This window comes from Bradyrhizobium sp. JHI2711 (genome assembly GCF_056156565.1).
Map to the genome: position 1 here is coordinate 1,847,224 of NZ_JBPZPT010000002.1, position 222,711 is coordinate 2,069,934.

A 222,711-nucleotide genomic window follows, 5' to 3' on the forward strand; every position below is an offset into this window, starting at 1 on the left:
TATCGAGAGCCATCTGGCCGTGCCGATGACGCTCGACGAGATCGCTGCGATCTCGGGCGTGTCGCGGTTCCACATCGTGCGTGCGTTTGCCGCGGCCGTCGGTCTGCCGGTGATGCGCTACGTGCGCGCGCGGCGGCTGACGGAGGCGGCGCGCAGTCTGGCAAAGGGCGCACCCGACATCCTGTCACTGGCGCTGGAGGCGGATTACGGCTCGCACGAAGCGTTCACCCGCGCGTTCCGCGACCAATTCGGCACGACGCCCGAAGCGGTGAGGGCGGCAGCGTGCGTCAGCCAGCTCAGGCTACAGGAGCCGATCCTCATGGACTCCACCATGCTCGACCATCTTGCCCCGCCGCGCTTCGAGACCGCAAAAGCCTTCCTCGTCGCCGGTCTCGCCGAACGCATCTCCTGCGACAACGGCGCCATCATCCCCGGCCTGTGGCAGCGCTTCAATCAGGAGGTTGCCGATATTCCCACGCGTGTCGGTAATGTCGCCGACGGTGTCTGCTGCAACAGCGATGATGCCGGCAATTTCGACTACATCGCCGGCGTCGAGGTCGCCGATTTTTCCGACCTGCCGCGCCGCTTCGGCCGCATCCGCATTCCCGAGCAGCGCTATGCGGTGTTCACGCACAAGGACCACGTCGCCTCGATCCGCCGCACCGTCAACACGATCTGGAATCAATGGCTGCCGGCATCCGGCCTGAGAGCCGCGGACGCGCCGAACTTCGAGCGCTATGACGAAAAATTCGATCCCGCGACCGGCAACGGCGGCTTCGAAATCTGGATACCGGTCAGAGAATAACACGCAACGCTGGCATACCGTCCCGCTTGCTTGGCAAGCTCCGGCGACTTTGCCATAACCGCAGGCAAATCTTGCCTGCGGGGGCCCGTGCCGGACATCCCGTGCAAGCCATAACAAGCAGCCGGGAGGGTCTCCAATGTCCAACGTCCGCGTTCTCGCCACCGACCTCGAATTTCCCGAAGGGCCGGTCGTGATGCCGGACGGTTCGGTGGTGCTGGTGGAGATCCGCGGCCAGCGGCTGACGCGCGTCTATCCCGACGGCCGCAAGGAGATCGTGGCGAAGATTCCCGGCGGCCCGAATGGCGCCGCGCTCGGGCCCGACGACAAGATCTACATCTGCAACAATGGCGGCTTCTCCTGGATTCCGGCCGGCAAGATGATCATGCCGGGTCCGCAGCCGGACGATTATCTCGGCGGCGCGATCCAGCGCGTCGATCTGCAATCCGGCAAGGTCGAGACCGTCGTGACCAAATGTGGCGCGCACGATCTGCGCGGGCCGAACGACCTCGTCTTCGACAAGCACGGCGGCCTCTGGTTCTCCGACCTCGGCAAGCGGCGCGCGCGCGAGATGGATGTCGGCGGCATGTATTACCTCAAGCCCGGCATGAGCGAGATCGTTGAAATCGTGCATGGCGTATTGCCGGCGAACGGCATCGGCCTGTCGCCGGACGAGAATACGGTCTACATCGCGGAGACGCCGACCGGGCGGCTTTGGGCCTATGAGCTCTCGGCGCCGGGCACGCTCAAGCCGCGCGATCCGATCTATCGCGGCGAGCGCGGCCAGCCGATCTGCGGCCTTGGCGGCTACCAGATGTTCGACTCGCTCGCGGTGGAAGCGAACGGCAATGTCTGTGTCGCCACGCTCGTCTCCGGCTGCATCTCGGTGATCGCGCCCGACGGCACCCTGGTGGAACAGGTTCCGACCGGCGACCGCGTCACCACCAACATCGCCTTCGGCGGCCCCGAGCTGAAGACCGCCTACATCACGCTGTCGGGCAAGGGCGAGCTGATCGCCATGGACTGGCCGCGCGGCGGATTGCCGTTGAATTTTCTGAACAAGTGACAATCGCGTAAAACGCGATTGTCATCCCGGGGCTATGCGGAGCATAGAACCCGGGATCTCGAGATTCCGGGTTCGGCTCTTCAAGCCGCCCCGGAATGACAATCATAAGGAACGACAGAATGCCCTGGCCCGATCCCGTCACCCTGCGCGGACAGCATGCCCGTCTCGAGCCGCTGTCGCATGACCATCGCGAAGGGCTGGTCGAGGCGGTCAAGGACGGCGAGCTGTCGAAGCTGTGGTACACCGCAATCCCGCTGCCGGAGAACATGGGCAAGGAGATCGACCGCCGCTTAGGCCTGCAGGCCGCGGGCTCGATGCTGCCCTTCACCGTGTTCGATGCCGGCGGCAAGATCGTCGGCATGACCACCTACATGAACATCGATGCCACCAACCGCCGCGTCGAGATCGGCTCGACCTGGTATGGCAAGAGCGCGCAGCGCGGCCCGCTCAACACGCAGTGCAAGCTGCTGCTGCTGCGCCATGCCTTCGAGACGCTGAACTGCATCGCGGTCGAGTTCCGCACGCACTTCTTCAACCACCAGAGCCGCCGCGCCATCGAGCGCCTGGGCGCCAAGCAGGACGGTATCCTGCGCAGCCACCAGATCGCGCCGAACGGCACGCTGCGCGATACTGTCGTTTACAGCATCACCGCCGCCGAATGGCCGACGGTGCAGGCGCATCTCGAATTTCAACTCAACGACAAGCCGCGCTAGGGGCGGCCGAGGGACCATGGATAGATTTGATTATGTGATCGTAGGCGCGGGCTCCGCCGGTTGCGTGCTCACCAGCCGGCTCAGCGAGGACCCCAACACCTCCGTTTGCGTGCTCGAGGCGGGCCCGTCCGACTGGCATCCCTACATCCATCTGCCGGCGGGCTTCATCAAGACCTTCCACATGAAGAGCATCAACTGGGCCTACCAGCAGGAGCCCGGTCCGTGGACCGGCGGGCGCAGCATCTACGCGCCGCGCGGCAAGACGCTCGGCGGCTCGTCCTCGATCAACGGCCACATCTACAATCGCGGCCAGCGCATGGATTTCGACACCTGGGCGCAGATGGGCAATCGCGGCTGGGGCTATGCCGACGTGCTGCCCTACTTCCGGCGGCTGGAGAAGCGGATCGGCGAGGGCGAGGACACCTATCGCGGCCGCGACGGCAGCCTCGTCGTCACCACCATGAACTGGCGCGATCCGCTCTGCGAGGCCTTCATGGAAGGCGCGGTCTCGCTCGGCATTCCCCGCAACCCCGATTACAACGGCAAGACCCAGGAAGGCGTCTCCTACTGCCAGCGCACCATCAACAACGGCCTGCGCGTCTCCGGCGCGACCGCGTTCCTCAAGCCGGCGATGAAGCGGCCCAACGTGCATGTGCATACGCATGCGCACGCGACCGAGATCATCTTCGAGGGCAAGCGCGCGGTCGGCGTGCGCTACATGAAGGGCGGCCGCGGCGGCCAGCCGGTCGAGGTGCGCGCCAACAAGGAGGTGATCCTGTCCGGCGGCAGCTATAATTCGCCGCAGCTGCTGCAGCTCTCCGGTATCGGTTCGCCCGACCTGTTGCAGCAGCACGGCATCGCCGTGCGTCACGCGCTGCCTGTCGGCGAGGGCCTGCAAGACCATTACGCCCCGCGCACGGTGGCGCGCGTCAAGGACATCAAGACCATCAACGAGCTCCGCCGCGGCTTCTCGCTGTGGATCGAGGCGTTGAAATGGGCGACCCAGCGCAAGGGCCTGCTGTCGCTGTCGCCGACCATGGTCTATTGCTTCTGGCATTCCGGCGAGAGCGCCGAGAGCTCCGACCTGCAGCTCACCTTCACGCCGGCTTCTTACAAAGAAGGCGTGCAGGGCCAGCTCGAGGACGAGCCCGGCATGACCGTGGCGTCCTGGCAGCAGCGTCCCGAGAGCCGCGGCTATGTCCGGATCCGCTCCAGCGATCCGTTCGCGCCGCCGATCATCCAGACCAATTATCTCGACGCCGAGCTCGACCGCCGCGTCATCGTCGGCGGCATGAAGCTGGCGCGGCGCCTCTTGAAGAGTGCGCCGCTCTCGCCCTATTACGCCTACGAGGATTTCCCCGGCCCCAACGTCAACACCGACGACGAATTCCTAGCCGCCGCCACCCAACGCGGCACCACCACCTTCCACCCCGGCTGCACCTGCCGCATGGGCCCGGCGGATTCCACCTGGGCCGTCGTCGACGACCACCTCCGCGTCCACGGCCTCGAAGGCCTCCGCGTCATCGACGCCTCCGTCATGCCGCGCATGATCTCGGCGAATTTGAATGCGTCGACGATGATGATCGCCGACCGCGCCTCCGACCTCATCCGCGGTAAGCAGCCGCTGGAAGCCGCAAGGATTCCGGACGCAGCGGTGGCGTGATATCTTCGTAGGGTGGGTTAGCCAGCGGCGGCGCGAAGCGCGGCCGTAGGCGTAACCCACCGTTTCTTTCGATGTGAAAACGAGCCGTGGCGGTTACGCCTTCGGCCAATCCGCCCTACGCGCTTCACCCATAGGCAAAACGCCAAATGCCCCAATCCGGCGCTGAGCGGCAATCCGTTGGCCAGATTGCCATCTGCGGCATCGTCTTTCTCTGCACCGCTATTCCGCTCGGTCTGCTGCTCCGCGTGGGCTGGCGCGATTGGACCCTCCTTGCCGGCCTCTGGGCGATAATGTACTTCATGGGCGGAATAGGATGGTTTCCTCGGCCCACACCAGTTCAAAAGGCCTTCTCATATGGTCTGCTCGTAGGCACGGTGCTGCCGGCGCTGGAGTGGGCGGCGACGCTTCACGGCCCGTAGCCCGTCGGGCAAAACACCCCGTCACCCCGTCAACCCCTCTCCATAAAAATATTCCGCTTTACCGAAATTCGGAATTGCGGCATAGATCGAACCAGCCCGGCTCACGAAAGAGGGGCGGTTCGCGAGTCGTTCGAAACGCGGGCCGGGTTGCGGTGGACGCGGCAGCGTCGGCACGATGGGTGCGGGTAGGGCGGGTAGTCCCTGTGAGCCCGAGGCCGCGTGCAGACGAACGGCGCTGAAGTCCGGCGAAGCCTCTTGGCGAAGCCGGATGAGCTGCGTACGGCAAAACCGTGTGGTCCTGGCCGTCGTTGCTACGGTCAAGCCTCTTGCGGAGATGCGCGCGAGCCCAACCGGGCGGACGGCATCGTCAATTCGCGGGGCGAGGGAGGCCAGAAGGAATTCGGCTCCCGGGAGAGCACGGCATAAGCCGTCCGACCATCGCGCAGGGAAGGCCGAGTGATCGGCGACACCTGTATGCTGCTGTGCGGTTTCTCTGCGTGTGCTTTTCGCGCAGCGGACCGCGGGTGCCCGTCTGCACCCGGTCTTCCCTGCGCCCTCCTTCTTTTGGGGCGACGGAATGAAGCAAAGCTCGGGCGAGATGAGCCGCGAGGCTGCAAAGCTGTGTCTGCAAATTGAATTGCCAGCGGAGAACGACGCCGTTGCTCCTTGCTCCGTCATTGCGAGCGCAGCGAAGCAATCCAGACTGTTTCCGCGGAGGGATTCTGGTTGCTTCGCTGCGCTCGCAATGACGATGTGGAAGCAGGCGCGTGCCACATTCTCACTGTCATCGCCCGGCTTGACCGGGCGATCCAGTATTCCAGAGGCGGCTGGGATGGAATCGAAAGGCTGCGGCGTACTGGATTCCCCGCCTTCGCGGGGAATGACACCAATGTTTTGAGCGACAGCGGAGCGTTATCGTGAGTGAGCCCCAGCCTACACTTCCCGTCGGCTCAAAAACGCCAGCCGCTCGAACAGATGCACGTCCTGCTCGTTCTTCAGCAGCGCGCCATGCAGCGGCGGGATCAGCTTGCGCGGGTCGCGCTCGCGCAGCTGCTCGGCGCTCATGTCTTCGTTGAGCAGCAGCTTGAGCCAGTCGAGCAGCTCCGAGGTCGACGGCTTCTTCTTCAGGCCGGGCACCTCGCGCACTTCGAAGAAGATGCGCAGCGCTTCCTCGACCAGGCGCTTCTTGATGCCGGGGAAGTGCACGTCGATGATGCGGCCCATCGTGTCGGCGTCGGGGAACTTGATGTAGTGGAAGAAGCAGCGGCGCAGGAACGCGTCGGGCAGCTCCTTCTCGTTGTTGGAGGTGATCATCATGATCGGGCGCTGCTTCGCCTTGATCGTCTCGCCGGTCTCGTAGACATGGAATTCCATGCGGTCGAGCTCGAGCAGCAGATCGTTGGGGAATTCGATGTCGGCCTTGTCGATCTCGTCGATCAGGAGCACCGGGCGCTGCTCGCTGGTGAAGGCGTCCCACAGCTTGCCGCGCTTGATGTAGTTCCGGATGTCGGATACGCGCGCATCGCCGAGCTGGCTGTCGCGCAGGCGCGACACCGCGTCGTATTCGTAGAGGCCCTGCTGCGCCTTGGTGGTGGACTTGATGTGCCAGGTCAGAAGCGGCGCGTTCAGCGCCTTCGCCACTTCCTCCGCCAGCACCGTCTTGCCGGTGCCGGGCTCGCCCTTCACCAGGAGCGGACGCTCGAGCACGATCGAAGCATTGACGGCGACCTTGAGATCGTCGGTCGCAACATAGTCCTTGGTGCCGGTAAATTTCATCGCGCGTCCTTGTTGGTCGTCGTCGCAACGCATTGCCAGTATCAATGGCCTCGGTCACGACAAGCGAACGGCCGCTCGCGGCGGCCGTTCCTGGTTCGGTCAGGCTTTCAGACCCGTTTTATCAGCGAAAGGATGACGAGCACAATCACCGCGCCGATCGTGGCATCGACGATGGCGCCGATTGTGCCTGTTGCCAGCTGGATGTGCAGCTGTGGCAGAACCCAGCTCGCCACCAGCGCGCCGATGATGCCGACGACGATGTTGCCGACCAGCCCAAATCCCGCCCCGTGGACAATCTTGCCCGCAAGCCAGCCGGCGATGGCACCGATGATCAGTGCTGCGAGAATTCCCATTGCAAACGTCCCCCAAACAACCCCTTGACGTCGCCAATTCTAGAGCAAAAAGCCTGCCGGTCCAGCGTCCCGCAGCGGCCTCCGCCCCTTGACGTTCGCCACCCGACGGGCAATCTGTCACCCATGTTCCTGCAATTCTTCACCTCTCTGCGCGAAGCGCAGGTCCCCGTGACGCTGCGCGAATACCTCACGCTGATGGAGGCGCTCGACGCTGACCTTGCGGACTATACGGTCGAGAATTTCTATTACCTGTCGCGCGCCTCGCTGGTGAAGGACGAGCGCAACCTCGACAAGTTCGATCGCGTCTTCGGCACGGTGTTCAAGGGGCTGGAAAGCCTGCTCGAGGCCATGGACAAGGCGGAGATCCCCGAGGAGTGGCTGAAGAAGCTCGCCGAGAAATACCTGACCGAAGAAGAGAAGAAGCAGATCGAGGCCATGGGCTGGGACAAGCTCATGGAGACCTTGAAGAAGCGCCTCGAGGAGCAGAAGGGCCGGCACCAGGGCGGCTCGAAATGGATCGGCACCGCCGGCACCTCGCCGTTCGGCGCGCACGGCTACAACCCCGAAGGCGTGCGCATCGGCCAGGAGAAGAACCGCAACAACCGCGCCGTGAAGGTGTGGGACAAGCGCGAGTTTCGGGATCTCGACGGCAATGTTGAGCTCGGCATCCGCAACATCAAGGTGGCGCTGCGGCGCCTGCGCAAGTTCGCGCGCACCGGCGCGCCCGATGAGCTCGATCTCGACACCACCATTCGCGAGACCGCCAATCACGGCTACCTCGACGTGCACATGCGCCCCGAGCGGCGCAATGCAGTGAAGCTCTTGGTGTTCTTCGACATTGGCGGCTCGATGGATGCGCATATCGAGCAGGTCGAGGAGCTGTTCTCGGCGGCGAAGAGCGAGTTCAAGCACATGGAGTATTTCTACTTCCACAATTGCCTCTATGAAGGCGTGTGGAAGCAGAACAAGCGCCGCTTCACCGATCGCACGCCGACCTGGGACGTGCTGCACAAATACCCGCACGACTACAAGGTCGTGTTCGTCGGCGATGCCTCGATGTCGCCTTACGAGATCATGGTGCCCGGCGGCTCGGTGGAGCATGTCAACGAGGAGCCCGGCTCGGTCTGGCTCGACCGCATCATCCGCACCTATCCGCATACGGTGTGGCTGAACCCGGTGCAGCAGAAGCACTGGGACTATTCGGAATCCACCACCATCATCAAGCGCATCTTCGCCAATCGTATGTATCCGATCACGATCGAGGGGCTGGAAGCTGCGATGAAGGAATTGACGCATTGATGCCTCCCGTCGTCATTCCGGGGCGCCCGAAGGGCGAACCCAGAATCCATCGGGCCGCAGTGCATGTAGAGGAATAGATTCCGGGCTCGCGCTACGCGCGCCCCGGAATGACAACAAGAGGGAGAAGCACGTGCCCCAGACCATCACCCGCGGCATCAAGGCGCTGATCGACGAGGCCAATGCCGAGATCGAGACGCTCACCGCCAAGGACGCCATCGAGATCTCCAAGAACGGCGACGTCGTCATCGTCGACATCCGCGATCCCCGCGAGATCGAGCGCGACGGCCGCATCCCCGGCGCCTTCGCCTGCACCCGCGGCATGCTCGAATTCTGGATCGACCCGCAGAGCCCATACGCAAAACCGATCTTCCAGGAAGACAAGAAGTTCGTGTTCCACTGCGCCGGGGGCTTACGCTCCGCGCTCGCCGCCAAGACCGCGCAGGACATGGGCCTCAAGCCCGTCGCCCACATCGCCGGCGGCTACGCCGCCTGGCGCGATGCCGGCGGGCCCACGGAGAAGTGGGAGCCGAAGAAGAAGGGGTGAGGGCCTTGCCCTCTCCACCCGTCATTCCGGGGCACGCGAAGCGTGAGCCCGGATCCATTGATCCACAGAGTCTGAGGCACGATGGATTCCGGGCTCGTGCTTCGCACGCCCCGGAATGATCAACGGAGAATGCTTCAATGACCACCGCCACCGACCCCCTCGTCTCCACCGAATGGCTCGCCGCTCACATCGGCGATGCCAACGTCAAGATCCTCGACGCCAGCTTCAAGCTGCCGGGCGTGCTGCCGCTGCCGAAGGACGACTATCTCGCCGCGCATCTGCCGGGCGCCGTGTTCTTCGACGTCGATGCGGTGTCGGATCATTCCAACCCGCTGCCGCACATGTTTCCGAGCGCCGAGCAGTTCGGCCGCGACGTCGGCAATCTCGGCATCTCCAACGCGGACACCGTCGTGCTCTATGATGCCGGCGGCTGGGTCGCAGCGCCGCGTGCGTGGTGGATGTTCCTGTCCTATGGCCACAGCAACGTGCGCATTCTCAATGGCGGTCTGAAGAAGTGGCGCACTGAGGGACGCGCGACCGAGAGCGGCGAGGTCAAGCCGAAGCCGACGACCTTCAAGCCGAGCTATGATGCAAACCGCGTGCGCAGCATGCAGCAACTGATCGCCAACGTCGAAAGCCGCAACGAGCAGGTGATCGACGCGCGCGCCGCCGATCGCTTCGAAGGCCGCGCGCCCGAGCCGCGCCCGGGCATCCGCTCCGGTCACATCCCCGGCGCCCGCAACGTGCCCTACAATCTGCTGTTCGACGCCGCGACCGGCGAGATGAAGCCGCTCGACGAGCTCCGCGCCGCCTTCACCAATGCCGGCGTCGAGCTGGATGCGCCGATCGTGACGAGCTGCGGCTCCGGCGTCTCGGCCGGCGTGCTGACGCTCGCGCTCTACCGCCTCGGCATCACCGACACCGCGCTTTATGACGGCTCGTGGTCGGAATGGGGCCAGGCCGGCGGCCCGGCCATCGCGACCGGCCCGGCTTGAGGTTGCAGCCACGATGACGGTGCGCTCCCTCGCCCCGTTCTTACGGGGAGAGGGTTGGGGTGAGGGGCCTCTCTCCACACGATGAGACTATCGACGGACCTGTACCCCCTCACCCGGAACTCGCGCGACGCGCGTATTCCGACCTCTCCCCGCAAGCGGGGAGAGGTGTAAGAATTAAGATCACCGCGTGCGTGCGGTCGTCGTTGTCGCGAAGGCCGGATGCTGCTGACCGAACGGATCGAGCTGCTGCTGCAACTGCTGAGGCGGCGGGCGCCGCACCACGCGGGCTCGCTTCTTGGCTTTCGCCTTGCGCTTGGTCGCCTTGCTGTCCGACTTGGTGCTCTCGGCCTTGCTGCTCTCGGCCTTGACCTTCGCCGGCGCGTCCGTCGCCGCTGTGGCGGCGTTCAGCGCAGCGAGCCTTGCGGAGGCGACATCAAGCGCCGCGGCGGCGAGGGCCGGGTCAGCTGGTTCCGGCTCGCTGGCGATTGCGGCAGGCTGGGCCTCGGGAATCCCGGCCGTGGTGTCGGCGGGGGTCAGCGTATCGATGGAAGCCGGCGCTGCGGCCGTCACGGTCGGTTCGGGCTTGGCTGCTTCGATGGCCGGCACTTCAGCCAGGGGCGCGGCGGCCTCGGGCTGGACGTCGGTCTCGGTCGTCAGTGCAGCAACCTGTTCGGGCTCGCTCAGGGGCAGAGCGATGGTCGGCACCTGGTCGCGCAGCGATGGCGTGGTCTCGGCAGGTGGCTCCGGCTCGGTCCGCAGCACCGCGAGCACCGGCTGGGCCGGCTCGGGCGCCTGCGCAAACATTTGCTCCTGCGGCCCGTTCCGCCAGCCGGGGTTGTTGACATATTGCTGATGGGTCGCCCGGAGCAGCGCGGCGGCCCCTAGGCCGAACACCAGGATGGAGGTTGACAGCAGGATCGCGGCAAACAGGAAGCGAAAGCCGGGAAGCATTGAGCGATTGCGAATTTCCGCCCCGGCGGCGGAAGTAGCCGGGGCTCAAGAGCCATCTGAACGCGGTGACGGTACTGCTTGCCGCGTTCGCCACGCGGGATCGGAGCTCAAAAAGGTGGCGAATCAGGCTGATTCGACCATATCGCAACGTCTCCGCATCGTTCCGTTAAAATCGCGGCCGACCATCGCGCCAATCGAAGGCGCGATACGATTTCAGCCCCATGATGCAACGGGGCAACGGTAGTCTTGCGGATCACAAATCGGCAAATCCGGCGCAAATACGCCTGATATGTCTTGAATGTGCCGCTATCTTCCGTCATCTGGCCGTTAACGGTCCGGTCGGGCTTGGGGACTATACAAGAGCGATGATGATCAAACACTTTCTGACGATATGCGCTGCCGCAACAGTCGCTGCGGCGGGAACCTCGCTCGCTCAGGCTCAGAGCTATCCGATCCAGCAGGTGCCAAGCTATGGCGCGCCGGCCGAATATCGGCCCGCTGACCGCATGCCGAATTTCGACGCGCTCGACGAAGACGACGAGGCGATGCCGCATGCCTCGCTGCCGCCGCCCGGTCCGGCCGACGATCCGCGCTACGGTCGTCCGATGGGCGCGCCTCCGGTCTATTCGGCCGCCCCACCCCAAGGTCCGGTGATGTCGCCGGATGATCCGCGCTATGGGCGCCCGGCTGGCGCCCCGCCGGTCTATTCGGCCGCGCCGCAGGGCCCCGTGATGTCGCCCGACGATCCCCGCTACGGCCGCCCCGCCGGTCCGCCGGCGGTGATCTACGCCGACCGTCCTCCTCAGCAATCGCCCGCCAACGATGGCCTGCGTCCGCCCGAGTCTGTGGGCGGTCCCTCCGCGACTGGGACGGTCCAGGCCGGACAGCCGCCCGTGGGCACGGATGGCCGCCCGGTGACCCTGGCCGCGCTGCCGCCCGAGGAGCAGCCCGATGCCGCGCCGGTGCAGCTGCCGCCGAACCTGCGCCGTCAGGAGGTCGCGTTCCAGACCAAGGAGCCGGCCGGCACGCTCGTGGTCGATACGCCCAACACCTACCTCTATTACGTGCTCGGAGGCGGCCGTGCGATCCGCTACGGCGTCCGAGTCGGCCGCGACGGCTTCACCTGGACGGGCGTGCAGAAGATCACCCGCAAGGCCGAGTGGCCGGATTGGCATCCGCCGACCGAGATGATCGAGCGTCAGCCCTATCTGCCGCGCTTCATGGCCGGCGGCCCGGGTAATCCGCTCGGCGCCCGCGCGATGTATCTAGGTTCGACCGTCTACCGCATCCACGGCACCAACCAGCCCTCGACGATCGGCAAGTTCGTCTCCTCCGGCTGCATCGGCATGCTGAACGAGGACGTCTCCGACCTGTTCGAGCGCGTCAAGGTCGGCACCCGCGTTGTCGTGATGCCGGGTGGTCCGCCGCCGGGAACGGCGACGGCCTCCGCTGCGCCGACGCAGAGCGCTGCCGGGCCGGCTCCGATGTCCGCCCAGGCGGGCCCGGTCCCGGGGACGCAGCCCACCGTTGTGCCGCCGCTGCCCGCGCCGGTCACCGTGCGCTGAGGGCCTCAACTCGATGAGATTGCGAAGGGCGTGCCGTCGGCACGCCCTTTTCGTTTCAGGCCAGCTTCCGCGGCAGCTCGCCGCCTTTGGTGAAGGCGTCGATCGCCTCGACCATCTGGCCGTAATGGATGCGCAGACCATCCGTGGTGGCGTAGCCCAGATGCGGCGTCAGCACGAGATTGTCGAGCTTGCGGAAGGGATGGTCGACCGGCAGCGGCTCGACCGAGAACACGTCCAGGCCGGCGCCTGCGATCTTGCGCTGCTGCAAAGCGTCCAGCAGCGCCTGCTCATCCACGATCGGCCCGCGCGCGGTATTGACCAGGAAGGCCGTCGGTTTCATCCGCGCAAGATCCGCGCGGCTGACGAGGCCACGCGAGCGCTCGCTCAGCACCACGTGGATGGTGACGATGTCGGCCTTGGCGAACAGCTCCTCCTTGGAGGCGTAGCCGACGCCGGCCGCCGCACATTTCTCCGCGGTGAGGTTCGGGCTCCAGGCGATCACGTTCATGCCGAACGCCTTCGCAATGCCCGCCATCTTGCTGCCGAGCTTGCCGAGCCCGACGACGCCGAGCGTCAGCCCTTCGATCTCGACTCCGGCAAATGTCTGCCAGGACTCGCCCGCATGCATGCGCGCGTTCTCTCGGCCGATGCCGCGGGTCAATTCCAGGATCAGGCCCATCGTGAGCGGCGCCGTCGGATCGCGGGAATATTGCGTGCCGCCGATGGCGATGCCGCGCGCTTTCGCGGCCTCGATGTCGATCGCAGCGTTGCGCATGCCCGAGGTCAGCAGCAGCTTAAGCTTCGGCAGGCGATCGAACAGGCTCTTGGGAAACGCCGTGCGCTCGCGCATCGCGCAGATGATTTCGAAGTCGGTGAGCGCACTGGCTGCGGCCTGCTCGGAGGCGAAGGGATGGCTGAACACGGTGACGTCGACGCGATCCGACAATTTCGGCCAATCGGCGACGTCGAGGGCGAGATTGAAATAGTCGTCGAGGATTGCGCAGCGCAGCCGGCTCATCAGCGTTCATCCATGGCGAGAGGTGAAGGCGCCAGGCGGGCGCCGTCATCGGAACCTGGCCATGGTTTGCGCGCAATCGCGCCGGCGCGCAAGCAGCCTGCGTCTTCAAAAGTCCGATAGGGATCGTCGCTCAGAGGTCGCGGGGCTTCAGGCGGAACGGTGCATCCATGCCGTGCTTGGCGCGCCAGGCGGGGCCGGGGCCGCGCATGTAATGCAGTTCGGGCCGGTAGGGATTGAAGGCGGTGACGAAGAAGCGCTTCCAGAAGGCCTTGATCTCCGAGGCGAACCCGGAGTCGCGCCCGGCTCCTGCCGGAACAGGAAGAGAATGGGTCTCGATCAGAGCCATGATGCGGCCTCGCTGTGCTCCCCGTTCGTTCTGAGCGGGTGGCGCTGTTTCCGCGCGAAACCGAGCTTTGGCCTGATTTATTAAAAGATGGTTTCAATTGTCCGGATCGGTGGCCGGATGGTTTCCTGACCGTATTCATCCGTGGTGAACGGACGGAAAACATTGCCCTTTGGGGGCGGCATCGCTACATCGCTGGCGAAGCAAATTTCCTCAAATCGAAGGTTTCACGGGACCGATGGCGCGCCAGTTCATCTATTTCATGCAGGGCCTGACCAAGAGCTACCCGACCCGGAAGGTGCTCGATAACATCCATCTGAGCTTCTACCCGGACGCCAAGATCGGCGTGCTCGGCGTCAACGGCTCGGGTAAGTCGACCCTGCTCAAGATCATGGCCGGTCTCGACAAGGAATACACCGGCGAGGCCTGGGTCGCCGAGGGCGCCCGCGTCGGCTATCTCGAGCAGGAGCCGCAGCTCGATTCCAAGCTGACCGTGCGCGAAAACGTCATGCAGGGCGTCGCCAAGCAGAAGGCGATCCTGGACCGTTACAACGAGCTCGCGGTCAACTATTCGGACGAGACCGCCGACGAGATGACCAAGCTGCAGGACGAGATCGAGGCCCAGGGCCTGTGGGATCTCGACAGCAAGGTCGACCAGGCCATGGACGCGCTGCGCTGTCCGCCCGACGATGCCGACGTGACGAAACTCTCGGGCGGTGAGCGCCGCCGCGTCGCGCTGTGCCGCCTGCTGCTCGACCAGCCCGAACTCTTGCTGCTGGACGAGCCGACCAACCATCTCGACGCGGAATCCGTGTCGTGGCTGGAAGGCCATTTGCGCAACTATCCCGGTGCGATCCTGATCGTCACCCACGACCGCTACTTTCTCGACAACGTCACGGGCTGGATCCTCGAGCTCGATCGCGGCCGCGGCATCCCGTACGAGGGCAATTACTCGTCCTGGCTGGTGCAGAAGCAGAAGCGTCTGGAGCAGGAGGGCCGCGAGGATGCGGCGCACCAGAAGACGCTCGCGCGCGAGCAGGAATGGGTCGCCTCGTCGCCGAAGGCCCGCCAGGCCAAGTCGAAGGCGCGCTACCAGCGCTATGAGGAGCTGCTGAAGAAGGCGAGCGAGAAGCAGACCCAGACCGCGCAAATCATCATTCCAGTGGCCGAGCGGCTCGGCGCCAACGTGGTCGATTTCGAGGGGCTCAGCAAAGGCTTTGGCGATCGTCTCCTGATCGACAACCTCACCTTCAAGCTGCCGCCCGGCGGCATCGTCGGCGTGATCGGTCCCAACGGCGCCGGCAAGACCACGTTGTTCAGGATGATCACCGCTCAGGAGAAGCCGGACTCCGGCACGATCACGGTCGGCGAGACCGTGCATCTCGGCTACGTCGACCAGTCGCGCGACGCGCTCGACGGCAAGAAGACCGTGTGGGAGGAGATCTCTGGCGGCAACGAACTGATCCTGCTCGGCAAGAAGGAAGTCAACTCGCGCGGCTATTGCTCGTCGTTCAACTTCAAGGGCGCGGACCAGCAGAAGAAGGTCGGCGCGCTCTCGGGCGGTGAACGCAACCGCGTCCATCTCGCAAAAATGCTGAAGTCCGGCGCCAACGTCCTGCTGCTCGACGAGCCGACCAACGACCTCGACGTCGACACGCTGCGCGCGCTCGAAGAGGCGCTGGAGGACTTCGCCGGCTGCGCCGTCATCATCAGCCACGATCGCTGGTTCCTCGACCGCATCGCGACGCACATCCTCGCCTTCGAGGGCGAGAGCCACGTCGAATGGTTCGAAGGCAATTTCCAGGATTACGAGAAGGACAAGATGCGCCGGCTCGGCCAGGACAGCATCATCCCGCACCGCGTGAAGTACAAGAAGCTGACGCGGTGATGGCGGCATGATGCGACGGGCGCTCATCGCTGCGGGGATCGTCATCGCCTGCAGCTGGTCGCCCGTCCGTGCTGCCGACGCCGCCTTCACCCAGTTCATCGCCTCGTTGTGGCCGGCGGCCCAACAGGCCGGCGTTTCGCGTGCAACGTTCGATGCGCAAACGCGCGGGCTGGAGCCCGATTACAAGCTGCCCGATCTGCTCTTGCCCGGGCGGCCGGCAACGGGTGCGCCGTCGCAGGCCGAGTTCGTGCAGGTGCCGGCCGACTACGTCAAGGAAGCCTCGATCGCGCGGCTTGCAGGCGAGGGGCAGCGGCTGCTCCAAAAGCATCGGACCTCGCTGGACGAGATCGAGAAGAAGTCCGGGGTGCCGGCGACCGTCATGCTCGCCATCTGGGGCCGCGAGACAGACTATGGCCGGCACACGTTGCCCTACGATCTGGTGCGCGTACTGGCGACGCAGGCCTATGTCGGACGCCGAAAGGATCAGTATCGCAACGAGTTCATTGCCGCGCTCAAGATCCTCGATGAAGGCGTCGTCACGCGCAAGGACATGCGCTCGTCCTGGGCCGGCGCGACCGGCCTCACCCAGTTCCTGCCGTCCGAATATTACAAGCATGGCGTCGATTTCGACGGCGATGGCCGCATCGACATCTGGCACTCGGTGCCGGATGCGCTGGCCTCGGCTGCGCAGCAGCTCGTCAACAAGGGCTGGCAGAGCGGCGTGCGCTGGGCTTACGAGGTGCAGGCGCCGGCGAAGGTCGATTGCACGACGGGCGTGCCGGAGGTGACGAAGCCGATCGGCCAATGGCTGCGCGAGGGTTTTGTCCCGGTACGCGGCCAAAAGCTCAGCGCCGCCGAGCAGGCGCAGCCGGCCTCGCTGCTCCAGCCCGAAGGCATCTACGGCCCGTCATTCCTGACCACGAAGAATTACTTCGTCATCAAGGAATACAATTTCTCCGATCTCTACGTGCTGTTCGTCGGCCACCTTGCCGACCGCATGACAAACCCGCTGCCGTTCGCGACGCCATGGGCGGCCTCGAAACAGCTGCGCACCAAGGACGTCGAGACCATGCAGCGCGAGCTGACGCGGATCGGGCTCTACAAGGACAAGATCGACGGCAAGGCCGGCATGCAGACGCGTGCGGCGCTTGGCGCCTATCAGAAGTCGGCGGGCCTCAAGCTCGATTGCTGGCCGAGCGAAGGGGTGCTGCGTTCGATCCAGGCGGCGCGATAGAGCATGATCCGGAAAAGTGTGAAGCGGTTTTCCGAAAAGATCATGCTCAAACAATAACCTAAAGCGCGATGACGCTTCATCCTAACCGCATCGCGCTTTAGCGTGCGCAAACAAAAAGCCCGGCCGATGCTCTCGGCCGGGCTTTCCGATCGCGGCGCGCAGCGCCAGGCAATCAGATCAGTAGCAGACGCGAACCGGGCGGCTGACCCAGCCGTAGCCGTCCCAATAGCGCTCGCGGCGCCAGTAGCAGGGCGCGGGCGGCGGGGGCTCGGCGATGTAAACGGGGCCGCCATAGGCCGGACGGCTGGAGGCGATTGCGCCGCCGACGATGGCGCCGCCGATCAGGCCGGCTGCGATACCGGCGCCGACGCCGTCATGGGCCTTCGCGGACGGAGCGGCGGTCACCAGCGAACCGGCGACCGTCGCGACCGTGAGGGCGGCAACTAAAGTCTTGTTCATGCTCTTGGCTCTCCTGGGAGATGGGTTCCTCCTGTTAGAGGCGCCCGGGTTTCAAAGGTTCACGCACACTCTGATGGAATTGGCCTTGCAGCTAGGAAGCGCGCAAATGGTCAATCCACGGTAAACGCACACGGAGCTGTGACGAGAAAAAGCGGTCTTTTTCAGGCCCTGAGATGAACGGCGCATCCGTAGTGAACCGGCTTGGCGCGCCTCAGCCGCAGACTCGGACGCGACGGACGCGCCAGGCATAGCCATCCCAGAAGCGCTGCTTCTGCCAGACGCAGCCGCCGTAATAGTCGTCGGCAACATAGCCTGGACCCGGGGCGTAGTAGCGCGGCGGGTAGTAGCCCGGCCCATAGTAGCCATAGCTAGGCCCGTAATAATACGGAGAAGCCAGCGCGCCGCCGACAATGGCGCCGCCGATGATCCCGGCGGCCACGCCTGCCGCGACACCGCGCTGGGCATGGGCCGGCGTTCCGGCCGTCAGGGCCAGAATGGCGACGGCAGCGACCGCCAGGAGCGACTTCTTCATTGCTTGACCTTTCAGACGAACATGCGGGAACCTTTGGGCCGCAAGGTTCCATATTCCGCTTGAATGATCAATGAACGGCACCTTTGCCGGAGACGACCAATTGGTATGGGTCCCACCGGGAGACGATGATGGGCAACGCGATGGTTAATGCTTTGATTGCGGCCGGGATCGTTTTCGCGGTCGGCTACGGCTGGATCGCACATCTCCAGAACCGCGCACGGCGCTCCCGCGCCACCGCCGGCAGCCACCGAGGGAGTAGCGGGGACAGCACCTATTCCGGGACGAATGACGGCTTCTCGCTGGGAAGCTGGTTTTCCGGCGGCAGTTCGGGGAGCTCTGGCGACGGCGCAAGCTGTTCCAGCAGCGATAGCAGCAGTAGCGGCGGCGACTGCGGAGGCGGTGGCGACGGCGGAGGAGGAGGCGGCGGTGGCGGCGACTAGTGGGCTACAATCTTGACCCAGCGCAAGAGCTTGATTTAGAGCCGTTCTAGGCTTTGATCAGGCCAGTTTGGAATAGCTTCAAATACCTGTTTTTCCTTTTGCATCCGGCCGGCCTGTTAAATATCGATGATGGCGCATCACCGAAGGGCCTGCCGCTTCCATGATCGTTTGTTCCTGTAACGTGCTGAGCGATGATGATATCCGCGCCGCCGTCGCCGAGTCCGACGACGCCGTGCGGCATGCCAAACAGGTCTATGGCTGTCTCGGCTGCAGCGCCGAATGCGGCCGCTGCGCCCGGACGATCAAGAGTATCATCGACGAAGCGCTCGGCCCCTGTGCGCAGTCCTGCTGCGCCGGCTGCCCGCATAGCCACACCGTGGCCGCCAAGGACGAGACCGCCGAACCCGCCGAGTTCGCCCTCGCGGCCTGCTGAAAACTTCCGCAATTCCGGCTGAGCTTTTCCCCGGCTGGGTTCCCGTAGCCGGTTGCTCTCGCTCGCAAAGTGATTTAGAAGCGTTCTAAACTCGGTTTGGGACCGATTTGGACTGCAAGAGCTGGAGTGAACCATGCAGGGCGACGCAAAAGTCATCGACTATCTCAACAAGGCGCTGCGTCACGAGCTGACTGCGATCAATCAGTACTGGCTGCATTACCGCTTCCTCGACAATTGGGGCCTGCTGGACATGGCCAAGGTCTGGCGCAAGGAATCCATCGAGGAGATGGAGCACGCCGACAAGCTCACCGAGCGGATCCTGTTCTTCGACGGCTTTCCGAACATGCAGGTGCTCGATCCCCTGCGCATCGGCCAGAACGTCAAGGAGATCATCGAGTGCGATCTCGCCGCCGAGATGAGCGCGCGGGCGCTCTATCAGGAGGCGGCGACCTACTGTCACAGCGCCAAGGACTATGTCACACGTGACCTGTTCGAGAAGCTGATGAGCGACGAGGAGCACCACATCGACTTCCTCGAGACCCAGCTCGATCTGATCGGCCGCATCGGCCTCGAGCTCTACACCCAGAAGCATGTCGGCGGGCTCGAGGGCGAGGGGCACTAAGCTCGGGCCCGGCTCCCTCCATCGTCATGGCCGGGCTTGACCCCGGCCATCCACGTGTTGCCGCACGACGCTTCGTTTTGCGGAACCGCTCTTGGCTACAGCTGCGTCTTGTAGAGCTCTTCCACGGCCTCCTGGCTCGCCGGTTCGCCGAGGCCGGTCTGCTCGTGAATGACCGTGACGATGCTCGGCATCACCGAGCGCTGCACCTTCTCCGACCCCCACAGCTTCGAGCGCATCAGCGCCTTGCCGCAATGGAAATAGACCTCGCTGACCGCGACGTTCAGCACCGCGCGCGGCGGCTTGCCGAATTCCACCATCGAGGCGAGCAGATCCGGGTCGGCCGACAGCGTGCCGCGGCCGCCGACGCGCAGCGTCTCCTCGATGCCCGGCACGAAGAACAGCAAATGCACGAAGCCTGAGCCTTCGACGACGTTGCGGAAACTGTCGATGCGGTTGTTGCCGGAGCGGTCGGGCATCAGCAGCTGGTTGGGGCCGGCGACGCGGACGAAGCCGATGCCGCCGCCGCGCGGCGAAGCGTCGACGCTGCCGTCCGCTCCCGATGTCGCGAGCACGCAGAATGGCGACATCTCGATGAATTTCTTCGCATGCGCATCGATCGCGGGCCGTGCCTTCGCGATCACGCGCGGGCTCGGCTTGGCATAGATGGTGGCGAGGTCTTCGGCGCTAAGATCGGTCAACGGCGTGCCTCCGCTTCAGCTAGGCTTCAAGCTACCCGATCGGGCCGTCGCCAGCCAATGGAAATCACCAAGGCGCGTTACACCGCATCCGCCGGCACGAAGCAGCTGATGATGATGGAGCCGCGGTGGTGGACGTACCACACCACGGCCTGGCCGATCGGATTGCCCTGGTCGCGGATGATGGCGCGTCCGGGCACCTCGATCCATTGTCCCTCGATCGGCACCCAATAAGCGCCATTGCGCACGTCATACTCGGTGCGATGGCCATCGGAGATGTCGCAGCAGGGAACCCCGTTCGGCGCGATCACGCTCTTGAACCAGGCGCGGATGTCGGGCGGAACGTGGTCGTATTGGCCATAGTCGCGCGCGAACGCAACGTTTGCCAGCGCTGTCGTCGCAACCAACCAAACGCACAGTGCGAGCCTGTGCATGCGATCCTCCTCGTCGCGTATCGTGCCATGAGCGCGCGATTGTCCTGCGCGTCTTTCCCTATCGTTGGCACGGATTAAGCCTGAGCCGTCACTGCAATGCATGCTCAAATAATATGCGATGCCGGCGCCCCCGCTTATGATGCGCTGCGAGATCAGCTTGTGGCGCATCCACCAAGTTGGTCGCAGAAGCGAGAAGGCGGATGTAGGATTTCGGCTCGGACCTTCGTCTTAAGGAAAACGCCGGGAGAAAGTGCATGTGCCGCAACATCAAGACGCTGTTCAACTTCGAGCCGCCGGCGACGGAGGATGAGATCCACGCCAGCGCGCTGCAATTCGTGCGAAAGCTGTCGGGTTTCAACAAGCCGTCGCAGGCCAACGAGGCGGCGTTCGATCGTGCGGTGGCCGAGGTCTCCGAGGCGGCGCGAAAACTCCTGACCTCGCTGCATACGAACGCGCCGGCGCGCGACCGCGAGGTTGAGGCGGAGAAGGCGAAAGAGCGTTCGCGGCTGCGCTTCGGTACGTGAGGTCAGGCAGCGTGCTCCGTGATCTGGCTCACGGTATCTGCTGCCTCGGCTTGCGATGGTGGCGGCCGGGGTTTTGATCGCCCGGAGCACGACATGAGCCACCCCCTTCTTCCTTTGAAAGCAGGTGCCATCGTCTTCACGCTGCTGTGGACCGCGTGGATGATGTGGTGGAGCGGCTCGTTCTCGAGCGCGAACGTGATCATCCTCGCCCTGTGCGGCGCGGCGGTCGGCTATCTCTGGTATCGCGCCATGCGCTGGCAATTCGAGCGCATGGGCATGCTGCCGCGGCGCGAGGATCGGCCCGACTAGACCCGTCGGCTATCCTTGCCCTGCTTCTTCTTTTTCTTTTTCTTCCTGTGATCGTCGACGTCATCGCCCTCGTCATCGACGATTGCCTCGTCGGTCTCCTGGACGGCGGCTTCGAGCGCTTCGCGCTCGGCGGCTTCGCGCTCGCGCTGGCGGCGGCGTTCGTCCCAGGCGTCGAAGAGCTGGTCGAGCCAGGGCAGCACCTGCTCGATCGACGGCAATTGGCCGGGCGGACCCGGCTCGCCGCGGGGGCCTTGCGGCCCCGCCGGTCCCTGCGGCCCGGCAGGTCCCGGTGCGCCGGCTGGCCCACGCGGACCGGCTTCGCCCTGTTTGCCTTGCGGACCGGGCTTGCCGGGCGGTCCGGCCTTCCCGACCGGGCCCGGCTTGCCCTGCGGCCCGGGCTTGCCGCGTGCGCCGTCGGCGCCGCGCCGGCCCGGATGCCCCTGTGGCCCCGGCCGTCCCGGCTCGCCTTGCCGCCCGCGAGGCCCCTGAGGCCCCGGCCGTCGTCCCTGGTCGTCTGCCACGCCACCGCTCCCTTCACCTGCAGCAAGCTACTTAGCGGCGTTTGACGACAGCAGCAATTCTGCCCGCGCATCGTGCCGGGCTTGATCAACATCAATCGTCGGCGCGAGCAGCCGCCTCATCGATTGCGCATGGCAGCGCAGCGCGTCGTCGCTGTCCGACTGATGTTGTGCGCTAATCCTGACAGGCGGGCACGTCGATGCCGGAGGCGGCATAGAGCCTGATCTTGTTGCGCAGCGTGCGTACGGAAAGGCCGAGCACGCGCGAGGCGCGCGTGCGGTTGCCGTCACAGCGCGCCAGCGTCTGGATCACGAGCTCACGCTCGACCTCGTCGACGGTGGCACCGATCAGAAGCGGAACGATCTGGTTCGGGGCAAGGAATTGTGCGTCCGGCCCGGACGCGGCGACATGAACAGTGGTCATCAACACACCTCCCGATCAACGCCCGCTTCCACCGTCGGAAGCGGATCGAGAACCAACGACCCCCAAGCCGTGAATCTACGGTGGTCCGGTTTGGTTAATGAAAGGTTAATTGGAGGGGCTGCACCGAATTGATCTTGAGAATGCCCAGATGCCGCCGCGATTGGTGCGAGCCTCGCGTCCCTCACACCGTGCGATAGCCGCCGTCCACCATCACGATGGTTCCGGTGACATAGGCCGACAGATCGGAGGCGAGGAACACCGCGGGGCCGACGATGTCCTCGGGCTTGCCGGTGCGCGCCAGCGGGGTGTGATCGATGAAAGCCTGCACCAGCGCCGGATTGGTCGCGCGCGCATTGGCGTTGAGGTTGGTCTCGATGAAGCCGGGGCCGATCGCGTTGACGCGCACGCCTTCCTTGCCGAGCTCGACCGCGAGCGCCTTGGTGAAGCCGAGCACGCCGTGTTTCGAGGTGGTGTAGGCCGCCGAGCTCGGCGTGCGCAGATGCACGAAGGACTGGATCGAGCCGATGTTGACGATGCGGCCTTTGCTCGCGCGCAGGGGTGCGAGGAACGCCTGCGTCACGTTGAAGACGCCGTTGAGGTTGAGCGAGATGATGTCGTTCCAATCCTTCGCCACCGTCTCAGTCTCCGCGGTGAAGGCGTTGCGGCGGGTGATGCCGGCATTGTTGACGAGGATCGAGACCTGCCCGATTTTGTCCGCGACCTGCCTGGCGAGCGCAAAGCAATCCTCGCGCCTGACAACGTCGAGCGCAAAGCTCTCGGCCTTGCCGCCCGCTGTCCGGATCTCCTGCGCGGCCTCCGCCACCGTCTCGGCGTTGACGTCGAGCAGCACGACCTGCGCGCCCTCCCGCGCATAGCCGGTGGCGATCGCCCGGCCGATTCCGGAACCGGCGCCGGTGACGACCGCGATGTGGTTTGCGAGCAGCGCCATGGCAGTTTCCTCCCGTTTTCGTTTCGAAGTTTCACGAAACGCTAACGCGAAATTAAGGGGTCGGAAACGGCGGCCTTGGCATACTGATCCTGATTGCTAAACGTTGCGCGCATGATGGAACGGCTCGAAACCTGGAAACTCGCTCTGGAACGCCTGCGGTCGGCGCAAGCGCCGGACTGGGCCGAGGCCGGCCGGCTGGTGGCCGAGATCGCGCGGATGAGCAGCGACGTCACGCTGCGCCAGGCTGCCGAGCAGGCGCTGCCGGTGCTGCGCCAGGCCGTCGACAATGACGATCACAGCGTGACGCTGGCGGCCCAGCGCCGTCTCGGCGTGGTGCTCGAGGTCGTGCACGATCTGACCGCGCCGCGCTTCGGCCGCCGCAACGCTGCGCCGAAGAAGCTTTCCAGCGAGGACCGCGCCCGCAAGATGCTCGGCCTGCCGCTCGCGGTGCAGCTCACTTGCGAGGACATCAACCAGGCCTATCGCCGCGCCGCCAAGGGCCTGCATCCCGACCAGGGCGGCAGCGCCGAAGCCTTCATCGACCTCGCCGCCGCGCGCGACATCCTGATCCATCCCGGCGCGTACAAGGACGCGTGAGCGTCTCGGGCCTTCGAAAAGCAAACCGGGCAAGGACGCCCTCGTCCTTGCCCGGTTCTTCGTCCGCCGATCGATTATCTTACCACTTGCAGCTGCCGCTCTTGAGCGCGGCGTCCTTGACCATGAGTGCATCGACGAAGGTCGGCACGCTGGCGCTGGCGCGGTGATAGCCGGCCGGCCACGGCGTGGTCGGGATGCTCTCGTCCCAGATCTGGCAGAAGCCGGTGTCCTGCCAGCGGATCAGATGATAGCTGGCTTCGGCCGGGCTCGCGGCGACGAACGCGGTGATGGCAAGACCGGCGGCAGCGCACAGCATGGAAATACGACGCATGATCAGCTCCTCAAATGAATGATGTGATGCGCCTCCCGACAATGACGGGGAGGGGTGGTGCGGGACGCGCTTGGCATGCGCCCCGGACAAGATGTGAGTAGTTCCAACCGCCGCCGAGGTTCAAAAAATGTGCGCGGGACAGGTCTGATTGCGGCCGGGGACACGCTTCAGGCCACGCAAAGCAAAAGGGCGGATCGCCCGTGCGACCCGCCCTTCAAACGCGATCCTTGCGTCCGGCTCAGAGCGTGCACTTCCGCTCGGCGCGCATCTTGATCTGCAAGTCCGAGGCCTGCTGGAAGGTCGGGAACGGCTTGCTGACGACCTTGTAGGTAGAGACCCCGAACTGGAACGGCTTGTACTGCAGGTCCTCGTTCCAGACCTGGCAGATGCCGGTGTTGTCCCAGCGGATCACGTAATAGCCGACCTTCGCGGAGGCGGGCACGGCGAACACGGAACTAGCGATGCCGGCAACGGCACTGAGCGCGAGAAGGCGACGCATGAAGTATCTCCTGGTGGGACATGGGTGGTGGGACATGGGACCGAAAAAATTCGTGCGGTAAAAGCAGGTCCTTTGCAAGCCGGGGGGCCGCCATTCACGGACATGTCAGCTGTGCCCAACGCATTTGGTTTGGACGCGTGCCCGATAGGTCACACGCAGCTGACTAGGCTCCTACTTGGCCAGCGAAGCGACCGCCTCGATCTCGATCAGCATCTTCGGATCGGGCAGCGCCTGCACCACGCAGGTGGTGCGCGCCGGGTACGGCGGCGGGCCGAAGGCGCCGGCATAGAGCGCGTTCATCGCGGCGACGTCCGAGGCGCGGGTCAGGAGCACGTTGACCTTGACGAGATCATGCATGCCGGCGCCGGCCTCGCCCAGCACGCGCTTGATGTTGACGACGACATTGGCGAACTGCGCCTCGAAGCCATCAGGCAACGCGCCTGATACATCGAAGCCGGGAATGCCGGAGACGAACAGGAGGTCGCCAACCCGCGTCGCAAAGGACAGCGGCGGCGCCTTGACGTGGGGCGGGGGCGCGAAATGCTGGATCGGCATGGGATCACCTCGGGACATGGCTGAGGCAGGAGCGTAGCGGCTGGCGCGGGCTTCTCAAAACACAAAGTGCGAAAACAACCCCATGCACAGTAGGCGCCGCACGGAAATCATTGATGTTTTCCAGAATTCGCCAAACGCGAAGCATTCGGTTGCTCCGTCGGGCAAAACAGGGGCATTATGGCACGATGGCGATGGTGGTCTTCGCCTCTCCCCGCGTGCGGCCTGCGCGTGGCGAGAGAGCAGGCCATTCACCCGTCATTGCGAGGAGCCCTTGCGACGAAGCAATCCAGACTGCCGCCGCGGAGCGATTCTGGATTGCTTCGCGGAGCCTGTCATCGGGCCGCGCTTCGCGCGGACCCGTTGGCTCGCAATGACGGAGCATGAGGACCTTCCGCGAGTCTCGCCGCCGCCTTGCTTGCGGAAACGCCCGCCGATCATGTTGCCGCCCCGATCGATCAGGTACATTCGCTCCGTCTGATTCGAACCCTCCTTTAAAAAACAGCCCCCGGAGACCCCCATGAAGCTCGCATCCATCCTCCGCGCCGCGTGCGTCGCCATCGTCGCCCTGGCTGGCCTCTCGACGACCGCGCAGGCCGACAGCGGCTTCGTGACGCTGACGATCTACAAGGCGGGCTGGATCATCGGCGGCTCGGGCGGCTCGGGCGTGCTCAACTTCCGCGGCCGCTCGTACGGGCTCTCCACCGGCGGCCTCGACTACGGCCTGGTGTTCGGGGGATCCAAGACCGTGCTGCGCGGCCGCGTCTCCAACATCAACCGTCCCTCCGATGTTGCCGGCGTCTACGGCGCCGCCGGTGCCGGCATCGCCGTCGGCTCCGGCGCCCGCGCCATCGTGCTGACCAACCAGAAGGGCGCAGTGCTGGAGCTGTCGGGCACGCAGGTGGGGTTGATGGCGAATGCGGATCTCAGCGGGCTTGCGATCACGATGCGGTAGAAGACGGTGCCGTAGGGTGGGTTAGCCCTGCGGATCCGCGCAGCGAATCCGCGGGGCGTAACCCACCTCTTTGGCGTCTCCGGAGACGAACAGTGGTGGGTTACGCTTCGGACAGCGCTTCGCGCCGCCCGAAGCTAACCCACCCTACGATTTCTCGACCCTCGCATGCACCCGCTCGCAATGTGCGACGAGGTTAGCGTGCGCATCGACGAAGGCCTTCAGCGGCGTCGGGATCGGAAAGTAATAGATGTTGGCGATGAAGCCGTAGATGCCGGCATCAACGCTCGTCGGCGCCGCGCCGTGTACGAAGCCTTGCGCCGGCGCGATGTCCGCCAGCACCTGCAAGTCAGCGAGCCCCCGCGCGTAGGCCTGCTCGGGCGTGTAGCGACCGATGCCCTGGAAGTGATAGCGCTGCGCATTGTAGGCCTTGGCCTTCTCGAAGCCGGTAGGGTCGATCTGCGGATGCTGCGCGATGAAGGCGTCGCGGAACGCCGGATAGAAGCGCTCGTCCTTCCAGCGCGAATAGGACATCACCCAGTAGAGATCGTCCAGCATGCGCGTGACGAGATAGTTGGCGCGGCGCTGCTCCGCTGACAGGCCGGCGTCGATCGTGAGGCGATATTTCGCGATCGCATGCGCGATGATGGTCTCGCTGTCGCCGATGATCTCGCCGTCGTCGACGATGTAAGGCAGCTGCCCGCGCGGCGCGGCAGAGGCATCGAAGACGTGCTCATGCACGAACGGCACGCCCGCGAGCTTGAGAAACGCATAGACCTTGAGGCCGTAGCCGTTGTTGTCGGCGACACCGAAGAGTTCTGGGTAGGAGTAGAGGGTCAGCATGGGCGGGCTCCTCCGGGGTGGCGGAGGCCAGCATGCTAGGGAGTGGAAACGGATGCAATCCTCGTAGCCAGCATGAGCGCAGCGACATGCGGGAATGGGCTCCCCGGATGTCGCTTGCGCCCATCCGGGCTACGTCAGAGCGCCATTTGCGAATTGCCTTTTGCGCAATAGGATGACCGCAATCCTCTGGTCCGGGAGATCACGATGGCCATCAACAACGACAAGATCGACGTCGTGAGACTTCGCCCATGACCCGCGACGAATTGGCCGCTGCCTATGCGGCGCCCGGCCGCCACTATCACAATCTCGCGCATATCGAGGATTGCCTGGCGGCGCTCGCGCGCGCCGAGGGTCTCTCGGTCGTCGAGCGCGAGACGTTGTCGGAAGCGATCTGGTGGCACGATGCGGTCTACGATCCGACGCGGACGGACAACGAGGAGCGCAGCGCGGAGCTTGCCGAGCAGCACGTTCGCGCCGAGCTTCGCCAGGAGGTCGGCCGCCTGATCCGCTTGACCAAAACGCACGACGTTCCCCCCGGCGATCGTCTCGGGGCGATCCTGATCTCGATCGACCTCAGCATTCTCGGCGCCGATCCCGCCCGCTACGACGCCTATGCCGCCGCGATCCGCCGGGAGTTCAGCCATGTCGCCGAGGAGGACTATCGCGCCGGCCGCGCCCGCGTGCTGCGCCAATTCGCGGCACGCGAGGTCATCTTTCCCGATCCGGTCTTCGCCGCGACTTTCGATCGCCAAGCCCGCGCGAACCTCGCCCGCGAGCTGGCCCAGCTGAGCTGAAGCGGGCTGACCCGCCTACGAACGCGGCGCGGCCGTGAACACCGCGAGCTGCGCCTCGAACGCCCGCCTGAATGCCGGCCGCGCCTCGCCGCGCGCGACATAGGCAGCGATCTCAGGAAATTCATCGAGCAGGCCTGACGTATTCAGCCGCCGCAGCACGGTCACCATCATGAGATCGCCGGCGCTGAAGGCGCCGTCGAGCCAGTCGGCTTTGCCGAGGCGGCGGGACAATTCGCCGAGCCTGATGCGCACGCGCTCCTGCAAGCCCGGCAGGCGCTCGGCGTACCAGCTCCTGTCGCGCTCGAACAGCATGGCCATGCCGAGCTCGACAATCGGCGGCTCCACCGTGCTCAGCGAAGCGAACATCCATGCGATCGCGCGGGCGCGCGCATTGGCATCCTTCGGCAGCAAGCCGTCATGGCGCTCGGCGATGTGGAGCACGATCGCGCCGGATTCGAACAGCGTGAGGTCGCCGTCCTCATAGGTCGGAATCTGCCCGAACGGATGCAGCGCGCGATGCGCGGGTTGTTTCATTGCCGCAAATGAGACGAGGCGAACGTCGTAGGGCTGGCCGACCTCTTCGAGCGCCCAGCGGACACGCATGTCGCGCGCCTGGCCCTTGCCGCGGTCGGGGGAGTTTTCGAAGGCGGTGATGGTGGGAGGCATCGGGGGCTCCAACGATTGCGATTGGTCCGCAGGACGAACGAGGAGGCTGGATTCCGACGCTCGTCTTGTAGGGTGGGTTAGCCGTTCCCATACGCGGTCCATCCCCACGGGACGGCGCAAGGCGTAACCCACCACGTCTGCGTCCGCGGCGACAGAAGTGGTGGGTTACGACGGGCGGACTGCGCTTCGCGCATTCGCACGTCTAACCCACCCTACGCAGCGATCCACTTGGCTAACTCCCGCCACGGCTCCAGCGTCCAATGCCCGGACGCAGCTCCTGATGGCGAGGGCAGTACGAATGTCTCGGGCCAGCTTCCATCGCGCGCCTGCCGCCCCAGCGCAATCGCAGCCGACGGCCTGCCGTAAAACAAGCTCGCCGCCTTCTTGCTCGTGAACGCAATCGTCCGCGGCCGGTACTTGTCCATCTTCGCCCGAAAGCCCGGCACGTCGATCGTGTCAGGCGCGATCTGGTGATCCATCCCGGCGTCCGTCTTGCAGAGATCGGTGAAGCCGATCCCGAGCTCGATCAGCGATGCGAACTCGCTTGGCTGATAGCGCCGCGGCGTGATCCCGGCCTCATGGATCGCGCGCCAGAAGCGGTTGCCGGGATGGGCGTAATAGTGCCTGAGCTCGGCCGAGCGCGTCGAGGCGGCGGTGCCGACGAAGACGAGGCGGAGGTTGGGGCGGAGTTGGTCGGGGAGGCGGCGGAGCTTGCTATCGGACAAAATCACTTATCCGTGGAGTTGTAGCCGGCAGGAGCGTCAGCGATATGCTAGCGACAAAGACCCCGGATGTCGCTACGCTCGTCCTGGCTGCGCTTGTTTCATCTGGGTTGAAAATGCAAGATCAGTTCGAATGGCCCGAGCCCGAGCACGAAGCCGATAAAGTCATTTTGCGCAACGTCCGCAATCACGGCTGCCATATCACGGGCATACCAGATGCAAATCCACCGTTTGCATTTTCAATTGGTCTGCATCTGAACTATGGTCATCCCGAACTCATCATTTTCGGCCAGAGAGCCGAAACGGCGCAGGCCATCATCAACCTTGTCCGTGACCGAGTGCAATCCGGCCATAAATTCGTCGATGGCGATGTCTCCGATGATTTGCTGGAGAACGGCTACAAGCTCGGCTTCTGGGAAGTGCCGTTCGTGGCCTATCCCGAATATCTCGGCACGGCGATCTGGTTCTACTGGAAATCGCGGCGTGCATTCCCCTGTCTGCAGGTCATCTGGCAGGACGTCAATCGGCGCTTCCCTTGGGAAGTGGAATGTTTGCCCGCGGTCAAAGAGGACCAGCCGTTATTGAAGAAGAGGATTTCTTAAAGCGAGTTTCGAAGAAAAAGCCGGGCTGTCGGCCCGGCTCCTCTTTTTTCGGATGGATGCCCGGGTCAAACCCGGGCATGACGAGGAGAACTCTCTCACAACACCCGATTACTCTCCTTCACCTTCTCCGCATCCAGATACAAGCTCTCGCCCATCTCCTTGAACTTCGCGCTCATCTTGGCCATCCCGTCCTCGGCGGTGCCGCTCATCGACATCCCCACGCTGTTCGGGTCGTTCAGCGTTGCCGCGTAATCCCGCACGTCCTGCGTGATCTTCATCGAGCAGAATTTTGGGCCGCACATCGAGCAGAAATGGGCGACCTTGTGGGCTTCCTTCGGCAGCGTCTCGTCGTGGAAGTTTTTCGCGGTGTCGGGATCGAGGCCGAGGTTGAACTGGTCGGTCCAGCGGAATTCGAACCGCGCGCGGGAGAGGGCGTCGTCGCGCAGTTGCGCGGCGGGGTGGCCCTTGGCGAGGTCGGCGGCGTGGGCGGCGATCTTGTAGGTGATGACGCCGGTCTTGACGTCGTTGCGGTCGGGCAGGCCGAGATGCTCCTTCGGCGTGACGTAGCAGAGCATGGCGCAGCCGAACCAGCCGATCATGGCTGCTCCAATGCCTGACGTGATGTGGTCGTAGCCCGGCGCGATGTCGGTGGTCAGCGGCCCCAACGTGTAGAACGGCGCTTCGCCGCACTCCTTGAGCTGCTTGTCCATGTTGATCTTGATCTTGTGCATCGGCACGTGGCCGGGGCCTTCGATCATGACCTGGCAGCCCTTGTCCCATGCGATCTTTGTCAGCTCGCCGAGGGTTTCGAGTTCGGCGAACTGCGCGCGGTCGTTCGCGTCCGCGATCGAGCCGGGACGCAGGCCGTCGCCGAGCGAGAACGAGACGTCATACTTGCGCATGAGGTCGCAGATCTCGTCGAAATGCGTGTAGAGGAAGCTCTCCTTGTGATGCGCGAGGCACCACTTCGCCATGATCGAGCCGCCGCGGCTGACGATGCCGGTGACGCGGCTGGCGGTGAGGTGGATGTATTGCAGGCGCACGCCGGCGTGGATGGTGAAATAATCGACGCCCTGCTCGCACTGCTCGATCAGGGTGTCCTTGTAGAGCTCCCAGGTGAGCTTGACGGGATCGCCGTTGCACTTCTCCAGCGCCTGGTAGATCGGCACGGTGCCGATCGGCACCGGCGAGTTGCGCAGGATCCACTCACGCGTGGTGTGGATGTTGCGGCCCGTGGAGAGGTCCATCACGGTGTCGGCGCCCCAGCGGATCGCCCACACCATCTTCTCGACTTCTTCCTCGACCGACGAGGTCACCGCCGAGTTGCCGATATTGGCGTTGATCTTGGTCAGGAAGTTGCGGCCGATGATCATCGGCTCGAGCTCTGAGTGATTGATGTTGGAGGGGATGATGGCGCGGCCGCGCGCGATCTCCGAGCGCACGAACTCCGGGGTGATGAAGGCGGGCACCGAGGCGCCAAAACTTTCGCCGTCGGCGAGCGCGGCTTCGGCGCGCTCGAGTTGCTGCTTGCGCCCGAGGTTTTCGCGCTCCGCGACGTAGATCATCTCCTTGGTGATGATGCCGGCGCGGGCGAATTCGAGCTGCGTCACCTTGTGGCCGTCGAGGCCGCGCAGCGGCTTGTGATAGGCCGAGAAGGCGCGCGCGGCCTTGTCGGTGGAGACGCTACCATTGTCCTCCGGCTTGATCTGCCGGCCCTCATATTCCTCGACGCCGCCGCGCTCCAGCACCCATTGCTTGCGGTTGCGCGCCAAGCCGGCATTGACGTCGATGGTGACGGAGGGGTCGGTGTAGGGCCCCGACGTGTCATAGACCGGCAGGTTCGGCTCGCCCGCGCCTTCGGACAGGATGATCTCGCGCAAGGGCACGCGGATATCCGGCGCGGCGTCGGGTGTCGCGAAGATTTTTCGCGAGGAGGGCAGGGGGCCGGTGGTGACGGCGGGAACGGTTTTGTCGGGGTTGGAGCGGATGTTCATGGGATCCTCCGGTTAATTCGTTTGCATTGGCGCCGAGACGACGCTGGTGAATTCTTGCTCCGTCATTGCGAGCGCAGCGAAGCAATCCAGAAATGCATCCGCGGAAGCAGTCTGGATTGCTTCGTCGCAAGGGCTCCTCGCAATGACGAGTGGAGGGAGCGGGGCGATCATCATGCCGCCTCCTTCGAACCGTCGAGCCATTGCCGCACGCGGGCATCGGGGTCGGGGTTCTGGGTGACGTCCGAGACAACAGCAATCGAATCCGCGCCTGCGGCAAAGATCTCGGCGGCGTGCTCGAACTTGATGCCGCCGATGACGACCAGCGGGATGGTGCCGATGCGCTGCTTCCATTCGGTGATCTTGGGGATGCCCTGCGGCTCGAAGCGCATCGATTTGAGCGTCGTGAAGAAGATCGGGCCGAGCGCGACGTAGTCCGGCTTGGCCTTGAGCGCGGTTTCAAGCTCGGCGTCGTCGTGCGTGGAGATGCCGAGCTTGAGGCCGGCCTCGCGGATCGCACCGAGATCGGCGTCAGCGAGATCCTCCTGACCGAGATGCAGGTATTCTGCGCCGGCGACGATGGCGGCGCGCCAATAATCGTTCACCACCAGCTTGGCCTGCGTGTCCTTGGTGATGGCCAGCGCGTCGGTGACGATCTGCAGCGCGTCGGCGTCGTTCAGCTCTTTGGCGCGCAGCTGGATGGTGCCGACGCCGAGCTTGGTCAGGCGTTCGACCCAGGCCAGGCTATCAACCACGGGATAGAAGCGATCAGGATACGGCATGCCAGAACGGGGTCCCAACGACAGGGGTGGAGGGCGAGGCGAAGTCGCGGGCGTTCATCAGCCCGGCCTCGTAAGCGGTGCGGCCGGCCTCACAGCCGAGGCGGAAGGCGTTCGCCATTGCGACGGGATCGGCGGCCTTGGCGATGGCGGTGTTGAGCAGCACGGCATCATAGCCGAGCTCGAACGCCTGCGCGGCGTGAGAGGGCGCCCCTAAGCCAGCGTCGACCACCAGCGTGATGTCGGGCAGCCGCTCGCGCAACAGTTTCAGCGCATCGCGGTTGGTGATGCCCTTGGCGCTGCCAATCGGCGCGGCCCACGGCATCACCACCTTGCACCCCGTTTCGACCAGGCGGCTCGCGACCGAGAGGTCCTCGGTGCAATAGGGGAAGACTTCAAAACCGTCCTTGATCAGGATGCCGGCGGCTTCGACCAGGCCGACGACGTCGGGCTGCAGCGTGTCGTTGTCGGCGATGACCTCGAGCTTGATCCAGCTCGTGCCGAACAATTCGCGTGCGAGCTTGGCCGTCGTTACCGCCTCGCGCACGGTGCGGCATCCCGCGGTGTTCGGCAGCACGGTGACGTCGAGCTCGCGGATCAGCTTCCAGAATGCATCGCCGCTCTTGCCGCCGGCGGATTCGCGCCGCAGCGAGACCGTGACGATGTTGGCGCCGGAGGCGCGGATCGCGCCTTGCATGATCGCAGGCGAGGGATAGAGCGCGCTGCCGATCAGCAGGCGGGAGGCGAAGGTTTTGCCGTAGAAGGTCACCATGTGGGAGGTGTCTCCTTAGAAGACGGTGTCAGCCCAGATGTAGCTGTCATCCCCGCCTAGTGCGCAATTGCGCACGGGGGCGGGGATCCAGTACGCCGCGGCAGTGCGGCTGGAACCGTGAAGCCGCGGCGTACTGGATCGCCCGGTCAAGCCGGGCGATGACAGGGGAATGTGCGGCGCGCGCCGGCGCGACAAATAGAGAGCCATCACCATCCTCACCCTCCCTGCCGCGGCGTGATGATCTCGATCTCGTCGCCGGCTTTCAGCAGCGTCTCCGCCCAGCGGCTCTTCGGCACGACGTCGTAATTGAGCGCGATGGCGAAATGGCTGCCTTCGTAGTCGAGCTCGGCGAGCAGCGCGTCCACGCTGGACGAAATCACCTCGCGCTGCTCACCGTTGACGATCACGCGCATTGCACTACCTCGTTGTCGATCTGGCCGCGCTCGACATAGGCGAGCGTCAGCTCGGCGAGCGCAGGCGCGATCAGGAAGCCGTGGCGGTAGAGGCCGTTGACGCTGATCTTGCGATCGCGAATGCCGATGCGCGGCAAATTGTCGGGAAAGGCGGGACGAAGCCCCGAACCGAATTCGACGATGCGGGCTTCGCCGAACGCCGGGTGCACGGTGTAGGCGGCCCCTAATAGCTCCAGCGCGGAGCGCACGCTGACGGCGGTGTCTTCGGCCTCGATCGAGGTCGCGCCCAGCATGAACAGGCCGTTCTCGCGCGGGATCACGTAGAGCGGCCAACGCGGATGGATCAGCCGCACCGGGCGCGCCAGCTGCACCTCGTCCGTCTCGATCAGGATCATCTCGCCCTTGACGCCGCGAAGCTCGCTCTGCTCGTCGCGGGCACCAAGGCCGCGGCAGTCGATGACGATGCCGTCAAGCTCGTTCGCAGTGACGTCGCTGCAGAACTTGATGGTGCCGCCGGCAGCCTTGATGCGCTCGTGCAGCTGCGGCAGCACGCGGCGCGGCTCGACATGGCCCTCGGCAGGGAAGAACAGCGCGTCACGGAAGCGGCCCTCCAGCGACGGCTCGAGCGCGGCTAGGCCGGCGGCATCGAGCCGGCGGTGATCCGCGGTCATGCGCGCAAACCGCTCGAAATCGTTGCGCTCGCGCGGGTGGGCGACGACCAGCGAGCCGTTGAACGGCGTGTCGGGCAGCTCGCGCCGCCAGAGATCGAGCGAGCGCAGTCCCAGGCGGCTGATGATGGGCTCGGCGACTTCGGCCTCGCAATAGGGCGCGAGCATGCCGCCGGCCCAATGGCTGGTGGCATCCGTCATCGCCTCGTCACCGCGCTCGTGCAAGGTGACGGCGTGGCCGGCCTGCGCGAACAGCAAGGCCTGCCAGGCGCCCGCGATGCCTGCGCCGATGATGGATACCGGTGAATCCGGTCGCTTGATGGTCTGCAACATCCCTGTCCCTTCGCCGGCATGACCCGGATCAGGTTCAAAGGGTCACCGCGGTCCTGGGCGGTATTGCCCATTTAGCGGTATCTCAGCTCCTCCTCGGAGCACCCCTCGGAACGGTGGTAATGTATGCCAGCAGGATGAGGTGGTCAACGCGGTAACAGTCGCGGGCTTGTCCCGCCTGCGCGGCCGAAGCCGCTTCGGCGAGGCGAAGGCCCGGGCATCCACGTTCTTGGCGCGGATGCAAAGACGTGGATGGCCGGGTCAAGCCCGGCCATAACGGAGATCAATGAGCGGGAACCTGCGCCCGCGCGTTACGGACGCGCTGGGCGAGCTTCCTGTGCGTCGGCGCGGCGAACATCGGCTGCGGATTGCCGTTCGGCTCGAGCCAGGGCTGGCCCATAGTGCCTTGGCCCATGGTCTCGCCCGCATGGGCGACCTGGACGGCCTCCTGCCGCTGGCGCTTTGCAGCGTAGTAATAGCCGCCCGCGAAATAACGCACGGCTCGGGCGTGGTCGCCGTTGGCGGCGCGATAGGCGCCGGCGAGGTACTTCACGGCGTAGGTGAGGTTGGTGTTGGGATCGCGCAGGCCGGCGGCATCGCCGGTGTAGCCGACCCCGCGGGCGGTCGCGAGCTTGATCTGCATCAGCCCGATGGTGCCGCCGCGACCGACCACATGCGGCTGATAGCGGCTTTCGCGCATGATGACGCGATGCACCAGCGCTTCCGGCACGCCGTTGGCGCGGGCATGGGCGGCCACCATCTCGGCATATTCGGCTTGCCCGGCGAAAGCTGCCTGCGGCAACGTCAATCCGGCCGCGAGCAGCGCGACAATTCGTAAGATTTTCATCGAAATATTCCTCGGCATAACGGACCCGCGCCCGAGCGCGTTAGGCCGTGGGAACACGGCGATGATGTGGCGAAATGTCACCAACGGCGATTTTCGCCGGCTCGTCGCTTTTGCGACTTAAACCTGGGTTAAGCTCGGAGCTGGTGGAGCGCCTTACGTGACAGCGGGTCTGTCCATTTTGCGCATTCGCCCAACAATCGCTAGTCAAAGCCAGCACTCGGGAGACGTCCATGACCCCTGCAGACATCGACGACATTCCCAAGCAGAACCCTTGTGCACAATGTGGCACACCGATCCCGTTCCCTGACTGGATCGAGCCGGGCGAAGGCCGCGTCTCCTATCTCTGGACCTGTCACGCCTGCAATTACCGCTTCGAGGCGGTGGCGATCTTCCCGCACGAGGCGATCGAGCACCCGCCGCTCGCGGCTTGATCAGGCGGCAAGGCGCGGCGCCTGCGAGACCGGCAATCGCATCCGCACGATCAGGCCGCGCGGGGCGCGGTCATGCAGCGACAGCTCGCCGCCGTGGCCGAGCGCGATTGCGCGCGCGATCGACAGGCCGAGCCCGAAGCCGGTGGAGTAGTCCATGGTGCGCGCGTCGTCGCCGCGCACGAACGGCTCCAGCATCTCCTGCTTGCGCGCATCCGAAATGCCGGGGCCGTCGTCCTCGACGTCGATGACGAGCATGGTGTCCGAGACGTCGAGGCGGATCGTCACGTCGGCGCCGAAGCGCACCGCGTTCTCGACCAGGTTGGTGACGCCGCGATGCAGATCGTCGGGCCGCGCGGCGGCGGTCGCGGACGCCGGCCCGACATAGTGCACGACTTGGCCCATGTCGCCGAATTGATCCGCGACGAGCTGCAGCGTGCTGGCGATGTCGACCAGCGTCACCGCCTCGACCTTGCGGTCGTCGCGCAAGAGCGACAGCACCGATTCCAGCATCGCGCGCATCTGGTCGAGATCCATCAGCATGCGCTTGCGGTTGCTCTCGTCCTCGATGAACTCGGCGCGCAGGCGCAGCCGCGTGATCGGCGTGCGCAAATCGTGGCTGATCGCGGCCAGCATCCGCGTGCGGTCCGACATCAGCCGCACGATCCGCTCGTGCATGCGGTTGAGCGCGCGCGCCACCGCGCGGATCTCCTCCGGGCCGCGCTCGGGCAGCGGCTCGGCGGCGCCCTCGAGGCTGAAATTCTCCGCCGCCGCGGCGAAGGACGACAGCGGCCTCGTCAGCGCGCGCGCCGCCCACAGGCCGAGCACGGTGACGCAGATGAAGGCGCTCATCAGTGCCATCAGCCAGGGCGCGCCAGAGAACAACGGCCGCGGGGCGCCATCGACATGGCCCGCGATCACGGTGCCGTCGGGCAATTGCACGCCGATACGGGGCTCGATGCTGCCTGAAGCCAGCCGTCCGGTCTTGTAGGCGCGGCCGAGATGGCGGCGCATCCAGCGCAGATGCAGGCTGTCGCTCTCCGCGAGATTGGCCGTGCCGGGCGCCAGCATCTCGATGCCGAGCCCGGGGAAGGCGCGCGCGAGATCGGTGACGAGGCGCGGACGCTCGCTCGCCTCCGCCGCCTCGAGCAGCAGCGCGGCATCGGCAAGTTGATGCGCCCGGTCCGGCGGGGCATCAGGGCGGTCCTGCCGGATGATCAGGAAGGCGGTGGTGATGACGAGATGGAGCGCCACTGTCGAGGCCAGCACCAGCGCGGCGATCTGCCCGCCGATACCCTTGAGGTGGAAGAACGAGAACGGCTTCATCGTCGTCCCCCTCAGCTGCTCGCGGGCACTGTGGTCGCTTCGGCGCTTGCTGCCTCGGTTTTCGCGACCTCGGTTCGTGGCGTGAACAGATAGCCGCCGGAGCGCACCGTCTTGATCAGGGTGGGATCGGCCGGATTGGGCTCGATCTTGCGGCGGATGCGGCTGACCAGCACGTCGATGGAGCGCTCGAACGAGCCGGTGCTGCGCCCCTGCGTGAGGTCGAGCAGGCTGTCGCGCGACAGCACGCGGCCGGGCCGCTCGCAGAACGTGCGCAGCAGGTCGAACTCGGCGCTGGTCACCGCAACGCGCGCGCCTGCGGGATTGCGGAGCTCGCGCAAGCGCAGATCGATGCGCCAGCCTTCGAAGGTGAGCGCGGAGGCACCTTCGACCGAGCTCGCCGCTTGCGCGGCCGCCTGGCGGCGCAGCACCGCGTTGATGCGGGCGAGCAGCTCGCGCGGGTTGAACGGCTTCGGCAGATAATCGTCCGCGCCCATCTCGAGGCCGACGATGCGGTCGACGTCCTCGCCGCGCGCGGTCAGCATGATGATCGGCGTATGGTTTTCGGCGCGCACCTTGCGGCACAGGCTGAGGCCGTCGTCGCCAGGCAGCATGACGTCGAGGATGATGAGATCGACGCGGTGGTCGGCCATAGCGCGCGACATCTCGCGGCCGTCGGCGACGGCGGTGACGTTGCAGGCGTTGTTGCGCAGATATTTCGCAATCAGCGTCCGGGTTTCGCGGTCGTCCTCGACGACCAGGATGTTGGGATTGGGAATGGCCATGGACCTTGTTTGTCCAAGATTGAGGTCAAATGGCGAAGATTTTTGTTTCGGATTGTTTCTGCCCGGCTGCCCGCAACGGACGGCAATCGACCGGCGCGGGGTGGCAAGCTCTCGTTAAGGCCGTTAACCATACCGTGGCGTGGTCCGCGGCGAAACCACGCAAACCAAGGGAGCCATCATGACCTCGATCTCGGCGGCCTCGGCCGGCAGCCATCAATCGCCACTGCAACGGCTTCAGCAGGAATTGCAGTCGCAAGTCTCCACTGGTGCGATCTCGTCGTCGGACCAGTCTGCGCTCTCGACGGCGCTGACGGATATCGACACGGCGCTCCAGCAGAGCCGATCGAGCGGCGCGCCTCCCTCCAAGGACGAGATGCAGTCGAGGATCGAGGACCTCATCTCGAGCGAAGTGTCGAACGGGACGCTGACCTCCGAACAGGCCGAGGAGCTGAAAAGCGTGTTTCAGTCCGCCTTCACGGGTGGACCAGGCGGTCCGCCGCCGGACGACGGCTCTTCGGATTCGACGACGACGGATTCGACGAGCAGCAGCTCGACGGACCAGACCACCGCCGAGATCCTCCAGCAATTCCTCGAGGCGCTGCAGCAATCGCAATCGTCGGCATCGTCCTACGGTGCCAATGGCAGCTCAACCGGCAATTCGAGCCTCGCCGCGCTCCTGATCGACTACAAGAGCTGACCTCGGCGACGCCGGGTCGGCGCGGTCCTCGCCGCGGTGCTGCCTTGCCCCAATGCGCATGATCGTCGGCGGGGAACCGTGCATCGCAAAATGTTCCTGAGTGACGCAGGAACAGTTCGCGCATGGCGCGACGAAATTGCGGCGCGCACGGAACTGCGCCCGATCAGAGCGGTTTTCTCCGCACGAGTTTTCTGTGAAGGAGAGGACAACAATGTTGATGAAATCGATCGTCACCGGCCTCGCCGGTACCGCGCTACTTGCGACCGTCGCAATCGCGCAAACGCCGCCCGCCGCCACCACCGACAAGGCGGCCCCTGCGGCCACCGCAACGACCACGACGGCTTCCGGCCAGTGGCGTACCTCGAAGATGGATGGCCTGAAGGTCTACAACGAGGCCAACGAGAACATCGGCACGATCAACGACCTGCTGATGGACAAGAACGGTGACATCAAGATCGCCGTGATCGGAGTCGGCGGCTTCCTCGGCATGGGCGAGCATCTGGTCGCCGTGCCCTACGAGAAGCTGAAGTTCGTCAACGAGCCCGTCGCCTATACCGGCACCGGCGCGAACACCGGCGCCCGGCCCGCAGGCACGACGACCGGCGCTGCGACCGGTACCGACAGGCCCGCCGCGACCGCATCGACGTCGTCCGCGTCGAAATGGTACCCGGACCACGCCGTGTTCAATGCCAGCAAGGACGAGCTGAAAAACATGCCGCAGTTCAAGTACGCGGAGTAATGCGGCTCGCGTAACTGCCTGAACGAAGCGCGCCTGGTTTTCACCGGGCGCGCTGTCGTGTCTTTAACTTCCTGCGTCCTCAACCCCCGCTGCCCTTGAGCCGTTCATTGCGTCGGCGCAGGGCTTCCAGGGTGGCGAGCAAGATGACCGAGACGGTCGTCAAGATCACGGCCGCTGCCGTGATGGTCGGGCTGATGTTCTCGCGGATGCCGCTGAACATCTCGCGCGGCAGGGTGCGCTGCTCGGGGCCCGCCATGAACAGCACGATCACCACCTCGTCGAAGCTGGTTGCGAACGCGAACAGCGCGCCTGATGCCAGACCCGGCAGGATCAGCGGCAGGATCACGCGACGGAACGCGTAGATTGGCGAGGCGCCGAGCGAGGCGGCCGCGCGTGCCAGATTAGTGTCGAAGCTCTGCAGCGTCGCCCCGACCGTGATCACTACGAAGGGCGTCGCCAGCGCGGTGTGGGCCAGGATCAGACCGAGATAGCTGCCGGTCAGCCCGATCGGCGCGAAGAAGAAGTACAGGCCGACCGCGGTGATGACCCCGGGCACGACCACCGGCGACAGCACGAAGGCCAGCACGAGCGGCTTGAACCGGCTCTTCCACTGCGCCAGCCCCAGCGCGGCCAGCGTGCCGAGGACCATGGACAACAGCGTCGAGGCGACGCCGATGATCACGCTGTTCTTGAGCGAGTTCATCCAGCGCGGCGAATTGACGAAGTCGTCGTACCAGCGCAAGGAAAGGCCCGGCAGCGGATAGGTGAGGTACGAGCTGGAACTGAACGACAGCGGCATGATCGCAAGGATCGGCGCGATCAGGAAGACGAACACCAGCGTGGAGACAACGATAGTCGCGGTCCACGCGATGCGCTGGCTGGGGGTGCGCAAGGAGGAATTGTCGCTCAACTCTTCATCCCTCCCGTGACCTGCTGGCCCTGCACCAGCTTGCCGTAGACGAGAGCGAGCAGAACGGTGGCGAGCAGCAGCACCGCGCCCAGCGCCGAAGCAAGGCCCCAATTGGCCGTCTCGGTCGTGTAGAGGGCGATGAAGTAGCTGATCATCTGGTCGGCGGCGCCGCCGACGAGGGCCGGCGTGATGTAGTAGCCGAGCGCCAGGATGAAGACGAGCAGGCTTCCCGCGCCGATGCCAGGCAGGGTCTGCGGCAGGTAGATCCGTAGGAAGGCGGTGAGGGGCGGTGCACCGAGCGAAGCGGCGGCACGCATGTAGGCGGGCGAGATCGCCTTCATGCTGCTGTACAGCGGCAGGATCATGAACGGCAGCAGAACGTGGGTCATGGCAACGCAGACGCCGAAGCGGTTGTAGATCAGGCGCAAGGGTGCGTCGATGATGCCGAGCCAGAGCAGACTATCGTTCACGACGCCCTTGCTCTGCAACAGGACGATCCAGGCGCAGGTGCGAACCAGGAGCGACGTCCAGAACGGCAGCAGCACGAAGATCATCAAGAGGTTCGACCGGCCGGGCGGCAGCGTCGCCAGGAGGTAGGCGACCGGAAAGCCGAGAATCAGGCAGAGGGCCGTGACAGCGAGGCTGATGAGGAAGGTGCGGAGGAAAATGTCGCGGTAGATGGCCTGATCCGGTGGTGCGGCGACGATCGCGCCGTCGGCGTTTCGCGTCAGGTCGAGCGCGGCGAGCAGGTAGAAGCCGGTGATCGGGCCGCCGGCGTCCTTGATCGTGGTCCAGGTGGCGCGTTCGCGCCAGGCGGGGTTGATCCTGCCCAGCGTCTCCCTGGCCGTACCGGGCTCAGGCACCGCCTTCAGATTGCGTCCTGTGCTGGTCAGGATCGTGCGGAAGCCGTTCAGCGCGTAGTTGAGCCGTTTGGCCGCAATCGCAAGGGTGCCGGCGGCGCGCGCCGCCAGGATGTCGCTTGCAAGCGCCGCATAGGCGTTTTCATCCGGCAAGTCCTTGCCGTCCCAACTGGCAAGAGCAGCGACCGTTTGCGGCAGGACCTGACGCACCTCCCAGTCCTCGACCGAGCGCCACAGCATGCCGGCGATGGGACCTGCGAAGGTGAAGAGCAGAAACAGCAGAAGCGGCAGGACCAGCGCCAATGCCTTGACCTGGCGTGTCCGCTCCGCACGCCTCAATCGGCGTTTGAGCGGCACCTCAGTCTTGTTATCGGCGCCGAGCGCGGGCGCTGCTGTCATGGAGAAAGCCTCTTGGAGCAGCCTGAGCAAGCGCCTCGTCCTTCGAGACGACCGCTTCGCGGTCTCCTCAGGATGAGGCTCATTGACATTGGTGCCAGTAACGTCGCTGCCACAGACCCAGACCTTCATCCTGAGGGCCCGCCGTAGGCGGGCGTCTCGAAGGATGCGCCACGGGCGAGTTGTTCGCGTGCTATTTCGCGGCCCACTTGTTGAAGCGTTCGGTCAGGCGATCGATGTTCTCGAGCCAGAAGGCCACGTTGATCTCGACCGCGTTCTTGATGTTGTCAGGCGCCGTCGGCAGGTCCTTCAGGACAGCGGGTGCGAGCCGGCCGGCGGCGTCCTTGTTCGACGTCCCGTAAGCAATGTTCTCCGACAGCTTGGACTGGTTCTCCGCCTTGCCTACGAAATCCAGGAACTTGTAGGCCGCATCCTTGTTCGGGCTCCCCTTCAGGATGACCCAGCTGTCGAGGGTGAAGAGCGCGCCGTCCCACACCATGCCGAAGTTCTTCTTCTCGTTCTTGTTGGCGGTGTCGATGCGGCCATTGTAGACCGAGGTCATCGCCACCTCGCCGGAGGCGAGCAATTGCGGCGGCTGCGCGCCGGCCTTCCACCAGACGAGGTCGCCCTTGATGGTGTCGAGCTTCTTGAAGGCGCGCTCGATGCCTTCGTCGGTCGCCAGCACCTTGTAGACGTCCTTCGGTGCGACGCCGTCGGCCATGAGGGCGATCTCCAGCGTGGTCTTCGGGCCCTGACGCAGGGCGCGCTTGCCCGGAATCTTCTTGGTGTCGAAGAAGTCGGCCCAGCCTTTCGGGGCCTCCTTCAGCTTGTCCTTGTCGTAGCCGAGCACGAAATCGTAGAGGATGGCGCCGACGCCGCAAGGATTGACCGAAGGCGGGATATAGGCGGCCTCGCCGCCGATCTTGGAATAGTCCAGCTTCTCGAACAGGCCTTCCTCGCAGCCGACCGCGAGCTCATCGCTCTCGACCTGGACGACGTCCCAGGTGGCGGCGCCTCCCTGCACCTTGGCGCGCAGCACGCCGACGCCGCCGTCCCAGGATTCGTCGTTCATCGCGATGCCGGATGCTTTCTTGAACGGCTCGAAATAGACCTTCTTCTGGGCCTCCTGATACGCACCGCCCCACGAGACGACGGTGAGGTCACGCGCTTCTGCGACATTGGTCAGCGCGACACCGGCGCCCAGTGCCGCGGCGAAACCCAGAGCAATCTTGCGCTTCAGCATGGTCTTCGTTCCTTCTTCATGTGAGTTGCGTTGACATCGAGTGTTCAGCTTTGCCGCCGACGGATCAGACAGGATCGAGGGCGAGGCAGTCCTCCGGGCGGAAAGTGATGAACACGCTTTCGCCGTGTATTAGGCCGTGATGCGCTCCCGACTGAAGCTTGACCATGAACTCGGCGTTGCCGGCCACATCCAGCACGGCCAGCGCGTGGTCGCCGAGATAGATGGTGTTCTGCACTTTTGCCGGCAGCCGGTTCGGTCCCTCACTGGAATTGCCATTGGGAATTATTGCGACACGCTCCGGCCGCACCGACAGGGAGGTCGATGCGCCCGCGCCTGACACGTTGACCGCCCGTGCGGCGACTGTGCCGCCACCGGCCAGCGCGACGCGGCAATAATCCCTTTCGACGGTTTCTACGGTGCCGGCGAGCACATTGTTCTCGCCGATGAAATGGGCGACGAAGCTGTTCACGGGATGCTCATACAGCGCGTCGGGGCGGTCGATCTGTTGCACGATGCCGTCGTTGAATACGGCGATGCGGTCCGACATCGTGAGCGCTTCGCTCTGGTCGTGGGTGACATAGACGATCGTGATGCCCATCGTCTCGTGCAGCTGCTTGATCTCCAGCTGCATCTGCTCCCGCAGCCGCTTGTCCAGTGCGCCCAGGGGCTCGTCCATCAGCACGAGCTGCGGATTGAACACCAGCGCGCGGGCCAGCGCCACGCGTTGCTGCTGACCGCCGGACAATTGCCCGGGCCGCCGGTGCGCAAAAGTTTCCATCTTGATCATGCGCAGCGCCGCGCTGACGCGCTCTTGCGTCTCCGCCTTGCTCGACTTGCGAACCGAGAGCGGGAAGGCGATGTTTTCCGCGATCGTCAGGTGCGGAAACAGCGCGTAGTTCTGGAACACCATGCCGATGTCGCGCCTGTGCGGCGGCACGTTCTTGATCGGCCGCTCGCTGAGGTAGATCTCGCCATGGGTCGGCACCTCGAAGCCGGCCAGCATCATCAGCGTGGTCGTCTTGCCCGATCCCGACGGGCCGAGCAGGGTGATGAATTCGCCCTTCCTGATGTCGAGGTCGAGGTTCTTCACCACGAGATGCTCGCCATCATAGGTCTTTTGAATGCCGGAAAAACGCACCAGCGCCGGCGCAGGCGTGACCATGCCGGCTTCCATGTTGTCCTCGCGTTGTCCCCTACAATGCGCGTGCGAGATTAGCATCCTGCAGCGAGAATGCCAGCGGCGCAAGCGACGAGGAATTGTGCGGGTCCGGCGAGTGGCGGGACAACCGCCTCTGACGGGTGGCGGCGCCTGCACGCACGCCTCGTCCTTCGAGACGGCGCTTGCGCGCCTCCTCAGGATGAGGCTCATCGGCGTCCGTGCTCGTTGCAACAGCTGCCGCGCACTCCGCCCTCATCCTGAGGAGCCCGCCCAAGCGGGCGTCTCGAAGGATGGCCGCAGGGAAGAGCTCTCACATGCGACGGCCCTGCGATGCGCAGGGACGCGCTACATCCCCGACAGCTTCGTCACGAATACGTTCAGCGAGCCGCCGGCTTCCGCGACCACGCGCAGGGTCTTGGAATCGAAGGCGATGTCGGCGAGAGTGAGGCTGTCGATCCTGGCCTCGACCTTGAGGCCGTCCTCGCTCTTCTGGTAATCGGCGATCGCGGCGGCGATCTTCTCGCGGGCGTTGGCGGCGATCGGCTTCAGATCCAGGGTTGCCCTCTGCAGCAGCGCCTGCTGCATCTGCGGGACGACGGCGCGGGCGGCGGCACCCAATAGGCCGAAGGCGGCCTCGGATTCCACCGCGAGCTGGATGTCGGTGAGCCGCAGCGTCTGCTGCGCCTGGTCGAGCACCGGCCGGCCCCAGATGTGCACATTCGCCTCGGCGCCGAGGCCGAACCAGCTCTTCTTCTCCTTGGCGCGCACCAGAAGCGAGATCAGCAGTTGGTCGCCCGAGGGCACGACGTTGGCGCTCTTGATGGTCACGTCGACCGGGCCGGAGCCGTCCTCCGGATAGGTGCGGCCGACCATCTGCGCTGCGATCAGCTTGTTGATCTCGGTGAAGGGCACGTCGATCGGCACCCCGATGTTCACGCCGGTGCCGGTCGGCGGCACGATCGAGATCTTGTCGGGGAACGGGCAGTCCGGTTTGGTCGGCGTCGAGGTCACGCGTGTCTCGGCCTCCAGGCCGAGCAGCAAGGTCACGGCCTGCGCATCGACGCGCGGCTGCGCCGCGATCGCGCGCACCGGCTTCATCTCGAGCCACAGCGGCGGCAGTGAGGAACCCGAGCCTTGCAGCGGGATCGAGCGGCAGGCCTTGATCCATTGCGCCTTGGCATTCTCGCGCAGGCTGGGATCGTTGCGGATGCGCTCGGAGACGGCGTTGATCTGCTCGCCGACGGTCTTGTCGATCAGCGGCTTGACCTGCGCGGGCACGTTGACCTTGGCGCCGGCGACGTTGAGGTTGGTGTCGCCGAGATTGACCTGGGCGCCGAGATTGGGCTCCAGATACCAGGCCGCGGCGAGCTTCGGGCGCGAGGTAACGACGACGTTGCCCTTGATCTCCGCGCTCGCGTTCAGGTTCTTGATGTTGACCGCGCCGATCCGCTTCGCGGCGTCGCCGCCGAGCACGCTGCCGAGCGCATCGCCAAGCGCGCCCGTGGCTTTCGACGACAGCGAGCCGGTCACGTTGAGCTTGCCGGTGAGCGGGGTCGAGATCGTCAGCACGTCCTTGTCGCCGGCTGCCGCCATCGGGCCCCGGACGGCGGACCAGCCGATATCGGCATTCTCCAGGATCTGCGAGATCGGGTTGTCGGCCTTGCCGGCGAAATTGCGCGGCGCGGCCCTCTCGGCCTGCTCGCGGATCGCCGACAGCGCGATGGCGACCGGCGCGATCACGATGGAGCTCTTCGAGGCCGGCGGCAGCGGCGGCAGCTGAGCGACCGGCGGCGCCGAATCCGTCGCGCGCGGCGCCAGCAAGTCCATCGCCTTCAGGCTGATGAAGAACGACGCCGCGAGCACCGCGACGCCGATCAGGATAGTCTTCAGATTCCACGTCAGACGCATCAATCCCCCAAGCCGCCCCGACGGGGATTCTACAGGGCGGGCGAGGAGGGCGCTAGAGCGCACCCGTTGGGTGGAATTGGGGCGAACAGGTTACGGATTGTGAACGCGCCGTCGGCGTGCCGTCACGTCAGGACGCATGATTAGCTTTGCCGCGGGCGCCGGACCGCTCTCACCTTGCCGCGATTGCCGCCGCCGCAGAAGAAACGGTCACCGCCGTCCGATTCCAGGCCCGACACGATCGTGCCGGCGGGCATGTCGATCTGCTCGATCACTTGTCCCGTTTCCGGATCGATCCGACGCAAATCGCTCTGTTCGTTCTCCCAGGTGCCGTGCCAGAGCTCGCCGTCCACCCAGGTCACCCCGGTCACGAAGCGCTTGCTCTCGATGGTGCGGAGGATCTTGCCCGTTTCGGGATCGATCTGATGGATCTTGCGCTCGCGATATTGTCCGACCCAGAGCGAACCCTCGGCCCAGGCAAGGCCGGAATCGCCGCCGCCGCCGGGCGCCGGAATGGTGCCGAGCACCTTGCCCGAGGCCGCATCGATCTTCTGGATGCGGTCCTCGGCGATCTGGAACAGGTGCCGTCCGTCGAACGCCGTTCCCGCATGCGCGGCGACGTCGATGGAGCGCGCGATCCTGCCGTCGGCCGGATCGAGCGCGTTCAACTTGTCGCCGGAAGCGAACCAGACGCGCGTGCCGTCATAGGTGACGCCATGCACGGCCTCGACGCCTGGAAAGGGTCCATACTCCGTGACGATCTCGGCGGCTGAACGTTTCATGTGCTCGATCCCTCATGCTTGCGCCCATCCTACGTCTTCAGGAGCGGCGTGGGGAGTAACAAGCCTGTCGGGAAACCCGGAACGGGCGGCGTCATCCAGCGGCGCGCCCGTCCGTGTCCGAACGACTGCACCTTGCCCGACCGCGCCAGCTCCTCGAGCGCGCGCTGCACGGTGCGCGGACTGATGCGAAGCGCAAGCGCGAGCGCCGAGCTCGACCATGGCTCGCCGTCGGTAAGAAAGGCGAGGACGGCGGCGTGCTTCTCCTCAACGGGCCGCGCCAGCACGAGGACGTCGCGCGTCTTCCGCGGCGCCAGCACGAAGCCCTGCTTCGTCGCGCTGATGTCGGCCAGCGGTGCGAGCTTGGTGCGGAGCCGTCCGATCTCGACGCGCAGGCGCGCGCGGTGCGATTCGTCGGCGTGCCTGGCTTGAAAGGCGCCCGAGATCAGCGTCTCGCGCGAGACATCCGCAGGCCATGCCTGGGCCAGGAGACGCGCGAGCGCGAACAGCACGGGACGCGTTCCGAGCGAGACCGCGGCGCCTTGCCTGCGCACGACGTGATGAAAGGTATCAACGACCAGCGCCGTCGAGGTCGCCAGACGTTCGACCTCTCCCAGCAAGAGCGGATGTTCGCTGCCGCGGGCGATCAGGCGTGCTGCCGGCGTGTCGAGGATCAGGCTCGCGCTGTCGACCTCGGCCACGAGCGCCGGAATGGCTGCAAGGCGCGCCGCGTGAGCCGCGCGGCCGAGCGCCGTGCGCGCGTCGTTCGTTCTGAGCCGCCTGATGGCGATGCCGGCGAGCACGAGCTCGCGGACGACCTGCGATGCGGGCGGGAGCATCGCGGGACGGACTTCGGCGAGCGTGCGCTCGGCCTCGTCGAGGCGACCGACCAGAAGCAGGCGGCGCGCCTCGACATGGCCCGCATGGGCGGCATTGACGAGATCGCCGTGCTGTTCGAGCGTCGCGCGTGCCGCCGCGAGCGTCTTCACCGGCCAGTTCAGATCGCGTGAGACCAGCGCGATCTCGGCTTCGGCCACCAGGCATCTTGCGCGTGCCACCGCCTCGCGCGGACCGAAGGCGCGCGCGGCGGTGCGCAGTAGCGACTTGGCCTTGGCGAGATCGCCGAGCTGCGCCATCGCGATGCCGCGCAGCGCCAGCGACGGCGCATCGTTGCGCAGCGCGACGCGGTTCAAGGCGCCGAGCGGATCGCCGGCCTCTAACGCGCGCGCAGCGGCAGTGATCAGCGATTCCATGTCAATCCCGCCACACTTGTTACTCCCGCACCGTGGCCGCTTAGTGCCAGAAATCGTTGGCAGGACGTCGAGCAAAAGCTTTGGAGAGTCATGATGACATCAGCAGAAAAAGCAGGAACGAACGGAAAGACCGCCATGCAGACACCGCCGGTGGTGTCGCCGCAGGACTGGGAGGCGGCCCGTCTGCAGCTGCTCGTGAAGGAGAAGGCGCATACCCGTGCCCGCGACGCCCTGGCGGCCGAGCGGCGCCGCATGCCGTGGATGGCGGTCGACAAAACCTATGCGTTCGAGGGGCCCGGCGGCAAGCTCAGTCTGCACGAGCTGTTCCAGGGCCGGCGGCAACTGATCGTCTATCGCGCCTTCTTCGAGCCCGGCGTGTTCGGCTGGCCCGATCAGGCCTGCCGCGGCTGCTCCATGGTGGCCGACCAGGTCGCCCATGTCTCGCACTTGAATGCCCGCGACACCACGCTGGTGTTCGCCTCGCGTGCGCCGCAAGCCGACATCGTCAGGCTGAAGCAGCGGATGGGCTGGATCATGCCCTGGGTCACCATCACCGACAGCTTCGATGCCGATTTCGGCGTCGACGAATGGCACGGCACGAATGTGTTCTACCGAGACGGGACACGCATCTTCCGCACTTATTTCGTCAAGAGCCGCGGCGACGAGCAGATGGGTGGGACCTGGAACTATCTCGACATCACCCCGCTCGGCCGCCAGGAGGTGTGGGAGGACTCGCCGGAAGGCTATCCGCAGACCCCGACCTACAAATGGTGGAATTGGCACGACAGCTACACCGAAGGCGCCGCGCCCGACAAGCGATGGGTGGAGATCTCGGACGCCGGCGAGAAGGCGTTTCGTGAGGAGGCCGCGGGGGAGCGGAAATGACCGGTCCGGTCAGCGCGGTCCCCGGCGCCAGCCCCGACGGCGTCGCGGCCGCACGCCACCTCGCCAGATGGCTGGGGCTGGCGGCCACGCCGACCTTCGCCATCATGGCCGTGCTGACGGCTTTGCCCGGGGGTGGGCCCGCGGAGATGCTGTGCGGCGCCGGGCAGGGCTCTCTGCTCGGCGGGATGGTGCCGATGTATCTCTTGATGAGCGCGTTCCACGCCGCGGCGTGGCTGAGGCTGATAGCGGAGTGGCGGGGCGCAGTCAGCCGGTAAGCGCACCGCAATCGCACAGCGGAAAGAGCGCGTTGCGATCTATTGCCCGCCCGCCGCTTGCAGATACGCAACCACCTTACCCGCTTCGTCCTTCGAGATGCCGCCATAGGGCTGCATCTTGTGGCCGGACACGACCTCGTCCGGCTTGACCATGAAGCGGGTGAGCTTGTCCTGGTCCCAGGCGAAGCCGGCTTCTTTCATGGACGAGGAGTAATTGTAGTCCGGCAGCGAGCCGGCCTTGCGTCCGACGATCTTGTTGAGATTGGGACCGAGGCGATTGTCGCCTTCCTTTATGGAATGGCAGGTGCGGCAGGAATTGTTGAAAGCCTGCTTGCCGGCGTCGTCAGGCGCGGGTTGCTGCGCGAGCGAGGCGGGCGCGGACACGAGCAGCGTCAGTGCTCCGGCGCCGGCGAGGGCGTGCAGCCATGGGCTTGGCGAGGGTTGCCTTCGTGGTCGCATTTGCGCCTCCATCGGGGATTGCGCCGCAACAGGCGCAACGGGATGTCAGGGCAAACGAAAACGGCCCCGGTGGGTTCCGGGGCCGTTCGCGTTACGTTGTCCTGTCGCTTCAGCGGCTCGCGGCGCCGAGGTCTGCGCGGCGCTCGGTCATCGGCAGCACGATCACCTTGGTGCCGACGTTGACGCGGGAATAGAGGTCGGTGACGTCCTCGTTGGTCATGCGGATGCAGCCGGAGGACACGCGCTTGCCGATCGTTTCGGGGGCGTTGGTGCCGTGGATACGGTAGATGGTGCCGCCGAGATACATGGCGCGCGCGCCAAGCGGATTGCCGGGGCCCCCGGCCATGTGGCGCGGCAGATAGGGCTGGCGGGCGATCATTTCCGGCGGCGGCGTCCAGGCCGGCCACTCGGCCTTGCGGCTCACCGACTGGATTCCGGACCAGGTGAAGCCGTCGCGGCCGACGCCGATGCCGTAGCGCAATGCCTGGCCATTGCCGAGCACGTAATAGAGATAGGTGTTGGGCGTATCGATGATGATCGTGCCCGGCGCTTCGCGCGTCGCGTAAGAGACGGTCTGGCGGCGGAAGCGGGCCGGCAGCTCGACCGCGTCCTGATCCTCGGGCTCGGTCTGGTAGGTCGGCGCCTGATAGGGCTGATACGACGGCTGATACGGCTGCAGCGGCTGCGGCGCGGTCATCGGCGGCAGCGGCTGGAAGAACGGAAAAAACTGCACCGGCGCGGCCTTGGCTGCACCTGCAAATGCGATTGCGGAAACCGCGACGGCACTGAGTGCAACGGCGCGCGAAAACGTCTTGAACGTGTCCAGATTGAACATGTGATCGCCCCTGTTTGCTCGGTGTTTTGCTCACCGCGGCACCGTTGCGGTGCTCCGTTGCCTGAATTCCTAACGGCAAAACGTTTCGGGACATTTGCGCGGAAAACCGAAAACGGTTTCACGGCGGCAAGAATTGTTTCATGACAGTTTCGTGGCCCCGCCGGCTCGTTAACGAACAAAACAGCGCGCCGACACTTCTGTGACGTCACACGCCTGAAATATCCTTCGTTGATGGTCGATGCCTGAGAATCATCAAACTCTCGGGATTTTCCCATGCGGGTATTAATCGCGACGGACGCCTGGCATCCCCAGGTCAACGGTGTGGTCCGCACCCTGACCTCCCTGGCGAATGCGGCCAAGACCCTCGACGTCGAGATCGACTTCCTCACCCCCGACGGCTTTCCGTCCTGGCCGCTGCCGACCTATCCGGGCCTGCGCTTTGCGCTGCCTTCGGCGAAGGAGATCGCGCGGCGGATCGAGAAGGCCGCGCCGGAGGCGCTGCATATCGCGACCGAGGGCCCGATCGGCTGGGCGGCGCGCGCCTATTGCCGCCGCAACCGGCTCGCCTTCACCACCTCCTACACGACGCGCTTTCCGGAATACGTCTCGGTGCGGACCGGCATCCCGGCGGGCGTCGGCTATGCGGTGCTGCGCCACTTCCACGATGCCGCCGCCATGACCATGGTTGCGACGCCCTCGCTGCGGCAGGAGCTGTCCGAGCGCGGCTTCAAGCGGCTCGGCTTCTGGACGCGCGGCGTCGACACCGGGCTGTTTCATCCCGACGCTCCGGCACAGCTCGACCTGCCGCGCCCGATCTTCATGACGATGGGGCGCGTGGCGGTGGAGAAGAATCTCGAAGCGTTCCTCTCGCTCGACCTGCCCGGCACCAAGGTCGTGGTCGGCGACGGCCCGCAGAAGGCGGCGCTGGAGAAGAAATATCCGGACGCAGTCTTCCTCGGCGAGAAGAAGGGGGCGGATCTCACCGCGCATCTCGCCGCGGCCGACGTATTCGTGTTTCCGAGCCTGACCGACACCTTCGGCGTGGTGCAGCTCGAGGCGCTCGCCTGCGGCACGCCGGTTGCGGCGTTTCCGGTCACGGGCCCGAAGGACGTCATTGCCGATCACCCGATCGGCGCGATCGACCACGATCTGCGCACCGCCTGCCTGCGCGCGCTCACGATGTCACGCGAGACCTGCCGCAACTTCGCGCTGGAGCGCTCCTGGGAGAACAGCGCGCGCCAGTTCGTCGGCAACCTCACCTCACTGCAGCCCAGCCGCTCCTTGCGCGCCTCGCCTCGCATGGCGCGGCGGCCGGTGCGCGGCTGACCGTTTATTCGAACCACAGCGAGAACCTCATCGATGGCTAAGATCATGAACCTTGACGGCACCCAGCAGCTCGACCTCACGCGCGGCACGGTCGAGCAGGCCTATGACCGCTGGGCGCCGGTCTACGATCTCGTGTTCGGCGGCGTGTTCGCCAAGGGCCGGCAGGCCGCGATCGCGGCCACCAACAAGATCGGCGGCCGCGTGCTCGAGGTCGGCGTCGGCACCGGCATCTCGCTGCCGCTCTACGCGCCGAACCTGCGCATCTTCGGCACCGACATTTCGGAAGCGATGCTGGACAAGGCGCGCCGCCGCGTGACGGAGCAGAAGCTGAAGAACGTCGAGGGCCTCGCGGTGATGGATGCCGAGAAGCTCGAATTCCCCGATAATTCCTTCGACGTCGTGATGGCGCAATACGTCGTCACCGCCGTGCCGAACCCGGAGAAGGCGCTGGACGAATTCGCCCGCGTGCTGCGTCCGGGCGGCGAATTGATCATCCTCACCCGCGTCAGCGCCGACACCGGCATGCGCCGCTTCATCGAGCAGAAGCTGCAGCCGGTGGTGCGTCCGCTCGGCTTCCGCACCGCCGAGTTCGCCTGGTCGCGCTACGCCAAATGGCTCGCCGGCGCGCACGGCATCGAGCTTGCCGAGCGCCGCTTGATTCCGCCGCTGGGACACTTCTCGCTGGTGCGCTTCCGCAAGGTCGACGTCGCCAAGGCGGCGTGAGCTTATGCGTCTTTCGTGCGTCATCGCGCCGCTGCACATCGTCACATGACAAAATGATGATGTCACACGGCCTACATCGAATCCCTGTAATCCTGAACCCGAAAGCATTTTGGGGATGAGCATGATCAAGAACTATCTCGAGCAGCTGCGGATCCAGCGCTGGGACGACCATCGCTACTATCACCACAGCCGCATCAATCAGAGCCTGCACTTCGTCAGCGCGCTGAGCTTCCTGTTCGCCTATGTCTGGCTGTTCATCGATCCCGTGGTCTCCGCGCTGGTCGGCTGGCTGGTGTCGATGACCTCGCGCCAGGCCGGCCATTTCTTCTTCGAGCCGCACACCTACGACCACATCAACCAGGCGACGCACGAGTACAAGGAAGAGATCAAGGTCGGCTACAATCTGCAGCGCAAGGTGGTGCTGATGGCGATCTGGGCGCTGTCGCCGCTGGTGCTGGTCGTCGATCCCACCCTGTTCGGCATCTTCACGCCCTGGCAGAGCGCGACCGACTTCATGCGGCAGGTGGCGAAGATCTGGCTCGTGGTCGGCGGCGGCGGCCTGCTGTTCCGCACCGTGCATCTGTTCTTCATCCGCGACGTCGAGACCGGCCTCGTCTGGATGACCAAGATCCTGACCGATCCGTTCCACGATTTGATGCTCTATCGCGGTGCTCCGCTCGCTTTGATGCGCGGCGAGCTGATGGATCCCGGCCTGCACCTCAATCCCGAGCACACGCTGGGCTTCATCGACGAGCCCGTGCTCGAAGAGCAGCACGCTTGAAGCGCGCCGCGCACGCGACACGCTTCGATGTCTAATGGCTACGTCATGCCCGGGCTTGTCCCGGGCATCCACGTGTTGGCGGTTTTTTCGTCTCTCCCCGCGCGCGGGGTAGTGGCATCGAGCGCGGCCACAAATCCCGTCATTCCGGGGCGATGCGAAGCATCGAACCCGGAATCTCGAGATTTCGGGTTCGGTCCTGCGGACCGCCCCGGAATGACAGTGAGGGTGGTAGGACCGGCCTCAGCGGCCGAAGCGCTTGGCCAGCATCTCCTTCAGGATCTGCCGCTTGATCTGCTTGTTGGTGAGCGAGCCGTCGTGCCACCAGAAGCCGTCGGCCTTCATCTTCTGCGTGGCGCGGACGAAGCGGTCGGCGACTTCGGTGAAATCGGCGTCGGTGTAGTTCAGGCTGAAGATCAGCCGGCCGGTGCCGACCCAGCTCAAGGCCAGGCCCTCGGCGCGCAGGTAATATTGCAGCATCCAATTGTAGCGGGACGGCGTGGTGTATTTCACCGTCCAGATCGAGGAGAAGTTGGCGAAGCGCACCGGCAGGTCGGCATCCTGCATCATCTGGTTGAGCTTCTTCACGCGCCCGTTCCAGGTCTCTTCCAGTCCATCATAGACGGCGCGGAAGTTCGGGCTGGCGAGGCGGCTCAGGAACTCGTCCATCGCCGTCATGACGTAGGGGTGCGAGTTGAAGGTGCCGCGGGCGAAGCAGATGTCGGCGGGGCGGTCATCGCGGAAGCGGCGCATCAATTCGCGCTTGCCGCAGACCACGCCGACCGGCAGGCCGCCGGCGAGGCTCTTGCCGTAGGTCACCATGTCCGCCTTGACGCCGAAATATTCCTGGGCGCCGCCGGCGGCGAGACGGAAGCCGACGAAGACCTCGTCGAAGATCAGGACGATGCCGCGCTGGTCGCAGACCTCGCGCAACTTCTTCAGCCATTCGGTGTAAGCCGCGCGATCGAAGTTGCCGCCGCGCGAGGAATCGACCAGCGAGGAATCGCCGGGCGCGTTGGCGTTGGGATGCAGCCCCTGCAGCGGGTTGACCAGCACGCAGGCGATGTCCTTGCGCGTGCGCAGGACATGCAGCGTCTTCTCCGACATTTCGGCGAGGGTGTAGGTCTCATGCGCAGGAATGGGATTGCCGACGCCGGGCTGCACGTCGCCCCACCAGCCGTGATAGGCGCCGGCGAAACGAACCAGGTGCGTGCGCTTGGTGTGGTAGCGCGCCAGCCGCACCGCCTGCATCACGGCCTCGGTGCCGGACATGTGGAACGAGACCTCGTCGAGGCCAGAGATCTGGCAAAGCCGCTGCACATTCTCGAGGATGACGGGATGGTAGGGGCCGAGCACGGGGCCGAGCGCATGCGCGCGCTTCTCGGCGCCCTCGATGCACTCCTTGTAGAAGTCGTTGCCGAAGATGTTGACGCCGTAGGATCCTGTGAGGTCGTAAGCAGTGTTGCCGTCAACGTCGGTGACGGTGACGCCGCGCGAGGATTCCATGAAGGTCGACGTGCCCAGATGCTCGCGGACGAGACGCGAGAACTGGAACGGCACGCGGTAGCTTTCGGTGAAGTTCAGGTCGGAGATCGTCTCCGCCGCTTCCTTCGTCATCGCGCGGCCCCGGGGGTAGCGCTCGGCGTAAAGCCTGGCGAGACGGAAAAAGGCGTCCTTGCGTTGCGCTGCGATGTTCGCCGGCGCGCCGTCGCAGGCGAAGTATTGATCACCCTCGAACTCGTAGAACGGCAGCAGCCGCGCCACCCGGCGCGACATCTTGGAGTGCCCTGCGAGCGAGCGGTGCTTGGCGCGGGAGAGCTCGACCCGTGCCTTGATCTTCGGGAGGACGGCAGCAGCAGATGCTGCGGCGGCCACGGACATCGAGAGAATCGGGAGTGTCGTTTCCATGACAACAAGCGCTAAACCTGCGAGCTGACAGATTCATGACAGTCAAAGCCCTCATCGCCTCTTTCACCCAGCAGGAAGACCTCAACTTCCTGTTGACCAACCGCATCCCGCGCGCGGCCCTGACCCGCTTCATGGGCTGGTTCTCCAAGATCGAGAATCCCCTGGTGCGGGATTTCTCGATCGCGCTGTGGAAGCTGTTCTCCGACCTCGATCTGTCGGAGGCGCGCAAGACGCAGTTCAGCAGCCTGCACGACTGCTTCACCCGGGAGCTGAAGCCGGGCCTGCGGCCGTTCGATCCCGATCCTGCGGTGGTGGCGAGCCCTTCGGACGGCATCGTCGGCGCTCACGGGAAAATCGCGGACACCGAACTGTTCCAAGTCAAGGGCGCGCCCTATTCGCTGCTCGATCTCGTCGGCGATTCCGCGCTGGTCGAGCAGCACCGCAACGGCTCTTTCGTCACGCTGCGGCTGACCTCGAGCATGTATCACCGCTTCCATGCGCCCTATGACGCGCACATCGAGCGGGTCACGTTGATCCACGGCGACGTCTGGAACGTCAACCCGATCGCGCTCAAACGCGTCGAGCGTCTGTTCTGCAAGAACGAGCGCGCGGTGATCCGCACGCATCTGTCGACCGGCGAAGCCGTGACGCTGGTGCCGGTTGCGGCGATCCTGGTCGCGAGCATCCGCCTGCATTTTCTCGACATGGTGCTGAGCGCGCAGACCCGCGGCCCGGTCAATTTTCCCTGCGACGTCAACGTGAGCAAAGGCGAGGAGCTCGGCTGGTTCGAGCACGGCTCGACCATCATCATCCTCGCGCCCGGCGATTTCTCCTTCTGCGACGGCATTGCCGAGGGCACGCGCATTCGCGCCGGTCAAGCGCTGCTCAGAAGAAAGTAGCCTTCAATCCGCCGTCCCCGCCGCCTATATCCTCGGGCGGGGACGATTTGATACGGATTTGACGATGGCGCGGGCGCCGGTCCTGGCGGCGGGTGGTATTGTGTTGCGGCGCGGGCTGGTGCCGCTGGTTGCAGTCGTGCGCCAGCGCAAGCGCAACGAATGGGTCCTGCCCAAGGGCAAGCTCGACGACGCCGAGACGCCGAAGGAAGCCGCGCACCGCGAAGTGCTGGAGGAGACCGGCCACGACGTCGCCGTGCACGAATTCCTGGGCACGCTGGTCTATCAGTCCGGCGGGCGCTCCAAGGTCGTGCATTTCTGGCGGATGGAGGCCGACGGCGGGCCGGTCCGCAAGCTGATGAACGACATCAAGGCGGTCGACTGGCTGACGCTGGACGACGCGATCGCCCGTCTGTCGCGCGAATACGAACGCGTCTTCCTGACTCAGATCGGACCGATCGCGCTTGCGGCGGCGGGGCTGGCGCCTCTGTCCGCCCCGGAGCCGAAGCAGGTTTCCGAGCCGGTGTCGCCCTTGGCGAGAGACGATATCGATGCATCATTGCAGACGCTGACACAAGCGGAAGCAGCTTCCGTCGATGAATTGCGGCATGGCCTGTTGCGGAAGGTGAAGGCCTGGCTGCGCGGCGAGGCGTGAGTTATTTACGCGCAATTTCAGTGCGGCATTGAAGGTGCACCCTCTCCCCTTGTGGGAGAGGGTGGCTCGCCGCAATAGCGGCGAGACGGGTGAGGGGTCTCTATCCTCACGAGCGGGTCCGGCGAGTGGATAGAACCCCTCATCCGGCGCTTCGCGCCACCTTCTCCCACAAGGGGAGAAGGAAGACTACCGCCGCTCCTTCTCCTTCGGAGCGGGCGCGGGTCTGTGCGGCGCTGCGGGACGTTGCGCGGCGGGGAGACGTGGCTGGAAGCCGCCGGGGCGCTGCATGCCTGGTTGTTGAGCCGCAGGCTGGCCCGGTTGCAATCCTGTGCGCGGCAATGGCTGCTGCGGGCCTGCTTGCTGTGTCCCGCCCGGTTGCGGCGGCACGATTCCTCCGGGCTGAATCTGTCCATCACGCTGCGGCAGGATCTGTGGTGCGCGTGGACGGCCGGCACCTTGCGGCTGGCTGGGCTGCGGTTGCAAGTGTTGCTGCTGCCCGGCACGCGGCGTGCCCGGCCGCGCCGTGCCGCCTTGTTGTCCTTGTCCCTGCCGCTGCGGCGGCTGCGTACCTTGCTGTAGTCCCTGCCGGCTCGGCGTGCCCGGCTGCTGCTGACCCGGACGATTGTCCTGTCGCGGCTGGACGTTCGGTCGTTGCGGCTGCCGGCCTGGGGTTGTCGTCGGCCGCAATTGTTGCTGCTGCGGCGGTTGTGCCGGCCGCGGAATGCGGCTGAGCGCAGCCGGATTGGCGCGACGGAAGTCGCGCTGCTCGATGACGATCTGCCGGCCCGCAGTCTGCGCCAGATGCACCTGGCCGACGAAGCCGCGGTCGCGCGCGATCTGCTGCGCGGGAATTATGATCGGCACGGCAGCAAAGCGCATGCCGCCGGCCGTGGCTGCGCCCGCTCGGATCGCAAAGCCGCTCGCGGCTTGCGTCAGCGCGCCGAGCCGCGCGCCGCTCGCGCGTTCCTCGACATCGATGTGGCCGACCCGGCCGTCGGCGTCGGGATAGAGCTTGATGTTGACGTTGCGCGCCCGGTTCGCCGCCGCCCCTTCGGGCACGTCGACGACCCCGGTGGTGCCGCGGATGCCGAGCGTTGCCGTCGGCGTCGTGATCTTCATGTCGCCCGTCTTCGCCACCGCGGCCGCCACGAAGGCAACCGTGCCCTTGCCGACGTCGAAGATCGCCGAATTTTGCTTGCCGCCGTCGTCATAGACGTAATTGTCGATGGTGATCTTCGCGCCGGCCGAGAGGTTGAACGTGGTGGCGTCGTTGAAGGTGATGCCGAGCGCGGAGTTCGACGAGGTCTGCACGATGTCGTTGAGATAGATGTCGTCGCGCACGCGCAGCGGATAGGAATTCTTGTCGCGGATCACGGTCGCGATCCCCGTCACGGTCGCGACGTTGCCGATCGGCTCGACGGCGGGGGGCTGTGCGTCTGCAGACGGTGCCGGCGTCGCCGTCGGCGTCGGCGTCGGCGTCGGCGAAGGCGCGGGCGTTGGCTGGGCTTGCGGTTGCGCCTGTGCGAACTCGATCGTCTCGGATGCGCACGCTACACCAGCGCCTGCCAGCGGCAAGGCCAGCAGGGCGAGCGCGAATACGAGGCGGCGCCAAGCCAGCATTGATGTCACGAAGGAGTCCCGGTGAGAGCGTGAGGCGAGATCGGGCGATTTCAACGGGGTGTGGCTGAATGGTGGATGAACGTCTGTCGTCGGGGCAGGGGCTAGCTATCCTTCCGTCATGGCCGGGCTTGTCCCGCCGGCGCGGCCGAAGCCGCTACGGCGCGGCGAAGGCCCGGCCATCCACGTCTTGATTGCGGTACGAAGAACGTGGATGCCCGGGACAAGCCCGGGCATGACGAAGAGTTGTGTCCGTTCGCGACGCGCTTCGGTGTCAGCTCACGCGCTTCCAGGTCTGGCCGCCGCAGAACATGCCGCCGAAGGCGCAGCCCTGCACGCGCATCACGTTCGGACCTTTCATCGAGATCGTGGAGTCGTAATTGCGTCCGGAGTTGGGATCGCGAATGCGGCCGCTCCACTTCGATCCTTCGGGCTTCATGTTGATCAGGATGCGCTCATTTGTCTTCTCGGCATAGCCGCAGAGATTGGCGCCACACTGCTCGACGCGGACATTGCCCTTGTTCTCTTCGGTCGCCCAGATGCCGATCGGCGAGTTCGCTGCGGCCACGGGCGCGGCAGCCACCGGAGCCGGCGCGGGAGCCGCGGCGACGGGAGCGGGGGCGGCAATAGGGGCAGGCGCAGCAACAGGAGCAGGCTGCGAGCTGTCGAAGCCGACAGAAGGAGCGGCGGCAGCGGTCGCGGCTGGGGCGGCGGGCGCGGCTGGCGCTGCCGGCGCAGTCGCTTGCGGCACGGGCTGCTGCTGCACGGGAGCCGGCGCGGGTTGCGCCGTCGTGGGCGCCGGAGCCGGCGTGGTGTCGTCGTCATCGTCCTTGGAGCCGCCGAGGCCCTTGAGGTTGATGTTGTTCAGCTTGATCGGCTTGTCCGACAGGCCCGGCGCGACGATGGTCACGCAATTGAGCGAAGCGCAGTTGCGCGGCGTCTCGATGCGGATGTGCTGGCCCTCGATCTGGAACGAGATCGAATTGCCGGCATGCGCGGCGGCGGTCGAAGCCAGGAAGAGGGCGGTGGCGGCGATGGAGAGCTTGTTCATGACAACCTCCGAAAATAGCGCGGTCCCGATATGGACTGGTGTCGCTGGTGGATGAAGCGTGGTTCGACCCTAAGCCGCGGCGGTCGGGCGTTCTGTGATGGGCGTCACAACGAGCGAACAACGCCTGGGTGATGCAGCGCACATTCAGCCGCGCCTGCGCTGCGTAACGTCGTCGCGACACCGAGGGAAACGCAGATGCAGCGGCTTGCAACCTGGCTTGCCACCTGTCTTGCCACCTGTCTTGGCACATCGATCGTGCTGCTGGCGGTCGCGCCGACGGCGCAGGCCGGCTCCTACACGTTCTCGATCGGCGGCAGCCGGTTTCATGTCGAGGCGCCGCGCAATTGCCGATCCGCGTCCTGTATCACGGTGGCCTCCAAGCGCAGCTTCAGGCCGACGGACGATGTCGGCACGGCACGAACTGTGCAGCCGGCGCCCGCGCCGATGGTCCAGGCGCCGCAGCCGGCTTGTCCGGCGGCAGCGGTCAAGCCGCCACAAGCGGCTGTGGTGGTGCCGCCACCGGCGCCTCCCGTTCTTGCCGCGGCGTCGTCGCAGCCCGTTGCACCGCCGCCGGCGCCAAGCTTGGAGATTTCGAGACTGGAGACGTTGAGCCCCGGTCCGCCGCGGGTTGATCTGGAGCGCACCGATCAGCCGAAGACCGCCGCGCTCGAACCGCCGCGCATCGAGCCGCCGGTCATCGTTCCGAGCACCGAGACCAATCAGACTGCAGCGGTGGCGCAGATCAGCACTGACCCGGGCCACGCGCTGCTCGGCGAATGGGAGAGCGCCGGCGCCAAGGGCACGGTCCGCATCGAGCGCTGTGGAGCTGCGTTGTGCGGTTACGCGCTCAGTGAAGCGTCGAGCCGCGGCGAGAGCGTGCTCGTCCACATGAAGCCGAAGAAGCACAATGTCTGGACCGGCAGCATCTACAGCCGCTCCAGCGGCAACACCTACTACGCCACGATGACGCTGAAGAGCTCCGGCAAGCTGCACGTCGAAGCCTGCGCGCTCGGCCGCTTCTGGTGCTCCGGCAACGACTGGACGCGGGTCGAAGCGCCGCGGGAGGAGCTGATCACGACGTCACCTCAATGGAGCGCGCGGTCGTAGCTCGCGGCGATGCGCATTGTTGTGCCCTCGCCCCTTGTGGGAGAGGGCAGCTCCGCTGGTCGACACGAATTCACTTGGGTGAGGGGTTGTCTCCACAAGCACTGTGCCGCGAGGATAGAACCCCTCATCCGTCGCGCTTTCGCGCGCCACCTTCTCCCACAAGGGGAGAAGGGAAGAGAGTCACTGTGTGCTTTGAGTCTAAATCATCCCGAGCACGATGGCGCCGACGAAGGCCATGGCGAGGTAGGCGGTGATCACGCTCAATCTGCCGGCGAACGTCATGAGGTCGCTCCCTCGGTGCGCGCTGCTTGGCGCGCAGCCCTTATGGTTAACAGAAAGTCTCTTTTCGAAAAAGTCAGGCTCGCTGTCGCTCGTCATCGGCAGCAACCGGTGCCGCCGCGCCCGGTATGGTTAAAGAACACTGAAATCAACACGTTGAAGAGTCTTTAAGTAAATTCATCGAACGTGCGTGCATGACGCGCGGAGTTCGTTTGTATCTCGTCGGCTCCATCGTCCTTGTTTCGCTAGCGGGTTGCGGTCGCGGCTTCTTCCAGGCCGAACGCGAACCCTGGCGGGCCGAGGCAGAAGCCGCATGCCTGAAATCGGGCGCAGTCAAGGAAAGTGCGGACATCGTCCGCATCGACCCGATCTCCGGGCCTGGCAGCTGCGGCGCCGAGTTTCCGCTCAAGGTCGCCGCCATCGGCGAAGCCTCCGGCACCTATGGCTTTGCCGACGAGGCGCTGCGTCCGCCCGGCAGCATCGGCAACCAGCCGCGTTGGCCGGTGCGGCCGCAGTCGAATTATCCGCAGAGCCAAGGCTATCCAACATCGTCCTATCCGGCATCGTCCTATCCGCAGCGCTCGAACGATCCCGAGAGCGCGGTGCGCCAGCCCGCCGGCTACGGCACGTCGTCAGGGCCGATGTCGCTCAACGCTCCCGGCGTGGCCGCGCAGGAGGACGAGATCGATCTGCCGCCGGAGGGCACCGATGCCGCGGGGGCGGCGCGCTACATGAACACACCGAGCTATCCGGCTCGTCCGGCGCCCTACTCGCAGGCGCCTGCGCAGCAGCCGCTGCCGCGTCTTGGTCCTGCGCAGGGTAATCCCGTCACGAGCGTCGGTCCCGTCGCGATCAAGCCGACCGCGACGCTCGCCTGTCCGATCGTGTCCGAGCTCGACCGCTGGCTCGCCGACACGGTGCAGCCGTCGGCGATGCGCTGGTTCGGCGTGCGCGTCGCCGAGATCAAGCAGATCTCCGCCTATTCCTGCCGCGGCATGAACGGCAATTCGCGGGCCCATATTTCGGAGCACGCCTTCGGCAACGCCCTCGACATTTCCGCCTTCGTGCTCGCCGACGGCCGCCGCATCACCATCAAGGACGGCTGGCGCGGCATGCCGGAAGAGCAGGGCTTCCTGCGCGACGTGCAGGCTGGGGCCTGCGCGCACTTCACGACCGTGCTGGCGCCGGGCTCCAACGTCTTTCACTACGATCACATCCATGTCGATCTGATGCGCCGCGCCAGCCGCCGCCTGATCTGCCAGCCGGCCGCGGTGTCGGGCGAAGAGGTCGCCTCGCGCGCGCAATCGCGCAGGCCCTATGCGAGCGGGCGCGAGCCGTCGGTGACCGGTTCGCTCGGTGCTCGCAAGAGCACGATGCACAAGCGGGAAGACGACGAGTACATCGACGAATAGCCCGATTTGCCAGTAGCCCGGATGGAGCGAAGCGCAATCCGGGAAAAACTGTCCCCGCATTCCGCTTCGCTCCATGCGGGCTACGATCGCGTCAAAGGCAATGTCTATCGTCCGCTATCTCACCCACCCGCAGGTGCAAATCGATCCCGATGTGCCGGTGCCGCAATGGGGCCTGAGCCCGGTGGGTCGCGCGCGCACCGAAGCCTTGGCGAATGCAGGCTGGCTCGCAAGCACGACGCAGATCGTCTCCAGCGGCGAGCGGAAGGCGATCGAGACCGCCGAGATCGTTGCCGCTCGGCTCGGACTCATGATCGAGATCCGCGAGGCCATGCACGAGAACGACCGTTCGGCGACCGGCTTCCTGAAGCCGGCCGAGTTCGAAGCCGTCGCCGACCAGTTCTTCGCCGCGCCTCATCTCAGCGTGCGCGGCTGGGAGCGTGCCGCGGATGCACAGGCGCGGATCGTGCGCGAGGCTGAGGCGGTGCTGGCGCGACATCGTCCCGGCGACGTGTTGTTCGTCGGCCACGGCGCGGTCGGCACGCTGCTGTTCTGCCACATTGCGGGCCATGCGATCGCCCGCATCCACGATCAGCCCGCCGGCGGCGGCAATTGCTTTGCGTTCGCGCGGGAGGGGCGGCGTGTCCTGCACGGATGGCGCGCAATGGAAAAAATCGAAATTTGATCTCAGCGGAGCCGGAGTTCACCCCGCGGCCGGCTTCCGCGGCGCGGGTGCCAGCCCCATGCAGCGCTGCACCTCACCCGGGACGTTGTAGGTGCGCATGATGTGGCGGCTGTCGCGTAAGCCGGACGCCTCGCGTTGCACCACGAACATCCAAAGCGCCTGGCCGGCTTCCAGCACCAGCTTGCGCCTAGCCGGTTGCATCGCTTCCGGCAATTCGGCCGCGGCGTGGGCGGCGTCGAACTCGCGCAAACGCGACAGGCTTTGTTCGAGGGCGCGGCCCATCCGTCCCAGAGCCGAGGCCTGTTCCTGGACGATCTCGTAGTGGAGGATGTCGACCGGCGGGCGAAGATCTCGAGACATGGCCGCAATATAGGGCGGCTCGGCTCGCACGTGCAACGCGCTGTTACTTCGCCTTGTACGCCGCCAGGAACATCCGCGTCGCGCTCTCGACCACCGCACTCATGCGCTGTTCCGACGGCGCGGGCGCCGCCTGGAACACGAAGGGCAGGAACAGCGAGGCCTTGCTGAGCTCCATGAACTGCGAGGCGGCGAGATCGCAATCGTCGATCGCGAGATCGCCCGAGGCGACACGGGCCTTGAGATAGTTGGAGAGGCGGTTGATGCTCTTGTCCAGCACGCGCGCATAGTAACGGCGGCCGACATCCGGCATGCGCTCGGCGATCGCCATCACGGTGCGGATCGCCGATCCGCCACCGGGGCGGCAGACCAGGTGAAGATAGGCGAGGCCGAACTCCTTCAGCGTGGTCTCGGCCTCGCGCTCGGGATCGAAACTGAACACGACCTGGCCATGCTGGAGCGCCTCCTGTTCGACGATGGCTTCGAACAGCGCGAATTTGTCGGCGAAATAGACGTAGAGCGTGCCCTTGGAGACCTGCGCGGCGCGGGCGATCTCGCCCATGCTGGCGCCGTCGAAGCCAAGATCCATGAACACCTTGCGGGCGCCGTCCAGAATCTGGCGGCGCTTGGAATTGTCCTCGTCCGGGACGACGTGCAATTGTTCGCCGGCAGCTACAACCATTGGTTTAGGGTCTCGGAAGCTTTTTGGTTCGGATCAGGGCCATGAAACGCCAACGAAGGATTCGCGGCATTAAGGTCTGCAGGACATAATCTCTATATTGACCGAACCGTTCGGTCAATGGTATTTGAGATGTAGCGAGGAGACCGCCCGCAACAGCGGGCGCCCTCGGTTGCGTTTGTGGGGAGGCCTGGATGGCCGCATCGAGAGACCAGACGGCTCGCGTCCTTCGCCAGGAAGCGGTGGAGGGCCAGGCGGGCGGCGATCCTGGCTCCGAGGCATCCGCACTCCCTGCCGAGCAACTGCGCCCTCATGTCGCCGAGGAGGCGAAGCGTCCGACCCGCGAGGCGCCGGAGAGTCCGGTGACCGACAAGCCGCCGGCACCCGGGGCGGAAGCGCCCGCCGCCGCTGCGCCCAAATCCGGCAAGCGCAAATTCGTCCTGACCGGCCTCGGCCTCGCGCTCGCGTTCGCCGTTGCGGGCTATGCCGGCTATTACACGCTGGTCGGCCGCTTCTACATCTCGACCGACGATGCCTATGTCCGCGCCAACAACACCATGCTCGGCGCGCGCGTTGCCGGCCATATCTCCGCGATCCTCGCCGGCGACAACACGCCCGTCCAGGCCGGCGACATCATCTTCCGCATCGACGACGGCGATTACAGGATCGCGGTCCAAGCCGCCGCGACCAAGATCGCGACCCAGCAGACCACCATCGATCGCATCGGCCGCCAGGTCGCCGCACTCGATAGCCAGGTCGCCCAGGCCAAGGCGCAGCTCGTCTCCGCGGAAGCGGGCCTCAAGCGCGCCGACCTCGATTACGAGCGCCAGCAGGCGCTGAGCAGCAAGGGCTTTGCCTCGCGCGCCACCTTCGAAAGCTCGGAGGCCGGACGCGACCAGGGCGCCGCCGCGGTCAAGGCCGCGAAGGCCGCCTATGAGGTTGCCGTCAGCAATGTCGACGTCGCCAAGGCGCAGCAAGCCGAAGCGCAGGCCCAGCTCGCCGAGCTCAAGACCACGCTGGCCAAGGCCGAGCGCGACCTCGGCTTCACCGCGGTGCGCGCGCCGGTCAACGGCACGTTCTCGAACCGCCTGGTCAACACCGGCGACTTCGTCGCGGTCGGCCAGCGCCTCGGCAACATCGTGCCGCTGGACGAGGTCTATATCGACGCGAATTTCAAGGAGACGCAGCTCAAGCGCATCCGCCCGGGACAGCCGGTGACGATCAAGGTCGATGCCTATGGCATGCGCAAGTTTTCCGGCGTGGTCGACAGCATCGCGGCCGGCGCGGGTTCGGTATTCACGCTGCTGCCGCCTGACAACGCCACCGGCAATTTCACCAAGATCGTGCAGCGCGTGCCGGTCCGCATTCGCGTGCCCAAATCGGTGGCGAAGCAGAACCTGCTCCGCGCCGGCATGTCGGTCTACGCCACCGTCGACACCAACAAGGGCGCCGCCGACGCCGACAGCGAGGTCGACCTCGACCATCCCACCGCGGTTCATCCGCAGTAGGAACGATGACATGAGCCGCGCCGCTGCCCCGAATGCAGGTGCGCTCCCTCTCCCGCTTGCGGGAGAGGTGAGATGAGTCCGAGCTGACACATGGCCACCGCCACCACCGCTTCACCTGCCATGATGGCGGATCCCGCTTCGGAGCGCATTGCGCCGAAGCGGCTGTTCGCGTTCATCATCATGGTGTTCGGGATGTTCATGTCGATCCTGGACATCCAGATCGTCTCGGCCTCGTTGAGCGAAATCCAGGCCGGGCTGTCGGCGAGCTCCAGCGAGGTGTCCTGGGTTCAGACCGCCTATCTGATCGCCGAGGTGATCGCGATCCCGCTGTCGGGTTTCCTGTCGCGCGCCTTCGGCACGCGGCTGCTGTTCGCGATCTCGGCGGCGGGCTTCACCGCCGCAAGCCTGCTTTGCGGCTTCGCCACGACGATCGAGGAGATGATCCTCTGGCGTGCGCTGCAGGGCTTTCTCGGCGCCGGCATGATCCCGACCGTGTTCGCTTCGGCCTACACCGTCTTCCCGCGCACCAAATTCCACATCGTCGGACCCATCATCGGCCTCGTCGCGACGCTGGCCCCGACCATCGGGCCGACGGTCGGCGGCTACATCACCGACCTGATGTCGTGGAACTGGCTGTTCTTCATCAACGTCGTGCCCGGCATCGGCATTACATTAGGTGTGCTGGCGCTGGTCGATTTCGACGAGCCGCATTTCGAATTGCTCGACCGCTTCGACTGGTGGGGCCTGCTGTTCATGGCGAGCTTCCTCGGCACGCTGGAATACGTGCTGGAGGAAGGATCGCAACATCAATGGATGCAGGACACGTCGGTCGCGATCTGCGCCTGGATCAGCGGTCTCTCGGCCATCGCCTTCTTCTGGCGCGTGTTCACGGCGGCCGAGCCGATCGTCAATCTGCGCACCTTCTCCGACCGCAATTTCGCCGTCGGATGCACGCTGCAATTCTGCATCGGCATCGGCCTCTACGGCCTGACCTACATCTACCCGCGCTATCTCGCCGAAGTGCGCGGCTACAGCGCGCTGATGATCGGCGAGACCATGTTCGTCTCCGGCATCACCATGTTCCTGGTCGCGCCGCTGGTCGGCCGGCTCATGGCGAAGGTCGACATGCGCTACATGATCGCATTCGGCCTCATCGTGTTCGCGATCGGCTCCTACCAGATGACCTTTATCACGCGCGAATACGATTTCTACGAGCTGCTGGTGCCGCAAATCCTGCGCGGCATCGGCATGATGTTCGCGATGGTGCCGACCAACAACATCGCGCTCGGCACGCTCGCGCCCGAGAAGGTGAAGAACGCGAGCGGACTGTTCAACCTGATGCGCAATCTCGGCGGCGCGGTCGGCCTCGCCGTCATCAACACCGTGCTCAACGAACGCACCGACCTGCACATCGTCCGCCTGCAGGAGCGGGTGACCTGGGGCAACGCGACCGCGACTGAAACCCTGACCATGTTGATGCAGAAGTTCCAGGGGCTCGGCGATTCCGCGCTGATGGCGATGAAGCAGCTCAGCCAGATCGTGCATCGTCAGGCCGTGGTGATGAGCTTCGGCGATGTCTTCCTCATGCTGGCGCTGTTCTATCTCGGTCTCAGCCTGCTGGTCGCGCTGCTGAACAAGCCGGCTTCCCCGTTCGGCGCGGCCGGCGACGCGCACTAATTTGCAACACTCGTGCGTGATCTCGCGCGAGCCCCGTTGCAATCGGCTGGCGACACATCTATAAAGCGCACCTCATTCATTCGAACCGGGGAGAGATTTGCATGATGTCGTCGCAATCGCAGATCGTACGCCCGCGCTCGATGATGACCTCGATCACGTTCTGGCTCGGTATGTACGCGGCCTGTTAGAGGCCTCTTCCGCCAGCTTCGATTGGGCCAAGGTTTTGGCCAAGCGTCCCGATCGCTTCGTTTCCCAAGTCAAAGTCAGTCTTACGTGACGCCGTCGCGGCCTTTGGGCCGACTCGCGTCCATCGATGGAGCCGGCCCGCGCGAAGCGGCCGGATGATGCCATGACCGCTCTGTCAAAGAAGCCCGCCGCCATTCGCGTGGTGCTGCCCTTCGTCTTCCGGCACTGGCTGAAGCAGCCGGTGCGCGGCCTCGTCGTGGCCGGCGGCCTGTTGGGCGCAACCGTCGCCGACCTGTTCATGCCGGTCTTCTCCGGACATCTGGTCGATGCGTTGACCCGCGGACCGTCCGATCCCGATGCGCGCCATGCCGCGCTGGTCGCGTTCGGCGCCATCGTGGCGCTGGGCGCGGCCTCGGTGGTGCTGCGGCTCGCAGGGTTGCAGGCGATCGTGCCGTTCACGCTCAAAACCATGTCGGACGTCGCACAAGAGGCATTCACCCGCGTGCAGCGCTTCTCGACCGACTGGCATGCGAACTCCTTTGCCGGCTCCACGGTGCGGAAGATCACTCGCGGCATGTGGGCGCTCGACCTGCTCAACGACACCATCCTGATGGCGCTGGCGCCCTCGCTGCTGGTGCTGGTGGGCTCGATGATCCTGATCGGGATGCACTGGGCCTCGCTTGGCGTGGTGATCGCGATCGGGGCGATCTTCTACGTCACGATCACGGTGGTGCTCTCGACCCGCTACATCGCGCCGGCGGCCCGCGTCTCCAATGCCTGGGACACCAAGGTCGGCGGCACGTTGGCGGATGCGCTGACCTGCAATGCCGTGGTGAAATCCTTCGGCGCGGAGTCGCGCGAGGACACGCGGCTCGCCGGTGTCATCAACCGCTGGCGCGTGCGCGTGCGGCGGACCTGGTACCGCTATAATTACACGGCGATGTCGCAGCTCTCGCTGCTGCTGTGCCTGCGCGCGTCCGTGATCGGCGGATCGGTGCTGCTGTGGATGTCAGGTCACGCCTCGCCCGGCGACGTCACTTATGTGCTGACCAGCTACTACATCATCCACGCCTATTTGCGCGACGTCGGCATGCACATCAACAACCTCCAGCGCTCGGTCAACGACATGGACGAGCTGGTGGCGATCCATGACGAGCCGATCGGCATTGCCGATGCGGCCGACGCGCGGCCGATCGCGATCGAGGGCGGCGAGATCGTGTTCGACGACGTCACGTTCCACTATGGCGGCCATCGCGTGCCGCTGTACGACGGCTTGTCGGTCAGGATCCGCGCCGGCGAGCGGGTCGGCCTGGTCGGCCGCTCCGGCTCCGGCAAGACCACCTTCGTCAAGCTGGTGCAGCGGCTCTACGACGTCACCGGCGGCCGCGTGCTGATCGACGGGCAGGATATCGCGCTCGCCACGCAGCAATCGCTGCGCAGCCAGATCGCGATCGTGCAGCAGGAGCCGATCCTGTTTCACCGCACGCTCGCCGAGAACATCGCCTATGGCCGGCCCGGTGCCAGCCTTGAAGCGATCGAGCAGGCGGCCCGCCTCGCCAACGCGCATGACTTCATCCTGCGCCTGCCGAAGGGCTACGGCACGCTGGTCGGCGAGCGCGGCGTCAAGCTGTCGGGCGGCGAGCGGCAGCGCGTCGCGCTGGCGCGCGCCTTCCTGGCGGATGCGCCGGTGCTGATCCTGGACGAGGCGACCTCGAGCCTCGATTCGGAATCGGAGGCGCTGATCCAGGAGGCGATGGAGCGGCTGATGAAGGGGCGCACCTCGATCGTGATCGCGCACCGGCTGTCGACGGTGAGGAGCCTCGATCGCATCCTGGTGTTCGACCGCGGCGAGATCGTCGAGCAGGGCACGCATACGGTGCTCGCAGCCAAGCAAGGGGGCATCTATCGCGGCCTGTTCGAGCGTCAGGTGGTGGAGCTCGGACAGATCGCAGCAGCGGAGTGAGGCGCGCGGCGGCGGGGCGAAGTCCCGCCGTCACGGCGTCGAGGGATGGAATGAGATGAAAGACCTGACGCGCGGCTCCATCGCTAGCCACATCCTGAGCATGGCGCCTCCGATCATGGCCGGCATGATCTCGATCATGATCTGCCAGCTGGTCGATCTCTACTTCGTGTCGGGGCTAGGTGATGCCGCAGTGGCAGGCGTGGCCGCCGCGGGAAATGCCGGCTTTCTCGTCAACGGCCTGATACAGGTGCTCGGCGTCGGGACAGTGGCGCTGATTGCGCATGCGGTGGGACGCAAGGACCGGCGGGACGCCAATCTGATCTTCAATCAGGCGGTCGCGCTGTCGGTGCTGTTCGGCCTGCTGACCCTGGTCACGGGAGCGGTGCTGTCGCGTCTTTACATGCGTTCGATCGCCGCTGACCAGGCCACGATCGAGGCGGGGACCACTTATCTGTTGTGGTTCATGCCGGCGCTCGCGCTGGAATTCGTCATGCAAGTCATTGCCTCCGCGCTCAGCGCGACCGGCATCGTGCGCCCCGCCATGTTGGTGCGGGTCCTTGCCGTCATCATCAACATTGCACTGGCGCCGGTCCTGATCTCCGGCTGGGGCACCGGTTATCCGCTCGGTGTCGCCGGCGCCGGACTGGCGAGCACGATCGCGGTGGGCGCCGGCGTCCTGATGCTGCTGGCGTATTTTCGCAAGGTCGAGCGCTACGTTGCATTCAATCCGGTGCAGTGGCGTCCGCAACCACGCCACTTCAAGCGCATCCTCAATGTCGGTCTGCCGGCCGGCGGCGAGTTCGCAATGATGTTTATCTTCATGGCGGTAGTCTACTACGTGCTGCGCGACTTCGGCGCGGCGGCACAGGCAGGCTTCGGTATCGGCCAGCGCGTCCTCGCCCTCATCCAGATGCCGGCGCTCGCGGTTGCACTGGCGGCCGGGCCGATCGCCGGCCAGAATTTCGGCGCTGGCGACGCCGCGCGGGTGCGAGAGACTTTCGTCAAATCGGCGCTGATCACCTCCATCGTGGCGGTCGGCTTCATGATCCTCGCGCAGCTGAAGCCGGAGCTGCTGCTGGCCGGATTCTCGAACGATCGGGCGACGATGGAGGTCGCCTACCTGTTCCTGCGGATCATCTCGCTCAACATGGTGGCACAGGGGCTCATCTTCACCTGCTCGAGCATGTTCCAAGGCCTCGGCAACACCAAGCCTGTGCTGCTGAGCTCGATGACGCGCGTGCTCACCTATTCGCTGCCGGTGCTCTGGCTGTCGACGCGACCCGGATTCCGCATCGAGCACGTCTGGTATCTTTCGATCGCGGCGACGACGCTGCAGGCCGGCTTGAGCTTGTGGCTGCTGCGCCGCGAGTTCGGCAAGCGCTTCGCGCCGCGGGACCAGGCCGCGGAGACGGTGGAAGCCAAGCCGGTCGCGCCTTCCGCCCGTGCTCCCGCGTAGCGAAAGTGACCTCCCGCGAGTTCGCGGCGCTTTAATGCGCGCCAAGGCTGTTCCAGACGAGCGTCAGGCCCGACAGAAACAAGAGGCCGAGCACGACATCGCCGAAATGCTTGTCGTTCAGCGCATGGTAGACGCGCGCGCCCGCCCATGCGCCGATCAGCGTGCCCGGAAACGCGACGGCCGCGAGCCAGACCACCTTGAGGGCGACGAGACCTGATGCCGTCTGCAACACCAGCGCGGTGGCGAGCACCGTGAAGTTAAAGAGTTGGAAGATGCCGCGCCGCTCGTGCTTGTTCCAGCCGCGGATGTTGGCCCACAGGATCGGCAGCGGGCCGGACAATCCGGCAAGTCCGCCCAGAATGCCGCCGGCAAAGCCGATCGCACCGTCTGCGATCCGGCCGCCGATCTTGATCGCGAGCGGCCTCTTGTTCAGATACAGTGCGCTCGAAAAGATCAGGATCAGCACGCCGACGCTCAGCCTGAACACCTCCGGGTCCGCGGAGGCGACCATCATGGTCCCGAGCGGCACGCCAATCAGTCCACCGATCAGGAACGGCCAGACCAGCGAGAGATCGAAATTCTTCCACATCGAGGGCAGCGTCGAGGTCTGCGCGATGACCGAGCAGATCAGCACCAGGGGCACCGCGAGCGAGGGCGGCAGCACGTAGAGCCAGATGCCGAGTGCCATCAGCGCCGTGCCGAAGCCGGCCAGTCCCGAGACGAAGCCGCCGGCGAGCGCGCCGAGCAGCAGCAGGACGTAGGTGAGCGTTTCCAACGGATTGTCCTTGTCGCAAGCGGCGACCCCGAACGGTTGATCGCACGGCTCGCATAACATGCCTGCCGCCATCGAGGTCAATCCATGCCGCATGCAAGCGTGCTCTGCGGGCGCTTCACCGTCGGTGATCTAAAGTGCGATGAATATAGCTCGATTGCTACGAGGGAGGTGCGCTCCCTCTCCCGCTTGCGGGAGAGGGTTGGGAGAGGGTGTCTCCACAACGGGACAATCCCCAAGAGGAGAAAGCCCTCACCCGCGCCTTCGGCAAAGCCGAGGCTTCGCCTCGGCGTTCTTGGAGGACGGCCGCCGAAGGCGGCCTATGCTCTCTCGCAAGCGGGAGAGGTGAAGGAAACCATTTCCGCTTTAGACGATCTGCCTCGTATCGGCAGGCTTGTGCAGCGCGCCGACCAGGATACGCAGCGCTTCCGTCAATTCCGATCTGTTTCGGGCCGCGCCGAGCGAGACGCGTGCCGCATGCGGCGGTGCCCCGTCGACGGTGAAGGCATCGCCGGCGACGACCGCAAGCCCGTTCCGCAGCAGATGTGCCGCGACGTCGGGGCGTCCTTCCGGCAGCCGCAGCCAGAGATGATGCGCCGCGGGCCTGGCGAGGAACTGAAAGCCTTTCAGCGCGCGTTGCGCGAGCTGCTGGCGCCCGACCGCTTCGTTGCGGATGGCGCTGATGATGCGATCGGCGATGCCGTTTTCGATCCAATGCGTCACCAGCGCGACCATCAAGGGCGCCGGCATTTGCACGGTCGCCTGCAAGGAGGTGCGCATGTCCCGCTGCGCGCCGCTGTCGGGCGTCACCAGATAGGCAACACGCAGCGCCGGCGCGATGCATTTTGACAGCGTCGTTGCAAGATAAGTCCGCTCCGGAATGAGGTTCGCGATCGGCGAGGCCGAGCGGTCGAGCAGCCCGTAGGCGTCGTCCTCGATCAGGATGGTGCCGGCATCGCGGATGATCTTCGCAATAGTGCCGCGCCGCTCGGCGGAAAGCGTCGCCGTGGTCGGATTGTGCAGCGTCGGAATGAGATAGACGGCTTTCGGCGTATGCACGCGGCACGCCTTTGCCAGCGCATCCGGCAGGATGCCGTCCTCATCCATGGGGACACCGACGAGCTTGACACCGAGCAGTGCCGCGGCGGCCTTGATGCCGGGGAAGGTGAGCGCTTCGGTCAGTACGGTGTCGCCGGGTCGCGCAAGATGGGCGAGCAGGTTGAAGAGGATCGTCTGAGCGCCGGGAAAGATCACCAGCCGGTCGGCCTGTGCATGCGGAACGCGGGCGCGCATCCAGCGCGTCGCGACCTCGCGCTCATGCGCGCTGCCGCCGGGCGGCTGGTAGTTGAGATACGCCGTCAGGCCCGATTGCGCGCGGAGGGCTTCGAGCCCGGCGATGATGCGCTCGTCGAGCTGCGCCTCCAGCGGGTGCGGCGGCACGTTCATCGACAGGTCGATCGCGACCGGGTGCGGCAGGTCAACCGCGCGCCGCGCGCTGGTCTCCGAGACGAACGAGCCCTGTCCGACCCTGGCTTCCATGATGCCGCGGCGCCGCGCCTCGGTGTAGGCGCGCGTCACCGTGGTGAGGTCGATGCCGAGGGCCCTTGCCAGCGCGCGCTGCGTCGGCAGCTGCTGACCGCGCACCAGCCTGCCGGCGGCAATATCGGCCTCCATGGCCTCGACGATGCGCTGGTAGCGCGGGCCCGAAAGCTCCGAGATTGTAGGGATCCATTCCATGCAATTTAGGCCTATAACCTTTGAATGTATGGATGCAAGATATTATTGTATGGATCATCGAAAAGGAAGAGGTGTGGTCATGTCTGTCTCTCTGGCGACGGTCTCTCTGGCCAAGGCGATGTGGCGCGGCTTCAGCGGCAAATGCCCGAATTGCGGAGAAGGGCACATGTTCGGCCGCTTCCTGAAAGTGACGCAGGCTTGCGACCATTGCGGCGAGGAGCTGTTCCACCAGCGCGCCGACGATTTTCCCGCCTATCTCGTGATGGTGGTGGTCGGCCATCTCGTGGTGCCGGCAATCCTCGCGGTCGAGACCGCCTACGCGCCGCCGGAGTGGCTGCAGCTCGCGGTGTGGCTGCCGGTGACGCTGTTCGCCTCACTCGCGCTGCTGCAACCGACCAAGGGCGCCATCGTCGGCCTGCAATGGCAGCTCGGCATGCATGGTTTCGAGGCGGGCAAGCTGCGGCGCGAGGCCGGCGAGCTTGCGCCGGTGCTGGTGAAGGACACGCGCGCCGCCTGAGGCGGCGTTTACATCGCGCGGCATGCCGCTACACTCCATCGTATCAAGCAAGAACGATGGAAACGCCGATGGCCCCGCGTGCGAAGACCTTCCTGCTCTGTCACGGCGCATGGTCCGGCGGATGGGCCTGGAAGAAGATGCACCCGCTGATGGTGCAGGCCGGCCACCGCCTGGTGGCGCCGACCTATACGGGCCTCGGAGAGCGCGCGCATCTGGCCAATCCTTCGGTCGATCTCGACACCCATATCCAGGACATCCTCAACGTCATCGCGTTCGAGGATCTCAGCGACATCGTGCTGCTCGGGCACAGCTATGGCGGCATGGTTGCGACCGGCGTCGCCGACCGTGCGCGCGAGCGCGTAACGGAACTGATCTATCTCGACGCCTTCGTGCCGCGTGACGGCCAGTCGCTGTTCGACCTCAACGAGGGCGGGCGCGAGCCGATGCGCAAGGCAGTCAGCTCGGGCGACGGCTATCGCATCCCGCCGAACCCGCCGCCGCCGGACACCTCGCCGGCCGATCTCGACTGGCTCAACGCGCGCCGTGTTCCGATGCCGATCAAGTGCTTCGAGACGCGCCTGAGGCTCGAACATGGCGAGCCGGCGATGCCGCGCAGCTACATCTACTGCACGCGCCTTCCGCCCGGCGATGTGTTCGGGCAGTTTGCCCAGCGCACGAAGAGCGAGGAGGGCTGGCGCTATGTCGAGCTCGACGCTAGCCACGCGCCGAATGTGACGGCGCCGGAGGCGTTGATGGCGGTGTTGGACGAGATCGTCGCATAGGTCGCAGCCGTCATTCCGGGGCGTGCGCAGCACGAGCTACGATGCGCAATTGCGCATCTGAGAATCCATTTCTCTGCAGTCTCTGCCGCCCGATGGATTCCGGGCTCTCGCTTCGCGAGCCCCGGAATGACAGCGGTTGAATGGCTGCGCGCTCCGCCAAATTGGTGAGGGGCTCGATGCGGTCAGCATCGAGCCCCTCGTCGCAAGATATCAGCCGGCCTGTAAGCCGGGTTCTGTAGGGCACCGTCCGCTTGCGCGAACGATACGTGACGGCCATTCCTCTGGGACCATGTTTGCACACGGCCTCGAGCAACCTACCCGGACGGCGGGCCTGACATCGCCCCGCGGCGTTATCGCTTTCGCGAACAGCCCGCTTGAGCCGTCCCTATTCGGTTTTGCTCCCGGTGGGGTTTGCCATGCCGGCTCCGTTGCCGGACCCGCGGTGCGCTCTTACCGCACCTTTTCACCCTTACCGCGCCGAAGCCCCGGAGGGCGAAGGCGGGCGGTTCGTTCTCTGTGGCACTTTCCCTGGGGTCACCCCCGCCGGACGTTATCCGGCACCGCATGTCAAGGGAGCCCGGACTTTCCTCCCCGGCGGCCTTTCGGCACCTGCCGGAGCGGCCGTCCGGCCGACTGACTGATAACGCATGGGGCATTTGTGACGGTTTCGTCAAGCCGATATCGCCGTGCACGGCCCGCCCGAAATATTTTATCCTGAAGATGTCGTTTGGCGCGCCGCCCGTTCGACTGGTTGTCGGCAACACAGCCGAACACAGGAGTGAAGCAATGCAATATCTGCTGATGATCTATCAGAACGAGGTCGAGTACGCGAAGATCGACGCGGCGACCAGCCAGAAAATCCTGGCCGAGTATCAATCCTTCACGCAAGACATCATCCAGAACGGCAATTTCAAGGCCGGCGACCGCTTGCAGCCGACCACGACCGCGACAACGGTGCGCGTGCGCGACGGAAAGACGCTGACGACCGATGGTCCGTTCGCGGAAACGCGCGAGCAGCTCGGCGGCTATTACCTGATCGAAGCCAAGGATCTCAACGCCGCCATCGAGATCGCGGCGCGGATTCCGAGCGCACGCATCGGCTCGATCGAGGTGCGGCCGATCTGGGTCTATGAGAAGTGACGGCTCTCTCACCTTCGTCATTCCGGGATGCGCCGCAAGGCGCAGGCCCGGAATCCATATCCCCGAATCGTGGTTATGGATTCCGGGCTCGCGGCTTTGCCGCGCCCCGGAATGACGAGAGGGGATCGCGTGACATGACCCCGAGCGAGATCGACAAGGTCTTCCGCGACGAGGCGGGGCGGGCGCTGGCCACGCTGATCCGTCTCGTCGGCGATTTCGATCTCGCCGAGGACGCGCTGCAGGATGCGTTTGCGGTCGCGCTGGAACGCTGGGCGTGTGAGGTCCCCGACAATCCGCGCGCCTGGCTCGTCAACGTCGCCAAGCATAAGGCGATCGATCGCATCCGCCGTCAGGCTGTCTTCCGCGGCAAGCAGCAGGCGCTGGTGCACGAGCTCGAGCTCAACGCGCTGGGCCCGGACGAGCCGACCGCAACGCTCGACGACGACATGCTGCGGCTGATCTTCACCTGCTGCCATCCCGCGTTCGCGCCCGAGGTCCAGGTCGCACTGACGCTGCGCACCGTGTGCGGACTGTCGACGGCGCAGGTGGCACGCGCCTTCCTCGTCGGCGAGGAGGCGATGGCGCAGCGGCTCGTCCGTGCCAAGCAGAAGATCAGGCTTGCCGGCATCCCCTATGAGGTGCCGGAACGCGAGATGCTGGCGCCGCGGCTCGATGGCGTGCTCGCCGTGGTCTATCTCGTCTTCACCGAAGGCTATGTCGCAACCGAGGGCGCGGACTTGATGCGGCCTGATCTGGCGAGCGAAGCCATCCGGCTTGGCCGCCTGCTGAACCGGCTGATGCCCGACCGCGCCGGCATCAAGGGCCTGCTGGCCCTGATGCTGCTGCACGACGCGCGCCGCGCCGGGCGACAGACGCCGGCCGGCGACATCGTCCTGCTCGAAGAGCAGGACCGCTCGCTGTGGCACCGCGCGCAGATCGACGAGGGGCTGCGGCTGGTGGAGCACGCGCTGCGCGTGCCGGGCCGGCCACAACCCTATGCGGTGCAGGCCGCGATCGCCGCGCTGCATGCGCGTGCGCCGAGCTTCGAGGAGACCGACTGGCCGCAGATTGCGGGGCTGTACGAGGTGCTGCTGCGCATCAATCCGTCGCCCGTGATCGAGCTCAATCACGCCGCGGCGCTGTCGATGGTCGATGGGCCGGCACGAGCGCTCGATCTCGTCGATGCGATCGCCGCGCGCGGCGGGCTTCGCGGCTATGAGCTGTTGCCCGCCGTACGCGCGGATCTGTTGCGGCGGCTCGGCAGGACGGAGGAGGCGCGCGAGGCCTATCGTGCGGCGACGGTGGCGACGCAGCTCGAGCCGTTGCGAAGGCTCTATGCGCGAAGGATGAGGGAGATGGATTGAGTTTCCGTCATGGCCGGGACAAGCCCGGGCATGACGGAGCAAGAGGTCACATTCTCGGAAGACGTCTGCTATGTCGACGCCACCGGCGTTCCTTCCGCCGGCAAGCTCGCCAGCAGCGCCTGTAAGGTCGACAGCGTCGAGTGATCGGCGACGCCGTCCAGCCGCGCCGGGCGGAAATGGCGCTGGAAGGCGGTGACGACTTCCATCGTCGCAGCGTCGTACTTGCCGTTCAGGGGCACGCCATAGCCGTATCTTGCCAGCGCCTGCTGCATGCTCAGCACCGCGTCGCTGATGGTGCCGAGCATGAGAGTCTCGCCGCGGACGATCGGCGCGGGCGTCACCCAGTGGCCGACGCCGGAATTGGCCAGCGAATGCCACGGAAATTTCTCGCCGGGATCCTTCTTGCGGGCGGGCGCGACGTCGGAATGGCCGAGCACCCGGTGCGCCGGCACCTTGCGGCGGAGCATGATGCCGCGGCACAGCGCGATCACGGCGGCAATCTGGCGCAGCGGAAACTCAGGATAGCCCCAGTCATGGCCGCGATTGATGATCTCGATGCCGATCGAACAGGAGTTGATGTCGTCCTCGCCGGCCCAGGAGGAGACGCCCGCGTGCCAGGCACGCTTGGCCTCAGGCACGCATTGCACGATGCGGCCGTCCTCCAGCACGACATAATGCGCCGACACTTCGGTGCCGGCGGTGCAGAGGCGCGCCAGCGCGCCTTCGACATCGGGCATGCCGGTGTAGTGCAGCACGATCATGTCCGGCTGCCGTCCCTTGCTGCGCTCGCCATGGTTCGGGGAGGGGATGATGTCGGAGACGATCGAGGAATCGGGCTCGAAGGTGCGCAGGCCCGCCACGGTCTTGGGAACCGGGAGAACGCGGTGACGCTTCGAATCAGATCCAGGCGTGGACGAACCCGAGGGCATGAGCAGCTCAATGGACGGAGAGTGGGGCAAGCCCTTCTCTTTACTATTCCTTTACCCTCCATCGCGCGCAATTGCGCGGCGCGGTTAACGGATTCATTTTGGCAATGTGTGTGGATGACGCATCACTCCATCGTCACCTTTTCCACTTGTCACGAACCGAGCAACGCTTTCTTAACGCTAAGGGCCGTTACTGAGGGATGAAGAGCCGACCCGCGTCCGGAGGCGGCCAAAGCGTATTTTGGCTCGAAATCCCATGGCTGCCCGACAAATTCCGCTGGGAACACTGGGTTTGTGGCCCGGGACGATCGGGCTTGGTAACCATGCTGGACGGGGGCTTTGTCGTGGAACCGCCGCGACGCGCAATGATTCGAGGCGTTATGGGCTTGTTCGGCCTCGATTCCGCTTGGGTATCTCGGCCGGCGGCCGGCAGGCGTCGCGCATGAGTTCGGTTCCGCACATCCCCGTTCTTGGCCGTGAGGCCATCGCGCATCTCGCCCCGCGCGAGGGCGGCGTCTACGTCGATGCCACTTTTGGCGCCGGCGGCTATAGCCGCGCGATCCTGGACGTGCCGGGAACCCGATTGATTGCCATCGATCGCGACCGCACCGCGATTGCCGGCGGTGCCGAGCTGGTCGAACGCGCCGCGGGCCGGCTGACGCTGGTCGAGGACCGCTTCTCCAATCTCGCCGAAGTTTGCGACGCGCAGGGCGTCGATGGCGTCGAGGGCGTCGTGATGGATGTCGGGGTATCCTCGATGCAGCTCGACCAAGCCGGCCGCGGCTTCTCCTTCCGCCTCGACGGTCCGCTTGACATGCGGATGGGGCAGACAGGTCCGACCGCGGCCGAAATCGTCGCGCGCGCCTCGGAAGGCGATCTTGCCGACATCATCTATCTCTTCGGCGAGGAGCGGCATTCGCGCCGCATCGCCCGCGCCATCGTGGCGGATCGGCAGGAAACTCCGTTCACGACCACGCACGCGCTCGCCGATCTCGTCGGCAGGGTGGTGCGATCGAAGCCCGGCGACATTCACCCGGCGACACGGACGTTCCAGGCGCTGCGCATCTTCGTCAACGAGGAGCTCGAGGAGCTCCAGACCGCGCTCGCTGCGGCCGAGCGCGTGCTCAAGCCCGGCGGCCGCCTCGTCGTCGTCTCTTTCCATTCGCTGGAAGACCGCATCGTCAAGAATTTCCTCGCCGAGCGCTCCAAGACGGGCGGCGGCTCGCGGCATCTGCCGGAAGTCGCGCAAATTGCGCCGAGCTTCCAGCTGCTGACGCGGCGGCCGGTCGTCGCCGGCGAGGACGAAGTTGCGCACAATCCGCGCGCGCGCTCGGCAAAGCTGCGCGCGGCCGAGCGCACCGCGGCGCCGGCGCATGAGACCAATGAGGCATCGTCCTGGCCGAAGCTCGCCGACGTGATGAGGGGCGGCTAGCGCATGCGCATCATCCACCTCCTCGTCATCGGTGCGCTGATCTTCGCAGCCGCCCATGTCTACCGGATCAAGATGGACTCCACGGCGCGCACCGAGAAGGTGCTGCGGCTGCGTGCGGAGATCCGCGAGCAGCGCGATGCGATCGCGGGGCTGCGAGCCGAATGGGCCAAGCTCGACGCGCCCCACCGCCTGCAAGGCCTGTCCGATCGGCATCTGCACCTCAAGCCGGTCAACGGCACGCAATATGATTCGCTGAAAAGCCTGCCGGAGCGTCCGCCCCGGATGTTCAGGCCGGGCGAGCCCGATCCGATCGGGGCCATGCTCAAGACCATCGAAGCCGCGAGCGACCCTGATGCGGTGACGGGCTCCGTGCCTCAGCCCGAGGACAAGCAATGAGCCCGGCAACGCCTGCAAAACCCATCGAAAAGCTGGCCGAAAAGTCGACTGAGCCCTGGCGGCGGCGGCTGATCCGAAGCCTGCTCTACGGGCGCAACGTCGATCGCGCCGCGAAGGCGCGCGCGCGTGTCGGCCTCGCCATGCTCGCCTTCGCTTCGGTCTATGCCCTGATCGGCGGGCGGCTCGTGATGTTCGCGATCGGCGCCGACGCCCACAGCGCGCGCCGCGCCGCAGCGCAAGAGGTGGTTGCGACCGCGCGGCCCGACATCGTCGATCGCAACGGCGCCATCCTTGCGACCGACGTCAAGGCGGCGAGCCTGTTCGGCGAGCCGCGCCGCATCATCGACAAGGACGAGGCGATCGAGCTCCTCACCGCGACCATTCCCGACCTCGACGAGGCCGAGGTGCGCGAGCGCCTGAGGACACGCAAGGGCTTCGTCTGGCTCAAGCGCGAGGTCACGCCGGCGCAGCAGCAGGCCGTCCACAAGCTCGGCATTCCCGGTATCGGATTCCTGCGCGAGAACAAGCGCGTCTATCCGACCGGCAACGAGGTCGCTCACCTCATCGGTCTCGTCAATATCGACAACCAGGGCATCGCCGGCCTCGAGAAGTGGCTCGACAATCAAGGGCTCGCCGACCTCCACCGCGCCGGCTTTGCCACCGACCGGTTGCAGAAGCCGATCGAGCTCGCGGTCGATCTGCGGGTCGAGCATGCGCTGCGCGACGAGCTGTTGAAGGCCAAGGACAAGTTCCGCGCCAAGGCCGCCTCAGGCATCGTCTCCAACGTCAAGACCGGCGAGATCGTGGCGATGGTCTCGCTGCCGGACTTCGATCCCAACAATCCGAAGGAAGCGCACGACCCCGACCGCATCAACCGCCTCACCACCGGCGTCTACGAGATGGGCTCGACCTTCAAGGCGTTCACGCTGGCGATGGGGCTCGATTCCGGCAAGATCAATCTGAACTCGATGTGGGACGCACGCGGCAACCTGCACTACGGCAAGTTCACCATCCACGACAGCCATCCGGTCGGGCGCTTCATCAACACCAAGGAAGTGTTCACCTACTCGTCCAACATCGGCGCGGCGCGGATTGCGCTCAACCAGGGGGTCGAGGCGCACAAGGCGTTCCTCGCCAAGCTGGGCCAGACGACGCGGCTGCGCACCGAATTGCCGGAGAGTGCGGCGCCGCTGCTGCCGCGGCGCTGGAGCGAGCTGAACACGGTCACCGCCGCGTTCGGCCAGGGCCTGTCGGTGGCACCGCTGCAGGCGGTGATGGGCATCAACGCGCTGGTGAACGGCGGCTATCTGATTCCGCCGACGTTCCTGAAGCGCAGCGAATCCGAAGCCCAGGCGATGGCCAAGCGCGTCATCAAGCCGGAGACCAGCGACAAGATGCGGTTCCTGATGCGGCTCAATGCCGAAGTCGGTTCGGCGAGAAAGGCGGACGTCAAGGGCTATTACGTCGGCGGCAAGACCGGCACGTCCGAGAAGGTCGTCAACGGCCGCTACGCCAAGAAGCGCGTGCTCAACTCCTTCACCGCCATCCTGCCCTGCGATGATCCCAAATATCACGTCCTGATCATGCTGGACGAGCCGCAGGCACTGCCGGAAACGCATGGTTTCATCACCTCGGGCTGGAACGCGGTGCCGACCGGCGGCAAGGTGATCGAGCGGATCGCGCCGCTTCTGGGGGTCGAGCCGCGGTTCGAGCTGCCGCCTGCGGAGCGCCTTATTCTTGCAGCATCCAGGACAACCCAGTAATCAACCGGGTGGGCCATCGCCGCTGCTGAGTCGGGATTTTCCCCGGAGGATTCGGCTTTCCGGCACGGCATGTCGACTGGAACACCATGAAGCTGCGCGACCTCTTGGGTCAGGATGTCAAGGGCAATGATGCCGCGATCGAGCCCGCCGCTGCGGCGCTCGAGGTGAGCGGCCTTGCGCTCGACAGCCGCGTGGTCAAGCCGGGCAATCTCTTCTTCGCGCTCGCAGGCAGCAAGACCGACGGCGCCCGCTTCGTCGATGCCGCGATTGCGGCGGGCGCGGTGGCCGTCGTCGGCGACCATGCACCGGACGCCTGCAAGGTGCCGTTCATCGCTGTCGCCAATCCACGCCGCGCGTTGGCACTTGCCGCGGCCAGATTTTTCCCGGCACAGCCCGCGACGATTGCCGCGGTGACCGGAACCAGCGGCAAGACCTCGGTCGCCGCGTTCACGCGCCAGATCTGGGAGCGGCTTGGGCACGCCTCCGCCAGCATCGGCACCATCGGTCTGGTATCGCAGAAGCGCACCGTCTATGGCTCGCTGACCACGCCGGATCCGATCGCGCTGCACCGGCAGCTCGACGAGATCGCGCGCGAGGGCGTCACGCATCTCGCCTTCGAGGCGTCTTCGCACGGGCTCGACCAATATCGCCTCGACGGCGTGCGCGTCTCGGCCGGCGGCTTCACCAATCTCTCGCGCGACCACATGGATTACCATCCGACCGTTGCGCATTATCTCGCGGCCAAGCTCCGCCTGTTCCGCGAGTTGGTCCCGCCTGATGGCGCTGCGGTGATCTCGGCCGATCATGATTGCTCGGCGGAGGCGATCGATGCGGCAACATCGCGCGGCCTGCGCGTCATGGCGGTCGGCCGCAACGGCGATGGCGCCGGCGAGGGCATTCGCCTCACGGAGGCCGTAGTCGAAGGCTTCTCGCAAAAGCTTACGGTCGAACATCGCGGCCGGGCTTACGCGATCCGGCTGCCGCTGGTCGGCGAATTCCAGATCGAGAATGCGCTGGTGTCGGCCGGCCTCGCCATCGGCACGGGCAGCGATGCTGAAAACGTGTTTGCGAGCCTCGAACATCTCGAAGGCGCCAAGGGCCGGCTCGAGCGCGTCGGCGAGCGCAACGGCGCGCCGATCTTCGTCGACTATGCGCACAAGCCCGATGCGCTCGCGAAGGCGCTGCAGGCGCTGCGGCCTTATGCGAAGCGCAAGCTGGTCGTGGTGTTCGGCGCCGGCGGCGACCGCGATGCCGGCAAGCGTCCGATCATGGGCGAGATCGCGGCGGCGAACGCCGACGCCGTCATCGTCACCGACGACAATCCGCGCAGCGAGAAGCCGGAAGCGATCCGCGCCGCGATCCTCGCCGCCGCCAAGGACGCCCGCGAGATCGGCGACCGCGCCGAGGCGATCCGCGCCGCGATCGAGGACTTGCAGGAGGGCGATGCGCTGCTCATCGCCGGCAAGGGCCACGAGACCGGGCAGATCGTCGGCGGCGAGGTGCTGCCTTTCAGTGATCACGAGGCGGTCGCCGCCGCACTAGCGTCGAGGGTTGCATGAGCGGGCCATTATGGACGGTTGCCGAGGTCGCGCGCGCGCTGGGCGTCGCCGGATCGTTCCCGGAGACGGCAATCGATCTCGTCACCCAGGACAGTCGGCTGGTGAAGCCTGGCAGCCTGTTCGTTGCGCTGAGCGGCACGCCGAGCGGCGGCTTCATCTCGGCTTTCGCCAGCGCGCGCGACGGCTGGGAGTTCGCCGACAAGGCGGAAGCCGCAGGCGCAGTGGCGATGATCGTGCCGCACGAGATCGCGGGCATCCGCATCCCCCAGATCGTGGTCAAGGACACGCTGATCGACGGCCTCTGGGGCCTCGCGCGCGCCGCACGCGCGCGCTTCAACGGCCCGGTGATCGGGCTCACCGGCAGCGCCGGCAAGACCAGCACCAAGGAATTCATCGCCGCCTATCCGAACGCCTATGCGAGCCCCTCGAGCTTCAACAATTTCTGGGGCGTGCCGCTGACGCTGTGCAATGCCAGGCGGGACGCCAGCCTCTGGGTCGTCGAGATGGGCATGAACCAGAAGGGCGAAATCGCCCGTCTCAGCGAGCTCACGCAGCCAACCGTCGCGCTCGTCGTCAACGTCCAGCCGGTGCATCTGGAAAAGCTCGGCTCGCTCGAAGCCATCCGGCGCGAGAAGGTATCGATCGCGCTCGGACTGCCCGAGAACGGCGTGCTGGTGCTGCCCGCCGGAATCAAGGCTTCCGAGTGGAAGGGCAAGGTCGTGCGCTTCGGCGGCGAGCATGCCGAGGTGCACGAGGTCGCCCACGCGCCGCACGGCGAGAGCTGGCAGGTCGTGGCCGCGATCGGCAGGAAGGAGATCGCCTTCAGCCTCACCCCTGGCGCGCCGCACCGGGTGCACAATGCGCTGGCCGCGCTCGCCTCGGTTCATGCCGCGCATCTCGACGTCGCGACGCTCGCGGTCAAGCTCGACCGCGTCGGCATCATGACCGGCCGCGGCGTCGAGCAGGCGGTCGGCGACGTCACCGTGATCGACGACAGCTTCAATGGCAATCCGGCCAGCGTGGCCGCGGCGCTGCAAAGCCTGCAGGCGCGCAACATGAGCGGCGGCCGCCGCATCGCGATTCTCGGCGACATGCTCGAGCTCGGCGCGGACGCAACGAGCTATCACACCGGCCTTGCCAGCCACCTCGACGGCATCGACGGCGTCTATTGCGTCGGGCCGCTGATGCGCCACCTGTTCGACGCATTGCCCTCGGGCAAGGGTCTCGGCTGGCACGACGATCCCGCCACGCTGAAGCCGGCGGAGGTCGCGAAGCTGCTGAAGGCAGGCGACGTCGTGGTTGTCAAGGGTAGCAAGAAGATGTTCTGGGTCAACAAGTTTGTGCCGGGGCTGGTGGCCGCCTTGCAGGCAAAGGCGTAAACTGCTTGGAAGGCGCCGTTGCCGAATCCCATCCTCTGCGGCGGAAGCCGGCTGTTACAAAAAGCGCGCGGACCATGACGAAGACCAGCGAACGCGCATGAGGCACCTGGACTTGCAAAGGCGCCATAGGACCGTCTGAATGTTTTACTGGCTGATCGAGCTCTCCAACACATTTCCGGGCTTCGGTGCCTTTCGCACCTTCCTGAACGTCTTCCGCTACATCACCTTCCGCACCGGTGGCGCCATCGTGACCGGCGCGCTGTTCGTGTTCCTGTTCGGCCCCTGGATCATCGATCACTTGCGCATCCGTCAGGGCAAGGGCCAGCCGATCCGCACCGACGGTCCGCAATCGCATCTTTCCAAGAAGGGCACGCCCACCATGGGCGGGCTGATGATCCTGTCCGGGCTCACGGTCGGCACCGTGCTGTGGGCCAATCCGCTCAACCCCTATGTCTGGATCGTGCTGGCGGTGACGCTCGGCTTCGGCTTCGTCGGCTTCTATGACGATTACCTCAAGGTGACCAAGCAGACCACGACCGGGTTCGGCGGCAAGCTGCGCCTCTTGATCGAAGCCGTGATCGCGCTGGTCGCCTGCTATGCGCTGGTGCGGCTCAACCGCGATCCCGCCTCGACCGCGCTGACGATTCCCTTCCTGAAGGATACCGTGCTGCATTTCGGCTGGTTCTTCGTCGTCTTCGGCGCCTTCGTCATCGTCGGCGCCGGCAATGCGGTGAACCTCACCGACGGCCTCGACGGCCTCGCCATCGTGCCGGTGATGATCGCCACCGCGAGCTTCGCGATGATCGCCTATCTCACCGGCAACTTGGTGTTCGCCGATTACCTCCAGATCAAATATGTCGCCGGCACCGGCGAGCTCGCGGTGCTCTGCGGCGCGTTGCTCGGCGCTGGCCTCGGCTTCCTCTGGTTCAACGCGCCGCCGGCCTCGATCTTCATGGGCGACACCGGCTCGCTCGCGCTCGGCGGCATGCTCGGCGCGATCGCGGTCGCGGTGAAGCACGAGATCGTGCTCGCGGTGATCGGCGGATTGTTCGTGCTCGAGGCGGTTTCGGTCATCGTGCAGGTCGTGTCCTTCAAGCTCACGGGCAAGCGCGTGTTCGCGATGGCGCCGATCCACCATCACTTCGAGCAGAAGGGCTGGACCGAGCCGCAGATCGTGATCCGATTCTGGATCATCTCGGTGATGCTGGCGCTCGCCGGCCTCTCGACGCTGAAGCTGCGGTGACCGATCGATGATCCCCGTCACGTCCTTCGCCGGCAAGACGGTCGCGGTGTTCGGCCTCGGCGGCTCGGGGCTCGCCTCCTGCCATGCGTTGAAGGCCGGCGGCGCCGACGTGATAGCCGCCGACGACAATGCCGAGAACGTCGCCAAGGCCGCGCAGGCCGGCTTCATCACCGCGGACTTGCGCAACGTCTCCTGGGCGCAGTTCGCCGCGTTGGTGCTCGCGCCCGGCGTGCCGCTGACCCATCCGGTGCCGCATTGGAGCGTGTTGAAGGCGCGCGAGGCAAGCGTCGAGGTGATCGGCGACATCGAGCTGTTCTGCCGTGAGCGGCGCCGCCATGCGCCGGACGCGCCGTTCGTCGCCATCACCGGCACCAACGGCAAGTCGACCACGACGGCGCTGATTGCGCATCTGACTAAGGTCGCCGGCTACGACACCCAGATGGGCGGCAATATCGGCACCGCAATCCTGTCGCTGGAGCCGCCGCGCACGGGCCGCGTCCACGTCATCGAGATGTCGTCCTACCAGATCGACCTCACGCCCTCGCTCGATCCCTCCGTCGGCATCCTGCTCAATGTCAGTGAGGACCATATCGATCGCCACGGCACGATCGAGCATTACGCCGCGGTGAAGGAGCGCCTTGTGGCCGGCGTGCAAGGCGGCGGCACCTCGATCGTCGGCGTCGATGACGGCTTTTGCCGCGACATCGCCGACCGGCTCGACCGCGCTGGCAAGAACGTGGTGCGCATCTCGGTCAAGAACCCGCTCGCGTCGGGCATTTACGTCGAGCACGGCACCATCGTGCGCGCCGCGGGCGGCGCCCGCAGCGAGGTCGCCGCGCTCGGTGGCATCGGCTCGCTGCGCGGCCAGCACAACGCGCAGAACGCGGCCTGCGCGGCCGCCGTCGCGCTCGCCATGGGCGTCAGCCAGGACGTGCTGCAGAACGGCCTGCGCAGCTTTCCGGGCCTGGCGCATCGCATGGAGCAGGTCGGGCGCCGCGGCAACGTGCTGTTCGTCAACGATTCCAAGGGCACCAACGCGGACGCCACCGCGCACGCGCTGTCGTCGTTTTCGGAGATCTTCTGGATCGCCGGCGGCAAGCCGAAGGCGGGCGGCATCACTGGCCTGACCGGCTTCTTCCCGCGCATCCGCAAGGCCTATCTGATCGGCGAAGCCGCGCAGGAGTTTTCGGGCACGCTGGGCACACAGGTCGGGCACGAGATCAGCCAGACCCTGGACGTTGCGGTCGAACACGCGGCCCGCGATGCGGAAGCCTCTGGCCTCACCGATGCCGTCGTGCTGCTGTCGCCCGCCTGCGCCTCCTTCGACCAGTACCGCAATTTCGAGATCCGCGGCACCAAGTTCCGCGAACTGGTGCAGGCGCTGCCGGGTGTGCAGCCGGTGGTGTGAGGACACCGACACCAACGATTGAATGACATAATGACTCTGGTAGGCGCCTGGCTTGTAGACGAGACCGATGAACTGGCGTTAGCCCGCCTGGGAAATGTCCTGCTCGAGTTCGATGAGAGCGGTGGGCTGCGCTACACAATTCGTGAGCACGACAAGCAACAAATCATCAATCTTCGATATCGGGTGGAGGGCTCGACGATTGTCACCGACCAGCCCTCAGCTCCACAAGTTGAACGAACCCAGTTCTCATTCGCCGAGGATGGCGTTCTCACTCTGGCGTTTGGCGGCATACCCTATCGATTCGTCAGGGCGCCCGGTTCGTAGCCCGGCACCAACGCTTCGCTCAAAAGTTACCCGTCCCTTTAACCTCCCGGTAACCAACCTCGGCGACCAATGAACGGACCTCTGTCCGAAAGCGGCCGCCCATGCTCTCCCGTGAAGAACGCACCCCCTTTTCCGAGTGGTGGTGGACCGTCGACAAGCCGCTGATGGGCGCCATCCTGGGGCTGATGCTGACCGGGGTGATCCTGTCGCTGGCGGCGAGCCCGCCGGTTGCGACCCGCATCGGGCTCGATGCCTTCCATTTCTTCAGCCGCCACGTGCTGTTCCTGGTGCCGTCCTGCATCGTGCTGCTCGGGGTGTCCTTCCTGTCGCCGCGCGCGATCCGCCGCTCGGCGCTGATCATCTTCGCGGCGAGCATCGTCCTGATCGTGCTCACGCTCGCCTTCGGCCCGGAGGTGAAGGGCTCGCGCCGCTGGATCACGCTGCTCGGCGTCAACATCCAGGCCTCCGAGATCGCAAAGCCGTCCTTCGTCGTGATCGCGGCCTGGCTGTTCGCGGAATCGACGAGGCGCCCGGAGATGCCGGCGACCTCGATGGCGGTGGTGCTGCTGCTGATGCTGGTCGCGCTATTGGTGATGGAGCCGGATTTCGGCCAGACCATGCTGGTCCTGATGGTGTGGGGCTCGCTGTTCTTCATCGCGGGCATGCGGATGATCTGGGTGTTCGGCCTCGCAGGTCTCGGCGCGGCCGGCCTGTTCAGCGCCTATCTGTTCGTTCCGCACGTCGCGGGGCGCATCAAGCGCTTCATGAACCCGGCCTCCGGCGACACCTTCCAGGTCGATACCGCCATGGAGGCTTTCTACAACGGCGGCTGGTTCGGGCTCGGACCGGGCGAGGGCATCGCCAAGCGCAGCCTGCCGGACAGCCACACCGACTTCGTCTTCGCGGTCGCGGGCGAAGAGTTCGGCATCATCCTGTGCCTTGCGATGCTGGCGCTGTTCGCCTTCGTCGTCATGCGCACGCTGTCGCGCGCCTATGCCAACGAGGACATGTTCTCGCGCTTTGCGGCCTCCGGGCTCGCGATCCTGTTCGGCGTGCAGGCGGCGATCAATATGTCGGTGAACTTGCAGCTCATCCCCGCCAAGGGCATGACGCTGCCCTTCATCTCCTATGGCGGCTCCTCGATGGTCTCGCTCGCCTATGGCGTCGGCATGATGCTGGCGCTGACGCGGCTGCGCCCGCGCACCGAGGTCGAGGCGAGCGGCCACGCCGAGGCGATGCGCAGTTACGCGTGAGCCGTCATTGCGAGGAGCGAAGCGACGAAGCAATCCAGGCTGGTCTCCACTGAGGTAGTCTGGATTACTTCGCTTCGCTCGCAATGACGAGAAAGACCCTGTAAAACTCCCTCATTATGGACACGTCCCCCCTGATTCTTCTCGCCGCGGGCGGCACCGGCGGCCATCTGTTCCCGGCCGAGGCCCTCGGCGTCGAATTGATCCGGCGCGGCTATCGCGTCCGCCTCGTCACCGACGAGCGCGCGCTGCGCTATAGCGGGCTGTTCAGCAAGGACATGATCGACGTGGTCAGAAGCGAGACCGCGCGCGGCCGCAATCCGTTCCAGCTCGCCTATGCCGGTCTCACGCTCGCCGCCGGCACGCTGTCGGCCTATGCGCTGATCAAGCGATTGAAGCCCGTCGCCGTCGTCGGCTTTGGCGGCTATCCGACCTTGCCGCCGCTGGTCGCAGCGAAATTCGCGGGCGTGCCCGGCATCATCCACGACGCCAACGCCGTGCTCGGCCGCGCCAACCGGTTCCTGTCGAGCCGCGTGCGCGCCATCGCGACGTCTTTGCCCGGCGTGCTCGATCGCGATCCCGCGCTCTCAGGCAAGACGACGACCGTCGGCACGCCGATGCGCCCCGCGATCCTCGCGGCCGCTGCGGTGAAATATGTCGCGCCCGAGGTGGGCGGTCCGCTGCGCCTGCTCGTCGTCGGCGGCAGCCAGGGCGCGCGCATCATGGCCGACATCGTGCCGGGCGCGATCGAAAGGCTCGAGCCTGCGCTGTGGAGCCGTCTCGTTCTCACCCAGCAGGTGCGCGAAGAGGACATGAGCCGCGTCCGCGCCGTCTACGACAAGCTCAAGATCAAGGCCGAGCTCGCGCCGTTCTTCACGGATCTGCCGGCGCGGCTCGCCTCCAATCATCTCGTGGTATCGCGCTCCGGCGCGGGCACCGTGGCCGAGCTCGCCGCGATCGGCCGGCCTTCCATCCTGGTGCCGTTGCCGGGCTCGATCGACCAGGACCAGTTCGCCAATGCCGGCGTGCTGGTCAAGGTCGACGGCGCGATCCGCATCCCGCAGGCCGAGTTCACCTCCGACCGGCTGGCGTCCGAAATCTCCGCCTTCGCCGCCGAGCCGGCACGGCTTGCCGCCATGGCGGCGGCGGCGAAGGGGGCGGGGCGGCTCGATGCGGCCGAGCGGCTGGCGGATCTCGTGGTGAAGACCGCGGGAATCTGACGCCTGTTCCGGCCCGAATGGCCAAAAAAGCCACTTGTCATGCCCCGCGAAAGCGGGGCATCCAGTATCCGACGCAGTTGAATTGAATCTCTGGCGTCGCGGAGTACTGGATCGTCCGCCTTCGCGGACGATGACCCCAAGGAAACCACATGAGACTGCCGCGCGAGATCGGACCCATCCACTTCGTCGGGATCGGCGGGATCGGCATGAGCGGCATCGCCGAGGTGCTGGCCAATCTCGGCTATGCCGTGCAGGGCTCGGACGCCGCCGACAATTACAATCTCGACCGTCTGCGCAAGAAGGGCGCGAAAGTCTCGGTCGGCCACAAGGCCGAGAATATCGACGGCGCCGAGGTCGTGGTCGTGTCTTCCGCGATCAAGCGCGACAATCCGGAACTGATGGCGGCGCGCGAGAGGCGCATTCCCGTGGTGCGCCGCGCCGAGATGCTGGCCGAGCTGATGCGGTTGCAGAGCTGCGTCGCCATCGCCGGCACCCACGGCAAGACCACCACGACGACGATGGTCGCCACGCTGCTCGACGCCGGCGGGCTCGATCCGACCGTGATCAACGGCGGCATCATCAACGCCTACGGCTCCAACGCGCGGCTTGGCGCCGGCGACTGGATGGTGGTCGAGGCCGACGAGAGCGACGGCACGTTCCTGAAGCTGCCGACCGATGTCGCGATCGTCACCAATGTCGACCCCGAGCATCTCGACCACTTCAAGACTTTCGAGGCCGTGCAGGACGCCTTCCGCCATTTCGTCGAGAACCTGCCGTTCTACGGCTTTGCCGTGATGTGCATCGATCATCCCGTGGTGCAGAGCCTCGTCGGCGGGATCGAGGACCGCCGCATCATCACCTATGGCGAGAATCCGCAGGCCGATGCGCGGCTGGTCGATCTCACCGCCGGCGGTGGCGGCTCGAAGTTCAAGGTCGTGATCCGCGACCGCAAGAACGGCACCACGCACGAGATCGCCGATCTCGCGCTGCCCATGCCGGGCCGGCACAATGCCTCGAACGCGACGGCGGCGATCGCGGTCGCGCACGAGCTCGGCGTGTCTGACGAGGCGATCCGCAAGGCGCTGGCCGGCTTCGGCGGCGTCAAGCGCCGCTTCACCAAGACCGGCGAGTGGAACGGCGTCACCGTGATCGATGATTACGGCCATCACCCCGTGGAGATCGCAGCCGTGCTGAAGGCCGCGCGCGATTCCTACACCGGCAAGGTGATCGCGGTGGTGCAGCCGCATCGCTACACTCGCCTGCAATCGCTGTTCGAGGAGTTCTGCACCTGCTTCAACGATGCCGATGCGGTCGTCGTCGCCGATGTCTATGCCGCCGGCGAAGCGCCGATCGAAGGCATCGACCGCGACCATTTCGTCGCCGGCCTGCGCGCCCACGGCCATCGCGAGGTGATCCCGCTGCCCAATGCCGGCGAACTAGCCAAAATCGTTCATGGCATCGCCAAGAGCGGCGATCTCGTTGTGTGTCTCGGCGCCGGCAACATCACGCAATGGGCGTATGCGCTGCCGGACCAGTTGAAGGCGCTGGGGTAGCGCGGTGGGATTTCCCGACATCACCCCTTCACTCAAAGCCGCGATGCCCGAGCTTCGCGGGCGGCTGTTGGCGAACCAGTCGCTGGCCGAGCTCACCTGGTTTCGCGTCGGCGGTCCCGCGCAGGTGCTGTTCACGCCGGCGGACGAGGACGATCTCGCTTACTTCCTGGCGCATCTCGCCTCCGCCATTCCCGTCTACGTCATCGGGGTCGGCTCCAATCTGATCGTGCGCGACGGCGGCATTGCCGGCGTCGTCATTCGTCTCGCGCCGCGCGCCTTCGGCGAGGCGACTGCGAGCGGCGACATCGTCACCGCCGGCACGGCTGCGCTCGACAAGCGCGTGGCCGAAGTTGCGGCCTCCGCCAATATCAGCGGGCTCGAATTCTATTTCGGCATTCCCGGCACGATCGGTGGTGCGTTGCGCATGAATGCCGGCGCCAATGGCGACGAGACCAAGGACGTGCTGATCGAGGCGAGGGGCATCGGGCGCGACGGCACCAAGCACGTCTTCTCCAACGCCGAGATGAAGTTCGTCTACCGCTCCAGCGGCGTCGATCCCTCCATCATCTTCACCTCCGCGCGCTTTCGCGGCGAGATCAGGGACGCGGAGGCGATCCGCGCGCGCATGGCGGAGGTGCAGAGCCATCGCGAGACCGCGCAGCCGATCCGCGAGAAAACCGGCGGCTCGACTTTCAAGAATCCGCCCGGCCATTCCGCCTGGAAGCTGATTGACGCCGCCGGCTGCCGCGGCCTGCGCGTCGGCGGCGCGCAGGTCTCGGAGATGCATTGCAACTTCCTGATCAACACGGGCGAGGCCACCGCGCACGACATCGAGACGCTGGGCGAGACGGTACGTGCACGCGTGAAGGCGAATTCCGGAATCGAGCTACACTGGGAAATCAAGCGGATCGGGGTTTCCAATTGAGCGTCATTCCGGGGCGCGACGAAGTCGCGAGCTATGGTGCGCAATTGCGCAGCCGAGAATCCATACTCACGATCGTGGTTATGGATTCCGGGCCTGCGCCTTTCGGCGCATCCCGGAATGACGATACACATGGGTGACAGGAACATGCGCATCACCATCCTCTTCGGCGGCTCCAACCGCGAGCGTCTCGTCTCGGTTGCCACAGCCCAGGCGCTGCATCAGGCGCTGCCCGAGGCTGACCTCTGGTGGTGGGACGTCGAGGACAAGGTGCACGTCGTGCAGTCGAAGCAGCTGCTCGAGCATGCCCGCCCGTTCGAGGACGAATTCAAGCCGGGCACGCGCGGCGTCCCGCTCGCGCAGGCGCTCGACCGGGCCAAGGCTGAGGATCGCGTGCTGGTGCTCGGCCTGCACGGCGGGCGTGCCGAGAACGGCGAATTGCAGGTGATGTGCGAGGCGCGCGGCGTGCCCTTCACCGGCTCGGGCTCGGCGTCGTCGCATCTGGCCTTCGACAAGATCGCAGCCAAGCGCTTCGCCGCGCTCGGCGGCGTGACGCCGCCGGAAAATCTTGCGCTCGATGATATCGACGAGGCCTTTGCAGAATACGGCCGGTTGATCGCAAAGCCCGCGCGCGACGGGTCGAGCTACGGTCTGATCTTCGTCAACGCCAAGCAGGACCTCGTCGCCGTCCGCAACGCGGCGAAGCATGAAGAGTATGTCATCGAGCCCTACATCGCCGGGGTGGAGGCGACCTGCGGCGTGCTGGAGCGCACCGACGGCTCGATCATCTCGCTGCCGCCGATCGAGATCATTCCGGGCGAGGGCAATTTCGACTACGCGGCGAAATATCTTCTGAAATCGACCCAGGAGATCTGCCCCGGCCGCTTCGCACCCGAGATCACTGCTGCGCTCAAGGCGCAGGCGATGCTGGCCCACCGCGCAATGTCCTGCACCGGCTATTCCCGCTCTGACTTCATCGTCTCGGACAAGGGCCTCGTCTATCTCGAAACCAACACGTTGCCCGGGCTGACCAAGTCCTCGCTCTACCCCAAGGCGCTGAAAGCCGAAGGCATCGAGTTCGTCGACTTCCTGCGCGGCCTGGTCGAGCTCGCCTGCCAGCGCGTGCGGAAATAGTCAGGACTGGTTAACGGCCGGACCGGCGAAACGGGCCGGTTTGGCGGCCAAAACCGGTAAAATGCCGGACATCGCGGCGCAAATGCCTCACAGCGCGAGGCAAAATGCGCAGGTCGTTAACGAATTTTACCTTTTGTTTACCAGGACGTCCGAAGGTTAACGCTGGCGGCGCATATGGCGCTTTGGCTGCCGGCGCGTGAGCTGTCGCGGGTGATGTCACCTCCAGCGAACGCTTTGAAGGGGAGAGGTTTTCTTCTGCTGAAGACCAGCACCCGGCCCGGCAGGTCCGAGACGTCATGTTCGCCAGGATCCGCGCGATGTCGCGGGCAAACTGTTGACGAGCTCGTGCAATGGATGGTGCAGGACGCCTCACCCGATCGGTTTTGAGATCGCTGAGGCCTCAAGCTGACCTGAAGGCGGCCGCTATCGGAGCGGTCGTGCTTCTGCGCGAGTGGGTGCAGGACAGGCACGAAGCGGCGCGCGCTGCCGCCAGGGACAAGGCCAAAGCCAAAGCCCAGGCCAAGGCCGCCGTCGAGCGCGAGCCGCCGCCGCGCCTGGTCGCGCTGGTCGAGCGCTATCTGCCGCGCCGGGTCGGCCTCAGCATGACCGTGCTGCTGTTGATCGGCAGCTGCGGCTTCGGCATCGTCAAGGGCGGCCACCTCCAGGATTTCGTCACCGCGGTCAGCGATGCCCGCAATGCGCTGGCCAATTCCGCCGGCTTCCGCATCACCTCCGTCGTGATCAACGGCCGCAAGCAGCTGACCCAGGACGAGATCCTCGCGATCGGCGGCGTCAGCGGTCGCTCCTCGCTGCTGTTCCTCGATGCCGAGGCGGTGCGCGACAAGCTCAAGGCCAATCCCTGGATCGCGGATGCGACCGTGCTGAAGCTCTATCCGGGCCAGCTCATGATCGAGCTCACCGAGCGCAAGGCGTTCGCGCTGTGGCAGGAGGCCGGCCGGCTCTCCGTCATCGCCGACGACGGCGCCGTGCTCGAGCCCTATGTCTCGCGCCGCTTCCTGTCGCTGCCGCTCGTGGTCGGCAAGGGCGCCGAGACCCAGGCCCGCGATTTCCTGGCGCTGCTGGCGCGCTACCCGCAGGTCCATTCGGTGACCAAGGCCGCGATCTACGTCGGCGAGCGGCGCTGGAACCTGCGGCTCAAGGACGGTCTCGACATTCGCCTGCCCGAGCAGGACGTCGGCAACGCGCTTGCGATGCTGTCGAAGCTCGACAAGGAGGACAGGCTGTTCTCGCGCGATATCGTCGCCGTCGACATGCGCCTGCCGGACCGGCTGGTGGTGCAGCTCTCCGAGGACGCCGCCAAGGCGCGCGAGGAGCTGTTCAAGGACAAGAAGAAAAAGAAGGCCGGGGATTCCGCATGACCGGTCTCGATCGCACCCAGACGCCGAAGACGCGCCCGATGCCGCACAAGCGCGGCGGCATCGTCGCCTGCCTCGACATCGGCACCAGCAAGATCGCCTGCATGATCGCGCGGCTGAAGCCGTCGCCGCCGAGCGATGCGCTGCGCGGCCGCACACATGCGGTGGAATTGATCGGCTACAGCCAGATCCAGGCGCGCGGCATGAAGGCCGGCGCGGTGATCGATCTCGGCGAATGCGAGCAGGCGGTGCGCCAGGCCGTCGGGCTCGCGGAGAAGATGGCCAAGGTGCGGGTCGAGTCCGTGCTGTTGTCGGTCTCCGGCGGCCGGCTCGCCGGCCAGCTGGTCGAGGCTGCCGCCGACATTCGTGGCGGCGCCGTGACGCCGGCCGACGTCAGTCGCGTCACCTCCACCGGCATGCGCCACGCCACCGGCGAAGGCCGGACCGTGCTGCACGCCCTGCCGGTCGGCTACACGCTCGATGGTGTCAAAGGAATCCGCGATCCCCGCGGCATGGTCGCGCACCAGTTCGGCGTCGACATGAACGTCGTCACCTGCGACGCCACCGTGGCGCGGAACCTGATGCTGGCCGTGGAGCGCTGCCACATCAATGTCGAAGCCATGGCAGCCAGCCCCTATGTGGCCGGACTGTCGGTGCTGACCGACGACGAGGCCGATCTCGGCGCCGCTGTCGTCGAGATGGGCGCCGGCACCACCACGATTGCCGTTTATTCGGGCGGCCGCTTCGTGCATGCGGCGGGTTTTGCGGTCGGCGGGCAACACATCACGATGGATCTTGCGCGCGGACTCTCGGCGACCATTGCCGATGCCGAGCGAATCAAGACCTTATACGGTACCGTCATCACCGGCGGATCGGACTCGCGTGAGCTGATGTCTGTGCCGACAGCCGGTGACGAGCAGGATCTGCCGCAGATCGTCTCCCGCGCCACCATCGCGAACATCGTCAAGCACCGTGCCGAGGAAGTCTTCGAAATGGTTCGGGACAAGCTGAAGGATTCGCCCTTCGCCGCAGAGCCGAACGGCCGCGTCGTGCTCTCGGGCGGGGCCTCCCAGCTGACCGGCCTCGTCGATCTTGGCACCCGGATTCTCGGCCGGCCCGTGCGGGTCGGTCGTCCGCTCGGTTTCGGCCGGCTTCCCAACGAGGCGAAGAACGCCGCGTTCGCGGTGCCGGCCGGACTTCTGGTCTACCCGCAATATGTTCACCTCGAACATGTCGAACCGCGGCATACGCGGCAGCAGATCAAGACAGGGACCGGCGGATATTTCGGAAAGGTCGGACGATGGCTACGCGAGGGCTTCTGATGACCGCTTTCCGCAATCTTCGATTTTCACCAACTCCCGCGGCCACCGGCCGGGGCGAACCCACGCGCGCGTGATCGAGAGGCAACCATGACCATCAGCATCAATGTTCCTGATATTCACGAACTGAAGCCCCGGATCACCGTGTTCGGCGTCGGCGGCGCCGGCGGCAACGCCGTCAACAACATGATCACGGCGGGCCTGCAGGGCGTCGACTTCGTGGTCGCCAACACCGACGCGCAGGCGCTGACGATGTCGAAAGCGCAGCGCATCGTGCAGATGGGCACGGCCGTCACGCAAGGCCTCGGCGCCGGCTCGCAGCCGAACGTCGGCGCCGCGGCAGCGGAAGAGGTGATCGACGAGCTGCGCGACCATCTCTCGGGCGCCAACATGGTGTTCGTCACCGCAGGCATGGGCGGCGGCACCGGCACGGGTGCAGCTCCCGTCATCGCCAAGACCGCGCGCGACATGGGCATCCTCACCGTCGGCGTGGTGACCAAGCCGTTCCACTTCGAGGGCCAGCGCCGCATGCGCACGGCCGAAGCCGGCATCTCCGAGCTGCACAAGGTCGTGGATACGCTCCTGATCATCCCGAACCAGAACCTGTTCCGGGTCGCCAACGAGAAGACCACCTTCGCTGACGCCTTCGCGATGGCCGACCAGGTGCTCTATTCGGGCGTCGCCTGCATCACCGACCTGATGGTCAAGGAAGGCCTGATCAACCTCGACTTCGCCGACGTCCGCGCCGTCATGCGCGAGATGGGCAAGGCGATGATGGGCACCGGCGAAGCCTCCGGCGACAAGCGCGCGCTGACCGCCGCGGAAGCCGCGATCGCCAACCCGCTGATTGACGACTCGTCGATGAAGGGCGCCAAGGGCCTCCTCATCTCCATCACCGGCGGCAAGGACCTCACTTTGTTCGAGGTCGACGAAGCCGCGACCCGCATCCGCGAGGAAGTCGACCAGGACGCCAACATCATCGTCGGCGCCACCTTCGACGAAGCGCTCGACGGTCTGATCCGCGTCTCGGTGGTCGCCACCGGCATCGAGCAGGCCGCGATCGCCCGCAACAGCCAGGCCACCTCTGCGCCCGTCGCCAACCCGGCACCGCAGATGCAGCAGGCTGCCGCCCCGGCCGCCGCCGCCGAGAGCCGTCTCGCCGACCTGACCGCCCGGCTGCGTGCCGACAATCAGCGTCTGGCCGAGCGCGCTCAGAAGCTGGAAGCCCAGACCCCGGCCGCCGCGCCGGCTCCGGCTGCCGCCGCGCCCCGTCCGAACGTCGAGCGTGCTGCGCTCGCCGCGATCGCCGCTGCCGTTTCCGAGGTGCCGCAGCCGCCCGCGCCACAGACTTATGGCGACGTCACCGTGCGCCCGATCGCGCAGAAGCCGACCCTGTTCCCGGAGGCCGACATGGCCCCGGTCGCGGTGCAGGAGCCGATGACGCCTGATACCTTCATCCCGCCGCAGGCCGAGCGTCCGGCCCGCGCGCCGCGCATGCCGCGAATCGAGGAGCTGCCGATGCCGGCGCAAGCCGAGATTCGGCAGGCCCGCGGCGAGGCTGAGGAGGAGACCCCGCAGAAGACCCGCCTGTCGCTGCTGCAGCGCCTCGCCAATGTCGGCCTCGGCCGTCGCGACGAGGAAAGCGAGCCACCGGTCGCGGCCCGCACCGCCGGTCCCGCCATGCCGCCGCTGCCCGAGCGCAGGCCGCAGAAGACCGTGGCGCAGCAGATCGCGTCCAACGAGCCGGTATCGGAGTATGCCCGCCGTCCCGCGCCGCAGGGTCTGGACGTCCATGGCCGCCCCGCGCCTGTTGCGCCGGCGCCACAGGGTGACGACCATCTTGATATCCCGGCCTTCCTGCGGCGGCAGGCGACCTGAGGATTGTTACAATAAGGCAGACAAAAAAAGGTCCCGGCGAGGAGCTCGCCGGGACCTTTCCTTTTGTCCCGGGCATGTCCGGATTGAGCAGCCAAACAACTGATTTTAAATGATTAATTACGGCTTCGGTGGTTCAGTAGAACTGCCGATAGCGGTCCCGAAACCCGGCGCAATTTGGTTAAGCCTTGGCGCGAATACGGCAGGTTTGGGGTAACAATCGGTAAAAAAGCGTGAGTTGGCGCTGTTTGAGGCTGCAACTATGGTTTGCCGTGACTTGGGGATACGGAGATTCGGTAGCGTCGGCTCTGGCCGGCCAAGCGGGTCTCGTATAAGTCGCAGTGGGTCTTAGTGGGGCGGGTTCCTGATGAAATTTAGCCGGCAAACAACGCTTCGTGCGCAAGCCTCTGTGGCAGGCGTGGGCGTTCATTCCGGTCTTCCTGTCACTCTCACGCTTGGGCCTGCGCCTGTCGACGCGGGTTTTATTTTTGTCCGGACCGGACTTGAGGGAAGTGACCGCGAAGTTCAGGCCACCGCCGAGCAGGTGATTGCGACTGACTTTGCCACCGTCCTCGGCGACCGCAACGGTCCGCTGGTGTCCACCGCCGAGCATGTCCTTGCTGCACTGCGGGGAATGGGTGTCGACAACGCTACCATCGAGATCGACGGTCCCGAAGTCCCGATCATGGACGGCAGCGCCGCCGCCTTCATCGCGGCAATCGACCAGGCCGGCATCGTCACCCAGCCGGCGCAGCGCCGCTTCATCCAGGTTCTGAAGCCGATCTCGGTCAAGATCGGCGACTCCTTCGGCGAGATCAGGCCCCACACCAACGGGTTCCGCGTCGAGGTCGAGATCGATTTCACCAATCCCGTCATCGGCCAGCAGGCTTACGCCTTCGACCTCAATCCGGAAGGTTTCCGCCGCGAAGTCGGCCGGGCTCGGACCTTCGGCCTGATGAACGATGTCGCGCGGCTGTGGAGCGCGGGCTATGCCCTCGGCGCCTCCTTCGACAACACCGTCGTGTTCGATGACGAGCGGCTGCTCAATACCGAAGGCCTGCGCTACGCCGATGAATGCGCCCGTCACAAGGTGCTGGACGTGATCGGCGACCTCTCGCTGGCCGGCCTGCCGCTGCTTGGCGCCTACCGCTCGGTGCGTGGCGGCCACAAGCTCAACCACGCCGTCCTGACGGCGCTGCTCGCCGACCGGACCGCCTGGCGGGTGGTCGAGGGCGAGGCTGCCCGCCGCACCACGCGTGCCGTGGGCGAGGTCGGTCGCGGCATCGTCGGCGGCCGGGTCGCTGCGGCCTTCGGACCGGATGTGTCCTGACGCGGCCTGCCGCCTTCAGAACGCGGTTGGCGGCCCCCCGGGAAACTCCTGGTAACCATGATCGGCTAGCATTGCGGCAGGTTCGCCTTAATCCGGGCGAAATGCCTCCCTATCCGGTTCGTTAACGATCGTTTTCGGATACATCGGCGTGGTCGCATGGCAGGCACCACGGTTACATTTCGCGCCCATGAGGGGTTCGTGGGCTGGCGGACACCGCATCACAGGGCGTCAGGGCTTAAACTCATGTCGGCACAGCGTATGACGCGCGGATATTTCTCGGTCTCGTCGCGAGCCCGCGGGCTGATTCAGGCCGTCACCTTCATCGTTCTTGCGCTGCCGCTCGCCGGATGCGGCACGGGCGCGCTCTGGGACAAGTTCACCGCCAAGGATGACACCTTCGTCGAGGAGCCCGCCGACAAGATCTACAATGAGGGCCTGTACCTCATGAACGAGAAGAAGGACATGAAGGCGGCGAACAAGAAGTTCGAAGAGGTCGACCGCCAGCATCCTTATTCCGACTGGGCCCGCAAGTCGCTGCTGATGTCGGCCTATGCGTCCTATCAGGGCGGCGATTATGACGGTTGCATCGGTGCCGCCACCCGCTACGTCACGCTGCATCCCGGCAGCCCGGATGCGGCCTATGCGCAATACCTGATCGCCGCCTCCCATTACGACCAGATCCCGGACATCAGCCGCGACCAGACCCGCACCGAAAAGGCGATCGCTGCGCTGGAAGAGGTGGTGCGCAAATATCCGAACTCGGAATATGCGACCTCGGCCAAGGCCAAGATCGAGGGCGCGCGCGACCAGCTCGCCGGCAAGGAAATGAATGTCGGCCGCTACTACGCCCAGAAGCGCGACTACACGGCCGCCATCAATCGTTACAAGACCGTCGTGACCCAGTACCAGACCACTCGCCATGTCGAGGAGGCGCTGTTCCGGCTCACCGAGGCCTATATGGCGATCGGCATCGTTGGCGAAGCGCAGACCGCGGCGGCGGTGCTTGGGCACAATTTTCCTGACAGCCGCTGGTACAAGGACGCCTATAATCTTGTAAAATCCGGCGGTCTCGAGCCGAGCGAGAATCAGGGGTCCTGGATCAGCCGGACCTTCAAGAAGATGGGTCTCGGCTAGGAAATTTGGTTCCATGCTGGCGCGTCTGTCGATCCGTGACATCGTCCTGATCGAACGGCTCGATATCGAATTCGCCTCCGGCCTCGCGGTTTTGACCGGCGAGACCGGTGCGGGCAAATCCATCCTGCTCGATGCCTTTGCGCTGGCGCTCGGCGGCCGCGGCGACGCCGGCCTCGTGCGTCACGGCGCGGAGCAGGGGCAGGTCACGGCCGTGTTCGATGTCCCGAAGAATCACCCTGCGACGAAGATACTGGCCGAGAATGGCCTCGACGACACCGGCGAGATGATTCTCCGGCGCGTGCAGCTCGCCGACGGCCGCACCCGCGCCTTCATCAACGACCAATCGATCAGCGTGCAGACGCTGAAGGCGGTCGGCACCGCCCTGGTCGAGATCCACGGCCAGCACGACGAGCGCGCGCTGGTCGATGCCGCCACCCACCGCCGCCTGCTCGACGCTTTTGCCGGCCTCGAGAAGGACGTCGCGGCCGTCGAAGCGCTCTGGGATGCGCGCCGCACCGCCAACACCGCGCTGGAGGAGCATCGCGCCGCCATGGAGCGCGCGGCGCGCGAGGCCGATTATCTGCGCCACGCCTCCGACGAGCTGAAGCAGCTCGCGCCCAAGGACGGCGAGGAAACCGCATTGGCTTCCCGCCGCACCACCATGATGCAGGGCGAGAAGATCGCCTCCGACCTGCGCGAGGCGCAGGAGGCGGTCGGCGGCAATCATTCGCCGGTTGCCGCGCTCTCGGCGGCGGTGCGCCGGCTGGAGCGCCGCGGCGTCAACTCGCCGGCGCTGGTCGAGCCCGCGGTAAAGGCAATCGACGCGGCGATCAACGCGCTGGAGGAGGCCGATCAGCATCTCCAGGCGGCGCTGGCCGCAACTGATTTCGATCCGGCCGAGCTCGAGCGCATCGAGGAACGGCTTTTTGCTTTGCGTGCGGCGTCTCGCAAATATTCGACCCCGGTTGACGGCCTCGCCGCGCTGGCCGCCAAATACGCCGCCGACGTCGTCCTGATCGATGCCGGCGCCTCGCGCTTGAAGAAGCTGGAGCAGGCCGCGATCGAGGCGGACAGCCGCTATGCGGCGGCCGCCAAGAAGCTGTCGCTGGCGCGGCAGAAGTCGGCCGAGAAGCTCAACAAGGCGGTCAATGCCGAGCTTGCCCCGCTCAAGCTCGAACGCGCGAGGTTCATGACCCAGGTCGAGACCGACGAGGCTGCGCCCGGGCCGCAAGGTTTCGATCGCGTCGAGTTCTGGGTGCAGACCAATCCGGGCACCAGACCGGGGCCCTTGATGAAGGTCGCTTCCGGCGGCGAGCTGTCGCGCTTCCTGCTCGCGCTCAAGGTCGTCCTGTCCGACCGCGGCTCGGCGCCGACGCTCGTCTTCGACGAGATCGACACCGGCGTCGGCGGTGCGGTTGCGGACGCCATCGGCGGGCGCCTGGCGCGGCTTGCCGGCAAGGTCCAGGTCATGGCCGTGACCCACGCCCCGCAGGTCGCCGCCCGCGCCGACCAGCACCTGCTCATCTCCAAGGACGCCCTCGACAAGGGCAAGCGCGTCGCCACCCGCGTCAATGCGCTCGCCGCCGACCACCGCCGCGAGGAGATCGCCCGCATGCTCGCCGGCGCCGAGATCACGGCCGAGGCGAGGGCTGCGGCGGAACGGCTGCTCAAGGCGGCGACGGCTTAGGCTTGTGTCCCGGACGCGCGTAGCGCGAGCCGGGACCCAGAATGCCTGCCGCGGCATGGGCCCCGGCTCTGCAGCGCACCGCTGAAGGAGCGCTGCGCTGCGCCCGGGGCACGAGATTTCCACAAGCCTTTACCCTCCCGCCCGCTCCGTCGTATCCAAGCACCATGGCCAGAGCAGCAAAATCCAAAGCAACACCGCTACGCGACGTCGCCGAGCTCACCAAGGCGCAGGCCAAGGTCGAGCATAAGCGGCTCGCCCTCGAGATCGAGGGGCACAACGATCGCTACTATCAGGAGGACGCGCCCACCGTCACCGACGCCGAATACGACGCGCTGCGCCAGCGCCTCAACGCGATCGAGGCGCGTTTTCCCGAGTTCGTCACCGCGGACTCGCCCTCGCAGAAGGTCGGCGCCGCGCCGTCAGGGCGCTTCAAGAAAGTCCCGCATGCCGTGCCCATGCTGTCGCTCGACAACGCCTTTGCGGAGGAGGACGTGCGCGACTTCGTCGGCCGCATCGTGCGCTTCCTGAAGCTCGACGACGACAAGATCGACTTCTCCGCCGAGCCGAAGATCGACGGCCTTTCGATGTCGCTGCGCTACGAGGGTGGCGAGCTCGTCACCGCCGCGACGCGCGGCGACGGTGCGGTTGGCGAGGACGTCACCGCCAACATCCGCACGCTCGAAGACGTGCCGCAGAAGCTGAAGGGCCGCAACATCCCCGACATCTGCGAGGTGCGCGGCGAAGTCTACATGACTAAGAAGGCGTTCCTGGCGCTCAACGAACGGCAGAAGGCGGCAGGCGACACCATCTTCGCCAATCCGCGCAATTCGGCCGCCGGCTCGCTCCGCCAGAAGGACCCGACCATCACCGCCTCCCGTCCGCTCGGGTTCTTCGCCTATGCCTGGGGGCAGATGAGCGCGATGCCGGAAGACACGCAGAGCGGCATGATCGGCTGGTTCGAGCGCTGCGGTTTCAAGACCAATCCGCTCACCAAGCTCTGTCACTCGGTCGAGGAACTGCTCGCCTTTCATCATGCGATCGAGGAGCAGCGCGCGCGGCTCGACTACGACATCGACGGCGTCGTCTACAAGATCGACCGCATCGCCTGGCAGGAGCGGCTCGGCTTCGTCTCGCGCACGCCGCGCTGGGGTATCGCGCACAAATTCCCGGCCGAGCGCGCCATGACGGTGCTGCGGGACATCGAGATCCAGGTCGGCCGCACCGGCTCGTTCACGCCGGTCGGCAAGCTCGAGCCGGTCGGCGTTGGCGGCGTCATCGTGCAGAACGTCACGCTGCACAACGAGGACTACATCAGGGGCATCGGCAACAAGGGCGAGGTGCTGCGCGAGGGGCGCGACATCAGGATCGGTGACACCGTGGTGATTCAGCGCGCCGGCGACGTCATCCCGCAGGTGGTCGACGTCGTCTTCGACAAGCGGCCGAAGAGCGCCAGGGAATTCCACTTCCCGAAGAAGTGCCCGTGTCCGCTGCACACCGACGTCGTGCGCGAGGAGACGGCGACGGGCGAGGAGGGCTCGCGCGCCCGCTGCACCGGCGAGTTCGCCTGTCCCTACCAGAAGATCGAGCATCTGAAGCTGTTCGTGTCGCGGCGGGCCTTCGACATCGACGGCCTCGGCGAGAAGCAGCTCCAGTACTTCTTCGACGAGGGCTGGGTGAAGGAGCCCGCCGACATCTTCACGCTGGAGAAGCGCAACGCAAAACTCAAGCTCGAGGAGATCGAAGGCTACGGCGCGACCTCCGTGCGCAACCTGTTCGGCGCCATCGAGAGCCGGCGCAGAATCGCGCTGGAGCGCTTCATCTTCGCGCTCGGCATGCGCCATGTCGGCGAGACCACGGCGCTGGCGCTGGCGCGCGGCTACGGCTCGTGGGACGCCTTCCATGATGCCTGCCTCAAGGTTGCCAAGGGCGACGAGGAGGCGATCGCGGACATGGACGCGCTCGACCAGATCGGCGACACCGTGATCAGGAGCATCGCCGATTATTTCGGCGAGAGTCACAATCGCGGCATTGTCGAACGCCTGACCAAGGAGGTCGAGATCGTCGACGCCGAGAAGCCGAAGAGCAATTCGGCCGTCGCCGGCAAGACCGTGGTGTTCACGGGCTCGCTGGAGAAGATGACACGGGATGAAGCCAAGGCGACGGCCGAGCGGCTCGGGGCCAAGGTGTCGGGCTCGGTTTCGAAAAAGACCGATCTCGTCGTCGCGGGCCCCGGCGCCGGCTCGAAGCTCGCGGACGCCAACAAGCACGGCGTCAAGGTGCTGACCGAAGACGAGTGGTTGAAGCTGATCGCCGAGTGAGGGGCGCGTTGGCCCCTCGCAACCGTCGTCATCGCACAGGCGCTCCCCCAACAGCTTCCCGTGATGGTACGCGGGGGCGCAAGAGTTCCTTCACCATTCGCGTTGACCCGATGTTTACCGCTTCACGTGAGGCCGCATTTACCAATGCGCGACGTCGCCCCGTGAAAACACCTGCATTCGCTTGAGTGTGCCGCCTGCGCAACGCCGATTAACGCCCCGGCAACCTAAATTAGATACTCACAATAAAGATCGAATTGCACGGATGTACTGAGTTCGATCGAACCAGCGTAAGCGTAGCGTGAGCGTATCGATGTCTGTGTTGCGTAACCATCCGAAGGGCGCGCGGTTCGCGTCCTTCGGCATCGGTCTCTGCATCTTCGCATTGATGCCGAGAGAGACCGGCTATCAGGACATTGCCTCGTTGCTGGCGCGCCAACCCGGCGTCGCCGAGCGGTGGCAGAAGCAGGTGTTCTCCGCTGCGTCCTCGATCCAGCTTGCCACCTACAGTTTTTCCCGCCCCATCGGCACCTCGGTTCCGCAGAGCGCGATGGTTCGGCTCGCGAGCCTCGACGGCGGCGACGTCACCGGCGCGATCCGCCGCAATCCGGCGCTTCAGGCACCGCCGCGCTACCACGCATCCGACTTTCCCAAGGTCGATCGCGCCCTGAAGGGCGATCGCCTCGCAATCGTCCCGCCGACTCAGTCGCCTGAGACGGCCGCGCCGGCTGCAGTGCCGGCCAAGGAAGATCCCGCGACCTCGAACAGCTCGGTGTTCGGCGCCAAGACCGCCGCATTGCCGCCGGCGATGTCGCCGGAATCCGCGGCCCCGCTCGATCCCGAGCTGCAGGAGGCGATGCGCGCGCCGCCGCTGCCGCAATATTCCAATCCGCCGCAGGCGAGCGAGGCTGCGCGCGCGTTCGCGGTGCAGCCGCTAGAAGCGCTGAAGCGCGCCACGGCGCCGGCTGTTCCCGCGCGCGATCCTTTCAGCGTCAAGACATCGAGCCTGTTCTTCGGCAGCTCCTCGCTGGGCGGCAATCTCGAGACCATCGAGAGCTGGCAGCCCGGCGCCGAGCCGCTGATCGTGATGCCCGACCCCGACATGAAGGTGACGGCCTCGCTGACCCCGCCGACGGCGGAGATCGCCAAGGACATCGAGAGCGGCGAGAGCGTCGCGCCGAAGGGCGAGGTCAACGCCGACAACCAGCGCGGCAAGTCGCCGGCGGAGCGACTCGCGCTCGACGACAAGTCGCGCGCCAAGTCCGAGAAGTGTCTTGCCGAAGCCGTCTATTTCGAGGCCCGCGGCGAAGCCGTGCGCGGCCAGATTGCGGTGGCGCAAGTGGTGATGAACCGCGTCTTCTCCGGCAAATATCCCGACACCGTATGCGGCGCGGTCTACCAGAACAAGCACCGTCACCTGGCCTGCCAGTTCACCTTCGCCTGCGACAACAATGCCGACGTGATCCGCGAGCCCGAAATGTGGGAGCGCGCCAAGAAGATCTCCAAGGCGATGCTCGACGGACAGATCTGGCTGCCCGAGGTCGGCAAGTCCACGCACTATCACGCCTACTGGGTGCGCCCGTCCTGGGTCGCCGAGATGAAGAAGCTGTACAAGACCGGCGTGCACACCTTCTATCGGCCGCGCAACTGGGGCGACGGCAGCGAGTTGCCGAGCTGGGGCACGCCGGCGCAAACCGCCGCGCTCTCCGCCGCGCTCGCGCAGGAAGCCAAGAGCTCCGCGGAGTTGGGCGAGCGGCGGTAGCGCCTACAAGTGATCGTCATGCCCGGGCTTGTCCCGGGCATCCACGTTCTTCGTAACGCATGACGTTGATGGCCGGGACAAGCCCGGCCATGACGCGAGAGGTGCCATCACGCCTCGATGTCCAGCGCACAATCGAAATTCGGCGCAGAATGCGTCAGGGCGCCGGCCGACGCATAGTCGACGCCGGTGGCCACGATGGCGGCGATCGTGTCCAGCGTGACGCCGCCGGACGCCTCCAGCGCGACGCGGCCCGCGTTGAGCCTCACCGCCTCGCGCAGCGTCGCAAGGTCCATATTATCGAGCAGCACCGCATCGGCCATCCCGCTCTCGAGCACCTCGCGCAGCTGCGCCAGCGTGTCGACCTCGATCTCGATCTTGACGAGATGGCCGGCATGGGCGCGGGCGCGCTCCAGCACCGGGCGGATGCCGCCGGCCACCGCAATGTGGTTGTCCTTGATCAGGATCGCATCGTCGAGCCCGAAGCGGTGGTTGAAGCCGCCGCCGCAGCGCACCGCGTATTTCTCCAGCGCCCGCAATCCCGGCGTGGTCTTGCGCGTGCAGCAGATGCGCATCCTGGTGCCTTCGGTGCGGGCGACATAGTCCGCGGTGAGCGTGGCGATGCCCGACAGCCGGCCGACGAAGTTCAACGCGGTGCGCTCCGCCGTGAGAATGGCGCGCGCCGGGCCCGAGATCGTCAGCACGTGCTGGCCGCGCGCAACCCGCGCGGCATCGCGGACATGTGCGCGCACCTCGATCTCGGGCGAAAGCTTCTGCAAGGTCGCGAGCGCCAGCGGCAATCCGGCGATCACGCCGGACTGGCGCGCGACCAGAAGAGCTTGCGCGCGCGTCGCCTCCGGGATCGTCGCGAGCGAGGTGATGTCGCCGGCGCGGCCGAGATCCTCGTCGAGCGCGCGCTCAACGGCCGCCTCGATCGCGAGCGGAGAGAGGAAGGCATCGGGATAGAGCAGTGAGGTCGGGGTGATCATGGGGCCTCCTTCAGGCGATCATGGATTGCGCAATGCGGGGCCGCGGGCGCTCGTCGAGGCTCTCCGCGACCTCGCGCGCCGCGGCGAGTGTGGTCATCGTTCTCTGCGCCAGCGCTGGGTTCTCGGCCGGATGATCGGAACGGCAATGCGCACCGCGGCTTTCGCGCCGCGTCCAGGCCGCAGCGGCGACGAGCAGGGCCGAAATCGCCATGTTGCCGAGGACGCTGCGTCCGGCCTCGCGCTCGAGCCTGACGAAATGGCGCACGGCTTGCGCAAGCCCATCACCGTCGCGGATCACGCCGACATGCGCGCTCATCATTGCGCGCAGCCGCTTCACCTCCGCAGCATCCGGCGTGCCGGCGCGTGGTGTCACCAAAGACTCGGGAAGGCGTGCCGGCGGGGGCACAGTGCGGCCGGCGATGTCGTCGGCAATGCGGGCGGCATAGACGACGGCTTCGAGCAGGGAATTCGAGGCAAGCCGGTTGGCGCCATGCGCGCCCGTGGAGGAGACTTCTCCGGCGGCCCAGAGACCGTCGATCGAGCTGCGACCGCGCGCGTCCACCGCGATGCCGCCCATGTGGTAATGCGCGGCCGTCGCGATCGGAATCGGTTGCGTCGCGGGATCGATGCCGGCGGCGATGCAGCTCGCATGCACGGTCGGAAAACTCGTCGCGAAACGCGCGCCCAGCGCCTGTCGCGCATCGAGGAAGGCGCCGCGCCCGGCCGCGATCTCGGCGAACACGCCGCGGGCCACGATATCGCGGGGCGCGAGCTCCGCGAGCGGGTGGCGGGCGCTCATGAAGCGCTCGCCGTTGCCATTGATCAGCGTTGCCCCTTCGCCGCGCAGCGCTTCGGTGGCGAGCGGTGCCGGGTCGCGGCCGACCATGATGGCGGTCGGGTGGAACTGCACGAATTCAGGATCGGCAATCACGGCGCCGGCGCGGGCGGCGATCGCAAGGCCCGAGCCGCTCGCTTCCGACGGGTTGGTGGTGACGGCGTAGAGATGGCCGAGCCCACCTGTCGCAAGCACGACCGCGCGTGAGGCGAGCACGAGCGGCCGTGCCGCAGGATTGCCGGCCTCGCGCAATTGAAGCCCAGTGACCGCGCCGTCCTCGGTCAGCAGTGCTTCGGCGACGAAGCCTTCCATCAGGCGGATTGAGGGCGTGCGGCGCACGGCCTCGCTCAAGGCCGCGATGATCGCGGCGCCGGCGCCATCGCCGCGCACATGCACGATGCGGCGCGCCGAATGCGCAGCTTCGCGTCCGACGGCGAGCTTGCCGTCGAGATCGCGATCGAACGGAACGCCATAGGCGAGAAGATCGTGGATGCGCGGCGCCGCCTCGCGCGCGATCCCGAGCGCGACGGCTGCATCGACGAGGCCGCCGCCGACCGCGACGGTATCGGCAGCGTGTGCCTCCGGCGTATCGCCTTCGGCCATTGCTGCGGCGATGCCGCCTTGCGCCCACGCCGAGGACGCGCCGCGCCCGAGCGGTGCCGCCGAGATCAAGGCCACCGGCCGCGGCGCGAGCTTCAGCGCGCAGAACAGTCCGGCAAGGCCGCCGCCGACGATGACGACGTTGTCGGTGCTGGCGAGGTCGTGGATGTCGTGTTGCATGTTACTCGCCCTCAATTTCTCAGATTGATCATCCGCTCGACCGAGTGCCGCGCGCGTTCCGCGAGCGCGGGGTCGATCGTCACCTCCTCGCGAAGCGTCAGCAGGCTTTCCAGGATGTTGGCGAGCGTGATGCGCTTCATGTGCGGGCAGAGATTGCAGGGGCGAAGCATCTCCACGTCGGGCAGCTCGGCCCGGACATTATCGGCCATCGAGCATTCCGTGATCATGACGAGCCGCCGCGGCCGCTTTGCCCGCACCCAGTTGATCATGTGCGCGGTCGAACCGGTGAAGTCGGCTTCCGCCAGCACGTCCGGCGGGCATTCCGGATGCGCGATGATCTGCACGGACGGATCGGCCTCGCGAAAGCTCCGCAGCTCTTCGCCCGTGAAGCGCTCATGCACCTCACAGGCGCCTTTCCAGGCGATGATCTTCACGTCGGTCTTCGACGCCACGTAAGTGGCGAGGTATCGGTCGGGCAGGAAGATCACGGTCGGGGCGTTCAGGCTCTCGACCACCTGCACCGCGTTCGAGGACGTGCAGCAGATGTCGACCTCGGCCTTCACCTCCGCCGAGGTGTTGACATAGGCGACAACAGGCACGCCGGGGAACTTCTCCCGCAGCAGCCGCACGTCCGCACCGGTGATGCTGGCGGCGAGCGAGCAGCCCGCGCGCGAATCAGGGATCAAGACGGTCTTGTCCGGATTGAGCAGCTTCGAGGTCTCCGCCATGAAGTGCACGCCGCATTGGACGATGATGTCGGCCTTCACCTTGGTGGCTTCGACCGCGAGCTGGAGCGAGTCGCCGCCGATATCGGCGACGCAGTGGAAGATCTCCGGGGCCTGGTAGTTGTGAGCGAGAATGACCGCGCGCCGCGCGCGCTTGAGCTCGTTGATCGCGTGAATCGTCGGCGCCATCAGCGGCCATTCGATCGACGGGATCACGTGCTTGACGCGGTCATAGAGCGGCGCGGTGGCGCGTTCGACCGCCGGCGACCATTCCAGGGACGGCATCGGCCATGTCGGTCCCGGAGGCACCGGGACGGCGCGCGGCGAGGCGGTGGATTGGCCTTGCGGCCGGTTGGCAAAGTCGTCGGGACCGTAAATTGCAGTGATCGGCATTGAAGCCTCCCAAGTGTGGCCATTATGCGTGGCATTATGCTCAGTTTGAGAATATATGGGGCCCGAGAAATCCGGCCAGGAGGCCGGGCGAACGTCGCTGTGGTCGGCATATGCTCAACCTGAGTAGATCGAACATAGCACGCGTCGCTGCTTGCCGCTAGGGCCTGCCCGCACACATTCCCGTCACTGCGCGCCTGCCAGGCGAGGCCAGATTGAAATGCAATGCTCCCGCGTCAGCTCTTCGTGGAATGCAATCGTTTTTGCCTTGGGATTTTCATGCATATGCATTAAACGGGCTGTCCCGCGGCTGCTGATTTGCGGCTCCGCCAAGGACAAGACGAGGACAACCATGTCGACACAGATCGGCGAGCTCGCTCCGGCCTCGCGCTCCTCCAACTGGCGTACCCCGGCCGTCATCATCCTCTGTGGTTGTGCCATCGGCATGCTCGGTTTCGGTCCGCGCTCGGCGCTCGGCTTCTTCGTGCAGCCGATGAGTCACGAATTCAGCTGGGGCCGTGACGTGTTCGGCCTCGCCATCGCCGTGCAGAATCTGTTGTGGGGACTGGGCCAGCCGTTCGCCGGTGCGGTCGCGGATCGCTTCGGCCTGTTCCGGGTGATGTGCGTCGGCGCGCTGCTCTATGCCGGCGGGCTGCTGTTGATGCGCTATTCCTCCACGCCGCTGTCGCTCAACATCGGCGCCGGGGTGATGATCGGCTTTGGCCTCGCCGGCTGTTCGTTTAATCTGGTTCTGTCGGCCTTCACCAAGCTCTTGCCCGCGGAGAAGCGCGGCATCGCGCTCGGCGCCGGCACGGCCGCGGGCTCATTCGGGCAGTTCCTGTTCGCACCGATCGGCGTTGCCTTGATCGACAATTTCGGCTGGCAGCAGGCGCTCTCCGTGTTCGGCTTCCTGATGCTGCTGATCATCCCGCTCTCGCTGGCGCTCTCGACGCCGCCGGTGACAAGCGTGAACAGCGCAACGCCCGCGGATGACCAGACCATCACCAAGGCGCTTGCCGAAGCTTTCGGTCATCGCTCCTACGTGCTCCTGGTGCTGGGCTTCTTCACCTGCGGCTTTCAGCTCGCCTTCATCACCGTGCATCTGCCGGCGTTCCTGGTCGATCGCGGTATCATCGCACAAACCGGCGGCTGGGTGATCGCGGCGATCGGCCTGTTCAACATCATCGGATCGCTCAGCGTGGGGTATCTCCAGAACTACCTTCCCAAGCGCTACATCCTCTCGGCCATCTACTTCACGCGCGCGCTGGCGATCCTCGCTTTCATCTCGTTCCCGATCACGCCGTTCTCGGCGATCGCGTTCGGTGCAATCTCCGGCCTGACCTGGCTGTCGACGGTGCCGCCGACCTCGGCGCTGGTGGCGCTGATGTTCGGAACGCGCTGGCTCGCGACGCTCTACGGCTTTGCCTTCGTCAGCCATCAGGTAGGTGGCTTCCTCGGCGTCTGGCTCGGGGGCATCGTGTTCGAAAAGTTCGGGTCCTACACGCCGATCTGGTGGCTCTCGATCCTGTTCGGCGTGCTCTCGGCGCTGATCAATCTTCCAATCGTCGAGAAACCGGTCCAGCGGGTGGTTGCGCAGCCAGCCTGATCAGCTAAACATCCCCGACAAACAAAGTCAGGGAGTTCAGTCGTGGCCACATTCAACGCTGTCAGGATCGACAAGGCGGACAAGGGCACCACCGCGCAGCTCGCGCAGTTCGACGAAACCGAGCTGATGGAGGGCGACGTCACCGTCCGTGTCGAATGGTCGACGCTGAACTACAAGGACGGCCTTGCGCTCACCGGCAAGGCGCCGGTGGTGCGCCGCTTCCCGATGATCGCCGGCATCGATTTCGCCGGCACGGTCGAAGCCTCCTCGCATCCACAGTGGAAGGCGGGCGACAAGGTCGTTTGCACCGGCTGGGGCATGGGCGAGACCCATCTCGGCGCCTATGCCGAGAAGGCGCGGGTGAAGGGCGACTGGCTGGTCGCTCTTCCGCAAGGGCTATCGGCGCGCGACGCCATGGCGATCGGCACCGCCGGCTTCACCGCGATGCTCTCGGTGCTGGCGCTGGAGAAGCACGGCATCTCGCCGAAGAGCGGCCCGGTCGTGGTGACGGGCGCTGCCGGCGGCGTCGGCTCGGTCGCGATCGCCGTGCTCTCGAAGCTCGGCTACCACGTCATCGCTTCGACCGGCCGGGCCTCCGAGGCCGACTACCTGAAGCAGCTGGGGGCTGCCGAGATCATCGATCGCAATGAATTGTCGGCCCCGGCAAAACCCCTCGCCAAGGAGCGCTGGGCCGGCGGCGTCGACAGCGTCGGCTCGACCACCCTCGCCAACCTGCTCTCGATGACGAAATATGGCGGCGCGATCGCGGCCTGCGGCCTGGCCGCCGGCATGGACCTGCCGTCCTCGGTGGCGCCGTTTATTTTGCGCGGAGTGTGCCTTCTCGGCATCGATTCGGTGATGTGCCCGATCGAGCCCAGGAAGGCCGCCTGGCAGCGCTTGGCCTCCGACCTGGACCGAACAAAACTCTCTGAAATTACTGAGGAAATTTCGCTCGACGAGGTTCAGGGCTGGGGCGCGAAAATCCTCGCCGGCCAGGTTCGCGGCCGCGTCGTGGTAAAAATTGTCTGACGGCGTTCAGACTTTACCAACCAAGCTGCTTCAATCTCGCCATGGTTCGTATGGTAAGCAGCGGGTAAAGAGATAAAGGCATCGCCCGCTGCGGGGGTTGGTTCGGAGTTGAGCATGCTTGCGCGTATTGTGTTGGGGGCTGTCACGGCGGCAGCGACGTTTGCGCCGGCCATCGCTGGAAGCATGAACGCCGACGAGGCGCGCCGCTTCGTGGCCGGCAAGGTGTTCGCCTTCACCTGTTTCGACGGCACCCGCGGTGCAGGCCGCATCCTGGACGATCTCGGCGCCGCCGGTGCGGTGCAATTCTCGGGCGCAGGCCCGGTCAAGCACCTCCGACTTCCCGGCAATACGCTCCAGATCCGCGGCCAGAACGTTTGCGCCTCGATCAAGGGCATTCCGTTCGAGCCCTGTTTCAACCTCGAAAAGACCGACGATCGCAGCTTCCGCGGCTCGGTGTCGGGCATGGGCTTCGCCTATTGCGACTTCCGTCACCAGGGCGGCAACCAAATGCTGATGGCGCGCGCTGCAGCGCGGCCGCGCTCGCTGCACCGACCGGAGCACACCGGTACGGTCGCCGCGTCGAACACCGAGGTTGCCGCGCGCGTCGAGACGCCGCGTGTCGAGGGCAGCCGGCTCGAGCCGGTGAAGTCCGAGCCGGCGAAGAACGAGGGACCGCTGGAGCTGCGCCGCTCCACGCAGTGAGCTCGCCTGCGCGGGACAACCCGCGCCATTAATCGTCGAAGACATCGAACACGAAGCCGCCCGCGCCGTAGTCATACGGACGGCGGCTTTCATGCCTTGGTAGCTGTTCGGGCCGCAGTTTGCGCGCGCCGGGGGGCGGTCCCACGCAAGGGTTCAACCATGTCGCTCTATTTCTTCCGCATCAGCACCGGCCGTTATTCCGGCGCCGCCGACCTGCCGTACGAGTTCGAGGATCGCGCAGCCGCCTGGACCGAGATGACCGAGGTGTGCGCCAATCTGCTCAGCGGCATCGCGCGCGGCCTGAAGCCGAACGCCGAGTGGTGCATGGAGCTGCTCGATGAGGACAAGCAGCCGGTCTTTCGAATCAGCCTCGTCGGCGAGGCCATCGGATGTAAAGCGTCCTAGCTCCGACTTGAAGCTGCAATTTACAACTATGACGGGATCGTTTCCTTTCGCGCTCAATCATTTAGCGTGCAAAGTCAGTATTTCTGCGAGGGATTTCGTTAACCAAATCGGAATGTGAGAAGCTCATTTTTTGGGCAATGGCGCAGTCAGGGGAAGCCGACAATGACTCGGCTGCGCGTTCCTTCGGGGGAAGCATGCCCATGTTGAGCCTAGTTCAGAATCTGAGGATCGGGACCAAGCTGGCGATTGCGTCGGCGCTCGGTGTGCTCCTGGTTGGGGCCATGATTGCAAGCCAGATGCTCGGCAATGCGGGAATTCGCGAGAGCAGCCAGAGCGCGCTTGCGCAGCAGCAGATCGCGCGCGACGCAGTCAAGGCCGAGGCTGCGGTTCGCGGCATGCAGCTCGCGGTACGAGACCTTCGTCTTGCCAATAGCCCGGCTGACATTCAGAAGGCCGTCCAGAATCTGGGCGAGCGGCAAAAATCGACGAATGCGCTGGTCGATGAAATGCTGAAGCTTTCTCACGAGGCGGAGAACCGCGCTCGGATGGAGAAACTGAGATCGCTGGCGGCGAATTACGAAAAGGCCGCGCAGCAGATCGCCGGCGTGCGCGGCGAAGCCCTGGCCGCCAGCGGTGCAGACGGAGCGGCCCGCGCTGCGAAGCTCAATGAAGACGTCGTTCGCATCGCACGCGAGGTGACCCTGCCGATTGCCGGCGAGCTCGACGTGCTGATCGGCCAGATCGCCGACTACGCAAGGCACAAATCCGAGGAGAAGAATGCCGCGGCGGCGGCACAAATGAGATCGAGCGAGCAGCTTGCAATCCTGGTCGGCGCACTCGCCATGCTCGTCCTCGTCGGCTCCTGGCTGATGTCGTTCCTGACCATCGCGCGGCCGATCCGTGCGCTCACGGTCGCCATGGACAAGCTCGCCGGCGGCGATTTCTCCGTGGTTCTGCCCGGTCTCGGCCGCAAGGACGAGGTCGGCGGCGTCGCGGCGGCCGTTGAAAAGTTCAAGGTCGTGTCGGAGCAGAAGGCGCGCGAGGACGCCGAAGCCAAGATCAGGCAGGACCAGATTGCGTCCGCGCAGCGCAAGGCCGAGATGCACAAGCTGGCTGACAGCTTCGAAGCCGCGATCGGTGAGATCGTCGATACCGTGTCCTCGGCCGCGACCGAGCTGGAAGCTTCCGCCTCGACGCTGACCGCGACCGCGGCGCGCGGCCAGGAGCTCACGACCATGGTTGCTGCCGCTTCCGAGGAAGCGTCCACCAACGTGCAGTCGGTCGCGTCGGCGACCGAAGAGCTGTCGTCGTCGATCACCGAGATCAGCCGGCAGGTGCAGGAATCCGCCCGCGTCGCCGGCGATGCGGTGAACCAGGCTCGCACCACGACCGATCGCGTCGGGGAGCTCTCCGCTGCTGCGGCGCGGATCGGCGACGTGGTCGAGCTGATCAACACCATCGCCGGCCAGACCAATCTCCTGGCGCTCAATGCAACCATCGAGGCCGCGCGCGCCGGCGAGGCAGGCCGCGGCTTTGCCGTCGTCGCTTCGGAGGTCAAGGCGCTTGCCGAGCAGACGGCGAAGGCGACCGGCGAGATCGGCCAGCAGATCGCCAGCATCCAGACCGCCACCGAGCATTCGGTTGGCGCGATCAAGGACATCAGCCACACCATCGAGAAGCTGTCGGAGATCTCCTCGACCATCGCAGCCGCGGTGGAAGAGCAGGGGGCCGCAACGCAGGAGATCTCCCGCAACGTGCAGCAGGCGGCGACGGGCACCCATCAGGTGTCGTCCAACATCACCGACGTGCAGCGCGGCGCGAGCGAGACCGGTTCGGCATCCTCGCAGGTGTTGGGCGCCGCGCAATCGCTGTCCGGCGACAGCAACCGGCTGAAGCTCGAAGTCGGAAAGTTCCTCGATACCGTCCGCGCGGCCTGACACGTGCCTTTGCGTCCGCATCGTAACGGGAGATGCCGGTGCGGCTGCAACAGAGAGTTGCAGCGAACCACGATCGCTGCGCACGAGCCGTATTTTTACGTAGCCTCCTGTTAACGCCTGTTTGCGATTATGGGCGCAATCCTTCGGGAAAAGAACCAGCCAGCATTGTTGAACTGACCTTCGCCCGGGTCGTCCGTCGTGACGTCTGCGGCGCAGGTGATGTGCGCGTTGCCGGGTAATCATCGGGATTGTCGTGATGTCGAAGTTGTCGATCGTCTTCAAGCTGCTGACCGTGCTGTCGGTCCTCGTGCTCTCGCTCGCCGGCGTCGGCGTGACGGCGATCGGCACGATGCAGAACATCAACGCCCATACGGTCGAGATCGCGCAGGGCTGGTTGCCGAGCGTGCGTGCGCTCGGCTCGATGCGTGCTGACATCAACGAGCTCCGCGTCGCGCTGCGTCTGCACCTGATGCAGGATACTGCCGAAGGCAAGGAGGCCGCCGAGAAGCGCCTGGCAGGCTTGCGCGAACGGATCGAGAAGACCCGCAAGATCTACGAGCCGCTGATCACGCGCGCAGAAGAGCGCTCGCTCTACGAGCAATGGACGAAGGCCTGGGCCGAGTACCTGAACGGCGTGCAGGATGTAATGGCGCTGTCGCGTAAGAGCGTCGGCCGCTTCCCGACCGATGCCAACGAGATGTTGCAGACCAAGGTCGCGAAGATGGCTCAGGCCGCCGATCCGCTGCTGCAGAAGGGCATCGAAATGAACAATCAGGGCGCCGAGCTGGAGACCAAGCAGGCCGCCGACAGCTACGCTACGATCTTCCGTGTGCTGGTCGGGATCATCGTGGCCTCCGTCGTGATCGCGATCGCGGCCGCCTACTATCTCGTGCGCGACGTCTCGCGCGGCATCGCTTCGATCATCCGCCCGATGCAGTCGCTCGGCGAGGGCGACCTTGCGGTGGAGGTGCCGCATCGCGGCGAGAAGACCGAGATCGGCTCGATGGCGGATGCGCTCCAGATCTTCAAGGAGGCGCTGATCGCCAAGAAGGCGGCCGACGCTGCGGCGGCGCGCGACGCCGAGGCCAAAATCGAACGCGGCCGACGTGTCGATGCCATCACCCGCAATTTCGAGGTCATGATCGGGGAGGTCGTCGAGACCGTGTCGTCGGCCTCGACCGAGCTCGAGGCCTCCGCGGCGACGCTGAGCGGCACCGCGCAGCGCGGCCAGGAGCTCGCAACCGTCGTTGCGGCGGCGTCGGAAGAAGCTTCCACCAACGTCCAGGCGGTGGCCTCGGCCTCCGAGGAGCTGTCGTCCTCTATCACCGAGATCAGCCGCCGCGTGCAGGATTCGGCGCGGATGGCAGCGGAAGCGGTCGAGCAGGCGGCGCGGACCAACGAGCGCGTCAACGCGCTGTCGCAGGCGGCCGCCCGCATCGGCGACGTCGTCGAGCTCATCAACACCATCGCGGGCCAGACCAACCTGCTGGCGCTGAACGCGACCATCGAGGCGGCGCGCGCGGGCGAAGCCGGCCGCGGCTTTGCCGTCGTCGCCTCCGAGGTCAAGGCACTGGCCGAGCAGACCGCGAAAGCGACCGGCGAAATCGGGGCGCAGGTCTCGGGCATCCAGGCGGCGACGCAAGAATCCGTCAACGCCATCCAGGAGATCGGCGGCACCATCGAGCGGCTGTCGGAGGTGTCCGCGGCGATCGCCGCCGCCGTCGAGGAGCAGGGCGCGGCCACGCAGGAGATTTCGCGCAACGTTCAGCAGGCCTCGCTCGGCACGCAGGAAGTGTCGTCCAACATCACCAACGTGCAGCGCGGTGCGATCGAGACCGGCTCGGCCTCGAGTGAAGTGCTGTCGGCGGCGAAGTCGCTGGCGACCGACAGCACCCGCCTGAAGGTCGAGGTCGCGCAGTTCCTGGAATCGGTCCGCGCGGCGTAGAGGCACCCCGCTCGATCGTTGTTGACCTCTCCCCGCTGTGGAGAGGTGGAGTGCCCGCCTGACGATCCAGTCTAGCTGCCCGTCTGCGGCGCAGCCGGCGTCGGTGCGATCTGCCGCCGGAACAGGATACGCTGGTAGAGCCAGCCGATCGCGACCAGCACGACGCCGAGGCACATGAACGAGAGCGCCCGATAGACGCCGGTCAGCGTCCACACGTCGACGGCGAAGGCCTTGAAGATCGTCAGCGCGATGACGGCGGCGGACGCCAGCCGCGCACGCTCCGAATTGACCAGGATGCCGACGCCGAGCAGCGCCACGCCAAAAGCGAGCCAGCCGATCGAATAGGTATATTGCTCGGCGCTCGTTGTGCCACCGTAGAGCAGGACCGGGCCGTGATAGAAGCGGCGGATCTCCAGCGTCACATAGGTGAGCGCGAACACCAGGGCGCCACCCGCAATCGTGTTTGCATATGCGACACTGCGGTGTCCCGCCACTGCGTAGGAGAGCAGCAGCATCAGCACGGCCGGCAACGCATAGCCGAGCAGCAGCAGATTGAACACGAGGCTGCCGACATTGACGCTGGAGAGCAGCATCGGGTTCTCCAGGATCAGGAGGCCAAACACGCTGATGAGGCCGGCGATCGCCGTCAGCACGACCGCGCCGACATTGTGCACGATGCTGTGGCTGCGCAGCCGCAGGCGCTCCAGGCCGATTGCCATGGCTAGCATGACACAGACTTGCAGCGCGAACTCGAGCAGCGAGGGCGGCGAGGTCATGCGGCCGCCGGTCGCAAAGTGCCGGATCTCCATGAAGGCGAGCAGCGCGGTGAACAGGATCGCCGCCGTCTCGACCACGCGCAGCGGCGCGTCGTCGGCGCGGCGGCGCAGGAAGATGCTCGCGCCCCAGAACGAGGCGGCCGGCAGGCCATAGCCCCACAACAGCCAGTTGAAGATCGGCGTGGTGCCGACGGCATCGCCGACGATGCTCGGATCATAGACGATGCGCGCGGTGACGATCGCAGCGAAGACGGCAGCCAGCCGGCGCAGCACCGGAATCGGCCGCTGCAACGAGATCCAGGCGGTGCCGAGTGACATCAGCGCGAGCGCAATGGTGAGCCAGCCCTTCTCCAGGGCGAAGGTCAGCGCCAGCGCCAGCGCGCCGAGCGTACCGGTCGCGAACAGCGCGACCGAGGTTGCAACGCCGGGCCGTTCTTCGCGGCGCATCAGCGCTTCGGTCGCAGCGCCAAAGGCCGCAGCGAGCAGCACGGCGAGGATCGCAAACGGGATCGAGCGGTCGAGATGGGCAATGCGCGCATAGAGCGCAACCAGGATGGCGATCGGCGTCGCGACGCCCGCCGCCGACCACACCACGGGAATGATCACCGAGTTCGAGCGGCCTTGCGCGAAAAAGCCCGTGACGCCGAAACCGGCGGCGAAGATCGCGGCCGTCACCAGATGCAGCGTCACCGCGCTATCAATCGCGACCGGGCCGACGCCGGGCATCGGGCCGCCCGGCAGCACCAGCATATCGGGGTTGGCGCGCACCGCCCATTCGGCGAACACGATGAACACGGCCGCCGCGGCCGCGCCCAGCGCGCCGGTCGCCGCCGGTGCGCGCCAGGCGACGAACAGCGTGCCGCCGACGAGGAGCGTGAAGGCGATCAGCGCGAGATCCGCATGCGCGCTCGACAGCACGACCAGCATCGCGCCGAACAAATAGGCGCCGAGCGCGCCCGATGAGACCGGCTCGATCTCGCCGTCCTCCATGCTGGGTCCGAACATGAAGCCGCAGACGACGAGCAGTGCGGCGAGCACGAAGCCGGCGATGGCATGGAAGGCGTGCGGCGCGACCTGCACCTGTTCGGTATCGAGACCCGGGAAGATCCAGAGCACCGCGAAGGCAATGGTCGTGACCGCAAGCCAACGCCATAGCCTGATGCGGGCGAGCCCGAAACTCGCGGCCGTCACGACCGCAAGATAGATGTAGAGCGCCCAATAATCCGGCTTGCCGGAGGAGACGAGGATCGGCGTCACGAAGGCGCCGGCGACGCCGAGGCCGGCGAGCGCGGGGCCGTGCAGGAGAGCTGCGGCCAGCGTGCCCATCGCAACGATGCCGAGCAGCACGAAGGCTGTCGCAGGCACGAGGAAGTCGTAGAGCGCGTACGCCGCGTAGATGGTCGCGAACGCCACCGCCGTGCCGGCCGCGGTGAGGATCGCGGGAATGTTGGCGATAGGCAGCGCCGCGATGCTCGAGATGCTCTCCTTGCGCCGCGTCCATTCGCCGGCGCCAAGCAGCGCAGCGGCGAACAGGCCGCCGAGGAACACGCGCACGCCGGGGCCGAGCAGACCGGCCTCGATCGAATAGCGCACCATGAAGAAGCCGCCGAGCGCGAGCGCAAGCCCGCCGATCCACACCACCCAGCGGGTGCCGAGCCGCTCCTCGAAGCCGGGTGCGGCCTCCGGCACCGGAGGGGGCGCGGCGGCGCCCGTGCTCGGCTCAAGCGGGGGCGGCGAAATCTCTTCGGTGACGAGCGGAGGCGGCGTCGTTTCGGTTTCCGGCGCCAGCGGCGGCGGCTCGGCGGCTGCAGTCTTGGCGGGGGCTTCGGCCTGCGCCGGCATCAGCGGGGGCGGCTGCACCGTCCGCTGCGCGTAAAGCATCTCTTCGAGCGAACTGATCCGGCGGCGCAACTCGGTCCCCTGGCTGGACGCCTTGATCGCGATCAGGAAGGCGATGATCGCAATGATCAGCGCAAAGACGTCAAACGGGCCGTCGAGCATGAAGCCTCCAGGCAATCGGCGGGCAGGGGCCGATACCACTGATATCAGGAACTTAATTTCTTGAGCATGATCTTACCGGAAAACCGCAACGCAACTTTTCCGGATCATGCTCTAGCGCCGGGAGCGAACGCGCAAGCCCGGCGCGGGCCGCTCCTGGAGCACCTCGCGGCGGAAGCGGTAGAGCGCTGCCGGCCGTCCGCCCGTCTGTGTCGACATCACCCCGGTCGGTTCGACCAGGGCTTCCATCTCGACCAGGCGGCGGAAATTCTGCTTGTGCAGGTGCCGGCCGGAGATCGCCTCCACCGTGTGCTGCAGTTCAGTGAGTGTGAATTCGGTCGGCAAAAGTTCAAAGACCACAGGACGATACTTCAGCTTTGCGCGCAGCCGCGCGATTGCCGTGGCGAGAATCCGGCGGTGGTCGAACCGCATCGAGGTCCCGAGCGGGGGAAGCGTCTTGCGCGCCAATGCCGCAGGACGGCCATCGCGGCGGGCCTCCTCGATCAGCCCGGCCTCGTAGAGCAACTCGTAGCGGTCGAGCACGCGCTCCTCGTCCCAGGGTGCGCCGTCGAGACCGAAATAGAACCGCACGCGATCCTTCCGCGGCAGTGCGCGAATCGTCTCCGCCGTCTCCTCCTCGGCCCATTCGGTCAGCGCAGGGATGATGTCGCGGGCGATGATCGCCGGCGGCTGGTCGCGCCAGTCTTCCCAGGGGAAGAAGCGATACCAGGGCGCGAAGCTCGCCGCGTTTGCGGCGAGCTCGCCGCCCGCGGGGCGCGTCAGCGCGAGATAGCCGATCGACACGATGTGGGCTCCGGTGTCGCCGGCCTCGGCATGACGGCCACGGTCGCCGAACGTGTAGAGCTGCTCGACATAGCCGAGCCGCAGCCCCGCCTGTTGCTCGACCCAGGCGCGCAGGCCGATCTCGAACGTGCGATGGCTCACCGCGTCGAACGGACCGAACGGCAGCCCGGCAAGCCGGTCAGCACCGGGTGCGGTCAGGATCAGCGGCTCGTGGTTCTCGATCGCGACGATGGCCGCGGTGAGGCCGATTTCGATTGGCGTCAGCAGCGTCTCGCTCATGCGGCTGCCGTGTCGTTGAATTGAACAGAATGCCGCTTGGTTAAGACGGCCCATCCGCGGACTCGGTGCACCTCTCCCGCTTGCGGGAGAGGTCGCGTCGCATCGACAGATGCGAGGCGGGAGAGGGCTCTATCCTCTGGGGGAGTCTTCGTCGCCGAGATACCCTCTCCCCAACCCTCTCCCGCAGGCGGGAGAGGGGGCGCACCTCCATCGTGACAACCAGCTGTCATTCGAGCTCGATCGCGAAGGGGCGGCCTTCCACCATCATCGCGCCGGGGCCCATTTCGTCGAGCGCGCGCAGCATGCGGCCGTTGCGTCCGAGTGCACGATCGGCGAGGCCGACGATGCGCCGATTGGGCGAGGCGATCGGCGAGGCCGCGCGAATCTTCCTGGCGATCTCGATCTCGTCGCGATTTGGATTAAGCGCGCAAACGGCCGCGAACGCGCTGGCGGTGGAGCGGCTGATCCCGGCGTAGCAATGCACCACCAGCGGGGCGCTGCGGTCCCAGCCGCGCACGAAGTTGAGCACCTGCTCGATATGCGTCTCCGACGGCGCGACGAAGCCGTCCATTTCCTCGGTGATGTCGTCCATCGACACCTTGAGATGGTTGGCCGGGAGCACCGACACGGGACGCGCGACCTGCTCGACATTGGCCATCACGGTCAGCACGTGGCTGGCCTTGGTGAGGCGGACGGTTTCGGGAAGCGCGGCGAGGGAACAGACGTGGATCATGGCGAACCTTTTTGCGCCCGATTATAGCGAGCGCTCGTAGGGTGGGCAAAGGCGCATCGCGCCGTGCCCACCATTTCGCAATTGCGCGCATGTCGCTTGGTTCGGTGGGCACGCTTCGCTTTGCCCACCCTACGAAGGAATAATGCTACGCAAACACGGCGCCAAACCGCTCCAGAAACTGCTTCTCGGCCCGCGCTGCGGTCCAAGGCGTCAGATAGTCGCGTCGGACGCTGTCGGAGAGACCCGGATCCTTGCCGAACAGGCGCCGCGCTTCGCTCGCGCTGAAGCCGGCGAGCTCGGTTGCCTCGAGATAGGCCGCGCCGCGATCGGCGGCCTTGATGGCCTGCGTGATGTCATCAGGCAATACCGGCGGCAAACCGAAGCGGATATGGATGGCGCCGAGCAGCCGCTTCTCGACGGCCTTGTAGTGACCGTCGAGCACCGCCTTGAACGGCGAGATCATGTCGCCGATCACATATTCCGGCGCATCATGCAGCAGGGCCGCGAGCCGGACGCGCTGGTCGACGCGGGGTATCTCATGGCGCAGCACGGTCTCTACCAGCAGCGTATGCTGTGCGACCGAAAAGATGTGCGCGCCGAGGGTCTGCCCGTTCCAGCGCGCCACCCGCGCCAGCCCGTGCGCGATGTCGCCGATTTCGATGTCGAGCGGGGAAGGATCGAGCAGGTCGAGCCGCCGGCCCGACAGCATGCGCTGCCAGGCGCGGACCTCTTCGTTGCGCGCTGCCTTCTTCGCCGTCATTTGGCCTTGAGGCGCAGCTTGCGCTGGGTCTTACTGCAAGTCGCATGACAGTGGCAGTCGACCAGGTGGTCGTTGACCATGCCGGTCGCCTGCATGAAGGCGTAGACGATCGTCGGGCCGACGAATTTGAAGCCGCGCGAGGACAGCTCCTTGGAGATCTGTACCGACAGCGGCGTCGAGGCCGGCACGCTTGCCGTGGTCTTGAACTGGTTGACCTTGGGCCGTCCGTCCATGAAGTCCCACAGCAGCTTCGAGAAGCCCGGGCCCTTCTCCATGATGTCGAGATAGGACTTTGCACTCAGGATCGCGCCTTCGATCTTGGCCTTGTTGCGCACGATACCCGCATCGTTCATCAGCGCGTGAACCTTCTTGGGCGTGTAACGCGCGATCTTCTCCGGCTGGAAATCGTCGAAGGCTTTGCGGAAATTGTCGCGCTTGCGCAGGATCGTGATCCAGGACAGGCCGGCCTGGAAGCCGTCCAGCATCAGCTTCTCGTACAGCGCGCGGTCGTCGTATTCCGGCACGCCCCATTCGGTGTCGTGATAGGCGACATAAAGCGGATCTTCGCCCGGCCAGGGGCAGCGGGTCAGACCATCGGGATGCAAGCGGGCAGCGCGGCTCATGCGGTCGGCTGCTTGGCTGGAATGCGAACGACGTCTGGTTCAGCGAGTGTCAAAGCCAGCCCCCCAGCGGTGAGCGGCTGGCCCGCATCGAGCGCGTCTGCGACACGGTCGATGCGCACCAGCGCGATTCCCTTGCCGCCAGCCGTCGAGCCGATGGTGCCGACCGGCTTGTCGCCGGCAAGAATGGTCGTGCCCGGCTCGGGCGAGGCGTCCTCGAGCAGCACCTTCACGCTGCGCGTGCGCGCGGTGCCGCGATGCTGCATGCGCGAGACGACCTCCTGGCCGACATAGCAGCCCTTGTCGAAATCGACGCCGGCGAGGCGATCCATGTTGGTCTCATGCGGGAACGCATCGCTGTACATGAAATCGAGCCCGCCGCGCGGCACGCCGAGCGCAATGCGGTGCGCCTCGTACTCGGCTGCATCGACCAGCTCGGCGCCGATGAGATCGGACAGTTTCTGCTTGAGATCTTCCTGGACCAGGATGCGGTAGCCGAGCCCCTCAGCCCGCGGATCGGCAAAGGCAAGGTCGGGCTGCGCCGTCGGCTCGCCGTCCCAGGCCGCGAGCACGCCGAGGTCGAGCTTGTCCACGGTGACCTTGGCGCGCAGCTTGTAGAATTTCAGCTTGGTGGCGAGGGTGTCCGCCAGCGCCTTGGGGCAGTCGATCAGGAACCCGCCGCCGTGGCCCGCGGACGCTTCCGTGATCAGGAAATCCACGATGATCTTGCCCTGCGGCGTCAGCAATGCGCCGAATCGCCCCAGACCAGGTTTCAGCCTGTCCAGGTCGGTGGTGACGAGGCCATTGAGGAAGTTGCGCGCATCCTCACCCGCGACTTTGATCACGCCCCGGTCGGGAAGAAACGCCGATTTCATGCGAAAATCTCTTGCGACATGTTGCTCCGGAACGTAAGCCCGCAACGCATAAACGACAAGACCTCGAGCCCTGCGCCCTGAGGATGAGAGAGGCCCAATGACCCAGCGTTTCGATGTGATCCTGAAGGGTGGCACCGTCTTCAACCAGGACGGCGAGGGCGTGCGGGATATCGGCATCACGGGCGGCCGCATCGCCGAGCTCGGTCCGCTGTCGCAAGGCTCGGCCGCCGAGGTGATCGACTGCAAGGGCCTGCACATCCTGCCCGGCGTGATGGACACGCAGGTGCATTTCCGCGAGCCCGGGCTGACGCACAAGGAAGACCTCGAGACCGGCTCGCGCAGCGCCGTGATGGGCGGCGTCACCGCCGTGTTCGAGATGCCGAACACCTCGCCGCTGACCGTGACGGAGGCCGAATTCACCGACAAGGTGAAGCGCGCCCATCACCGCATGCATTGCGATTTCGCCTTCTTCATCGGCGGCACCCGCGAGAACGTGCAGGACCTGCCTGTGCTGGAGCGCGCACCCGGCTGCGCCGGCGTCAAGGTGTTTATCGGCTCGTCCACCGGCGCGCTTTTGGTGGAGGACGACGAGAGCCTGCGCCGCATTTTCCAGGTGATCCGCCGCCGCGCCGCCTTCCACGCCGAGGACGAATACCGCCTCAACGAGCGCAAATCGCTGCGCATCGAGGGCGATGCGCGCTCGCATCCGGTCTGGCGCGACGAGACCGCGGCGCTGATGGCGACGCAGCGCCTCGTCAAGCTCGCGCACGAGACCGGCAAGCGTATTCACGTGCTGCACATCTCGACCAAGGAGGAGATCGAGTTCCTGCGCGACCACAAGGATGTCGCCTCCTGCGAGGCGACGCCGCACCATCTCACCCTGGTCGCGCCGGAATGCTACGAGCGGCTCGGCACGCTGGCGCAGATGAACCCGCCGGTGCGCGGCGCCGATCATCGTGCCGGCATTTGGCGCGGCATCGAACAGGGCATCATCGACGTGCTCGGCTCCGACCACGCCCCGCATACGCTGGAGGAGAAGCAGAAGACCTATCCCGCTTCGCCTTCCGGCATGACCGGCGTGCAGACGCTGGTGCCTGTTATGCTCGATCACGTTAATGCGGGTCGGCTTTCGCTGGCGCGCTTCGTCGACCTCACCAGCGCCGGCCCTGCGCGCCTCTACAACATGGCCTGCAAGGGCCGCATCGCCGCCGGCTACGATGCCGACTTCACCATCGTCGATCTCAAGCGCAGCGAGACCATCACCAACAAATGGGTGGCGTCCAAGGCCGGCTGGACGCCCTATGACGGCGTTCGCGTCACCGGCTGGCCGGTCGGCACCTTTATCCGCGGCCGTCGCGTGATGTGGCAGGGCGAGCTGGTGACGGCCGCGCAGGGCGAGCCGGTGCGGTTCCTGGAGACGCTGAAGCAGTAGGGTGATGTGGGGGACGCACGGGGCTTCCCCATTCGTCATTGCGAGCGCAGCGAAGCAATTCAGTCTGTCGCCGCGGAAAGACTCTGGATTGCTTCGCTGCTCTCGCAATGACGGGAGGGGCGGTCTACACTTTCTCTCGAACGGGAGTGCAGCCTGATGTCCCAACCCGCCGCCCTCATCACCACCGAGCAGCTCGCCGCCATGCTCGGCGATCCCAACCTTCGCCTCTACGACTGCACGACCTATCTTGAGCCCGCGCCGGAAGGCAGCGCCGTGCCTTATCGCGCCGTGCCCGGCGACAAGACGTTCGCCGCCGGCCACATCCCCGGCGCCGATTTCCTCGACCTGCAAGGCGAGTTCTCCGACGCCTCGTCGCAACACTTCTTCATGATGCACGATGTCGCCCAGCTGGAGGCCGCCTTCGGCCGCCACGGCCTCGATGCTGGCAAGACCATCGTGCTCTACAGCATAGGGACGATAATGTGGGCGACGCGGTTCTGGTGGATGTTGCGCGCGCTCGGCGTCGATGCCCACGTGCTCGACGGCGGCTTCGACAAATGGCAGCAGGAGGGACGGCCGACCGAGACGGGCGCACCGAAAGGCTATCCGGTGACGGCCTTCAAGGCGGCGCCGCGCCCAGGCTGCTTCGTCGACAAGGAAGCCGTGCTGGCGCGGATCGGCGATCCCGCGACCATCATCGTCAACGCGCTCGGGCCGCAGTTTCACCGCGGCCTCGAGCCGAGCCGCTATGGCCGGCCGGGCCGCGTTCCCGGCAGCGTCAACGTTCCCGCAGCCACACTCGTGAATGCCGACAAGACGCTGGCGGATCTTGCGGATGCGCAAGCGAAGTTCGCCGCCCAGGGCGTCACGCGCGACAAGAATGTGATTCTTTATTGCGGCGGCGGCATCTCGGCGACGATCGACCTCCTGCTGCTGACGCAGCTCGGCTACGACAAGCTGACGCTCTACGACGCTTCGATGGGCGAATGGGCGAGGGATCCGGCGCTGCCGATCGAGACGGACTGAGGCGCGCGTTCCCGGCTCTGTCGGGAACATCTCCCGGTCATCGCGAGATTAATGCTTGTCCGCCGGCAACGGCTTCCGTGCGATAAGAGCGGCAGACTTCGCGACGCCTTTCGCAGAGTCATTCATCCGTCAACTGGCCCCGCCCGCGTGGCGGGGTCATTTTCAGGACGGCTTACTGCTTCAGGACGGCTTACTGCCTGCAGATGCCGACCGAGAATTCGCCGTTGCGAATGCGGCCGGGAAAGCCCTCGACGAACTTTGCCACTGCGTCCTCGCCATAGGTGCCGACGAGCTCGGCGAGGGCCGCGAACAGGCTCGCCTGCGCCAGGCAGTCGCCGTCGACGCCGTCATGACGCGCCTCGGCCCAGGCCTCGTTGAGATAGCTCAGTGCGGCCTGTTTCTGCTCGTGATCGGGCAGCGGCGCGCGGGCGGGGGCGTAGGAAATCGGCTGGCTCATGAAACTCGGTCAGGCTGGGGCGCGATCCACGGCGATGCGCTGTGCGAGAGGTGTAGCACGGGCGTTAACGACCGCTAGGCCACATCTTTAAGAACGGTTAACGGCTGTGAACAAAGTCGATGACAGGGTTCCAGGCCCGCACATGCGTCGACCGCGCCGTCATTCCGGGGCGCGCCTCGCACGAGCCCGGAATCCATCGGGCATCAGAGACGGTGGATGAATGGATTCCGGGCTCTCGCGCGCGAGCCCCGGAATGACGAGAATCAGTTCGCGTAGCGCGCCGTGAGATCGCGCGAGATCTTCGAGCCTTCCTCGATGTAGCGGCGGATCGCCACCATCGCGGCCGGCGTGCAGCTGCGATAGGTCTGCTGAAAACCGTTATAGCCGCGGTTGAAGCCGGCGATCATGCGCGTGCGGCGCTCGCCGGAGGGGGTCTCGGCATCGATCAGCGCCTGCATCTCGTTGCGCCATTTGTTACCCTCGTTGGCCCCGCAGATGCCGCGCAGATAGTGCAGGCCGCCCAGGATCTCGGCCAGCCGCTGCAGTTCGCCGTCAAACGGCGCCGCCACGTCCTGGGCCCTCGCAGGCACGGAGGCGCAGGCGAGAATCAGGGCAAAAATGGCGAGAAATCGCGACGACATCGGCGGCTGTATGCCCCCTCGGGACGGCTGGCGCAAGGCGGGCCGTCAGGCTCCAAGCAGCCGGTGAGCGGACTGGATGACCTCCTCCAGCCCCCCGGTCAGCTTCACGTCGCCGAGGCTTGCCAGGGCGCCAGGGGCGATCCAGCGGTAATCGTCGAGCTCGTCGTTCAGCGCCGGCTCCCGGGCCGTCCAGCGCGCGGCAAAGGACATGATCAGGTAATGGCCGGCGCCGGCCGCGGCCGGCAGCACCTCGCGCCAGCCGGCGAGGCCAATGATCTCGATGCGAAGGCCGGTTTCCTCGTCGACCTCGCGGCTCAGGGCCTGATGCAGCGATTCGCCGAACTCGACCCGGCCGCCCGGCAGCGAATAGAAGCCCTTGGCCGGCGAGCGGGCGCGGCGGACCAGTAGCACCTTGCCGTCGCGGAAGATCGCCGCGCTGACCGCAAGCTGGGGATGGGCAGGATGGACGATTGCGGCCAATCGCGTCACCTATCCGGATGAGTTCGCCATGATGGTGTCGACGTCGGCTTCCGCCCCGCCATTGATGATGCCGCCGCAGGCTGCGATCAGGGGCTTGACCCAAAGCGTGGCCTGCTCGGCGAGGCGGACGCGCGTCGTGTCCTTCTCGACCTCGCGCATGGCCGAGCCGACCGCGGTCAGGATCGAGGTCATGGTATCCGTCAAGTGGTCGAACTGGGCACGCACGTTGGGATCGGCTTTCTCATAGGCTTCGATCGCCAAATCCCGCGCCTTGAAATTCGACGCCGTGAAATGCTCGGCATAAGACAGCGGCGTCCAGGTCAGGAAGTCTTCGGCGCATTCCGGCATATCCGGCACCATTTCGAGCAGCATCACGGCTTCATTGAAATGGTTGAGATAGTCGGTGGCAAGCCCGGTCCGCGGATTGATGTTGGCCACGCGCAGCCGTTCGGCCCAGGCGGTCGCCTCAGGGCCCGTCTGTACATGCGTCCGCGCGGGTTGGGAGGCCGTTGAGCTCATCTGCCGCAGTGTTAACGTTCGGGGTTAAAAGGACCTGAACGGACCCTATATAGGCCTCCAAGGATGTGTGGACGCTTCGTCATAACTTCGGCCCCCGCGGCTTTGCGGCAACTGTTCGGCTATGTCGAGCAGCCGAATTTCCCGCCCCGGTACAATGTCGCCCCGACGCAACCGATTCCGGTGGTGCTGCTCGAGAACGGCGCGCGCCATTTCCGCCTGATGCGCTGGGGTCTTCTGCCCGGCTGGGTCAAGGACCCCCGCGGGTTCACGCTCCTGATCAACGCCCGTTCCGAGACGGTGCTGGAGAAGCCTGCGTTCAAGAACGCGATTCGCCGCCGGCGCGGCCTGATTCCGGCCGATGGTTATTACGAGTGGAAGACGCAAACCGGCCGCAAGCAGCCCTTTTTCATCCACCGTGCCGACGGTGAGCCGCTCGGCTTTGCCGCTGTGTTCGAGACCTGGGTCGGTCCGAACGGCGAGGAACTCGACACGGTCGCGATCGTCACCGCCGCGGCGGGCGAGGATCTCGCCGCGCTGCATGACCGCGTGCCCGTCACCATCAGCCCGCACGACTTCGAGCGCTGGCTCGACAACAAGGGCGACGAGATCGACGCGATCCTGCCCTTGATGAGGCCCCCGCGCGCCGGCGAATTCGCCTGGCACCCGGTCTCCACCCGCGTCAACCGCGTCGCCAATGATGACGAGCAGCTCGTGCTGCCGATCAGCGCGGATGAGATCGAGGCTGAGGCCGAGGCGGCGAAGCCGAAGAAGGCGGTGCGGAAGGTTGCCGCTAGTCCGGCGGATGACGGGCAGGGGTCGTTGTTCTAGGCCGCGGCGGAACGTGTGTCGCGCTACACAATCTCCCGCGCTCTCAGCCCCGCGATCTCTGCCACATCGAACCCCAGCTCGCCCAGCACCGCATCCGTATCCGCGCCCAGCTCCGGCGCCATGCGATCCAGCCGGCCGCCGCCATGAGCGAGCTTGAAGCCGCTGCCGGCAAAGCGCAGGCGGCCGTATTGCGTGTCTAGCTCCTGGATCGCACCGCGCGCCTTGATTTGCGGATGGTCGATGACCTCCTCGACCTTCCAGATGCTGGCGCAGGGCGCGCCGGCGTCCTCCAAGATCGTCTCCCATTCGCGTGCCGGCCGTTTCGCTAGCGCCTGCTCGATGATGGCGCGCAGCGCGCCCTCGTTCTCGTTGCGCGAGAACCAGTCGGCAAAGCGCGGATCTGACAGCGTATCCTCGCGCCCGAGCGCAGCCATCAGCGCGCGGTACTGCTTCTCGTTGTTGACGGCGAGCAGGATATGGCCGTCGCCGCACTTGAACAAATTCGCCGTGGTCCGGCGGCTCACCGCCTGATTGCCCGATAGCTGCTGTCGATGTCCGGAGACCGACCAGTCGGCGATCTGGCCCGAGAGAAACGCCAGCGTCGCCTCCAGCATGGAGACGTCGATCAGCTGCCCCTTGCCGGTGCGGTCGCGCTGGTACAGCGCGCTGGACACGCCGAACGCAGCGGTGGCGCCCGAGAGCACGTCGCACACGGCAAAGCCCGCGCGCGTCGGCCCCGTCTCGGGGTGGCCGGTGATCGCCATGATGCCCGACAGCGCCTGCATCTTGCCGTCATAGCCGGGCCGCAGGCGATCCGGGCCGGTCTGGCCGAAACCCGACACCGCACAATAGATCAGCTTCGGGTTGACGGCCGACAGCGCCTCATAGCCGATGCCGAGCTTGTCCATCACGCCGGGGCGGAAATTCTCCATGACCACGTCGACGCGGCCTGCGAGCTTCTTCACGATCGCGATCGCCTCCGGCTTCTGCAGATCGAGCGTCAGGCTGCGCTTGTTGCCGTTGACCGCCTGGAATGCCGGCGCCAGACCGCGCTCGGCCCATTCGCGGCTGAGCGGCGTGCGGCGCATGTCCTCGCCCTCGCGCCGCTCGACCTTGATGACGTCGGCGCCGAGCAGCGCGAGCTGGTAGCTCGCATAGGGGCCGGCCAGCACTTGCGTAAAATCCAGGATCTTCACGCCCTCGAACGGTCGCGTCACCTCGCTCTCCCTCGGCTTATTGTTGTTGGAGGGCGTCAGGCGGCGCGGTTGCCGCGCGCGATCTCCTTCTGCTTGTCGAACTCGGCGCGGCGGCGAGCCAGCTCTTCGGGCGAGAGCTGCGCAACGTTGTTGTAGTCGAGCTTCCAGGAGGCGTCCTCGCTCCAGCGCAGCGGCGATTGCATCGTGGTCTGCGGACCGCTCGCGCTCTCCAGCAGCCGGAGCGCGAGCTCGAGCGTCTGGGCCTGCGAGGCGATGTCGTGCGGCTTGCCGGCGGAATTGCCGAGCGGGAAGTCGGAGAACAGGAAGCGCGGCACGGCCGCGTGCTCGACGATGTCCTTGGCGCAGCCCATGACCACGGTGGCAATGCCGTTGCGCTCCAGGTGCCGCGCCAGCAGCGCCGTGGTCTGGTGGCAGACCGGGCAGTTTGGCACCAGCACCGCGACGTCGACCTTGTCCGCGAGGCAGCGCGCCAGGATCTCCGGCGCGTCGGTGTCGAGCGTCACGCGATGGCTGCGGTTGGTCGGCGCGCCGAAGAAGCGCTGGCTCACTTCGCCGATGCGGCCGGCGGCGCTCGCCTTCAACAGCTGCGGCAGCGGAAACCAGGTGCCGCTGTCGGTGGCCGAGGTGTGCTTGCGGTCGTAGCCGATGTGCGAGATGCGCAGATCGTGCTGTTTCGACGTGTCGCCGTCATAGACCTGATAAAACTTCGCGTTGCCATTATACGCCGCGCCCGGCCCCTGGTCGCCCTTGGCCGGATCGTAGGGCGCCGCGGTGGTGATGATGGTGACGCGCGATTGCGACAACGGCTTCTTCAGCGGCTGGAACGGCGCCTCGGTGTAATGCGCCCAGCGGTACGGCGTGGTGTAGCCGATCGCCGCGTAATAATCCCGGGTGCGCTGCATGTAGGGGACGGGGGAATCGTAGTCGGGCGCAAAGCCGAATTCATCGTCGCGCGGAGCGGACATGGCGCGTCTCCTGATTCTTGGTTGACGACAGACTAGAGATAGTTTTGCGGTTGCTCAACCGGGGGGGAGCGGCGGCGCAGGTCTGAATTGCAGGCTTGATAGAGCGAGCTGCGCTCCTCCCCTCTCCCCTTGTGGGAGAGGGTGGATCGCCGCATAGCGGCGAGACGGGTGAGGGGTATCCATCCTCACGAACGATCTCACAAGTGGAGAGAACCCCTCATCCGGCGCTTCGCGCCACCTTCTCCCACAAGGGGAGAAGGAAGGACAGCCGCAAGGTCACCTGAACACATGCAGCGCCACATACTGCAGCAGCATGATCGCCTTGGCGTCGATGATGCGGCCGTCGGCGATCATCGCCAGCGCCTCGTCGATGGACAGCTCCAGCACCTCGATGTCCTCGCCCTCGTGCTCCAGGCCGCCGCCGTCGCTCACCCGCATCTCGGGCTCGTATTCGGCGACGAAGAAATGCAGCTTCTCGGTGATGGCGCCGGGGCTCATGAAGGCCTCGAACACCTTGTGGACATGGTGCAGGCGATAGCCGGTCTCTTCCTCCGCCTCGGCGCGGATGCGCTCCTCGGGCTCGGCGTTGTCGAGCACGCCGGCGGCGGCCTCGATCAAGAGGTCGTCGTAACCGCGGATGAAGGCCGGAAGGCGGAACTGGCGCACCAGGATCACGGTCCGTCGCGCGAGATTATATGGCAGCACGGCGGCGGCGTTGTCGCGCTCATAGGTCTCGCGATGCTGGGTCTGCCACTCGCCACTTGCGCGCCGGTATTCGAAGGTCGTGGTCTTCAGCGTGGTCCAACCGTCCGAGAGCACGCGGACGTCCTTGATGCGGACGCGGTCGGAAAGGGTCATGCCTCGATCTCAATTGCTTGGCGTGGTCGCACGGCCGTCGAGCCACTTCTGGAACATCAGGGATGTCGACAGCTCGAAGCCGAGCGAGCCATAGAACGCGTTGGCCTGCGCGTTCTCGCGACGGACCAAGAGCTGCAGCTTCAAAATCCCGGCGCTTCGCAGCCAGTCCTCGGCCGCCGCCATGATGATGCGGCCGAAGCCGTGCTTCTGACAGCTGGGATCGACGGCGACGTAATAGACCCAGCCGCGATGGCCGTCATGGCCGACCATCACGGTGGCGACGATCGCGCCATTGTCGCGGCCGACCAGCACGGTGGAATTGTCGCGCCGCCGCGCTAGTGCGATGTCGGCATGCGGGTCGTTCCAGGGGCGCGTCAGGCCGCAGCGCTGCCACAGCGCGACCACGCCCTCGACGTCGGCATCGGTGATCGCATCGATCGCAAGGGAAGCGCTCACAGCACCTTCCCCGGATTCATGATGCCGAGCGGATCGAGCATCGTCTTGATGGAGCGCATCAGCTCGATCGCGGTTTTGTCCTTCACCTCGGGGAGCTCGTCGCGCTTGAGCACGCCGATGCCGTGCTCGGCCGAGATCGAGCCGCCCATGCGCAGCACGATCTCGAACACCACCGCGTTCACATCATGCCAGCGCGCGAGGAAATCGGCGGTGTCGGCGCCGATCGGCTGGCTGACGTTGTAATGCAGATTGCCGTCGCCGAGATGGCCGAACGGCACCGGCCGGGCGCTGGGGATCAGCTTCACCACGGCCGCATCGGCTTCCGCGATGAATTCGGGCACGGCCGCAACCGGGACGGAGATGTCGTGCTTGATCGAGCCGCCTTCCGGCTTCTGCGCCGCCGACATCTCGTCGCGCAGCTTCCAGAACGCGCCGCGCTGGGCGAGGCTCGCCGCGATCACGGCGTCGTCGACGATCTCCTCCTCCATGGCACGGCCCAGGATCGTCTCCAGCGGCGTGCGGGCATCCTCGCTCGGCGATGACAATTCCATCAGCACGTACCAGGGATGCTTCTCTGCGAGCGGATCGCGCACGTCGATGCCGTGGCGGACCGAGAAATCCACCGCCAGCTCCGACAGCAGCTCGAAGCTCGTCAGCGCATTGGCGGCTTCGCCTTGCGCGATGGTGAGCAGCCTCAGCGCCGCCGCCGGCGATTTCAGCCCGACGAAGGCGGTCTCGATCGCCCGCGGCTTCGGAAACAGTTTCAGCGTCGCCGCGGTGATGATGCCGAGCGTGCCTTCGGCGCCGATGAAGAGGTTGTGTAGATTGTAGCCGGTGTTGTCCTTCTTCAGCTTTGACAGCGAATTGAGCACGCGCCCATCGGCGAGCACCACTTCGAGGCCCAGCGTCATCTCGCGCGCGACGCCATAGGCGAGCGCCGCGGTGCCGCCGGCATTGGTCGAGAGATTGCCGCCGATGGTGCAGCTGCCTTCCGCGCCGAGCGACAGCGGAAACAGCCGATCGACCTCGGAGGCCTTGGCTTGCGCGATCTGCAGCACCACACCGGCTTCCACTGTCATGGTGTTGGACGCGGTGTCGACCTCGCGAATCTTGTCGAGCCGGCGCAGCGACACCACCACCTCGCCATTGTGCGGCGTCTGGCCGCCGACGAGCCCGGTGTTGCCGCCCTGCGGCACCAGCGCGATGTTGTGCGCGGAGGCGAGCTTGCAGATCGCGGAAACCTCCGCCGTCGAGCCCGGGCGCAGCACCAGCGGCGAGCGGCCGTGGAACAGATTGCGCTCCTCGGTGACGTAAGGCTCGATATCAGTCGGGTCGGTGATGGCGTGGCGGTCGCCGACGATCTTGCGGAATTGCTCGATCAATTCGGGCGCAAGCGGCGGGGTGGCAGGCTTGTTGATGTTCATGTCCTCGTCTCTTGCTTCAACGCGCCACCGCGGCGCGGCGCAGCCGGTCGTTGATCGCCTCGCCCAGACCATCTTCGGGAATCGGCATCACCGCAATCGCCCGCGGCGCTTTTGCATCGAGGCTGCGAAGATAGCCGAACAGATTGGCGGCGGCTTCATCGAGATCGGCGGTGGGCGACAAATTCATGACGGCCGAGGCGGCGTCAAGACCGGGCAGGCGCTCCGGGCCGAACGCCAGCAGCGCATCGCCCGGCGCGACCTCGCGTGCGTTGAGCCGCACAAGGGCGCGCGGCGCGTAATGCGAGGCCAGCATGCCCGGGGCCAGCGGCTGGCTGTCGTCGCTGCCAGCCTCCGCCGGCGGCCGCGCCAGCTTCGCGCCCAGCACCGCCTCGATCCGCTCGCGCGAGAGCCCACCGGGACGAAGCAGCATCGGCGCGTCGAAGCAGCCGACAATCGTGGATTCAACGCCGACCGTAACAGGCCCGCCGTCGATGATCAGGTCGATCCGCCCGGCAAGGTCGCTCTCGACATGCGCGGCCAGCGTCGGCGAGACGTGGCCGGAGATGTTGGCCGAGGGCGCCACCACGGCGCCGCCGAAGGCGCGCAGGATCGCCTGCGCGACGGGATGGGCGGGGATGCGGATCGCCACCGTGTCGAGGCCAGCGGTGGCGAGATCCGCCACCGTGCAGTCCTCGGCCTTCGGCACCACGAGCGTCAGCGGCCCCGGCCAGAACGCCTCCGCAAGCGCCAGCGCCCGCGCATCGAACCGCCCGATCCGCCGCGCGGCCTTGAGGTCCGCGACATGCGCGATCAGCGGATTGAACGCCGGCCGGCCCTTGGCGGCGTAGAGATGGGCGATCGCGACCGCATTGGCAGCATCCGCCCCGAGCCCGTAGACCGTCTCGGTCGGAAACGCGACCAGCCCGCCGGCCGCAAGTCGCCGGGCGGCGGCTTCCGCGCCGGCTTCGCCGGCCGGCAATATCAGCGTTTCGACACCCGTCTTCACAGGGATAAAATTCCTCATCTCGGCCGCTTGCAGTGCGTCAAGCCCGACGCTATAAGCCGCCTTCTTGTCGGAGTGTGGCTCAGCCCGGTAGAGCACTGCGTTCGGGACGCAGGGGTCGCAGGTTCGAATCCTGCCACTCCGACCAAGATTTCAACTACTTATAGTTTCCGGGGCGTCGTTCCGCAATGAAATGCGCAATGAAAAGCCTCTTGCCTCCGGGGATAACGCGCTCACGACCTCTTCCTCAAGCGTGGGTTGTGACATATCAGCTTCCGCAGGGAGGGCTGAGTGTCGAGTCCATTTCAGAGGATTGTTCTTTTAAATCGATTGGTTGCTCGGTCGATTTCAAAGGCTCCGAGCCACGCCAAAGTTCCGATCGTCTCCGGCAAGAGCATGTTCGACGCTCTCGAGGAGCGACGAAAAGCAGCGTGGGCTATTGAGTTTTTCGGAAAGTCAGAGACCGAGAGAGAGTCCGAAGAGACGGACGATGAGCGGAAAATCCGGTGCGCCGGATTGAACTTCATCTGGCTCCGAGATCTCAAGTCTCATACACGCGACGGTTTTCGATACTATCAGCTTCTGCTGGAATACGTTGATCAGCAAAAGACAACATTCTCCGTCGTCGACACGGCAAACTTGAACGGACGGGATATCTCCGGCCACGAAAATGAACGCGGGTGCGTGTCAGCCCATGTGGTCGTTCGCACCCCGGTCGTGGCCGTTGATAGCGGCGACTACCGATGTGTGATCGAAGTTGCACACTCAATAAACCGAAAATGATTGAGGATTTCCTGTGTCGGCAGCTTCGCCGATGGGCAACGCAGGACGAACTCTCATTTGACGTACCGGTGCCAGATCCGAAACGAGGAAATGTGCTCAAGCCCTACCGATTCAATCCCCGCCTGGAACTCCACGCCGATGTTGGACGGAACGTCGGGTTTGCCACTGGTCCAGGTGCTGAAATTTCCTATCTAATCTTTACCAAGAGCAAAGAAAAACAATCGATTGCCGGTAAAACCCATGTGATCAATGAGGAATTTGACGCCCAAGTTCAATTGAAGGTGTCCGCCAAGCAGGGACCAAACGACCCTAAAGCACGTTTCGAATGGATGAACGCCCTGCGAACCTACTACACACAGCGCGGGTACAAGATTAAGGTGTCATTCCGGCACGTAAACGGTGCGATGATCACCGGGTCGTTGCCGGATGCACTTGCCGGCGCTTCGGATCTGATGATCTGCACAAAAGATGTAATATCTCTCCAGGCAGCCAGAGAGTGGTACACGACAGTCAACCGCGATGTCGTGAAGCAGATGGAAGCCTTGCTGGACAAAGACTCGCTATGGAAAGGTCACGGATAGAGTATCTGGACGTGGAACAGGGCGGGACGCATTCGCGACTGCGCCTGCTTGCTCCTATCCGCTACCTTTCTATCCGTCATCCAGAGAAGCGCCGGTATGACGTGATCGTTCCATTATCCGTCGCACTGGTGGCATGGATCGTTTACGTAGGCGTCCAACCACGCGCCCCACTGTTCGGCGATGCTGGGTTATTGCGGTTTGCCAGAGACCTATTGATCATGGCTGTACCGTTTATGGTGGGGGCGCTGGCGGCAGTATCGATGGGCGCGCCAGGTAACAACATTGATCGAAGGCCAATGGGAGCTGAGCTTTGGCTGGACAATGACGCCCTGACTATGCGCCAATTCCTTTGCTTTCTGCTAGGTTATCTGAGCTTCTTGGGCCTTGTGACGCTATTCGCTGTCGTGGGCGCTGGCTTGATGAGGGACGCGGTTATCAGCTGGACAGCAAGTGCTCCGTTGGCTCGAACAGCGGTCTGGGCAATCGGTAGCTTGATCCTGTCTATGCTTTTATCGTTCTTGTCGGTGACTGTATTTTGGTCGCTCTATTTTCTGACAGACGTTGCTAACCGCAAGGGGAATTAGCGTCGTCCCCCAAACGCTTCGGCCGCCTCTTCCTGGAAATCTGGATGGTGATGGCCATAGTTGGCTTCCAGCTGCTCCACGGTCATCCCAAGCCAGCCAGCGGCTTCCCACATATCGACGCCAGCTTGCATGAGCCAAGTCGCGGCGGTGTGGCGCAAGGAGTGGCGAACCACATCATCGCCCAGTCCCGCATCCTCCAGAATTGCTTCCCAAGCCGACCTGATCTTGCCGGCAAGCGGCTGGCCATCGTGGATGCGGTTGACGATGAATCGTATCTGCTCGCCGTTCCTCATGACGCCCGCTGCTCTGAGTTCGGAGGAACGCTTCTCGTCGATCTTACGCCAGCGGACTAGGTGAGGGCGCAGCCGGCTGGCGATCTTCGCGGGCGGGCGTCGCTTCTTGGTCGACCGCTCCAAGGCTCCCTTGCCTTGGTACACCATCGCGTCCAGATTCATCCAAGGATGAGTCGTTGTCGATAGCCACTGTGTGCGGCGGATCGTCTCTTCGCGGCGCGCGCTGTAAATGCCGACCAACATGAAACGCGCCGCCGGATAGCGACGGCGGATGATCCACCGCTCACGTCTCAAAAGCTTGCCATCTTCACCACGCTTCCAGGTCTCTCGCTCATTGTCCCACACGTAACCAATCGCTGCTGCGAGTAAGCGAGCGGCTTCATTGCGTGTTAGCCACCGGTGACGCCCCTCCGCCTTTGGAGGCAGGGTGATCTTTGGGACCACGCTAAGTGTGTGTTCTGCGTGATAGACGTTGACCGCAGCCCGCAAATCCTCAAGTCGGCGTCGCGCGGTCTGATCTGAGACCGAGCTGTTGCGGGGCTTGATGCCTGCCTTTCTGTTGTTCTCGTTCGGCGTGCCAGTAGACCAGTCTACGAAATCACGACAGAGTTGGGCTTTGAGCTCGCTGACCGTCTTGTCGCCAAAGAAGGTGTTGAGGTCGAGCAAGCGAATGAGCAGCAGATCGTGTTGTGCCCACGCGCGTTGGTCGCTCTTATCCTTGGGGCGCTTTGCAATCTCGTAAGCAGTGAGAACATCAGCTATGGCGAGGGCGCCCGGGTCAGTGGCGCCGATTGTACTTGTATGTCGCCCGCCGATGTAGGTTTCGAGTGCCTTCGCAGCGCCATCAATGTCGTCGCGGCCGAAGCCTGTGCGGATCTGCCGGCCGCGGTCGAGGATGATCCAGGTCTCATCGTCGTCTCGGAACCAGAGTCGTGGTGGCTTGGCTTTGCGGCCCGGCATGACGGCTTGACCAGTTTGCGGATGGCGCGAGGTGTGGTCAAATCTTTGCCTGCCACTTTGGCAATTTCAAGAGTCCCAGTCGCTGCGGCCCTGCGCAACGATGATAAGGTCAATGGACCGTGCGGAAAAAATACGGTAACGGCCTCGATCAGCGTCATCACTTCGTCCTCCCCCCACTGTGCAGGATCGGGCCGGGCTTTGGCGCGAGCGAGTCTATCGATCTTACGCTTCGGCATATCTTGAACGCGGTACTTGTGAGTGCGCGAGGCCCTTCGGATCGGCCACCCGTCCAAGGTGTATGCGAAATCTGCTCTTCGAGAAGCGCGCCTCTCATTACATGCGGCAATTGGCGGTTCCCGAGTGCAAAACGGACAATTCGAGACTCTTAATCAGCGGGTCCCAGGTTCGAGCCCTGGTGCGCCCACCAAGCAAATCAAGCACTTACAGCAGTGCACGTCAGAACGGACCATTCGGTTTGACGTCCGGTTTGAGAAATCTGTTCATTGTCCGTACGCCGATGGCGGGATGGCTGCGCGTTACCGCAGCGGCTAGCTCGTTTCCGCGGCGGCGTGGAGCACTCTCTCACGCAGAAGCCTTGGCGACCGAGATCCCAATCCGTGGTTCCTACCCGTACACTTCGCTCAGCTTTTTGATCGCTGACTCCGCGAGTTCGAGCCGGCCACCCAGGTAGTGCGCGTCCAGAATCTCCTGCACGGTCTTCATCGAGTGGCCGGTGATCGAGGCGATCTCCGGCACCGAGCAGTTGGATAGCGCGAGGCGCGTAACAGCAGTGCCGCGCAAATCATGAAAGTGCAGGTCCTTCAAGGACGTTTTCTTAAAGGTCTTGTCCCAGCTCGTCCTGAAGCCGTCCTCCGTCCACGGCCGTCCGAACGAATTGACCAAAATGGTCACTGCAGAGCGCTTTTCCTTGAGCGCAGCATCAAGCGCCGCCTTTAGCGTCGGCCCCACCGGTATGGTTACACGGCGCCTGCCCTTGCTGCCGCGTCCCTTAGACTGACGCATCCGGATGTACGTGCCATCGTAGTCCTTCCAAGTTAGGCGCAGCAGGTCCCCTTGGCGCTGGCCCGTCCACAGTGCAAGCAGTAGAGCCGCCTGCAGCTCAACGGACGCAACGCTGCAGAAGGCCCGGATGTCCTCGGCGCTCCACACGATCTCCGATCGATCAGAGTCGTAAAGCCGCGCGCAAACGTTCACTGCGATCTTGCCGCGATCCTTCGCAACCGACAGAACACGCGCGATCGTTGTCCAAACGTAGTCCGCCTTGCGCGGCGTATCGGAGAATGAATCACGAAACTCTTTGAAGTCACCCCTCTTCGAGAGCGCCGATTGGCATCGATCCAAACTTGGCCTCGATGAGCTTGAGATATCCGTCGTAAGCGCGCTTACTCTTGTCGCCGAGATCTTTGTACTCGCTACAGTCCTTGAAGTAGTCGATGAGCGAGCTGAACGTCTCGGCAGTCTTCGTTGTGTACGACGACACTGCTTCGTTGTAGAGCCGCATAAACTCCGGTGTGCCGGGTTCCGCGTCAATGCGCGGGCCTCCTTTCCAAGCGTACCAGTAGGTCTTCGATGTACCGTCAGCGAGCTTTTTATGGACCAGTTGATCCCTTTCAGCCGCACTCGCATTCTGGGAAGCCTTCCATGCGTCGTATGGTGTTAGTTGAGCTTCAATCTTAGGCTGTAAACCAGATAGCCGGTCAAGGGCCGCGTCAATAGCTTTTCTATCCCATTTGCGTGGTTCCGGGAATCGGTCTAGGCATGATTCCGCGTCGAACCCATTCGGTGAACGCCGAAAGCGACTCGCAGCCAGCGTAAGCCGCAGCTTGTTTTTTTAGAGATGCCACGCGGCTCGGTCACCCTGTGCTCCACTGCTGTGAATGGCGCCGGATTGCGAGCAAACCCGAAAATGCGGCTGAACAAAGAGCGTCGGATCGGCTGTCGTATGTTCAGCCAGCCTGGCGTGGAAATCGGTCAGGGCATGATCACGGACTTGGAGTGGAACATGATGCGGCACGCGGCAAGAGCGAAGGCGCTCGAAATCTGGACAAGCTTCTAAATATTAAGAAGCACTGCTTTGCGGAGTTTTGTGCCTGCGTCTGATCAGCGCCGCGTGCGGGCGTTCTTGGTGTTGAGCTGCTTTGGTCTCGATCGCTTGTCCTGTGGTGCTGGCGCACAACGGTCTTTAAGTGTTACTAGCTTGGCGATCGCTCGAGCCAAAGCGTCAGGGGTATCGAAGCGAGCGATTCCACGGCGAACGCGAGCCCTCTCAGAAAAGTTTATGGTTCGTTTCGCTTTCCCGTCGGCCGACAGCAGCACGTAATCGAGCACTGACTCGTTATGCTCAGACAGCCTGATGGCGGCGATCCAGCCCTGAGGCAGGCGTGCCCTGCGCTTGATCGACCAATACGGCGCTCGATTTTGCCTTCCGCAGCAGAGGGCTGATCGAATTGAGATGTTGACCGATCCACGCACGCGCAAGTAATCGGTCCGGTTGCTAGAGATGATGCGACCACCAGCTTTCCTGATGGCCATGGCGATGTGAGAGCCGAGCTTGGCCTCTTGCTCTGCCCAGCGCGGGCGCGACTCGAGAAATGCATAGTTTCGCTTGGGAGTGTAGCCGATTAAGCGATACACGTTCATCATGCTGCCGAAGTGAGTTTGATAGGTGGAAGCGCAGGGAAGGCCGACCGTGCTGGCTATGATAGCAGAGCTCAGGCGCCCTTCCTTGAGCAGCGTTTTGCGTAGACGGGCAAGCATCTCCTCTTCAGTGATATCGACACGCCGTTCCTCAATGATCTTGTTTACTTTCAGGAAGACTTCGCGTTCGATGATCGGCTCGATACATCTCTCGCTGGTGATCCAAAGCTCGGGAGGATTGCAGGTGCAGGTCCGCCGCAGCTTGCGTGATCGGCGGTTGAAGGTCAGGTTTCCAATGTAGTTCTCGTTTCTAAGCACCATGTTAACCGCTGCGCGCGTCCACCGAACTCCCGTGCTCGTGAGTATGGCCCTCCGGTTTAGCTCCCGGGCGATAATCGCTTCCGACTTTATCTGCAGAAAGCGCTCGAAGATCCACTTGACCACGGCTACTTCCTCGGGAATGCCGGGGCGCACTCGGACGTGATCAGTCATGAGGTATTTTTGGTCACCGTTCTTCAGCACGCCTCGCGACCGCTGACTCTGATCGACAAGTTCTCGCAAGAGAGCATAACCAGGGCGACCTCCAAGCTTGAAGCCAAGTCGGGCGAACCGGCACTGCGCAGCGTGAACCTTCGCCGAAAGCTCACGACTGTACTCGGCCGCCATTACGCGCTTGATGTTTTTGATGATGCTGGAGAGCACGCTGCCGTCATTATCAAACTGCTCAGCACAATACACGATGTTGATGCCTGCCTGTTTGCACACGAATTCGTAATACGCGCTCTCATCGACGTCCTGAAAGCGGCCCCACCGGCTTACGTCATAGACCAGAATATGACCGAAATCGGCTGCTCCTGTTTGGACATCCTTGATGAGCTGTATAAGACCGGCCCTGTTCTTGATGAGCAGGCCGCTCTCTCCCTCATCGCGATAGGTTCGTACAATGGTCAGGCTATGGGCGTGCGCGTATGCTGCAATCACAGCAGCCTGATTCTGAATCGAGTATTGCTGCCGTTGTGTCGACATGCGGACATATTGTGCCGCTCTCATGCCGAGCTGCGATCGTACCGGATGAGCCTTATAGATCTCGAGCGCGTTGGCCATCATTCTCGCTCCCGAAAGTTACACCGGAGCAAATCAAACATCTATGCGACGCTTGCAGCAATAATTACATCAATTGAAGAAAATAGTCCCGCATCGCCGCCGGTATCGACGCAGTTGGGCGACCACCTCTCTTCGCAGCTCGCGTGCTAAGGAGCTCGTTCAAGGAGCATCTACAACGCCCAGCGGCGGAGGGCGCGATCCGGGAAAAGTATGTCTTCGGTGCGCCGTATAGTTAGCGCATTGGCGGTCTTATACTATGGCTGTATCAATCCTTCTCTGTAATCCGCAATAGATGGGAAGTGCATGTCTCGATCACTGCTCGGATAGGGTTTGAAAAAGCTGGTGCCAATGCCTGCTTTCTTCCAGCTCTGCTAGCAGATCACCGGCGGCTCCTCTGATCAGCCTCGTCTATTCTGGATGGCGCTTACGAGATAGACGCCTCACACCGCGCGTTGCAGGTGCGAGTGTTGGTATTATTCGGTCGCGCCAGCTCGGGTCCAAGCGTGGATCATCGAGGGCGCGACCAAGTAAGGCAACCATTTCGACTCACGCCTCACTACATTGAGACTGAGATTGAGGGCGCGCCTGGACGACAAACCATGGCATTGGTTTCTTAGCGGTGAGAAGCCCGAAACCAGACATTCCGTCGCGTCATCGCGATAGAGGCGGGCCGTCTGCTCAACCAAATGCCGATGATGTCGTCAGGCAAACGACTCTTCTTTTCGGCAGAGCCTCCCATGTTTTAACGCGCTGAATTCGAGTGCAGGAACCTGGCCTTTCGAGCAGCCTGCAGCCTCCTACCATGAGTGGCCGAATGGGAAAGACCCATTCCCACCGGAGCAGGTAATCGATGCTTGGAGCGCTTACCATCCAACGCGACTCTCGCTGATCCCGTCCAGGTACTTGCGCGATTGCACGATTAGCATGCCCGATCGTTCGATGAGCGAAGTGATGGCTTCATTTCGAGGCAGTCGTTTGCAAGGCTCGCCACACCGCACACGGTTACAGGTCCGAAAGGATCGAGCGCAACCTGAAATTACACCTGGTACTTCTGTTCGCCTTGCTGATGCCGTGAAGATCGCATTTCCTTTAGGGGAATGACGGTCGCGGGTTTGCGTCGCGAGCGCGATCGGAGTCAATTGATTATTCAGAAGATTGCCGGCAAAGATTTACAACGCTGGCTCATATAGAACGGATGAGAGAGCTATGCCGCGAAGAAGCAAGGGCGCCCGACTTCAGCTCAAGGCTGCCCGCCGAAACAAGAGCGGAAAGATCACTCACCAGCCAACCTGGATCATCAGAGACAACGGCCGGGATGTCAGCACAGGCTGCGCTGCAGATGAGATTGCGGCCGCGGAGGAAAAGCTAAGAGACTACATAAGCTCTAAACACACCCCGAAGCGACGAATTCGCCACATAGACGATATCGCTATTGCGGATGTCCTCTCGATTTATTTGGACGCGCAGCTGGACAAGCTTCGCGGTCGTTTCAAGGTCGATAGCGAGAGCGAAGATACGATTCCCGATATCCGCAAGTTCAAGAAGCGGATCGAACGGTTGAACGAGTGGTGGGGAGCAAAAATGCTGGGCGAGGTAAATGGGGAGGCATGTCGCTCGTACGCCAAGAAGCGCGGCAAAAGGGGAGGCGCGCGCAGAGACCTTGAAGACCTCCGCGCTGCCATTGGTCACCATGCAGGTGAAGGATATCATCGGGAAATCGTGAAGGTGTCGCTGCCTGAGAAGGGGCAACCCCGAGACAAGTGGCTGACGCGCAGCGATGCGGCCAAATTGGTTTGGACCTGCTGGCGCTATCGCGAAATGCAAAAAGGCTCTCGCCGACCGATGGAGGACGTGAAGGTCCCCACAAGCAAGCGTCCCCTTCGCCATCTTGCGCGGTTCATTTTGCTGGGCATCTACAGCGGAACCCGTGCGGGAGCTATCGCAGCCTCGTCTCCAATTCCGGCGATCGGTCGCTCCTATGTAGACCTGGAGCGCGGTCGCTACTACCGTCTGAAACAGGGCAGCGCCAAAACCAACAAGCGGCAACCGACGGTGCCCATCCCCTTTCGCTTGCTAGCTCATCTGCGGCGCTGGCATCGGATTAATCCAGAGGCGAAGCATTTCGTCGAGTACAACGGAAGGCCGATTACCTCGGTCAAAACGGCGTTCAAGAGTGCTGTGAGGCTTGCAGGGCTTGGTCCGGGCATCTCGCCTCACACTCTGCGACACACCGCGGCTACTTGGCTGATGCAGAGAGGGGCAGATCCTTGGCAGGCGGCAGGCTATCTCGGAATGTCGCTTGAGGTTCTGCTCAACACGTATGGCCATCACCATCCCGACTATTTGTCCGACGCCGTCGAGAAAATCGCCAAGCGCGAGCCCGCGGGCGAACGAAAAGCGGTCGTATCTGGTGCGGTTTCTGGTGCGGTGATTCCGATCAGACGAAACGGGGCCTGATAAGTTGCTGATTTTATTGGTGGGCCCGGCAGGACTCGAACCTGCAACCAGACCGTTATGAGCGGCCGGCTCTAACCATTGAGCTACAGGCCCCGCCGCGAGGCGGCCGCGAGGCGCGGCCGGCAACGGTGCGCGGTTCGTTTACAGGGCCTGAGGCGGGGGTGCAATGCTGGCGCTGGTGGATGGGAACGCCGGCACGGCATCATTGATAAATTTCGAACAACCGAAATTGGCGATGATGCCTGTATAACCCTGTTTTGCCCGACGAAGCAAACCGCGTTTTCGCAGGTTTTTTCGACGTGGGGGGTAACCCATTGAAATCACTGGCCTCGTCTACTGTGCATGGGGTTGTTTTCGCAACTTTGTTTGAGAGGGCCTGTTGGCCCCCTCGAGCATCGTGCGGCTGCGCTCGGCGGCACGGCCGCTGCCTAGTCCACCGAGACCCCGGCGAACTCGACCACCTTGCGCCACTTCGCGGTCTCGTCCGCGACCAGCTTGCCGAACTCGGCCGGCGTCATCGGCTTGGGGATGCCGCCGGTCTCGGCGAGCTTTGCCACCAGCTTCGGGTCCTTCAGCGCTTCGCCGACGGCCTTGTTGAGGATCTCGATCACCTCGGGCGGAGTGCCCTTCGGCGCGGAGATGCCGTAGAAGCCGACCGATTCGAAGCCGGGCACGGTCTCGGCGATCGCGGGCACGTCGGGCACGCTCGGCCAGCGCTGCGGCGAGGTCACCCCGAGCGCGCGGACGTTGCCGCCCTTCACCTGCTCCATCGCCGAGGGCAGGTTGTCGAAGATCAGCTGCACCTTGTTGGAGATGATGTCGGGGAAGGCGATGGCCGAGCCGCGATAGGGCACGTGCACCATGTCGCACTTCGTCATCACCTTGAAAAGCTCCGCCGACATGTGCACCGAGGTGCCGTTGCCGGAGGAGGCATAAGAGATCTTGCCGGGATTGGCGTTGCAGTAGTCGATGAACTCCTTGACCGACTTCGGCGGGAACGCGTTGGAGACGACCAGCATGTTGGTGAGCTGCATGATGCTCGCAACCGGGGTGGTGTCGCGCAAAAAGTCGAACGGCAGCTTCTTGTAGAGCGAGGTCGAGATTGCGTTGTTGGGCGCGACGAACAGCAGCGTGTAGCCGTCCGGCGGGGCGTTGATCGCCGCGGCCGCGGCGATGTTGCCGCCGGAGCCGGTGCGGTTCTCGACGATGAATTGCTGGCCGAGCCGCTCCGACAGCCACTGCGCCATGATCCGCGCCACGATGTCGACCGGGCCGCCGGGGGAAAAGCCGATCAGCCAGTGTACGGGACGATCGGGATAGGCTGCGGCGGCGGGAGGGGCAGCGCTGAAAAGACCCAACAGGACTGCGAGTCCGAAAACACCGTGACGCAAAATTCGCAACATGACACCTCCCATTGTTCTATTGTCGTTGCGCGGCATGCTTTCATAAAAACCGGCGGCTGCCTACATCGCCGCAAGTCGGTGTTGACGCAGGCCCGCCAGGGACGACCATGAGATTCGCCACGATCCTCATCAGTGCGGCGCTGCTCGCCAGCCCCGCCGACGCCCAGACCGGAGGCACGGCCATTCCGACCGCGACGATCAGCTCGACGATCAGCCTGGGAACCGCGACGCCCGGCGGCGGCTTCCCGCTCTATGGCAACGGCTTCGCGGAGGTGATGAATGCGGCCGATCCGCATCTCACCATCGCGCCCCGCAACACCAAGGGCAGCAGCGAGAACATCCCGCTCCTGGAGAAGGGCGAGCTCGATCTCGCGCTCGTCGCAGGCGAGCCAGCCTATGAGGCCTTCGCCGGCATCGGCCGTGCGCCTGTGCGGCTCAAGATCCTCACCGCGATCTATTCCAATCCCGGCATGTTCGTGGTGCGCGCCGACAGCCCCTACACGACGATCCCCGACCTCGTCGGCCAGCCCGTCGCGTTCGGCGCCAGAGGCTCCGGCCTGCCGATCCTGGCGCGCTATGTGCTCGATGGTCTCGGCCTGAAGCAGGACGAGGACTTCAAGGCAATCTATCTCGACCGCGCCGGCGACGGCCCCGCGATGGTCGAGGACGGCCGCGTCGTAGCGCTCTGGGGCGCCGGCATCGGCTGGCCCGGCTTTGCCGCGGTCGCCGCGAGCGCGTCGGGCGCGCGCTTCATCGCGCCGAGCGCGGACGAGATCGCCCGCATCCGCGCCAAGCATGCGTTCCTGAAGCCGCTGACCGTGCCGGCCGGCTCCTACCCGAAGCAGACCGAGCCGATCGCCTCGCTCGGCTCCTGGAGCTTCATCCTCACGCGCGAGGATCTGCCCGACGACGTCGCCTACCGCCTCGCCAAGACGCTGCACGGCGTCGAGGCGACGTTCTGCAAGAAGCTCGCGCAGGCCTGCGAGACCACCGCCGCGAACACGGTCGCGGCCGCGCCGAAGGTGGAGCTGATTCATCCGGGCGTGACAAAGTACTTCCGCGAGATCGGGGTGGTGAAATAGGGCGCCCCTGCACCCCCAGCCGTCATGGCCGGGCTTGACCCGGCCATCCACGCGTCACCGCGATTGAGGAAAGACGTGGATGCCCGGGTCAAGCCCGGGCACGACGAATTGCGCGTGTCTCGCTACGTCACTTCTTCACCAGCGGACAGGCCGGGTCCGGCGGGCCGAACGCCTTGTCGCCGGAAATAGTCGTGAGGATCTTGTAATAGTCCCACGGATATTTGCTCTCCTCCGGCGTCTTCACCTGCACCAGCCAGAGATCGTGCACCATCAGATTGTCTTCGCGCAGCTTGCCGTTGCGGGCGAAGAAATCCTCGATCGGCTTCTCGCGCATCTTGGCCGCCACTTTCAGCGGATCGTCGCTGCCGGTCTCCTGGATGGCGTTGAGATAGTGCATCACGCTGGAATAGACGCCGGCCTGCCACATCGACGGCATCCGGTTCATCTTGGCGAAATAGCGCTTCGACCATTCGCGCGTCTTGTCGTCCATGTCCCAGTAGAACGAGGTGGTCAGCAGCAGGCCTTGCGCCGCCTGCAGGCCGATGCCGTGGATGTCGGTGATCAGCGCGAGCAGCGCCGCCATCTGCTGGCCGCCCTTGAACACGCCGAACTCGGCGCCGGTCTTGATCTCGTTCATGTTGTTGGGGGGACCGGCGGCAATGCCGATGATCTTGGCCTTGGAGGCCTGCGCCTGCAGCACGAAGGAGGAGAGATCGGGTGTTGCCAGCGGCGGCCGCACCGAGCCCAGCACCTTGCCGCCATTGGCGGTGACGACGGCGGAAGCGTCGCGCTCCAGCGAATGGCCGAAGGCGTAATCGTCGGTGATGAAGAACCAGCTGTCGCCGCCGCGCTTGACCACGGCGTCCGCGGTGCCGACCGCGAGCGCGTGGGTGTCGAACACCCATTGGATCGCGTAAGGCGAGCAGAACTTGCCGTGGAAGTCCGCGGTGCCGGTGGAGTGGGTGATGAACAGCCGCTTCTTCTCGTTGGCGATGGTCTGCACCGCGAGCCCGACCGCCGAGACGGGCACGTCCACGATCAGATCGACCTGCTCGACGTCGAACCAGCGCCGCGCCAGCGAAGCGCCGATGTCGGCCTTGAGTTGGTGGTCGCCGATCACGACGCTGATCGGCTTGCCGAGCACCTTGCCGCCGAAATCGTCGATCGCCATTTGCGCCGCGGTCACCGAGCCCTGGCCGGTCGGCGCCGAGGCCGGGCCGTTCATGTCGGTGAGCACGCCGATCTTGACGACGTCGTCGGAAACCTGCGCCGACGCCGCGCCGGACAGCAGGGTCGCCAGCAAGGCGGCCGCGACGGGCACTCCAAGTCTGATTGGGTTCACGCTCGTCCTCCCTGATCCGGCTCATTGGCCGGTGTTGCTTGTCCGGGTATGGCCCGGTCGAATTGGTTTCTTTTGCAACTATTGGGGGGCTGGCGTCAATGTCAGGCTGCGAAGCGGATCTGTCCTGCGGGGGAGGGATCGTAGCCGGTCAGCTCCTCCGCGCGCTGGCGCAGCCGCCGCTCGTTCAGGAAGCGGAGCAAGGCCTGCATGGCGGGGCGGAAATAGCTGCGCTGCCGCATCGCGAGGTCGAAATTCTCCCAGACCAGCGGCACGAAATCGAGACCGGCCGAGCGCGCCGCGGCGCGCGTCGCGATGCCGCAATCGGCTTGGCCGGCGCGAACCAGCTCGGCCAGATCCGGGCCGGTCAGCGCCGGCGTCTCGATCCGGCGCAAGTCCCGCATCGAGGCGCCGGCGCGCTTGAGCAGCACGTCGAGCAGCATCTGAGCGCCCGTGCCCTGTTGCCGCATCGCCATCCGGGCCCCGGCTGCGAGCACGTCGGTCAGGCTGTGCAGGTGCTTGGGATTGCCGTGCGGCAGCAGGAGACCCTCTTCGCGGCGCACGAACGCGATCAGCACCGCATCATGCAGGTCCGGCGTGGTCCGCAGCGCTTCGATGCTGGCATCGCTAGAGAAATTGTCGCCGGCGTCGAGCGCGTGGAAGTGCACCGCCGCAGCCATCACCTCATTGCGCTGCAAGCGCTCGAGCCCGCGCGCGCTGCCCTCGCTCATCGATCCGAGCCCCGAGCCGGACTCGCGCAGGCTCCAATCGAGCAGTTCGTCGTGGCTGCCGCCGACGACCGGCGGCGGCTCGGCGATCAACATGCCGGCCGGACGCGCAAGGCCCGACAGGACCCAGAGGTCGAGCTCGTGCCGTGGGAACAGCCATTTCCCCGTCACCTTGCTGCAGGGGATCGCACCGGTGGTGACGAGCTCGTAAAGCTTGCGTTCGCCGAGCCGAAGGTAATCGGCGGCTTCGCTGGTGGTCAGGAATTCCATCCTGCATTCCTATGCAAATTCTTGCTTCTTTTTGACGCCCGACGCAGGTGGAATTCTGCATTTCAGATATTTGTCGCAGGAAACCATGCCCGATCATCTCGCTGCTTTGCAACACATCCGCACGCGCGATCTCTGCTTTGGTGAACGATCCTAAAGAGATCGCGCGCCCGGTGCGCCGGGATGAAGTTGCCGAAATTTCCCGGCCGGCAGCGCAAAAACGCGTCACGAGTGCGGCGCAATCGATCATCATCATGACGGCGTCAAACCTGAGGGAACCCGATCATGGGCCGCCTGTCCGTTGCACTTGCGCTTCTCTGCGGCCTTGCCGCAGGCGTTGCGGCTTCGGCCGCGGAGGACCGCAGCATTGTCCTCGCTTCGACGACGGCGACGCAGGAATCCGGGCTGCTCGACTATCTGCTGCCGATCTTCCGCGACAAGACCGGCATCGACGTCACCGTGATCGCGCGGCGCGCCGACGAAGTGCTCGATGGGGCGCGGCGGGGTGAGGTCGACGTCGTGCTGATGCACGCGCGGCCTCAGGAGGAGAAGTTCGTCGCCGACGGCTTTGGCGTGAAGCGATACGACGTGATGTACAGCGACTATGTGCTGATCGGGCCGAAGAGCGATCCCGCGGGCGTAAAGGGCAAGGACATCGCGACGGCGCTGAAGGCGATCGAAGCCAAAGGCGCGCCGTTCGTGACGCGTGGCGATCGGTCGGGCACTCATGCCGCGGAGCTCGCGCTTTGGATCGTTGCCGGCATCGACATCGCGAGCGCCAAGGGCGCCTGGTATCGCGAGGCCGGGCCCGGCATGGCCGCATCGCTCGGGGCCGCGCGCGCGGCCAATGCCTATGTGCTTGCGGATCGCGGCAGCTGGATCGCGTTCAGCGATCGCGGCGATCTCGACATCGTCGTCGAAGGCGACCGGCGGCTGCTCAACCAATATGGTGTGATGCTGGTGAACCCTGCGAAGTTCCCGAACGTGAAGAAGGACCTCGCGCAGACCTTCGTCGATTGGCTGACATCGCCGGAGGGGCAGACGGCGATTGCCGGCTACAAGGTGGACGGGCAGCAATTGTTCTTCCCCAATTCGGACAGGTCGGGCGGCTGAGGGTTGAGGCCGGGACCGCCGGCGGTTGCCAAACCGGACGATGCATGGTCCTCATGGCGCATGACCCAGCGCCTGCCGCCTTCGCTCACGCCGCTCGACACCGCGCTCGCCGCGCTGCTACGGGGCGTTGATCCCGTCGCGCCGATGGAGGTGCCGCTGGCGGACGCAATCGGCTGCATCGCGGCGGGTGCGCCGCTGCTTGCCGCCTATCCTTCCCGGGATGTTGCGGCCGTAGATGGTTGGGCGCTATCTGCCAACGATCTCGTCGGGGCGTCCGCTTACTCGCCCGTGCCGCTGGCAATGGCTCCTGCATGGGTCGAGGCGGGCGAGGCGATGCCGGCGGGATGCGACTGCGTGCTCGATGCCGACGCCGTGGAGACGTCGGGGCCGCTTGCCCAGGTGCTCGCAGAGGGCGCGCCGGGGCAGGGTGTCAGGCGCGCAGGCAGCGACATCACCGCGCGTAGGGCCGTGGGGGACGCCGGCCATCCCATCCGTGCGGCGGACCTGTTGCTGGCGCGTGCGGCGGGCGGGGACAAACTCGCCGTGAGGCGGCCGCGGCTGCGCATAGTCAATGTGCCGGGTGGGACGGTCGCGGCGCAGACGATTGCCGGGATCGCGCACACAGCGGGACTGGATGTGGAAACGCGTCCAGCGCGTGCGCGCGATGCAGCGTCGATTGCCGATGCGCTCGATGCGTCCTCCTGCGATGTCCTGCTGACCATCGGCGGCAGCGGCGTCGGCCGCCAGGACGCCGCCATCGCCGCCCTCGCCCGGCGCGGCGAGGTGATGGCGCACGGCCTTGCGCTGCAGCCGGGACGCACCGCTGCGGTCGGACGGCTGGGACGGGTTCCCGTCGTCGCCTTGCCCGGCTCGCCCGATTCCGCGCTTGCAGCTTGGCTTGCACTCGCGCTGCCGCTCGCGGACCGTTTGTCGGCGCGTCGGCCGCGTCGAAAAGTGTCGCTGCCGCTTGCGCGAAAGATCGCCTCCAGCGTCGGCATCACGGAGATCGCTTTGCTGGCTGAGGAACATCGTGCCTGGATGCCGCTTGCCGTGGGCGAATGGCCGCTTCAGGCCATCGCCCGTGCGGACGCATGGCTGCTCATTTCCGCCAGCGACGAGGGATTTGCGGCAGGTACGCCGATCGATGCGTATCTGATGCGGGCGTGATAAGGGTTCTGGCATGACGATGATCCCGAAATCACCGGACCGCAGCGCGCTCGAGCAGGAGCAGTTCCTCAAGATCCTGTCGCGCGAAGAGGCCTTGGCGCGCTTCGAGGCGGCCTTGTTCCCGCGCGCGCTTCGAACTGAAACGCGCAAGCTCGCAGCCGCGCTGGGCGCTGCCCTCGCCGAAGATATCACGGCAACGATCGACGTGCCGCCGTTCGACCGCTCCAATGTCGACGGCTTTGCCGTGCGCTCCGCCGACCTTGCGGCGGCCGGCGAGGGCGCGCCCGTGCGCCTCGCGCTGAATGGCGAGACCGTTCATTGCGGGACCGCGCCGACGCTGCAGGTGGCGGCCGGAACCGCAACGGCGATCGCCACCGGGGGTCCGTTGCCGCGCGGCGCCGATGCCGTGGTCATGGTCGAGCACACCCAGCCTGCCGGCCAGGATGCGATCGATGTCCGTCGCGCCGTGTCGCCGGGGCAATTCGTCTCGTATGCCGGGTCCGACATTGCGCGCGGCGAGGCGCTGCTGCGCGCCGGCACCATCATCGGCTCGCGCGAGATCGGCATGCTGGCGGCTTGCGGCATCGCCGAGGTGGGTGTCGCGCGCAGGCCGCGGGTTGCCGTGATCTCCACCGGCGATGAGCTGGTTCAGCCCGGCGAGGTGCTCGGGCCCGCCGAGATCTACGATACCAATGGCGCCATCGTCGCGGCCGCGGTCGACGAAAACGGTGGCGAGGCCGTCTTCCTCGGCGCTGTTCCGGACGACGAAGCCAGGCTCGAAGCCGCCATGCGCAACGCGCTTGCGGAAGCCGACATGCTGGTGCTCTCGGGCGGCACGTCGAAAGGCGCGGGCGACCTCTCTCATCGCATCATCAGCCGGCTCGGCGCACCCGGCATCATCGCCCATGGCGTCGCGCTCAAGCCCGGCAAGCCGTTGTGTCTTGCGGTGTGCGACGGCAAGCCTGTCGTGATCCTGCCGGGTTTTCCGACTTCGGCGATGTTCACCTTCCACGACATGATCGTGCCGGTGCTGCGCAGGATGGCCGGACTGCCGCCGCGCTCCGATGCCAAGGTGAACGCGACCGTGCCGGTACGCATCGCTTCCGAGCTCGGCCGTACCGAATTCGTCATGGTCTCGCTGGTTGAGGGCAGGGAGGGCCTCATCGCCTATCCCTCCGGCAAGGGGTCTGGTGCGATCACGTCCTTTGCTCAGGCGGACGGCTTTCTGCGCATCGACGCACTTGCCGACCAGATGCCGGCCGGCACCGAGACCGAGGTGACGCTGTTCACGCCGCATGTGCGCGTGCCGGATCTCGTCATCGTCGGCAGCCATTGCACCGGCCTCGATCTCGTCACCGCACAGCTCGCGCATGCTGGTCTCACCGTGCGCTCGATCGCGGTCGGCAGCCTCGGCGGGCTTGCAGCAGCCAAACGTGGCGAATGCGATCTCGCGCCGATCCACCTGTTCGACGACAGAAGCGAGACCTACAACACGCCCTATCTCGTCGAAGGTCTCGAGCTCGTGCCAGGCTGGCGGCGGATGCAGGGCATCGTCTTCCGAAAGGACGACAAACGTTTCCAAGGCCTTGGTGCAAAGGACGCCGTTGCGGCGGCGCTCGCTGATCCCGCCTGCATCATGGTCAACCGCAACCAGGGCGCCGGCACGCGCATCCTGATCGACCGGCTGCTCGGCGGCGCGCGTCCGGAAGGCTACTGGAACCAGCCGCGTTCGCACAATGCGGTAGCGGCGGCCGTGGCGCAGCACCGCGCCGACTGGGGCATGACCATCGCGCCGGTCGCCCATGCGGCCGGCCTCGATTTCATTCCGCTCGCCGAAGAGCATTATGACTTCGCGCTGGTGAGTGCGCGAAAGCAACGGCCGGCAGTGCAGGCGTTTCTCGACGCACTCGGCTCGAACGAGGTACGCGCGTCGCTCGCGCGAGCGGGCTTCCGGCCCGCATAGACGAGGGACCACGACGCGTTCGAGCCATGAGAGGTCTACGGCTACGATGCCTGGTCGGTACGGCTGGCGGCCTGAGCGGCCTGCTCTCGCTTGCGCTCACGATCCTCGGCCTCGGCAAGCGCGCGCCGCGCGGCGGGTGGCAGCGGCTTTGGATCCGGCGGCACCTCGACGATGTCAGGCTTGCTCAGCTGCCTCGTGCGATCGATCGTCTCGGAGAGATCGAAGACGAAGTCGACGAATTCGAAGATCGTATTCAAGAGAGGGGCGGCCATGGCTTCGTCCGGGGAATGTCCAGACCTGTGGTCGCTCCCGTTCCAGGTCCGGTTCAAGACGTCATGAACTTGGCGGGGCGCCGCAGCGACCAAGGAACATGAGCCAGGTCATGACTGCATCGACGCCCCTCAAATTCCGCAAGATCGCTGCTCTCGTCGCGGCGGCCGGCACGCTGTTCTGGCTCTACACCTTCCATTACATCGCGAATGTCCCGCCCGGGGACGGCAGCGGCTTTCAATGGCTCGCGGTGTTTCCGCTGGGCATGGTTTTCGGGGCGTTCTTCCTGCCGGCCTGGGTGCTGGTTGCGATCGGCCGTTTGCCGCGCTTCACCACTGCCGTCGGCATTTGCGGCCTGATCGCCTTCGCGATCATCTGGGCGCAGCTCCTCAACGAGTTTCCGAAATCATAGAGTCGCTAAGACGCGTCATCCAGCGCCGCCAGCCGCTCGGCCTCGGCGATGTCCTCGACCGTGTTGGCATTGAAGAACGGATCGAGCGGCTCGTTCGGCCAGGTCACCGTTGCGAGCGGATAGCGCGCGGTCCAGCGGTCGATCTTGCGGAGGTCTTCGTCCACGAGCGCGTGGCGCAGCTCCTCGCGCAAGGCGACGCGCCACAGGCCGATCACCGGATGCGACTGCTCGCCTGAGGCTGCGACCGCAAGCTGCGCATTCTCACGCGCGCGCGCCTCATGCAGGCGCGCGACGAGGTCGCGCGGCAGGAACGGGCAGTCGCCGGCGGCGCTGAGCACCCATTCGATCTGCGGCCGGTTCGCCGCGGCCCAGTCGAGCGCCGCGAGGATGCCGGCGAGGGGACCCGGGAAGCCGGGCACGTCGTCGGCGACGACCTGCAAGCGGAACGCCGCAAAGCGGGCGGGATCGCCGTTGGCGTTGAGGATCAGTCCGCTGCACTGGGGCGCAAGGCGCGCTATCACGCGCTCCAGAATGGTGCGGCCGCCGATGGTCCGCATCGGCTTGTCGCCGCCGCCCATGCGCCGCGCGAGCCCGCCGGCGAGCAGCACGCCGAGAGTCGGCGGAACATGCGCCGCGGACAGGTCAGTCGTCACCGCCCTCACCCTTGCGCTTGTGCTTGGCCGATTCCTCTTCGACATAAGCGAGGTTCTGGTCGTAGACGATACGCTCTTCGCCTGCGAGCGCGATGAAGCGTTTGCCGCGGGTGCGCCCGACCAGCGTCAGGCCGACCTGCCTTGCCAGATCGACACCCCAGGCGGTGAAGCCGGAGCGCGACACCAGGATCGGAATGCCCATGCGCACCGTCTTGATCACCATCTCGGAGGTGAGGCGCCCCGTGGTGTAGAGGATCTTGTCGGACGCGTCGACGCCGTGGCGGTACATCCAGCCCGCGATCTTGTCGACGGCGTTGTGGCGGCCGACATCCTCGGTGTAGCAGAGCGGGGTGCCTTCCTTGCACAGCACACAGCCGTGGATCGCGCCGGCCTCCAGATAAAGCGAGGGCATGGTGTTGATGGTCTGCGTCATCTGGTAGAGCCAGGAGGTGCGCAGCTCCGCCTTGGGCAGCGCGACGCTCTCGACCGCCTCCAAGAGGTCGCCGAAGGCGGTGCCCTGCGCGCAGCCGGAGGTCTGCGTGCGCTTTTTCAGCTTGGCCTCGAAATTGGTGTGGTGTGAGGTGCGCACGACGACCACCTGGAGGTCGTCGTCGTACTCGACCTCGGTGACCACGTCGTTATATTTCAGCATGTTCTGGTTCAGCAGGTAGCCGAGCGCCAGATACTCTGGATAGTCGCCGATCGTCATCATGGTGACGATCTCCTGGGCGTTCAGATAGAGCGTCAGCGGCCGCTCCATCGGCACCTTGATTTCGACCCTGGCGCCGGTCTGGTCCGTACCGGTCACGCTCTGGGTCAGGCGCGGGTCATCCGGATTGGGGACGATCAGGGGCACCGGGGCTTTGTCGATCTTCATCATGGCGGCGAGGTTAGCATGACATTCGGGTCAAGCCGATATAAGCATGGAGGGGAGAGAGCGAAATGCCACCTTGTCGTCATTGCGAGCGCAGCGAAGCAATCCAGGATCTTTCCGCAGCGGCAGTCTGGATTGCTTCGCTGCGCTCGCAATGACGGGGAGGGGATGGTGGTTCCATCGGCGAGCGCTGGTTGCTGGAAAAGAGAGCTGGAATGAAAGTCATCGGCCTTGCAGGCTGGAGCGGTGCGGGCAAGACCACGCTGTTGACGCGGCTGATCCCGCATTTCAACGCGCAGGGCCTGCGCGTCTCCGTGATCAAGCATGCGCATCACCAGTTCGACGTCGACGTGCCCGGCAAGGATTCCTGGCGCCATCGCGAGGCCGGCGCGGCGGAGGTTCTGGTGGCCTCGTCGAAACGCTGGGCGCTGATGCATGAGCTGCGCGGGGCGGCGGAGCCGCGGCTGCCGGAGCTGCTCGACAAGCTCTCCGCGGTCGATCTCGTCGTGGTCGAGGGATTCAAGCGCGAGCCGCACCGCAAGATCGAGGTGCATCGTGCCGCCAACGGCAAGCCGCTGCTGTTTCCGGACGATCCCGGAATTGCCGGGATTGCGACCGACGTCGCGATTGACACGAGGCTCCCGACTGTCCATCTCGACGATATCGAAGGCGCGGCGGCATTGATGCTACGGGCGGCGATGCCGGTCGAGGAAGCGGTAGCAAGAAGCGCCGCGACACGCTGACGAGGCACCATGGCGCAACTGTCGGACGATTGCTTTGCCTTCGGCGGCCCGATGATGTCGGTCGACGAAGCCGTCGGCCTCATCACGACGCGCGTCAACGCCATCGTCGATCTCGAGACGGTGGCGCTGGTCGATGCCGACGGGCGCGTGCTCGCGCGCGATCTGGCCGCGCCTTTGCCGCTGCCGCCGTTCACCAACTCCGCCGTCGACGGTTACGCTGTGCGCAACGCCGACCTTCCGGCAAGCGCAGAGCAGGCCTTCCCGCTCGACGGCCGCATCCAGGCCGGCGGCCCTGCGCAAGCGCCGATCAAGCCCGGCCACACCGCGCGCATCTTCACCGGCGCCCCGATGCCGCCGGATGCGGAGACCGTCTTCATGCAGGAGGACGTCCGCATCGATGCTTCAGGCAGGATCGTGCTGCCGCCGGGGCTGAAGCCCGGCGCAAATGTGCGGCCTGCAGGCGAGGACATTCCCCAAGGTCAGGTCGCGCTGCGCGCCGGCCAGCGCCTGCGGCCGCAGCACGTCGCCCTTGCCGCCGCGTTCGGCCTGACGAGGCTCGACGTCGTCAGGCGCATCCGTGTCGCCGTGTTCTCGACCGGCGACGAGCTCGCCTCGCCCGGCGAGCCGCGCGCCGCCTCGCAATTGTTCGATTCCAATCGCTTCATGCTGATGGCGATGCTGCGGCGGCTCGGCTGCGAGGTCAGCGATCTCGGCATTCTGCGCGATGAGCGAGCGTCGCTGGCGCGCGGCCTGAAGCAGGTCGCAGGCGGCCATGACCTGATCCTCACCACCGGCGGCGTCTCGACCGGCGAGGAGGATCACGTCAAGGCGGCGGTGGAGAGCATCGGCTCGCTGGTGCTGTGGCGGATGGCGATCAAGCCCGGCCGTCCCGTGGCGATGGGCATCATCGACGGCACGCCGTTGATCGGACTGCCCGGAAATCCCGTCGCGAGCTTCGTGACATTCGTCCATGTGGTGCGACCGACGGCGTTGGCGCTGTCGGGCGCCTTGCCGGAGCCGCTCTTGGCGATCCCGCTGCGCGCGGCGTTCACCTACAGGAAGAAGTCCGGCCGGCGTGAATATGTGCGCGCCTCGCTGCGGCGCGCGCAGGACGGCGGGCTCGAGGCGATCAAGTTCCCGCGCGAAGGCGCCGGGCTCCTATCCTCGCTGGTCGAGACCGATGGCCTCGTCGAGCTCGGCGAGGACGTCACCAATGTCGAGCCGGGGCAGGACGTGGGCTTCCTGCCCTACGCCAGCCTGATCTGATGCCTCCTAACGTTGACGCAGCCGCTCCGCCTCGCCATGGTGCGGCCATGACTAGGACGACACTCGATCTTACCGGGCTGAAATGCCCGCTGCCGGCCCTCAAGACGCGCAAGGCGCTCAAGCCGCTCAAGGCAGGCGACCAGCTCGAAGTTCACTGCACCGATCCGCTCTCGGTGATCGATATTCCCAATCTGATCCGCGAGACCGGCGACAAGGTCGAGATCACCGAGCGCAACGAGGCGCGCATCGTGTTCCTGGTCGAAAAGAGCGACGCCCCGTAGAAAGGGGAATGTTCACGGCGGCGGCCTTTGCGCTCCGCCGCGCCTCAGGCGACGTCGATAGGACTTCGCAATCGCAGCATGAGACGCCTTTATTGATCTCCCGGCCAATTCGGGCTTGGCTCGGCCTTGCTCAAGAACGCAGGGCCGTGCTGGGCTCCGTTGAGCCGTGCAGCGTAACCACTTCCGCGAGCGTGATAATTTTCTTGGCATCTGGCATGCCACAGGATAGAAGTGGAGTCCTGATAAGGACGAGATCGAGACGAAGCGATGAGCCACGAGGACGTGCACAAGGTCCGCTCCTTCGAGCATCCCGGTGAGGGACGCCGACGCGCCAAGGCGACTCCCAAGGGGCGGCAGGTCGATCCCACGGCCGCGCACGAGATCGAGCTGTTGCTCGGCGACAGGCCGCGACGGCGCGATCTGTTGATCGAATATCTGCACCTGATCCAGGACAAGTATCACCAGATCTCGGCGGCGCATCTGGCCGCGCTCGCCGACGAGATGAAGCTCGCCTTCGCCGAGGTGTTCGAGACGGCGACCTTCTACGCGCATTTCGACGTGGTGAAGGAAGGCGAGCCCGACATTCCCCCGCTGACGATCCGGGTCTGCGATTCGCTCACCTGCGCGATGCTTGGTGGCGAGAACCTGCTCGAAGATCTGCAGAGCGCGTCAGGTCCCGGCATCCGCGTCGTGCGCGCGCCCTGCGTTGGACGCTGCGACACAGCGCCGGCCGCCGAGGTCGGGCACAATTTCGTCGACCATGCGACCGTCGCCGATGTGATGGCGGCGGCAAAGGCCGGCGATACTCATACGCATCTGCCCAAATATACCGAATACGATGCCTACGTCTCGGGTGGCGGCTACAAGCTGCTCAATCGTCTGCGCTCCGGCGAATTGTCGAAGGACGATCTCCTGAAAGCGCTCGACGACGCTTCGCTGCGCGGCCTTGGCGGCGCCGGCTTCCCCACCGGGCGCAAATGGCGCGCCGTGCTCGGCGAGCCCGGACCGCGGCTGATGGCGATCAACGGCGACGAGGGCGAGCCCGGCACGTTCAAGGACCGCTATTACCTCGAAACCGATCCGCATCGCTTCATCGAGGGTATGTTGATCGGCGCCCACGTGGTGCAGGCGAGCGATGTCTACATCTATCTGCGCGACGAATATCCGGCCTCTCGCGAGATCCTCCAGCGCGAGATCGCCAAGCTTCCGCCGGGCGGCCCGACGCTGCACCTGCGGCGCGGCGCCGGCGCCTACATCTGCGGCGAGGAATCCTCGCTGCTGGAGAGCATCGAAGGCAAGCGCGGCCTGCCCCGGCACAAGCCGCCTTACCCGTTCCAGGTCGGCCTGTTCGGCCTGCCGACGTTGATCAACAATATCGAGACGCTGTGGTGGGTGCGCGACATCGTCGAGAAGGGCGCCGATTGGTGGAAGGGCCATGGCCGCCACGAGCGTCACGGCCTGCGCAGCTTCTCGGTCTCGGGCCGCGTCAAGAATCCCGGCATGAAGCTCGCGCCCGCGGGCATCACCGTGCGCGAGCTGATCGAGGAATATTGTGGCGGCATGGCCGACGGCCACCAGTTCTACGCCTATCTGCCGGGCGGTGCGTCTGGCGGCATTTTGCCTGCAGCGATGGACGACATCCCGCTCGATTTCGGCACGCTGGAGAAATACGGCTGCTTCATCGGCTCGGCTGCGATCGTGATCCTGTCGCACAAGGACAGCGTGCGGTCAGCCGCACTGAACCTGATGAAGTTCTTCGAGGACGAGAGCTGCGGCCAGTGCACGCCGTGCCGCGTCGGTACCCAGAAGGCGGCGCTGCTGATGCAAAGGCCGGTCTGGAACCGTGCCTTGCTGGAAGAATTGAGCCAGGCGATGCGCGATGCCTCTATTTGCGGGCTCGGACAGGCGGCATCGAATCCGCTGTCTTCCGTGATCAAATATTTCCCTGACGAGTTCAAGGAAGCCGCCGAATGACCAAGATTACGTTTGAGCTCGACGGCAAGCAGGTCGAGGCCAAGCCCGGTGAGACCATCTGGCAGGTCGCAAAGCGCCAGGGCCGCGACATTCCGCACCTCTGCTATTCGCCGGCGCCGGACTATCGCCCCGACGGCAATTGCCGCGCCTGCATGGTCGAGATCGAGGGCGAGCGCGTGCTCGCCGCGTCCTGCAAGCGCACGCCGTCGGTCGGCATGAAGGTGAAGACCGAGAGCGCCCGCGCGACTGCTGCGCAGAAGATGGTGATGGAGCTGCTGGTCGCAGACCAGCCGGCGCGCGAAACCAGCCACGACCCGGAGTCGAAGTTCTGGCACTGGGCCGAGACGACAGGCGTCACCGAGAGCCGCTTTCCCGCCGCCGAGCGCTGGGCCACCGATGCCAGCCATCCGGCGATGCGCGTCAATCTCGATGCCTGCATCCAGTGCGGCCTGTGCGTGCGCGCCTGCCGCGAGGTCCAGGTCAACGACGTCATCGGCATGGCCTACCGCAATGCCGGCGCCAAGATCGTGTTCGACTTCGACGATCCCATGGGCGAATCCACTTGCGTTGCCTGCGGCGAATGCGTGCAGGCCTGCCCGACCGGCGCCTTGATGCCGGCCGTGATGCTCGACGACAAGCAGACGCGCGTCACCTATGCCGACAAGAAGGTCGATTCGCTCTGCCCGTTCTGCGGCGTCGGCTGCCAGGTCACCTATGAGGTCAAGGACGAGAAGGTGATCTATGCGGAAGGCCGCGACGGCCCCGCCAATCACAATCGTCTCTGCGTGAAGGGGCGCTTCGGCTTCGACTACATCCACCATCCGCATCGTCTGACGAAGCCGCTGGTGCGGCTGCCGAACGCGAAGAAGGATGCCAACGATCAGGTCGATCCGGCCAATCCGTTCACGCATTTCCGCGAGGCGAGCTGGGAGGAAGCGCTCGACATCGCCGCCAAGGGCCTCGTCAAGATCCGCGACGAGAAGGGCGTGAAGGCGCTCGCCGGCTTCGGTTCGGCCAAGGGTTCGAACGAAGAGGCCTATCTGTTCCAGAAGCTGGTGCGCACCGGCTTCGGCTCCAACAACGTCGATCACTGCACGCGTCTTTGTCACGCTTCGTCGGTGGCGGCGCTGTTCGAAGGCCTCAGCTCGGGCGCGGTGTCGGCACCGTTCTCTGCCGCCATGGACGCCGAGGTCATCATCGTGATCGGCGCCAACCCGACTGTGAACCATCCGGTCGCCGCGACCTTCATCAAGAACGCGGTCAAGCAGAACGGCGCAAAACTGTTCGTGATGGATCCGCGCCGGCAGACGCTGTCGCGTCACGCGACCAAGCATCTGCAGTTCAAGCCCGGTTCCGACGTCGCCATGCTGAACGCGATGATCAACACGATCATCACTGAGGGCCTGACCGACGACCAGTACATCGCCGGCTACACCGAGGGTTTCGAGGACCTCAAGGAGAAGATCAAGGAGTTCACGCCGGAGAAGATGGAGCCGATCTGCGGCGTCCCGGCGCAGACCTTGCGCGAGGTGGCGCGCACCTATGCGCGCGCGAAATCGTCGATCATCTTCTGGGGTATGGGCATCAGCCAGCACGTCCATGGCACCGACAATGCACGCTGCCTGATTGCGCTCGCGCTGATCACCGGCCAAGTCGGCCGTCCCGGCACCGGCCTGCATCCGCTGCGCGGCCAGAACAACGTGCAAGGCGCTTCCGATGCCGGCCTGATCCCGATGTTCCTGCCGGACTACCAGCCGGTGGGGCGCGATGATCTGCGCGGCAGCTTCGAAAAGCTCTGGCAGCAGGATCTCGACCCCGTCCGCGGCCTGACCGTGGTCGAGATCATGAACGCGATCCATGCCGGCGAGATCACGGGCATGTATATCGAGGGAGAGAATCCCGCGATGTCCGATCCCGATCTGCAGCACGCGCGCCATGCGCTGGCGATGCTCGATCATCTCGTGGTGCAGGATCTCTTTGTTACCGAGACTGCGTTCCACGCCGACGTGATCCTGCCGGCCTCGGCCTTCGCCGAGAAGGACGGCTCCTTCACCAACACCGACCGCCGCGTGCAGCTGGCGCGTCAGGTGATCAAGCCGCCCGGCGATGCGCGCCAGGATCTCTGGATCATCCAGGAGATCGGCAAGCGCATGGGCCTGCCGTGGAACTATGCCGGACCCGGCGACGTCTTCACCGAGATGGCAGAGCTGATGCCGTCGCTGAAGAACATCACCTGGGAACGGCTGGTGCGCGAAGGCGCGGTGACCTATCCGGTCGACGATCCGAACAAGCCCGGCAACGAGATCATCTTCACCACAGGTTTCCCGACTGCGAGCGGCCGCGGCAAGATCGTGCCGGCCAAGGTCATCCCGCCGGACGAGATTCCCGACGACGAATATCCGATGGTGCTCTCGACCGGCCGCGTGCTGGAGCACTGGCACACCGGCTCGATGACGCGCCGCGCCCAGGTGCTCGACCAGATCGAGCCCGAGGCGGTCGCGTTCATGTCGCCAAAGGACATGCGCAAGAAGAAGCTGGTGCCCGGCGATTTCATTCGGCTGGAGACCCGCCGCGGCGCCGTCGAGGTCAAGGTCCGCTCCGACCGCGACGTGCCGGAGAACATGGTGTTCATGCCGTTCTGCTACGCCGAGGCGGCGGCGAACCTGCTCACCAACCCGGCGCTGGACCCGTTCGGCAAGATCCCGGAGTTCAAGTTCTGCGCAGCGCGGGCCGAGCGCGCCGTGATGCGTGACGCGGCGGAGTAGGGGACGTCATGGGTGGGGCGCATGGTGCCCACACCGTCATTGCGAGCGAAGCGAAGCAATCTAGACTGCCTCCGCGGCAAGATTCTGGATTGCTTCGTCGCTTCGCTCCTCGCAATGACGGTGCTACATGTGACGCATGTCCAAAGTCACCCCCGCGACACGCGCACTCACGGCCGCCGGTGTTGCCTTCACCGTGCACACCTACGACTATGATCCCGACGCCGAGAGCATCGGGCTGCAGGCGGCGGCCGCGCTCGGCGAGGAGCCGGCGCGCGTCCTGAAGACGCTGATGGCGCTGGTCGACGGCAAGCCGGTGTGCGTGGTTGTGCCGTCCGACCAGGAGGTCTCGATGAAGAAGCTGGCGGCGGCGGCGAGCGGCAAGTCGGCGCAGATGATGAAGCCGCCCGAGGCCGAGCGCGTCACCGGCTACAAGGTCGGCGGCATCAGCCCGTTCGGGCAGCGCAAGCCTGTGCGCACCGTGATCGAGCAGAGCGCGCTTGCGCATGATCTCGTCTATCTCAATGGAGGCCAGCGCGGCTTGCAGGTCCGGCTGAAGCCGGCCGATGCGCGGGACGTCCTGAAGGCCGTGGTGGCGGATGTGCTGGCGTGAGCGCGATGGAGCGGGATCATGAGGCGGCTGCTTCTGGCGGGGTTCTGGGTGCTGCTCGGCATCGCTTTTCCGGCAGAGGCACATGAGGTCAATCTCGTCACCGCGCGCGTGGGGCTGAGCCCTGATCGCTCGGTGAGCGTCGAGCTCGGGTTGAAGGGCAGCGATGTCGATCGCCTGATCGGTACGAAGATCTATGATCCGAGACGGGACGCGGTCGATCCTGTCGCGGTCGAAGCGGCCAAGCCCGCGATCCTTGCCTATATGGGCACGCACCTGGCTGTCACAGGTGGTGCCAAGGCCTGTGTTGCCGGAGATGCCGCGATCTTGGCCGACGGCGACGGCGTCGTCTATCGCAACAGCTTTGCCTGCGCCGACGCCGCCGGCGATCTCATCTATCGTTCCACCGTGCTGACCGAGAAGGACAAGGCTGCTCGACAAGTCGTGCTGATTGCGCAGGGGCGGTCGGAAACGCAGGCCTTGCTCGACGCCGGCAACACGACGGTCACGCTTTCAACCGCGCCGCCGTCGCTGTGGTCGACGATGCAGCGCTATGTCATCACCGGCATCGAGCACATCTTCCTCGGTTACGATCACATCGCATTCCTGATCGCGGTGGCGCTGTGGGCGCGACGGCTCATGCCCGTCGTCAAAATCGTGACGGCCTTCACCATTGCCCATTCAATCACCTTGTCGCTGGCCGCGCTCGATGTTCTCGTGATTCCGAGCAGCATCGTGGAGCCTGCAATTGCGGCCTCGATCGTCTTCGTGGCTGTGGAGAACTTCTTCTCGCGCGACGTCGACAGGCGCTGGCGCGTGGCTTTTCTGTTCGGCTTGATCCACGGCTTCGGCTTCGCGGGGGTGCTGCGTGACATCGGGTTACCGCCAAACACAGCCGTGCCGGCGCTTGCCGCTTTCAACATCGGCGTCGAGATCGGGCAGGTCGCGATCGTTGCGGTCGCGTTGCCGACCCTCCGTCTCGCCGATCGATGGAGCGGAGGGGACCGGTCCGAACCGGTGAGGGCGGCGGGGCTGGTTTACACGTTCTCTGCCATGATCGGCCTGCTCGGCGGCTATTGGCTGGTCGCGCGCGTCTTCGAAGCTTGAAATCAAGCGGTCTCTCTCGCGCGGTCGGCCTGCTTCCGCCACGGCGCGCGGCCCCACGGCTCCTGCGCACTTGAGTTCGCTCACAAGCCCTGTATAGAAACTGGAATAGAAATAGAATATCGTTCTGTACAATAGAACGAGCGCAATTGAGGGACGAGACAATGGAATTCGAACGCGTCCGGCAGGACGACGGCTCACCGGTGCCATTCACGCCCGATGCCGTCATCGAAGCCTTCAAGGCGATTCCCGATTTGCTGATCCGCGACGAGGCCCTCACTGCCCGCGGTCGCTGGCTCGATGTGGATTGCCTGCTCGGGCCGAGCACGCAGCCATTCCACCTCGCCATTCGGGCCGGTCGGATCGTCGACATGGCGCCGGCGCCAGTGCTGATGCGTTCCTGGCGCTTCTCCTATCGCGCGACGCCCGCCGCGTTCGCCGCATATTGGCAACGAATGCCGCCGGCGGGATGGCACGATCTGCTGGCGTTGACCAAGCGCGGGCAGGCGACGCTCGAAGGCGATCTGCATCCGTTCATGGCGTACCTTCAGTATTTCAAGGATCTTCTGGCGCTACCGCGGCGCAGCGGGTTCGGAGGCGCGTCATGAACGGCTTCATCGAGCCGATTGTCGGGCGCTACGTGCACGTCGAGATCGATGGCGAGGTCAACAGGATCTATTTCGAGGAGAACGGCAGCGGCATTCCCCTGGTTTGCCTCCACACCGCCGGCTCCGACGCGCGGCAGTGGCGTCATCTGCTCGTGGACGACGAGTTCACGAGGCATTTCCGAGTCATCACCTTCGACATGCCCTGGCATGGTAAGTCCAATCCCCCGGACAGCCGATATGGCAGCGAATACCGGCTGACCACCGCGAGCTACACGGCGACGATCCGCGCCTTCTGCAGCGCGATTGGGCTGGAGCGGCCGGTGGTGATGGGTTGCTCGATCGGTGGCCGCATCGTGCTCAATCTCGCTATTGCGCATGCTCACGAGTTTCGCGCTCTGATCGGCCTTGAGGCCGCCGACTTCCAGCAGCCCTGGTACGAAACGACCTGGCTGAACCGGCCCGATGTTCATGGCGGCGAGGTCTGCGCCGCGCTGGTATCGGGATTGATCGCGCCTGGCGGTCCTGAGGGTGCGCGCAACGAGACACTGTGGGGCTACAAGCAGGGCGGACCCGGCATCTTCAAGGGCGATCTTTATTTCTATCGCGTCGATGGCGATCTGCGTGGTCGCACCGGCAACATCGACGTCAACCAGTGCCCGCTCTATCTGCTGACCGGCGAGTACGATTTCTCCTGCACGCCGGAGGACACGCTGCGGACCGCCGCCGGGATTCCCGGTGCGAAGGCCACCGTCATGGAGCGGCTCGGCCATTTTCCGATGAGTGAAAACCCAGGCCAGTTCCGCCGCTACATCGCGCCGGTGCTGCAAAACATCCTCGATAAGCAAAAGTCGTAAACGGGAGGCGTATGTTATGAAGTTGCGTTGGATGATTGCGGTCGCTCTGGCCGCGCAGACGAGTGCCGCCGTCGCGGCCGACGATGTCATCAGGATCGGCGTTCTCAACGACCAGTCCGGTGTGTTCGCCGACAATGGAGGGCGGGGCTCGGTCGCCGCCGCAAGGCTCGCCGCGGAGGATTTCGGCAACGAACTCCTCGGCAAGAAGATCGAGATCATTTCGGCCGACCATCAGAACAAGCCGGACATCGCATCGGCAACTGCGCGCAAATGGTTCGACAATGAGGGCGTCGACATGATCGCGGACGGCGCAGCCTCCTCGGCCGGCTTTGCCATCCTGGAAGTCGCCAAGCAGAAGAACAAGATCTTCGTCATCTCGGGTCCGGGCTCGTCCGATTTCACGGGAAAGTCCTGCTCGCCGATCAGCTTCCACTTCAACTACGACACCTACGCGCTGTCGAAGCTGACCAGCGACGCGATCACGCGGGCTGGCGGCAAGACCTGGTACTTCGTGACAGCCGACTACGCCTTCGGTCACGCGCTTCAGCGCGATGCCACGAAGTTCATCGACGTCGCCGGCGGCAAAGTGATCGGCTCGGCCGCGCATCCGCTCGGCACTGCGGATTTTGCGTCCTTTCTGCTGCAGGCGCAGGGATCCAAGGCCGACGTCGTTGGCCTCGCGACGTCGGGCGCGGACGTGCAGACCGCGATCAAGCAGGCCGGTGAGTTCGGCATCGTCGAGGGTGGCCAGAAGCTCGCCGGCCTCCTGGTCTTCATCACGGACGTGAATTCGCTGGGCCTGAAGGTGACGCAGGGCTTGCAGGTGACGACCTCGTTCTACTGGGACCTCAACGAGCAGACCCGCGCCTGGTCGAAGCGCTACGCAGCGCTGATGGACGGCAAGGTCGCGAGCATGGTGCAGGCCGGCGTCTACAGCGGCGTCCATCATTACCTCGCCGCCGTCAAGGCAGCAGGCACCACCGATGCAACGGCCGTTGCCGCCAAGATGCACGAGCTGAAGGTCAACGACATGTACAACAAGGACGTTGCGGTCCGCCCCGACGGGCGCGTGCTGCACAGGATGTATCTCGTGCAAGTGAAGAAGCCGGAGGAGTCCAAGTACAAGTTCGACTATTACCGGATCGTCGGCTCCAAGCCGGGCGACGAGGTATTCCGGCCGTTGAGCGAAGGCGGCTGCCCGCTGGTAAAGTAGCGCCCGCCCGGCCACATGACTTCGAGGGAGAGTTAAGGAATGTCTGGTTCGATTGGGTTCATCGGTCTTGGCGTCATGGGCGAGCCGATCTGCCGCAACCTGTTGCGCAAGAGCGGCCGGCCGGTGCTTGCCTTCGACCTTGCTGCGGAACCGTTGGCTCGGATCGCAGCCGAAGGAGCGACGGCGACGACGTCGATCGGGGATGTCGTCGCCGGCGCACAGACGATCTTCCTGTGCCTGCCCAGCGCCAAGCACGTCATGTCGGTCTTCGAGAGCATCCTGCCGGCGGTCAAGCCCGACCAGACCGTGATCGATCTCGGCACGTCCGACGTCGGCCTGACCCGTTCGTTCGCCAAGCAGCTCGCGGAGAAGGGCGCGCTCTGGATCGATGCGCCGATCGCGCGCACCCGCCAGGCAGCCCAGGACGGCACGCTCAGCGTCATGGTCGGCGCGACAGCCGAGCAGTTCGCCGCGGTCGAGCCGCTGATCCGGCATTTTGCGACCGACGTCACTCTCTGCGGCGGAACCGGCGCAGGCCAAGTGACGAAGATCCTCAACAACATGGTGCTGTTCGAGACGGTGAATGCGCTGGCGGAGGCCGTCGCGCTTGCCAAGCACAGCGGCGTCGAGCCGAAGCTGCTGCTGGAGACGTTGTCCAAGGGGTCGGCGGACAGTTTTGCCCTGCGCAATCACGGCATGAAGGCGATCGTCGCCGGGGAGTTTCCGCTGCGGGCGTTCTCCACTGAATATGCAATGAAGGACCTCTCCTATGCGCTGGAGCTCGGCGCGCAGGCTGGGCTCAACCTGCGCGGTGCCGCGCTTATGCGCACCATCTTCCAGGAGACGATCGACAAGGGGATGGGGGATGCTTACTTTCCCGTCATCGCTAAGCTCATCGATCCCTCCGGATTCCCCCAATAGGAAACGCCATGCCTTCGCCCGGTGTCGCCGCCGTCGACCGCGCTCTGACGATCCTTGCCGCGTTCGAGGATGCCCCGGAGCCGATGACGCTGGCGGAGCTTGCCAAGCGCACCAAGATGTACAAAAGCACGCTGTTGCGGCTGATGGCCTCGCTTCAGGAATTCGGCTACCTCGTGCAACTCGCCGACGGCCGCTACCATCTCGGGCCGACGCCGTTCCGGCTGGGTGCGGTGTACCAGCGCAACAACAATCTGCATGATCGGGTGATGCCGCTGCTGCGCCAGCTCGTGGCCGACGGCACCGAAAGTCCGTCGTACCACGTGCGGCATGATGCCAAGCGCCGGCTCTGCGTGTTCCGCGTCGATTCCCAACACTCGACGCTCGACCGCGTCGAGGCCGGCATGCTGCTGCCGCTGGAGCGCGGGGCGGCGGGCCGGGTTATTCTCGCCTTCGACGGTGAGAAAGGCGCGACCTATGACGCGATTCGCGAGGGCTGCATCGCAGTGTCGTTCGGGGAGCGCGATCCGGATTGTGCCGGGCTGGCCTGCCCCGTGTTCGGGTCCGGCGGCAAGTGCGTCGGCGCCTTGTCGCTCTCGGGGCCGAAGCCGCGCTTCACGAGAGACAATATCAAGACGATGGCGTCGCTGTTGCTGAAGGCAGCCATCCGCCTGACGCGCACGCTGGGCGGTCCGACCGAGATCCTCGACAATGCCTTATCGGCGTCGGCTGAAGACGCGCGTCCAGTGCGCAGGGCGAGGCGCTAGTTGTCGACAGAATGCGCAACGCTGGAAGGTCGAGCATGCCACTGATGGACAGAATTTCTCCAATCTCGCATGCCGTCGGGCAGACGGGATGAGCAGCAAATACGACGTGCTGGTGATCGGCGGCGGCAATGCGGCGCTATGCGCGGCGATAGCAGCACGTCGCGCCGGCGCCTCCGTGCTGGTGCTCGAAGGCGCGCCAAAATTCTATCGCGGCGGCAACACCCGCCACACCCGCAACATGCGCTGCGCCCATGATGCCCCCACCGAGATCCTGACTGGACCCTATACAGAGGAAGAGTTCTGGGAAGATCTCTTGCGCGTCACGGGCGGACAGACCGATGAGGTGCTGGCGCGTCACATGATTCGGGAGTCCAAGGACATCCTGAACTGGATCGTGGAGCAGGGTGTGCGCTGGCAGCCCTCGCTCGGCGGCACGCTGAGCCTCGGCCGCACCAACTCCTTCTTCCTGGGCGGCGGGCGGGCGATGCTGAACGCGCTTTATCTCACCGCGGAGCGGCTCGGTGTCGACGTTGAATACGACGCCGAGGTGATCGATCTCGTGATCGAGGACGGCATGTTCCTCGCCGCGCGCCTCAAGCGGCCGGTCAGGGGTGAGACCGAGATCCGCGCGACGTCATTGGTTGCCGCCGCCGGCGGGTTCGAGGCCAACATCGAATGGCTGAAGCAATATTGGGGCGAGGCCGCCGACAACTTCCTGATCCGCGGCACGCCCTATAACCGCGGCTCGATCCTGAAGATGCTGCTCGACAAGGGCGTGCAGGAGGTCGGCGATCCCACGCAGTGTCATGCGGTCGCGATCGATGCCCGTGCGCCGAAATTCGACGGCGGCATCATCACGCGGCACGACTCCGTGGTGTTCGGCATCGTCGTCAACAAGCATGCCCAGCGCTTCTACGACGAGGGCGAGGACCTCTGGCCGAAGCGGTACGCGATCTGGGGCCGGCTGGTCGCGGCGCAGCCCGACCAGATCGCCTATATCATCTTCGACTCCACCGTGGTCACCAGCTTCATGCCGACGTTGTTTCCGCCGATCGCCGGGCAGACGATCGCCGAACTCGCCGGCAAGCTCGCGCTCGATCCGGTCGTGTTGGAGAAGACTATGACCGAGTTCAACGCGGCAGTGCGGCCCGGGACCTTCGACCACACCATTCTGGATGATTGCGTGACGGAAGGCATCACGCCGCCCAAGACGCATTGGGCGCGCCGGATCGAGACGCCGCCTTTTCTCGCTTATCCGGTGCGGCCCGGCATCACCTTCACCTATCTCGGCACGCGCGTGAACAAAGAGGCGCGAATGCTGATGAAGGACGGCAAGCCCTCCGCCAACATGTTCGCCGCCGGCGAGATCATGGCCGGCAATGTGCTTGGCAAGGGCTATGCGGCCGGCATGGGCATGACCATCGGCAGCGTGTTCGGGCGGATCGCAGGACGGGAAGCGGCGAAACATGCACGGAACTAGAATTCTCGACGAAGCCGACCGTCTGATGACGGTCTGCAATTCCTGCCGCTATTGCGAGGGCCTGTGCGCGGTGTTTCCGGCCATGGAGATGCGGCGCGCCTTCTCCGACGGCGATCTCAACTATCTCGCCAATCTCTGCCATTCCTGCGGCGCCTGCTACGTCGACTGCCAGTTCTCGCCGCCGCACGAATTCAACGTCAACGTCCCGAAGACGTTGGCGGTTGCGCGCGCGGAGTCCTATGCGGCCTATGCCTGGCCGCGGCCGCTATCCGGCGCCTTCGCGCGCAACGGCCTCGTCATCAGCCTCACCGCCGCGCTCAGCATGGCGGCATTCATTTTCGGCTTCGTCGCCCTGAACGACCGCAGCGTGCTGTTCGGCGTGCATACCGGCCCCGGCGCCTTCTACAAGCTGATGCCGCACAATGCGATGGTCGCGCTGTTCGGCGCCGCATTCCTCTACGCGATCCTTGCCCTTGTCATGAGCGTGCGTGCCTTCTGGCGCGACATCAGCCCGCCGATCGGCGACCGCGCCGACGGCGGCTCGATCTTTCAGGCGATCCGCGACGCCGGTGAGCTGCGCTATCTCCATGGCGGCGGCGTCGGCTGCTACAATGAGGACGACAAGCCGACCGACCGGCGCAAGCTATATCACCACCTGACCTTCTACGGCTTCCTCCTATGCTTTGCAGCGACCTCGGTGGCGACGCTCTATCATTATCTGCTCGGCCGCGAGGCGCCGTATCCGTGGTGGGACCTGCCCGTGGTGCTCGGCACGCTCGGCGGCGTCGGCCTGATCGTCGGGCCCATCGGCCTGTTCGCGGCCAAGATGCGGCGCGATCCCGCGCTGCTCGACGAATACAGCTACGGCATGGACGTCGGTTTCATCGCCATGCTGTTCCTGACCGGCCTCACCGGAATGCTGCTGCTGGTGCTGCGCGAGACTGCCGCGATGGGCCCGTTGCTGGCGCTGCATCTCGGCGCGGTGTTCGCATTGTTCATCACTATGCCCTACGGCAAGTTCATGCACGGCATCTATCGCTTTGCCGCGCTGGTGCGCTACGCGCAGGAGCGGCGGACGGCGGCGTGACCCCGCGCCGCCCGTCTCGCAACCTCTTACGCGACCTCGCGCTCGGGCGGGGATCCCTGCTCGCGGGCCATCGTCGTGGCCGTGACATAGTCGGTCTTGCCGGTGCCGAGCAACGGCACCTTGTCGACCACCATGATCGCAGCGGGCACGGTCAGCTCGGAGGCGCCGATCGCCTTGGCCTGGGCCTGCATCGCGCTGCGCTCGGCGTTCTTCTCGGTCGTCAGCAGCACGATGCGCTCGCCCTTGCGCTGGTCGGGGATCGACACGGCGATCGATGCGGCCTGCGGCCACAACGCCGTCGCAATGGCTTCGACCGCCGACAGCGAGACCATTTCGCCCGCGATCTTGGCAAAGCGCTTGGCGCGGCCCTTGATGGTGATGAAGCCGGCCGCGTCGATCGAAACGATGTCGCCGGTGTCGTGCCAGCCGTCGGGGAGCTTTTCGAGCACGCCGGGATTTTCGGCCCTGAGGTAGCCGAGCATCACGTTCGGGCCGCGCACCGAGAGGCGTCCGCCTTCCTCGATGCCGGGGACCGGATCGAGGCGGCTTTCCATCAGCGGCGAGAGACGGCCGACGGTGCCGGGGCGGTTGGCCATCGGCGTGTTCATCGCCAGCACCGGCGCCGTCTCGGTGACGCCGTAGCCTTCGAGGATGCGAATGCCGTAGCGCTCCATGAAGACCTGCCGCGTGCGGTCCTTGACCGCCTCGGCGCCGGCGATAACGAGGCGCAGGGTGCGGAAGTCGTAAGCGTGCGCCGAGCGCGCATAGCCGGTCAGGAACGTATCCGTGCCGAACAGGATCGTAGCGCCGGTCTGGTAGATCAGCTCGGGCACGATCCGGTAGTGCAGCGGCGAGGGATACATGTAGATCGGAATGCCCGCCAGCATCGGCATCATCATTCCGCCCGTGAGTCCAAACGAGTGGAACACCGGCAACACGTTGAACACCTTGTCGTTGGCATTGGCATCGACCCGCGCCAGCGCCTGCGCCGCGTTGGCGAGGATGTTGCGGTGGGACAGCACCACGCCCTTGGGCGTACCTTCCGAGCCCGACGTGAACAGCACGACGGCGGGATCGTTGGCCTGGCGGGGCACGCGCGGCGTCGTGCCCGCGAGCAGGCCCTTGATCTTGTCGGCGATGCCGATCGAGGCGCGGACGTCCTCGAGATAGACGACGCGTGCCTCCGCGGAGATCGCAGTCATCAGCTTGTCGAGCTTGCCTTTCTCGATGAAGGCCTTCGACGTCAGCACGGTCTTGACCTGCGCGGCCTTCATGGCGGCGAGCACGTTGACCGGACCGGCCGAGAAATTGAGCATCGCCGGCACCCGGCCGCTGTTCTGCAGCGCCATGAAGACGACGGCGACGCCCGCGGAGTTCGGCAGCAGCACGCCGACATTCTCGCCGGTTGCGGTGCCGTTCTCGAGCTTGCGGCTCAGGACCTGCGCGCCGAGGATCAGCTTGCGATAAGTCAGCTTGGTGCCGAGCGCGTCCTCGATGATGACCTTGCCGGTGTCGCGGTCGCGATAGGCGTGTCCGAGGGCTTCGAACAGCGTGTGATCGAGCATGCCGTTCTTGACGAGGGCGTCGATCATGACGTCCTGCAGCGCGGCGCCGGCGGCGTTGCGGCGGGCCTTGCCCTTCAGCGTTTCGTCGACCGGAAGCTTGACCGGCGGTAGGATCGTCACCGTCACGCGCGGAAACCAGGACCGCTTGATCTGGCTGGAGTTGAGATAGCTGAGATAGGAGCGCTGCGCACCTTCGATCCGGACCGGCACGACCACGGCGTCGGCCTTGTCCGCGATCATCGCGGTGCCGTCATACACCTTCATCAGCGAGCCGGAGACGGTGATGCGTCCCTCAGGGAAGATCACGACAGGCTCGCCCGCCGCCACCAGCTTGATCAGGTCGCGCGCAGCCAGCGGCTTGGTCGGGTCCATAGTGTAGTGCTTGATCGCGCGCAGGAACGGCTTGGCCCACCAGGCCTTGGCGATGCCGGTGTCGACCGCAAAGCTCGCGTCGATCGGCAGCACGGCGTGCAGCAGCGGGCCGTCGATCAGGCTGACATGGTTCGGCGCGATCAGCATGCGCGTGCCGGGAGGCGGCAGGTTTTCCAGCCCGCGCACCTCGGTACGGAACAGGGCGCGGAACAGAAGCCCGCCAGCATCGCGCACGCCTTCCTTGCCCCACTTGGTCAGCACGAACCACACCGCGCCGAAGCTGGCGACGCCGAGGCCGAAGAAGATCCAGCCGATATGCAGACCTGCCGCCTGCAACAGCGCGACGAACAGCGAGCCGACCACCATGAAGGCGGCCTGCAGCACGTTGCCGGCGGCGATGATGCGGGCGCGCTCGGAAGGTTGCGACCAGGCCTGGACCGCGGCAAAGGACGGAACGACGAACAGGCCGCCGCCGAAGGCGAAGGCGACGAAGTCGGCCAGCATGCGCAGGCCACCGAACGAAGTCGCGAAGCCGAGCGCAGTGATCTCGTGCCCCTTTGCGGTGACGCCGATGGCCCAGGCGAGATCGAGGCCGGCAAAGCCCATGATGATGGCGCCGATCGGCACCAGCGCGAGGTTCGGGCGAACGTGGCTGAGGCTGGCGGCAAACAGCGAGCCGATGGCGATGCCGATCGCGAAGATGGCAAGGCACAGCGTCACGACGCCCTCGGTGCCGCCGACGACTTCCTTGATCAGCGCCGGCAGCAGCGACAGCACGATGGCGCCGACCAGCCAGAACCAGGAGACGATCACGGTGCCGTCCCAGAGGCGATGGTCGGCACGAAGCGTCCTGAGCAGGCTCACCGTCGACGTCCAGGGATTGGCGTCGACGGGCAGCTCAGGCGCGGAGGGCGTCGTCTGCGGAATGCGGGACGCGAACGCCCAGGACAACACGGCCAGCACGACCACGGCGGATGCGACCCAGCCCATATGCGCGGAGCCGGCGACGAACTGGCCGCCCGCGACGGTACCGAGCAGGATCGCCATGAAGGTCGCGCCTTCGACCAGCGCGTTGCCGGTCGCGAGTTCGCCGAGCTCGAGCTGGTCCGGCAGCATCGCGTATTTCACCGGGCCGAACAGCGCGGCGATGGTACCGAACAGTGCGAGCGCTGCGAACAAGAGCGGCACCGAATGCAGGAAGAAGCCGGCAGCGGCGAAGCAGGCTGCAAAGATCTCGACGAATTTGAGCCGCCTTGCGACGACGGATTTGACGTATTTGTCGGCGAGCTGGCCGCCGAGCCCGGACAGGATGAAGTAGGGGAAGATGAAGACGGCGCCTGCCACCGTCACCAGCGCATCGCCGTGGCTCGTTGCCGCGCTGTAGAGCAGGATGATGACGAGCGCATTCTTGAGCACGTTGTCATTGAGCGCCGAGAAGAATTGCGCCCAGAACAGCGGCGCAAAGCGGCGTGACGACATCAATTCCCTGATCATGACTGGTCCTGTTTTGGCAAGGCAGACTGAGGTTGTTACGTTGTCTGTGAAACGTCACGACCGGAAGCATAGGGCGAACGATTGCGCGGCAACGAAGTTGCTGGCCTGCTCTGTCCCCTCGGTTCCTCCGATCCTGTTGGTCTCCAATCGGCATCGTTAGGTTCGCAAATATCCGGTCGAGGCCGGGCGGAGCGGCCTCGCTCGCCCGGATATGGCGCCGGGCGATGAAGGAAAGACTGAACCGCATCGTCGAAATCCGCCGGATCGGCCACGCCCGTCCGGACATGGTTAAGTCCATCCTTGCAGCCGGCGCTTGCATTCGAGCCGACCCGCGTGCGCGCCTCAGGTGAGATGGGCGAGGTGGCGAAACGGCGAGAAGCGGCCGAGCAGGCTGAACCGGCGGCCCTCGTGACGGGCACGGGCACGGCTCGCCCGCCACATCCGAAGAGTCGCCCGGCGTTCGGCGAGCACACCGGCAACGTCGCAGGCGTTGGCGATGCGATTGACCGGGGCCATGGCCAGCCGCAGCAGGGCCCGGCCAAAGCCGGCGACGAGGGCGGCGGCGTCATCGACGAAGGTGGTGGCGATATCGACAGCAAGGGTTTGCATTTTCCAGGTCTCCGGGTTAGATTGAACAATGTTCACATGAGTAGCTTGAAAATGAACAATGTTCAAGAAGAATCGCTGCGCGACCAGAAAAAATTTCGGCGCCGGCTCCAGATCGTCGAAATTGCCCGCGGCATCATCTCAGCTAAGGGGCTGAGATCATTGAAGGTTCGGGATGTTGCCGAGGCGGCCGGCTGCTCGGTCGGCAGCGTCTATAACGAGTTTGGCGACTTCGACGGGGTCATTCTGACGGTGAACCGGGAAACGGTTCAGGCGCTCACGGCCCGGCTCCGTGCTGTTCCCGCCGAGGATCCGGTCCGCCAGCTTTATGGGCTCGCCGAGACTTATCTCGACTTCTTCGCCGCACACGCCAATTTGCTGCGTTCCCTGTTCGAGCATCGGATGGAGGACGATCGCCCCTATCCGGACGACATCCTCCAGATGGTGATGGATGCGTTCGCGCTGATGCATCCGCCCCTGGTGCGGCTATTGCCGGATGCGGACGACGTGAAGATTGCGCTGCTGTCGCGCACGCTGTTTTCCGCCGTGCATGGCATCATCTCGCTCGGCCTCGAGGAGCGCATGGTGGCCGTGCCGTCGCAGATGCTGCGCCAGCAGATCGAACAATTCGTCGACACCCATCTCGCAGGACTTGGAATTCCGCCCCTGCGGTGACGATGCCATTACCCTCGTGCAGCGACCGCTTCGCGCGGGCGTGGCGCAACGACGACAACGTCCGATCGCCCGTTCTCGACCTGAACGCGGTTGCGGCCCTTTTCCTTGGCGCGGTAGCAGGCCGCATCCGCGCGTCGCATCGCATCCTCGAGCGTGATGTTGCCGTCGGCGATGCAGGCGACGCCGATGCTGGCGGTCACGGCAAAGCAACGGTCGTCCCAGGCGAAATTGAACAGCTCCAGCGACCGGCGCAGACGCTCGGCGATGTCGACGGCATCGAAGGGCGAGCATCGCGGCAGGATCAGGCCGAATTCGTCGCCGCCGAGCCGGGCCACCAGATCATGCGCATGCCGGTCCTGCTGCAGCAGGCGCGAGACCTGGCAGAGCAGGCGGTCGCCGGCGAGGTGGCCGCAACTGTCGTTGACGCTCTTGAACTGGTCGAGGTCGAGCAGGATGAGGGCGAGCGCACCCGCTGCGGCATTGTCCAGCTCGGCTTGCAGGCGCGCCTCGAAGGCGCGGCGGTTGGAGAGGCCGGTCAACCAATCATGCGATGCCTGCCAGGCCAGGCGCTCCTTCTCGGCATGCAAGGCGTCTTCGAAGGTCTGCCGTTGCCGCACCAGGCGCCGCGTATGCCAGATCAGGAGCAGGATCAGCGCCGCAGCCGTGATGATGTTGATGCCCGTCAGCGTCAGCTTGATCGCCCGGGATCCTTCGCCGAGGACGGTGGAGAATTGCTTGGCGTGCACCGTGAACTGGGCATTGAGCTCCGATAGCCGCGACGACAGGAATTGCAGGCGGTCGTCGTCCTGAATGGGACCTTTCTTCAGCTCGGATCGGATGACCTCGCCGAACACGCTGAGCTCCAGCAGCATGGGATCGGTGGCGGTCCATTCCCTGATCGCGTCCTGGAGGAAGCTGACGCGATTGAAATAGCGAAACAGCCAGATCAGTCCCGGGACGTCATCGGGATGGTTGCCGCCTTGGAGAAAGCCGACGCGGGCGGCCTCGACGTCGACCGGATCGCGTTCCAGCGCCCAGCGCGCGAACTCATCGCCGATGGGGACGGCGAGTGAAGCCTGATATTGCGCGAACTGGCTCGGTTCGCCCGAATGCAGATAGAGATTGAGGAAGTAGACCGCGTTCTTCTGCGAGCGCGACCAGAGTGCTTCGCCGGCGACATAGGCGCGGACCGACGACATCACCTCGAGACTGAATCCGGCGATCGCCGCCTGCAGCACGACGACCATCACGAAAGGCGAGACGAGCTTGATGACGTGAAGGAGGTTGCCGCCCTCCGCCGACGCCGCTGTTCTGCGAAACACACCAGTCCCCAAGTCGATCGACGCGCCCGGCAGGGGCGTTGCGCCTGCAACGCAAAGTAGACGAGATGGTTGCTTAACTGGACCTGAAAAGTGCGAGGGATTGTGACGGAGGGTGAAGGTAATGTGACGTGGATGCGCGCAGATCGTTTCAAATGCCGCGAAATCGGAGCTGATGTGATATCGCGAACCAATGCCTTGTCATTGCGAGCGCAGCGAAGCAATCCAGCCTGCCTCCGCGGCATCATTCTGGATTGCTTCGTCGCAAGAGCTCTTCGCAATGACGACGTAGCGGCGGACGGGCGCTACACGCTCTCCGTGGACGTGTGTCCTACACCAGCACCGGCTTGCGTACGCGACCGGCGTCGCCGAACACGCGCAGATAACGCTCGATTTCCGAGGGCAGGCCGGTCGCCTTCTCCGGATTGTCGGAGAGCTTGACGGCCGGACGGCCGTCGACTGATGAGACCTTGCAGACCAGCGAGATCGGATCGAGGCTGATCGAGCCGTCCGGCGTGCAGCCGACGAAATCGTTGGTGAGGTTGGTGCCCCAGCCAAAGGAGAGCCGCACGCGCCCTGCGAAGTGGCGATAGGTGTCCTCGATCGAGCCGACGTCCATCGCGTCGGAGAAGACGAGCAGCTTGTCCTTGGGGTTGCGACCCTGCTTCTGCCACCAGGCGATGATCTCCTCCCCAGCCTGGATCGGCGGCGCGCTGTCGGGGCGGAAGCCGGTCCAATCGGCGACCCATTCCGGTGCATCGCGGAGGAAGGTCCTGGTACCGAAGGCGTCGGGCAGCGCGATCAGGAGGTTGCCGCCGTAAGTCTGACGCCACTGGTCGAGAATGCGGTAGGGCGCCCAGCGCAATTCCTCGTCGTCCCTGGCGAGCGCGGCGGCCACCATCGGCAGCTCGTGCGCGTTGGTGCCGATGGCTTCGAGATCGTTGTCCATCGCGAGAAGCACGTTGGAGGTGCCGATGAAGGAGGGGCCGAGGCCTTCCTTCACCGCCTCGACGCACCAGCGCTGCCAGAGGAAGCCGTGGCGGCGACGCGTGCCGAAGTCGGAGAGCCGCAGGTTCTCGAGCTGGCGCAGCCGTTCGACCTTGGTCCACAACTTGGCCTTGGCGCGGGCGTAGAGCACGTCGAGCTCGAAGCGGCCGCGGCCCTTCATGGCCGCACGCGAACGCAGCTCGTTGAGGATCGCAAGCGCCGGAATCTCCCACATCGTGGTGTGGGTCCAGGGCCCGTGAAAATGCAGCTCGTACTGGCCCTCGACCTTGCGCAGCTCGTATTCGGGAAGGCGGAATTCCGCCAGCCAGCGGATGAAATCCGCCGAGAACATATGGGTCTTGCCGTAGAAGGTGTTGCCGGCCAGCCAGATCAGCTCCTTCTTGGTGAAGCGGATGGTGCGGGCATGGTCGAGCTGGGCGCGCAGCTCGCCCTCGTCGATGATCTCCGCAAGGCGCACATGGCGCGAGCGGTTGATGACCGAGAAGGTCACATTCTGACTCGGGTAATCCTCCCGAATCATCTGCAACATCAATAGTTTGTAGAAGTCGGTATCGAGCAGGCTGCGGATAATGGGATCCAGCCGCCAGCTGTGATTGTAGGTCCGGTTCGCAATGTCAGTCACTGTCATGGGGGGATTTTAGCGCGGCTCCCCCTGCGCAACTAGTGGGTTTGGGAAAGGCAGTCTTGCGGAGCGCGGCGCCTGATATCAGGACATGAGAACGGCAGGTCAGAACGTGGCGGCCGTCGCCGCGACGGCCTCGAGTTGGCTCCTGACCCAGCGGTGGGCCGGGTCCTTCTGGTAGCGCTGGTGCCAGACCATGAACATCGGCAGCTCGGCCAGGGTCTTCGTGCGCGACGCCAGCGGGATCGGTGTTTGCGTAAAGCCACGCATTACGCCGGACGCGAGCAGGCTCGGCATGCTCGCCAGCATCTGTGAGCCGCGCAGGAACGACGGCACGCCGGAGAAGCTCGGCACGGAGATCGCGATGTCGCGGTGGAGCCCGTTCGCTGCCAGCCGGCGGTCGAAGTCGAGCCGCTCATTGTCGGTATAGACCACGGTGATGTGACGCGCCGCGAGATAAGCGCTGCGGCTGGCCGGCGCTGCGCGCGCTTTGGGATCGTAGTAGCAGACGTAGTGATCCCTCAGCAGCCGCTTCTGCACGATGTCGACGCCCGACGGCGGCAGCGGCGTGATCAGGAGGTCGCAGCGGTTTTCGCGCAGCATCGCGGGCGAGGGCGATTGCGAGGGGATCACGCGCAGGTTCAGGCTCTTCACTTGTGCGGCGACGTGATCGAAGAACCGCGGCAACAGCAGGTCGCGCTGGAAGTCGTTGGCGGCGATCGTCAGCGACAGCTGTGCGCGGGGCGGCTCAAAGCTGACGCCGCCGGCGAAGCTGCGCATCTCGTCGATCAGCGCGCGTGCCTTGCCGGCCAGTGCCTGCGCATGGGCCGTCGCAACGATGCCACGGCCGGACTTGGCGAACAGCGGATCGCCGGCGATCCGCCGCAGCTTGTTCAACCCGTGGCTGACGGCAGACTGGGTGAGGCCGAGCCGCGTCGCTGCCGCCGTCACCGAGCCTTCCTCCAGCACCGCCAGGAACAGCTCGAGGGCATGGCCGTCGAGCGCCAAATGATCGATTTCCTTCATGCAATTCATTATAATTCATCTATTTATTTTGAGAATAGGCTGGCTCATGCTCTCCCGATAAGCCGGCCCGATTCCGGCTCCCAGGGAGAGACAACGCCGATGAATGCCCAGGCGCCAGCCTTGCGGGATCCCCGCCTCAATCGTCCCGAGCCCTTGACGCCGCCGCTCGGCGACGGCGGCTTCTTCCAGCGCGACCGCGCGATCCATCCGCCGGCGCATGCGCCAGGCTACAAGTCCTCGGTGCTGCGCTCGCCGCGCCAGTCGCTGCTGTCCTTGGAGAACTCGATCTCGGATATCACGGGGCCGGTGTTCGGCCACAACGATCTCGGCCCGCTCGACAATGATTTGATCCGCAACTACGCCAAGGACGGCGATCCCGTCGGCGAGCGCATCATCGTCCACGGCCGCGTGCTGGACGAGACCGGCCGGGGCGTTCCGAACACGCTGGTCGAGTTCTGGCAGGCCAATGCCGGCGGCCGCTACCGGCACAAGAAGGACACCTATCTGGCGCCGATCGATCCGAATTTCGGCGGCTGCGGCCGCGCGCTCACCGACGACACCGGCTACTATTACTTCCGCACCGTGAAGCCGGGCCCCTATCCCTGGCGCAACTACGTCAACAGCTGGCGCCCCGCCCACATCCACTTCTCGGTGTTCGGCTCGGGCTTTGCGCAGCGGCTGATCACGCAGATGTATTTCGAAGGCGATCCGCTGATCCCGGTCTGCCCGATCCTGACGACGATCCCGGACAAGGACGCGCTCGACCGCCTCGTGGCGCCGCTCGACCTCAACGCCTCGACGCCGTTCGACTCGCTCGCTTACCGCTTCGACATCGTGCTGCGCGGCCAGCGCTCCACCTATTTCGAAAACCGTACCGCGGGGAATTAGAGCCCATGCCGCAGCCGCTCAATTATCTCAAGGAAACCGCCTCGCAGACCGCCGGGCCCTACGTCCATATCGGCCTGATCCCGGCCATGGCCGGCTTCGACATCTTCGAGAAGAACTTCTCCAACGTGCTGGTGAGCCCGAACACCAAAGGCGAGCGCATCACGCTGGAGGGCAAGGTGCTCGACGGCATCGGCACGCCGCTGCGCGACGTGCTGCTGGAGATCTGGCAGGCGAATGCGGCCGGCCGCTACAACCACCCCGCCGATCGCTCCGCCGGCGCGCCGGATGACGAGTTTCGCGGCTGGGGCCGCGCCGGCTCCGACTTCGACAGCGGCCTCGTCACTTTCGAGACCATCAAGCCGGGTGCGATCACCGACAGGACGGGGCGCAAATGCGCGCCGCACGTCAACGTCTGGATCGTCGCGCGCGGCATCAATATCGGCCTCAACACGCGGCTCTATTTCTCGGACGAAGAGGCGGCCAACGCCGCCGATCCCGTGCTCAACCTGATCGAGCAGCCGGTGCGCCGCAAGACATTGATCGCAACCCGCAGCGAGCGCGCCGGCAAGGTCGTGTATTCCTTCACGATCAATCTGCAGGGGCCGGAGGAGACGGTGTTCTTCGACGTGTGAGGTGTCGGGCCGCCGTCCTTCGATCATTCCACCCGGTCGTCGCGCCTGATCGTTCCGCGCGCGAGGAATTGCGGTGGCTGCCGCATTTCGCGCGATATCGGCCGATCGGGTGGATCGCGCCCAACTTTTGGTTTCAACTCCACCAGATCGATGAACATGTCCGCCTGCCGGCGCAGGTCGTCGGCGATCATGGGCGGCTGAGTGGAGAGTGTGGAGACGACGGTCACGCGGACGCCACGGCGTTGCAAGGCTTCGACCAGCGAACGGAAATCCCTATCGCCCGAGCACAACACGATCTGATCGACGTGCTGGGCAAGCTCCATCGCGCTTACGGCGAGGTCCACATCCATGCTGCCCTTCACCTTGCGGCGGCCGGTAGCGGGGTCGACGAACTCCTTGGCGAGTTTGGTGACGACGGTGAAGCCGTTGTAGTCGAGCCAATCGATCAAGGGGCGGATCGATGAATATTCCTGATCCTCGATAATGGTCGTGTAGTAGAAGGCCCGTAACAGCGTAGCTCGGCTTTGAAATTCACTGAGCAGGCGTCTGTAGTCGATCTCGAAGCCGAGCGCCTTGGCGGTGGCATGGAAATTGGAGCCGTCGATAAAGAGCGCGCTCTTCCCAAGCGAAGACATTATGCACAACTCCCCGGGTTCGGCACGAAAGCCGACCGTCCAGCCGAAATGGCGCGGCGTATCGGCGGGAATAACTGAAGGCGCCGATGGCTTTGCTGAAAAGGCGGCGCAGACGACCGGACAGGGTTGGCCGCCTTGCGCCGAGGTTAGGGAGGTTCCATGCCACCAGCGCCAGGGCGCCGAATGCCGTCACGCTAGGGCGAGGGCGTGCCCCGCTCAATTGTACGGAGGTAAAGCGCCTCTATCCAAAGGATGGGGCGCTATATACGAAGGTAAGTGGCAACGAGAGACATCGCGGATCCGGGGCGCGTCGATCAGACGTGCCCTGATCCTTTGTCCGGTGGTTCAGCCTTCGCCGCCATGGAGCCGGGCGCGAAAGGCGCGCGGTGAGACCCCCGTGGCGGCGGCGTAGACCCGGCTGAAATAGGCGGGGTCCTCGAAGCCGAGGGCGTAGGCGATGGTCGAGACCGGCAGGTTGGTGTAGACGAGGTTGCGCCGCGCCTCCCGGATCAGGCGGTTGAGGATCAGATGCGAGGCGGTGTCGCCGGTCGCCGCCCGCGTGATCCGGTTGAGATGCGTCGGTGTCACCGACAGCGCCTCGGCATAGTCGGCGACGCTCCAGCGCTCCAGATGATGCTGCTCCAGCAGCGCCTCGAAGCGGCGGAACAACCCGCTTTCCGCGGTGCCGTTGCCGCCGCTCTCGCCCGTGAGCGCGCGGGCCACGAGCCCGATCATGGCCGACGACAAGGCGCGGAGCACATGCGCACGGCCGAAGTCGCGCGCGGCGTGCTCGGCGAAAATCTGCTTCATCGTGGCGCGGATCTGCGGCGTGCCGCGCACCACGGCCGACCGCGACAGCGCACCGCGCAGGCCCTCGGCGGCGAGCAGCGCTTCGTCGAGGATCTCCGCGGCGATGGTCAAAACCCACCCTTGCGTATCGGGCACGAAGCGGAAGCCGTGGACGTGGCCGACCGGCACGTTGACGATCTGCATCGGCCTCAGCGGCACCACGCGCCCGTCGAGCGTCGCCTCGCCGCCGCCGCGCTCGATCAGCAGCACCTGGTGCAGCCGGGCATGGCGGTGCACGGCCAGCGTCCAGTCGTGCAGCACCGAACGCGAGGCGATCGTCTCGCAATGCACGACATCGGGCAGATCGCCGGACTCGCCGAACAGATTGTAGACCCGGATGGCCGGGGCGGGGGCCGCGCTTCTCATGTTCGAATAGTACAAGACAAAGGCGAAACCCTCCATCGGCTTGCGCCTTAACGTATGCAAAAAAATGCCGACGGGAGGACGCAAAAATGAAAGTTCAGGTCTGTATCATCGGCGGCGGGCCGTCCGGGTTGTTGCTGTCCCAGCTCCTGCACCTCAAGGGCATCGACACCATCGTGCTGGAGAAATACAGCCGCGACCACGTGCTGGCCCGGATCCGCGCCGGCGTGCTCGAGCACGGCTTTGCGAAGCTGATGCGCGAGGCGCAATGCGGCGAGCGGATGGACCGCGAGGGCGAGATCCACAACGGGTTCGAGATCGCCCATGACGGCGTGCTCTCCCACATCGACCTGCACAAGCATTCCGGCGGCAATTCGGTCCTGGTCTACGGCCAGACCGAGCTGACGCGCGACCTCTACGAGGCACGCGACCGGGTCGGCGGCAAGGTCGTGCACAATGCCGAGGACGTCACGCCGCACGATCTGACGTCGGACCGGCCCTATGTGACGTATCGCTCGAACGGGCAGACGCTCCGCGTCGATTGCGACTACATCGTCGGCGCCGACGGCTTCCATGGCGTCAGCCGCAAGTCGATCCCGAAGGACGTGCTGCGCGAATATGAGAAGGTCTATCCGTTCGGCTGGCTCGGCGTGCTGTCGCGCACGAAACCGGTATCGCCCGAGCTGATCTACGTGAAGCACGAGCGCGGCTTTGCGCTGTGCTCGCTGCGCTCGCAGGTGCTGAGCCGCTACTACATCCAGGTGCCTTTGACCGACAAGGTGGAGGATTGGAGCGACGACGCGTTCTGGGCCGAGCTGAAGCGCCGCCTGCCGGACGAGGTCGCCGGCCGTCTGATCACGGGTCCGTCGATCGAGAAGAGCATCGCGCCCTTGCGCAGCTTCGTCGCCGAGCCGATGAGCTATGGCCGCCTGTTCCTCGCCGGCGATGCCGCGCACATCGTGCCGCCGACCGGCGCGCGCGGATTGAACAGCGCGGCGTCCGACATCTACTATCTCTATCACGCGCTGCTCGCGCATTATCAGAGCGGCGACGATGCCGGTCTCAAGGGCTATTCCGCCAAGGCGCTCGCGCGAATCTGGAAGGCACAACGCTTCTCCTGGTGGATGACGATGATGCTGCACCGCTTCCCCGACCGGATCGAATATGAGGATCGTCTGCAGCAGACGGAGCTCGACTACCTGCTCTCGTCCGAGACGGCGCAGCGGCTGCTCGCGGAGAACTATACGGGGCTGCCGTTCTAGGCGATCATCACTCTTACCCTCCAGGGGAGGGTAAAAAGCCGCTACTTTCCTTCCAGCGTATTGACCGGTGTCCAGTCCGGCGGCGGCGGAGTCTGCGTCAGCACGTTCGCACGCTTGGCGAACCGGGCTGACGCAGGATCGATCTTCGCGACGCCCCCGAACGCGTCGGCCGCCTTGGCAAACTCCCGTGCCCGCCAGCACGCCAGCCCTTCCGCATAGGCTGCGGCGACCTTGGCCTGCTCGGCGCTTTCCGCGCCGGTTTCCGCCAGCGGCTCGAACACCCTGATCGCCTCGCCGCGGCCCTGCACCCTGATCGCATCGAGCTCGCGCCAGGCGAAGCTATCGCCGGTCTGCGCCATCGTGGTTTCCGAGGCCATGATCGCAGTGCCGTAATATTTGTTGGCGCCTTCGAGCCGCGAGGCGACGTTCACGGTGTCGCTCATCACGGTGTAGTTGAAGCGGCGGCGCGAGCCGATGTTGCCGACCACGGCTTCGCCGCTGTTGAGCCCGATACGGTGCGACAGGCCGTGACCGGCGAAGGCGGGATGGCCTTGATTGAGCTCGGCCAGCGTCTCGTGGCACTTCAGCGCAGCACGCACCGCATTGCGCGCGTGGGCGGGATCGTCGGCCGGGGCGCCGAACATGGCGACGATGGAATCGCCGATATATTTGTCGACGTAACCGCCATGACCTTCGATGATGTCGGTCATGGCGGACAGATATTCGTTCATCAGCGTCACCAGCTCGACCGGCGTCATCGTCTCGGCGATCGACGAGAATCCGCTTAGGTCGGAGAAGAACATGGTGACGTTGCGCATCTCGCCGCCGAGCGCCGGCATCTTGCCGGAGGCCACCATGGTCTCGATCACCTCGGGCGCGAGGTAAAAGGCAAAGCTCTTGCGCAGGAAGCGCTCGTCGCGGTCGGCCAGCACGAAGCGATAGCCGATCATGATCGCGAGCGCGGCAAGGCTGGCGAGCGCCGGCTCGGTCAGCGGCAGCGCCAAGGCATGGACGAATGCGCCGACGGCAGCGACCGCGTAGGCGATGGTGAGACCGAGCCAGGCGATCAGGGCGCCACTCGGCGCAAACACGCCGGCCGCGCAGGCGATGACGGCCGCGAACGCGATCGTGAGAAGGGTGCGCGAGGGAAAGCCGAGCTCGGTCACGGCATCGCGCTCGATCAGGTTTCGGACCGCAGCGGCGTGCACGAACACACCGGCGACGTCGCTGCGGGGCTTTTGCGCGGTGCCGGCTGCCGCGGGCAGGGCACATCGCGCCGACGGCGTTCCGTCATAGCCGCCGGACAGGCGCATCGAGGTGAGCTTGCGGTCCTCGAAGTTGAGGACGGTCCCGAGCAGCACGACCTTGCCCTCGAAGGCGCGCCGGAAGAAATCGCGGTCGTCTTTTTCGACGCAGGCGCGCAGATCGGCAAAGGAGAAGGTCGGAACGTCGCGGCTGAGGTCGCGGAAGTTGAGCGTCAGCGTGTTCGGTACAGTGCTCGGGATTGCGTAGCCGGACAGCCCAGCCGCGCCGGATGGCGCCATCTCGACCTTCGCGCCGAGCGCGCGGGCGGCGAGCTCGGCCGCCATTGTGGGCACCGGCTTGCCCTCGATCGAGAAGCTGAGCGGCATCCGCCGGATGACATCGTCGGCGTCGGTGTGGACATTGAGCGCGCGGACGTTGTTTCGCACCGCCAGCCGCTGCGCACGGTAGGGCATTTCCGGATGGTCGTTGCTCAGGATCTCGCCGAGCACGAGCTTGCCGTTGTCGGAGATCTGCCGCAGCGCGATCAGATAGTCCCGGTCAAATCCGCGCATCCGGGCGCCGAGCGGCGCGTCGCCAAAGGGAATCTCGGATTGCTCGATCGAGTTCTTGAAGATGACGTCGAAGCCGATCACCTTGGCGCCGCCGTCGCTGATACTGCCGAGCACCCGGCCGATCTCGCGCGTCCAGGTCTGCGTCGGCGATCCCTTGAAGGGCGGGGTCTCGTAGGTTTCGCCGTCGATCGCCACGACGACGACCGGCGACGTCGCGGGATCGCGGCGCTCGCCGACAACTTTCCCACGCAGTGCGGTGAGGATGTCGAGCGAGAGGCCTTGCAGTGTCTGCAGCGGCGGGGACGTGAAGATCGCGCCCGCAAGGAGCGCGATCAGGATTGCCGCAACGATGTCCCGTCCCCCGATCCGCCGCATCGCCCCGTCGCCAGGTCCGTCTATTCGAGCCGCAGCAGGCGGCCGATGATCGGGGTCGGCGAGGAGGTGGCGCTGGCGTCGATCTGGAAGGTGTAGCGTTTGGCACCGAGAATGGCGAGGTAGCTGCCGCCCGGGGTCAGTGTCTTTCCGGCCTTGGCAAAATCATAGAACTTGCCGCCGCCGGTCATGGCGTCGCGCTTGAGCGGCACGCTGATCGTGGGCTCCTTGCCGTCGGTGCGTTCGATCACCAGCGTGCCGCCGGCTTTGGCCTGCACCAGTGGCGAGACGCCGTAGAGCGTCGGCAGCTTGGCCGGTCCGCCCTTGGCGTCCGAGCGCACGGTGCGGAAGGTCGTTGCGGCGCTCTGGTTCGCCTCGCGCTCGGACAGTTTTGCCGCATTGGTATCGCAGGGCACCTTTTCCCGCTTGACCTCGCCCAGCTGCACGGTGCTCTGCTCGGCGCCGACCAGGACGACACCTTCGCTGATGGTCTCGCGCTGGCAGGATTTCAGGTAGCTGAGCGTGATGCTGGCCTTGGGCCCGAGCTTGATGATCTTGCCTGGCGCCACGTAATCCATGAACGCGATGCCGTCGACCTTGCCCTGGACGTCCTCGACGATCGCGGCGGGAGTCTCCGCCCAAGCGGGGGCCGCAAGGCAGAATGCGCCGACACAGGCGCCGATCAGGCTTTTCATGGGAATTCTCATCCAATTCGACGATGCTCTGGTGCCCGTCCTGGTTCGATGCCTAGCAGCAGGGCGCCGGGGCAAGTGTGACCAGAATCACTCTCAGGTCTTGGTGCCACTTTAGCAGGAACAGGTTCAAACCGGCGACCGGAGAAAAATGGTGCCGCGGCAAGATGTTGGCGGATCGATCGGGTCAGGCGGTCGGGACGGCCTCGGCGGGATGGCGCGCGTCTGACGAGCTCGCTGCTGCACGCTCTATATCGGGAGCGGGAGGGGCCGCGGCGACCGGCAAGGGACTTGTCCGCTGACCGCCGGCGATCTCGACCACCTCGTCCGAGCGCAACAGGAAAGCCTCGACGCAGCCAGGATCGAACTGTCGCCCGGCGTTCTCGACCAGGTAGCCGCGCGCGAGCTCGAGCGGCATTGGCTCCTTGTACGGCCGTCGCGTCGCGTCGAAGTCGTGGAAACGGCTGACGACGGCATCGAATTGTTTTGACGTCGCCGCCGCCGCGTGCGGCCGCAGAAATTTAACGGATTGATTTTGCAGGGCGTTAACCGTGGCGGAATGCTCGCCGTGTCGGTCATTGTCGCGCCTCAAGCTTCGTTGCAAATACACGTGGAAATTACGGGTGGATGTTTCCATGCTGAAAGAGGGCAAATACGCGGCGTGGTTCAGAACAGCGCACGCGCAAGGCACCGGCATCGTGCATCTGGCCCAGGGACGGATCTCGGGCAGCGACAGCTTCTTCAATTATGGCGGCTCCTATCAGTTCGACAACGACCGGCATTTCACGGCCGTCCTGACCACACGGCGACATGCCGACGGGCCGCCGAGCGTGTTCGGGCTGGACGAGGTCGAGGTCGAGCTCTCCGGCGTTTATAGCGGGGCGATGGCGACCTGTTCGGGAACGGCCCGGCAAGCGCCCGACGTGAGATTCGAAGCGACGCTGATCTACAGCCAGGAAGAGGCGCCGGCTCCTGACCCCCGGGGCGCGGTCGTGAAGCTCAAGGCCGACAAGCTGCCCAAGAGGCTCGACAGCCGTTCACGGCCGCGGCATCCGTTCACGACGGGCGCGCCCAAGTGACAGTGGATCGGCAACAAGCTGCGCCGGTCCACCCGGCTCGCGTCTGCGCCGCGCTTAGCATTGCGTTGACGTTGTTGGCTCGAATTCGCGCTGCAGCAACTCCGCCTTCAGAAGCGAGAGCTATCTAGTCTGCGATAGATCAAGCGTGGTGGAAGAACATGCCTCAAATCTGGATGACATATGACGAACTCGGCGCGCTTTGCGGCTGCGATGCTGTGGAGGCGAGGGACCGCGCCATCCATTTGTCGCTCGATCGTCGCAGGAGTCGCGACGGTGCCACGCGCGTCAAGCTCGATCTGGCGCTGACGGCCAAGTTCTTTGCATCCGTCCGCGAGGCGGATTTCGATCTCGACTGCGCCATTGAAGCGCTGCACGACACCCACCGGAAGATGGCCGAGCTCCTGGTTCCCTCCGAGCGTCACACGAGGCGCGGGGCGGCTTGAGCGGCGCGTGTTTCGCTTGCGAAGGCTAATTCCTGCGAGCGTTGTCCCGAATCAGCATAAGCTCTGCGGTGGAATGTCCGGCAGTCCTCGGTGTTTTCATCGCGGGGACCAACGAAATCCGCAGGAGGAAGTGCATGAGCAAAGCCGTGTGTCGACGGTCCGTGGCACTGTTGGGGGCATTGGCGGTGGTCGGAGGCGTCAGCGCGACGAGCGGAACGGCAGGTGCGGAGGTCGTGAAGCTGCGAGCGGAGCTCAAGGGAAGCAATGAAGTGCCGCCGAACAGCTCGACCGGTTCGGGCAAGGCGGAGGCGAGCTACGACACCGAAACGAAGGTCCTGACCTACCTCGTCACCTTTACCGGGCTGACGGGACCGGCGATAGGCGCGCATTTTCACGGCCCCGGCGAGGCCGGGAAGAATGCCGGCATCGCATTGCCGTTCAAGACGGCGCAAAGCCCGATCGAAGGCAGTGCCACCCTCACCGAGGCGCAGGCGGCGGATCTGTTGGGCGGAAAATGGTACGCGAACATTCACACGGCCGCCAACCCAGGCGGTGAGTTGCGCGGTCAGATGATGAAGTAAGGACCGGGTCGCCCGGTCGCTCCGCCGAGGCCATGCTCGCCGTTTCAGGCAGGTGGTCTGGGCAGGAACGCCAGGATCATCTGGGCGAGCATGACGCCCACGGTGCCGCCCGCCGCCTTCTGCAGCACGTCGAGAAAGCCTGGATCGCGATCGGGTATGAACGCTTGCATCAGCTCCAACCCCATGGCGACTGCGATGACGAGCGAGCAAGCCAGACTAAACCGTCCCGGCAGCAGGAACGACAGCAGGAAGCCGAGCAGGCCATAGGCGCTGAAGCGCTCGATCACGACGATCCAATAGGCCTCGTGGTGACCCATGAGCGCAGGCCGGCCCGACAGCTTCGCCAGCGTGGCATAGGCGATCAGCGCCAGACAGATGCTTGCGGCTGCTATGAGGTGGTTCCTGCGCATGGCGTCAACATACAAGGTTGGTCGCCGCTCCGGTTCGAAAGCCGAAAACATCGTTAGAAAGTATCGTTAAAGCCTCTGGGGGCCGGCCAGTCAGGCCACCAAAGCCTTAGCACCGGATGTCGCCGCGCCCGGCTGCGCAGCCCGACGCGATTTGATGAGCTCATTGAATTTGGCGGCGGGCAGGGGCGGCGCAACCAGATAGCCTTGGCCTTCCTCGACGCCGGAGGCGAGCAATGCGCGGAGCTGCTCCTCGGTCTCGATGCCTTCGGCGACCACGCTCATATTGAGGTCTTTCGCGAGCGCCACCAGCATCTCCACGATCGTGGTCGTCGATGCGTCCACCGTGATCGTGTCCACGAAGAACTTGTCGATCTTGATCGTATCGGCGCCGAGGCCCTTCAGCCGCGACAGTCCGCTATGGCCGACGCCGACGTCGTCGATGGCGACGCGGAAGCCGCGGTCCCGCAGCTCGGCCACGACCGAAGCGGCGCGGGCGAAATCATCCAATTCGTCGCGCTCGGTGATCTCGACCACGATCTGGCGCGCGGAGACGCGTGCCGTCAGAACCGTGCGCCGCAGTGTTTCGACGAAGCCGGCGCTCAGGAGGTGCTTGGGGACGACGTTCAGCGACAGCTTGAAATTCTTGTCGGCCCTGAGCAATGGCCTGAGCTCGGTGAGCGCCGATCCCAGGATCTGCCAGGTCATCGCCTGGATGCGTCCGCTGGATTCGGCGAGCGGTATGAAATTCATCGGCGGGACCACCGAGCCGTCGCGGCGCAGCCAGCGCGCCAGAATCTCGCAGCCCTTGATCCGACCTGTCCGGAGGTCGAAGATCGGTTGGTAATATGGCTTGAATTCGCCGGCTGTCAGCGCCCGGTCGAGATCGGCGACAGGCCCTTCCATGCGGCGGTTGCGTGCCAGCAGGATGCCGAAGATCGCGCCAAGTCCGAGCGCCACTGCAAGCGTTGGCCAATAGGCCTCGGTGTTCCAGCTCGACAGCACCGCGTGCTCGAGCCGGATCGTGGCATGAAGCGGGAGCCGAGCGGACGCTCGCTCGAAGCCGATCGGCGCCGGCAGAGACTTGCCGGCCTCGGTCTGGAATTCGCCGAGCTTCTCGCCATTGCTCAAGGCGAGGATCACCTGGCTGTGCGCGCGCAGCTCGGCCGGCATGATGTCGAACAGGCTGGCATTGACACCGACAATGGCGACCAGGGCGGAGTTGCCATTGACGTCCCTGAGCACGCCCAGGGCGTCGCCGCCGAACTGCTCCACGCGGAACAGGGAAAGCGTCTTGTCGCGCGAAGGCAGCATGTCGCGGCGATCCACCCATCCCTTGTCGAATTCGAGCGTCTCGGAATAGGCCGAGCAGATCACCGAGCCGTCCGGCTTGACGAGGCGGACGTCCTTGATCGCCGAGCGCTGGTAGACATGCAGGCGGATGGCTTGCAGCGCCGCCGGCTCGCAGCTGGCGAAATTGCGCCGCGCGAGCTCGTCCAGGCTGCCCGCAGCGAAATCGACTGCAAGCTCCGATCGGCGCAGAACCACCTCGGTGAGCTCATTGAGCTGATGGGCCTGGTGCTGGCGAATGACGGCGCCAGCGGCGAAATGACCCGCCAAGGCGAACGCCATCGTGCTCGCAAGCACGAGTGCCACAAACGGGAGGTCTGGTCGCAGCACTCTCATCCGGCTCAGGCGAAAACAGGCGGGGCGGAAATTCAAGCAAGGCGTGGAGATTGATCCTAGCCAGCGGGGGCTAAGATAGGGTTTAACGGAAAGACCGGCCCGAAGGGCCCCGCCTGAGCAGTGCCCGGCCAATGGTCTGGCGGCTCGGGGTCAGAAACAAGCATGGAAGTTGAGCAGTATGATCAGGACGTTAAGTCTCGTGATGGCGTTGACAATCGGGAGCTCTCTGGCCTGGGCGCAGGGGACCAAAGACACGCCATCGGGCACGCAACCCACCTCCGCGACGCGCAGTGGCACGGGCACGAATTCCGGATCCGACACAATGGGCGGCGCCTTCAAGGGAACGGGGACGCCCAGCTACGGAACCAGCCCAGGGATGGGGTCCCAGAAGAGGACGCAGAATTAAGTGTGGCGGCTGGCGGGGCACCGCCGGCAACCCGCTCAATCCACCTCACCGTCCAAGACGATGGCGGACCGGAACGACCCCGGGAAAGGGCGGCTGGCCCTATCGATGCGGGGCCCGTTGGGCTGCAGCGGCCGTACATGAAGCCGAGGCGAGCGCCGGCACTTCTAAGATCAGCTCTTCTTTGCCGGCTTCGACTTCAAGGAAAGACCAAGCCGCAACGCCATGCGCTTGATCGCATCGGGCGAGCGCCCGAGAGCTTTCGCTGCCTGCTCCAGCGAGGTTGAAGACTTGGCCAGCTCGATGAGCCGGCGATCTTCCTTGAACGACCAGGGCCTGCGCGCCATAACCGGAATGATCCTCTCGTCGACACAACGACAAAGCCGCCAAGCGGACCCATGTTCGCTCGACGGCTTTGCTTGGGTGGGGCCGGGCTTGGGGGAGCCCGGTGCGAGATGGATAAGCAATCGCCGAAAGTTCGCAACAAACAACGCGGGTTAAGCTAACCTCTCAACCTTACCGCGATGAAGTTGGTGAATTGGCGCTCCGTAGAAGCACGGATGCTTCGTCAGAATTGTTGTCTGCGACGGCCGCCAGAAACGTTCGAGAAACATCTCGGCCTCTCGTGCATATCGCAGCTGTGCCCGAAGGCAGCGCATCCGGCCGCTTCGTTCGAGGCTGCTGCCGCAGTGAACACGGGTTAACATCGCGGGCCGGATTTCGCCCTCGAACGATGAGAGATTTCGTCATCCTCGGGGCTCGTGGTTCTCGCGACGGCCAAAATTCAAGCACCACGTTGCACAAACTTCATCTTCCTCTGACAAAACTTTCAGCGCCGATGATCTTGAAGTCGTCAGAACATCACGTTGAAATGTACCGGGAGGAGCGTTCCGATCATTGGGAACATTCCAAATGTTTGCAATTCTGGTTCTGATTTCGATTTTTGCAGCTGGCTTTTGCTGCGGCTACGGCGTGCGGGCATGGCGCTCGCGCAGGCGATCGGCACGATATCGTCTCTATGCGCCCTACACGCCGGCGGCGATGGGCGCCAAGCAGAGCGAGCATCCATCGTAGGCGCTCAGCCATGTGAGCGCACACTGATCCTGCCGTGCGGCGGGGTCGGATAACCATGCGCAGTTAGGTTAACGTGGTGCGGCGCTTGAGAGCTTTGGAAAGGCAACCTAGAACGTAGCAATTCATGGTGAGAGTTTAGCCGCCTGTATTTTCGCGGCTCGCATAGGTGGGCGTGAATGGCGTATTTGATTGCTTTGCTGGGCGCGACTTGCGTCCTCGTTTTGATCGCGTTTGTTCGTGGCTTTGAGCGGCGGCTGAGGGATCGTCCGGGGCCTTGGATCATGAACGAGGGCCCTGCGAATGACTGATCAAAGGCACAACGCGCCGCGCAGATACTTCGTCGATGCCCAAGGGCATCGCGTTCTGATCGGCCTGTCTCCGGAGGAAACGGCGGAGTTCGAAGCGCTGGATCTCGCATCGAACGAGACAGGGCAATTTACATCCGAGGTCCGCGCGCGAAAAGGAGCCGCTGCCGACGGCGAGGTCCGCTGGCACGAGCTCTATTCCAAGCACGCGGGAGCTTGGCGGGCATGGATTGCACAAAGCCAGACCGCACGGGCGCCGGATTCAGGATTTGTTAACTACGTCTGACCGATGGTACCCGCCTGGATCTCGTATGTGGGATGGCCCGGATGTTTCAGCTGTTCCTGAGAGCGCGCGCACACAATCTTCTTGGCTCCCGCCGCGAGGACAAAACCTTCAAGGCCCGCTCGGCCGAGCGTGACGCGGAGACCGACCGCGGGCGGATCGGTGCCGTTTTGGCCGCGATCGAAACCGCCTTGCAGGAGGCGGAGAGGGAGCAGGCCGGGCTCAACCGGCGTGTCGACGATGCGCTTGCCCGTGCCTCCGTCACCTTCGGAAACGGCACCGACGAATATCTCGAGCGGGAGCCGCTCGACAATCATCATCAGGATCTCTTCGCGGCCGACATCTCGAACGGCCAGCGCCGGCTCAAGGAATTGGCGAGCAGCATCGCCCACTTGAAGTTCGTCAAGACGGCAATGCTCACGCGCTTTCCGGATTTCAAGCCGCCGCAGCTGAACAGCTAGGAGCGGTGATATTTCTGCGCGCTCTGCGGCCGTGCTTCGAGACGCGGCTCTGGAGCATGGTCCGAACAAGGGCGCAGTGACAATTCAGCGCGCTTTGCCGTTTGGCGCCTCGTTCCTTTTTGGTATGGTCCGGCAAGCATTCACCGAGTGAAGGAGCAACGACGTGCCGGTCAGGAATTTGCGGACATTGGTTGGGCTGGCATTCGCTTTGACATTGGCCGTGCCGGCAACGGCGTCGGCCATCACTGCCGAAGTGGCGCGGGCATGCGACGCCGCGGTGGCCAAGGCCTTTCCGCCCAGGCAGATCGGCAATCCCGCAGCGGGGAGTGCCAAGGGAACGGGCAAAGACCAGCGCGAGTACTTCCAGAAATGCGTCGCCAACAACGGCAAGGTCGACGACATGCCGGCGGATGCGCCAAAGGACAGCAAGCCGGCCAAATAGGAAACGGGCTGCGTTATCGCCGCGGCGGCGGGCAGGGCGAGTAGAACGCGCCGTTCGCCGCATTAATGCGCTCGACGCATTGGTTGGGATCGGTGATCGTCCCAGCGATGGTGAAGTCATAGCCCATGCCCCTGACCACCACGACGTAGCGGCCGGGCGCGAGCGTGAAGCCGTCTTGCTCCGGTTGCAGCAACAGCATTCTCGACTGGTCGTCAATCGGACCTACCTTGTAGGGGTAGGACATGCTGCGGATGACCCAGGAATCGCCGGCGCTGACCATGGCGGCCTTGCCCGTGGCATCGATGCCCATCGACCGGGACACTTTCGCGATCACCCGAACTTCGGTCCCGGTCGCATCGACACCCCCGTCGGGCCTGAACACGATGAATTTAACGTCGCCGTCCATCAAAGTGGTCGCGCTCGGCGTGTTGATGGCGGCCGAGATCGCGACGCGCCGGTCCGGAATCTTTCCCGGCACTGGCTTGAGCTCATGGAGCTGGCCCTCGCTCAAGGCGTAGACGCCGAACGTCGTCGGCAGGGGCATCGAGGGGTGCGCCGCCGGCGCCGGCTCCTTTGCGCCCTCCGGGGTTCGTTCAGCGGCCTCGCTGGCCGAGGGAGTCGGAATCGCGGCCGGCTGAGGCTCCGGGCTCTTGGCCGAACGTTCGGGCTGCGCCATCTGCGACGATGCCGTCAGTTGTGCCTTCAGCCGCGGCCAATACACGACCGCGGTGCCGGCGCCCGCAATGAGCAGGAGGATCGCGGTCAATCGAACGAGAGACTTGAAAGCGCCGCTCCGTTTGGGTTGGTCGGGCGATCCTGGCGGTGCGGCAGGACGCCGCGGCGTCTCGGCAGCCATCGGAATGGCTGATGACGCCGAGGCAGCGAGCGTCGGAATGGGCGGGGGGACGGGGACGTTCGCCGGTGGAGAATTCGGCACGGGGACCGAGGCATCCCTTGTCGGTGAAGACCTCTCGCTTCGCTCAAAGGCGCGTTCGACCTCCCGAATGGCGCGTTCGAGGACTTGCTGGAGCTCTCGCGCTTCCCGCGCATCGGCGTGGGTGAATTGTTCCAGAAGCTTGACGCGAGCCAACTCGTAGACGACATCCCGCATCTGCCTGGGGTCGCCGGAGACTTCGCGGATCCGCTCTGACAACAGGCGGACGAGCCCGGCCTTGATCTCTTGCGCCTGCGAGGCGTTGGCTGCGGTGTCGCCGGTCTCGGTCATCAAGAGCGATCAACTAGCCCGGATAGTGCCGTTTCGCTAGGTTTTTTCACCCCGGATCGCGTCGGTTGCGGTGAAACACGCTGATGCTCCGGCCGCAAAGGTCCTGCGCGTTTGTTTCGTAGCGCTTGCTTTTGGGCGGAAACCTGTGACATTTCGACCGGCTCCTTCCTCCGGTGTGTGACCATGCGCGGCATTTTGACAGCAATCATGTTTTCGGCCCTTCTGGTTCAGTCTGCGTCTGCGCAAGGAACCAAGGATCAGGCCAACACGACTAGCTCCAGCATCGTGACGACGACCGACAAAAAGAAGCAGACCACCCAGGCTGCCTCGCGGCCTACGGCTGTCCGGAACGTGGGTAGCGGTTCTACCGGACAGGCGGCCCAAGGTGTCTGGAGGAATGGCAAGCTGATCGCGGTGCCTCGCTGAGGTCACCCGTGCCGCGGTGAGGTCGCGCAACGAACCGTGATGCCGTCGTGAAGGAACGGTGTTCCCTCCCTGACGTTCTTGCTCGGGAGATATCGCATGAAACGAATAGTCTTGATCACACTCGCCCTTGTGGTGCCTGCGGGCGCCTGGGCCCAGGGCGTCAGCGATCCGTCGACGCCCAACCGCAATGTGATCATCGTCAACCCGTCGCAGCCCGCGCGTCCCAACGCGACGCCGAATGTCCCGAGCCGGATCGAGCCTCCCGTGACGACTTACGGACGGGCCCGGCCCTATCACGGGAATACAACCCGGGGCAGCGGGTCGAGCCGCCGTTACTAAAGCGTTTCGGGCGAAGTAGGTACCCCTTCGCGCGTCGTGGGCCTGCCTATTGCGGGTTGACTTCGACCTCCAGAGTCGACGTCCCGGGATCATGACGGTTCTTGCCCGAAATCAGCAGCGTGAACTTGTCGGCGCCTCGCGCTTCCCTTTCTGCCGAATAGCGAAAGCCAGACCCGACCACCGCCAATTGTCCCCGGGATGGCCCGCTCACGACGGATACGTTGAAGATCTGCATGTAAGACCAACGCAGTCCCTGAATGCAGTCGGCGCCAGGCGCGATCGACATCGTCCATTTCACCGTGTCTTGCGACAAAGCGAACGGTGTCCGCTCCTTGATGCAGACGGGGCTGGCGTGAGCCGTGAGGGCGGACATGGCATACGCCGCAACGGCAACACGCAACAACGATACCAGGCTTGCACGCATTCTCGCCAACTCCATCGACAGATGCCGAAGTCTAGCAGCGATGGTCTAACGAGGCCTTAGAACGACGCTATTGTCCTTGCGGCGCTCATCCGACGTTGATCGCAGATAGGTCGATCATCGCTCGGCCTCTCTCCGGATCATGCCATACTAGCCCTGTTTTGCCCGACGGATCAAGCCGGATTTCGGGAAATACGTAACCCATTGATTCGGTTGGTGCCGGCTACTGTGCATGGGGTTGTTTTTCGCTTTTTGAAGGGACGGCCGCTGCGTTCCAAAAATGTTGCAATTGGCAGCCGTATCAGCTGAAGTTGCGGCTGCCGCTCGGCCCGCCATCGGAGTCATCGGAGTGCGACCCGTCCGCTGCAAGTCCCTGTCAGACCGCCGGAGACCGGCGCGCGCGCCGGTTCAGGCGGCCGTGGCTGCCGCTGTCGGATTGGCTCTCTACGCCTGCCCGCTCTCGTGCCGTGCTCAGACCGAGCCGGAGCCGTCCATCAACGACTATCTTCCGCCGAGCGAGCCGGAAGTCTCGCGCGACGAATGGCGGCAGCGCATCGAGGATGCGCGGCGCCGTGCCAAGGGGGTTGCGCGCGAGCGGCGCGAGCATCCGGAGCTCTACAAGCCGATTCCGGAAGATCCGGATATCGTCGCGACCGAACGTCTGCTTCGCGACGACAGCCTGCAGCCAGGCGACATCGTCGCCACCAAGAAGGGCATGTTCGTCTACCAGGGGCGATCCGATCAGCCGCGCCGCGATCAGGACTTCGTGCCGGTCAACCCGAAATCGGTCCGCTGATTTAGTACCGCCGCAAGATCTCGTTGAATCTGGGATCGGTCACCTTCGTCGTCTCCAGCAGCAGCGACTTGCCTTGCGGCGTTGCCTGCACATAGGCCGCGATCAGCAGCGGCTCGTAACGCGAGCGGTTGGCCAGCGCCGACCGGATGTCGGATTGCGCCAGCAGCTTGATCTCGTCGTTGGTTGCTGCGGCGCTCGAGGTCACGGTGCGGACGCGTGAGAAGGCAACGTCGATCGGCACCGACCCGGTCAGGTACGACATCTTCACCGCAGGCGTGACCGCCTCGCCGGCCTGGGCCTGTAGCGTGCCGAGCGTGAGCCAGAGCGCCGGCCTGATCGGCGAAACTTTCAAGGCTGCCACGACAGCGGCTTGGGCCGTCTTGTTCTCGCTGGCCCTTCCGCCTGCGTCGGCCGACGGACGATGCAGAACGTCGGCGGCCATTGCTGCCGCATGATTTGCCAGGAGGTCGCCATCCCACGAAAAGGATGCCAGGCTGCCTGCGGCCGCGAGCTTGGCCTTGTCCGGCGGAATCTCGCCCGAGAACAAGTCGTTGGCGCGAAAGTTCGGCCGAACCAGATCGCCATAGAACGTCGTGCCGGCGTGGAGCGCCAGCGCGATCGCGGTCAAGATACCAATGGCGCGAAGCGTGATCACCGAAGTTGCGGCCTGAGCTTTCAAATTGCGAGAAGACTATCGCCTTGGATCGTCAACAGGGTCAAGTTGCCGGTCGCATAAGCGCCGGTGTCGATGTTGATGCGATTCGACCGGATATCGGGCGCGCTGACCGGCGTATGGCCGTGCACGATATATTTGCCGAAGCGCTCCTCGGAGGCGAGGAATTCCTCGCGGATCCAGAGCAGGTCCTCATCCTTCTGGCGATCGAGCGGGACGCCCGGCTTGACGCCAGCATGGACGAAGAAGAAGTCGCCGCAGGTAAAGGACGAGGGCAATTGCTGGAGGAAGGCGAGATGCTCCGGCGGGAGCGCACGTCTCAGTCCCTCGATCAGTTCGACCTGCTGCTCCGCGGAAGGGTTCATCGTCGGCGTGACGCCATAGGAGACCAGCGTCAGCAGGCCGCCATAGTGGCGCCACTCCTGCAGGCGGGCCGGGTCCTTGAGCACCTCGAGCAGGAAGACCTCGTGATTGCCCTTCAGACAGACCGTCTCGTGCGACTTCGAGCGTTCGATCAGGAGATCAAGAACGCCGCGCGAGTCCGGGCCGCGATCGACATAGTCACCGAGAAAGACCTGAATGGCGCGTTGCGGCGCCGAGCGGGCCAAGTCGGCGTCGATCACGGTTAACAGCGATTGAAGCAAATCGGCGCGGCCATGCACGTCGCCGATCGCATAGACGCGGACGCCGTCGGGAAGCCGCGGCTTGGTCTTCTTGCGAAAGCGGGAGGAAAGGCCCATCGGGTCGGTCGAATCGCTTCCAGCGTCACGAGCGGAACGTCGTGACCGCTCTTAGCAGAACAAGTCACACATCGGTATTCTTAATTGTTTCCGACCGATGAGCCCGCATTTTGATTAAAGCCTCGCGTGGCCTTTGAGCCGTATTTCAAGAGGTCTCGCGTAGCGTCTCCCCAACAAGAACGGGGAGCGCGACATGCGCAAAGTTGTGAAGTTCCTGGCGGCCGTCGCCGCCATCGTCGTTGCTGCGGGGGTGCAGCAGAGCGCGGAAGCCGCCTTCGTCGGGGCGCCCCTGGGGCTGCGTGGTGCCATCCACTACATCAAGTTCGACCAGCCGACGCTGCCGCCGATGGCGTTCACGCTCTTCTGCCTGAAGTACAAGGACGAGTGCAAGCCGCGGCCGCAGCGGATCGTCTTCCGGGGCGGCCGCCTGAAGCTGACGGCCGAGCGCATGGCGCAAATGCAAGAAGTCAACCAGCGGGTCAACACCGCGATCCGCCCCGAGGCCAACCTGGACGGGCTGCGCGGCGAAAAGTGGCTGCTGCATCCGGCGAGCGGCGACTGCAACGATTACGCCGTGACAAAACGCCACGATCTGATCGCCAAGGGCTTTCCGGCGCGCTCGGTGCTGCTGAGCGAGGTCGTGACCAGCTGGGGCGAGCATCATCTCGTGGTCGTGGTGCGCACCTTCTCCGGCGATCTCGTGCTGGACAATCTCTCCGGCCACATCATGTCGTGGTCGAAGAAGCCCTATCGCTGGGTCCGCATTCAGTCGCCCAAAAATCCGAACTACTGGGCCTCGCTCGGCGACCGCGCGGTCTGATCACCCGCGCGCTATCGTGATCCGGATTGGCTGACGCTCTGCGACAGCCCGAGGCCCACAATCGCCGAAAGGCAAAGGATTGCTGCCGGGTGCAGCAATCCGGGACCGGCAAAGCTCTGAACCAGCGCAAACAGGACGCAGGCCGCGGCCGCCGCCGGAAAGAACGAGTCGCGTCCGCGCTGCAGGGCGCCGAAGAACAGGCGAACCAAAGCCAATAGGCTCACCGCGATCATGGCGACCAAGCCGACCCAACCCATCCCCGCGAACACGGATGTGGCCGCCGAGGGCGTGGTCAGGACGGCGCCGGCATCGCTCTGATAGATCCTGCCCACCGCAGAAAATGTCCCCGCGCCGGCACCGAACCAGCGGGTGTCGGCCAGCATGCGCTCGAGGGCGGCCTTGGTCTCGGTCCCCATCTCCGGAACGAGCCGTAGGAGGATCGGTCCGGAATTCTTTTCGAAGAGGAAGGTCAGCACGATCGCCGCGCCGATCAGGGCTGCCACCGACAACGCGCTCGCGGCCAATGGCGACAGATCCAGTCTGCGGATCACGAGGATCAGCAGGATCAGCACGACGCCAAAGGTCGCCGCGATGGCGCTGTTGGTCCCGGACAGCCCAAAGATCGCGGCGGCACTGACCAAGGCTCCGACCAGACCGCAAAGTCCGATCGCGACCGAGCGAACGATCGAATGATGCGTCTCCGCCCGTTCAGCGGCGAGCTGCATCACCGCCAGATTGAGCATGAGGCCGAGCCCGGCCAGGCTCGTCGTGAGGTCATGGGGGACGGATCCGGCAAGCGCCGGCGAGAGCCGATGCAGGTCCAACATCAAGGCGGAGATCGCGGTTACGCCGCTCAGCACGAACAGAACCAGCTCGGCACGGCCGCGGTTGCGGACCACCAGGATCGCGACGCCAAGCAATGAGATCGCGGCCAGCGCCAGCAGCAGCGCATTCACCGTCAAGCCGATATCGGCCGTGATCGGCCCGAGCGACAGGCCACCGATTATCTCGTGAGCGCTGGCCCAGATCGGATGCGCAACGCGCAGCGGAAGCGGAGCGAGCTGGGCCGCGATGCACAGCGGAATGGCGAGCAGAATCCAGCGGCCCCAGGAGGTCGCACGAAGATAGTGCTCGTAGTCGGCCTTGCGCGAGCTCGAGGCCGCGGCCAGCAGGCCTAGCGCTGCGGCGATCGACCCCAGCTGCGCGCCCAATGAGGCGCCGGCGATTTCGAGAGCGGAAGCGGAAACGATGGAGACGATGAGGGCAAAATAAGCGAGGGACAAACGGCGCGCTCGAAGCGAATCCTGAAACGGTCAGGTCACCATACAAGCGGGCGGTGCGTTTTCAAACAGAGGCTTGCGTTGCGATCAGCGCGTGGCCTTGACCGGCCGACCGAAGACGCGGGTGGCGCGTGCGGCGGCAAGGGCAAAGCGCGCCCCCGAGCCGAAGAGGTAACCGCCTTGGAGGGCGATGGCGGCGAACGCCGCAGCCTTTATGCCGTCAAGGAAGCCCAGGCTGGTCATCATGCTGACCGGCAGCATGGTGAGCACCAGCGCAAATGTGACCGGCAGGAGCACGAACACGCGAAAGCGTTGGCCCAGCACGGCACCTGTGAGAAAGCTGAAAATCAAAAAGGCGGTCATCCGAAACACTCTCCGTGCTCCGGACCCTAGATTCCCCGCCTAAAAAGACCCTTAAGTTGTATGGCTAAATTTAGCCTATTGGCCGCAATTTGCCAGCAGCGCATGATAGGCCTCCCGCAGCCCGTTGAGCGCCACCATACCCTTGATCTCGCTGTCGCCTTCCCTGACCACCACGGACAGGGAGGCCGTCGTCTGCCACTTTCCGGCAGCAAAGGCCGAGACCTCGTCGGGCAACAGCACGGCTGCTCCCGCGGCCGCCATGCTTCCCTCGAAGCTCAGGGTGCCGCCGCCGCTCGCCGCGATGGTCACCTTGGGGCGGCTCCGGGGCGGGAAGGGCCGGATCAAGGCCACCAGCACATCGACCTTGCCCTTCGGGGCGCAGCGCACGATCAGGCCGGCGAAGTCCGGGTCCGATTGGGTGGTGTCGGCAGTCTTCATGATGGCCGCGAAGCTTTCGCCGTCCTTGGTCCCCTGGGTTCGGGTGAATTTCCAGATGGACGTGGACGCAGGGGCAGCCACCTCCACAAGGGCCGCGCCGCGACACCAGCCCCCGGCGCTGCCAGGACAGGCGGCGGCGGGGCCCCATGCGCGATCGGCGGCGCCAAAGAGGGAGCCCGCCAACAGCGGGATCAGAAGGAGGCCAGACACCGGGAGCTCCTATCCTTAACAGTGCAGACTTAGCAGACGGCGGCGAGGTCAAGAAGTCTTGCGCCCGACACATCGAGTCCTTGAGTCGGGCGGTTTGCTCACCGATCGGGCACACGAAATACAACAAATGGTCACAAAGGGTTAAACCAGGCCCGAAACAGTGGCCCGCACGCAACAGTAGCCGACCGATCGCTCCGTTAACCAGCGGGAACCCTTGTCGCACCACCCCCTAGGCCGTACCAATCTACGTCACTTGGGGACCCTTCGGGCGCGATTCATGTCATCTATTGCCAAGACCTATGTATTGAAGCCAGCGTTGCTGGCCGCCGCTTTGGCGCTCGGGGCCTGCTCGACCAATCCCGGCTCGGGTCCGCTGACGGACGACGTCAACAACAAGATCCAGACGGAGAACGCGCCGGCCTACGAGCTGGTGCCGCTCAATCCGGCGACCGTGAAGATCCTGCACACCCATGAGCCCAAGGGCCTCGCCGGCGTGTTCACCGACCGCCGCCCGCCTGCCAGCATCGTGTTCGGCATCGGCGACGTCGTCAGCGTCACCATCTTCGAAGCCGCGGCAGGCGGTCTGTTCATCCCGGCGGAAGCCGGTGTCCGCCCGGGTAACTATGTGACGATCCCGGATCAGTCGGTCGACAATGATGGCTTCATCACCGTGCCCTATGCCGGTCAGATCAAGGCCGCAGGCCTGACGGCGGTCCAAATCCAGCGCGCGATCGTCGAGAGGATCGGCAACCGCGCCATCGAGCCGCAAGCGGTCGTGGCGATGTCCTCGCAGCGCACCCAGCTGATCAGCGTGCTCGGCGAGGTCAATTCGCCGGCGCGTTATCCGGCGAGCGCGGCGGGCGCGAAGGATCGCGTGCTCGATGCGATCACCCGCGCCGGCGGCATCAAGGGCCAGGGCTTCGAGACCTGGGTCATGCTGGAGCGTGGCGGACGGCGGGCCACCGTGCCGTTCGAGAATCTCGTGATGGCGCCCGAGAACAACGTCTATGTGCGGCCCGACGACAGCATCTACGTCTATCGCGAGCAGCAGAAGTTCCTGGCGTTCGGCGCCAGCGGCCAGAGCGGCGAGTTCAACTTCGACGCCTGGCGCATCAATCTCGGCGAAGCGGTCGGCAAGGCTGGCGGTCTCCTGGACGGCCAGGCCGATCCGGCGGCCGTTTATCTCTATCGCCGCGAGCCGCGCGAGGTTGCGGCCCAACTCGGCATCGACGTGAGCAAGTACACCTCGGAGACGATCCCGGTCATCTTCAACGTGAACTTCCGCGATCCAGGCGGCTTCTTCCTCGCCACCAAGGTCATGATGAAGAACGGCGACATCATCTACGTCTCGAACTCGCGCAACGTCGAAGTTGCCAAGTTCCTGAACTACCTGCGTGTGATCATGGCGACCGGCAGCGATAGCATCAATCTCGCCAACGACGCCCTGATCTTCCGCAACAACATCAAGCTGGCGCCGTAAGACGCCGACTTGATCGACCAAATCGATGGCACCGGGGCTTTGTCCCGGTGCCATTTTCGTTTAGCAATCGAGGCGGTTCTGCTGCGCCGACAAGCCCGGGATCTGGATCAAGGCGCCACTCGGCACGGGCGCGCCGGTCATCGGTCACCCCGCGGCTTTGCAAGGGGCTTCATGCGCTTTCGAGCATTCTGGCATCCTTTGGCTCTCGTCCCTTTCGCCGTCGCGCTTGCACCGGTCGGGCCGGTGCTCGGCGCTGCCGCAGAGATAGGCGTCCGCCATCGCATCGATGTGATGGTTTCCGCCGAGCCGGATGCTCCCGTCCTGTCGCGCCTCAAGGGCGCCAGGGGCGAGCTGTCCTTCACGGTTCGCCTCTCGGCGAACTCCAAGGAGAGCAAGTTCTTCGGGATGCTGCGCCCGTCCTTCCCCGACATCGTCGTGCCCGATGGCCCGGGCAAGCCACTGGTGCAGCAGACCAAGCTGTGGGAGGAGGATGTCTGCCATCAGCGCCGCGGCCTGCCGAAGGTCACGGTGACCCAGCTCGGCGGGCATTTTGCGCAAGGGGAGGGGCGGATCGAGATATCCGCCATCAACCGGCACATCGGCGTTCTGGTCCCGCCCGACGAATTAACCCCCGGAATAAAACTCGATCAGGGGAGTGATAGCTTTGGATTATTCTACGCATTCCGAGCGCAGAGCCGGAACAGCCGCCTCAACGTGGATCTGAAGATCTATCCGATCGATTGCTTCCTCTAGGCTTAAGCAAAGCTCGCGCGAAGAAAGCTCGCTCCAGAACGACGATGCGCCTTTTGCCTCCCACCATAAGCTGGTCCAACTTTCGCTGGTCGTGGAGCCTTCCGGCTGCCTTCATCCTGTTCTTCGTGGCCGCCGGCGCGCCGTTTCCGTTCGGCTCGACCAATGATCTGTCGATCGCGTTCTGGTGCCTGTGTCTCGGCATCGCGGTGATCTTCGCGCCGACGCGCGATCTGCGCAGGCCGCATCTCTGGCTGCTTGCGGGCATCGGCGTGATCGTTGCCGCCTATGCCTTCGTGCTGCACGAGCAGCTTTCCGATCATCCCTTCCTCGCGCCGTTCCAGCCGATCTGGAAGCAGGCCTCGGATCTGCTCGGCGTCCCGATCGCCCCGTCCGCTTCCATCGTCAAGAACGAGGCGTTCTTCGCGCTCGGCGCGCCGCTTGCCAACATCCTGGCCATCGTGCTCGGCATCACGATCGGCGCCGACCGGATGCGCGCACGCCGCCTGGTCTGGGTGATTGCGATATCGGGCGCGGCTTACGCGCTCTATGGCGTCGCCTCGTTCCTGATCGAGCCCACCATGATCCTGTGGCGGGACAAGACGGCTTATCTCGGCAGCGTCACCGGCACCTTCATCAACCGCAACACGGCGGCGGCCTATTTCGGCTCGGCCGCGGTGATCTGGATGCTGCTGATCCTGGAAGACGTCCGTCGCCGCCTGCCGGAGCGGCACATCGAATGGCGGCGTCTATCGCTCGATCTGCGCGCGATCCCGCCGAGAGAGATCCTGCCGCAGCTTAGCTGCCTGCTGATCTGCCTGATGGCGATGTTCATGACGACCTCGCGCGCCGGCGTCGGCCTGTCGCTGCTGGCGATGATCGTCGCCATCACGCTGTTCCTGCGCAAGGACCTGCCGCCGCGCACGGGCATCTGGATCTCGCTCGGCTCCGGCGCCGCCGTCGCGCTCGGCCTGTTGCAGCTGCTCGGCGGCCGCGTCTCCAGTCGCTTCGACAGCCAGGGCCTGGTCGACGAGGGCCGCATCGAGGCCTGGAAGTCGACGCTCCGGATCATCGCCGACAATCCCTGGTTCGGCACCGGCATGGGCACCTTCCAATGGGCCTTCCCGCCGTACCGCAGCCTCAACATCTCGATTCGCGGCGTCTGGGACGCCGCACATTCGACCCCGCTGGAGCTTGCCTCCGAGGTAGGCATCCCGATGGCGCTGCTGGTGGCGCTCGGCTGGGCCGTCATGCTGCTCGGGCTGGCGCGGGGCGTGTTCACCCGTCGGCGCGACGTCATCATACCGCTGGCCGCAGTGGCGACCGCAACGCTGTCGCTGCTGCATTCGTGCCTCGACTTCACGTTGCAGGTGCCCGGCTACAGCATTCCGTTCTTTGCGCTTTTCGGCGCGGGCCTGGCGCAGTCCTTCCGCACCCAGGAGGGGCGCCCCATACCGGAGAGCAACTCCACCAGCCGGCGAGGCGAGGACAGTCCGACAACCCCAGGGCACCCTCACACTCCATGCCAAAGCTTCACAAAAGTGTCTAGATTTGAAGCGGTTGCGCCGTTTACGAAGTCTTTAGAATAAATGGACAGCCCTTTTCTCTTCGGATAGGTTCCTGACTGCACAGCCATTTGCCTGGGCCGAGAAAGCAATCGGGGCAGCTGATTTTTTTGGAGGTTGATTTATGGGTGTTATCAGAATCGCGCTTCGCATGGCTGCTGCTGCGGCCCTCGCCGCGACGATCTCGTCGGCCGTCAGCGCGGCCATTTACCCGCCGCAGCGCCAGCTGCCGGCCACCGTCATTTCCGAGTTCAAGGCGGCCCCCAACAGTCTGCTGCAGCAATATCCGACCGGCGGCCCGCAGCTGATCTCGCGCGTACGCGATCTCGGCGCCTCCGATCCGACCACGCTTCCGGGCCTGATCGCACTGCTTAAGGATTCCGCGACCACCAAGGATCAAATGCGCGCCATCGTCGCCGGCCTCGCCCTGGTCGCCCGCATGGCCGCGCAGCAGGATCAGGCCTATGGCAATGAGATCCAGGCTGCGATCGCTGGCACCGGTGACGCCGACGTCATCGCCGCCTACCAGGCGGCGACCGGCGACGTCGCGATCGCCGCGACCGGTGGTGGCGCAGCCGGCGGCGGTACTGGCGGAGGCGGCCCGACTGGCACCGGAGGCTTTGCGACCGGTGGTGGCGGCGGCGGCGTTACGGTCTTCGGCAACAACACGACTGGCAACAACGGGACCGGCACTGGCAGCGGCTCCGTGGGCGGCACCACCGTCAATCAGGTGAGCCCGCGCTGAGCCATGGATGTGCAGTCCTTATGAACCTCACTGCAGAGCGGCGCCATCGAGTGCCGCTTTCACGTTCGGGTCGTTAACGTTCACGCAAATTGTCGAGTGAAAGCCGTGTTGCGCTGCATCGACGGCATTCAACTCCAGATGGCCTTGTGCTACCTTGCGTATGGCGACAGGGCACGAGGCTTGCCTCCGAAGTTTTGGAAGGCAATTGCCGAACCTCCATTCCTTAAAACCAGATCGCGGATTGATTTCAGGAATCGATAGATGTTGCAGGTGAACAAGCGGACCTCGGAGATCAACCGAGATCTCGTTGAGATCGATAGCTCCCCATCGCAGACGCTGACATCTTATCTCGACATTGTCCGCCGCCAGTTCCCGACCATGGTCGCGATCGTCTCGTCCTGCGTGATCCTGGCGCTGCTCTATCTCTTCACCGCCGCGCCGCTGTTCACCTCCACCGCGTCGATGGTGATCGACACCCGCAAGGTGCAGCTCTTTCAGCAGCAGTCGGTGCTAGGCGACGTGGCTATCGACTCGGCTACTGTGGAAACCCAGGTCGAAATCCTGAAATCCGAAAACATCAGCTTGAGTGTGATCCGCGATCTTCATCTCACGGAGGATCCCGAGTTCGCGGGCAGCGGGGCGGGCTTGCTCGGCATTATCCTCGGCTCGGTGACCAACCTGTTCTCCTCGGGCCCCGCCGCTTCTGAGTTCGAGCTCACGCGTAAAGCCCTCCAGCGTTTCGAGAGCAACCGATTCATCAAGCGCATCGGTGTTACCTATGTGATGGAAATCGGCTTCACCTCACGCGATCCGCAAAAGGCCGCTCGGATTACGAATGCGATCGCCGACGCGTACATCGTCGACCAGCTCGAGGCTAAGTATCAAGCGACCCGCCGCGCAAGCGTCTGGCTACAGGACCGCATCAAGGAATTGCGGACCCAAGCCTCAGCCGCGCAGAGGGCGGTGGTGGACTTCAAGACCGCAAATAACATCGTCGATACCGGCGGGCGGCTGATGAATGAACAGCAACTCGCGGAGGTCAACAGCCAGCTGGTGCTGGCGCATGCCTCCACTGCTGAGGCCAAGGCCCGGCTTGACCGCATTAATGACATCCTCAAGCAGGAGATCCCGGACGCCAACGTCGCCGACGCACTGAAGAACGACACCATCGTCAAGCTGCGGGGGCAATATGTAGACATGGCCTCTAAGGAGTCGATCTGGTCAATGAAGTACGGCTCCGAGCACCTTGCCGCGGTCAACCTGCGTCGGCAGATGGCTGAGATCAAGAAGAATGTCATCGACGAGCTGAAGCGCATCCACGAATCCTACAAGAGCGACTACGACATCGCGATGACCCGGGAAGAGGCGATTAAGTCTAGTCTCGCCAATGTCGTTTCTGAATCGCAGCTTACCAACCAAGCGCAGGTGCAACTCCGCGAACTCGAGAGCAGCGCGCAGAGCTACCAGGCGATGTACGATAATTTCCTCCAGCGATACATGGAGAGCGTACAACAGCAGTCGTTTCCGATCACCGAGGCCCGTGTGATTAGCGCGGCGACTACACCGCTGGTCAAGAGCGCGCCAAAGACACTGGTCATTCTCGCGGCAAGCTTGCTTGCCGGCCTGCTGCTGAGCTTCGGGGTCGCCGTGGCGCGCGAGTACGCTGACAGCGTGTTCCGTACGACCGCGCAAGTCGAGGAGCAGCTTGGAGCCAACTGCGTGGCCATGGTTCCGGCGCTCGGCAGTGCCGTGTCAACGCCAATATTGCGCGGCAAGCTGAGCCGGAGGAATAGCAATCCGGAGCCGGACTTCCTGCGCTTTGTTGTCGACAATCCTTTATCACGCTTCTCGGAGGCGGTACGATCACTGAAAGTTGCCATAGACTTAAACTCCATCGTGCGCGACAACCGCGTGCTGGCGGTGACCTCGACCCTGCCTAACGAGGGCAAGAGCACCCTTTCGACCAACCTTGCGCAGCTCATTGCTCATGGCGGAGCGAGGGTGATTCTGATCGATGCAGATCTGCGCAACCCCTCGCTGTCCCGCGCCTTGATCCCGGACGCGAAGGCCGGTCTAGTCGACATGGTTGGGAACAAGGCTCGACTCGAGGATGTCGTCGCCGTCGATCCTCAAACCCAGCTCGCGATCTTGCCCGCTGGCGCAACTTCGAGGCTCCTGCATACCAACGAGATTCTAGCCTCCAAGCCGATGCGCGATCTCGTCGCGGCGCTGCGTACGAAGTATGATTACGTGGTGCTCGACATGCCGCCGATGGCGCCCGTGGTGGACGTGCGTGTCACTACCCACTTCGTCGATTCGTACATATTCGTCGTGGAGTGGGGCAAAACCAAGATCGACGTCGTACGGCACAATTTGCGTGGAGCGCCGGAGATCCAGGACAAGCTTTTGGGCGTAGTGCTGAACAAGGCCGACACCAAGCTCCTGTCACGTTATGAGTCCTACCACGGCCGCTACTACTACCAGAAGTATTACGCCCGCTATGGCTATGTGGAATAGCGGCAATGGCGCAGCCAGAGGGTCTGGTCCAGGAGCTGCGTCGGCGTCTCGAGGGATGATCGGGCAAGAATGACTTCTCATGCGCGTTTGAGGTCCTTGCTGCTGTTGCTTGGTATTGCCGGGGTCATCTGGCCCCTCAGTGCGCTGCCCGCGTTTTGGGTGGCGGTGCCAGCCAAGGAGACAACCGGGCGCATCCTCGCTGGTGATCGGTTCAAGCCGCGCGCGTTGAATGCAACGATGGCCATGCTTGAAGCGCAACCGAGGCTATCGGTCGCGCGCAACGACGTGGCGCGGGCCGAAGCCCTGATCGGGCTGCGTATTGCCGAAGAAGGAACGGGACGAAGGAGCGCGGAGGACACCGACCGCGAAGCGGCCCTGGCAGATGCGAAGATCAGGTCTTCGCTCGAGATCAACCCTGCTGATTCCTTTCTGTGGCTGATGCTGTACTCCATGGAGACCGGTTATCGCGGTTTCGACGAGAAGACCCTTGGCTATCTCTCTCAATCCTACGCGACCGGTCCCATCGAAGGCTGGATCTCGCTTCGACGAAACAAGTTGGCTCTCGCCATCTTTTCGAATTTGACTGGGACCGCGCAACAAAAAGTGGTCTCGGAGTTTGCAGGCATGGTGGATAGCGGATTTATCGATGCTGCCGGGCTGAACTTGATGGGCGTGGGATGGGAGCAAAGGGAGCGTTTGCTGGCCAGCATTGCAAATGTGAACGTTATTCCACGAGAGGCTCTTGCCAAGCAGCTAGCACGAGAAGGGCTCAAGGTCCGTGTACCAGGCATTGAAGTCGACGAGAGGATCTGGCGACGATGACGACCGAAGGACCGTGGAAGGCCGCTGCAGCTAGTCTGCTGCTGCTGTTGCCGTTCGCTGGGCATGCGCAAACGGCTTCGCAAAATCCATCGAGGTTGACCCTTCAAAGGCCGGCTGAGCAATCGGGATCGATAGTGGTACGGGATGCCCTTGGAAGGCCCTGCCTGGATGTTGAAGCAGCAGCCAGAGCGCATGCAGCCAATCCTAAAGTCTTTGATCACGTCGTCAGCATAAAGAACAACTGCCCTCGGCTGGTGAAGGTGACTGTATGCTACGCGAACTCCGACAGGTGTATGGATACCACCCTTGCCAGCTATGCCAGGTCTGACGTGATCCTGGGTACGATGACGGGGATGAGACTGTTCAAGTATTCGATGAGACAACGATAGCGTTGTTATCGCCTACGCAGGATGAGCAGGCGGCAGGACCGGGACTTGATCGGTTGCTTAACGCCGGTGTCACAGGCGAGTGGAACGTGCCAACCTTGCGTTTCCCTTCCCTTCGAGGATATCTCCGCCAACAGGATGAAATCCCCGCGTTGCGGGAGCGTTGGAATCGACAAGAGGATTTTGATGGTACCGTCCACTCCAGGCGGTCCAAGCTGCCTTGCAGTCCTAGCGTACAATGTAGTGCGAGCGTTGGTGGTCTCGTCAAGCAAGAGGATCCTAATTGTCTCGTCTCTCCACGTATCATCCGGTAGCTTCATAGGGACTTCCAGCTCAGTGGGGCTGTCGTGAGGCAAGAGAACAGCCCCTGACGAATCGCGCGCGCGAGAAGCCAGGGTCGGCAGAAACGTTGGCTTTGGCATATCGCCATGGTCGGCTTCGTACGAAAACTGTGCTGGATCGGGAGTAGCTTCGCTTCCACCACAAAGCCTTGAGCCCTCATTCGAGGAAGTGAACTGGCAGACGTGAACGTAGTCTATCTTGAACGACTGGGGGAATGCGGATTCGTCAATCCCGTACCGGCCAGCCCACCCCGCACCACCTATGGCAAAATTCAAAATCACCTGGGCTGGCGGACCCAACAAACCATCCGGACGAAGCCAGCGATACGGGCGAGAATAGATCAATCGTCCATCCCAGAAGAACGCAATCCTATCCGGGGTCCATACCAATCCAGCGGTGTGCCATCCTGCGTTCAAGGGAGCATCTGCGTGCATTTGGTGGCGGCGCGCATTGAAGGAGGTGTCGACGAACGTGAACACACTCGCCGGAGCCTTATCTTGAGCTCCTGAGTGCAACATCGTATCCTGGTCTTCGACTTCGTTGATGACGTATTCAAAAATATCGATTTCAGGCGGATGCCAGGTTTTTCCGTCCCGATCATAGTCTCCCAGCAGCCAAAAGGCTGGCCAGATCCCCTTCCCTTTGGGCAGGAAAACGCGAGCTTCGAAATAGCCATAGTAGAAGGTTTGATGTGTCCGGATCATACCAGAATCGAAGTGACCCGAATTTCCCTTTTTGGCGATCAAGCTCAGAACGCCATCCGCGAGAAGGTGACTGTCCCGATAGCGCTGAACCTCGTCCTTGAAGTGATCCAGCGTTTCGTTTTCGTAGATGTAGCGAGTTGCCCATTTTTCCCTGTCCAGAGCGTTGGCGCTGAACTCGTCCGAGAATACGAGTTTCCAGCCGCCTGCGGTCGCCGGTCCGATCGTCAGGGATACCAGAATTAAGATTGACGACAGAATTCTGGCCGTTCTCTCGAGTGAAGCAATACAACAGTAGCTCACAACGGCCATCTCCGGATTTCCTTCTCACCCTGCCCGCGAGCCCAGGCACTCGAATGACTCTTCGACCGACGATCAGCGTCATTATAACCAACTACAATTATGAGGAATACGTCGGACACGCCATCCAGAGCGTGCTGTCACAGACCCGGCTGCCGGACGAGATTATCGTGATCGACGATGGGTCCACGGACTCATCCCCTGACATCATTTGCTCCTTCGGAGACCGGGTTCGAGCCGTGCTTCAATCGAACCAGGGCATACGGAGCGTCACGAGCACCGGTTATGCGGTTTCCACCGGTCAAATCGTCATGTACCTGGATGCAGACGACTTGCTTTATCCGACGGCCGTCGAACGGGTCGAGCAGGCATTCGGGCCCGGCATCGCAAAGGTGCAGTTTGACCTGGACGTCATCGATCGGCATGGTCGCCGTCTTGGCAGACGTATGCCGGATTTTTCGGGTGGGGACGTCTCGGAGACGGAACTAGCCCGCGAGTTCAGCCAAACGGGCACGTATCGTTGGCCCGTTACTTCGGGGAATGCGTACTCGCGGAATTTCTTGAGCCAAGTGATGCCGGTCGACCCGCCAGTCTCCCTGGATGGAGTTCTCAACACCATCTCTCCACTCTATGGCGGGATCATTACCATCTCGGATCCGCAAGGGCAGTATCGAGTGCATCAACGCAACAATAGCCGAAAGAATAGCAGCGGCAATATTGCTTTCATCCCGGACTTTGCCTCCAACATTAGGTATCGTAAGCAGGAGTTTAATGTCTTGCGGGAGCACGCAGCTCGACTTGGTCATGTGCTGCCCAACGGAGACTTCCTCGACAACGAATTGGTCTTCGTGAACTACCGGATTATGGCGCGCAAGTTGTCGCAGGAGGATGGGAGCGATCAAAGCAGATCTCTCTTCGATCTGTGGATCAAGGGCATGATTGCGATAGGTCGTGGTCACTTTCGGCCGAGCGTTGCGCTCAAGCACGCTATCTGGATATGCGGCGTGACCCTGTTGCCGGCTCCATTGGCGCGGAGGCTGATTGCCATACGTTTCTCGAGGACGCACTGGTCCTCGAATCTTCGTAATCTCCTGGCGCGTTCAACGCGCTTGTAGTGCGCCAAGGTCGTATTGCCTTCACGAACCCAATGACAATCTGTATGCCGCGTAAAGGATCGGCGTAGCGGGTCAAACATCCGTTGGAGGTTGCTCTTGAAACGAATTCTTTGGATTTCCGGGCGCGCTCCAGCCCCACTTTACAGTGGAGATGCGATCTACTCTGCCGGGCTGATTGAAGCGCTCGCTGTCTCTGGGAAAGTAGCTATTCATGTCTTCGGCGCCGAGAGGGCTGGTCACAAGGATGATGAGAAGCCGTTTGGCCTGCCTGGGGTGACGTGCAGTATCGTTCGACCCGTAAATGGCGTGGGTTTCGGTAGCCTGGTCTCTTCGCTGCCAAGGGACGCGTATAACCTCGCGTCTGCGCTCTTTCGGAAAGAGCTCAATGACATCCTGGGCCGGGGCTGGGATTGGATCGTCATCGATCACGCCAATTCGGCAGGCGTTCTGGATATGGTCAAAAATCGCGGCGTGCCGATCTGCTATATAGCGCACAACGCCGAGGGCCTGGTTCGTCCGAGCGTTGCAGGGGAATTCGACGGGATCGCTCGACGTGCCGTCATGAGGCTGGACGCTGAGAAGTACCGGCGACTAGAGCGGAAAATTGTTGAGGTTGCGAATGCAGTGGTTTGCATCACCGGCGACGATGCTGCGTATTTTCATCGGTTCTGCAAGAACATCCATGTCATTCCCCCGGTCTATCTTGGTACAGTGAGTCCTGCCCGCACTATTGTCGAGGCCTGTCCGAGATCTCTGATCCTGCTCGGATCTTTCGAATGGGCTGCGAAGCAGCGGAACCTGCAACAGATACTGGAGGGGCTGGTCCCAACTCTTCGTCGGAATGCAATCGGTCTTCAGATTGTGGGCGCGGTGCCGGAAACCATTCGGACGAAACATGAAGGAGATCCGTTCGTGACCTTCCACGGCCGCTTGCCCGATGTGCGGCCGCTTTTTGAAACGTGTAGGGGCGGGCTGGTCGCCGAAGTCTTGGGTGGTGGCTTCAAATTGAAGATTCTGGACTATGCCTTCGCCGGCATGCCAATCTTTGGGCTACGGACCGCGTTGACGGGTATGGCTGCAGAGGAGCGCTCTGCAATATTCGAGGCCGAAAGTTTGAGTGAACTCGCCAGTCTCATCGTGCGCAACATCGATGACTTGGAAGGCCTCAATCGCCGTCAAACCGAACTTCAAGGCTTGGTGGCGCAGCGGTTTGGATTAGCGGCGGGCATCAAGGGCATGAGCCGTGTCTTCCTGGGGTGAATGACTCGAGGCCCCGCTGGTGAGACTTCAGTAGTTTCGAGCCGTTCCTTTTCAAATTTGGCGCCGTGACATGACAGCAAGAGTTCAAGCTTCTTCGGGCTCCTGGAAGGAGCAATATCGGGTCCTGGGGGATGGGGCAGGAGTGGAGCTGACCCGGCTCGCGAAGTTCACTGTCTGGTGCTCCGTTGTTTCGTTGCTATTCCTCTCGCAAATTGCCATCAACATTGGGGAATTCCCGGCTTCGACCGACCTATTTTGCTATTTGGCGTTCAGCGCCTACCTCCTGGGCTCTGGTTTCGCGGCGCTGGAAGTTTCGATTGCCGTGCTTTGGCTGATCATCGCGGTGGTCGCTTCCAGCCGGATAAGCTATTCGGCAGAGCCGACTTCATGGAGTTCACTCCTTCTTCTGCTTTGCCTCTATGCGCCATTCTCGGTCAGGCTCGTTCAGCGCGATGGGGTGGAACGAGTCGCCACCTACGTCCAGTCCACGTTCGTTTTTCTAACTGCGATCATATCGGCAATTGCAGTTCTTCAACTGCTTGCCATCAATGCCTTCAAGGCGACCAGCCTCATCAACATTGCTTTTGTCTTGCCTGACGAAATTCGTGGGGCTGGCACTTACTCGTTCTTTCGAGAGAGTGGCGGTATCGTCAAGGCCAATGGCTTTTTCTTGAGAGAGTCCGCAACATTATCCGTTCTGACCGCGATCGGTTTTTTGCTCGAGTACCATTCCGCGCAGAGACGGATACCCGTCGTCATTCTGCTGCTGGCGGGTTTGTTATCGTCGGTCTCTGGCTCGGGTATCCTGATCGTCATGGTCGCCTTTCTTGTGCCGACCTCTCTCAGGAAGATTCCGCTCTTCCTGGCAACGATCATATTCCTATCGGCGCTGCTCGCCTACGGGTCCGAAATTCCTGGACTTGGCTTGTGGCTTGATCGTTTGTCGGAGTTCGACAGCCAGGGCTCGAGCGGCTACGCTCGATTTGTGGCTCCGCTTCAGATGCTGGAGCGGAGCGTCGAGAAGGGTAGCGTCGCGATTTGGCTCGGAAACGGGGGTGGAAGTTATCTCCGTACCGTTGCCGCGCTTCAGCTGAAGTACGAAATCAACGATCCTACTTGGGCAAAGTTGATCTACGAATACGGCTTGGCGGGCTTTTGCGGTGTCACGGCACTCTTTGCGTACCGGCTGTACTCGAGCCGGTTATGCCCCGAGATTTGCAATGCGATTCTCTACGCGTGGATCAGTGCTGGAAATATCCTGAAACCTGACTTTGTGCTTCTGGTCTGGATGTTGAGCATGGTGCACAAGGACCCCAAACCAGTGTTCAGGGCGGCTCCGGGCGCCCGGATACAGCAACCGGGCTGAGTCTCCGTTTCCGGTCGTTTAAGCTGACTGAATCGTTCGCTGTACGAGCTTAGGACGAGATGTAGGGGCGAAGCGCCAAGAAACGAGAACGCGGGCGATCCGTTTCGGCGCTATGGCGACACATGCCAGCCAGAATGACATCGCAACATGTCTCAACGGAGTGAGACCTTGCGGATGGAAGAAAGCGATCAGCCCGTCTCTCAGGCACTTCTTGACCGTATCATCCTGAATAGGATGCGTTTCGCGAGCGAGCCGCAAAGACGCTACCCTCATCGCAAGATTATAGAACCCGTAGCGCCACCGGTCGGGAGCTACCTCGACGCCAAACTCCCGAGCGAGGTTAGCCCCATAGGCCGTCCGCACAATGTGTCTTCGAAGATCGAATGCGATGCGGGCGACGCTTAAGGTCAGCTGGGCGCCATGGTTGTTGCCGTGGATTCTGTACGAGACCAGCGGTTTGCTGACGGTTATGACATCGCCGAGCAGGGGGGCTGTCGCAAGAAAATAGCTGTCGATCGCTCTGTCCATGCCTTCTTGCAGCGGGAATATCTTGTCGAGAAACTCCCTCGAAAGCAGATTTCCGGACGTAGGGGGGGTCGGATAGGTAGCAGTGGTAGCCAGCGATCTCCTGATCTTCTCGGGCGTAGTGTTCTTCGTGTATTTCGGGAACACGCTCCCAAGAGATCGACCGGTCTCGTCGACCAGTCTCATCTGAAACTGAATCGATGACCAGCCGGGCCTCATCACGGCTCGAGCCTCCCGAATCAGGGATGAATGAACCACATCGTCTGCATCCAAGAACATGATCCACTTGCCTTGGCTGTTTCGATAGCCCTCTTCGGCTGCGCGCGCTTGGCCATGATTGGTTTGGAAGATCCCTTTAACACCGTGCGACGCAAAAGATTCGATGATGCTTCGGGATTGATCCGTTGAGCCATCATCGACGACGATCACCTCCACGTGAGGCCAGTCTATGTTGAGAGCGCTCGATATGGCTTCTCCGACGAATCTCTCATAGTTGTAGTTGCAAATGATCACCGACACCAATTCGTCATGGGTTGACGCCTGAGAGGGTGCGTCGATGTGGGCTGTCATGTCGTGCACCTTCATGAATTCTCGGTGGGCGATTGCTGTCGATGCGAGCGCCATAGTTCGACCGCGAGTACAAGGGAACTCCTGGCGAGCACCACTGACAATCCTGCATAGATCACGAAGCCGACAACCGAAAGTACCGCGATCGCCAAGCCGGGCTCGATATTGGGCAGGAATTGGCGCGTAAGACTGATCGCGACAGCCATTAGAGCCGACGCGATCGCTGGCGCGGACAGGATGCGAAGATGCTCATATGGTGAGAACGCGCATTTGCGATAAGTCGAGAGCGTCAACAATATGAGCGCGAGGCATTCACTGCCCGACCACACCGCCAATGCATAGTTTGTATCGGAAAGTCGGGTAAGGGCAATGGCGATCGCCATATAGGCAAGGACGGCAAGATTGACCGAGCGGACGCTCTCGATTTTGCCGAGGGCGCTCAACAGAGATGTCATGAAAAGGCGAGGAGCTTGAACAAAAACCAGGAGACTTAACCAGAGTGCCGGCTCGGCGGCGGGGAGCCATTTCGTGCCGAAGATTACGCTGATGAGTTCAGATGCTTCGCAACCTATCCCTACAAAGATCGGGTAGATTAGAGTGCAGCCCACCGCGAGAGCAATTCTATAGGATCGAAGAAGTCGTTCTCGATCGTGTTGCAGCCGGGACATCAGTGGGAGCATAACTTGCGAAATGGCGGTTGCAGAGATTGCCCAGACCGTATCGACGAGCCGAAAAGCCAGATTTAGGAATCCGACTTTTTCAGCACCGAGGAATACCCCCGCAAAGAAGATGAAAGCGCGCTTTGTGGCAAAGCTGGTTGCGAGGGACGTGACCGCTCCAACGCTATAGTTGAGCACATCGGCTAGCGGACGCAGTTCTCTTGTCAGGCGAGGACGCCACGCGGTCAGCATCACCAACGTGGCGGAGCCCAGGATCGTCATGAGAAGCGATTGGATAACCAGAGACCAAACACCATATCCGTGCAGGGCTGCCAGTATTCCGACCGCTGCTCCAGCGGTGCGGCCAATCAGCGTGCGAATTGCCAGAAGTCGAAAGCCGAATTCTTTTCTCAGGCGCGCATTCAAAATGCTCGTTGGAGCTTCGAACAGCAACCCAACTCCAAGCACGCGGCCGACGTCGCCAATTCGCGAATCGCCGACAAGGGCGGCCAGAAGCGGGAATATGATCAGCAAGATGCCAAAGATTGCAACGCTGACAACAACGGACACTGTGAATGCCGCGTTGAAGTGAGCGTCGCTTGCCTTCGGCTCTCGAACCAGGGCGTCGTGGAACAACATATTGGTGAAGATGCCGGCGATCTCGATCACCGATACAGCGATCGCGTAGGTGCCGAAGTCGCTGGGATCAAGTAGCTTGGCAAAGATGATCAGGGCCGCGAAGGAAATGGCAGTCAAGCTGCCATTTTCGACCATACTCCACCAGATTGAGCCGATTGCGGTGCGTGCGAGCGACAAGGTCGGAGTACTCAGGTCGTGGTCGGGCGACGTCGGGATGCTACCGAGACTGCGCTATAATTTTGATCTATTCGCATCGTAAAACCAGCGCGTGACCTTTCGATCGGTGCGCGACCCGTCAATAAGCACTTGGCTTGAACAGAGTAAGGATCGCAGTCCGTGCTAGAATCAAAACATCCAACCTCAAGCTCCAGTTGTTAATGTACCATAGATCGTGCTCGATGCGCTTCTGCATCAGCTCGATCGCGCGGGTTTCTCCGCGGTAACCATTAACTTGGGCCCAGCCGGTGATGCCGGGCTTAACGTGGTGGCGGAAGGCGTAGTTGCCGATGATCTGCTCGTATTCGGTGTTGTGGGCGGCCGCGTGTGGGCGCGGGCCGACCAGCGACATGTCGCCCTTGAGCACGTTGAGGAGCTGTGGCAGCTCGTCGATCGAGGTCTTGCGCAGCCATTTGCCGATCGGCGTGACGCGCGGGTCATTCTTCTGCGCCTGAACGATTGTCGGGCCGTCCTCGAGCACCCGCATGGTGCGGAATTTGAAGATCCTGAAGGCGCGCCCGCCAAACCCGTGGCGGGTCTGGCGGAAGAACACTGGCCCCGGCGAGGTCAGCTTGATCAGGAGCGCGGTCACCAGCATCACCGGCGCGAACACGAACATCGCAAGGCTGGCGCCGGCAAGGTCCAGCGCGCGCTTGAGCGCGCGTTCGCGCCATGAGAGCGGGGCGCGGCGCAGCTCGGCGGTGAAGGTGTTGCCGGTGCCGACCAGCGGATAGCGCAGGAAGCGCGCCGTGGTGGGATCCGGCACCAGATGCACCGGCACGGGGAGGATCTTCAGCGCGTCCAGAATGCTGTCGATCGCATGCTGCCGGCTCCAGTTGATCAGCAGGAAGACGTGCTCGATCCGGTGCTCGCGCGCGTAATTGATCAGCTCATCGAAGCGCGGCGCCAGTGAGGAGAGCAGCAGCGGCGAGGCCAGCTCCTTGGCCGGGATCTCCATCACCCGCATCAGGCGGTGGCCATGCTGGCCAAGCTCCTCGACCGCGTTGGACGAAGTGGCAAGGCCGAACTCGGCAATCAGAAGCGCTCGTCCGTTGGCGAAGGCGCCGGTGCGCAAGGCATGCGCGGTCCAGCGCGCCGCCACGGTCTTCCAAACCAGCAGGGCCGCCAGGCCAACCAGGTAGAACGAGATCGTGGTGCCGCGCGAGAACTCGTCGCTGACCTTCATCGTGAAGGCGATCGCCAGCAGTGCGCCGAACAGGCCGGTCCAGGTCGTCAGCGTCATCCGGAATGTGCGGGGCAGGTTGGTGGCCGTTTTGAGGCGATAGCCCCGCAGCACGACCGTCAGCAGGACGAAGTTGATGGCCACCAGCACGCTCACCGCCGCATAGACGTCCGCCTTGCCGAGGGTGCCCCCCGTGATGACGTGATACCCCACCGCGCAGCCGATCCCGCTGACCACGATCAGTGCCGCATCCACCACCGCCAGCAGCCGCTCGACCACCATGGGTCGCAGCCAGCTGAGCGCAGACCCTACAGATGTGGATGCTGCCGGCTCGACGCCCCGGACTCCCCTCGCAGAATCAGCGACGGGCACCGGCCGCGTGGAAAGAAATGTCATCCTGCCAAACCCATTGACGCAAAATTCATTACCCCGAACAGGCCGTGCTATCGGGCAAAATCGCTGTTAGAACAAGGCGAAGGAAAAATTAACCTTACCCCACAAGCGTGCATTGTAGCTCATCCCGCCTCGACTGATATGTTAAATTTCACAACCCGTTAGGAAATCCTCTTTGCCTCGCACCCAGTCCCGGCGGCGGACCCGGCCGAGGGGGAAGCGGTATCTCGCCATTGGCCTTGCGGCCGTCGCTTTGGTCGGACTCGTGCTTCTCCTGCGTCCCGATGCGGCGCCCCTCCGAGCGCCAACGGCTTCCAGGCCCGTCGCCATCAAGCTCCTCCTTGATGGGCCCTATGGCGCGCGGTTTGCCGGCGAGCTCGCCGCATCCAGGCAGGGATATTTCTCCTCCCGCATCGAGGTGTCGGCGCAGCCCGAAGGCCCAGACTTCGTCCAAACCATTGCACGCCAACATGCCATCGGCGTGACGAGCGGCCAGAACTTCCTGCTGGCGAGCTGGCGCGGCGTCCCCGTGACGGCGTTTGCCGCAAGCTTCCTCGATACCTCCGTCGCGATTTTCACGCTCGAAAGCTCCGCCTTGCGGCGCCCGGCCGATCTGGTCGGAAAACGGGTCGGATACCGCAGGGCAAGTGAGGGGGACGTCGTCTTCGATGCCATGATGGCGCAGCTCGGGCTGCCCCGAAGCCAGATCACCAAAGTCCCAGATCGCGACGGCTTCCATGCCCTGCGGGCGGGGGAGGTGGATGCGATCATCGCCGCCATCGACGAGCAGCCCGATGCCTCCAGTCCGACCTTCGTGAAGCTGAACGTCATCAAGCCGCAGGACTACGGCATCCATGTCCCGGGCCAGGTCTATTTCGCGAGCAATATTCTCGTCGATGAACAGCCATCCATGATTGCCGATGTCCTTCAGGGCCTCATTCGAGGATGGCAATTCACCTACGCGGACTATGCACGGAGCGTGCCCGTTCTCGCCGGCGCCGATCCGGCCAGGTTGAATTCCGAGCGGCTCAAATTCGAGCTGCAGCAGCAGCGCCCGCTGGTATTGCCGACCGGCGGCCGCATCGGCGACTACGACGAAAGCCGCTGGCGGACACTCCGGGATATCCTTCTCTTCGCCAAGCTGGGCGAGGAAGAGGTGCCATTGGCTCAGACGGTCAACTACCAGTTCCTGCGGGATGTGTACCGCCGTTCACCCCACCTCGCGGCTCCGGGCGCCTGGAGCCAGGAAAAATAGGACCAAGAAGCCACACTTGCGCGCCATATCGTTCCAAAAGGGCCTCGGCCGCGCCGGCATCGGTTGCATTTCCGCCGGTGCCCTTGGTAAAGTTCGGTTCACTATTTGGGCTAGTCGCGGAGCAGCTTTACGGACCGTGACGTTGGTCGGCTGGGGGCTGACAAGCGCGGGTTCAGTCCGCAGGGGCGAGGAGCTTTTTGGATGTTTAAGACGTTGATGCGAGCAAGTCTTTTGGCTGCAACTGTTACCTTCTGCGCGACGAGCGGAGCGAGCGCCGCAATGCAGATGCCCGCGCCGGCCGCCCTGCTCACGGGCGAGAGCCAGGTGACGCCTGTTACGTTCTGGGCGCAGCCCTATCCCTACCGGTATGTGCCGCGGCGCCACTGTCCGTTGGTGCGGGTCGAGACGCCCTATGGCTGGTACATGGACCGCGTTTGCGCGCCTGTCGGTCCGGTCCTGCGTCGGGCGTACTGAGATCGAAGTGAACCGAGCGGCGGCTGCCGCCTGTTATCGATGTTTTCAAGGCAGTCGCACAATTGATGCGGCTGCCTTGCTCGTTTTTGTTTCATTGTGTGCTGACCTTTTGTGCGCGCAGCGCAGGTTCACCATGAATATCTTTGTCGGGCCGGGCAGGCTGCCGCATGGTGAAGATTGTGTTACCAGTTCCGCGGGGCTGCGTCGGCAGCGCGATTACGTAAAGCGACCGGTCGCTGGATCTCGCCAAGTGGTGCGATCCAGCCAAACCGATGCTGATAGAGGGTACGATGACAGGGGCTTCAACCTACGATCTCAGGGGCAAACGTGTCTTCGTCGCGGGTCACCGCGGCATGGTGGGATCAGCTGTCGTC

The 222,711-nt window shown here is 64.6% G+C and carries 213 protein-coding genes, 2 tRNA genes, 1 other RNA gene and 1 riboswitch (2 of these 217 cut by a window edge); of the genes, 118 read left to right on the plus strand and 98 right to left on the minus strand.

The features are described 5' to 3' along the window. From ACTEK7_RS21200 to ACTEK7_RS21215, 4 genes are all read left to right on the plus strand, one after another. Positions 1-805, plus strand: the 3' portion of a protein-coding gene (locus ACTEK7_RS21200) for an AraC family transcriptional regulator (RefSeq protein ID WP_225146889.1). The gene continues 29 nt to the left of window position 1, outside the view; only the last 805 of its 834 coding nucleotides appear in the window; its start codon lies beyond the left edge, outside the window; the stop codon is at positions 803-805. Positions 806-941: 136 nt separating this feature from the next. Continuing rightward, positions 942-1,868 carry an SMP-30/gluconolactonase/LRE family protein gene (locus ACTEK7_RS21205; RefSeq protein ID WP_225146890.1) on the plus strand — a complete coding sequence of 309 codons (927 nt, stop codon included), beginning with the start codon at positions 942-944 and terminating at the stop codon, positions 1,866-1,868. Positions 1,869-1,987: 119 nt separating this feature from the next. Continuing rightward, complete coding sequence (locus ACTEK7_RS21210; RefSeq protein ID WP_109144724.1) at positions 1,988-2,581, plus strand: GNAT family N-acetyltransferase; 594 nt, start codon at positions 1,988-1,990, stop codon at positions 2,579-2,581. Between the two features lie 16 nt (positions 2,582-2,597). Next, positions 2,598-4,244, plus strand: a complete 1,647-nt coding sequence (locus ACTEK7_RS21215) for a GMC family oxidoreductase (protein WP_225146891.1) — start codon at positions 2,598-2,600, stop codon at positions 4,242-4,244. A gap of 1,352 nt (positions 4,245-5,596) precedes the next feature. Here ACTEK7_RS21215 and ACTEK7_RS21220 read toward each other — a convergent pair. Both ACTEK7_RS21220 and ACTEK7_RS21225 read right to left on the minus strand, forming a co-directional pair. Then, positions 5,597-6,439, minus strand: a complete 843-nt coding sequence (locus ACTEK7_RS21220; RefSeq protein WP_036013181.1) for an AAA family ATPase — start codon at positions 6,437-6,439, stop codon at positions 5,597-5,599. Positions 6,440-6,546: 107 nt separating this feature from the next. Then, positions 6,547-6,792 carry a GlsB/YeaQ/YmgE family stress response membrane protein gene (locus ACTEK7_RS21225; protein ID WP_008559660.1) on the minus strand — a complete coding sequence of 82 codons (246 nt, stop codon included), beginning with the start codon at positions 6,790-6,792 and terminating at the stop codon, positions 6,547-6,549. Positions 6,793-6,915: 123 nt separating this feature from the next. Here ACTEK7_RS21225 and ACTEK7_RS21230 point away from each other — a divergent pair, with 123 nt between their 5' ends. The 3 genes from ACTEK7_RS21230 (at position 6,916) to sseA (ending at position 9,630) form a co-directional block, all read left to right on the plus strand. Beyond that, positions 6,916-8,091 carry a vWA domain-containing protein gene (locus ACTEK7_RS21230; protein ID WP_225146892.1) on the plus strand — a complete coding sequence of 392 codons (1,176 nt, stop codon included), beginning with the start codon at positions 6,916-6,918 and terminating at the stop codon, positions 8,089-8,091. A 130-nt stretch (positions 8,092-8,221) separates the two neighbouring features. Further along, complete coding sequence (locus tag ACTEK7_RS21235) at positions 8,222-8,635, plus strand: rhodanese-like domain-containing protein (RefSeq protein WP_028179894.1); 414 nt, start codon at positions 8,222-8,224, stop codon at positions 8,633-8,635. Between the two features lie 137 nt (positions 8,636-8,772). Next, positions 8,773-9,630, plus strand: a complete 858-nt coding sequence (gene sseA / locus ACTEK7_RS21240; protein WP_225146893.1) for a 3-mercaptopyruvate sulfurtransferase — start codon at positions 8,773-8,775, stop codon at positions 9,628-9,630. A 180-nt stretch (positions 9,631-9,810) separates the two neighbouring features. On the opposite strand, the gene ACTEK7_RS21245 is transcribed toward sseA, so the two are convergent. Next, on the minus strand, positions 9,811-10,581 hold the full coding sequence (locus tag ACTEK7_RS21245; protein ID WP_225146894.1) for a hypothetical protein: 771 nt from the start codon (positions 10,579-10,581) through the stop codon (positions 9,811-9,813). 368 nt (positions 10,582-10,949) lie between these two features. On the opposite strand from ACTEK7_RS21245, the gene ACTEK7_RS21250 reads away from it, so the two are divergent. Beyond that, positions 10,950-12,146, plus strand: a complete 1,197-nt coding sequence (locus tag ACTEK7_RS21250; protein ID WP_225147061.1) for a L,D-transpeptidase family protein — start codon at positions 10,950-10,952, stop codon at positions 12,144-12,146. Positions 12,147-12,201: 55 nt separating this feature from the next. Here ACTEK7_RS21250 and ACTEK7_RS21255 read toward each other — a convergent pair whose 3' ends face one another. Together ACTEK7_RS21255 and ACTEK7_RS21260 are read right to left on the minus strand one after the other, a co-directional pair. Then, a complete protein-coding gene (locus ACTEK7_RS21255; RefSeq protein WP_036013192.1) occupies positions 12,202-13,164 on the minus strand; it encodes a D-2-hydroxyacid dehydrogenase family protein in 963 nt (320 codons plus the stop codon). Positions 13,165-13,294: 130 nt separating this feature from the next. Next, the gene (locus tag ACTEK7_RS21260; RefSeq protein ID WP_128263772.1) at positions 13,295-13,510 is read right to left on the minus strand and encodes a hypothetical protein; all 216 of its coding nucleotides are present in this window, start codon (positions 13,508-13,510) and stop codon (positions 13,295-13,297) included. 235 nt (positions 13,511-13,745) lie between these two features. Between ACTEK7_RS21260 and ettA the strand changes: the two genes are divergently transcribed. Continuing rightward, positions 13,746-15,395 carry an energy-dependent translational throttle protein EttA gene (gene ettA / locus ACTEK7_RS21265; protein ID WP_036028509.1) on the plus strand — a complete coding sequence of 550 codons (1,650 nt, stop codon included), beginning with the start codon at positions 13,746-13,748 and terminating at the stop codon, positions 15,393-15,395. 7 nt (positions 15,396-15,402) lie between these two features. Beyond that, positions 15,403-16,629: a lytic murein transglycosylase gene (locus ACTEK7_RS21270; RefSeq protein ID WP_225146895.1), complete on the plus strand. Its 1,227-nt coding sequence runs from the start codon at positions 15,403-15,405 to the stop codon at positions 16,627-16,629. Between the two features lie 177 nt (positions 16,630-16,806). Here ACTEK7_RS21270 and ACTEK7_RS21275 read toward each other — a convergent pair whose 3' ends face one another. Together ACTEK7_RS21275 and ACTEK7_RS21280 are read right to left on the minus strand one after the other, a co-directional pair. Beyond that, positions 16,807-17,088, minus strand: a complete 282-nt coding sequence (locus ACTEK7_RS21275) for a hypothetical protein (protein ID WP_036013199.1) — start codon at positions 17,086-17,088, stop codon at positions 16,807-16,809. Between the two features lie 211 nt (positions 17,089-17,299). Next, the gene (locus tag ACTEK7_RS21280; RefSeq protein WP_057026972.1) at positions 17,300-17,620 is read right to left on the minus strand and encodes a hypothetical protein; all 321 of its coding nucleotides are present in this window, start codon (positions 17,618-17,620) and stop codon (positions 17,300-17,302) included. Positions 17,621-18,220: 600 nt separating this feature from the next. Here ACTEK7_RS21280 and ACTEK7_RS21285 point away from each other — a divergent pair. Further along, complete coding sequence (locus ACTEK7_RS21285; RefSeq protein WP_225146896.1) at positions 18,221-18,493, plus strand: (2Fe-2S)-binding protein; 273 nt, start codon at positions 18,221-18,223, stop codon at positions 18,491-18,493. A 133-nt stretch (positions 18,494-18,626) separates the two neighbouring features. Next, positions 18,627-19,115 carry a bacterioferritin gene (gene bfr / locus ACTEK7_RS21290; protein ID WP_036013205.1) on the plus strand — a complete coding sequence of 163 codons (489 nt, stop codon included), beginning with the start codon at positions 18,627-18,629 and terminating at the stop codon, positions 19,113-19,115. Positions 19,116-19,210: 95 nt separating this feature from the next. On the opposite strand, the gene ACTEK7_RS21295 is transcribed toward bfr, so the two are convergent. Together ACTEK7_RS21295 and ACTEK7_RS21300 are read right to left on the minus strand one after the other, a co-directional pair. Beyond that, on the minus strand, positions 19,211-19,813 hold the full coding sequence (locus ACTEK7_RS21295) for an MSMEG_1061 family FMN-dependent PPOX-type flavoprotein (RefSeq protein WP_036013208.1): 603 nt from the start codon (positions 19,811-19,813) through the stop codon (positions 19,211-19,213). A gap of 77 nt (positions 19,814-19,890) precedes the next feature. Then, the gene (locus tag ACTEK7_RS21300; RefSeq protein WP_225146897.1) at positions 19,891-20,244 is read right to left on the minus strand and encodes a hypothetical protein; all 354 of its coding nucleotides are present in this window, start codon (positions 20,242-20,244) and stop codon (positions 19,891-19,893) included. 254 nt (positions 20,245-20,498) lie between these two features. On the opposite strand from ACTEK7_RS21300, the gene ACTEK7_RS21305 reads away from it, so the two are divergent. Further along, on the plus strand, positions 20,499-20,768 hold the full coding sequence (locus ACTEK7_RS21305) for a DUF2277 domain-containing protein (protein WP_036013210.1): 270 nt from the start codon (positions 20,499-20,501) through the stop codon (positions 20,766-20,768). 93 nt (positions 20,769-20,861) lie between these two features. After that, positions 20,862-21,077 (plus strand): hypothetical protein, encoded by a 216-nt coding sequence (locus ACTEK7_RS21310; protein WP_157281653.1) that lies wholly within the window; start codon positions 20,862-20,864, stop codon positions 21,075-21,077. Here the strand turns inward: ACTEK7_RS21310 and ACTEK7_RS21315 are convergent. From ACTEK7_RS21315 to ACTEK7_RS21325, 3 genes are all read right to left on the minus strand, one after another. Next, positions 21,074-21,598: a collagen-like triple helix repeat-containing protein gene (locus tag ACTEK7_RS21315; protein ID WP_225146898.1), complete on the minus strand. Its 525-nt coding sequence runs from the start codon at positions 21,596-21,598 to the stop codon at positions 21,074-21,076. The two genes, ACTEK7_RS21310 and ACTEK7_RS21315, sit on opposite strands and share 4 nt — an antisense overlap. Before the next feature lie 172 nt (positions 21,599-21,770). Next, positions 21,771-22,019, minus strand: a complete 249-nt coding sequence (locus ACTEK7_RS21320) for a helix-turn-helix domain-containing protein (RefSeq protein ID WP_036013218.1) — start codon at positions 22,017-22,019, stop codon at positions 21,771-21,773. 181 nt (positions 22,020-22,200) lie between these two features. Then, positions 22,201-22,968, minus strand: a complete 768-nt coding sequence (locus ACTEK7_RS21325; protein WP_225146899.1) for an SDR family NAD(P)-dependent oxidoreductase — start codon at positions 22,966-22,968, stop codon at positions 22,201-22,203. A gap of 111 nt (positions 22,969-23,079) precedes the next feature. Here ACTEK7_RS21325 and ACTEK7_RS21330 point away from each other — a divergent pair, with 111 nt between their 5' ends. Beyond that, positions 23,080-23,565 carry a J domain-containing protein gene (locus ACTEK7_RS21330; protein WP_225146900.1) on the plus strand — a complete coding sequence of 162 codons (486 nt, stop codon included), beginning with the start codon at positions 23,080-23,082 and terminating at the stop codon, positions 23,563-23,565. A gap of 79 nt (positions 23,566-23,644) precedes the next feature. On the opposite strand, the gene ACTEK7_RS21335 is transcribed toward ACTEK7_RS21330, so the two are convergent. From ACTEK7_RS21335 to ACTEK7_RS21345, 3 genes are all read right to left on the minus strand, one after another. Beyond that, positions 23,645-23,896 carry a hypothetical protein gene (locus ACTEK7_RS21335; protein ID WP_225126032.1) on the minus strand — a complete coding sequence of 84 codons (252 nt, stop codon included), beginning with the start codon at positions 23,894-23,896 and terminating at the stop codon, positions 23,645-23,647. A 238-nt stretch (positions 23,897-24,134) separates the two neighbouring features. Continuing rightward, positions 24,135-24,395 (minus strand): hypothetical protein, encoded by a 261-nt coding sequence (locus ACTEK7_RS21340; protein WP_057026969.1) that lies wholly within the window; start codon positions 24,393-24,395, stop codon positions 24,135-24,137. A 171-nt stretch (positions 24,396-24,566) separates the two neighbouring features. Continuing rightward, complete coding sequence (locus ACTEK7_RS21345; protein WP_036013230.1) at positions 24,567-24,950, minus strand: RidA family protein; 384 nt, start codon at positions 24,948-24,950, stop codon at positions 24,567-24,569. Between the two features lie 517 nt (positions 24,951-25,467). Between ACTEK7_RS21345 and ACTEK7_RS21350 the strand changes: the two genes are divergently transcribed. Further along, positions 25,468-25,902 (plus strand): hypothetical protein, encoded by a 435-nt coding sequence (locus ACTEK7_RS21350; protein WP_225146901.1) that lies wholly within the window; start codon positions 25,468-25,470, stop codon positions 25,900-25,902. Between the two features lie 144 nt (positions 25,903-26,046). Here the strand turns inward: ACTEK7_RS21350 and ACTEK7_RS21355 are convergent, their stop codons facing one another. Next, positions 26,047-26,742 carry a glutathione S-transferase family protein gene (locus ACTEK7_RS21355; RefSeq protein ID WP_225146902.1) on the minus strand — a complete coding sequence of 232 codons (696 nt, stop codon included), beginning with the start codon at positions 26,740-26,742 and terminating at the stop codon, positions 26,047-26,049. A 248-nt stretch (positions 26,743-26,990) separates the two neighbouring features. On the opposite strand from ACTEK7_RS21355, the gene ACTEK7_RS21360 reads away from it, so the two are divergent. Continuing rightward, positions 26,991-27,536: an HD domain-containing protein gene (locus ACTEK7_RS21360; protein WP_225146903.1), complete on the plus strand. Its 546-nt coding sequence runs from the start codon at positions 26,991-26,993 to the stop codon at positions 27,534-27,536. Between the two features lie 15 nt (positions 27,537-27,551). Here the strand turns inward: ACTEK7_RS21360 and ACTEK7_RS21365 are convergent, their stop codons facing one another. Then, a complete protein-coding gene (locus tag ACTEK7_RS21365; protein ID WP_225146904.1) occupies positions 27,552-28,202 on the minus strand; it encodes a glutathione S-transferase family protein in 651 nt (216 codons plus the stop codon). A 212-nt stretch (positions 28,203-28,414) separates the two neighbouring features. Continuing rightward, positions 28,415-28,927, minus strand: coding sequence for a mismatch-specific DNA-glycosylase (locus ACTEK7_RS21370; protein WP_225146905.1), 513 nt, complete (start codon positions 28,925-28,927; stop codon positions 28,415-28,417). Positions 28,928-28,971: 44 nt separating this feature from the next. Between ACTEK7_RS21370 and ACTEK7_RS21375 the strand changes: the two genes are divergently transcribed. Then, on the plus strand, positions 28,972-29,526 hold the full coding sequence (locus tag ACTEK7_RS21375) for a DUF4262 domain-containing protein (RefSeq protein ID WP_109144706.1): 555 nt from the start codon (positions 28,972-28,974) through the stop codon (positions 29,524-29,526). Between the two features lie 95 nt (positions 29,527-29,621). Here ACTEK7_RS21375 and thiC read toward each other — a convergent pair whose 3' ends face one another. From thiC to ACTEK7_RS21405, 6 genes are all read right to left on the minus strand, one after another. Then, positions 29,622-31,520, minus strand: coding sequence for a phosphomethylpyrimidine synthase ThiC (thiC, locus tag ACTEK7_RS21380; RefSeq protein WP_225146906.1), 1,899 nt, complete (start codon positions 31,518-31,520; stop codon positions 29,622-29,624). A 170-nt stretch (positions 31,521-31,690) separates the two neighbouring features. Then, positions 31,691-32,299 carry a thiamine phosphate synthase gene (locus ACTEK7_RS21385; protein ID WP_225146907.1) on the minus strand — a complete coding sequence of 203 codons (609 nt, stop codon included), beginning with the start codon at positions 32,297-32,299 and terminating at the stop codon, positions 31,691-31,693. Beyond that, positions 32,286-33,068, minus strand: a complete 783-nt coding sequence (locus tag ACTEK7_RS21390) for a thiazole synthase (RefSeq protein WP_225146908.1) — start codon at positions 33,066-33,068, stop codon at positions 32,286-32,288. Before ACTEK7_RS21390 ends, ACTEK7_RS21385 begins: the two co-directional genes overlap by 14 nt. Positions 33,069-33,283: 215 nt before the next feature. Then, positions 33,284-33,481, minus strand: a complete 198-nt coding sequence (gene thiS, locus ACTEK7_RS21395; RefSeq protein ID WP_036028477.1) for a sulfur carrier protein ThiS — start codon at positions 33,479-33,481, stop codon at positions 33,284-33,286. Next, entirely contained in the window at positions 33,472-34,482 is a 1,011-nt protein-coding gene (locus tag ACTEK7_RS21400; protein ID WP_225146909.1) for an FAD-dependent oxidoreductase, read from the minus strand. Before ACTEK7_RS21400 ends, thiS begins: the two co-directional genes overlap by 10 nt. Continuing rightward, positions 34,470-34,598: riboswitch (TPP riboswitch) on the minus strand. Its footprint overlaps the gene before it by 13 nt. 164 nt (positions 34,599-34,762) lie before the next feature. Further along, positions 34,763-35,326, minus strand: a complete 564-nt coding sequence (locus ACTEK7_RS21405) for a lytic transglycosylase domain-containing protein (protein ID WP_036038432.1) — start codon at positions 35,324-35,326, stop codon at positions 34,763-34,765. A gap of 230 nt (positions 35,327-35,556) precedes the next feature. On the opposite strand from ACTEK7_RS21405, the gene ACTEK7_RS21410 reads away from it, so the two are divergent. Beyond that, positions 35,557-35,757 carry a hypothetical protein gene (locus ACTEK7_RS21410; protein ID WP_036013259.1) on the plus strand — a complete coding sequence of 67 codons (201 nt, stop codon included), beginning with the start codon at positions 35,557-35,559 and terminating at the stop codon, positions 35,755-35,757. On the opposite strand, the gene ACTEK7_RS21415 is transcribed toward ACTEK7_RS21410, so the two are convergent. Together ACTEK7_RS21415 and ACTEK7_RS21420 are read right to left on the minus strand one after the other, a co-directional pair. Then, positions 35,758-37,080, minus strand: a complete 1,323-nt coding sequence (locus ACTEK7_RS21415) for an ATP-binding protein (protein WP_036013262.1) — start codon at positions 37,078-37,080, stop codon at positions 35,758-35,760. It abuts the gene before it with no gap. A gap of 11 nt (positions 37,081-37,091) precedes the next feature. Further along, on the minus strand, positions 37,092-37,862 hold the full coding sequence (locus tag ACTEK7_RS21420) for a response regulator (protein WP_225146910.1): 771 nt from the start codon (positions 37,860-37,862) through the stop codon (positions 37,092-37,094). Positions 37,863-38,040: 178 nt separating this feature from the next. Here ACTEK7_RS21420 and ACTEK7_RS21425 point away from each other — a divergent pair, with 178 nt between their 5' ends. After that, entirely contained in the window at positions 38,041-38,559 is a 519-nt protein-coding gene (locus tag ACTEK7_RS21425) for a hypothetical protein (RefSeq protein WP_225146911.1), read from the plus strand. A gap of 211 nt (positions 38,560-38,770) precedes the next feature. After that, on the plus strand, positions 38,771-39,298 hold the full coding sequence (locus ACTEK7_RS21430) for a PRC-barrel domain-containing protein (protein WP_036013268.1): 528 nt from the start codon (positions 38,771-38,773) through the stop codon (positions 39,296-39,298). A gap of 79 nt (positions 39,299-39,377) precedes the next feature. On the opposite strand, the gene ACTEK7_RS21435 is transcribed toward ACTEK7_RS21430, so the two are convergent. From ACTEK7_RS21435 to ACTEK7_RS21465, 7 genes are all read right to left on the minus strand, one after another. Further along, positions 39,378-40,208, minus strand: a complete 831-nt coding sequence (locus ACTEK7_RS21435) for an ABC transporter permease (protein WP_225146912.1) — start codon at positions 40,206-40,208, stop codon at positions 39,378-39,380. Further along, positions 40,205-41,467, minus strand: coding sequence for an ABC transporter permease (locus tag ACTEK7_RS21440; RefSeq protein WP_225146913.1), 1,263 nt, complete (start codon positions 41,465-41,467; stop codon positions 40,205-40,207). The genes ACTEK7_RS21435 and ACTEK7_RS21440 overlap by 4 nt, the downstream gene beginning before the upstream one ends. A gap of 190 nt (positions 41,468-41,657) precedes the next feature. Then, positions 41,658-42,707 carry an ABC transporter substrate-binding protein gene (locus ACTEK7_RS21445; protein ID WP_036013275.1) on the minus strand — a complete coding sequence of 350 codons (1,050 nt, stop codon included), beginning with the start codon at positions 42,705-42,707 and terminating at the stop codon, positions 41,658-41,660. A gap of 64 nt (positions 42,708-42,771) precedes the next feature. Beyond that, complete coding sequence (locus ACTEK7_RS21450; RefSeq protein ID WP_225146914.1) at positions 42,772-43,881, minus strand: ABC transporter ATP-binding protein; 1,110 nt, start codon at positions 43,879-43,881, stop codon at positions 42,772-42,774. A gap of 330 nt (positions 43,882-44,211) precedes the next feature. Further along, positions 44,212-45,774 carry a DUF4403 family protein gene (locus ACTEK7_RS21455; protein WP_225146915.1) on the minus strand — a complete coding sequence of 521 codons (1,563 nt, stop codon included), beginning with the start codon at positions 45,772-45,774 and terminating at the stop codon, positions 44,212-44,214. 140 nt (positions 45,775-45,914) lie between these two features. Further along, positions 45,915-46,553: a Vgb family protein gene (locus ACTEK7_RS21460; protein WP_057026952.1), complete on the minus strand. Its 639-nt coding sequence runs from the start codon at positions 46,551-46,553 to the stop codon at positions 45,915-45,917. A 29-nt stretch (positions 46,554-46,582) separates the two neighbouring features. Next, positions 46,583-47,803 carry a helix-turn-helix domain-containing protein gene (locus ACTEK7_RS21465; protein ID WP_225146916.1) on the minus strand — a complete coding sequence of 407 codons (1,221 nt, stop codon included), beginning with the start codon at positions 47,801-47,803 and terminating at the stop codon, positions 46,583-46,585. Between the two features lie 90 nt (positions 47,804-47,893). On the opposite strand from ACTEK7_RS21465, the gene ACTEK7_RS21470 reads away from it, so the two are divergent. Both ACTEK7_RS21470 and ACTEK7_RS21475 read left to right on the plus strand, forming a co-directional pair. Further along, complete coding sequence (locus tag ACTEK7_RS21470) at positions 47,894-48,688, plus strand: DUF899 domain-containing protein (RefSeq protein WP_225146917.1); 795 nt, start codon at positions 47,894-47,896, stop codon at positions 48,686-48,688. Beyond that, positions 48,685-48,963, plus strand: a complete 279-nt coding sequence (locus ACTEK7_RS21475; RefSeq protein ID WP_225146918.1) for a hypothetical protein — start codon at positions 48,685-48,687, stop codon at positions 48,961-48,963. Before ACTEK7_RS21470 ends, ACTEK7_RS21475 begins: the two co-directional genes overlap by 4 nt. A 39-nt stretch (positions 48,964-49,002) precedes the next feature. Here the strand turns inward: ACTEK7_RS21475 and ACTEK7_RS21480 are convergent, their stop codons facing one another. Then, positions 49,003-49,434 (minus strand): c-type cytochrome, encoded by a 432-nt coding sequence (locus ACTEK7_RS21480; RefSeq protein ID WP_225146919.1) that lies wholly within the window; start codon positions 49,432-49,434, stop codon positions 49,003-49,005. A 97-nt stretch (positions 49,435-49,531) separates the two neighbouring features. Further along, positions 49,532-50,257 carry a L,D-transpeptidase gene (locus ACTEK7_RS21485; protein WP_225146920.1) on the minus strand — a complete coding sequence of 242 codons (726 nt, stop codon included), beginning with the start codon at positions 50,255-50,257 and terminating at the stop codon, positions 49,532-49,534. A 273-nt stretch (positions 50,258-50,530) separates the two neighbouring features. Here ACTEK7_RS21485 and ACTEK7_RS21490 point away from each other — a divergent pair, with 273 nt between their 5' ends. The 3 genes from ACTEK7_RS21490 (at position 50,531) to ACTEK7_RS21500 (ending at position 53,087) form a co-directional block, all read left to right on the plus strand. Next, positions 50,531-51,583, plus strand: a complete 1,053-nt coding sequence (locus ACTEK7_RS21490) for a glycosyltransferase family 4 protein (protein ID WP_057026948.1) — start codon at positions 50,531-50,533, stop codon at positions 51,581-51,583. Between the two features lie 33 nt (positions 51,584-51,616). Continuing rightward, positions 51,617-52,306 carry a class I SAM-dependent methyltransferase gene (locus ACTEK7_RS21495; protein WP_036003432.1) on the plus strand — a complete coding sequence of 230 codons (690 nt, stop codon included), beginning with the start codon at positions 51,617-51,619 and terminating at the stop codon, positions 52,304-52,306. Positions 52,307-52,427: 121 nt separating this feature from the next. Further along, positions 52,428-53,087 (plus strand): membrane protein, encoded by a 660-nt coding sequence (locus ACTEK7_RS21500; protein WP_025034507.1) that lies wholly within the window; start codon positions 52,428-52,430, stop codon positions 53,085-53,087. Positions 53,088-53,327: 240 nt separating this feature from the next. Here ACTEK7_RS21500 and ACTEK7_RS21505 read toward each other — a convergent pair whose 3' ends face one another. Continuing rightward, a complete protein-coding gene (locus ACTEK7_RS21505; RefSeq protein WP_225146921.1) occupies positions 53,328-54,992 on the minus strand; it encodes an aminotransferase class III-fold pyridoxal phosphate-dependent enzyme in 1,665 nt (554 codons plus the stop codon). Positions 54,993-55,027: 35 nt separating this feature from the next. On the opposite strand from ACTEK7_RS21505, the gene asd reads away from it, so the two are divergent. Next, a complete protein-coding gene (asd, locus tag ACTEK7_RS21510; protein ID WP_225136832.1) occupies positions 55,028-55,891 on the plus strand; it encodes an archaetidylserine decarboxylase in 864 nt (287 codons plus the stop codon). 64 nt (positions 55,892-55,955) lie between these two features. Next, positions 55,956-56,543 (plus strand): NUDIX hydrolase, encoded by a 588-nt coding sequence (locus ACTEK7_RS21515; RefSeq protein ID WP_225136833.1) that lies wholly within the window; start codon positions 55,956-55,958, stop codon positions 56,541-56,543. Positions 56,544-56,729: 186 nt separating this feature from the next. Here ACTEK7_RS21515 and ACTEK7_RS21520 read toward each other — a convergent pair whose 3' ends face one another. Then, positions 56,730-58,163 (minus strand): FecR domain-containing protein, encoded by a 1,434-nt coding sequence (locus tag ACTEK7_RS21520; RefSeq protein WP_225147062.1) that lies wholly within the window; start codon positions 58,161-58,163, stop codon positions 56,730-56,732. A 271-nt stretch (positions 58,164-58,434) separates the two neighbouring features. Further along, positions 58,435-59,211: a DUF2147 domain-containing protein gene (locus ACTEK7_RS21525; RefSeq protein ID WP_225146922.1), complete on the minus strand. Its 777-nt coding sequence runs from the start codon at positions 59,209-59,211 to the stop codon at positions 58,435-58,437. A gap of 195 nt (positions 59,212-59,406) precedes the next feature. Between ACTEK7_RS21525 and ACTEK7_RS21530 the strand changes: the two genes are divergently transcribed. After that, on the plus strand, positions 59,407-60,318 hold the full coding sequence (locus ACTEK7_RS21530) for a DUF2147 domain-containing protein (protein WP_225146923.1): 912 nt from the start codon (positions 59,407-59,409) through the stop codon (positions 60,316-60,318). Positions 60,319-60,516: 198 nt separating this feature from the next. Here the strand turns inward: ACTEK7_RS21530 and ACTEK7_RS21535 are convergent, their stop codons facing one another. Then, positions 60,517-60,696 carry a hypothetical protein gene (locus tag ACTEK7_RS21535; protein ID WP_158284424.1) on the minus strand — a complete coding sequence of 60 codons (180 nt, stop codon included), beginning with the start codon at positions 60,694-60,696 and terminating at the stop codon, positions 60,517-60,519. Positions 60,697-60,791: 95 nt separating this feature from the next. On the opposite strand from ACTEK7_RS21535, the gene ACTEK7_RS21540 reads away from it, so the two are divergent. Beyond that, entirely contained in the window at positions 60,792-62,009 is a 1,218-nt protein-coding gene (locus ACTEK7_RS21540) for an extensin family protein (RefSeq protein ID WP_225146924.1), read from the plus strand. 100 nt (positions 62,010-62,109) lie between these two features. Further along, entirely contained in the window at positions 62,110-62,691 is a 582-nt protein-coding gene (locus ACTEK7_RS21545) for a histidine phosphatase family protein (RefSeq protein WP_036028417.1), read from the plus strand. Positions 62,692-62,709: 18 nt separating this feature from the next. Here ACTEK7_RS21545 and ACTEK7_RS21550 read toward each other — a convergent pair whose 3' ends face one another. Continuing rightward, complete coding sequence (locus ACTEK7_RS21550) at positions 62,710-63,051, minus strand: DUF6665 family protein (protein WP_036028416.1); 342 nt, start codon at positions 63,049-63,051, stop codon at positions 62,710-62,712. 43 nt (positions 63,052-63,094) lie between these two features. Then, positions 63,095-63,730, minus strand: a complete 636-nt coding sequence (locus ACTEK7_RS21555; RefSeq protein WP_225146925.1) for a TetR/AcrR family transcriptional regulator — start codon at positions 63,728-63,730, stop codon at positions 63,095-63,097. Between the two features lie 191 nt (positions 63,731-63,921). Here ACTEK7_RS21555 and ACTEK7_RS21560 point away from each other — a divergent pair, with 191 nt between their 5' ends. The 4 genes from ACTEK7_RS21560 (at position 63,922) to ACTEK7_RS21575 (ending at position 70,517) form a co-directional block, all read left to right on the plus strand. After that, positions 63,922-65,235, plus strand: coding sequence for an HlyD family secretion protein (locus tag ACTEK7_RS21560; protein ID WP_036028410.1), 1,314 nt, complete (start codon positions 63,922-63,924; stop codon positions 65,233-65,235). Positions 65,236-65,325: 90 nt separating this feature from the next. Further along, positions 65,326-66,912, plus strand: a complete 1,587-nt coding sequence (locus ACTEK7_RS21565; RefSeq protein ID WP_057026936.1) for a DHA2 family efflux MFS transporter permease subunit — start codon at positions 65,326-65,328, stop codon at positions 66,910-66,912. A gap of 349 nt (positions 66,913-67,261) precedes the next feature. Beyond that, positions 67,262-69,061, plus strand: coding sequence for an ABC transporter ATP-binding protein (locus ACTEK7_RS21570; RefSeq protein WP_036003502.1), 1,800 nt, complete (start codon positions 67,262-67,264; stop codon positions 69,059-69,061). Positions 69,062-69,116: 55 nt separating this feature from the next. Further along, the gene (locus ACTEK7_RS21575; protein WP_225146926.1) at positions 69,117-70,517 is read left to right on the plus strand and encodes an MATE family efflux transporter; all 1,401 of its coding nucleotides are present in this window, start codon (positions 69,117-69,119) and stop codon (positions 70,515-70,517) included. 31 nt (positions 70,518-70,548) lie between these two features. On the opposite strand, the gene ACTEK7_RS21580 is transcribed toward ACTEK7_RS21575, so the two are convergent. Both ACTEK7_RS21580 and ACTEK7_RS21585 read right to left on the minus strand, forming a co-directional pair. Beyond that, complete coding sequence (locus ACTEK7_RS21580; RefSeq protein ID WP_036038352.1) at positions 70,549-71,292, minus strand: sulfite exporter TauE/SafE family protein; 744 nt, start codon at positions 71,290-71,292, stop codon at positions 70,549-70,551. 363 nt (positions 71,293-71,655) lie between these two features. Further along, on the minus strand, positions 71,656-73,026 hold the full coding sequence (locus tag ACTEK7_RS21585; protein WP_225146927.1) for an aminotransferase-like domain-containing protein: 1,371 nt from the start codon (positions 73,024-73,026) through the stop codon (positions 71,656-71,658). 79 nt (positions 73,027-73,105) lie between these two features. Here ACTEK7_RS21585 and ACTEK7_RS21590 point away from each other — a divergent pair, with 79 nt between their 5' ends. Together ACTEK7_RS21590 and ACTEK7_RS21595 are read left to right on the plus strand one after the other, a co-directional pair. Beyond that, on the plus strand, positions 73,106-73,543 hold the full coding sequence (locus ACTEK7_RS21590; RefSeq protein WP_036003474.1) for a DUF983 domain-containing protein: 438 nt from the start codon (positions 73,106-73,108) through the stop codon (positions 73,541-73,543). Between the two features lie 68 nt (positions 73,544-73,611). Continuing rightward, complete coding sequence (locus ACTEK7_RS21595; protein ID WP_225146928.1) at positions 73,612-74,325, plus strand: alpha/beta fold hydrolase; 714 nt, start codon at positions 73,612-73,614, stop codon at positions 74,323-74,325. Positions 74,326-74,531: 206 nt separating this feature from the next. Here ACTEK7_RS21595 and rnpB read toward each other — a convergent pair. Then, an RNA gene (rnpB, locus tag ACTEK7_RS21600) (RNase P RNA component class A) lies at positions 74,532-74,962 on the minus strand. 149 nt (positions 74,963-75,111) lie between these two features. Between rnpB and ACTEK7_RS21605 the strand changes: the two genes are divergently transcribed. Together ACTEK7_RS21605 and ACTEK7_RS21610 are read left to right on the plus strand one after the other, a co-directional pair. Then, positions 75,112-75,465, plus strand: a complete 354-nt coding sequence (locus ACTEK7_RS21605) for a YciI family protein (protein WP_074447535.1) — start codon at positions 75,112-75,114, stop codon at positions 75,463-75,465. 134 nt (positions 75,466-75,599) lie between these two features. After that, positions 75,600-76,829 carry an RNA polymerase sigma factor gene (locus ACTEK7_RS21610; protein ID WP_225146929.1) on the plus strand — a complete coding sequence of 410 codons (1,230 nt, stop codon included), beginning with the start codon at positions 75,600-75,602 and terminating at the stop codon, positions 76,827-76,829. A gap of 68 nt (positions 76,830-76,897) precedes the next feature. Here the strand turns inward: ACTEK7_RS21610 and ACTEK7_RS21615 are convergent, their stop codons facing one another. Next, entirely contained in the window at positions 76,898-77,680 is a 783-nt protein-coding gene (locus ACTEK7_RS21615) for an N-acetylmuramoyl-L-alanine amidase (protein ID WP_463671659.1), read from the minus strand. A 517-nt stretch (positions 77,681-78,197) separates the two neighbouring features. Between ACTEK7_RS21615 and rsmH the strand changes: the two genes are divergently transcribed. From rsmH to ACTEK7_RS21720, 21 genes are all read left to right on the plus strand, one after another. Further along, on the plus strand, positions 78,198-79,187 hold the full coding sequence (rsmH, locus tag ACTEK7_RS21620) for a 16S rRNA (cytosine(1402)-N(4))-methyltransferase RsmH (RefSeq protein WP_225146931.1): 990 nt from the start codon (positions 78,198-78,200) through the stop codon (positions 79,185-79,187). A 3-nt stretch (positions 79,188-79,190) separates the two neighbouring features. Beyond that, a complete protein-coding gene (gene ftsL / locus ACTEK7_RS21625) occupies positions 79,191-79,583 on the plus strand; it encodes a cell division protein FtsL (protein ID WP_225146932.1) in 393 nt (130 codons plus the stop codon). Then, positions 79,580-81,346, plus strand: coding sequence for a peptidoglycan D,D-transpeptidase FtsI family protein (locus ACTEK7_RS21630; protein WP_225146933.1), 1,767 nt, complete (start codon positions 79,580-79,582; stop codon positions 81,344-81,346). Before ftsL ends, ACTEK7_RS21630 begins: the two co-directional genes overlap by 4 nt. Before the next feature lie 86 nt (positions 81,347-81,432). Continuing rightward, positions 81,433-82,905, plus strand: coding sequence for a UDP-N-acetylmuramoyl-L-alanyl-D-glutamate--2,6-diaminopimelate ligase (locus ACTEK7_RS21635; RefSeq protein WP_225146934.1), 1,473 nt, complete (start codon positions 81,433-81,435; stop codon positions 82,903-82,905). Then, on the plus strand, positions 82,902-84,284 hold the full coding sequence (locus tag ACTEK7_RS21640) for a UDP-N-acetylmuramoyl-tripeptide--D-alanyl-D-alanine ligase (protein WP_225146935.1): 1,383 nt from the start codon (positions 82,902-82,904) through the stop codon (positions 84,282-84,284). Before ACTEK7_RS21635 ends, ACTEK7_RS21640 begins: the two co-directional genes overlap by 4 nt. A 139-nt stretch (positions 84,285-84,423) precedes the next feature. Continuing rightward, positions 84,424-85,527, plus strand: coding sequence for a phospho-N-acetylmuramoyl-pentapeptide-transferase (gene mraY / locus ACTEK7_RS21645; protein ID WP_036003524.1), 1,104 nt, complete (start codon positions 84,424-84,426; stop codon positions 85,525-85,527). Between the two features lie 7 nt (positions 85,528-85,534). Beyond that, positions 85,535-86,935: a UDP-N-acetylmuramoyl-L-alanine--D-glutamate ligase gene (gene murD, locus ACTEK7_RS21650; RefSeq protein WP_225146936.1), complete on the plus strand. Its 1,401-nt coding sequence runs from the start codon at positions 85,535-85,537 to the stop codon at positions 86,933-86,935. A gap of 30 nt (positions 86,936-86,965) precedes the next feature. Beyond that, the gene (locus ACTEK7_RS21655; protein WP_225146937.1) at positions 86,966-87,259 is read left to right on the plus strand and encodes a hypothetical protein; all 294 of its coding nucleotides are present in this window, start codon (positions 86,966-86,968) and stop codon (positions 87,257-87,259) included. 101 nt (positions 87,260-87,360) lie between these two features. Then, a complete protein-coding gene (gene ftsW, locus ACTEK7_RS21660) occupies positions 87,361-88,512 on the plus strand; it encodes a putative lipid II flippase FtsW (RefSeq protein ID WP_057026925.1) in 1,152 nt (383 codons plus the stop codon). A 116-nt stretch (positions 88,513-88,628) separates the two neighbouring features. Next, entirely contained in the window at positions 88,629-89,729 is a 1,101-nt protein-coding gene (gene murG, locus ACTEK7_RS21665) for an undecaprenyldiphospho-muramoylpentapeptide beta-N-acetylglucosaminyltransferase (RefSeq protein WP_249786425.1), read from the plus strand. A gap of 149 nt (positions 89,730-89,878) precedes the next feature. After that, positions 89,879-91,282: a UDP-N-acetylmuramate--L-alanine ligase gene (gene murC / locus ACTEK7_RS21670; RefSeq protein WP_225146938.1), complete on the plus strand. Its 1,404-nt coding sequence runs from the start codon at positions 89,879-89,881 to the stop codon at positions 91,280-91,282. 4 nt (positions 91,283-91,286) lie between these two features. Beyond that, the gene (gene murB / locus ACTEK7_RS21675) at positions 91,287-92,207 is read left to right on the plus strand and encodes a UDP-N-acetylmuramate dehydrogenase (RefSeq protein WP_225146939.1); all 921 of its coding nucleotides are present in this window, start codon (positions 91,287-91,289) and stop codon (positions 92,205-92,207) included. 144 nt (positions 92,208-92,351) lie between these two features. Then, entirely contained in the window at positions 92,352-93,338 is a 987-nt protein-coding gene (locus tag ACTEK7_RS21680; protein WP_225147064.1) for a D-alanine--D-alanine ligase family protein, read from the plus strand. Positions 93,339-93,688: 350 nt separating this feature from the next. Then, positions 93,689-94,717 carry a cell division protein FtsQ/DivIB gene (locus tag ACTEK7_RS21685; RefSeq protein ID WP_057026921.1) on the plus strand — a complete coding sequence of 343 codons (1,029 nt, stop codon included), beginning with the start codon at positions 93,689-93,691 and terminating at the stop codon, positions 94,715-94,717. Next, entirely contained in the window at positions 94,714-96,036 is a 1,323-nt protein-coding gene (gene ftsA, locus ACTEK7_RS21690) for a cell division protein FtsA (protein WP_036003557.1), read from the plus strand. Before ACTEK7_RS21685 ends, ftsA begins: the two co-directional genes overlap by 4 nt. An 87-nt stretch (positions 96,037-96,123) precedes the next feature. Then, the gene (gene ftsZ / locus ACTEK7_RS21695; RefSeq protein WP_074447532.1) at positions 96,124-97,911 is read left to right on the plus strand and encodes a cell division protein FtsZ; all 1,788 of its coding nucleotides are present in this window, start codon (positions 96,124-96,126) and stop codon (positions 97,909-97,911) included. A gap of 364 nt (positions 97,912-98,275) precedes the next feature. Next, positions 98,276-99,238, plus strand: a complete 963-nt coding sequence (gene lpxC, locus ACTEK7_RS21700) for a UDP-3-O-acyl-N-acetylglucosamine deacetylase (RefSeq protein WP_036028336.1) — start codon at positions 98,276-98,278, stop codon at positions 99,236-99,238. 243 nt (positions 99,239-99,481) lie between these two features. Next, positions 99,482-100,372, plus strand: coding sequence for an outer membrane protein assembly factor BamD (locus tag ACTEK7_RS21705; protein ID WP_036028334.1), 891 nt, complete (start codon positions 99,482-99,484; stop codon positions 100,370-100,372). Between the two features lie 13 nt (positions 100,373-100,385). Next, positions 100,386-102,059 (plus strand): DNA repair protein RecN, encoded by a 1,674-nt coding sequence (gene recN / locus ACTEK7_RS21710; RefSeq protein WP_036003579.1) that lies wholly within the window; start codon positions 100,386-100,388, stop codon positions 102,057-102,059. 164 nt (positions 102,060-102,223) lie between these two features. Further along, positions 102,224-104,377 carry an NAD-dependent DNA ligase LigA gene (gene ligA / locus ACTEK7_RS21715; RefSeq protein WP_225146940.1) on the plus strand — a complete coding sequence of 718 codons (2,154 nt, stop codon included), beginning with the start codon at positions 102,224-102,226 and terminating at the stop codon, positions 104,375-104,377. A gap of 310 nt (positions 104,378-104,687) precedes the next feature. Continuing rightward, on the plus strand, positions 104,688-106,136 hold the full coding sequence (locus tag ACTEK7_RS21720) for a cell wall hydrolase (RefSeq protein ID WP_225146941.1): 1,449 nt from the start codon (positions 104,688-104,690) through the stop codon (positions 106,134-106,136). 107 nt (positions 106,137-106,243) lie between these two features. Here the strand turns inward: ACTEK7_RS21720 and nadC are convergent, their stop codons facing one another. Genes nadC through nadA form a run of 3 tightly spaced genes read right to left on the minus strand, consistent with a single transcriptional unit; the run spans position 106,244 to position 109,855 of the window. Beyond that, complete coding sequence (nadC, locus tag ACTEK7_RS21725) at positions 106,244-107,122, minus strand: carboxylating nicotinate-nucleotide diphosphorylase (RefSeq protein WP_225146942.1); 879 nt, start codon at positions 107,120-107,122, stop codon at positions 106,244-106,246. Positions 107,123-107,132: 10 nt separating this feature from the next. Beyond that, the gene (locus ACTEK7_RS21730) at positions 107,133-108,737 is read right to left on the minus strand and encodes an L-aspartate oxidase (RefSeq protein ID WP_225146943.1); all 1,605 of its coding nucleotides are present in this window, start codon (positions 108,735-108,737) and stop codon (positions 107,133-107,135) included. 11 nt (positions 108,738-108,748) lie between these two features. Further along, positions 108,749-109,855, minus strand: a complete 1,107-nt coding sequence (nadA, locus tag ACTEK7_RS21735) for a quinolinate synthase NadA (protein WP_225146944.1) — start codon at positions 109,853-109,855, stop codon at positions 108,749-108,751. A 349-nt stretch (positions 109,856-110,204) separates the two neighbouring features. Here nadA and ACTEK7_RS21740 point away from each other — a divergent pair, with 349 nt between their 5' ends. From ACTEK7_RS21740 to ACTEK7_RS21765, 6 genes are all read left to right on the plus strand, one after another. After that, positions 110,205-111,458, plus strand: a complete 1,254-nt coding sequence (locus ACTEK7_RS21740) for an MFS transporter (RefSeq protein WP_225146945.1) — start codon at positions 110,205-110,207, stop codon at positions 111,456-111,458. Between the two features lie 42 nt (positions 111,459-111,500). Further along, entirely contained in the window at positions 111,501-112,487 is a 987-nt protein-coding gene (acuI, locus tag ACTEK7_RS21745) for an acrylyl-CoA reductase (NADPH) (protein WP_225146946.1), read from the plus strand. A 114-nt stretch (positions 112,488-112,601) separates the two neighbouring features. Next, on the plus strand, positions 112,602-113,189 hold the full coding sequence (locus ACTEK7_RS21750; RefSeq protein ID WP_225146947.1) for a hypothetical protein: 588 nt from the start codon (positions 112,602-112,604) through the stop codon (positions 113,187-113,189). Positions 113,190-113,348: 159 nt separating this feature from the next. Then, positions 113,349-113,594 carry a DUF6894 family protein gene (locus tag ACTEK7_RS21755; RefSeq protein WP_036003604.1) on the plus strand — a complete coding sequence of 82 codons (246 nt, stop codon included), beginning with the start codon at positions 113,349-113,351 and terminating at the stop codon, positions 113,592-113,594. Between the two features lie 200 nt (positions 113,595-113,794). Further along, positions 113,795-115,531, plus strand: a complete 1,737-nt coding sequence (locus ACTEK7_RS21760; RefSeq protein WP_225146948.1) for a methyl-accepting chemotaxis protein — start codon at positions 113,795-113,797, stop codon at positions 115,529-115,531. Positions 115,532-115,787: 256 nt separating this feature from the next. Beyond that, complete coding sequence (locus ACTEK7_RS21765; protein WP_225146949.1) at positions 115,788-117,476, plus strand: methyl-accepting chemotaxis protein; 1,689 nt, start codon at positions 115,788-115,790, stop codon at positions 117,474-117,476. A gap of 71 nt (positions 117,477-117,547) precedes the next feature. On the opposite strand, the gene ACTEK7_RS21770 is transcribed toward ACTEK7_RS21765, so the two are convergent. From ACTEK7_RS21770 to ygfZ, 6 genes are all read right to left on the minus strand, one after another. Beyond that, positions 117,548-120,253, minus strand: a complete 2,706-nt coding sequence (locus ACTEK7_RS21770; RefSeq protein WP_225146950.1) for a DUF2339 domain-containing protein — start codon at positions 120,251-120,253, stop codon at positions 117,548-117,550. 111 nt (positions 120,254-120,364) lie between these two features. Next, on the minus strand, positions 120,365-121,333 hold the full coding sequence (locus ACTEK7_RS21775; protein ID WP_225146951.1) for an NUDIX hydrolase: 969 nt from the start codon (positions 121,331-121,333) through the stop codon (positions 120,365-120,367). A gap of 226 nt (positions 121,334-121,559) precedes the next feature. Continuing rightward, the gene (locus ACTEK7_RS21780; protein ID WP_036028306.1) at positions 121,560-122,066 is read right to left on the minus strand and encodes a tyrosine phosphatase family protein; all 507 of its coding nucleotides are present in this window, start codon (positions 122,064-122,066) and stop codon (positions 121,560-121,562) included. A 145-nt stretch (positions 122,067-122,211) separates the two neighbouring features. Then, positions 122,212-122,826 carry a YfbR-like 5'-deoxynucleotidase gene (locus ACTEK7_RS21785; protein WP_036028303.1) on the minus strand — a complete coding sequence of 205 codons (615 nt, stop codon included), beginning with the start codon at positions 122,824-122,826 and terminating at the stop codon, positions 122,212-122,214. Then, on the minus strand, positions 122,823-123,449 hold the full coding sequence (locus ACTEK7_RS21790) for a DNA-3-methyladenine glycosylase I (protein ID WP_036003631.1): 627 nt from the start codon (positions 123,447-123,449) through the stop codon (positions 122,823-122,825). Before ACTEK7_RS21790 ends, ACTEK7_RS21785 begins: the two co-directional genes overlap by 4 nt. Next, complete coding sequence (gene ygfZ / locus ACTEK7_RS21795; protein WP_225142366.1) at positions 123,446-124,321, minus strand: CAF17-like 4Fe-4S cluster assembly/insertion protein YgfZ; 876 nt, start codon at positions 124,319-124,321, stop codon at positions 123,446-123,448. The genes ACTEK7_RS21790 and ygfZ overlap by 4 nt, the downstream gene beginning before the upstream one ends. A 97-nt stretch (positions 124,322-124,418) precedes the next feature. On the opposite strand from ygfZ, the gene ACTEK7_RS21800 reads away from it, so the two are divergent. Together ACTEK7_RS21800 and ACTEK7_RS21805 are read left to right on the plus strand one after the other, a co-directional pair. Continuing rightward, on the plus strand, positions 124,419-125,753 hold the full coding sequence (locus tag ACTEK7_RS21800) for a dihydroorotase (protein ID WP_225139069.1): 1,335 nt from the start codon (positions 124,419-124,421) through the stop codon (positions 125,751-125,753). Positions 125,754-125,909: 156 nt separating this feature from the next. Then, the gene (locus ACTEK7_RS21805; RefSeq protein WP_225146952.1) at positions 125,910-126,779 is read left to right on the plus strand and encodes a sulfurtransferase; all 870 of its coding nucleotides are present in this window, start codon (positions 125,910-125,912) and stop codon (positions 126,777-126,779) included. 190 nt (positions 126,780-126,969) lie between these two features. Here ACTEK7_RS21805 and ACTEK7_RS21810 read toward each other — a convergent pair whose 3' ends face one another. From ACTEK7_RS21810 to ACTEK7_RS21825, 4 genes are all read right to left on the minus strand, one after another. Next, positions 126,970-127,236: a hypothetical protein gene (locus ACTEK7_RS21810; protein ID WP_036003643.1), complete on the minus strand. Its 267-nt coding sequence runs from the start codon at positions 127,234-127,236 to the stop codon at positions 126,970-126,972. A gap of 263 nt (positions 127,237-127,499) precedes the next feature. Next, positions 127,500-127,877, minus strand: a complete 378-nt coding sequence (locus tag ACTEK7_RS21815; protein WP_225146953.1) for a TIGR02301 family protein — start codon at positions 127,875-127,877, stop codon at positions 127,500-127,502. Between the two features lie 45 nt (positions 127,878-127,922). Further along, a complete protein-coding gene (locus ACTEK7_RS21820; RefSeq protein ID WP_225146954.1) occupies positions 127,923-128,357 on the minus strand; it encodes an NUDIX hydrolase in 435 nt (144 codons plus the stop codon). Positions 128,358-128,366: 9 nt separating this feature from the next. Further along, positions 128,367-128,876, minus strand: a complete 510-nt coding sequence (locus tag ACTEK7_RS21825) for a hypothetical protein (RefSeq protein WP_036003651.1) — start codon at positions 128,874-128,876, stop codon at positions 128,367-128,369. A 63-nt stretch (positions 128,877-128,939) separates the two neighbouring features. Between ACTEK7_RS21825 and ACTEK7_RS21830 the strand changes: the two genes are divergently transcribed. Then, positions 128,940-129,704, plus strand: a complete 765-nt coding sequence (locus ACTEK7_RS21830; RefSeq protein ID WP_225146955.1) for an SOS response-associated peptidase — start codon at positions 128,940-128,942, stop codon at positions 129,702-129,704. 23 nt (positions 129,705-129,727) lie between these two features. Here ACTEK7_RS21830 and ACTEK7_RS21835 read toward each other — a convergent pair whose 3' ends face one another. From ACTEK7_RS21835 to ACTEK7_RS21860, 6 genes are all read right to left on the minus strand, one after another. Then, on the minus strand, positions 129,728-130,921 hold the full coding sequence (locus tag ACTEK7_RS21835; protein WP_225146956.1) for a CaiB/BaiF CoA transferase family protein: 1,194 nt from the start codon (positions 130,919-130,921) through the stop codon (positions 129,728-129,730). Positions 130,922-130,956: 35 nt separating this feature from the next. Then, positions 130,957-131,886, minus strand: coding sequence for a glycine/sarcosine/betaine reductase selenoprotein B family protein (locus ACTEK7_RS21840; protein ID WP_225146957.1), 930 nt, complete (start codon positions 131,884-131,886; stop codon positions 130,957-130,959). Positions 131,887-132,162: 276 nt separating this feature from the next. Continuing rightward, a complete protein-coding gene (locus ACTEK7_RS21845; protein WP_036028286.1) occupies positions 132,163-132,744 on the minus strand; it encodes an NUDIX hydrolase in 582 nt (193 codons plus the stop codon). Positions 132,745-132,753: 9 nt separating this feature from the next. Further along, entirely contained in the window at positions 132,754-133,200 is a 447-nt protein-coding gene (locus tag ACTEK7_RS21850) for a GNAT family acetyltransferase (protein ID WP_036028283.1), read from the minus strand. Next, positions 133,197-134,624, minus strand: a complete 1,428-nt coding sequence (locus ACTEK7_RS21855; RefSeq protein WP_225146958.1) for an FAD-binding oxidoreductase — start codon at positions 134,622-134,624, stop codon at positions 133,197-133,199. The genes ACTEK7_RS21850 and ACTEK7_RS21855 overlap by 4 nt, the downstream gene beginning before the upstream one ends. Before the next feature lie 16 nt (positions 134,625-134,640). Further along, positions 134,641-135,648, minus strand: coding sequence for an L-threonylcarbamoyladenylate synthase (locus ACTEK7_RS21860; protein WP_225146959.1), 1,008 nt, complete (start codon positions 135,646-135,648; stop codon positions 134,641-134,643). A 50-nt stretch (positions 135,649-135,698) separates the two neighbouring features. Between ACTEK7_RS21860 and ACTEK7_RS21865 the strand changes: the two genes are divergently transcribed. From ACTEK7_RS21865 to ACTEK7_RS21880, 4 genes are all read left to right on the plus strand, one after another. Then, positions 135,699-135,775, plus strand: a tRNA-Pro gene (locus tag ACTEK7_RS21865). Between the two features lie 143 nt (positions 135,776-135,918). Further along, positions 135,919-136,410, plus strand: coding sequence for a hypothetical protein (locus tag ACTEK7_RS21870; RefSeq protein WP_225128279.1), 492 nt, complete (start codon positions 135,919-135,921; stop codon positions 136,408-136,410). Beyond that, positions 136,407-136,991 (plus strand): hypothetical protein, encoded by a 585-nt coding sequence (locus tag ACTEK7_RS21875; RefSeq protein ID WP_225128277.1) that lies wholly within the window; start codon positions 136,407-136,409, stop codon positions 136,989-136,991. The genes ACTEK7_RS21870 and ACTEK7_RS21875 overlap by 4 nt, the downstream gene beginning before the upstream one ends. 11 nt (positions 136,992-137,002) lie before the next feature. Further along, entirely contained in the window at positions 137,003-137,575 is a 573-nt protein-coding gene (locus ACTEK7_RS21880; protein ID WP_225128276.1) for a hypothetical protein, read from the plus strand. On the opposite strand, the gene ACTEK7_RS21885 is transcribed toward ACTEK7_RS21880, so the two are convergent. From ACTEK7_RS21885 to ACTEK7_RS21900, 4 genes are all read right to left on the minus strand, one after another. Further along, positions 137,572-138,828, minus strand: coding sequence for a tyrosine-type recombinase/integrase (locus ACTEK7_RS21885; protein WP_225128275.1), 1,257 nt, complete (start codon positions 138,826-138,828; stop codon positions 137,572-137,574). The two genes, ACTEK7_RS21880 and ACTEK7_RS21885, sit on opposite strands and share 4 nt — an antisense overlap. Positions 138,829-139,452: 624 nt before the next feature. After that, on the minus strand, positions 139,453-140,190 hold the full coding sequence (locus tag ACTEK7_RS21890) for a tyrosine-type recombinase/integrase (RefSeq protein WP_225128274.1): 738 nt from the start codon (positions 140,188-140,190) through the stop codon (positions 139,453-139,455). Then, the gene (locus ACTEK7_RS21895; RefSeq protein WP_225128273.1) at positions 140,153-140,350 is read right to left on the minus strand and encodes a hypothetical protein; all 198 of its coding nucleotides are present in this window, start codon (positions 140,348-140,350) and stop codon (positions 140,153-140,155) included. The genes ACTEK7_RS21890 and ACTEK7_RS21895 overlap by 38 nt, the downstream gene beginning before the upstream one ends. A gap of 599 nt (positions 140,351-140,949) precedes the next feature. Continuing rightward, the gene (locus ACTEK7_RS21900) at positions 140,950-142,593 is read right to left on the minus strand and encodes a recombinase family protein (RefSeq protein ID WP_225128272.1); all 1,644 of its coding nucleotides are present in this window, start codon (positions 142,591-142,593) and stop codon (positions 140,950-140,952) included. A 1,203-nt stretch (positions 142,594-143,796) separates the two neighbouring features. On the opposite strand from ACTEK7_RS21900, the gene ACTEK7_RS21905 reads away from it, so the two are divergent. Further along, a complete protein-coding gene (locus tag ACTEK7_RS21905; RefSeq protein ID WP_225128271.1) occupies positions 143,797-145,047 on the plus strand; it encodes a tyrosine-type recombinase/integrase in 1,251 nt (416 codons plus the stop codon). Between the two features lie 17 nt (positions 145,048-145,064). Here the strand turns inward: ACTEK7_RS21905 and ACTEK7_RS21910 are convergent. Together ACTEK7_RS21910 and ACTEK7_RS21915 are read right to left on the minus strand one after the other, a co-directional pair. After that, positions 145,065-145,140: transfer RNA gene (locus ACTEK7_RS21910), tRNA-Ile, on the minus strand. Positions 145,141-145,475: 335 nt separating this feature from the next. Next, the gene (locus tag ACTEK7_RS21915; RefSeq protein WP_225142383.1) at positions 145,476-146,450 is read right to left on the minus strand and encodes a Bug family tripartite tricarboxylate transporter substrate binding protein; all 975 of its coding nucleotides are present in this window, start codon (positions 146,448-146,450) and stop codon (positions 145,476-145,478) included. A 107-nt stretch (positions 146,451-146,557) separates the two neighbouring features. On the opposite strand from ACTEK7_RS21915, the gene ACTEK7_RS21920 reads away from it, so the two are divergent. Continuing rightward, positions 146,558-147,532, plus strand: coding sequence for a TAXI family TRAP transporter solute-binding subunit (locus tag ACTEK7_RS21920; RefSeq protein WP_225142385.1), 975 nt, complete (start codon positions 146,558-146,560; stop codon positions 147,530-147,532). 127 nt (positions 147,533-147,659) lie between these two features. On the opposite strand, the gene ACTEK7_RS21925 is transcribed toward ACTEK7_RS21920, so the two are convergent. Continuing rightward, positions 147,660-148,874 (minus strand): ABC transporter substrate-binding protein, encoded by a 1,215-nt coding sequence (locus ACTEK7_RS21925; RefSeq protein WP_225146960.1) that lies wholly within the window; start codon positions 148,872-148,874, stop codon positions 147,660-147,662. 101 nt (positions 148,875-148,975) lie between these two features. Then, a complete protein-coding gene (locus tag ACTEK7_RS21930) occupies positions 148,976-149,869 on the minus strand; it encodes a helix-turn-helix transcriptional regulator (protein ID WP_036011436.1) in 894 nt (297 codons plus the stop codon). 282 nt (positions 149,870-150,151) lie between these two features. Between ACTEK7_RS21930 and ACTEK7_RS21935 the strand changes: the two genes are divergently transcribed. From ACTEK7_RS21935 to ACTEK7_RS21945, 3 genes are read left to right on the plus strand one after another with little or no spacing between them, the layout of a single operon-like run. After that, entirely contained in the window at positions 150,152-150,979 is an 828-nt protein-coding gene (locus ACTEK7_RS21935) for an ABC transporter substrate-binding protein (protein ID WP_036026620.1), read from the plus strand. Between the two features lie 60 nt (positions 150,980-151,039). Further along, positions 151,040-152,146 (plus strand): molybdopterin-binding protein, encoded by a 1,107-nt coding sequence (locus ACTEK7_RS21940; protein ID WP_036026618.1) that lies wholly within the window; start codon positions 151,040-151,042, stop codon positions 152,144-152,146. A gap of 13 nt (positions 152,147-152,159) precedes the next feature. Beyond that, positions 152,160-154,109 carry a molybdopterin biosynthesis protein gene (locus ACTEK7_RS21945; protein WP_225146961.1) on the plus strand — a complete coding sequence of 650 codons (1,950 nt, stop codon included), beginning with the start codon at positions 152,160-152,162 and terminating at the stop codon, positions 154,107-154,109. 41 nt (positions 154,110-154,150) lie between these two features. Here the strand turns inward: ACTEK7_RS21945 and ACTEK7_RS21950 are convergent, their stop codons facing one another. Beyond that, positions 154,151-154,381: a hypothetical protein gene (locus tag ACTEK7_RS21950; protein WP_036011421.1), complete on the minus strand. Its 231-nt coding sequence runs from the start codon at positions 154,379-154,381 to the stop codon at positions 154,151-154,153. Between the two features lie 110 nt (positions 154,382-154,491). On the opposite strand from ACTEK7_RS21950, the gene ACTEK7_RS21955 reads away from it, so the two are divergent. Beyond that, positions 154,492-154,791 (plus strand): hypothetical protein, encoded by a 300-nt coding sequence (locus tag ACTEK7_RS21955; RefSeq protein WP_225146962.1) that lies wholly within the window; start codon positions 154,492-154,494, stop codon positions 154,789-154,791. A 5-nt stretch (positions 154,792-154,796) separates the two neighbouring features. On the opposite strand, the gene mobA is transcribed toward ACTEK7_RS21955, so the two are convergent. Together mobA and fdhD are read right to left on the minus strand one after the other, a co-directional pair. Continuing rightward, positions 154,797-155,453 carry a molybdenum cofactor guanylyltransferase MobA gene (mobA, locus tag ACTEK7_RS21960; protein ID WP_225146963.1) on the minus strand — a complete coding sequence of 219 codons (657 nt, stop codon included), beginning with the start codon at positions 155,451-155,453 and terminating at the stop codon, positions 154,797-154,799. Then, positions 155,434-156,324 (minus strand): formate dehydrogenase accessory sulfurtransferase FdhD, encoded by an 891-nt coding sequence (gene fdhD, locus ACTEK7_RS21965; protein WP_036011418.1) that lies wholly within the window; start codon positions 156,322-156,324, stop codon positions 155,434-155,436. The genes mobA and fdhD overlap by 20 nt, the downstream gene beginning before the upstream one ends. Before the next feature lie 209 nt (positions 156,325-156,533). Between fdhD and mobB the strand changes: the two genes are divergently transcribed. The 14 genes from mobB (at position 156,534) to tcuB (ending at position 171,985) form a co-directional block, all read left to right on the plus strand. Next, positions 156,534-157,061: a molybdopterin-guanine dinucleotide biosynthesis protein B gene (gene mobB / locus ACTEK7_RS21970; protein WP_036011416.1), complete on the plus strand. Its 528-nt coding sequence runs from the start codon at positions 156,534-156,536 to the stop codon at positions 157,059-157,061. Between the two features lie 9 nt (positions 157,062-157,070). Then, entirely contained in the window at positions 157,071-158,327 is a 1,257-nt protein-coding gene (locus tag ACTEK7_RS21975; RefSeq protein ID WP_225146964.1) for a molybdopterin molybdotransferase MoeA, read from the plus strand. A gap of 47 nt (positions 158,328-158,374) precedes the next feature. Further along, the gene (locus ACTEK7_RS21980; RefSeq protein ID WP_036011410.1) at positions 158,375-158,608 is read left to right on the plus strand and encodes a sulfurtransferase TusA family protein; all 234 of its coding nucleotides are present in this window, start codon (positions 158,375-158,377) and stop codon (positions 158,606-158,608) included. 267 nt (positions 158,609-158,875) lie between these two features. Beyond that, positions 158,876-160,582 carry an NADH-ubiquinone oxidoreductase-F iron-sulfur binding region domain-containing protein gene (locus tag ACTEK7_RS21985; RefSeq protein WP_225146965.1) on the plus strand — a complete coding sequence of 569 codons (1,707 nt, stop codon included), beginning with the start codon at positions 158,876-158,878 and terminating at the stop codon, positions 160,580-160,582. Further along, positions 160,579-163,347: a formate dehydrogenase subunit alpha gene (gene fdhF / locus ACTEK7_RS21990; RefSeq protein ID WP_225146966.1), complete on the plus strand. Its 2,769-nt coding sequence runs from the start codon at positions 160,579-160,581 to the stop codon at positions 163,345-163,347. Before ACTEK7_RS21985 ends, fdhF begins: the two co-directional genes overlap by 4 nt. A gap of 136 nt (positions 163,348-163,483) precedes the next feature. Beyond that, a complete protein-coding gene (gene ybaK, locus ACTEK7_RS21995; RefSeq protein WP_036011401.1) occupies positions 163,484-163,957 on the plus strand; it encodes a Cys-tRNA(Pro) deacylase in 474 nt (157 codons plus the stop codon). Between the two features lie 18 nt (positions 163,958-163,975). Further along, complete coding sequence (locus ACTEK7_RS22000) at positions 163,976-165,061, plus strand: HupE/UreJ family protein (RefSeq protein ID WP_225146967.1); 1,086 nt, start codon at positions 163,976-163,978, stop codon at positions 165,059-165,061. A 161-nt stretch (positions 165,062-165,222) separates the two neighbouring features. Then, positions 165,223-165,666, plus strand: a complete 444-nt coding sequence (locus tag ACTEK7_RS22005) for a hypothetical protein (RefSeq protein ID WP_036011397.1) — start codon at positions 165,223-165,225, stop codon at positions 165,664-165,666. Further along, on the plus strand, positions 165,663-166,520 hold the full coding sequence (locus ACTEK7_RS22010) for an alpha/beta fold hydrolase (protein ID WP_225146968.1): 858 nt from the start codon (positions 165,663-165,665) through the stop codon (positions 166,518-166,520). The genes ACTEK7_RS22005 and ACTEK7_RS22010 overlap by 4 nt, the downstream gene beginning before the upstream one ends. Positions 166,521-166,536: 16 nt before the next feature. Beyond that, the gene (locus ACTEK7_RS22015) at positions 166,537-167,733 is read left to right on the plus strand and encodes an ABC transporter substrate-binding protein (protein WP_225146969.1); all 1,197 of its coding nucleotides are present in this window, start codon (positions 166,537-166,539) and stop codon (positions 167,731-167,733) included. 39 nt (positions 167,734-167,772) lie between these two features. Beyond that, positions 167,773-168,654 carry an NAD(P)-dependent oxidoreductase gene (locus tag ACTEK7_RS22020; RefSeq protein WP_225146970.1) on the plus strand — a complete coding sequence of 294 codons (882 nt, stop codon included), beginning with the start codon at positions 167,773-167,775 and terminating at the stop codon, positions 168,652-168,654. An 8-nt stretch (positions 168,655-168,662) separates the two neighbouring features. Next, on the plus strand, positions 168,663-169,418 hold the full coding sequence (locus tag ACTEK7_RS22025; RefSeq protein ID WP_225146971.1) for an IclR family transcriptional regulator: 756 nt from the start codon (positions 168,663-168,665) through the stop codon (positions 169,416-169,418). A gap of 88 nt (positions 169,419-169,506) precedes the next feature. Continuing rightward, complete coding sequence (gene tcuA, locus ACTEK7_RS22030) at positions 169,507-170,898, plus strand: FAD-dependent tricarballylate dehydrogenase TcuA (protein WP_225146972.1); 1,392 nt, start codon at positions 169,507-169,509, stop codon at positions 170,896-170,898. Beyond that, entirely contained in the window at positions 170,885-171,985 is a 1,101-nt protein-coding gene (gene tcuB / locus ACTEK7_RS22035; protein ID WP_225146973.1) for a tricarballylate utilization 4Fe-4S protein TcuB, read from the plus strand. Before tcuA ends, tcuB begins: the two co-directional genes overlap by 14 nt. 26 nt (positions 171,986-172,011) lie before the next feature. Here tcuB and ACTEK7_RS22040 read toward each other — a convergent pair whose 3' ends face one another. Further along, positions 172,012-175,416 carry an acyl-[ACP]--phospholipid O-acyltransferase gene (locus ACTEK7_RS22040; RefSeq protein WP_225146974.1) on the minus strand — a complete coding sequence of 1,135 codons (3,405 nt, stop codon included), beginning with the start codon at positions 175,414-175,416 and terminating at the stop codon, positions 172,012-172,014. Positions 175,417-176,076: 660 nt separating this feature from the next. Between ACTEK7_RS22040 and ACTEK7_RS22045 the strand changes: the two genes are divergently transcribed. Continuing rightward, entirely contained in the window at positions 176,077-176,697 is a 621-nt protein-coding gene (locus ACTEK7_RS22045) for a TetR/AcrR family transcriptional regulator (RefSeq protein ID WP_225147065.1), read from the plus strand. Positions 176,698-176,705: 8 nt separating this feature from the next. Here ACTEK7_RS22045 and ACTEK7_RS22050 read toward each other — a convergent pair whose 3' ends face one another. From ACTEK7_RS22050 to ACTEK7_RS22060, 3 genes are all read right to left on the minus strand, one after another. Beyond that, positions 176,706-178,019 carry a GGDEF domain-containing protein gene (locus tag ACTEK7_RS22050; protein ID WP_225146975.1) on the minus strand — a complete coding sequence of 438 codons (1,314 nt, stop codon included), beginning with the start codon at positions 178,017-178,019 and terminating at the stop codon, positions 176,706-176,708. A 328-nt stretch (positions 178,020-178,347) separates the two neighbouring features. Continuing rightward, positions 178,348-179,652 (minus strand): nicotinate phosphoribosyltransferase, encoded by a 1,305-nt coding sequence (pncB, locus tag ACTEK7_RS22055; protein WP_036011351.1) that lies wholly within the window; start codon positions 179,650-179,652, stop codon positions 178,348-178,350. 99 nt (positions 179,653-179,751) lie between these two features. Beyond that, positions 179,752-180,681 carry a LysR family transcriptional regulator gene (locus tag ACTEK7_RS22060; protein ID WP_225146976.1) on the minus strand — a complete coding sequence of 310 codons (930 nt, stop codon included), beginning with the start codon at positions 180,679-180,681 and terminating at the stop codon, positions 179,752-179,754. Positions 180,682-180,771: 90 nt separating this feature from the next. Between ACTEK7_RS22060 and pcaH the strand changes: the two genes are divergently transcribed. Together pcaH and pcaG are read left to right on the plus strand one after the other, a co-directional pair. Continuing rightward, positions 180,772-181,560 carry a protocatechuate 3,4-dioxygenase subunit beta gene (gene pcaH / locus ACTEK7_RS22065; RefSeq protein WP_225135056.1) on the plus strand — a complete coding sequence of 263 codons (789 nt, stop codon included), beginning with the start codon at positions 180,772-180,774 and terminating at the stop codon, positions 181,558-181,560. Positions 181,561-181,565: 5 nt separating this feature from the next. Next, positions 181,566-182,192 carry a protocatechuate 3,4-dioxygenase subunit alpha gene (gene pcaG / locus ACTEK7_RS22070; protein WP_225146977.1) on the plus strand — a complete coding sequence of 209 codons (627 nt, stop codon included), beginning with the start codon at positions 181,566-181,568 and terminating at the stop codon, positions 182,190-182,192. Between the two features lie 23 nt (positions 182,193-182,215). Here the strand turns inward: pcaG and ACTEK7_RS22075 are convergent, their stop codons facing one another. Continuing rightward, a complete protein-coding gene (locus tag ACTEK7_RS22075; RefSeq protein WP_225146978.1) occupies positions 182,216-182,827 on the minus strand; it encodes a LabA-like NYN domain-containing protein in 612 nt (203 codons plus the stop codon). A 345-nt stretch (positions 182,828-183,172) separates the two neighbouring features. Further along, positions 183,173-184,078, minus strand: a complete 906-nt coding sequence (locus tag ACTEK7_RS22080) for a helix-turn-helix domain-containing protein (RefSeq protein WP_036026589.1) — start codon at positions 184,076-184,078, stop codon at positions 183,173-183,175. A gap of 50 nt (positions 184,079-184,128) precedes the next feature. Between ACTEK7_RS22080 and pobA the strand changes: the two genes are divergently transcribed. Then, positions 184,129-185,301: a 4-hydroxybenzoate 3-monooxygenase gene (gene pobA, locus ACTEK7_RS22085; protein WP_157285478.1), complete on the plus strand. Its 1,173-nt coding sequence runs from the start codon at positions 184,129-184,131 to the stop codon at positions 185,299-185,301. A 41-nt stretch (positions 185,302-185,342) separates the two neighbouring features. Here pobA and ACTEK7_RS22090 read toward each other — a convergent pair whose 3' ends face one another. The 3 genes from ACTEK7_RS22090 to ACTEK7_RS22100 all read right to left on the minus strand — a co-directional run bounded on the left by ACTEK7_RS22090 (position 185,343) and on the right by ACTEK7_RS22100 (position 188,819). Beyond that, positions 185,343-187,493, minus strand: coding sequence for an adenylate/guanylate cyclase domain-containing protein (locus ACTEK7_RS22090; RefSeq protein WP_225146979.1), 2,151 nt, complete (start codon positions 187,491-187,493; stop codon positions 185,343-185,345). 20 nt (positions 187,494-187,513) lie between these two features. Next, positions 187,514-188,185, minus strand: a complete 672-nt coding sequence (locus ACTEK7_RS22095) for a hypothetical protein (protein WP_036035538.1) — start codon at positions 188,183-188,185, stop codon at positions 187,514-187,516. Between the two features lie 184 nt (positions 188,186-188,369). Continuing rightward, positions 188,370-188,819 (minus strand): hypothetical protein, encoded by a 450-nt coding sequence (locus ACTEK7_RS22100; protein WP_463671656.1) that lies wholly within the window; start codon positions 188,817-188,819, stop codon positions 188,370-188,372. Here ACTEK7_RS22100 and ACTEK7_RS22105 point away from each other — a divergent pair. The 3 genes from ACTEK7_RS22105 to ACTEK7_RS22115 all read left to right on the plus strand — a co-directional run bounded on the left by ACTEK7_RS22105 (position 188,818) and on the right by ACTEK7_RS22115 (position 190,285). After that, positions 188,818-189,261, plus strand: coding sequence for a hypothetical protein (locus ACTEK7_RS22105; protein WP_225146980.1), 444 nt, complete (start codon positions 188,818-188,820; stop codon positions 189,259-189,261). The two genes, ACTEK7_RS22100 and ACTEK7_RS22105, sit on opposite strands and share 2 nt — an antisense overlap. A gap of 158 nt (positions 189,262-189,419) precedes the next feature. Next, positions 189,420-189,704, plus strand: a complete 285-nt coding sequence (locus ACTEK7_RS22110) for a hypothetical protein (RefSeq protein ID WP_036011293.1) — start codon at positions 189,420-189,422, stop codon at positions 189,702-189,704. A gap of 134 nt (positions 189,705-189,838) precedes the next feature. Beyond that, positions 189,839-190,285 carry a CHRD domain-containing protein gene (locus ACTEK7_RS22115; RefSeq protein WP_225146981.1) on the plus strand — a complete coding sequence of 149 codons (447 nt, stop codon included), beginning with the start codon at positions 189,839-189,841 and terminating at the stop codon, positions 190,283-190,285. A gap of 44 nt (positions 190,286-190,329) precedes the next feature. Here ACTEK7_RS22115 and ACTEK7_RS22120 read toward each other — a convergent pair whose 3' ends face one another. The 3 genes from ACTEK7_RS22120 to ACTEK7_RS22130 all read right to left on the minus strand — a co-directional run bounded on the left by ACTEK7_RS22120 (position 190,330) and on the right by ACTEK7_RS22130 (position 193,128). After that, a complete protein-coding gene (locus ACTEK7_RS22120) occupies positions 190,330-190,695 on the minus strand; it encodes a VanZ family protein (RefSeq protein ID WP_036035545.1) in 366 nt (121 codons plus the stop codon). Between the two features lie 90 nt (positions 190,696-190,785). Next, on the minus strand, positions 190,786-192,378 hold the full coding sequence (locus tag ACTEK7_RS22125) for an EAL domain-containing protein (RefSeq protein WP_463671657.1): 1,593 nt from the start codon (positions 192,376-192,378) through the stop codon (positions 190,786-190,788). A gap of 576 nt (positions 192,379-192,954) precedes the next feature. Beyond that, positions 192,955-193,128: a hypothetical protein gene (locus ACTEK7_RS22130; protein WP_167361675.1), complete on the minus strand. Its 174-nt coding sequence runs from the start codon at positions 193,126-193,128 to the stop codon at positions 192,955-192,957. 1,027 nt (positions 193,129-194,155) lie between these two features. Here ACTEK7_RS22130 and ACTEK7_RS22135 point away from each other — a divergent pair. The 3 genes from ACTEK7_RS22135 (at position 194,156) to ACTEK7_RS22145 (ending at position 195,346) form a co-directional block, all read left to right on the plus strand. After that, positions 194,156-194,446, plus strand: coding sequence for a hypothetical protein (locus ACTEK7_RS22135; RefSeq protein ID WP_225146983.1), 291 nt, complete (start codon positions 194,156-194,158; stop codon positions 194,444-194,446). A gap of 41 nt (positions 194,447-194,487) precedes the next feature. After that, positions 194,488-194,904 (plus strand): hypothetical protein, encoded by a 417-nt coding sequence (locus ACTEK7_RS22140; RefSeq protein WP_036011274.1) that lies wholly within the window; start codon positions 194,488-194,490, stop codon positions 194,902-194,904. A 163-nt stretch (positions 194,905-195,067) separates the two neighbouring features. Then, complete coding sequence (locus ACTEK7_RS22145) at positions 195,068-195,346, plus strand: hypothetical protein (RefSeq protein ID WP_225146984.1); 279 nt, start codon at positions 195,068-195,070, stop codon at positions 195,344-195,346. A 13-nt stretch (positions 195,347-195,359) separates the two neighbouring features. Here ACTEK7_RS22145 and ACTEK7_RS22150 read toward each other — a convergent pair whose 3' ends face one another. After that, positions 195,360-196,571: a hypothetical protein gene (locus tag ACTEK7_RS22150; protein ID WP_225135066.1), complete on the minus strand. Its 1,212-nt coding sequence runs from the start codon at positions 196,569-196,571 to the stop codon at positions 195,360-195,362. A 522-nt stretch (positions 196,572-197,093) separates the two neighbouring features. On the opposite strand from ACTEK7_RS22150, the gene ACTEK7_RS22155 reads away from it, so the two are divergent. Further along, positions 197,094-197,336 (plus strand): hypothetical protein, encoded by a 243-nt coding sequence (locus ACTEK7_RS22155; protein ID WP_225146985.1) that lies wholly within the window; start codon positions 197,094-197,096, stop codon positions 197,334-197,336. 46 nt (positions 197,337-197,382) lie between these two features. Here the strand turns inward: ACTEK7_RS22155 and ACTEK7_RS22160 are convergent, their stop codons facing one another. Further along, complete coding sequence (locus ACTEK7_RS22160) at positions 197,383-197,760, minus strand: hypothetical protein (RefSeq protein ID WP_057026473.1); 378 nt, start codon at positions 197,758-197,760, stop codon at positions 197,383-197,385. A 415-nt stretch (positions 197,761-198,175) separates the two neighbouring features. Between ACTEK7_RS22160 and ACTEK7_RS22165 the strand changes: the two genes are divergently transcribed. After that, a complete protein-coding gene (locus tag ACTEK7_RS22165; RefSeq protein ID WP_156446747.1) occupies positions 198,176-198,553 on the plus strand; it encodes a hypothetical protein in 378 nt (125 codons plus the stop codon). Between the two features lies 1 nt (position 198,554). Here the strand turns inward: ACTEK7_RS22165 and ACTEK7_RS22170 are convergent, their stop codons facing one another. After that, positions 198,555-199,208 carry a hypothetical protein gene (locus ACTEK7_RS22170; protein WP_225146986.1) on the minus strand — a complete coding sequence of 218 codons (654 nt, stop codon included), beginning with the start codon at positions 199,206-199,208 and terminating at the stop codon, positions 198,555-198,557. 20 nt (positions 199,209-199,228) lie between these two features. Beyond that, positions 199,229-199,966, minus strand: coding sequence for a metallophosphoesterase family protein (locus ACTEK7_RS22175; RefSeq protein WP_225146987.1), 738 nt, complete (start codon positions 199,964-199,966; stop codon positions 199,229-199,231). Positions 199,967-200,159: 193 nt separating this feature from the next. Here ACTEK7_RS22175 and ACTEK7_RS22180 point away from each other — a divergent pair, with 193 nt between their 5' ends. After that, entirely contained in the window at positions 200,160-200,786 is a 627-nt protein-coding gene (locus ACTEK7_RS22180) for a transglutaminase-like cysteine peptidase (protein WP_225146988.1), read from the plus strand. A gap of 11 nt (positions 200,787-200,797) precedes the next feature. Here ACTEK7_RS22180 and ACTEK7_RS22185 read toward each other — a convergent pair whose 3' ends face one another. The 3 genes from ACTEK7_RS22185 to ACTEK7_RS22195 all read right to left on the minus strand — a co-directional run bounded on the left by ACTEK7_RS22185 (position 200,798) and on the right by ACTEK7_RS22195 (position 203,077). Beyond that, a complete protein-coding gene (locus ACTEK7_RS22185; protein ID WP_225146989.1) occupies positions 200,798-202,069 on the minus strand; it encodes a hypothetical protein in 1,272 nt (423 codons plus the stop codon). A gap of 84 nt (positions 202,070-202,153) precedes the next feature. After that, on the minus strand, positions 202,154-202,429 hold the full coding sequence (locus ACTEK7_RS22190) for a hypothetical protein (RefSeq protein WP_225112347.1): 276 nt from the start codon (positions 202,427-202,429) through the stop codon (positions 202,154-202,156). 75 nt (positions 202,430-202,504) lie between these two features. Further along, complete coding sequence (locus ACTEK7_RS22195) at positions 202,505-203,077, minus strand: hypothetical protein (RefSeq protein WP_225146990.1); 573 nt, start codon at positions 203,075-203,077, stop codon at positions 202,505-202,507. 277 nt (positions 203,078-203,354) lie between these two features. On the opposite strand from ACTEK7_RS22195, the gene ACTEK7_RS22200 reads away from it, so the two are divergent. From ACTEK7_RS22200 to ACTEK7_RS22225, 6 genes are all read left to right on the plus strand, one after another. Continuing rightward, positions 203,355-204,557: a polysaccharide biosynthesis/export family protein gene (locus ACTEK7_RS22200; RefSeq protein WP_225146991.1), complete on the plus strand. Its 1,203-nt coding sequence runs from the start codon at positions 203,355-203,357 to the stop codon at positions 204,555-204,557. Between the two features lie 9 nt (positions 204,558-204,566). Continuing rightward, positions 204,567-205,310, plus strand: coding sequence for a hypothetical protein (locus ACTEK7_RS22205; protein ID WP_225146992.1), 744 nt, complete (start codon positions 204,567-204,569; stop codon positions 205,308-205,310). Positions 205,311-205,354: 44 nt separating this feature from the next. After that, positions 205,355-206,896, plus strand: a complete 1,542-nt coding sequence (locus ACTEK7_RS22210) for an O-antigen ligase family protein (RefSeq protein WP_225146993.1) — start codon at positions 205,355-205,357, stop codon at positions 206,894-206,896. Between the two features lie 100 nt (positions 206,897-206,996). Next, positions 206,997-207,617 (plus strand): hypothetical protein, encoded by a 621-nt coding sequence (locus ACTEK7_RS22215; protein WP_225146994.1) that lies wholly within the window; start codon positions 206,997-206,999, stop codon positions 207,615-207,617. Between the two features lie 261 nt (positions 207,618-207,878). Continuing rightward, positions 207,879-210,134 (plus strand): polysaccharide biosynthesis tyrosine autokinase, encoded by a 2,256-nt coding sequence (locus ACTEK7_RS22220; RefSeq protein ID WP_225146995.1) that lies wholly within the window; start codon positions 207,879-207,881, stop codon positions 210,132-210,134. 96 nt (positions 210,135-210,230) lie between these two features. Continuing rightward, positions 210,231-210,956: a hypothetical protein gene (locus ACTEK7_RS22225; protein ID WP_225146996.1), complete on the plus strand. Its 726-nt coding sequence runs from the start codon at positions 210,231-210,233 to the stop codon at positions 210,954-210,956. 394 nt (positions 210,957-211,350) lie between these two features. Here ACTEK7_RS22225 and ACTEK7_RS22230 read toward each other — a convergent pair whose 3' ends face one another. Next, entirely contained in the window at positions 211,351-212,697 is a 1,347-nt protein-coding gene (locus ACTEK7_RS22230; protein ID WP_225146997.1) for a glycoside hydrolase family 16 protein, read from the minus strand. A gap of 44 nt (positions 212,698-212,741) precedes the next feature. Here ACTEK7_RS22230 and ACTEK7_RS22235 point away from each other — a divergent pair, with 44 nt between their 5' ends. From ACTEK7_RS22235 to ACTEK7_RS22245, 3 genes are all read left to right on the plus strand, one after another. Then, positions 212,742-213,800 (plus strand): glycosyltransferase family 2 protein, encoded by a 1,059-nt coding sequence (locus ACTEK7_RS22235; protein WP_225146998.1) that lies wholly within the window; start codon positions 212,742-212,744, stop codon positions 213,798-213,800. Between the two features lie 96 nt (positions 213,801-213,896). Beyond that, positions 213,897-215,060: a glycosyltransferase gene (locus ACTEK7_RS22240; protein WP_225146999.1), complete on the plus strand. Its 1,164-nt coding sequence runs from the start codon at positions 213,897-213,899 to the stop codon at positions 215,058-215,060. A 70-nt stretch (positions 215,061-215,130) separates the two neighbouring features. After that, complete coding sequence (locus ACTEK7_RS22245; protein WP_225147000.1) at positions 215,131-216,426, plus strand: hypothetical protein; 1,296 nt, start codon at positions 215,131-215,133, stop codon at positions 216,424-216,426. Positions 216,427-216,444: 18 nt separating this feature from the next. Here ACTEK7_RS22245 and ACTEK7_RS22250 read toward each other — a convergent pair whose 3' ends face one another. The 3 genes from ACTEK7_RS22250 to ACTEK7_RS22260 all read right to left on the minus strand — a co-directional run bounded on the left by ACTEK7_RS22250 (position 216,445) and on the right by ACTEK7_RS22260 (position 220,497). Further along, positions 216,445-217,536 carry a glycosyltransferase gene (locus ACTEK7_RS22250; RefSeq protein ID WP_225147001.1) on the minus strand — a complete coding sequence of 364 codons (1,092 nt, stop codon included), beginning with the start codon at positions 217,534-217,536 and terminating at the stop codon, positions 216,445-216,447. Continuing rightward, positions 217,533-218,993 carry a lipopolysaccharide biosynthesis protein gene (locus tag ACTEK7_RS22255; RefSeq protein WP_225147002.1) on the minus strand — a complete coding sequence of 487 codons (1,461 nt, stop codon included), beginning with the start codon at positions 218,991-218,993 and terminating at the stop codon, positions 217,533-217,535. The genes ACTEK7_RS22250 and ACTEK7_RS22255 overlap by 4 nt, the downstream gene beginning before the upstream one ends. Before the next feature lie 118 nt (positions 218,994-219,111). Continuing rightward, on the minus strand, positions 219,112-220,497 hold the full coding sequence (locus tag ACTEK7_RS22260) for an undecaprenyl-phosphate glucose phosphotransferase (RefSeq protein ID WP_225147003.1): 1,386 nt from the start codon (positions 220,495-220,497) through the stop codon (positions 219,112-219,114). 376 nt (positions 220,498-220,873) lie between these two features. Between ACTEK7_RS22260 and ACTEK7_RS22265 the strand changes: the two genes are divergently transcribed. From ACTEK7_RS22265 to ACTEK7_RS22275, 3 genes are all read left to right on the plus strand, one after another. Beyond that, entirely contained in the window at positions 220,874-221,863 is a 990-nt protein-coding gene (locus ACTEK7_RS22265) for an ABC transporter substrate-binding protein (protein ID WP_225147004.1), read from the plus strand. A 201-nt stretch (positions 221,864-222,064) separates the two neighbouring features. Continuing rightward, positions 222,065-222,337 (plus strand): hypothetical protein, encoded by a 273-nt coding sequence (locus ACTEK7_RS22270; RefSeq protein ID WP_225147005.1) that lies wholly within the window; start codon positions 222,065-222,067, stop codon positions 222,335-222,337. Positions 222,338-222,627: 290 nt separating this feature from the next. After that, positions 222,628-222,711, plus strand: partial view of a GDP-L-fucose synthase family protein gene (locus ACTEK7_RS22275; protein WP_036035462.1) — the 5' end (the start) only. The gene runs 891 nt beyond the window's last position; only the first 84 of its 975 coding nucleotides appear in the window; it begins with the start codon at positions 222,628-222,630; its stop codon lies beyond the right edge, outside the window.

Excerpts from the sequence above, each read along its gene's own strand:
- ACTEK7_RS22215 (WP_225146994.1), top strand. The coding sequence starts at position 206,997 with ATGGGTGTTATCAGAATCGCGCTTCGCATGGCTGCTGCTGCGGCCCTC.
- ACTEK7_RS21330 (WP_225146900.1), top strand. The coding sequence starts at position 23,080 with ATGATGGAACGGCTCGAAACCTGGAAACTCGCTCTGGAACGCCTGCGG.
- ACTEK7_RS21355 (WP_225146902.1), bottom strand. The coding sequence starts at position 26,742 with ATGCTGACCCTCTACTCCTACCCAGAACTCTTCGGTGTCGCCGACAAC.
- ACTEK7_RS21765 (WP_225146949.1), top strand. The coding sequence starts at position 115,788 with ATGTCGAAGTTGTCGATCGTCTTCAAGCTGCTGACCGTGCTGTCGGTC.
- ACTEK7_RS21520 (WP_225147062.1), bottom strand. The coding sequence starts at position 58,163 with ATGCTGGCTTGGCGCCGCCTCGTATTCGCGCTCGCCCTGCTGGCCTTG.
- ACTEK7_RS21830 (WP_225146955.1), top strand. The coding sequence starts at position 128,940 with ATGTGTGGACGCTTCGTCATAACTTCGGCCCCCGCGGCTTTGCGGCAA.
- ACTEK7_RS21430 (WP_036013268.1), top strand. The coding sequence starts at position 38,771 with ATGTTGATGAAATCGATCGTCACCGGCCTCGCCGGTACCGCGCTACTT.
- ACTEK7_RS22125 (WP_463671657.1), bottom strand. The coding sequence starts at position 192,378 with ATGAGAGTGCTGCGACCAGACCTCCCGTTTGTGGCACTCGTGCTTGCG.
- ACTEK7_RS21230 (WP_225146892.1), top strand. The coding sequence starts at position 6,916 with ATGTTCCTGCAATTCTTCACCTCTCTGCGCGAAGCGCAGGTCCCCGTG.
- ACTEK7_RS21825 (WP_036003651.1), bottom strand. The coding sequence starts at position 128,876 with ATGAGCTCAACGGCCTCCCAACCCGCGCGGACGCATGTACAGACGGGC.
- ACTEK7_RS22190 (WP_225112347.1), bottom strand. The coding sequence starts at position 202,429 with ATGACCGCCTTTTTGATTTTCAGCTTTCTCACAGGTGCCGTGCTGGGC.
- ACTEK7_RS21515 (WP_225136833.1), top strand. The coding sequence starts at position 55,956 with ATGGCGCGGGCGCCGGTCCTGGCGGCGGGTGGTATTGTGTTGCGGCGC.
- ACTEK7_RS22120 (WP_036035545.1), bottom strand. The coding sequence starts at position 190,695 with ATGCGCAGGAACCACCTCATAGCAGCCGCAAGCATCTGTCTGGCGCTG.
- ACTEK7_RS21480 (WP_225146919.1), bottom strand. The coding sequence starts at position 49,434 with ATGGAGGCGCAAATGCGACCACGAAGGCAACCCTCGCCAAGCCCATGG.
- ACTEK7_RS21810 (WP_036003643.1), bottom strand. The coding sequence starts at position 127,236 with ATGAGCCAGCCGATTTCCTACGCCCCCGCCCGCGCGCCGCTGCCCGAT.
- ACTEK7_RS22045 (WP_225147065.1), top strand. The coding sequence starts at position 176,077 with ATGAACAATGTTCAAGAAGAATCGCTGCGCGACCAGAAAAAATTTCGG.
- ACTEK7_RS21535 (WP_158284424.1), bottom strand. The coding sequence starts at position 60,696 with ATGACGAGCGACAGCGAGCCTGACTTTTTCGAAAAGAGACTTTCTGTT.
- ACTEK7_RS21885 (WP_225128275.1), bottom strand. The coding sequence starts at position 138,828 with ATGCCGGGCCGCAAAGCCAAGCCACCACGACTCTGGTTCCGAGACGAC.
- ACTEK7_RS21440 (WP_225146913.1), bottom strand. The coding sequence starts at position 41,467 with ATGACAGCAGCGCCCGCGCTCGGCGCCGATAACAAGACTGAGGTGCCG.
- ACTEK7_RS21375 (WP_109144706.1), top strand. The coding sequence starts at position 28,972 with ATGCTAGCGACAAAGACCCCGGATGTCGCTACGCTCGTCCTGGCTGCG.
- ACTEK7_RS22270 (WP_225147005.1), top strand. The coding sequence starts at position 222,065 with ATGTTTAAGACGTTGATGCGAGCAAGTCTTTTGGCTGCAACTGTTACC.
- pncB (WP_036011351.1), bottom strand. The coding sequence starts at position 179,652 with ATGACAGTGACTGACATTGCGAACCGGACCTACAATCACAGCTGGCGG.
- ACTEK7_RS21505 (WP_225146921.1), bottom strand. The coding sequence starts at position 54,992 with ATGGAAACGACACTCCCGATTCTCTCGATGTCCGTGGCCGCCGCAGCA.
- ACTEK7_RS21985 (WP_225146965.1), top strand. The coding sequence starts at position 158,876 with ATGAGCCACGAGGACGTGCACAAGGTCCGCTCCTTCGAGCATCCCGGT.
- ACTEK7_RS21310 (WP_157281653.1), top strand. The coding sequence starts at position 20,862 with ATGAGCCACCCCCTTCTTCCTTTGAAAGCAGGTGCCATCGTCTTCACG.
- ACTEK7_RS21900 (WP_225128272.1), bottom strand. The coding sequence starts at position 142,593 with ATGATGGCCAACGCGCTCGAGATCTATAAGGCTCATCCGGTACGATCG.
- bfr (WP_036013205.1), top strand. The coding sequence starts at position 18,627 with ATGCAGGGCGACGCAAAAGTCATCGACTATCTCAACAAGGCGCTGCGT.
- ACTEK7_RS21935 (WP_036026620.1), top strand. The coding sequence starts at position 150,152 with ATGGGCCGCCTGTCCGTTGCACTTGCGCTTCTCTGCGGCCTTGCCGCA.
- ACTEK7_RS22250 (WP_225147001.1), bottom strand. The coding sequence starts at position 217,536 with ATGAAGGTGCACGACATGACAGCCCACATCGACGCACCCTCTCAGGCG.
- pcaH (WP_225135056.1), top strand. The coding sequence starts at position 180,772 with ATGAATGCCCAGGCGCCAGCCTTGCGGGATCCCCGCCTCAATCGTCCC.
- ACTEK7_RS21760 (WP_225146948.1), top strand. The coding sequence starts at position 113,795 with ATGTTGAGCCTAGTTCAGAATCTGAGGATCGGGACCAAGCTGGCGATT.
- ACTEK7_RS22075 (WP_225146978.1), bottom strand. The coding sequence starts at position 182,827 with ATGTCTTCGCTTGGGAAGAGCGCGCTCTTTATCGACGGCTCCAATTTC.
- ACTEK7_RS21680 (WP_225147064.1), top strand. The coding sequence starts at position 92,352 with ATGCGCATCACCATCCTCTTCGGCGGCTCCAACCGCGAGCGTCTCGTC.
- lpxC (WP_036028336.1), top strand. The coding sequence starts at position 98,276 with ATGAAATTTAGCCGGCAAACAACGCTTCGTGCGCAAGCCTCTGTGGCA.
- ACTEK7_RS21655 (WP_225146937.1), top strand. The coding sequence starts at position 86,966 with ATGACTCTGGTAGGCGCCTGGCTTGTAGACGAGACCGATGAACTGGCG.
- ettA (WP_036028509.1), top strand. The coding sequence starts at position 13,746 with ATGGCGCGCCAGTTCATCTATTTCATGCAGGGCCTGACCAAGAGCTAC.
- ACTEK7_RS21920 (WP_225142385.1), top strand. The coding sequence starts at position 146,558 with ATGAGATTCGCCACGATCCTCATCAGTGCGGCGCTGCTCGCCAGCCCC.
- ACTEK7_RS21390 (WP_225146908.1), bottom strand. The coding sequence starts at position 33,068 with ATGGTGACCTTCTACGGCAAAACCTTCGCCTCCCGCCTGCTGATCGGC.
- murG (WP_249786425.1), top strand. The coding sequence starts at position 88,629 with ATGGACACGTCCCCCCTGATTCTTCTCGCCGCGGGCGGCACCGGCGGC.
- mobB (WP_036011416.1), top strand. The coding sequence starts at position 156,534 with ATGAAAGTCATCGGCCTTGCAGGCTGGAGCGGTGCGGGCAAGACCACG.
- ACTEK7_RS22010 (WP_225146968.1), top strand. The coding sequence starts at position 165,663 with ATGAACGGCTTCATCGAGCCGATTGTCGGGCGCTACGTGCACGTCGAG.
- ACTEK7_RS21365 (WP_225146904.1), bottom strand. The coding sequence starts at position 28,202 with ATGCCTCCCACCATCACCGCCTTCGAAAACTCCCCCGACCGCGGCAAG.
- pcaG (WP_225146977.1), top strand. The coding sequence starts at position 181,566 with ATGCCGCAGCCGCTCAATTATCTCAAGGAAACCGCCTCGCAGACCGCC.
- ACTEK7_RS22210 (WP_225146993.1), top strand. The coding sequence starts at position 205,355 with ATGCGCCTTTTGCCTCCCACCATAAGCTGGTCCAACTTTCGCTGGTCG.
- ACTEK7_RS21405 (WP_036038432.1), bottom strand. The coding sequence starts at position 35,326 with ATGAAAATCTTACGAATTGTCGCGCTGCTCGCGGCCGGATTGACGTTG.
- ACTEK7_RS21495 (WP_036003432.1), top strand. The coding sequence starts at position 51,617 with ATGGCTAAGATCATGAACCTTGACGGCACCCAGCAGCTCGACCTCACG.
- ftsZ (WP_074447532.1), top strand. The coding sequence starts at position 96,124 with ATGACCATCAGCATCAATGTTCCTGATATTCACGAACTGAAGCCCCGG.
- ACTEK7_RS22230 (WP_225146997.1), bottom strand. The coding sequence starts at position 212,697 with ATGGCCGTTGTGAGCTACTGTTGTATTGCTTCACTCGAGAGAACGGCC.
- ACTEK7_RS22260 (WP_225147003.1), bottom strand. The coding sequence starts at position 220,497 with ATGGTGGTCGAGCGGCTGCTGGCGGTGGTGGATGCGGCACTGATCGTG.
- ACTEK7_RS21740 (WP_225146945.1), top strand. The coding sequence starts at position 110,205 with ATGTCGACACAGATCGGCGAGCTCGCTCCGGCCTCGCGCTCCTCCAAC.
- ACTEK7_RS21770 (WP_225146950.1), bottom strand. The coding sequence starts at position 120,253 with ATGCTCGACGGCCCGTTTGACGTCTTTGCGCTGATCATTGCGATCATC.
- ACTEK7_RS21610 (WP_225146929.1), top strand. The coding sequence starts at position 75,600 with ATGACCCCGAGCGAGATCGACAAGGTCTTCCGCGACGAGGCGGGGCGG.
- ACTEK7_RS21500 (WP_025034507.1), top strand. The coding sequence starts at position 52,428 with ATGATCAAGAACTATCTCGAGCAGCTGCGGATCCAGCGCTGGGACGAC.
- ybaK (WP_036011401.1), top strand. The coding sequence starts at position 163,484 with ATGTCCAAAGTCACCCCCGCGACACGCGCACTCACGGCCGCCGGTGTT.
- ACTEK7_RS21875 (WP_225128277.1), top strand. The coding sequence starts at position 136,407 with ATGATTGAGGATTTCCTGTGTCGGCAGCTTCGCCGATGGGCAACGCAG.
- ftsA (WP_036003557.1), top strand. The coding sequence starts at position 94,714 with ATGACCGGTCTCGATCGCACCCAGACGCCGAAGACGCGCCCGATGCCG.
- ACTEK7_RS21340 (WP_057026969.1), bottom strand. The coding sequence starts at position 24,395 with ATGCGTCGCCTTCTCGCGCTCAGTGCCGTTGCCGGCATCGCTAGTTCC.
- nadC (WP_225146942.1), bottom strand. The coding sequence starts at position 107,122 with ATGATCACCCCGACCTCACTGCTCTATCCCGATGCCTTCCTCTCTCCG.
- ACTEK7_RS21915 (WP_225142383.1), bottom strand. The coding sequence starts at position 146,450 with ATGTTGCGAATTTTGCGTCACGGTGTTTTCGGACTCGCAGTCCTGTTG.
- ACTEK7_RS21485 (WP_225146920.1), bottom strand. The coding sequence starts at position 50,257 with ATGTTCAATCTGGACACGTTCAAGACGTTTTCGCGCGCCGTTGCACTC.
- ACTEK7_RS21260 (WP_128263772.1), bottom strand. The coding sequence starts at position 13,510 with ATGGCTCTGATCGAGACCCATTCTCTTCCTGTTCCGGCAGGAGCCGGG.
- ACTEK7_RS21350 (WP_225146901.1), top strand. The coding sequence starts at position 25,468 with ATGAAGCTCGCATCCATCCTCCGCGCCGCGTGCGTCGCCATCGTCGCC.
- ACTEK7_RS21555 (WP_225146925.1), bottom strand. The coding sequence starts at position 63,730 with ATGGTTGTAGCTGCCGGCGAACAATTGCACGTCGTCCCGGACGAGGAC.
- ACTEK7_RS21975 (WP_225146964.1), top strand. The coding sequence starts at position 157,071 with ATGGCGCAACTGTCGGACGATTGCTTTGCCTTCGGCGGCCCGATGATG.
- ACTEK7_RS21210 (WP_109144724.1), top strand. The coding sequence starts at position 1,988 with ATGCCCTGGCCCGATCCCGTCACCCTGCGCGGACAGCATGCCCGTCTC.
- ACTEK7_RS22020 (WP_225146970.1), top strand. The coding sequence starts at position 167,773 with ATGTCTGGTTCGATTGGGTTCATCGGTCTTGGCGTCATGGGCGAGCCG.
- ACTEK7_RS21275 (WP_036013199.1), bottom strand. The coding sequence starts at position 17,088 with ATGAACAAGACTTTAGTTGCCGCCCTCACGGTCGCGACGGTCGCCGGT.
- ACTEK7_RS21445 (WP_036013275.1), bottom strand. The coding sequence starts at position 42,707 with ATGCTGAAGCGCAAGATTGCTCTGGGTTTCGCCGCGGCACTGGGCGCC.
- ACTEK7_RS21800 (WP_225139069.1), top strand. The coding sequence starts at position 124,419 with ATGACCCAGCGTTTCGATGTGATCCTGAAGGGTGGCACCGTCTTCAAC.
- ACTEK7_RS21545 (WP_036028417.1), top strand. The coding sequence starts at position 62,110 with ATGTCTATCGTCCGCTATCTCACCCACCCGCAGGTGCAAATCGATCCC.
- ACTEK7_RS21420 (WP_225146910.1), bottom strand. The coding sequence starts at position 37,862 with ATGGCCATTCCCAATCCCAACATCCTGGTCGTCGAGGACGACCGCGAA.
- ACTEK7_RS21570 (WP_036003502.1), top strand. The coding sequence starts at position 67,262 with ATGACCGCTCTGTCAAAGAAGCCCGCCGCCATTCGCGTGGTGCTGCCC.
- ACTEK7_RS22005 (WP_036011397.1), top strand. The coding sequence starts at position 165,223 with ATGGAATTCGAACGCGTCCGGCAGGACGACGGCTCACCGGTGCCATTC.
- rsmH (WP_225146931.1), top strand. The coding sequence starts at position 78,198 with ATGAGTTCGGTTCCGCACATCCCCGTTCTTGGCCGTGAGGCCATCGCG.
- tcuA (WP_225146972.1), top strand. The coding sequence starts at position 169,507 with ATGAGCAGCAAATACGACGTGCTGGTGATCGGCGGCGGCAATGCGGCG.
- ACTEK7_RS21945 (WP_225146961.1), top strand. The coding sequence starts at position 152,160 with ATGACGATGATCCCGAAATCACCGGACCGCAGCGCGCTCGAGCAGGAG.
- ACTEK7_RS21215 (WP_225146891.1), top strand. The coding sequence starts at position 2,598 with ATGGATAGATTTGATTATGTGATCGTAGGCGCGGGCTCCGCCGGTTGC.
- ACTEK7_RS22175 (WP_225146987.1), bottom strand. The coding sequence starts at position 199,966 with ATGGGCCTTTCCTCCCGCTTTCGCAAGAAGACCAAGCCGCGGCTTCCC.
- ACTEK7_RS21270 (WP_225146895.1), top strand. The coding sequence starts at position 15,403 with ATGATGCGACGGGCGCTCATCGCTGCGGGGATCGTCATCGCCTGCAGC.
- ACTEK7_RS21705 (WP_036028334.1), top strand. The coding sequence starts at position 99,482 with ATGTCGGCACAGCGTATGACGCGCGGATATTTCTCGGTCTCGTCGCGA.
- ACTEK7_RS21590 (WP_036003474.1), top strand. The coding sequence starts at position 73,106 with ATGTCTGTCTCTCTGGCGACGGTCTCTCTGGCCAAGGCGATGTGGCGC.
- ACTEK7_RS21845 (WP_036028286.1), bottom strand. The coding sequence starts at position 132,744 with ATGACCCTTTCCGACCGCGTCCGCATCAAGGACGTCCGCGTGCTCTCG.
- ACTEK7_RS21285 (WP_225146896.1), top strand. The coding sequence starts at position 18,221 with ATGATCGTTTGTTCCTGTAACGTGCTGAGCGATGATGATATCCGCGCC.
- ACTEK7_RS21425 (WP_225146911.1), top strand. The coding sequence starts at position 38,041 with ATGACCTCGATCTCGGCGGCCTCGGCCGGCAGCCATCAATCGCCACTG.
- ACTEK7_RS22180 (WP_225146988.1), top strand. The coding sequence starts at position 200,160 with ATGCGCAAAGTTGTGAAGTTCCTGGCGGCCGTCGCCGCCATCGTCGTT.
- ACTEK7_RS21790 (WP_036003631.1), bottom strand. The coding sequence starts at position 123,449 with ATGAGCCGCGCTGCCCGCTTGCATCCCGATGGTCTGACCCGCTGCCCC.
- ACTEK7_RS21225 (WP_008559660.1), bottom strand. The coding sequence starts at position 6,792 with ATGGGAATTCTCGCAGCACTGATCATCGGTGCCATCGCCGGCTGGCTT.
- recN (WP_036003579.1), top strand. The coding sequence starts at position 100,386 with ATGCTGGCGCGTCTGTCGATCCGTGACATCGTCCTGATCGAACGGCTC.
- ACTEK7_RS22095 (WP_036035538.1), bottom strand. The coding sequence starts at position 188,185 with ATGAAAAGCCTGATCGGCGCCTGTGTCGGCGCATTCTGCCTTGCGGCC.
- ACTEK7_RS22140 (WP_036011274.1), top strand. The coding sequence starts at position 194,488 with ATGTTTCAGCTGTTCCTGAGAGCGCGCGCACACAATCTTCTTGGCTCC.
- thiS (WP_036028477.1), bottom strand. The coding sequence starts at position 33,481 with ATGCGCGTGATCGTCAACGGTGAGCAGCGCGAGGTGATTTCGTCCAGC.
- nadA (WP_225146944.1), bottom strand. The coding sequence starts at position 109,855 with ATGCCGATCACTGCAATTTACGGTCCCGACGACTTTGCCAACCGGCCG.
- ligA (WP_225146940.1), top strand. The coding sequence starts at position 102,224 with ATGGCCAGAGCAGCAAAATCCAAAGCAACACCGCTACGCGACGTCGCC.
- ACTEK7_RS21250 (WP_225147061.1), top strand. The coding sequence starts at position 10,950 with ATGATCAAACACTTTCTGACGATATGCGCTGCCGCAACAGTCGCTGCG.
- ACTEK7_RS21460 (WP_057026952.1), bottom strand. The coding sequence starts at position 46,553 with ATGAAACGTTCAGCCGCCGAGATCGTCACGGAGTATGGACCCTTTCCA.
- ACTEK7_RS21755 (WP_036003604.1), top strand. The coding sequence starts at position 113,349 with ATGTCGCTCTATTTCTTCCGCATCAGCACCGGCCGTTATTCCGGCGCC.
- ACTEK7_RS21565 (WP_057026936.1), top strand. The coding sequence starts at position 65,326 with ATGGCCACCGCCACCACCGCTTCACCTGCCATGATGGCGGATCCCGCT.
- ACTEK7_RS22000 (WP_225146967.1), top strand. The coding sequence starts at position 163,976 with ATGAGGCGGCTGCTTCTGGCGGGGTTCTGGGTGCTGCTCGGCATCGCT.
- ACTEK7_RS21855 (WP_225146958.1), bottom strand. The coding sequence starts at position 134,624 with ATGAACATCAACAAGCCTGCCACCCCGCCGCTTGCGCCCGAATTGATC.
- ACTEK7_RS21640 (WP_225146935.1), top strand. The coding sequence starts at position 82,902 with ATGAGCGGGCCATTATGGACGGTTGCCGAGGTCGCGCGCGCGCTGGGC.
- ACTEK7_RS22220 (WP_225146995.1), top strand. The coding sequence starts at position 207,879 with ATGTTGCAGGTGAACAAGCGGACCTCGGAGATCAACCGAGATCTCGTT.
- ACTEK7_RS21490 (WP_057026948.1), top strand. The coding sequence starts at position 50,531 with ATGCGGGTATTAATCGCGACGGACGCCTGGCATCCCCAGGTCAACGGT.
- ACTEK7_RS21345 (WP_036013230.1), bottom strand. The coding sequence starts at position 24,950 with ATGCCGATCCAGCATTTCGCGCCCCCGCCCCACGTCAAGGCGCCGCCG.
- ACTEK7_RS21335 (WP_225126032.1), bottom strand. The coding sequence starts at position 23,896 with ATGCGTCGTATTTCCATGCTGTGCGCTGCCGCCGGTCTTGCCATCACC.
- ACTEK7_RS21255 (WP_036013192.1), bottom strand. The coding sequence starts at position 13,164 with ATGAGCCGGCTGCGCTGCGCAATCCTCGACGACTATTTCAATCTCGCC.
- ACTEK7_RS22155 (WP_225146985.1), top strand. The coding sequence starts at position 197,094 with ATGAAACGAATAGTCTTGATCACACTCGCCCTTGTGGTGCCTGCGGGC.
- ACTEK7_RS21475 (WP_225146918.1), top strand. The coding sequence starts at position 48,685 with ATGACCGGTCCGGTCAGCGCGGTCCCCGGCGCCAGCCCCGACGGCGTC.
- ACTEK7_RS21280 (WP_057026972.1), bottom strand. The coding sequence starts at position 17,620 with ATGAAGAAGTCGCTCCTGGCGGTCGCTGCCGTCGCCATTCTGGCCCTG.
- ACTEK7_RS21575 (WP_225146926.1), top strand. The coding sequence starts at position 69,117 with ATGAAAGACCTGACGCGCGGCTCCATCGCTAGCCACATCCTGAGCATG.
- ACTEK7_RS22090 (WP_225146979.1), bottom strand. The coding sequence starts at position 187,493 with ATGCGGCGGATCGGGGGACGGGACATCGTTGCGGCAATCCTGATCGCG.
- ACTEK7_RS21320 (WP_036013218.1), bottom strand. The coding sequence starts at position 22,019 with ATGACCACTGTTCATGTCGCCGCGTCCGGGCCGGACGCACAATTCCTT.
- ACTEK7_RS22235 (WP_225146998.1), top strand. The coding sequence starts at position 212,742 with ATGACTCTTCGACCGACGATCAGCGTCATTATAACCAACTACAATTAT.
- ACTEK7_RS21360 (WP_225146903.1), top strand. The coding sequence starts at position 26,991 with ATGACCCGCGACGAATTGGCCGCTGCCTATGCGGCGCCCGGCCGCCAC.
- ACTEK7_RS22080 (WP_036026589.1), bottom strand. The coding sequence starts at position 184,078 with ATGGAGGGTTTCGCCTTTGTCTTGTACTATTCGAACATGAGAAGCGCG.
- ACTEK7_RS21305 (WP_036013210.1), top strand. The coding sequence starts at position 20,499 with ATGTGCCGCAACATCAAGACGCTGTTCAACTTCGAGCCGCCGGCGACG.
- ACTEK7_RS21220 (WP_036013181.1), bottom strand. The coding sequence starts at position 6,439 with ATGAAATTTACCGGCACCAAGGACTATGTTGCGACCGACGATCTCAAG.
- thiC (WP_225146906.1), bottom strand. The coding sequence starts at position 31,520 with ATGAACATCCGCTCCAACCCCGACAAAACCGTTCCCGCCGTCACCACC.
- ACTEK7_RS22040 (WP_225146974.1), bottom strand. The coding sequence starts at position 175,416 with ATGATCAGGGAATTGATGTCGTCACGCCGCTTTGCGCCGCTGTTCTGG.
- pobA (WP_157285478.1), top strand. The coding sequence starts at position 184,129 with ATGAAAGTTCAGGTCTGTATCATCGGCGGCGGGCCGTCCGGGTTGTTG.
- ACTEK7_RS21860 (WP_225146959.1), bottom strand. The coding sequence starts at position 135,648 with ATGAGGAATTTTATCCCTGTGAAGACGGGTGTCGAAACGCTGATATTG.
- murC (WP_225146938.1), top strand. The coding sequence starts at position 89,879 with ATGAGACTGCCGCGCGAGATCGGACCCATCCACTTCGTCGGGATCGGC.
- ACTEK7_RS21300 (WP_225146897.1), bottom strand. The coding sequence starts at position 20,244 with ATGCACAGGCTCGCACTGTGCGTTTGGTTGGTTGCGACGACAGCGCTG.
- ACTEK7_RS22115 (WP_225146981.1), top strand. The coding sequence starts at position 189,839 with ATGAGCAAAGCCGTGTGTCGACGGTCCGTGGCACTGTTGGGGGCATTG.
- ACTEK7_RS21980 (WP_036011410.1), top strand. The coding sequence starts at position 158,375 with ATGACTAGGACGACACTCGATCTTACCGGGCTGAAATGCCCGCTGCCG.
- ACTEK7_RS21955 (WP_225146962.1), top strand. The coding sequence starts at position 154,492 with ATGACTGCATCGACGCCCCTCAAATTCCGCAAGATCGCTGCTCTCGTC.
- mraY (WP_036003524.1), top strand. The coding sequence starts at position 84,424 with ATGTTTTACTGGCTGATCGAGCTCTCCAACACATTTCCGGGCTTCGGT.
- tcuB (WP_225146973.1), top strand. The coding sequence starts at position 170,885 with ATGCACGGAACTAGAATTCTCGACGAAGCCGACCGTCTGATGACGGTC.
- ACTEK7_RS22105 (WP_225146980.1), top strand. The coding sequence starts at position 188,818 with ATGCTGAAAGAGGGCAAATACGCGGCGTGGTTCAGAACAGCGCACGCG.
- ACTEK7_RS21775 (WP_225146951.1), bottom strand. The coding sequence starts at position 121,333 with ATGAGCGAGACGCTGCTGACGCCAATCGAAATCGGCCTCACCGCGGCC.
- ACTEK7_RS21410 (WP_036013259.1), top strand. The coding sequence starts at position 35,557 with ATGACCCCTGCAGACATCGACGACATTCCCAAGCAGAACCCTTGTGCA.
- ACTEK7_RS21550 (WP_036028416.1), bottom strand. The coding sequence starts at position 63,051 with ATGTCTCGAGATCTTCGCCCGCCGGTCGACATCCTCCACTACGAGATC.
- ACTEK7_RS21720 (WP_225146941.1), top strand. The coding sequence starts at position 104,688 with ATGTCTGTGTTGCGTAACCATCCGAAGGGCGCGCGGTTCGCGTCCTTC.
- fdhF (WP_225146966.1), top strand. The coding sequence starts at position 160,579 with ATGACCAAGATTACGTTTGAGCTCGACGGCAAGCAGGTCGAGGCCAAG.
- ACTEK7_RS21635 (WP_225146934.1), top strand. The coding sequence starts at position 81,433 with ATGAAGCTGCGCGACCTCTTGGGTCAGGATGTCAAGGGCAATGATGCC.
- ACTEK7_RS21905 (WP_225128271.1), top strand. The coding sequence starts at position 143,797 with ATGCCGCGAAGAAGCAAGGGCGCCCGACTTCAGCTCAAGGCTGCCCGC.
- ACTEK7_RS21595 (WP_225146928.1), top strand. The coding sequence starts at position 73,612 with ATGGCCCCGCGTGCGAAGACCTTCCTGCTCTGTCACGGCGCATGGTCC.
- ACTEK7_RS22150 (WP_225135066.1), bottom strand. The coding sequence starts at position 196,571 with ATGACCGAGACCGGCGACACCGCAGCCAACGCCTCGCAGGCGCAAGAG.
- ACTEK7_RS21840 (WP_225146957.1), bottom strand. The coding sequence starts at position 131,886 with ATGTCCGCTCCGCGCGACGATGAATTCGGCTTTGCGCCCGACTACGAT.
- ACTEK7_RS22160 (WP_057026473.1), bottom strand. The coding sequence starts at position 197,760 with ATGCGTGCAAGCCTGGTATCGTTGTTGCGTGTTGCCGTTGCGGCGTAT.
- ygfZ (WP_225142366.1), bottom strand. The coding sequence starts at position 124,321 with ATGAAATCGGCGTTTCTTCCCGACCGGGGCGTGATCAAAGTCGCGGGT.
- ACTEK7_RS21385 (WP_225146907.1), bottom strand. The coding sequence starts at position 32,299 with ATGCCGTATCCTGATCGCTTCTATCCCGTGGTTGATAGCCTGGCCTGG.
- ftsL (WP_225146932.1), top strand. The coding sequence starts at position 79,191 with ATGCGCATCATCCACCTCCTCGTCATCGGTGCGCTGATCTTCGCAGCC.
- ACTEK7_RS21685 (WP_057026921.1), top strand. The coding sequence starts at position 93,689 with ATGGATGGTGCAGGACGCCTCACCCGATCGGTTTTGAGATCGCTGAGG.
- ACTEK7_RS21750 (WP_225146947.1), top strand. The coding sequence starts at position 112,602 with ATGCTTGCGCGTATTGTGTTGGGGGCTGTCACGGCGGCAGCGACGTTT.
- ACTEK7_RS21465 (WP_225146916.1), bottom strand. The coding sequence starts at position 47,803 with ATGGAATCGCTGATCACTGCCGCTGCGCGCGCGTTAGAGGCCGGCGAT.
- ACTEK7_RS21540 (WP_225146924.1), top strand. The coding sequence starts at position 60,792 with ATGACGCGCGGAGTTCGTTTGTATCTCGTCGGCTCCATCGTCCTTGTT.
- ACTEK7_RS22110 (WP_036011293.1), top strand. The coding sequence starts at position 189,420 with ATGCCTCAAATCTGGATGACATATGACGAACTCGGCGCGCTTTGCGGC.
- ACTEK7_RS21525 (WP_225146922.1), bottom strand. The coding sequence starts at position 59,211 with ATGAACAAGCTCTCCATCGCCGCCACCGCCCTCTTCCTGGCTTCGACC.
- ACTEK7_RS22060 (WP_225146976.1), bottom strand. The coding sequence starts at position 180,681 with ATGAATTGCATGAAGGAAATCGATCATTTGGCGCTCGACGGCCATGCC.
- ftsW (WP_057026925.1), top strand. The coding sequence starts at position 87,361 with ATGCTCTCCCGTGAAGAACGCACCCCCTTTTCCGAGTGGTGGTGGACC.
- ACTEK7_RS21605 (WP_074447535.1), top strand. The coding sequence starts at position 75,112 with ATGCAATATCTGCTGATGATCTATCAGAACGAGGTCGAGTACGCGAAG.
- ACTEK7_RS21780 (WP_036028306.1), bottom strand. The coding sequence starts at position 122,066 with ATGATCCACGTCTGTTCCCTCGCCGCGCTTCCCGAAACCGTCCGCCTC.
- ACTEK7_RS22100 (WP_463671656.1), bottom strand. The coding sequence starts at position 188,819 with ATGGAAACATCCACCCGTAATTTCCACGTGTATTTGCAACGAAGCTTG.
- ACTEK7_RS22015 (WP_225146969.1), top strand. The coding sequence starts at position 166,537 with ATGAAGTTGCGTTGGATGATTGCGGTCGCTCTGGCCGCGCAGACGAGT.
- ACTEK7_RS21785 (WP_036028303.1), bottom strand. The coding sequence starts at position 122,826 with ATGACGGCGAAGAAGGCAGCGCGCAACGAAGAGGTCCGCGCCTGGCAG.
- ACTEK7_RS22130 (WP_167361675.1), bottom strand. The coding sequence starts at position 193,128 with ATGGCGCGCAGGCCCTGGTCGTTCAAGGAAGATCGCCGGCTCATCGAG.
- ACTEK7_RS21730 (WP_225146943.1), bottom strand. The coding sequence starts at position 108,737 with ATGCAACACGACATCCACGACCTCGCCAGCACCGACAACGTCGTCATC.
- ACTEK7_RS21400 (WP_225146909.1), bottom strand. The coding sequence starts at position 34,482 with ATGTTGCAGACCATCAAGCGACCGGATTCACCGGTATCCATCATCGGC.
- ACTEK7_RS21245 (WP_225146894.1), bottom strand. The coding sequence starts at position 10,581 with ATGCTTCCCGGCTTTCGCTTCCTGTTTGCCGCGATCCTGCTGTCAACC.
- ACTEK7_RS21450 (WP_225146914.1), bottom strand. The coding sequence starts at position 43,881 with ATGGAAGCCGGCATGGTCACGCCTGCGCCGGCGCTGGTGCGTTTTTCC.
- ACTEK7_RS21930 (WP_036011436.1), bottom strand. The coding sequence starts at position 149,869 with ATGGAATTCCTGACCACCAGCGAAGCCGCCGATTACCTTCGGCTCGGC.
- ACTEK7_RS22025 (WP_225146971.1), top strand. The coding sequence starts at position 168,663 with ATGCCTTCGCCCGGTGTCGCCGCCGTCGACCGCGCTCTGACGATCCTT.
- ACTEK7_RS22135 (WP_225146983.1), top strand. The coding sequence starts at position 194,156 with ATGACTGATCAAAGGCACAACGCGCCGCGCAGATACTTCGTCGATGCC.
- ACTEK7_RS21455 (WP_225146915.1), bottom strand. The coding sequence starts at position 45,774 with ATGCGTCTGACGTGGAATCTGAAGACTATCCTGATCGGCGTCGCGGTG.
- ACTEK7_RS22245 (WP_225147000.1), top strand. The coding sequence starts at position 215,131 with ATGACAGCAAGAGTTCAAGCTTCTTCGGGCTCCTGGAAGGAGCAATAT.
- ACTEK7_RS21585 (WP_225146927.1), bottom strand. The coding sequence starts at position 73,026 with ATGGAATGGATCCCTACAATCTCGGAGCTTTCGGGCCCGCGCTACCAG.
- ACTEK7_RS21940 (WP_036026618.1), top strand. The coding sequence starts at position 151,040 with ATGACCCAGCGCCTGCCGCCTTCGCTCACGCCGCTCGACACCGCGCTC.
- ACTEK7_RS21530 (WP_225146923.1), top strand. The coding sequence starts at position 59,407 with ATGCAGCGGCTTGCAACCTGGCTTGCCACCTGTCTTGCCACCTGTCTT.
- ACTEK7_RS21470 (WP_225146917.1), top strand. The coding sequence starts at position 47,894 with ATGATGACATCAGCAGAAAAAGCAGGAACGAACGGAAAGACCGCCATG.
- ACTEK7_RS21325 (WP_225146899.1), bottom strand. The coding sequence starts at position 22,968 with ATGGCGCTGCTCGCAAACCACATCGCGGTCGTCACCGGCGCCGGTTCC.
- ACTEK7_RS21815 (WP_225146953.1), bottom strand. The coding sequence starts at position 127,877 with ATGTCGTCGCGATTTCTCGCCATTTTTGCCCTGATTCTCGCCTGCGCC.
- ACTEK7_RS22200 (WP_225146991.1), top strand. The coding sequence starts at position 203,355 with ATGTCATCTATTGCCAAGACCTATGTATTGAAGCCAGCGTTGCTGGCC.
- fdhD (WP_036011418.1), bottom strand. The coding sequence starts at position 156,324 with ATGATGAAGATCGACAAAGCCCCGGTGCCCCTGATCGTCCCCAATCCG.
- murD (WP_225146936.1), top strand. The coding sequence starts at position 85,535 with ATGATCCCCGTCACGTCCTTCGCCGGCAAGACGGTCGCGGTGTTCGGC.
- ACTEK7_RS21805 (WP_225146952.1), top strand. The coding sequence starts at position 125,910 with ATGTCCCAACCCGCCGCCCTCATCACCACCGAGCAGCTCGCCGCCATG.
- ACTEK7_RS21205 (WP_225146890.1), top strand. The coding sequence starts at position 942 with ATGTCCAACGTCCGCGTTCTCGCCACCGACCTCGAATTTCCCGAAGGG.
- ACTEK7_RS21560 (WP_036028410.1), top strand. The coding sequence starts at position 63,922 with ATGGCCGCATCGAGAGACCAGACGGCTCGCGTCCTTCGCCAGGAAGCG.
- ACTEK7_RS21415 (WP_036013262.1), bottom strand. The coding sequence starts at position 37,080 with ATGAAGCCGTTCTCGTTCTTCCACCTCAAGGGTATCGGCGGGCAGATC.
- ACTEK7_RS21950 (WP_036011421.1), bottom strand. The coding sequence starts at position 154,381 with ATGGCCGCCCCTCTCTTGAATACGATCTTCGAATTCGTCGACTTCGTC.
- ACTEK7_RS21630 (WP_225146933.1), top strand. The coding sequence starts at position 79,580 with ATGAGCCCGGCAACGCCTGCAAAACCCATCGAAAAGCTGGCCGAAAAG.
- sseA (WP_225146893.1), top strand. The coding sequence starts at position 8,773 with ATGACCACCGCCACCGACCCCCTCGTCTCCACCGAATGGCTCGCCGCT.
- asd (WP_225136832.1), top strand. The coding sequence starts at position 55,028 with ATGACAGTCAAAGCCCTCATCGCCTCTTTCACCCAGCAGGAAGACCTC.
- ACTEK7_RS21895 (WP_225128273.1), bottom strand. The coding sequence starts at position 140,350 with ATGCGGCTCTACAACGAAGCAGTGTCGTCGTACACAACGAAGACTGCC.